Annotated in this window: 216 protein-coding genes, 1 tRNA gene and 43 pseudogenes (2 of these 260 only partly in view); 120 read left to right on the top strand and 140 right to left on the bottom strand. The window is 68.2% G+C overall.

Annotated features, from left to right (window positions below; all coding sequences use genetic code 11):
* From NRF20_RS44555 to NRF20_RS44545, 3 genes and pseudogenes are all read right to left on the bottom strand, one after another.
* Positions 1–845: the 5' portion of a nitrate- and nitrite sensing domain-containing protein gene (locus NRF20_RS44555; protein ID WP_413754398.1), read on the bottom strand. It extends 1717 nt beyond the left edge of the window; the window shows 845 of its 2562 coding nt (coding positions 1–845); it begins with the start codon at positions 843–845; the stop codon falls past the left edge of the window.
* 65 nt (positions 846–910) lie between these two features.
* The gene (locus tag NRF20_RS44550; RefSeq protein ID WP_398633199.1) at positions 911–1786 is read right to left on the bottom strand and encodes an MHYT domain-containing protein; all 876 of its coding nucleotides are present in this window, start codon (positions 1784–1786) and stop codon (positions 911–913) included.
* A 207-nt stretch (positions 1787–1993) separates the two neighbouring features.
* A pseudogene (locus NRF20_RS44545) lies at positions 1994–2976 on the bottom strand (RNA-guided endonuclease InsQ/TnpB family protein); the annotation flags it as partial.
* Between NRF20_RS44545 and NRF20_RS44540 the strand changes: the two are divergent.
* Positions 2971–3366, top strand: coding sequence for a transposase (locus tag NRF20_RS44540; protein ID WP_398633253.1), 396 nt, complete (start codon positions 2971–2973; stop codon positions 3364–3366). The pseudogene NRF20_RS44545 and the gene NRF20_RS44540 sit on opposite strands and share 6 nt — an antisense overlap.
* A gap of 129 nt (positions 3367–3495) precedes the next feature.
* Positions 3496–4095, top strand: coding sequence for a class I SAM-dependent methyltransferase (locus NRF20_RS44535; RefSeq protein ID WP_398633198.1), 600 nt, complete (start codon positions 3496–3498; stop codon positions 4093–4095).
* A gap of 24 nt (positions 4096–4119) precedes the next feature.
* Here the strand turns inward: NRF20_RS44535 and NRF20_RS44530 are convergent, their stop codons facing one another.
* Complete coding sequence (locus tag NRF20_RS44530) at positions 4120–5022, bottom strand: oxygenase MpaB family protein (RefSeq protein WP_398633197.1); 903 nt, start codon at positions 5020–5022, stop codon at positions 4120–4122.
* Between the two features lie 109 nt (positions 5023–5131).
* Between NRF20_RS44530 and NRF20_RS44525 the strand changes: the two genes are divergently transcribed.
* Positions 5132–5440 (top strand): hypothetical protein, encoded by a 309-nt coding sequence (locus NRF20_RS44525; protein WP_398633196.1) that lies wholly within the window; start codon positions 5132–5134, stop codon positions 5438–5440.
* A 120-nt stretch (positions 5441–5560) separates the two neighbouring features.
* On the top strand, positions 5561–6634 hold the full coding sequence (locus tag NRF20_RS44520; protein WP_398633195.1) for a hypothetical protein: 1074 nt from the start codon (positions 5561–5563) through the stop codon (positions 6632–6634).
* An 86-nt stretch (positions 6635–6720) separates the two neighbouring features.
* Here the strand turns inward: NRF20_RS44520 and NRF20_RS44515 are convergent, their stop codons facing one another.
* The 3 genes from NRF20_RS44515 to NRF20_RS44505 all read right to left on the bottom strand — a co-directional run bounded on the left by NRF20_RS44515 (position 6721) and on the right by NRF20_RS44505 (position 8638).
* Positions 6721–7251 (bottom strand): MOSC domain-containing protein, encoded by a 531-nt coding sequence (locus tag NRF20_RS44515; RefSeq protein WP_398633252.1) that lies wholly within the window; start codon positions 7249–7251, stop codon positions 6721–6723.
* A 40-nt stretch (positions 7252–7291) separates the two neighbouring features.
* Positions 7292–7474, bottom strand: a complete 183-nt coding sequence (locus NRF20_RS44510; protein ID WP_114248565.1) for a hypothetical protein — start codon at positions 7472–7474, stop codon at positions 7292–7294.
* Positions 7475–7558: 84 nt separating this feature from the next.
* On the bottom strand, positions 7559–8638 hold the full coding sequence (locus tag NRF20_RS44505; protein ID WP_398633194.1) for a fatty acid desaturase family protein: 1080 nt from the start codon (positions 8636–8638) through the stop codon (positions 7559–7561).
* Positions 8639–8933: 295 nt separating this feature from the next.
* Here NRF20_RS44505 and NRF20_RS44500 point away from each other — a divergent pair, with 295 nt between their 5' ends.
* From NRF20_RS44500 to NRF20_RS44470, 7 genes are all read left to right on the top strand, one after another.
* Positions 8934–11828 (top strand): DEAD/DEAH box helicase, encoded by a 2895-nt coding sequence (locus NRF20_RS44500; protein WP_398633193.1) that lies wholly within the window; start codon positions 8934–8936, stop codon positions 11826–11828.
* Positions 11825–13195 (top strand): SWF or SNF family helicase, encoded by a 1371-nt coding sequence (locus tag NRF20_RS44495; RefSeq protein WP_413754397.1) that lies wholly within the window; start codon positions 11825–11827, stop codon positions 13193–13195. The genes NRF20_RS44500 and NRF20_RS44495 overlap by 4 nt, the downstream gene beginning before the upstream one ends.
* Before the next feature lie 548 nt (positions 13196–13743).
* Positions 13744–15231 carry an APC family permease gene (locus tag NRF20_RS44490; protein ID WP_413754396.1) on the top strand — a complete coding sequence of 496 codons (1488 nt, stop codon included), beginning with the start codon at positions 13744–13746 and terminating at the stop codon, positions 15229–15231.
* A complete protein-coding gene (locus NRF20_RS44485) occupies positions 15228–16244 on the top strand; it encodes an acetamidase/formamidase family protein (RefSeq protein ID WP_413754395.1) in 1017 nt (338 codons plus the stop codon). Before NRF20_RS44490 ends, NRF20_RS44485 begins: the two co-directional genes overlap by 4 nt.
* A gap of 23 nt (positions 16245–16267) precedes the next feature.
* A complete protein-coding gene (locus tag NRF20_RS44480) occupies positions 16268–16861 on the top strand; it encodes an N-acetylmuramoyl-L-alanine amidase (protein WP_398633189.1) in 594 nt (197 codons plus the stop codon).
* Positions 16862–16966: 105 nt separating this feature from the next.
* Positions 16967–18217, top strand: a complete 1251-nt coding sequence (locus tag NRF20_RS44475) for a GAF domain-containing protein (RefSeq protein WP_413754394.1) — start codon at positions 16967–16969, stop codon at positions 18215–18217.
* A 105-nt stretch (positions 18218–18322) separates the two neighbouring features.
* Positions 18323–19846 (top strand): aldehyde dehydrogenase family protein, encoded by a 1524-nt coding sequence (locus NRF20_RS44470; protein WP_413754393.1) that lies wholly within the window; start codon positions 18323–18325, stop codon positions 19844–19846.
* Between the two features lie 162 nt (positions 19847–20008).
* On the opposite strand, the gene NRF20_RS44465 is transcribed toward NRF20_RS44470, so the two are convergent.
* Positions 20009–20890: a tyrosine-type recombinase/integrase gene (locus NRF20_RS44465; RefSeq protein WP_413754392.1), complete on the bottom strand. Its 882-nt coding sequence runs from the start codon at positions 20888–20890 to the stop codon at positions 20009–20011.
* Positions 20891–21010: 120 nt separating this feature from the next.
* Here NRF20_RS44465 and NRF20_RS44460 point away from each other — a divergent pair.
* The 8 genes and pseudogenes from NRF20_RS44460 to NRF20_RS44425 all read left to right on the top strand — a co-directional run bounded on the left by NRF20_RS44460 (position 21011) and on the right by NRF20_RS44425 (position 27489).
* Positions 21011–22263 (top strand): IS3 family transposase gene (locus tag NRF20_RS44460; protein WP_413754391.1). Its coding sequence is split into 2 segments (ribosomal slippage): positions 21011–21293 and positions 21293–22263, totalling 1254 coding nucleotides; the frame shifts between segments, so codons are not numbered across the junction.
* A gap of 304 nt (positions 22264–22567) precedes the next feature.
* Positions 22568–22891 (top strand): annotated as a pseudogene (locus tag NRF20_RS44455) (transposase); the annotation flags it as partial.
* Positions 22892–23016: 125 nt separating this feature from the next.
* A pseudogene (locus tag NRF20_RS44450) lies at positions 23017–24676 on the top strand (IS4 family transposase); the annotation flags it as partial.
* Positions 24677–24696: 20 nt separating this feature from the next.
* Positions 24697–24993, top strand: coding sequence for an integrase core domain-containing protein (locus tag NRF20_RS44445; RefSeq protein WP_398635192.1), 297 nt, complete (start codon positions 24697–24699; stop codon positions 24991–24993).
* A gap of 505 nt (positions 24994–25498) precedes the next feature.
* Positions 25499–25996: a DUF6083 domain-containing protein gene (locus NRF20_RS44440; RefSeq protein WP_413754693.1), complete on the top strand. Its 498-nt coding sequence runs from the start codon at positions 25499–25501 to the stop codon at positions 25994–25996.
* A gap of 156 nt (positions 25997–26152) precedes the next feature.
* Complete coding sequence (locus tag NRF20_RS44435) at positions 26153–26404, top strand: hypothetical protein (protein ID WP_398635185.1); 252 nt, start codon at positions 26153–26155, stop codon at positions 26402–26404.
* 62 nt (positions 26405–26466) lie between these two features.
* Positions 26467–26739: a DUF6225 family protein gene (locus NRF20_RS44430; RefSeq protein WP_398635186.1), complete on the top strand. Its 273-nt coding sequence runs from the start codon at positions 26467–26469 to the stop codon at positions 26737–26739.
* A 306-nt stretch (positions 26740–27045) separates the two neighbouring features.
* Positions 27046–27489: a hypothetical protein gene (locus NRF20_RS44425; RefSeq protein WP_398635187.1), complete on the top strand. Its 444-nt coding sequence runs from the start codon at positions 27046–27048 to the stop codon at positions 27487–27489.
* 601 nt (positions 27490–28090) lie between these two features.
* Here NRF20_RS44425 and NRF20_RS44420 read toward each other — a convergent pair.
* The gene (locus tag NRF20_RS44420; RefSeq protein ID WP_413754390.1) at positions 28091–28960 is read right to left on the bottom strand and encodes a DUF6895 family protein; all 870 of its coding nucleotides are present in this window, start codon (positions 28958–28960) and stop codon (positions 28091–28093) included.
* A gap of 253 nt (positions 28961–29213) precedes the next feature.
* Entirely contained in the window at positions 29214–29594 is a 381-nt protein-coding gene (locus NRF20_RS44415) for a hypothetical protein (protein WP_266354722.1), read from the bottom strand.
* Positions 29595–30220: 626 nt separating this feature from the next.
* Between NRF20_RS44415 and NRF20_RS44410 the strand changes: the two genes are divergently transcribed.
* Positions 30221–30397, top strand: a complete 177-nt coding sequence (locus tag NRF20_RS44410; RefSeq protein WP_398635189.1) for a hypothetical protein — start codon at positions 30221–30223, stop codon at positions 30395–30397.
* A gap of 319 nt (positions 30398–30716) precedes the next feature.
* Positions 30717–31271, top strand: a complete 555-nt coding sequence (locus tag NRF20_RS44405; RefSeq protein ID WP_398635190.1) for a cysteine hydrolase family protein — start codon at positions 30717–30719, stop codon at positions 31269–31271.
* Positions 31272–31656: 385 nt separating this feature from the next.
* On the opposite strand, the gene NRF20_RS44400 is transcribed toward NRF20_RS44405, so the two are convergent.
* Positions 31657–31821 carry a hypothetical protein gene (locus tag NRF20_RS44400; protein WP_398635191.1) on the bottom strand — a complete coding sequence of 55 codons (165 nt, stop codon included), beginning with the start codon at positions 31819–31821 and terminating at the stop codon, positions 31657–31659.
* Positions 31822–32462: 641 nt separating this feature from the next.
* On the opposite strand from NRF20_RS44400, the gene istA reads away from it, so the two are divergent.
* From istA to NRF20_RS44385, 3 genes are all read left to right on the top strand, one after another.
* Positions 32463–33878: an IS21 family transposase gene (gene istA / locus NRF20_RS44395; protein WP_398635362.1), complete on the top strand. Its 1416-nt coding sequence runs from the start codon at positions 32463–32465 to the stop codon at positions 33876–33878.
* Positions 33875–34645, top strand: a complete 771-nt coding sequence (gene istB, locus NRF20_RS44390) for an IS21-like element helper ATPase IstB (protein WP_413752590.1) — start codon at positions 33875–33877, stop codon at positions 34643–34645. Before istA ends, istB begins: the two co-directional genes overlap by 4 nt.
* 144 nt (positions 34646–34789) lie before the next feature.
* Entirely contained in the window at positions 34790–35158 is a 369-nt protein-coding gene (locus NRF20_RS44385; protein WP_413752589.1) for a VOC family protein, read from the top strand.
* A gap of 302 nt (positions 35159–35460) precedes the next feature.
* Here the strand turns inward: NRF20_RS44385 and NRF20_RS44380 are convergent, their stop codons facing one another.
* Together NRF20_RS44380 and NRF20_RS44375 are read right to left on the bottom strand one after the other, a co-directional pair.
* Positions 35461–35880: a hypothetical protein gene (locus NRF20_RS44380; protein WP_398635282.1), complete on the bottom strand. Its 420-nt coding sequence runs from the start codon at positions 35878–35880 to the stop codon at positions 35461–35463.
* Between the two features lie 170 nt (positions 35881–36050).
* A pseudogene (locus tag NRF20_RS44375) lies at positions 36051–36335 on the bottom strand (phenylalanine--tRNA ligase beta subunit-related protein); the annotation flags it as partial.
* Positions 36336–36531: 196 nt separating this feature from the next.
* Between NRF20_RS44375 and NRF20_RS44370 the strand changes: the two are divergent.
* Both NRF20_RS44370 and NRF20_RS44365 read left to right on the top strand, forming a co-directional pair.
* Positions 36532–37014 carry an OB-fold nucleic acid binding domain-containing protein gene (locus NRF20_RS44370; RefSeq protein ID WP_398635283.1) on the top strand — a complete coding sequence of 161 codons (483 nt, stop codon included), beginning with the start codon at positions 36532–36534 and terminating at the stop codon, positions 37012–37014.
* A complete protein-coding gene (locus tag NRF20_RS44365) occupies positions 36960–37235 on the top strand; it encodes a hypothetical protein (RefSeq protein WP_398635284.1) in 276 nt (91 codons plus the stop codon). The genes NRF20_RS44370 and NRF20_RS44365 overlap by 55 nt, the downstream gene beginning before the upstream one ends.
* A 108-nt stretch (positions 37236–37343) precedes the next feature.
* Here NRF20_RS44365 and NRF20_RS44360 read toward each other — a convergent pair.
* The 3 genes and pseudogenes from NRF20_RS44360 to NRF20_RS44350 form a co-directional block, all read right to left on the bottom strand.
* Positions 37344–38822, bottom strand: a pseudogene (locus tag NRF20_RS44360) (IS1182 family transposase).
* A 90-nt stretch (positions 38823–38912) separates the two neighbouring features.
* Positions 38913–39476, bottom strand: a complete 564-nt coding sequence (locus tag NRF20_RS44355; RefSeq protein WP_398635285.1) for a GNAT family N-acetyltransferase — start codon at positions 39474–39476, stop codon at positions 38913–38915.
* Positions 39477–39764: 288 nt separating this feature from the next.
* Positions 39765–41017 (bottom strand): IS3 family transposase gene (locus NRF20_RS44350; RefSeq protein WP_413754389.1). Its coding sequence is split into 2 segments (ribosomal slippage): positions 39765–40735 and positions 40735–41017, totalling 1254 coding nucleotides; the frame shifts between segments, so codons are not numbered across the junction.
* A gap of 162 nt (positions 41018–41179) precedes the next feature.
* Between NRF20_RS44350 and NRF20_RS44345 the strand changes: the two genes are divergently transcribed.
* Together NRF20_RS44345 and NRF20_RS44340 are read left to right on the top strand one after the other, a co-directional pair.
* On the top strand, positions 41180–42010 hold the full coding sequence (locus tag NRF20_RS44345; protein ID WP_398635319.1) for an IS5 family transposase: 831 nt from the start codon (positions 41180–41182) through the stop codon (positions 42008–42010).
* A 4-nt stretch (positions 42011–42014) separates the two neighbouring features.
* Entirely contained in the window at positions 42015–42431 is a 417-nt protein-coding gene (locus tag NRF20_RS44340) for a hypothetical protein (RefSeq protein WP_398635318.1), read from the top strand.
* A 63-nt stretch (positions 42432–42494) separates the two neighbouring features.
* Here NRF20_RS44340 and NRF20_RS44335 read toward each other — a convergent pair whose 3' ends face one another.
* Entirely contained in the window at positions 42495–43127 is a 633-nt protein-coding gene (locus tag NRF20_RS44335; protein ID WP_398635317.1) for a hypothetical protein, read from the bottom strand.
* Between the two features lie 396 nt (positions 43128–43523).
* Here NRF20_RS44335 and NRF20_RS44330 point away from each other — a divergent pair, with 396 nt between their 5' ends.
* From NRF20_RS44330 to NRF20_RS44310, 5 genes are all read left to right on the top strand, one after another.
* Entirely contained in the window at positions 43524–44363 is an 840-nt protein-coding gene (locus NRF20_RS44330) for an IS5 family transposase (protein ID WP_413754386.1), read from the top strand.
* Positions 44364–44744: 381 nt separating this feature from the next.
* Positions 44745–45239 (top strand): hypothetical protein, encoded by a 495-nt coding sequence (locus NRF20_RS44325; protein ID WP_413754293.1) that lies wholly within the window; start codon positions 44745–44747, stop codon positions 45237–45239.
* Between the two features lie 78 nt (positions 45240–45317).
* Positions 45318–46148, top strand: a complete 831-nt coding sequence (locus NRF20_RS44320) for a transposase family protein (protein ID WP_413751748.1) — start codon at positions 45318–45320, stop codon at positions 46146–46148.
* A gap of 198 nt (positions 46149–46346) precedes the next feature.
* Positions 46347–46538: a hypothetical protein gene (locus NRF20_RS44315; protein ID WP_413754385.1), complete on the top strand. Its 192-nt coding sequence runs from the start codon at positions 46347–46349 to the stop codon at positions 46536–46538.
* 220 nt (positions 46539–46758) lie between these two features.
* Complete coding sequence (locus NRF20_RS44310) at positions 46759–47988, top strand: cytochrome P450 (RefSeq protein ID WP_398635036.1); 1230 nt, start codon at positions 46759–46761, stop codon at positions 47986–47988.
* Positions 47989–48113: 125 nt separating this feature from the next.
* On the opposite strand, the gene NRF20_RS44305 is transcribed toward NRF20_RS44310, so the two are convergent.
* From NRF20_RS44305 to NRF20_RS44285, 5 genes are all read right to left on the bottom strand, one after another.
* Positions 48114–49370 (bottom strand): cytochrome P450, encoded by a 1257-nt coding sequence (locus NRF20_RS44305; protein WP_398635035.1) that lies wholly within the window; start codon positions 49368–49370, stop codon positions 48114–48116.
* Complete coding sequence (locus NRF20_RS44300) at positions 49367–49984, bottom strand: GTP-binding protein (protein WP_398635034.1); 618 nt, start codon at positions 49982–49984, stop codon at positions 49367–49369. The genes NRF20_RS44305 and NRF20_RS44300 overlap by 4 nt, the downstream gene beginning before the upstream one ends.
* Positions 49965–50321, bottom strand: a complete 357-nt coding sequence (locus NRF20_RS44295; RefSeq protein WP_398635033.1) for a DUF742 domain-containing protein — start codon at positions 50319–50321, stop codon at positions 49965–49967. The genes NRF20_RS44300 and NRF20_RS44295 overlap by 20 nt, the downstream gene beginning before the upstream one ends.
* Positions 50318–50737 carry a roadblock/LC7 domain-containing protein gene (locus NRF20_RS44290; RefSeq protein WP_398635032.1) on the bottom strand — a complete coding sequence of 140 codons (420 nt, stop codon included), beginning with the start codon at positions 50735–50737 and terminating at the stop codon, positions 50318–50320. The genes NRF20_RS44295 and NRF20_RS44290 overlap by 4 nt, the downstream gene beginning before the upstream one ends.
* 120 nt (positions 50738–50857) lie before the next feature.
* Positions 50858–52648: an ATP-binding protein gene (locus NRF20_RS44285; protein ID WP_413754384.1), complete on the bottom strand. Its 1791-nt coding sequence runs from the start codon at positions 52646–52648 to the stop codon at positions 50858–50860.
* A gap of 964 nt (positions 52649–53612) precedes the next feature.
* On the opposite strand from NRF20_RS44285, the gene NRF20_RS44280 reads away from it, so the two are divergent.
* The 3 genes from NRF20_RS44280 to NRF20_RS44270 all read left to right on the top strand — a co-directional run bounded on the left by NRF20_RS44280 (position 53613) and on the right by NRF20_RS44270 (position 55932).
* Positions 53613–54086, top strand: coding sequence for a hypothetical protein (locus NRF20_RS44280; protein ID WP_398635030.1), 474 nt, complete (start codon positions 53613–53615; stop codon positions 54084–54086).
* Between the two features lie 357 nt (positions 54087–54443).
* Complete coding sequence (locus tag NRF20_RS44275; protein ID WP_398635029.1) at positions 54444–55091, top strand: hypothetical protein; 648 nt, start codon at positions 54444–54446, stop codon at positions 55089–55091.
* Positions 55092–55722: 631 nt separating this feature from the next.
* Positions 55723–55932, top strand: coding sequence for a hypothetical protein (locus tag NRF20_RS44270; RefSeq protein WP_398635028.1), 210 nt, complete (start codon positions 55723–55725; stop codon positions 55930–55932).
* 39 nt (positions 55933–55971) lie between these two features.
* On the opposite strand, the gene NRF20_RS44265 is transcribed toward NRF20_RS44270, so the two are convergent.
* A complete protein-coding gene (locus NRF20_RS44265; RefSeq protein ID WP_398635027.1) occupies positions 55972–56238 on the bottom strand; it encodes a hypothetical protein in 267 nt (88 codons plus the stop codon).
* Between the two features lie 457 nt (positions 56239–56695).
* The gene (locus NRF20_RS44260; protein WP_398635026.1) at positions 56696–57052 is read right to left on the bottom strand and encodes a hypothetical protein; all 357 of its coding nucleotides are present in this window, start codon (positions 57050–57052) and stop codon (positions 56696–56698) included.
* Between the two features lie 601 nt (positions 57053–57653).
* Here NRF20_RS44260 and NRF20_RS44255 point away from each other — a divergent pair.
* Complete coding sequence (locus tag NRF20_RS44255; RefSeq protein ID WP_413754383.1) at positions 57654–58379, top strand: transposase domain-containing protein; 726 nt, start codon at positions 57654–57656, stop codon at positions 58377–58379.
* Positions 58380–58403: 24 nt separating this feature from the next.
* Complete coding sequence (locus tag NRF20_RS44250) at positions 58404–59192, top strand: transposase (RefSeq protein ID WP_413754382.1); 789 nt, start codon at positions 58404–58406, stop codon at positions 59190–59192.
* A 10-nt stretch (positions 59193–59202) separates the two neighbouring features.
* Here the strand turns inward: NRF20_RS44250 and NRF20_RS44245 are convergent, their stop codons facing one another.
* From NRF20_RS44245 to NRF20_RS44230, 4 genes are all read right to left on the bottom strand, one after another.
* Positions 59203–59922 (bottom strand): GntR family transcriptional regulator, encoded by a 720-nt coding sequence (locus NRF20_RS44245; RefSeq protein WP_413754381.1) that lies wholly within the window; start codon positions 59920–59922, stop codon positions 59203–59205.
* A 254-nt stretch (positions 59923–60176) separates the two neighbouring features.
* On the bottom strand, positions 60177–61211 hold the full coding sequence (locus NRF20_RS44240) for a mannonate dehydratase (RefSeq protein WP_413754380.1): 1035 nt from the start codon (positions 61209–61211) through the stop codon (positions 60177–60179).
* The gene (locus NRF20_RS44235) at positions 61208–62059 is read right to left on the bottom strand and encodes a fumarylacetoacetate hydrolase family protein (RefSeq protein ID WP_413754692.1); all 852 of its coding nucleotides are present in this window, start codon (positions 62057–62059) and stop codon (positions 61208–61210) included. The genes NRF20_RS44240 and NRF20_RS44235 overlap by 4 nt, the downstream gene beginning before the upstream one ends.
* Positions 62060–62178: 119 nt before the next feature.
* Entirely contained in the window at positions 62179–62898 is a 720-nt protein-coding gene (locus tag NRF20_RS44230) for a GntR family transcriptional regulator (protein WP_413754379.1), read from the bottom strand.
* A 139-nt stretch (positions 62899–63037) separates the two neighbouring features.
* On the opposite strand from NRF20_RS44230, the gene NRF20_RS44225 reads away from it, so the two are divergent.
* The 10 genes from NRF20_RS44225 (at position 63038) to NRF20_RS44180 (ending at position 74414) form a co-directional block, all read left to right on the top strand.
* The gene (locus tag NRF20_RS44225; RefSeq protein ID WP_413754691.1) at positions 63038–63853 is read left to right on the top strand and encodes an ATP-binding cassette domain-containing protein; all 816 of its coding nucleotides are present in this window, start codon (positions 63038–63040) and stop codon (positions 63851–63853) included.
* On the top strand, positions 63850–64905 hold the full coding sequence (locus tag NRF20_RS44220) for an ABC transporter permease (RefSeq protein ID WP_413754378.1): 1056 nt from the start codon (positions 63850–63852) through the stop codon (positions 64903–64905). The genes NRF20_RS44225 and NRF20_RS44220 overlap by 4 nt, the downstream gene beginning before the upstream one ends.
* A gap of 52 nt (positions 64906–64957) precedes the next feature.
* On the top strand, positions 64958–65947 hold the full coding sequence (locus tag NRF20_RS44215; protein ID WP_413754377.1) for a substrate-binding domain-containing protein: 990 nt from the start codon (positions 64958–64960) through the stop codon (positions 65945–65947).
* Positions 65948–66039: 92 nt separating this feature from the next.
* Positions 66040–66810, top strand: coding sequence for an SDR family NAD(P)-dependent oxidoreductase (locus tag NRF20_RS44210; protein ID WP_398634446.1), 771 nt, complete (start codon positions 66040–66042; stop codon positions 66808–66810).
* Between the two features lie 34 nt (positions 66811–66844).
* Positions 66845–67708 carry an SMP-30/gluconolactonase/LRE family protein gene (locus NRF20_RS44205; RefSeq protein WP_413754376.1) on the top strand — a complete coding sequence of 288 codons (864 nt, stop codon included), beginning with the start codon at positions 66845–66847 and terminating at the stop codon, positions 67706–67708.
* A gap of 6 nt (positions 67709–67714) precedes the next feature.
* A complete protein-coding gene (locus NRF20_RS44200; RefSeq protein WP_413754375.1) occupies positions 67715–68665 on the top strand; it encodes a DUF4432 family protein in 951 nt (316 codons plus the stop codon).
* A gap of 130 nt (positions 68666–68795) precedes the next feature.
* Complete coding sequence (locus tag NRF20_RS44195; RefSeq protein WP_413754374.1) at positions 68796–69416, top strand: bifunctional 4-hydroxy-2-oxoglutarate aldolase/2-dehydro-3-deoxy-phosphogluconate aldolase; 621 nt, start codon at positions 68796–68798, stop codon at positions 69414–69416.
* A gap of 241 nt (positions 69417–69657) precedes the next feature.
* Complete coding sequence (locus NRF20_RS44190) at positions 69658–72549, top strand: LamG domain-containing protein (protein WP_413754373.1); 2892 nt, start codon at positions 69658–69660, stop codon at positions 72547–72549.
* Between the two features lie 290 nt (positions 72550–72839).
* Positions 72840–73901 carry a hypothetical protein gene (locus NRF20_RS44185; protein ID WP_398634441.1) on the top strand — a complete coding sequence of 354 codons (1062 nt, stop codon included), beginning with the start codon at positions 72840–72842 and terminating at the stop codon, positions 73899–73901.
* A 237-nt stretch (positions 73902–74138) separates the two neighbouring features.
* A complete protein-coding gene (locus NRF20_RS44180; RefSeq protein ID WP_413754372.1) occupies positions 74139–74414 on the top strand; it encodes a transposase in 276 nt (91 codons plus the stop codon).
* Between the two features lie 198 nt (positions 74415–74612).
* Here NRF20_RS44180 and NRF20_RS44175 read toward each other — a convergent pair whose 3' ends face one another.
* Both NRF20_RS44175 and NRF20_RS44170 read right to left on the bottom strand, forming a co-directional pair.
* Positions 74613–75707: a relaxase domain-containing protein gene (locus tag NRF20_RS44175; RefSeq protein WP_413754371.1), complete on the bottom strand. Its 1095-nt coding sequence runs from the start codon at positions 75705–75707 to the stop codon at positions 74613–74615.
* 649 nt (positions 75708–76356) lie between these two features.
* Positions 76357–76965, bottom strand: coding sequence for a TetR/AcrR family transcriptional regulator (locus tag NRF20_RS44170; protein ID WP_413754370.1), 609 nt, complete (start codon positions 76963–76965; stop codon positions 76357–76359).
* Positions 76966–77011: 46 nt separating this feature from the next.
* Here NRF20_RS44170 and NRF20_RS44165 point away from each other — a divergent pair, with 46 nt between their 5' ends.
* Positions 77012–77476, top strand: a complete 465-nt coding sequence (locus tag NRF20_RS44165) for an SRPBCC family protein (RefSeq protein ID WP_413754369.1) — start codon at positions 77012–77014, stop codon at positions 77474–77476.
* 267 nt (positions 77477–77743) lie between these two features.
* A complete protein-coding gene (locus NRF20_RS44160; RefSeq protein WP_413754690.1) occupies positions 77744–78205 on the top strand; it encodes a hypothetical protein in 462 nt (153 codons plus the stop codon).
* Between the two features lie 88 nt (positions 78206–78293).
* Here the strand turns inward: NRF20_RS44160 and NRF20_RS44155 are convergent, their stop codons facing one another.
* From NRF20_RS44155 to NRF20_RS44140, 4 genes are all read right to left on the bottom strand, one after another.
* Positions 78294–78488 (bottom strand): hypothetical protein, encoded by a 195-nt coding sequence (locus NRF20_RS44155; RefSeq protein ID WP_398634435.1) that lies wholly within the window; start codon positions 78486–78488, stop codon positions 78294–78296.
* A complete protein-coding gene (locus tag NRF20_RS44150) occupies positions 78489–78707 on the bottom strand; it encodes a hypothetical protein (protein WP_398634434.1) in 219 nt (72 codons plus the stop codon).
* Positions 78708–78982: 275 nt separating this feature from the next.
* Positions 78983–79978, bottom strand: a complete 996-nt coding sequence (locus tag NRF20_RS44145; RefSeq protein WP_413751950.1) for a transposase family protein — start codon at positions 79976–79978, stop codon at positions 78983–78985.
* A gap of 59 nt (positions 79979–80037) precedes the next feature.
* A complete protein-coding gene (locus NRF20_RS44140) occupies positions 80038–80415 on the bottom strand; it encodes a nuclear transport factor 2 family protein (protein ID WP_413754368.1) in 378 nt (125 codons plus the stop codon).
* A gap of 118 nt (positions 80416–80533) precedes the next feature.
* Between NRF20_RS44140 and NRF20_RS44135 the strand changes: the two genes are divergently transcribed.
* Positions 80534–82786, top strand: a complete 2253-nt coding sequence (locus tag NRF20_RS44135; protein ID WP_413754367.1) for a transposase — start codon at positions 80534–80536, stop codon at positions 82784–82786.
* 323 nt (positions 82787–83109) lie between these two features.
* On the opposite strand, the pseudogene NRF20_RS44130 reads toward NRF20_RS44135, so the two are convergent.
* From NRF20_RS44130 to NRF20_RS44120, 3 genes and pseudogenes are all read right to left on the bottom strand, one after another.
* Positions 83110–83736: pseudogene (locus NRF20_RS44130) on the bottom strand (site-specific integrase); the annotation flags it as partial.
* On the bottom strand, positions 83733–84188 hold the full coding sequence (locus tag NRF20_RS44125; protein WP_398634432.1) for a hypothetical protein: 456 nt from the start codon (positions 84186–84188) through the stop codon (positions 83733–83735). The pseudogene NRF20_RS44130 and the gene NRF20_RS44125, both read right to left, overlap by 4 nt.
* A 632-nt stretch (positions 84189–84820) precedes the next feature.
* Entirely contained in the window at positions 84821–85354 is a 534-nt protein-coding gene (locus NRF20_RS44120) for a hypothetical protein (RefSeq protein ID WP_398634431.1), read from the bottom strand.
* A gap of 79 nt (positions 85355–85433) precedes the next feature.
* Here NRF20_RS44120 and NRF20_RS44115 point away from each other — a divergent pair.
* Positions 85434–85614, top strand: a pseudogene (locus NRF20_RS44115) (HAD family hydrolase); the annotation flags it as partial.
* 27 nt (positions 85615–85641) lie between these two features.
* On the opposite strand, the gene NRF20_RS44110 reads toward NRF20_RS44115, so the two are convergent.
* From NRF20_RS44110 to NRF20_RS44100, 3 genes and pseudogenes are all read right to left on the bottom strand, one after another.
* On the bottom strand, positions 85642–86283 hold the full coding sequence (locus NRF20_RS44110) for a DUF402 domain-containing protein (protein WP_398634430.1): 642 nt from the start codon (positions 86281–86283) through the stop codon (positions 85642–85644).
* Between the two features lie 127 nt (positions 86284–86410).
* The gene (locus NRF20_RS44105; protein WP_398634429.1) at positions 86411–86758 is read right to left on the bottom strand and encodes a hypothetical protein; all 348 of its coding nucleotides are present in this window, start codon (positions 86756–86758) and stop codon (positions 86411–86413) included.
* A 118-nt stretch (positions 86759–86876) separates the two neighbouring features.
* Positions 86877–87116 (bottom strand): annotated as a pseudogene (locus tag NRF20_RS44100) (replication-relaxation family protein); the annotation flags it as partial.
* Positions 87117–87168: 52 nt separating this feature from the next.
* Here NRF20_RS44100 and NRF20_RS44095 point away from each other — a divergent pair.
* Positions 87169–88101: an NAD(P)H-binding protein gene (locus tag NRF20_RS44095; RefSeq protein WP_398634428.1), complete on the top strand. Its 933-nt coding sequence runs from the start codon at positions 87169–87171 to the stop codon at positions 88099–88101.
* A gap of 143 nt (positions 88102–88244) precedes the next feature.
* Positions 88245–89249, top strand: a complete 1005-nt coding sequence (locus tag NRF20_RS44090) for a zinc-binding dehydrogenase (RefSeq protein ID WP_413754366.1) — start codon at positions 88245–88247, stop codon at positions 89247–89249.
* A 183-nt stretch (positions 89250–89432) separates the two neighbouring features.
* On the opposite strand, the gene NRF20_RS44085 is transcribed toward NRF20_RS44090, so the two are convergent.
* A protein-coding gene (locus NRF20_RS44085) for an IS5 family transposase (protein ID WP_398634449.1) occupies positions 89433–90232 on the bottom strand; the annotation gives its coding sequence in 2 pieces (ribosomal slippage) (positions 89433–89893 and positions 89893–90232; 801 coding nt in all).
* Positions 90233–90275: 43 nt separating this feature from the next.
* Positions 90276–90530: a DUF6332 family protein gene (locus NRF20_RS44080; RefSeq protein ID WP_356482143.1), complete on the bottom strand. Its 255-nt coding sequence runs from the start codon at positions 90528–90530 to the stop codon at positions 90276–90278.
* A gap of 627 nt (positions 90531–91157) precedes the next feature.
* On the opposite strand from NRF20_RS44080, the pseudogene NRF20_RS44075 reads away from it, so the two are divergent.
* A pseudogene (locus tag NRF20_RS44075) lies at positions 91158–91511 on the top strand (DUF6086 family protein); the annotation flags it as partial.
* 106 nt (positions 91512–91617) lie between these two features.
* Here the strand turns inward: NRF20_RS44075 and NRF20_RS44070 are convergent.
* On the bottom strand, positions 91618–91803 hold the full coding sequence (locus tag NRF20_RS44070) for a hypothetical protein (RefSeq protein ID WP_398634452.1): 186 nt from the start codon (positions 91801–91803) through the stop codon (positions 91618–91620).
* Between the two features lie 273 nt (positions 91804–92076).
* On the opposite strand from NRF20_RS44070, the gene NRF20_RS44065 reads away from it, so the two are divergent.
* A complete protein-coding gene (locus NRF20_RS44065) occupies positions 92077–92454 on the top strand; it encodes a peptidoglycan-binding protein (protein ID WP_398634426.1) in 378 nt (125 codons plus the stop codon).
* A 220-nt stretch (positions 92455–92674) separates the two neighbouring features.
* Here the strand turns inward: NRF20_RS44065 and NRF20_RS44060 are convergent, their stop codons facing one another.
* The 3 genes from NRF20_RS44060 to NRF20_RS44050 form a co-directional block, all read right to left on the bottom strand.
* A complete protein-coding gene (locus NRF20_RS44060; RefSeq protein ID WP_413754365.1) occupies positions 92675–93808 on the bottom strand; it encodes an IS630 family transposase in 1134 nt (377 codons plus the stop codon).
* A gap of 430 nt (positions 93809–94238) precedes the next feature.
* A complete protein-coding gene (locus NRF20_RS44055) occupies positions 94239–95630 on the bottom strand; it encodes an IS4 family transposase (RefSeq protein ID WP_398635179.1) in 1392 nt (463 codons plus the stop codon).
* Positions 95631–95902: 272 nt separating this feature from the next.
* Positions 95903–96616, bottom strand: coding sequence for a TetR/AcrR family transcriptional regulator (locus NRF20_RS44050; protein ID WP_398635180.1), 714 nt, complete (start codon positions 96614–96616; stop codon positions 95903–95905).
* 137 nt (positions 96617–96753) lie between these two features.
* On the opposite strand from NRF20_RS44050, the gene NRF20_RS44045 reads away from it, so the two are divergent.
* Complete coding sequence (locus NRF20_RS44045) at positions 96754–98001, top strand: saccharopine dehydrogenase family protein (RefSeq protein WP_413754364.1); 1248 nt, start codon at positions 96754–96756, stop codon at positions 97999–98001.
* 151 nt (positions 98002–98152) lie between these two features.
* On the opposite strand, the gene NRF20_RS44040 is transcribed toward NRF20_RS44045, so the two are convergent.
* Complete coding sequence (locus tag NRF20_RS44040) at positions 98153–98587, bottom strand: hypothetical protein (protein ID WP_398635182.1); 435 nt, start codon at positions 98585–98587, stop codon at positions 98153–98155.
* Between the two features lie 670 nt (positions 98588–99257).
* Positions 99258–99557, bottom strand: coding sequence for a transposase (locus NRF20_RS44035; RefSeq protein ID WP_398635183.1), 300 nt, complete (start codon positions 99555–99557; stop codon positions 99258–99260).
* Between the two features lie 308 nt (positions 99558–99865).
* Here NRF20_RS44035 and NRF20_RS44030 point away from each other — a divergent pair, with 308 nt between their 5' ends.
* The 4 genes and pseudogenes from NRF20_RS44030 to NRF20_RS44015 all read left to right on the top strand — a co-directional run bounded on the left by NRF20_RS44030 (position 99866) and on the right by NRF20_RS44015 (position 102536).
* Positions 99866–100294, top strand: coding sequence for an SRPBCC family protein (locus tag NRF20_RS44030; RefSeq protein WP_398635184.1), 429 nt, complete (start codon positions 99866–99868; stop codon positions 100292–100294).
* 490 nt (positions 100295–100784) lie between these two features.
* A pseudogene (locus NRF20_RS44025) lies at positions 100785–101070 on the top strand (transposase); the annotation flags it as partial.
* A 9-nt stretch (positions 101071–101079) separates the two neighbouring features.
* Entirely contained in the window at positions 101080–101688 is a 609-nt protein-coding gene (locus tag NRF20_RS44020) for a transposase (RefSeq protein ID WP_413754689.1), read from the top strand.
* Between the two features lie 185 nt (positions 101689–101873).
* Positions 101874–102536, top strand: a complete 663-nt coding sequence (locus tag NRF20_RS44015; protein ID WP_413751811.1) for an HAD family hydrolase — start codon at positions 101874–101876, stop codon at positions 102534–102536.
* Here the strand turns inward: NRF20_RS44015 and NRF20_RS44010 are convergent.
* The 3 genes and pseudogenes from NRF20_RS44010 to NRF20_RS44000 all read right to left on the bottom strand — a co-directional run.
* A protein-coding gene (locus NRF20_RS44010; RefSeq protein ID WP_413754363.1) for an IS5 family transposase occupies positions 102520–103394 on the bottom strand; the annotation gives its coding sequence in 2 pieces (ribosomal slippage) (positions 102520–103037 and positions 103037–103394; 876 coding nt in all). The genes NRF20_RS44015 and NRF20_RS44010 overlap by 17 nt on opposite strands.
* Before the next feature lie 226 nt (positions 103395–103620).
* Positions 103621–104874, bottom strand: a complete 1254-nt coding sequence (locus NRF20_RS44005; RefSeq protein WP_413751862.1) for an IS701 family transposase — start codon at positions 104872–104874, stop codon at positions 103621–103623.
* 177 nt (positions 104875–105051) lie between these two features.
* Positions 105052–105351 (bottom strand): annotated as a pseudogene (locus NRF20_RS44000) (transposase); the annotation flags it as partial.
* Positions 105352–105770: 419 nt separating this feature from the next.
* Between NRF20_RS44000 and NRF20_RS43995 the strand changes: the two are divergent.
* Positions 105771–107017 (top strand): annotated as a pseudogene (locus NRF20_RS43995) (IS110 family transposase).
* 20 nt (positions 107018–107037) lie between these two features.
* Here the strand turns inward: NRF20_RS43995 and NRF20_RS43990 are convergent.
* The 3 genes and pseudogenes from NRF20_RS43990 to NRF20_RS43980 all read right to left on the bottom strand — a co-directional run.
* Positions 107038–107741 (bottom strand): annotated as a pseudogene (locus tag NRF20_RS43990) (IS5 family transposase); the annotation flags it as partial.
* 274 nt (positions 107742–108015) lie between these two features.
* A pseudogene (locus NRF20_RS43985) lies at positions 108016–109271 on the bottom strand (IS4 family transposase).
* Positions 109171–109674, bottom strand: a complete 504-nt coding sequence (locus NRF20_RS43980; protein ID WP_413754362.1) for a DUF6415 family natural product biosynthesis protein — start codon at positions 109672–109674, stop codon at positions 109171–109173. The pseudogene NRF20_RS43985 and the gene NRF20_RS43980 overlap by 101 nt, the downstream one beginning before the upstream one ends.
* Here NRF20_RS43980 and NRF20_RS43975 point away from each other — a divergent pair.
* Positions 109673–109960, top strand: a complete 288-nt coding sequence (locus NRF20_RS43975) for a hypothetical protein (RefSeq protein WP_398634910.1) — start codon at positions 109673–109675, stop codon at positions 109958–109960. The two genes, NRF20_RS43980 and NRF20_RS43975, sit on opposite strands and share 2 nt — an antisense overlap.
* On the opposite strand, the gene NRF20_RS43970 is transcribed toward NRF20_RS43975, so the two are convergent.
* On the bottom strand, positions 109954–110454 hold the full coding sequence (locus NRF20_RS43970; protein WP_398634909.1) for a cupin domain-containing protein: 501 nt from the start codon (positions 110452–110454) through the stop codon (positions 109954–109956). The genes NRF20_RS43975 and NRF20_RS43970 overlap by 7 nt on opposite strands.
* 122 nt (positions 110455–110576) lie before the next feature.
* Here NRF20_RS43970 and NRF20_RS43965 point away from each other — a divergent pair, with 122 nt between their 5' ends.
* The 3 genes from NRF20_RS43965 (at position 110577) to NRF20_RS43955 (ending at position 112882) form a co-directional block, all read left to right on the top strand.
* Positions 110577–111116: a MarR family winged helix-turn-helix transcriptional regulator gene (locus NRF20_RS43965; protein ID WP_398634908.1), complete on the top strand. Its 540-nt coding sequence runs from the start codon at positions 110577–110579 to the stop codon at positions 111114–111116.
* A gap of 515 nt (positions 111117–111631) precedes the next feature.
* Positions 111632–112318, top strand: coding sequence for a class I SAM-dependent methyltransferase (locus tag NRF20_RS43960; protein WP_398634907.1), 687 nt, complete (start codon positions 111632–111634; stop codon positions 112316–112318).
* 93 nt (positions 112319–112411) lie between these two features.
* Positions 112412–112882 carry a hypothetical protein gene (locus NRF20_RS43955; protein ID WP_398634906.1) on the top strand — a complete coding sequence of 157 codons (471 nt, stop codon included), beginning with the start codon at positions 112412–112414 and terminating at the stop codon, positions 112880–112882.
* On the opposite strand, the pseudogene NRF20_RS43950 reads toward NRF20_RS43955, so the two are convergent.
* A pseudogene (locus NRF20_RS43950) lies at positions 112854–113668 on the bottom strand (IS5 family transposase). The gene NRF20_RS43955 and the pseudogene NRF20_RS43950 overlap by 29 nt on opposite strands.
* Before the next feature lie 368 nt (positions 113669–114036).
* Here NRF20_RS43950 and NRF20_RS43945 point away from each other — a divergent pair.
* Positions 114037–114135, top strand: a pseudogene (locus NRF20_RS43945) (AAA family ATPase); the annotation flags it as partial.
* 29 nt (positions 114136–114164) lie between these two features.
* On the opposite strand, the pseudogene NRF20_RS43940 reads toward NRF20_RS43945, so the two are convergent.
* Positions 114165–114552, bottom strand: a pseudogene (locus NRF20_RS43940) (hypothetical protein).
* A gap of 311 nt (positions 114553–114863) precedes the next feature.
* On the opposite strand from NRF20_RS43940, the pseudogene NRF20_RS43935 reads away from it, so the two are divergent.
* From NRF20_RS43935 to NRF20_RS43925, 3 genes and pseudogenes are all read left to right on the top strand, one after another.
* Positions 114864–115281: pseudogene (locus NRF20_RS43935) on the top strand (hypothetical protein).
* Entirely contained in the window at positions 115278–115556 is a 279-nt protein-coding gene (locus NRF20_RS43930; RefSeq protein ID WP_398634905.1) for a hypothetical protein, read from the top strand. The pseudogene NRF20_RS43935 and the gene NRF20_RS43930 overlap by 4 nt, the downstream one beginning before the upstream one ends.
* Before the next feature lie 26 nt (positions 115557–115582).
* Positions 115583–115729 (top strand): hypothetical protein, encoded by a 147-nt coding sequence (locus NRF20_RS43925; protein WP_398634904.1) that lies wholly within the window; start codon positions 115583–115585, stop codon positions 115727–115729.
* A 273-nt stretch (positions 115730–116002) separates the two neighbouring features.
* Here NRF20_RS43925 and NRF20_RS43920 read toward each other — a convergent pair whose 3' ends face one another.
* Positions 116003–117649: an alpha/beta hydrolase gene (locus tag NRF20_RS43920; protein WP_398634903.1), complete on the bottom strand. Its 1647-nt coding sequence runs from the start codon at positions 117647–117649 to the stop codon at positions 116003–116005.
* Positions 117650–117825: 176 nt separating this feature from the next.
* Positions 117826–118068 carry a hypothetical protein gene (locus NRF20_RS43915; protein ID WP_398634902.1) on the bottom strand — a complete coding sequence of 81 codons (243 nt, stop codon included), beginning with the start codon at positions 118066–118068 and terminating at the stop codon, positions 117826–117828.
* 261 nt (positions 118069–118329) lie between these two features.
* Here NRF20_RS43915 and NRF20_RS43910 point away from each other — a divergent pair.
* The 3 genes and pseudogenes from NRF20_RS43910 to NRF20_RS43900 form a co-directional block, all read left to right on the top strand.
* Positions 118330–118651 (top strand): annotated as a pseudogene (locus NRF20_RS43910) (hypothetical protein); the annotation flags it as partial.
* Between the two features lie 59 nt (positions 118652–118710).
* Positions 118711–118926, top strand: coding sequence for a hypothetical protein (locus NRF20_RS43905; RefSeq protein ID WP_398634901.1), 216 nt, complete (start codon positions 118711–118713; stop codon positions 118924–118926).
* A gap of 220 nt (positions 118927–119146) precedes the next feature.
* On the top strand, positions 119147–119410 hold the full coding sequence (locus NRF20_RS43900; RefSeq protein WP_398634900.1) for a hypothetical protein: 264 nt from the start codon (positions 119147–119149) through the stop codon (positions 119408–119410).
* A gap of 152 nt (positions 119411–119562) precedes the next feature.
* Here the strand turns inward: NRF20_RS43900 and NRF20_RS43895 are convergent, their stop codons facing one another.
* The 10 genes from NRF20_RS43895 to NRF20_RS43850 all read right to left on the bottom strand — a co-directional run bounded on the left by NRF20_RS43895 (position 119563) and on the right by NRF20_RS43850 (position 126260).
* On the bottom strand, positions 119563–120567 hold the full coding sequence (locus NRF20_RS43895) for a protein kinase domain-containing protein (protein WP_398634899.1): 1005 nt from the start codon (positions 120565–120567) through the stop codon (positions 119563–119565).
* Between the two features lie 31 nt (positions 120568–120598).
* Positions 120599–120949 (bottom strand): protein kinase domain-containing protein, encoded by a 351-nt coding sequence (locus tag NRF20_RS43890; protein WP_398634915.1) that lies wholly within the window; start codon positions 120947–120949, stop codon positions 120599–120601.
* Positions 120950–121092: 143 nt separating this feature from the next.
* Entirely contained in the window at positions 121093–121566 is a 474-nt protein-coding gene (locus tag NRF20_RS43885) for a DDE-type integrase/transposase/recombinase (protein ID WP_413754688.1), read from the bottom strand.
* A 12-nt stretch (positions 121567–121578) separates the two neighbouring features.
* Positions 121579–121938: an IS3 family transposase gene (locus NRF20_RS43880; RefSeq protein ID WP_413754290.1), complete on the bottom strand. Its 360-nt coding sequence runs from the start codon at positions 121936–121938 to the stop codon at positions 121579–121581.
* Between the two features lie 62 nt (positions 121939–122000).
* Complete coding sequence (locus tag NRF20_RS43875; protein WP_331737113.1) at positions 122001–122306, bottom strand: transposase; 306 nt, start codon at positions 122304–122306, stop codon at positions 122001–122003.
* Between the two features lie 508 nt (positions 122307–122814).
* The gene (locus NRF20_RS43870) at positions 122815–123645 is read right to left on the bottom strand and encodes a transposase family protein (protein WP_413754361.1); all 831 of its coding nucleotides are present in this window, start codon (positions 123643–123645) and stop codon (positions 122815–122817) included.
* 78 nt (positions 123646–123723) lie between these two features.
* On the bottom strand, positions 123724–124203 hold the full coding sequence (locus NRF20_RS43865; protein ID WP_413751749.1) for a hypothetical protein: 480 nt from the start codon (positions 124201–124203) through the stop codon (positions 123724–123726).
* A gap of 407 nt (positions 124204–124610) precedes the next feature.
* A complete protein-coding gene (locus NRF20_RS43860; RefSeq protein ID WP_413754360.1) occupies positions 124611–125507 on the bottom strand; it encodes a PDZ domain-containing protein in 897 nt (298 codons plus the stop codon).
* Entirely contained in the window at positions 125507–125722 is a 216-nt protein-coding gene (locus tag NRF20_RS43855; RefSeq protein ID WP_413754359.1) for a hypothetical protein, read from the bottom strand. The genes NRF20_RS43860 and NRF20_RS43855 overlap by 1 nt, the downstream gene beginning before the upstream one ends.
* A gap of 64 nt (positions 125723–125786) precedes the next feature.
* Positions 125787–126260: an RICIN domain-containing protein gene (locus NRF20_RS43850; protein WP_413754358.1), complete on the bottom strand. Its 474-nt coding sequence runs from the start codon at positions 126258–126260 to the stop codon at positions 125787–125789.
* Between the two features lie 211 nt (positions 126261–126471).
* Between NRF20_RS43850 and NRF20_RS43845 the strand changes: the two genes are divergently transcribed.
* The gene (locus NRF20_RS43845; RefSeq protein ID WP_413754357.1) at positions 126472–126630 is read left to right on the top strand and encodes a hypothetical protein; all 159 of its coding nucleotides are present in this window, start codon (positions 126472–126474) and stop codon (positions 126628–126630) included.
* 41 nt (positions 126631–126671) lie between these two features.
* Here NRF20_RS43845 and NRF20_RS43840 read toward each other — a convergent pair whose 3' ends face one another.
* From NRF20_RS43840 to NRF20_RS43830, 3 genes are all read right to left on the bottom strand, one after another.
* Positions 126672–127541 carry a hypothetical protein gene (locus tag NRF20_RS43840; RefSeq protein ID WP_413754356.1) on the bottom strand — a complete coding sequence of 290 codons (870 nt, stop codon included), beginning with the start codon at positions 127539–127541 and terminating at the stop codon, positions 126672–126674.
* A 354-nt stretch (positions 127542–127895) separates the two neighbouring features.
* The gene (locus NRF20_RS43835) at positions 127896–128672 is read right to left on the bottom strand and encodes a LuxR C-terminal-related transcriptional regulator (protein ID WP_413754355.1); all 777 of its coding nucleotides are present in this window, start codon (positions 128670–128672) and stop codon (positions 127896–127898) included.
* 28 nt (positions 128673–128700) lie between these two features.
* Positions 128701–130404, bottom strand: coding sequence for an amidohydrolase (locus tag NRF20_RS43830; protein ID WP_413754354.1), 1704 nt, complete (start codon positions 130402–130404; stop codon positions 128701–128703).
* 167 nt (positions 130405–130571) lie between these two features.
* Here NRF20_RS43830 and NRF20_RS43825 point away from each other — a divergent pair.
* Together NRF20_RS43825 and NRF20_RS43820 are read left to right on the top strand one after the other, a co-directional pair.
* Positions 130572–130952, top strand: a pseudogene (locus NRF20_RS43825) (hypothetical protein); the annotation flags it as partial.
* Positions 130921–131031: pseudogene (locus NRF20_RS43820) on the top strand (site-specific integrase); the annotation flags it as partial. The pseudogenes NRF20_RS43825 and NRF20_RS43820, both read left to right, overlap by 32 nt.
* A gap of 135 nt (positions 131032–131166) precedes the next feature.
* On the opposite strand, the gene NRF20_RS43815 reads toward NRF20_RS43820, so the two are convergent.
* Positions 131167–131463, bottom strand: a complete 297-nt coding sequence (locus tag NRF20_RS43815; RefSeq protein WP_398634504.1) for a hypothetical protein — start codon at positions 131461–131463, stop codon at positions 131167–131169.
* A gap of 130 nt (positions 131464–131593) precedes the next feature.
* Between NRF20_RS43815 and NRF20_RS43810 the strand changes: the two are divergent.
* The 10 genes and pseudogenes from NRF20_RS43810 to NRF20_RS43765 form a co-directional block, all read left to right on the top strand.
* A pseudogene (locus NRF20_RS43810) lies at positions 131594–131800 on the top strand (transposase); the annotation flags it as partial.
* 212 nt (positions 131801–132012) lie between these two features.
* Positions 132013–132945 (top strand): site-specific integrase, encoded by a 933-nt coding sequence (locus tag NRF20_RS43805; protein WP_413754717.1) that lies wholly within the window; start codon positions 132013–132015, stop codon positions 132943–132945.
* Positions 132863–133090 (top strand): tyrosine-type recombinase/integrase, encoded by a 228-nt coding sequence (locus NRF20_RS43800; RefSeq protein ID WP_413754687.1) that lies wholly within the window; start codon positions 132863–132865, stop codon positions 133088–133090. Before NRF20_RS43805 ends, NRF20_RS43800 begins: the two co-directional genes overlap by 83 nt.
* Positions 133087–133416 (top strand): helix-turn-helix domain-containing protein, encoded by a 330-nt coding sequence (locus NRF20_RS43795; RefSeq protein WP_398634506.1) that lies wholly within the window; start codon positions 133087–133089, stop codon positions 133414–133416. The genes NRF20_RS43800 and NRF20_RS43795 overlap by 4 nt, the downstream gene beginning before the upstream one ends.
* A 13-nt stretch (positions 133417–133429) precedes the next feature.
* Positions 133430–135004 carry a hypothetical protein gene (locus NRF20_RS43790; RefSeq protein ID WP_398634507.1) on the top strand — a complete coding sequence of 525 codons (1575 nt, stop codon included), beginning with the start codon at positions 133430–133432 and terminating at the stop codon, positions 135002–135004.
* Positions 135005–135110: 106 nt separating this feature from the next.
* A complete protein-coding gene (locus tag NRF20_RS43785; RefSeq protein ID WP_398634508.1) occupies positions 135111–135290 on the top strand; it encodes a CopG family transcriptional regulator in 180 nt (59 codons plus the stop codon).
* A 1-nt stretch (position 135291) separates the two neighbouring features.
* A complete protein-coding gene (locus tag NRF20_RS43780) occupies positions 135292–135636 on the top strand; it encodes a VOC family protein (protein ID WP_398634509.1) in 345 nt (114 codons plus the stop codon).
* Positions 135637–135658: 22 nt separating this feature from the next.
* Positions 135659–136075, top strand: a pseudogene (locus NRF20_RS43775) (class I SAM-dependent methyltransferase); the annotation flags it as partial.
* Between the two features lie 45 nt (positions 136076–136120).
* A protein-coding gene (locus NRF20_RS43770) for an IS3 family transposase (RefSeq protein WP_413754353.1) occupies positions 136121–137373 on the top strand; the annotation gives its coding sequence in 2 pieces (ribosomal slippage) (positions 136121–136403 and positions 136403–137373; 1254 coding nt in all).
* A 29-nt stretch (positions 137374–137402) separates the two neighbouring features.
* Positions 137403–137849, top strand: a pseudogene (locus tag NRF20_RS43765) (class I SAM-dependent methyltransferase); the annotation flags it as partial.
* A gap of 488 nt (positions 137850–138337) precedes the next feature.
* Here NRF20_RS43765 and NRF20_RS43760 read toward each other — a convergent pair.
* Entirely contained in the window at positions 138338–139711 is a 1374-nt protein-coding gene (locus NRF20_RS43760) for an FAD-dependent oxidoreductase (protein WP_398634511.1), read from the bottom strand.
* Between the two features lie 214 nt (positions 139712–139925).
* On the opposite strand from NRF20_RS43760, the pseudogene NRF20_RS43755 reads away from it, so the two are divergent.
* The 3 genes and pseudogenes from NRF20_RS43755 to NRF20_RS43745 all read left to right on the top strand — a co-directional run.
* Positions 139926–140789: pseudogene (locus NRF20_RS43755) on the top strand (serine/threonine-protein kinase); the annotation flags it as partial.
* Between the two features lie 111 nt (positions 140790–140900).
* Positions 140901–141305: pseudogene (locus NRF20_RS43750) on the top strand (protein phosphatase); the annotation flags it as partial.
* Positions 141306–141395: 90 nt separating this feature from the next.
* Positions 141396–142178 (top strand): isoprenyl transferase, encoded by a 783-nt coding sequence (locus NRF20_RS43745; protein WP_398634512.1) that lies wholly within the window; start codon positions 141396–141398, stop codon positions 142176–142178.
* A gap of 9 nt (positions 142179–142187) precedes the next feature.
* Here NRF20_RS43745 and NRF20_RS43740 read toward each other — a convergent pair.
* Positions 142188–142444 (bottom strand): annotated as a pseudogene (locus tag NRF20_RS43740) (site-specific integrase); the annotation flags it as partial.
* 205 nt (positions 142445–142649) lie between these two features.
* Between NRF20_RS43740 and NRF20_RS43735 the strand changes: the two are divergent.
* A complete protein-coding gene (locus NRF20_RS43735; RefSeq protein ID WP_398634513.1) occupies positions 142650–143147 on the top strand; it encodes a hypothetical protein in 498 nt (165 codons plus the stop codon).
* 397 nt (positions 143148–143544) lie between these two features.
* Here NRF20_RS43735 and NRF20_RS43730 read toward each other — a convergent pair whose 3' ends face one another.
* On the bottom strand, positions 143545–144057 hold the full coding sequence (locus tag NRF20_RS43730) for an NUDIX domain-containing protein (protein ID WP_398634514.1): 513 nt from the start codon (positions 144055–144057) through the stop codon (positions 143545–143547).
* Positions 144058–144774: 717 nt separating this feature from the next.
* Between NRF20_RS43730 and NRF20_RS43725 the strand changes: the two genes are divergently transcribed.
* The 3 genes from NRF20_RS43725 to NRF20_RS43715 all read left to right on the top strand — a co-directional run bounded on the left by NRF20_RS43725 (position 144775) and on the right by NRF20_RS43715 (position 145692).
* Positions 144775–144978: a hypothetical protein gene (locus NRF20_RS43725; protein WP_398634515.1), complete on the top strand. Its 204-nt coding sequence runs from the start codon at positions 144775–144777 to the stop codon at positions 144976–144978.
* Entirely contained in the window at positions 144975–145292 is a 318-nt protein-coding gene (locus NRF20_RS43720) for a hypothetical protein (protein WP_398634516.1), read from the top strand. Before NRF20_RS43725 ends, NRF20_RS43720 begins: the two co-directional genes overlap by 4 nt.
* 214 nt (positions 145293–145506) lie before the next feature.
* Complete coding sequence (locus NRF20_RS43715; RefSeq protein ID WP_413754352.1) at positions 145507–145692, top strand: hypothetical protein; 186 nt, start codon at positions 145507–145509, stop codon at positions 145690–145692.
* A 16-nt stretch (positions 145693–145708) separates the two neighbouring features.
* Here the strand turns inward: NRF20_RS43715 and NRF20_RS43710 are convergent, their stop codons facing one another.
* From NRF20_RS43710 to NRF20_RS43685, 6 genes are all read right to left on the bottom strand, one after another.
* Complete coding sequence (locus NRF20_RS43710; RefSeq protein WP_266366385.1) at positions 145709–146737, bottom strand: LacI family DNA-binding transcriptional regulator; 1029 nt, start codon at positions 146735–146737, stop codon at positions 145709–145711.
* A 65-nt stretch (positions 146738–146802) separates the two neighbouring features.
* A complete protein-coding gene (locus NRF20_RS43705) occupies positions 146803–148719 on the bottom strand; it encodes a glycoside hydrolase family 36 protein (RefSeq protein WP_413754351.1) in 1917 nt (638 codons plus the stop codon).
* Positions 148720–148724: 5 nt separating this feature from the next.
* Positions 148725–149540: a carbohydrate ABC transporter permease gene (locus NRF20_RS43700; protein WP_398634518.1), complete on the bottom strand. Its 816-nt coding sequence runs from the start codon at positions 149538–149540 to the stop codon at positions 148725–148727.
* Positions 149537–150502 (bottom strand): carbohydrate ABC transporter permease, encoded by a 966-nt coding sequence (locus NRF20_RS43695; protein ID WP_398634519.1) that lies wholly within the window; start codon positions 150500–150502, stop codon positions 149537–149539. The genes NRF20_RS43700 and NRF20_RS43695 overlap by 4 nt, the downstream gene beginning before the upstream one ends.
* 5 nt (positions 150503–150507) lie before the next feature.
* Complete coding sequence (locus NRF20_RS43690; RefSeq protein WP_413754350.1) at positions 150508–151842, bottom strand: extracellular solute-binding protein; 1335 nt, start codon at positions 151840–151842, stop codon at positions 150508–150510.
* Positions 151827–153029: an aminotransferase class V-fold PLP-dependent enzyme gene (locus NRF20_RS43685; protein WP_413754349.1), complete on the bottom strand. Its 1203-nt coding sequence runs from the start codon at positions 153027–153029 to the stop codon at positions 151827–151829. Before NRF20_RS43685 ends, NRF20_RS43690 begins: the two co-directional genes overlap by 16 nt.
* 1258 nt (positions 153030–154287) lie before the next feature.
* Between NRF20_RS43685 and NRF20_RS43680 the strand changes: the two are divergent.
* Positions 154288–154731 (top strand): annotated as a pseudogene (locus NRF20_RS43680) (group II intron reverse transcriptase/maturase); the annotation flags it as partial.
* A 172-nt stretch (positions 154732–154903) separates the two neighbouring features.
* Here the strand turns inward: NRF20_RS43680 and NRF20_RS43675 are convergent.
* Positions 154904–156038 (bottom strand): annotated as a pseudogene (locus tag NRF20_RS43675) (IS630 family transposase).
* A 204-nt stretch (positions 156039–156242) separates the two neighbouring features.
* Positions 156243–157363 (bottom strand): annotated as a pseudogene (locus NRF20_RS43670) (IS30 family transposase).
* Positions 157364–157661: 298 nt separating this feature from the next.
* Here NRF20_RS43670 and NRF20_RS43665 point away from each other — a divergent pair.
* Positions 157662–158516 (top strand): annotated as a pseudogene (locus tag NRF20_RS43665) (reverse transcriptase domain-containing protein); the annotation flags it as partial.
* Positions 158517–159104: 588 nt separating this feature from the next.
* Here the strand turns inward: NRF20_RS43665 and NRF20_RS43660 are convergent.
* The 4 genes and pseudogenes from NRF20_RS43660 to NRF20_RS43645 all read right to left on the bottom strand — a co-directional run.
* Positions 159105–160226 (bottom strand): annotated as a pseudogene (locus tag NRF20_RS43660) (recombinase family protein); the annotation flags it as partial.
* A gap of 132 nt (positions 160227–160358) precedes the next feature.
* A complete protein-coding gene (locus tag NRF20_RS43655; protein WP_327411920.1) occupies positions 160359–160706 on the bottom strand; it encodes a hypothetical protein in 348 nt (115 codons plus the stop codon).
* A gap of 77 nt (positions 160707–160783) precedes the next feature.
* Positions 160784–161425: a reverse transcriptase domain-containing protein gene (locus tag NRF20_RS43650; RefSeq protein WP_413754348.1), complete on the bottom strand. Its 642-nt coding sequence runs from the start codon at positions 161423–161425 to the stop codon at positions 160784–160786.
* A gap of 297 nt (positions 161426–161722) precedes the next feature.
* Positions 161723–161860, bottom strand: a complete 138-nt coding sequence (locus NRF20_RS43645) for a hypothetical protein (RefSeq protein ID WP_413754347.1) — start codon at positions 161858–161860, stop codon at positions 161723–161725.
* Positions 161861–162153: 293 nt separating this feature from the next.
* Here NRF20_RS43645 and NRF20_RS43640 point away from each other — a divergent pair, with 293 nt between their 5' ends.
* The 4 genes from NRF20_RS43640 to lspA all read left to right on the top strand — a co-directional run bounded on the left by NRF20_RS43640 (position 162154) and on the right by lspA (position 165836).
* A complete protein-coding gene (locus NRF20_RS43640) occupies positions 162154–162534 on the top strand; it encodes a DUF4260 domain-containing protein (protein WP_413754346.1) in 381 nt (126 codons plus the stop codon).
* 537 nt (positions 162535–163071) lie between these two features.
* Positions 163072–163620: a TetR/AcrR family transcriptional regulator gene (locus NRF20_RS43635; RefSeq protein ID WP_413754345.1), complete on the top strand. Its 549-nt coding sequence runs from the start codon at positions 163072–163074 to the stop codon at positions 163618–163620.
* Between the two features lie 564 nt (positions 163621–164184).
* A complete protein-coding gene (gene lgt, locus NRF20_RS43630) occupies positions 164185–165129 on the top strand; it encodes a prolipoprotein diacylglyceryl transferase (RefSeq protein WP_413754344.1) in 945 nt (314 codons plus the stop codon).
* 116 nt (positions 165130–165245) lie between these two features.
* Entirely contained in the window at positions 165246–165836 is a 591-nt protein-coding gene (lspA, locus tag NRF20_RS43625) for a signal peptidase II (RefSeq protein ID WP_413754343.1), read from the top strand.
* Between the two features lie 108 nt (positions 165837–165944).
* Here the strand turns inward: lspA and NRF20_RS43620 are convergent, their stop codons facing one another.
* Positions 165945–167234: a transposase gene (locus tag NRF20_RS43620; RefSeq protein WP_413754686.1), complete on the bottom strand. Its 1290-nt coding sequence runs from the start codon at positions 167232–167234 to the stop codon at positions 165945–165947.
* A gap of 220 nt (positions 167235–167454) precedes the next feature.
* Here NRF20_RS43620 and NRF20_RS43615 point away from each other — a divergent pair.
* Positions 167455–167589 (top strand): annotated as a pseudogene (locus tag NRF20_RS43615) (ATP-binding protein); the annotation flags it as partial.
* A 135-nt stretch (positions 167590–167724) separates the two neighbouring features.
* On the opposite strand, the gene NRF20_RS43610 reads toward NRF20_RS43615, so the two are convergent.
* From NRF20_RS43610 to NRF20_RS43570, 9 genes and pseudogenes are all read right to left on the bottom strand, one after another.
* Positions 167725–168369 (bottom strand): dihydrofolate reductase family protein, encoded by a 645-nt coding sequence (locus tag NRF20_RS43610; protein WP_413754342.1) that lies wholly within the window; start codon positions 168367–168369, stop codon positions 167725–167727.
* A 294-nt stretch (positions 168370–168663) separates the two neighbouring features.
* Positions 168664–169083: a hypothetical protein gene (locus tag NRF20_RS43605; protein WP_413754341.1), complete on the bottom strand. Its 420-nt coding sequence runs from the start codon at positions 169081–169083 to the stop codon at positions 168664–168666.
* A 215-nt stretch (positions 169084–169298) separates the two neighbouring features.
* A complete protein-coding gene (locus NRF20_RS43600; RefSeq protein WP_413754340.1) occupies positions 169299–169769 on the bottom strand; it encodes a DUF2599 domain-containing protein in 471 nt (156 codons plus the stop codon).
* A gap of 41 nt (positions 169770–169810) precedes the next feature.
* Positions 169811–169939 (bottom strand): annotated as a pseudogene (locus tag NRF20_RS43595) (hypothetical protein); the annotation flags it as partial.
* Between the two features lie 113 nt (positions 169940–170052).
* The gene (locus NRF20_RS43590) at positions 170053–170883 is read right to left on the bottom strand and encodes a transposase family protein (RefSeq protein ID WP_413751748.1); all 831 of its coding nucleotides are present in this window, start codon (positions 170881–170883) and stop codon (positions 170053–170055) included.
* A 78-nt stretch (positions 170884–170961) separates the two neighbouring features.
* A complete protein-coding gene (locus tag NRF20_RS43585) occupies positions 170962–171456 on the bottom strand; it encodes a hypothetical protein (RefSeq protein ID WP_413754293.1) in 495 nt (164 codons plus the stop codon).
* A gap of 173 nt (positions 171457–171629) precedes the next feature.
* The gene (locus tag NRF20_RS43580; protein ID WP_413754339.1) at positions 171630–171755 is read right to left on the bottom strand and encodes a hypothetical protein; all 126 of its coding nucleotides are present in this window, start codon (positions 171753–171755) and stop codon (positions 171630–171632) included.
* Positions 171697–172218, bottom strand: coding sequence for a hypothetical protein (locus tag NRF20_RS43575; RefSeq protein WP_413754338.1), 522 nt, complete (start codon positions 172216–172218; stop codon positions 171697–171699). Before NRF20_RS43575 ends, NRF20_RS43580 begins: the two co-directional genes overlap by 59 nt.
* The gene (locus tag NRF20_RS43570) at positions 172215–172730 is read right to left on the bottom strand and encodes a hypothetical protein (RefSeq protein WP_413754337.1); all 516 of its coding nucleotides are present in this window, start codon (positions 172728–172730) and stop codon (positions 172215–172217) included. Before NRF20_RS43570 ends, NRF20_RS43575 begins: the two co-directional genes overlap by 4 nt.
* 246 nt (positions 172731–172976) lie before the next feature.
* On the opposite strand from NRF20_RS43570, the gene NRF20_RS43565 reads away from it, so the two are divergent.
* Together NRF20_RS43565 and NRF20_RS43560 are read left to right on the top strand one after the other, a co-directional pair.
* Positions 172977–173050: transfer RNA gene (locus tag NRF20_RS43565), tRNA-Met, on the top strand.
* Positions 173051–173156: 106 nt separating this feature from the next.
* Entirely contained in the window at positions 173157–174584 is a 1428-nt protein-coding gene (locus tag NRF20_RS43560) for a phytoene desaturase family protein (protein WP_398634761.1), read from the top strand.
* Positions 174585–174800: 216 nt separating this feature from the next.
* Here the strand turns inward: NRF20_RS43560 and NRF20_RS43555 are convergent, their stop codons facing one another.
* Together NRF20_RS43555 and NRF20_RS43550 are read right to left on the bottom strand one after the other, a co-directional pair.
* Positions 174801–175358 carry a hypothetical protein gene (locus NRF20_RS43555; RefSeq protein WP_413754336.1) on the bottom strand — a complete coding sequence of 186 codons (558 nt, stop codon included), beginning with the start codon at positions 175356–175358 and terminating at the stop codon, positions 174801–174803.
* Positions 175359–175392: 34 nt separating this feature from the next.
* A complete protein-coding gene (locus NRF20_RS43550; protein ID WP_413754335.1) occupies positions 175393–176715 on the bottom strand; it encodes an MFS transporter in 1323 nt (440 codons plus the stop codon).
* Between the two features lie 73 nt (positions 176716–176788).
* Between NRF20_RS43550 and NRF20_RS43545 the strand changes: the two genes are divergently transcribed.
* Positions 176789–177133, top strand: coding sequence for an ArsR/SmtB family transcription factor (locus NRF20_RS43545; RefSeq protein ID WP_398634764.1), 345 nt, complete (start codon positions 176789–176791; stop codon positions 177131–177133).
* Positions 177134–177142: 9 nt separating this feature from the next.
* Here the strand turns inward: NRF20_RS43545 and NRF20_RS43540 are convergent, their stop codons facing one another.
* A complete protein-coding gene (locus NRF20_RS43540; RefSeq protein WP_398634765.1) occupies positions 177143–177781 on the bottom strand; it encodes a LysR family transcriptional regulator in 639 nt (212 codons plus the stop codon).
* 321 nt (positions 177782–178102) lie between these two features.
* Between NRF20_RS43540 and NRF20_RS43535 the strand changes: the two genes are divergently transcribed.
* Positions 178103–178522 carry a YciI family protein gene (locus NRF20_RS43535; RefSeq protein ID WP_398634766.1) on the top strand — a complete coding sequence of 140 codons (420 nt, stop codon included), beginning with the start codon at positions 178103–178105 and terminating at the stop codon, positions 178520–178522.
* Entirely contained in the window at positions 178495–179826 is a 1332-nt protein-coding gene (locus NRF20_RS43530; RefSeq protein ID WP_398634767.1) for an RNA polymerase sigma factor, read from the top strand. Before NRF20_RS43535 ends, NRF20_RS43530 begins: the two co-directional genes overlap by 28 nt.
* A 185-nt stretch (positions 179827–180011) precedes the next feature.
* Here the strand turns inward: NRF20_RS43530 and NRF20_RS43525 are convergent, their stop codons facing one another.
* From NRF20_RS43525 to NRF20_RS43500, 6 genes and pseudogenes are all read right to left on the bottom strand, one after another.
* A complete protein-coding gene (locus NRF20_RS43525) occupies positions 180012–180203 on the bottom strand; it encodes a hypothetical protein (RefSeq protein WP_398634768.1) in 192 nt (63 codons plus the stop codon).
* Positions 180204–180300: 97 nt separating this feature from the next.
* Positions 180301–180516: an integrase core domain-containing protein gene (locus NRF20_RS43520; RefSeq protein ID WP_413754685.1), complete on the bottom strand. Its 216-nt coding sequence runs from the start codon at positions 180514–180516 to the stop codon at positions 180301–180303.
* 126 nt (positions 180517–180642) lie between these two features.
* Positions 180643–181869 (bottom strand): IS110 family transposase, encoded by a 1227-nt coding sequence (locus NRF20_RS43515; protein ID WP_413754684.1) that lies wholly within the window; start codon positions 181867–181869, stop codon positions 180643–180645.
* A 211-nt stretch (positions 181870–182080) separates the two neighbouring features.
* A complete protein-coding gene (locus NRF20_RS43510) occupies positions 182081–183004 on the bottom strand; it encodes an IS110 family transposase (protein WP_413754683.1) in 924 nt (307 codons plus the stop codon).
* A gap of 100 nt (positions 183005–183104) precedes the next feature.
* Positions 183105–183350: pseudogene (locus tag NRF20_RS43505) on the bottom strand (hypothetical protein); the annotation flags it as partial.
* The gene (locus NRF20_RS43500; RefSeq protein ID WP_398634769.1) at positions 183326–183655 is read right to left on the bottom strand and encodes a transposase; all 330 of its coding nucleotides are present in this window, start codon (positions 183653–183655) and stop codon (positions 183326–183328) included. The gene NRF20_RS43500 and the pseudogene NRF20_RS43505, both read right to left, overlap by 25 nt.
* Positions 183656–183812: 157 nt before the next feature.
* Between NRF20_RS43500 and NRF20_RS43495 the strand changes: the two genes are divergently transcribed.
* Positions 183813–184340, top strand: a complete 528-nt coding sequence (locus NRF20_RS43495; protein WP_398635009.1) for a GNAT family N-acetyltransferase — start codon at positions 183813–183815, stop codon at positions 184338–184340.
* Between the two features lie 9 nt (positions 184341–184349).
* On the opposite strand, the pseudogene NRF20_RS43490 reads toward NRF20_RS43495, so the two are convergent.
* The 6 genes and pseudogenes from NRF20_RS43490 to NRF20_RS43465 all read right to left on the bottom strand — a co-directional run.
* Positions 184350–184616: pseudogene (locus NRF20_RS43490) on the bottom strand (transposase); the annotation flags it as partial.
* Positions 184585–184746 (bottom strand): hypothetical protein, encoded by a 162-nt coding sequence (locus tag NRF20_RS43485; protein ID WP_398635008.1) that lies wholly within the window; start codon positions 184744–184746, stop codon positions 184585–184587. The pseudogene NRF20_RS43490 and the gene NRF20_RS43485, both read right to left, overlap by 32 nt.
* Before the next feature lie 127 nt (positions 184747–184873).
* Positions 184874–185272, bottom strand: coding sequence for a TnsA-like heteromeric transposase endonuclease subunit (locus tag NRF20_RS43480; protein ID WP_398635010.1), 399 nt, complete (start codon positions 185270–185272; stop codon positions 184874–184876).
* 32 nt (positions 185273–185304) lie between these two features.
* On the bottom strand, positions 185305–186837 hold the full coding sequence (locus NRF20_RS43475; protein WP_413754334.1) for an amidohydrolase family protein: 1533 nt from the start codon (positions 186835–186837) through the stop codon (positions 185305–185307).
* A gap of 275 nt (positions 186838–187112) precedes the next feature.
* Complete coding sequence (locus NRF20_RS43470) at positions 187113–187424, bottom strand: hypothetical protein (RefSeq protein ID WP_413754333.1); 312 nt, start codon at positions 187422–187424, stop codon at positions 187113–187115.
* A gap of 185 nt (positions 187425–187609) precedes the next feature.
* Positions 187610–188116: a DUF4232 domain-containing protein gene (locus NRF20_RS43465; protein ID WP_398635005.1), complete on the bottom strand. Its 507-nt coding sequence runs from the start codon at positions 188114–188116 to the stop codon at positions 187610–187612.
* A gap of 525 nt (positions 188117–188641) precedes the next feature.
* Here NRF20_RS43465 and NRF20_RS43460 point away from each other — a divergent pair.
* Together NRF20_RS43460 and NRF20_RS43455 are read left to right on the top strand one after the other, a co-directional pair.
* Entirely contained in the window at positions 188642–188923 is a 282-nt protein-coding gene (locus NRF20_RS43460; RefSeq protein ID WP_413754332.1) for a hypothetical protein, read from the top strand.
* A 144-nt stretch (positions 188924–189067) separates the two neighbouring features.
* Positions 189068–190126, top strand: a complete 1059-nt coding sequence (locus NRF20_RS43455; protein ID WP_413754502.1) for an IS630 family transposase — start codon at positions 189068–189070, stop codon at positions 190124–190126.
* Between the two features lie 415 nt (positions 190127–190541).
* Here the strand turns inward: NRF20_RS43455 and NRF20_RS43450 are convergent, their stop codons facing one another.
* Positions 190542–191627, bottom strand: a complete 1086-nt coding sequence (locus NRF20_RS43450) for a DUF5937 family protein (RefSeq protein WP_398635003.1) — start codon at positions 191625–191627, stop codon at positions 190542–190544.
* 99 nt (positions 191628–191726) lie between these two features.
* Here NRF20_RS43450 and NRF20_RS43445 point away from each other — a divergent pair, with 99 nt between their 5' ends.
* Positions 191727–192941: an MFS transporter gene (locus NRF20_RS43445; protein ID WP_398635002.1), complete on the top strand. Its 1215-nt coding sequence runs from the start codon at positions 191727–191729 to the stop codon at positions 192939–192941.
* Here the strand turns inward: NRF20_RS43445 and NRF20_RS43440 are convergent.
* A pseudogene (locus tag NRF20_RS43440) lies at positions 192931–193420 on the bottom strand (site-specific integrase); the annotation flags it as partial. The gene NRF20_RS43445 and the pseudogene NRF20_RS43440 sit on opposite strands and share 11 nt — an antisense overlap.
* Before the next feature lie 118 nt (positions 193421–193538).
* A complete protein-coding gene (locus NRF20_RS43435; RefSeq protein WP_266366470.1) occupies positions 193539–193880 on the bottom strand; it encodes a MazG nucleotide pyrophosphohydrolase domain-containing protein in 342 nt (113 codons plus the stop codon).
* Between the two features lie 254 nt (positions 193881–194134).
* Here NRF20_RS43435 and NRF20_RS43430 point away from each other — a divergent pair, with 254 nt between their 5' ends.
* Positions 194135–194356 (top strand): helicase associated domain-containing protein, encoded by a 222-nt coding sequence (locus NRF20_RS43430; RefSeq protein ID WP_398635001.1) that lies wholly within the window; start codon positions 194135–194137, stop codon positions 194354–194356.
* A 33-nt stretch (positions 194357–194389) separates the two neighbouring features.
* Here the strand turns inward: NRF20_RS43430 and NRF20_RS43425 are convergent, their stop codons facing one another.
* From NRF20_RS43425 to NRF20_RS43405, 5 genes and pseudogenes are all read right to left on the bottom strand, one after another.
* A complete protein-coding gene (locus NRF20_RS43425; RefSeq protein ID WP_398635000.1) occupies positions 194390–195427 on the bottom strand; it encodes an FAD-dependent oxidoreductase in 1038 nt (345 codons plus the stop codon).
* 55 nt (positions 195428–195482) lie between these two features.
* The gene (locus NRF20_RS43420) at positions 195483–195974 is read right to left on the bottom strand and encodes a TetR/AcrR family transcriptional regulator C-terminal domain-containing protein (RefSeq protein WP_398634999.1); all 492 of its coding nucleotides are present in this window, start codon (positions 195972–195974) and stop codon (positions 195483–195485) included.
* Between the two features lie 29 nt (positions 195975–196003).
* A complete protein-coding gene (locus tag NRF20_RS43415; protein WP_398634998.1) occupies positions 196004–196372 on the bottom strand; it encodes a hypothetical protein in 369 nt (122 codons plus the stop codon).
* Positions 196373–196512: 140 nt separating this feature from the next.
* A complete protein-coding gene (locus NRF20_RS43410; RefSeq protein WP_398634997.1) occupies positions 196513–196953 on the bottom strand; it encodes a hypothetical protein in 441 nt (146 codons plus the stop codon).
* 98 nt (positions 196954–197051) lie between these two features.
* Positions 197052–197202, bottom strand: a pseudogene (locus tag NRF20_RS43405) (IS110 family transposase); the annotation flags it as partial.
* A gap of 163 nt (positions 197203–197365) precedes the next feature.
* Here NRF20_RS43405 and NRF20_RS43400 point away from each other — a divergent pair.
* Positions 197366–198121, top strand: a complete 756-nt coding sequence (locus tag NRF20_RS43400; protein ID WP_398634996.1) for a hypothetical protein — start codon at positions 197366–197368, stop codon at positions 198119–198121.
* A 297-nt stretch (positions 198122–198418) separates the two neighbouring features.
* On the opposite strand, the gene NRF20_RS43395 is transcribed toward NRF20_RS43400, so the two are convergent.
* The 4 genes and pseudogenes from NRF20_RS43395 to NRF20_RS43380 all read right to left on the bottom strand — a co-directional run.
* Positions 198419–198607, bottom strand: coding sequence for a hypothetical protein (locus NRF20_RS43395; protein WP_398634995.1), 189 nt, complete (start codon positions 198605–198607; stop codon positions 198419–198421).
* A gap of 183 nt (positions 198608–198790) precedes the next feature.
* The gene (locus tag NRF20_RS43390) at positions 198791–199390 is read right to left on the bottom strand and encodes an HAAS signaling domain-containing protein (RefSeq protein ID WP_413754331.1); all 600 of its coding nucleotides are present in this window, start codon (positions 199388–199390) and stop codon (positions 198791–198793) included.
* Entirely contained in the window at positions 199387–199761 is a 375-nt protein-coding gene (locus tag NRF20_RS43385; protein WP_413754330.1) for a PadR family transcriptional regulator, read from the bottom strand. The genes NRF20_RS43390 and NRF20_RS43385 overlap by 4 nt, the downstream gene beginning before the upstream one ends.
* Before the next feature lie 959 nt (positions 199762–200720).
* Positions 200721–201722: pseudogene (locus NRF20_RS43380) on the bottom strand (IS481 family transposase); the annotation flags it as partial.
* Positions 201723–201811: 89 nt separating this feature from the next.
* On the opposite strand from NRF20_RS43380, the pseudogene NRF20_RS43375 reads away from it, so the two are divergent.
* From NRF20_RS43375 to NRF20_RS43360, 4 genes and pseudogenes are all read left to right on the top strand, one after another.
* Positions 201812–202788: pseudogene (locus NRF20_RS43375) on the top strand (IS630 family transposase).
* Between the two features lie 12 nt (positions 202789–202800).
* Positions 202801–204053, top strand: a protein-coding gene (locus tag NRF20_RS43370) for an IS3 family transposase (RefSeq protein WP_413752197.1) whose coding sequence is annotated in 2 segments (ribosomal slippage) — positions 202801–203083 and positions 203083–204053 — 1254 coding nt in all. Because the reading frame shifts where the segments join, the coding sequence is not laid out codon by codon here.
* Between the two features lie 266 nt (positions 204054–204319).
* Positions 204320–205183 (top strand): viomycin phosphotransferase, encoded by an 864-nt coding sequence (gene vph / locus NRF20_RS43365; RefSeq protein ID WP_413754329.1) that lies wholly within the window; start codon positions 204320–204322, stop codon positions 205181–205183.
* A gap of 568 nt (positions 205184–205751) precedes the next feature.
* A pseudogene (locus NRF20_RS43360) lies at positions 205752–205868 on the top strand (IS630 family transposase); the annotation flags it as partial.
* A 21-nt stretch (positions 205869–205889) separates the two neighbouring features.
* On the opposite strand, the gene NRF20_RS43355 reads toward NRF20_RS43360, so the two are convergent.
* Positions 205890–206384, bottom strand: a complete 495-nt coding sequence (locus NRF20_RS43355; RefSeq protein ID WP_398634099.1) for a putative immunity protein — start codon at positions 206382–206384, stop codon at positions 205890–205892.
* Between the two features lie 355 nt (positions 206385–206739).
* Here NRF20_RS43355 and NRF20_RS43350 point away from each other — a divergent pair, with 355 nt between their 5' ends.
* Positions 206740–207954, top strand: a complete 1215-nt coding sequence (locus tag NRF20_RS43350; protein WP_413754328.1) for an IS110 family transposase — start codon at positions 206740–206742, stop codon at positions 207952–207954.
* Between the two features lie 135 nt (positions 207955–208089).
* Here NRF20_RS43350 and NRF20_RS43345 read toward each other — a convergent pair whose 3' ends face one another.
* The 12 genes and pseudogenes from NRF20_RS43345 to NRF20_RS43290 form a co-directional block, all read right to left on the bottom strand.
* Entirely contained in the window at positions 208090–209061 is a 972-nt protein-coding gene (locus NRF20_RS43345) for an oxidoreductase (protein WP_413754327.1), read from the bottom strand.
* 249 nt (positions 209062–209310) lie between these two features.
* Positions 209311–211425, bottom strand: a complete 2115-nt coding sequence (locus NRF20_RS43340; RefSeq protein WP_413754326.1) for a DNA gyrase/topoisomerase IV subunit B — start codon at positions 211423–211425, stop codon at positions 209311–209313.
* Positions 211426–211521: 96 nt separating this feature from the next.
* Entirely contained in the window at positions 211522–213528 is a 2007-nt protein-coding gene (gene gyrB / locus NRF20_RS43335) for a DNA topoisomerase (ATP-hydrolyzing) subunit B (protein ID WP_398634126.1), read from the bottom strand.
* Between the two features lie 1190 nt (positions 213529–214718).
* Complete coding sequence (locus NRF20_RS43330; RefSeq protein ID WP_398634102.1) at positions 214719–215477, bottom strand: hypothetical protein; 759 nt, start codon at positions 215475–215477, stop codon at positions 214719–214721.
* 139 nt (positions 215478–215616) lie between these two features.
* Positions 215617–215901 (bottom strand): hypothetical protein, encoded by a 285-nt coding sequence (locus NRF20_RS43325; RefSeq protein WP_413754325.1) that lies wholly within the window; start codon positions 215899–215901, stop codon positions 215617–215619.
* Positions 215891–216793 (bottom strand): hypothetical protein, encoded by a 903-nt coding sequence (locus tag NRF20_RS43320; RefSeq protein ID WP_413754324.1) that lies wholly within the window; start codon positions 216791–216793, stop codon positions 215891–215893. Before NRF20_RS43320 ends, NRF20_RS43325 begins: the two co-directional genes overlap by 11 nt.
* Before the next feature lie 215 nt (positions 216794–217008).
* The gene (locus NRF20_RS43315; RefSeq protein ID WP_413751748.1) at positions 217009–217839 is read right to left on the bottom strand and encodes a transposase family protein; all 831 of its coding nucleotides are present in this window, start codon (positions 217837–217839) and stop codon (positions 217009–217011) included.
* Positions 217840–217917: 78 nt separating this feature from the next.
* Positions 217918–218412: a hypothetical protein gene (locus tag NRF20_RS43310; protein WP_413754293.1), complete on the bottom strand. Its 495-nt coding sequence runs from the start codon at positions 218410–218412 to the stop codon at positions 217918–217920.
* Positions 218413–218585: 173 nt separating this feature from the next.
* Positions 218586–218915 (bottom strand): hypothetical protein, encoded by a 330-nt coding sequence (locus tag NRF20_RS43305; protein WP_413754716.1) that lies wholly within the window; start codon positions 218913–218915, stop codon positions 218586–218588.
* A gap of 145 nt (positions 218916–219060) precedes the next feature.
* A pseudogene (locus NRF20_RS43300) lies at positions 219061–219351 on the bottom strand (hypothetical protein); the annotation flags it as partial.
* Between the two features lie 993 nt (positions 219352–220344).
* A complete protein-coding gene (locus tag NRF20_RS43295; RefSeq protein WP_413754323.1) occupies positions 220345–220707 on the bottom strand; it encodes a hypothetical protein in 363 nt (120 codons plus the stop codon).
* 137 nt (positions 220708–220844) lie between these two features.
* The gene (locus NRF20_RS43290) at positions 220845–221069 is read right to left on the bottom strand and encodes a hypothetical protein (RefSeq protein WP_413754715.1); all 225 of its coding nucleotides are present in this window, start codon (positions 221067–221069) and stop codon (positions 220845–220847) included.
* A gap of 110 nt (positions 221070–221179) precedes the next feature.
* Between NRF20_RS43290 and NRF20_RS43285 the strand changes: the two genes are divergently transcribed.
* On the top strand, positions 221180–221623 hold the full coding sequence (locus NRF20_RS43285; RefSeq protein WP_398634129.1) for a hypothetical protein: 444 nt from the start codon (positions 221180–221182) through the stop codon (positions 221621–221623).
* Between the two features lie 108 nt (positions 221624–221731).
* Here NRF20_RS43285 and NRF20_RS43280 read toward each other — a convergent pair.
* A pseudogene (locus NRF20_RS43280) lies at positions 221732–221905 on the bottom strand (murein biosynthesis integral membrane protein MurJ); the annotation flags it as partial.
* On the opposite strand from NRF20_RS43280, the gene NRF20_RS43275 reads away from it, so the two are divergent.
* Both NRF20_RS43275 and gap read left to right on the top strand, forming a co-directional pair.
* A complete protein-coding gene (locus tag NRF20_RS43275; RefSeq protein WP_398634105.1) occupies positions 221899–222855 on the top strand; it encodes a GlxA family transcriptional regulator in 957 nt (318 codons plus the stop codon). The pseudogene NRF20_RS43280 and the gene NRF20_RS43275 overlap by 7 nt on opposite strands.
* Positions 222856–222956: 101 nt before the next feature.
* Positions 222957–223955: a type I glyceraldehyde-3-phosphate dehydrogenase gene (gene gap / locus NRF20_RS43270; protein ID WP_398634106.1), complete on the top strand. Its 999-nt coding sequence runs from the start codon at positions 222957–222959 to the stop codon at positions 223953–223955.
* Between the two features lie 823 nt (positions 223956–224778).
* On the opposite strand, the gene NRF20_RS43265 is transcribed toward gap, so the two are convergent.
* Positions 224779–226065: a hypothetical protein gene (locus NRF20_RS43265; protein ID WP_413754322.1), complete on the bottom strand. Its 1287-nt coding sequence runs from the start codon at positions 226063–226065 to the stop codon at positions 224779–224781.
* Between NRF20_RS43265 and NRF20_RS43260 the strand changes: the two genes are divergently transcribed.
* Positions 226049–226236: the 5' portion of a Tn3 family transposase gene (locus tag NRF20_RS43260; protein WP_413754321.1), read on the top strand. It continues 46 nt past the right edge of the window; the window shows 188 of its 234 coding nt (coding positions 1–188); its start codon is at positions 226049–226051; the stop codon falls past the right edge of the window. The two genes, NRF20_RS43265 and NRF20_RS43260, sit on opposite strands and share 17 nt — an antisense overlap.

Genomic DNA, 226236 nt, shown 5'->3' with positions numbered 1-226236 from the left:
GCGCCCGCGGTCTCCGTGAAGTTCCTTCGGGAATCCACCGCACCGGTGAACAGGCGCAGTTGGCCGCCGTTCAGCGTTCCGGTGCGAGCGGCCGTGGCCAGCAGGGCGTCCTCGCGGGCCAGCATCTCGTCGGCGCGGGAGAGTTCGAGCAGGACGCGGGCGTCCGAGCCGAGTGCGTCGTCCTGGATTCCGGTAAGGGCGCCGCAGACGCCGAAGGCCGCCGAGACGGTCGCGGTGTACTGGTCGTACACGGCGTTCTCGTCGCCCTCATCGCTCCTGTCGGCGCGCACTCGGTGGGTGAGGTCCAGGAACCGGTCGAGCCGGTCGGCGACAGTGGGCGGGAGGTTGCCGGTGTCGGCGATGGTGTGGCCGCTGTCGAGGCGCAGGGCGGCGAGTGCGCTGTCGGTGCGCTTGGTCTGGCGCTCCAGTGCGGCTGCCTGGGCGCTGCTGGGGGCCGAGGACTGAAGCATGGCCGCCCGGCGCTCGCTCTGGAGTGCCGCGACAGCGGTGGACATGGGAGCCCGGACCTCGTCGTCGACCTGCTGCAACTGGCGCAGCCGTGCCACGTCCTGGGCAGTGGTGACCGTGGCGAAACCCCAGAGGGCGAGCAGCGAGACGACCGGCACCATCAGCAGCGAGATGATCTTCGCGCGTACGGTCCTGGGCCGCAGCGTCCACCGTCCGCGCGGCACGGATGTGTCAGGTGTCAGCAGCGGCCTCACGTCGTGCTCGGCGCTCTCGTCGGCCGGCGGGCCCGCGTGCGCGCGGCGTCCGCGCGCCGGTGGGGCGGTGGGCCGGGCGGTCGCGGTCGCACCGGTTTCCGGGGTCGTGCGGGGTGGGCGCATGGCCTCCTCGTTCCGGGTGTGGAGCTGGGTGTGTCGCAGGTGCCGGTCGACCGGGTACAGGGGCGTCAGGGCGTGGTGGCAGGCGATACGTCGTGGTCACTCACGTCGCCACGTCGTGCCCGGAAGACTGGCCCGCGCTCGGTGAATCCCTGTTGCGCGACCCCGGATGAGTCCGTTTCGGTGGGTCCGGTGCGTTCGGCGAAGACGTAGGCGGCGCGTTCCCTGGCTGTCGGGGAGAGCGCCACGAAAGCCGAGGTGAGGAAGAGGTACGAGCCCAGGCCGACGGCCAGGGGAAAGATGAACTGCATGGTCGTGGCCCCGGGAAGTTCCCTTCCGGAGGGCGCGACGTGCACGGAGACCGCCAGCATTCCGGTGTAGTGCATGCTGCTGACCGCCGCCCCCATGACGAGGGAGGCCAGCGCGACGGCTCGGGGTGACTTGATGTTGAGCGCCGCCCACAGCGCCGCCGTGGCGGCCACGACAGCAATGGCGACGGAGAAGGCGACCCGCAGCGGGTCGTAGTGGATCGTGCCGTGCAGACGGAGTGCCGCCATGCCGAGGTAGTGCATGCTGGCAACGCCGAGTCCGGTGGCGAACCCGCCGAGCAGCAGCGCCCTGGTCCGGTCACGGCTGTAGCCGACGGCAAAGACGCCGCCGCCGACCACCACCATGGCGCCGAGCAGGCTGAGCAGGGTGAGCGGCACGTTGTAGCGGATGTCGGTGCCGGTCACGCCGAAGCCGAGCATCGCGACGAAGTGCATCGTCCAGATGCCCGAGCCGATGGCGGATGCGGCCGTGATCAGCCAGTTGCGGCGCGAACGGCCGGTTGTGTCGAGTGCCCGCACGGTGCAGCTAAGTCCGAGTGCCGCGCCGATGCATGCCATCGCGTACGACAGCGCAGGTGTCAGCCAGCCGAAGGTGGCGTGGTCCAGGTGTCCCATGGATCGGGGACGCTAGTCGCGATGGGGGCGCGTGCCCGGGGCGCATTTCGAAAGCTGCTGAAATATGACAGAGAGATGTTCCCGAACGATCACACAGTGCTCGAACAGGCTCCCCATTTCCCGATGTTTCGCTCTGTTTCGCTCCGGTGGCAACTACGCGATCATGTCTGTGTGGCTCCTCCCCGTACTGAAGGACGGGGCTTCTCGCTATGCCTGGTTGGCGTTGCGACGGACCAGCCCGGCCCGTAGAACGTTGAGTGCCCCGACCTTGTCGGCATGCGCTTGGTGGCCGCAGCTGACGCAGTGGAACTTCTCCTGTGTGGGCCGGTTCTCCTTCGCGGTGTGCCCGCATTCGGGGCAGGTGCGGGAGGTGTTGCGGGGGTCCACGGCCATCACTTCCCGCCCGGCACTCTCAGCCTTCGCGTTCAAGATCGCGAGGAACACCCCCCGGCGTCGGCGATCGAACGGTTGAGGCTCGCTTTGGCCGCTGCCCCGTTGGGCAGGAAGCCGCCAGGCGTCTCGGGGTCGGGCTTCGGTGCGGGCGCCTGGCTCATGTTGCGGATCGCGAGGTCTTCGTGCGCGATGAAGTCATGCTCACGGACCAGGCCGAGCGCGGTCTTGTGTGCGTGGTCGAGCCGTTGGCGTCGCACCTTGCCGTGCAGGGTCGCGACCTTCTCCACGGCCCGCTGGTGGTTGCGGGTGCGATCCTTGGCCTTGCGGCGTGGGAACCGGGACAGTGCCCGCCGGGCTGCTTCGAGCTTGGCGGCGGCCTTGAGGGCGTGGTGCGGGTTGGGGACGTGTACACCGTTGAAGTCGGTGAGGAACGAAGTTATGCCCAGGTCGATGCCGACCACACTGCCGGTCCTGGGCAGCGGTTCGGGCTGGTCGTGCTCGGCGGTCAGCACGACGAACCACCTACGGCCCTCGCGCTTGACGCTGACGGTCTTGACCTTGCCGACCACCGCGCGGTGCTGATTGACCCTGACGTGCCCGACGCTCTGGAAACGCACTCGCGTGACCGCGTCGTGCGAGGTGGAGTCCCAGCGGCAGCCATCGTCGTCCTTGGGGAAGTCCACCGTGTCGAACCAGTTCACGCCAGGAAAGCGCGGGTAACCGGGCCTGTCCCCGGCCTTGATCGGCCGGAAGAACGCTGCGAACGCCTTGTCCAACCGGCGAAGCGTCGCCTGCTGCCCGCACCACCCGGGCAAAGAACGCCGCGACGCCGACCGGCACCCCGCCACCGCAACGGCACTCCGGTCCTCAAGGTGTTCTTCTCCGCCGAGCACTGCCGCCCCTGCCCGAAGCAGACGTCGTGCGCCAAGCCCCCGTCCGGCCGCCGGGGCAGGGGCATCACCTTCCTGCCCCGCGAACGGCACGAGGCCCTCGAAGCCGTCCGCCAGGCCCAGGAGACCGACAATTGGAAGAACCGTTACGCGATCCGGGCCGGGGTCGAAGGCACGATCTCCCAGGCCGTCCGTGTCACCGGCCTGCGCCGTACCCGCTACCGCGATCTACCCGCGACCCGCCTCGGCCACGTCTTCGCCGCCACCGCGATCAGCCTCATCCGCATCGACCGATAGCTGACCGGCACCCCACTCGGCGGCACCCGCACCTCCCGCCTCGAAGCTCTGATGCTCGCGGCCTGACCACTCGAATCACGCATTCCTCAGCAGAGTCCCGAAGGACGGGATTCCCTGCGAAGATCAGGGATGGCCGATGACCACACACACATCCAGGACTTCTTCACGGCCCGCGCTGCGGACTGGGACACCCGGTTTCCCGACGACGGGCCCGCCTACGCCGCAGCCGTCGACTCCCTCACACTGGGCCCCGGTGACGCAGTGCTGGACGCCGGCTGCGGTACGGGACGGGCGCTGCCCGCCCTGCGCGCGGCCGTGGGACCGCGGGGCACGGCCCTGGGCGTGGACCTCACAGCCGCGATGCTGGAGTCGGCGGTTCGGGCGGGACGCGACCGGAGCGGCGCGCTGCTCCTCGCCGATGTCGCCCGCCTGCCCCTGAGGCCGCAGTCGCTCGACGTGGTGTTCGCGGCTGGGCTGATCTCCCATCTCTCGCATCCCGGACCGGACCTGGCTGAGTTGGCGCGAGTGGTGCGGCCGGGCGGGCAACTGGCCCTCTTCCACCCCATCGGTCGGGCCGCCCTGGCCGCGCGCCACGGCCGCCGGATCACGGACGACGACCTGCGTGCCGAGCACAACCTCCGCCCGCTGCTGGCGCATTCGGGCTGGCGGCTCGAGTCGTACACGGATGAGGACGACCGGTTCCTCGCCCTTGCCGTACGGACGCTCTGACCTGCGAGCGTTCCCCGCTCCTGCTCACTCGGCCGCGGCACCGGGGCGTCGCTCGTGCGGGACCGGACAACCGCGGATGCCCGAGGTGGGGAACGTACCGAGCCCGGAAACCTCGTAGCCGTCCGGGTAGCCCTTGATCTCCGGGTTCTGCCGGGCGAAGTGCGGGGTGGTACGGGGCGGCAGCAGTCGCACGGCCCGTGCCCTCAGGCGCAGAGCGCCACGGGTGAAGTTTCGGGTCACGGAGCCCGGGCGTTCGTAGCGGAATGCCCGCAGCAGCGAATCATCGAGCAGCGCGACGGCGGCCTTCCGCGCAATGGGAGCGAAGGGACGCGGATACCAGGAGCCCATCAGGTCCAGCGTGGCGTCGGAGACGCGGCGTCCCCCTTCGTCCCAGCCGAAGTGCTCGGCCTCATAGGTGTCGAGGGTGCGCTCGAAGTCCTCGTACGTCTCCGGCAGGTCCTTGATGCCCATATGGGCACCCAGGGTCCGGTAATAGGCGGCACACGCCCGGAGTTCGTGGTCGGACAGCCGGCGCCAGCCGTAGCTGTCCAGCCACCGCTTCGGGGTGACGACGAAGGTGCACAGCACATAGCGCATGTCGTCGTTGCTGATGTCGTAGCTGCGGTGCATCTGATTGATTCGGCGGATGGCCGTGCGCCCCGGGTCGCTCTCGAAGCCGTGCTCCACGACCGTGTCCAGGAGCAGTGCGGTGTCGTCGTAGCGCTTTTGCGAACGGTTCGTCAGCTCGGCTGTCTCTGCGAGGAGTCTGCCGATACTGGGGACTGCATAGGTACGATACAGGGCGAGTTCGAGAGCACGGGTGATGTCCCAGGGAAACTCGTAGGTCGCCGTGATCCGGTAGATGCGGAGGAAGTCCCGTTCCGGATCGAGGCGCTGAATCTCCTTCAGCCGGTCGTACCGCTTCACCGTGCTGCCCCCCTATTCTCGGTCGAAGGTCCAACTCTACGTCGGCGGGGAAGACCGTCAGTGTGTACGAGCAAGTCATGCGCTCACGGTTCCTCGGAAGGCGGTCTTCATGATCGGCATAATCGGCAGCCTGCGGAAAGTTGCGTCCTCCGACCGGAAGGGCGCGCGGTCAGCAGCACCTCTCAGGGAAGACCGGCACAGGCAGCACAATCTGTTCGAGGCGGCAGCCACCTATGTCTCGGCATCCGTGGAGGACGATCAGGCGCGGATCGACGAGGCGAGCGGCTGGGTGTCGCCCGAGGCGCTCTCCTTCGGTGTGAGCGAGCTGGCCTGCCGGGCCGTCATCGCGCTGGCCCGCGAGCGCGACGAGTCGCCGCAGGCAGTGGCCCGTACGCTCCTCGGCCTGCCCGCCGACTGAGGCCCGCCGTCCACCGGACCGCGGGCCCACGTATTCCCTCCTTGTCCGGGACCACGTCTTCCCTTGTCAGGGCCTCGACGAGCGGGTTATCGACTCGTTAAGGTGCGCCGACGGACAACCATGACGGACGAGGAGGGTGCCGTGGCCGGGACGAGCGACACAGTCGCCGACGACGACGCACTGTATGTGCTCACCGCGATGCTGCTGACACCTGCGCAGTTCCCGAGCGTGCTCGGTGACGACTACCCCGCCGCGTGTGCGGCGCTCGCACTCGAACCGTACGACGAGGGATACGGGCTGGTCCTCGGCCAGGACGGCAGTGGTGCGCGCTGGACCGTCGTCGTCGAGGACGTGTTGCTGGTCGCTGTCGCGATCGCGGCCTGGGACTGCGGAATGGAGTACGACCTCTCCCCCGACGACCGTTCGGTGGTCTGCGCGCTGCCCGGCTGGCCCCTCGCGGTCGGGGTCGCCGCTCCGGGAGTGGCTGCCCCGCACGATCCGCTGCCGGACCCGGAGGCCGAGGGCACCGATCCGGCGCCGCTGGCCCCGCCCGACACGGATTCGTGGGGCCCGGCCCAGCGGCGCATGGGTGCGGACGAGATAGCGCACCAGTGGGTGGCTTGGCGCGAGCAGATCGACGACGAGACGGTCTTCATCACTCCGGGTGGGGCGGACGGTGCCGGGGGCGACGACGGCGACGTCGAGAAGGACGGTGCCGTTGCCGAGCCCGGGGGCGAGGACCAGGACGACGACGAGCTCAACGCTGCAGCCAAGGTTGAACCTACAGCTGAGGTGGACGTCGAGGCCGACTCTGCGGCTGGAGGTACGGGCGACGCCGAGACTGGAGCCGAGGTCGACGTCGAGGCCGAGAGCGACGGGTCCGACGCCACCGCCGAGAACCCCGCGAAGGACACACCGTCCGGAGCGCACCCCGGTGTACGGCGGGCGCTCGCGGAGGCGCGTGCCTATGTGGACACCCCGCCGCCGCCCGGCCGCGTCCGGTCCTCCTTCGCCACGGGCGACGCTCGAATGCTGCGCGCCGACGGCCCCGGCTGGTCACTGGTCGCCAGGACCGATGACATCGCCTTCATCCTGCTGGACGAGGAACCGGGCGAGGTGCTGCCGGTCGGGCGCGGCACGCAACTGCCCGGCCTGTTGAAGGAACTGGACGCGCTCGCAGTACGGCCGAGCTGAGCGCGGCTGTCGGTGCGCGGCTGCAGACCGACAGCCGACCAACCGACCGAAGGCGCGGTCCAACCACGTCGCCGACGCGTTCCGGACTACACGCGCTCCAGCGCCCGATGCGGCCCGACAGGCAGCTCGACCTCGATCGGGTCGCCCGGCCGGACGACTCCGCCGACCGTGACGATGCCCATGATCCCGGCCTTGCGCACGATCCGGCCCGCCTCGTCCCGGCCGACGACCCGCTTGAGGAGCCCGTCCTGAAAGTTGTCGATCTGCAGGCATGGGTTGCGCAGGCCGGTGACCTCGACAACCGCCTCGTCGCCGAGGTGCAGCAGAGTGCCGACGGGCAGGGCAAGGAGATCGACACCCCTGGTGGTGACGTTCTCCCCGAGATCGCCCGGGGCGACCTCGAACCCGGCTGCTCCCAATTCGCCGAACAGCTCCTCGTGGATGAGGTGAACCTGGCGCAGATTCGGCTGGGTGGGATCCTGTGCGACGCGGGACCGGTGCTTGACCGTGGCTCCCGCGTGCGCATCTCCCTCCACGCCGAGCCCGGCCAGCAGAGTGATACTCCGGCGGTTCGGCTTGGTGAAGGAATACTCCTCATTACTGCTCACCACGGTCACTGTCCCGCTCACAGCGGAGCCCCCCTGTTTCAGCATGTGGTCAGCGGCCTATTTCCTTGCGGGTGATCCTGCGGAGCCTGCGTCGCTGGCTGGGATCCAGCAGCAGATACGCAACCGCCGGAACTCCGATCAGGACCAGCAGCGACAGCCAGAATCCGATGAACGGCATCAGGATGACTGCCGCAACGACTCCCCCGATGGCGATCTTTGCGCTGTTCGACATCGTCCACGCCTCCTTCGCGGCCCGAGGCCGCTCCTGCTGTGAGAACGCCTGTGCCCGCCCATCGGTTCCAGCCGGCCGAAGTCCTCACCTGAGGGGTTCGCCGACCTCGTGCATGTGCTGGAGCGCCTGCCGGTAGGACTCGATCAGTCCGGTCTCCGTGTACGGCATGCCGAGCGCCTCGCAGTGGGCGCGCACCATGGGCTGTACCAGACGCAGATGCGGTCGGGGCATGCTCGGGAAGAGGTGGTGCTCGATCTGGTAGTTGAGCCCGCCGAGGAACCAGTCGGTGAGGATGCCGCCGCGTACATTGCGCGAGGTGAGTACCTGACGCTGGAGGTGGCCCCAACGGTCGCCGTCGGGATCGGGCATCTCCATGCCCTTGTGGTTCGGTGCAAAGGCCATGCCCAGGTGGAGCCCGAACAGCGCATGGTGCAACAGGGCAAAGACAACGGCCTTCCCCGGGGACATGACAGTAAGCAGCAGTGTCGCGTAGAGACCGAGGTGAGCGACCAGAAGCAGTGCCGAGAGGATGCGTTCCCGGGCGGGCTGCTGCCGCAGGTACTGGAAGCCGGAGATCTTGAGCGCGATGCCTTCGAGGAGCAGCATCGGGAAGAACAGCCGGGCCTGGTGGCGGGTGAGCCAGCGGGCGAAGCCTTCGCGCTGGGCGGCCTGCTTCTGGGTCCATACCAGAGCGCCGACGCCGACGTCCGGGTCCTTGTCGATGTGATTGGGGTTGGCGTGGTGGCGTACGTGCTTGTCGTTCCACCATGCCTCGTTCATGCCGAGCAGCAGGTTGGCGTGCACCAGGCCGATGGCCCGGCTCGCCCTGCGGTCGCCGGATATCTGGGCGTGTCCGGCGTCGTGTCCGACGAATGCGGTGCGGGACCAGAAGATCGCCAGTGGCAATGCGAGCAGCAGGGTCCACCAGGTGTTGCCGAGGAGGAACATGCCGGTGAGCACGGCACCCAGTGCCACCAGGTTGGTGGCGATGCCCATCGCGTACCAGCCGGTGCGCCGCTCCAGGAGTCCCTGCCCCTTGACCGCGCGCAGAAGGGGCGCGAAGTCGCTTCCCTGGCTCTGGGCAATTCCGGCACCGCCGGCACCTACAGCAGTTCCCGCACCGTCACGGGTGCCTTCCACGGCGGTGGCTACGGCCTGGGGCATTGGGTCTCCGGTCTCTGGAAAGCTGCGCTGACCTGTAGAAACGTACGGTAACCAGAGGTGTGGCAACCATGGCGCCACCACCCGGCATTTCCGGGGGTAAGCCCCCTCCCCCCAGGGGGGTGCTGGCTACACCCCTGGGCACGCCACGCGCAGTCGTGCCCAGCAGCCGAGCAGGGCGGCCGAGCCATCCGGAAGTGGGCTGGATCACGGCGATTCCGCTCACGCGGGTGCGCATCGGTGGAGTACTCTCGGCGACTCGACCCCACTAGTCAAATTTGAGGAATTCGGCATCGCTGTGCACAGGCTCCCTGCGGCAACGCTCTCCGAGATCTCCGCACTCTCCAGCTGCTCCGTGGTCTTCCTGCCCGCGGATCCCTCCCGCACCGGCCGTATCGCCTTCTGGTGTCCGGACGGCAGCAGTCCGCCCGATGGTCCCGGTTCCGTCGAGGAGCTGACCGTCGTCGGCGCCGACGCCCGAACGTACGCCGTACCGGCGCTGCTGCTTCCGGTCCGGGACGCACTGCCCGTACTGACGCGGGCGCGGTCCTCGGCGCATGCCTCCGGCGCCGCCGCTTTCTGGGGTGCCGCTGCGCTGCTCGCTCTGCAACTCGCCGCCCGTGGCTTGCTGTTGCCAGGACTGAGTACGACGGATCACGATGCCTGGCGGGCCGGGCCGCTGACCGCCGACGATCAGTCGCGGATCCGTACACTCGCGGCCTCGATGCCGCCCCTGGCCCACGCGGTGCCGCTCGACAAAACCGCGCAGCCCGTGCTGCTGCCCGATCCCGAGCTGCTACTGCGCGCGTTCCTCGACGCGGTGGCGGACGGCCTGCCGCGCACCCCCGCCGCGGCCTTCGCCACCGGCGGCCCGGCGTTCGCCGTCGACGCACCACAGCATCTGCCCGGTCAACGGGCCTGGGCCACCGATGTCGCGGCCGGGCACGATGCGGGCGTCCGGCTCTCGCTGCGGATGGAGGTGTCCGGGCTGACAGCTCCGGGCGAGGACGACGAGCCGACCGCCGGGCCGTCCTTCCGGGCTGTTCTGCAGATCCACAGCGTCAGCGATCCCGCGCTGGTGGCCGATGCCGCCGAGGTCTGGGCGGGGTCCGCGCCGACCGCTGCCGCCTTCGGCCCCCGGGCCCGGATGGATGCCCTTCTGGCGCTGCGCCGGGCCGCCCGTGCCTGGCCACCGCTGACTCCTTTGTTGTCGGCCGCAGTGCCCGACTCCATCGAACCGGCCGACGAAGAGCTGGGCGAACTTCTCGGCCCCGCCGGACGGGCACTCGCCGCGACCGGGGTCCAGGTCCACTGGCCCAAGGAACTGGCCCGCAAGCTCACCGCACGTGCGGTGATCGGTCCACCCGACGACGGGGACAGTCAGGAGCACCAGGGGTTCGTCCGCACCGGCTCGGACACGCCGCCGCTCCTGTCGGCCGATGCGCTGCTTACGTTCAACTGGTGGTTCGCGCTGGGCGACCAGAAGCTCAGCCGCGCCGAGCTGGACCGCCTGGCCGAGGCCAACAGGCCGGTGGTGCGGCTGCGCGACCAGTGGGTGCTGATCGACCCCGAGGCGGCACAGCGCGCCCGCGAGACCCAGGACCGCAAGGTCACTCCGATCGATGCGCTCGGAGCCGTGCTGACCGGTTCCACCGAGGTCGGCGGCCGTCGGGTCGGCGTCCGGGCCACCGGCTGGCTGGAGCAGCTGCGCCGCCGGTTGGCCGACCCGGAGTCCGGCGGGCAGCAGGGTGGACAGCAGACGGTCGGTCAGCCCCCTGCGCTCACCGCCACACTGCGCGACTACCAGCTGCGCGGCCTGAACTGGCTGCACACCATGACTTCGCTCGGCCTCGGTGGATGTCTCGCCGACGACATGGGGCTCGGCAAGACGATCACACTCATCGCTCTGCATCTCCACCGCCAGAGCATCGAATCGGCCGCAGGGCCGACGCTCGTGGTCTGCCCGACCTCGCTCATGGGGAACTGGCAGCGGGAGATCGAGAAGTTCGCGCCCGGTACGCCGGTACGCCGCTTCCACGGCGGATCGCGCAGCCTGGCCGACCTGGTGGACGGCGAGTTCGTCCTCACCACGTACGGCACGATGCGGCTGGACGCGGCGAAGCTCGCGGAGATCCGGTGGGGCATGGTGGTCGCCGACGAGGCGCAGCACGTCAAGAACCCGTACTCGGCAACGGCCAAGCAGCTGCGGACAATCGGCGCACAGGCACGCGTCGCGCTCACCGGCACCCCCGTGGAGAACAACCTGTCCGAGCTGTGGGCGATCCTCGACTGGACGACGCCCGGCCTGCTGGGCCGGCTAGGCACCTTCCGTACCCGCTATGCGCGGACCGCGGAGGGCGGCGACCCGGCGGCGGCCGAGCGGCTCGCCGCGCTGGTGCGGCCGTTCCTGCTGCGACGTCGCAAATCGGATCCGGGCATCGCCCCCGAGCTGCCGCCGAAGACCGAGACCGACCGCGCGGTGTCACTGACGGCGGAACAGACGGGGCTGTACGAAGCGGTGGTGCGGGAGACGCTGGCCGCGATCTCCGGCGCCGACGGCTTCGCCCGGCGGGGCCTTGTCGTGAAGCTGCTGACGGCCCTGAAGCAGATCTGCAACCACCCGGCGCAGTATCTCAAGGAGAAGGAGCCTCGGATCGAGGACCGTTCGGGAAAGGTGGAGCTGCTGGACGAGTTGCTCGACACGATCCTGACGGAGGACGCGAGTGTGCTCGTGTTCACCCAGTACGTGCAGATGGCCCGGCTGCTCGAACAGCACCTGGCGGCGCGCGGGGTGCGCACGCAGTTCCTGCACGGCGGTACGCCGGTCGCGGAGCGGGAGGCGATGGTGAACCGCTTCCAGGCGGGCGAGGCCCCGGTCTTCCTGCTGTCGCTGAAGGCGGCCGGCACCGGACTCAATCTCACCAGGGCGGGCCATGTCGTGCACTTCGACCGGTGGTGGAACCCGGCGGTGGAGGCGCAGGCCACCGACCGCGCGTACCGGATCGGGCAGACCCAGCCGGTACAGGTGCACCGGCTGATCGCCGAGGGCACCATCGAGGACCGGATCGCCGACATGCTGGCCCGCAAGCAGGGACTGGCGGACGCGGTGCTCGGCTCGGGCGAGGCGGCGCTGACCGAACTGACGGATGCGGAACTGGCCGATCTGGTGGAGCTGCGAGGGGGCACGCGATGAGCGACGAATACGACAGTGTGAGCTACGACCGTGAAGGATACGAAGGCGACGGGAGCGATGCCCCGGCGCCGGTACAGGAACGTACCTTCGCCGCGCTGGCGCCCGCGCATGGCCGCGGCTTCGCGGAGTCCTGGTGGGGCCGGGCATGGCTGAAGGCCCTGGAGGACACCGCGTTGGACGGTGAACAGCTCAAGAAGGGGCGGAGGTTCGCCCGCGAGGGCCGGGTCGGTGCGGTTTCCGTGCGGCCCGGCCGGATCACCGCGGTCGTCCGGGACCGGGACTCGTCCACGTACCGAAGTGATGTGCTCCTCCAGGAGCTGAACGAGGCGGAGTGGGAACGGTTCCTGGACATGGCCGTCGACAGAGCGGGGCACATTGCGGCGCTTCTCGACCGCGAGATGCCGCCGCACCTGGTGGAGGACGCTGCGGCGGCAGGTGTGGAACTGCTGCCGGGGATCGGCGATCTGGACCCGGAGTGCACCTGCGAGGCGTGGGACCACTGCCCGCACACTGCTGCCCTGTGCTACCAGGTGGCGCGGCTGCTGGATCAGGATCCGTTCGTCCTGCTGCTCATACGGGGGCGCGGCGAGCGGAGGCTCCTGGACGAACTCCAGGTGCGCATCGCGGCCCGCGCCGAGGGGCACGGGCCGTTCGGCCCTGCCGCCCTCTCCGACGGGTCCGCTGCCGCCGGCACCAAGGCGAAGGACCGTGGCGTACGGGCGGACGAGGCTTTCGCCGCGCGCGACATCCTGCCCCCGCTGCCCCCTCCCCCGCCGCTGCCCGCAGAGCCCGGCCCTGCGCCGTCGCTGGACACGGAGACCCAACCGGAACCCGGCGTCGACCCAGCGGTACTGGAGTTGCTGGCGACGGACAGTGCGGCGCGCGCCCACCGGATGCTGGCGGACGCTCTCTCCCTCGGCCATGAACAGCAGTCGCTGCCGACCGGTTTGACGCCGCAGCAGGATGCCGTGCGGCTGGTCGCGAACACCCGGCCCGAGCCCTGGATCGCGACACGGCTGGCAGCCGGATCGGGACGGTCGCGAGCCGAACTCGATGCGGCGGTGCGTGCCTGGCAGTACGGCGGGGCGGCTGCGCTCACCGTGCTGGATGAGGAGTGGACGCCGGATCCGGAGTCTCTGGCCAGGGCCCGGGCCCGGCTCGCCGAGGCTTGGGAGGAGGGCGAGCAGCCCCGGCTGCGGTGGGCGGGCAATCGCTGGACCGCTGTCGAAGACGGTGTACAGCTGCGGTACGGGCGGGACGGGCGCTGGTGGCCGTACCGCAAGGAGAGCGGGCGCTGGGTCCCGGCAGGTCCGGCGGATGACGATCCGGCGGCGGCGCTGGCAGGCTCAAGCGTGTCGGACGACTGAGGTCGTCATCGGGGCCGATCGGCGGCGAACGGGCGGGGACCGGGCAGGACGCCCGGCCCCCGCCCGTCGTCACGTTCCGCCCTTGCGTTCAACTCGATGTGACCGTGCATCGAGGGAGAGGCGGAACCTGGTGGCCGCACGCGCTGTTGGTCCCTCAGGAGGCCTCGTGTCCACGCGTGTTGTGCGCCGTCCTCCTGCCGCTCGCCCTGCTCGAAGACGCCCCTCCTGGAGCCTCCCCGCAGCCTGTCGAGCCCGACGACCGGCGGTCGGCGCCGACGGCGGCGCGTACACGACACCATCCAGGCTTTCTCGGTTGTTGAGCCCGCATTCCCCGCTCGCCATCCCCGCACCCGGTTCCTCTCGGCAAGCCGGGCCCTGTGCCGGGGTCGTCCGCGTCCGTGATCCGGCGGCTCACCCCGCGCACACACCCGGATTCGGGCTCCTGCCATCTTCCGCCACTCACGCGACGCCCGTACGGTAGGGCGCGCGAGACGCTCGGCCGTACATCGGCGAACACCTTCCGGTCATCGGACAAAGGGAGTCACGGGGTGTCGGGGGATTCGAGCAGCGGTCTGTTACACGATGCCATCGGGCTGCGCGAAGTCCTTTTCCAGAGCATCACGGCGATGGCGCCGGCCGCCGCCATCGCCGCGTCCATTCCGGCCGGAGCCGCGTTCGCGGGCGGCAGTCTGCCGCTGTCCGTGGTGGTGGCACTGGTCGCCTGCCTGTTCACCGCTTCGTGTGTCGCGGAGCTGGCGCGCCATCTGCCGGCTGCCGGTTCGGTAGCCACCTACTCGGCGCAGGGGCTGCATCCGGCCATCGGCTTTCTCGTCGGCTGGGGCTATGTCTTCGTCGAAGCGCTGGTGCCCGCGCTGTTACTTCTTCAGCTCGGCTTCACCACGGCGGGCACACTGCACCAGGAGTGGTCGTCCTACCCGTCGGGCCTGTGGTGGCCGTGGTCGCTGCTGGGCGCGTTGTTCATCGCGCTCGCCGGGTATTTCGGAGTCCGGGCCTCCGCCCGGTTCGGAACCGTGCTCGGCATCTTCGAGGTGCTCGTCTTCGTCGCCTTCGCCGTACTGCTCATAGAGCACGCAGGATCGGACAACACCCTGTCGGTGTTCGGCACTTCGCACACCGCGGACGGCTTCGGCGGCATCAGCGGTATTTTCGCCGGTTCGGTCTACACCGTGCTGGCCTTCTCCGGCTTCGAAGCCGCGGCACCACTCGCCGAGGAAACGAAGAACCCTCGGCGCACGATGCGGCGTGCGGTGCTCGGCGCGGCACTCTCCATCGGTCTGGTGTACGTCCTCACCACCTATGCGATGTCTGTGTACTTCGGGCCCGACAGGTTCGCCGGATTCGGCGCTTCGGGCGCGGCGTCGTGGGAAGGCGTGGCCCGCGCCTCGTTCGGGCTGTTCTGGGTGCTGCTCTTCCTCGCCGTGGTCAACTCGACCGTGGCCAACGCCAATGCGTGCGCCAATGTGTCGACCCGGACGGCGTTCGCCCTCGGCCGCATCGGGGTGTTCCCGCAGGCCTTCGCGCGGCTTCATCCGCGCCGCCGCTCCCCCGTCACCGGAGTGGCCGTGCAGTTCGTGATCGCGGTCGGCGTGGCGCTCGGACTGGGTTTCGCCTACGACCCCGTGACCGCCTTCGTGCTGCTGGCCACCGTGATCGTGACCGTGATCACCGGTGTGTACATCATCGTGAACCTGGCCTGCGCCGGATACTTCCTGCGCCGACGGCGCGACGCGCTCAGCCCCGTACTCCATCTGCTCTTCCCGGTACTCGGCATCGCGGCGTTCGTCCCCGCGCTGCTGACGGCCGCCGGGATTCCGGCCTTCGAATTCGTCTCCGAGCTGAGTGCGCCCGTCTCGTACGCCGGTCCGGTCGTCGGTGTCTGGATGCTGATCGGGATCGTTGTGCTGGCGGTGCTGCTGCGCAGACATCCTGAGCGGGTGGCACAGACCGGACGGATCCATCTTGACGACGCCCCAGAGCCGGCCGGGGAACCCGAGACAGGAGCAGTGCAGCGATGAACGACCCCCGAATCCTGACCGTCCGCCCCAAGGAGGGCGAGTACGCCTGGACCTTCGGCGGAGCGGCGCCGGTCGCCCGTATCGAGCCGGGGACGTTCCTCGATGTGTATACGGAGGACTGCTTCGCCGGCCGGGTGCGCTCCGAGAAGGACCTGGTCTCCGCGGTCTGCGAATTCCCTTTCCTCAATCCGCAGACCGGTCCCTTCCATGTGGTGGGTGCGGAGCCCGGCGACACGGTCGCGGTGCATTTCGTGTCCGTCGAACCGGCCAGGGACTGGGCCGCCTCGACGACCGTGCCTCTCTTCGGGGCCCTCACCTCCACGCACACCACGGCGTCACTGCAGGCTCCGCTGCCCGAGGTGGTGTGGATGTGGCAGCTCGACCGGGCGCGCCGCACCTGTCTGTTCAGCGCCAGGGACAGTGACATCCAGGTGGAGCTGCCGATGGATCCGATGCACGGCACGGTCGGGGTGGCGCCGGCCAATCTGGAGGTAAGGTCCGCGCTGGTGCCCGACGCGCACGGCGGGAACATGGACACACCCGAGATGAGGGCGGGCGTCACCTGTTATCTGGGCGTCAACGTCGAGGGTGCGCTGCTGAGCCTCGGGGACGGTCATGCCCGTCAGGGCGAGGGCGAGACCTGCGGGGTCGCTGTGGAATGCGCGATGAACACGGTGGTGCTGGTCGAGTTGCTGAAGGGTGTCACGACACCGTGGCCGCGGATCGAGTCCGACACCCATCTGATGTCGACCGGCTCCGCCCGTCCGCTCGAAGATGCCTTCCGTATCTCGCAGTTGGACCTGGTGCAGTGGCTGGCGCGCGACTACGGCCTGTCCGAACTAGATGCCTATCAGCTGATCAGCCAGGCCGGTGAGGCGCCATTGGCCAATGTGTGCGACACCAACTACACCTGTGTGGCGAAGATCCGCAAAAAGTGGCTGCCCGCAGGCGATCCCCATCGCGGGCTCCACCGTCATCTGCGGGAGACTGCGACACTGCTGTCCAGCCCCTGACCCCCTTCCCCCCAGGAGTGTTCATGCACCGCAGAAGGATCCTTCAGGGCGCCGCCGCGACGGCGGCCGCCACGCTCATCCCGGCCTCCGCCCGCGCCGCGGCTTCCACGGCGGCAGGCGACACCGACTATCCGCTCGCACACTGGACTCCCGCGTCCACGTCCAACTGCACGGCGTCGAGCCGCCCTTCGACCTATCCCATCCAGTACGTGATCATCCATGTCACCCAGGAGACGTTTCCGAACACGATCGGGATCTTCCAGAATCCGGCGAAACAGGTCTCCGCGCACTATGTGGTGCGCTCGGCGGACGGCTATGTCGCCCAGTGTGTCCGGGAGCAGAACATCGCCTGGCATGCGGGCAACTGGGACTACAACACGCGCAGCATCGGCATCGAGCACGAGGGCTGGGTGGACCAGCCCTCGTACTTCACCAACGCCATGTACGAGAAGTCGGCACTGCTGACCGCCTCGGTCTGCGACCGTTACAGCATCCCCAAGGACCGCGCGCACATCCTCGGCCATGCCCAGGTCCCTGGCACCGACCACACCGATCCCGGCCCGAACTGGGACTGGGTGCGCTACATCCGTCTCGTCAATCTCTACGGAACCGGCTGACGCCCCTTCGCCGCCGCCTCCGATTGCTCTCCGCACCGTGGTTGTCGCAGACGTCGACTGCGGCCACGATGGGGTGTGCACGACGCCCCTGAACGGGAGGGTGAGTTGACGGATCCCTGGGTGGCCCTGGCAGCCGATACGGACCCCGGTGAACGGCTCGGCCAACTGCAGCACGCACACGAGGTGTTCACCACGGCCGGACGGCTGGAGCGGCCGGTTCGGCCGGTGGTCGGCGAGTCGTGGCGGCGTTCGGCCCGGGCCCGGGTCAGCCCGGACGGTACGGCCCTGGTCGAGCTGGGCACGGACGACCTCGGGCCGTACCGGGACGGGCATCCCCTGGCCCCCGCCATGCCGCTGATCCGCGAGCTGATGAGCGCGTACGCGACGGACGGCGAACATCTTCTCGCGGTGTGCGACGCGCACGGCAGACTGCTGTGGGTCGAAGGACACGCGTTGACCCGACGGGCCGCGAGCCGGATGAACTTCGTGGAGGGCGCCCGCTGGGCCGAGTCCGTGGCCGGGACGAACGCGCCGGGCACTGCCATCGCCGTCGACCGGCCGGTGCAGGTCTTCGCCGCCGAGCACTTCCTGCGGCCGGTCCAGCAGTGGACGTGCGCGGCGGCGCCGCTCCACGACCCGCACACGGGACGGGTCCTGGGCGCCGTGGACATCACCGGTGGGGACCGGCTCGCGCATCCGCACAGCCTGGCGTTCGTGCAGGCGGTGGCACGTGCCGCCGAGTCGCAGCTGGCACTCCTCGCGCCCTCGTCGGCCGGGGAGACCATCCAGCTCAGTGCGCTCGGCCGGGACGGGGCCCTGCTCGTCGCGGGAGGCCGCAAGATCCCGCTCAGCAGGCGGCACAGCGAGATCCTGGTGACGCTGGCCCGCCACCCCGAGGGCCTCGGCGGCGACGAACTTTTTGTCGAGCTGTACGAGGACGAGTCGGTGACCCCGGTAACGCTGCGGGCCGAACTCTCGCGACTGCGGCGACTGCTCGGCCCCGAACTCCTCCTTTCCCGCCCCTACCGTCTTTCCGCGCCGGTCGACGCCGATTTCGACACGGTGGCGCGCAGACTGGCATCCGGAGCGGTGGCGGCGGCACTCAGCGCCTACGCGGGTCCGCTGCTGCCGGGCTCACAGGCACCATCTGTCATCCGCCTGCGGCGCCGGCTCGACGAGCAGCTGCGGGCAGCGCTCATCGCTCGCGCTGACCCGGGGCTGCTGGCAGACTGGGCGTACAGCCCATGGGGCGAGGACGATCTCCCGGTCTGGCAGGCGTTCGCCGCGGCCGTACCCGCGGGACAGCGGCCCGCGCTCCTCGCCAGAGCCCGGGCACTGGACGCCGAGCAGCGGTAGCCGCTCCCCCGCCGCCCACGCAACGGGGTTGCAACGTCGCGCTGCCTACCCTCACGCCGAGGGCCGTCCAACGGCGGGCGGCACCGGATCCGGGAGGCCACAGAGATGACCCGTTACGCTGCGCCGGGCACCGAGGGCGCCATCGTCTCGTACGAGTCCCGCTACGACCACTGGATCGGCGGCGCGTACGTCCCGCCCGCCCGTGGCCAGTACTTCGAGAACCCCAGCCCCGTCAACGGCCGCCCCTTCACCGAGATCGCCCGCGGCAGTGCCGAGGACGTCGAACGGGCCCTGGACGCGGCACACGCCGCGGCCCCCGCATGGGGAGCCACCGCGGCAGGCGACCGCGCCTCGGTCCTCAACAGGATCGCCGACCGGATGGATGCGCACCTGCAGGAACTGGCGGTCGCCGAAAGCTGGGACAACGGCAAGCCGGTACGCGAGACCCTGGCCGCCGACATCCCTCTGGCCATCGACCACTTCCGCTACTTCGCCGGTGCGCTGCGCGCTCAGGAGGGATCGCTCAGCGAGATCGACGACGACACGATCGCGTACCACTTCCACGAGCCGCTGGGCGTCGTCGCGCAGATCATTCCGTGGAACTTCCCCATCCTGATGGCGACCTGGAAGCTGGCCCCGGCGCTCGCGGCGGGCAACGCGGTGGTCCTCAAACCGGCCGAACAGACCCCGGCCTCCATCCATGTATGGCTGAAGCTGGTGGCCGACCTCCTTCCGCCCGGCGTCGTCAACATCGTCAACGGCTTCGGCGCGGAGGCTGGCAAGCCTCTCGCCTCCAGCCCCCGTGTCGCGAAGATCGCCTTCACCGGTGAGACCACCACGGGGCGGCTGATCATGCAGTACGCCTCCGAGAACATCAAGCCGGTGACGCTCGAACTGGGCGGCAAGTCGCCGAACATCTTCTTCGACGACGTGTGGAACGCGGACGACGACTTCCGCGACAAGGCCCTCGAAGGCTTCACCATGTTCGCCCTCAACCAGGGCGAGGTCTGCACCTGTCCGTCGCGCGCACTGATCCAGCGCGGGCACTACAGCGAATTCCTGGAGGCGGGCATCGCCCGCACCGAGAAGATCGTGCCCGGACACCCGCTGGACACGGACACGATGATCGGCGCCCAGGCCTCCAACGATCAGCTGCAGAAGATCCTTTCGTACCTGGACATCGGCCAGCAGGAGGGCGCGAAGGTCCTCACGGGCGGTCAGAGGATCGAGTACGACGGGGAGCTGGCGGGTGGCTACTACGTCCAGCCGACCATCTTCGAGGGCGACAACCGCATGCGGGTCTTCCAGGAGGAGATCTTCGGCCCGGTCGTGGCGGTCACGTCCTTCTGCGACTTCGACGACGCGATCGAAACGGCGAACGACACGCTGTACGGCCTCGGGGCGGGCGTATGGACCCGTGACATCAACACCGCGTACCGGGCGGGCCGTGCCATCCAGGCAGGCAGGGTCTGGACGAACTGCTACCACGCGTACCCGGCCCATGCCGCCTTCGGCGGCTACAAGCAGTCGGGGATCGGCCGCGAGAACCACAAGATGATGCTGGAGCACTACCAGCAGACGAAGAATCTTCTGGTGTCGTACTCACCGAAGAAGCTCGGCTTCTTCTAGAGGCACAAGAAAAGGCGCCTGACCTGGGCTTTTACCCGTCAGGCGCCTTTCGCTAGGCCCTATTGCAGCAGGGCCCGGATTATGCTGTAACTCCCAGTTCCTCCCACTCCCATCCCGCTCCCGACCAGCGCTTCCGGACCAGTCACGGACCAAAATTCAGGATCACACCTCAGGCGCAGGGCGCTGGCTGACGCGGTCCCACTCGTCCATGGACTGCTCGATGAGGCGGTTGGCCTGTTCCCGAACGCCGTCCAGGAACTTGGCGTAGTGACGAAAGAGGACCTCGATGCTCTGGCCCGCGCGACGAGCGCATTCGGCCGGGTCGACACCGGCATACAGCCAGAATGAGATCCCGGCGTGCCGGAGGTCGTAGGGCCGCTTGGCCAGACCAGAGGCGAGTTCCGTCCGGGTCAGGACCTGCTCCCTCGCCCGCGCCCACGTCGTGCCATATGCTGCAGTGTCCACATAGTTGCCGACCTGGTTTCGGAACAGTCGGCCGTCCGATGCGACGCCGAACCGTTTGATGTGCGCGCGGAGGATGCGCACGAACTGCGGTGGGATGGGCACCGGCCGGGTCGTGGTAGCTGTACGGCGTTTCAGGGAGTGCACCTCGTGCACTGCGCCGTCGTCCGTCCATTCCTTTCCCGCGGTGACGACGCCGCCCGACAGGTTGAGCATCCCCCACCCGGTCTTGGGCAGGTGGCACTGCTCGAGCCGGAGGTGAATGACCTCCGCCGGCCGCATGGCCGCGTAGTACATACAGCCGAAGAACGCTTCAAGGTGCGGACCGCGCCCGCGCTGCTGGGCAACCGCCGCGAGCAGTCGGACGACCTGGGTCGGATTGGGGACGGCGGCAGGATCCACCTCCTCGTTAACCGCTGGCGCGTTCCATCTGAGGCCGTTTAGGGGGTTCTCCGCGAAGTACCCCTTTTCGACTGCTGCGTTGAGCACTTCGCTGAGTGCGGCCCGCTTACGTCGTGCTGTCTTGGCCGCAGCCGGCTTGCCGTCAAGCTTTCGGCACAGGGCATCCAGCGCCCGTCGCATCACATCGGCTTCCGCAATAGCGCTGACGGGCAGGGAGTTTCGACTAATCCAGTCCAGCGCCTTCCGCCACTGAACCGCCCCGGCTCGAATGGAGACTCGATTTCATGAAAGGATCGAGTCATGGCACGACCTTCCCGTTACCCGCTTGAGCTCCGCCGCCGCGCGGTGCGCATGGTCGCCGAGGTGCGCGACGACTACCCGAACGAGACGGCCGCTCTGCAGGCGGTGACCGAGAAGCTCGGTATCGGGTCCCGCGAAACACTGCGGAACTGGCTGAAGCAGCACGAGATCGACGCAGGCACGCGGCCGGGGACGACGACGGAGGAGTCCGCTCAGCTCAAGGCGTTGAAGAAGGAGAATGCCGAACTCAAGCGGGCGAATGAGATCCTGAAGGCCGCGGCGAGTTTCTTTGCGGCCGAGCTCGACCGGCCACACACACGCTCGTAGCGTTCATCGACGAGCACCGGGACCGCTTCGGCGGCGTCGAGCCGATCTGCAGGACGCTCACCGAGCACGACTGCAAGATCGCCCCTTCAACCGACTACGCCAACAAGAAACGACAGGCCGCTCCGTCAACACGTTCAGTGCGGGACGCGGAGCTCAAGGAGCTGATCAGCCAGGTCCACACCGCCAACTACCGTGTCTACGGGGCCCGGAAGATCTGGCGCGAGCTGAACCGGCAGGGGCATACCGCAGCCCGTTGCACCGTCGAGCGTCTCATGCGCGAACTCGGCATCCAGGGCGCGATCCGCGGCAAACGCGTGATCACCACGCTCCCCGGCGGGCAGGTCGACCGGGCCCCGGACCGCCTCGACCGTGACTTCGTCGCCCAGGCCCCGAACCGGTGCTGGGTGGCGGACTTCACCCACATCAAGACCTGGTCCGGCGTCGTCTATGTCGCGTTCGTCTTGGATACCTTCTCCCGCCGGATCGTCGGCTGGTCGGCCGCCACCGTGAAGGAGACCGTCTTCGTCCTGGACGCCCTGGAGATGGCCATCTGGCAACGTGACCGCGACCAACACCCCATACAGCCAGGTGAGTTGATCCATCACTCGGACGCCGGGTCGCAGTACACGAGTTTCAGGCTCGCCGAGCATCTGGACGCCGCCGACATTGCCGCCTCCATCGGCTCGGTCGGCGATGCCTACGACAATGCCCTGATGGAGAGCGCGATCGGCCTGTACAAAACCGAGTTGATCAAACCCCAGCGGCCCTGGAAGACACTCTCCCAGGTCGAGCTCGCCACCGCCGAGTGGGCCGACTGGTACAACCATCGCCGGCTCCACGGAGAGATAGGGCACATCCCACCCGTCGAGTACGAAACCAACTACTACACGGAACTCACGAAACCCCAGGTCACAACCACAATCTGAGATCTCTACCGAACCCTGGGCGGTTCAGAAGGACCTGGCCCGGAACAAGGCTGCACTGGAAGTGATGGGAAAAGCTTCCGCGCTCTTGGAAATGATCTCCGAGAGCGCGGACTGAAGCACGCGGCCGACCCGGTGGTGCACACCGCGTTCACCGGTGTCGAGGACCGGCTGGGCATCACAGCCGAGTGCCGGCTGACCGGCCGCTCCAGGGCCACCCACTACCGCAGGCTGAAGCCCCCGGCGGCCCGCACACCTCGCACCCGCGTCCAGGTGCAACCGTCGGCTCTGACGGGCGAAGAGCGTGCTGGCCGGACCGGCCAGGGGCATCTGGTACCACGCCTATGTCGTCATCGACATCTTCAGCCGCTACATCGTCGGCCACACCGTCGAACGTGCCGAATCTGCCGAGCGCGCCGAGGAGTTGATCCGGGAGGCCATCGCGCGCAACGGCATCGTGCCCGAGACCGTGCACGCCGACCGAGGCACCTCCATGACCAGCAAGAAGGTCTCCCAGCTGCTGATCGACCTCGGCATCACCCGCAGTCACTCACGCCCCGAGGTCTCCAACGACAACCCCTACAGCGAAGCCCAGTTCAAGACCACCAAGTACATGGCCGACTACCCCAATGCCGCGTAGTTAAGCGGTTCCGGGCGCCTGCAAGGGGTGTTGACCTGCGGATTCGCCAGACATGAGAACGGGACCTCCGGTAAAGCAGAGAAGCCGTCCAAGGTCTTCCTGCACGAGAGGTCCCGTTGCCCGATCAGTGTGCCACCACCACGCTCACCCATGCCATCACCTGCGCTGCCGGACCCTTCGCACCGGGACACCTCGGCGAGCTGACTCAGCACGTCCCCTTCGAGCTCGCCGACGCCGTATTGGAAGAGACCAGATCAGGGCATCGCCGCCTGCGGCATCTTCCCTCCCGGGTCGGCATCTACTTCCTCCTCGCGCTGGCGCTGTTCCCGTCGCTGGGATACATGCGGGTGTGGGGCAAGCTCACCGCGGGTCTGCACGGACTCACGCTGCACCATCCCTCCGAGAAGGCCCTGCGCGACCTGCGTCGCCGCCTGGGGCCGGCACCGTTGAAGGCGCTGTTCGAAGCGGTGTCCGGGCCGCTCGCCCGCCCTGGGACCCACGGCACGTGCTACCGCTCGTGGCGGACGGTCGCCTTCGACGGATGCAGCTCGCTCAAGGCCCCTGACCAGCCGCGTATCCGGAACCTGTTCGGCAAGTCGAAGCACCGCTGGGGCATCTCGGGCTATCCCGCCCTGCGGCTGACCGCCCTGGTCGAGACGGGGACGCGTGGCCTGCTCGGCGCGGTCTTCGGCCCCACCAGCACCGGGGAGTCGACCCATGCCGCCCGGCTCATGCACCTGCTGACTCCGACGATGCTCCTGTTGGTCGACCGGGGCTTCGACGGCAACAACTTCTATACAGCCGTGGCCAAGACCGGTGCCCAGCTCCTGGCCCGCCTCGGTTCGAACCGCAAGCCCGCTGTGATCGCCGTCCTGCCTGACGGCTCCTACCTCACCCGCCTCGGCGGGCTCCAGCTCCGGGTCATCGAAGCGGACATCACCGTGACCACCCGCGACGGCCAGCGCATCCACGACCGCTACCGCCTGGCCACCACCCTGCTCGACCCCCATAGCGACCCGGCCGCCGCGCTCGTACGGCTCTACCACGAACGCTGGGAGATCGAGTCGGCCTTCTACGCACTTCGGCACACGCTCCTGCGCGGTCGAGTTCTGCGTTCCTGCGACCCCTTCGGCCTCGAACAGGAACTCTGGGCGATCCTGACTGCCTATCAGGCCCTCCGACGGGCGATGACGGAAGCCGTCGAGTCAGTTCCCGGCATCGACCCCGACCGCGCCAGTTTCACCGTCGCCCTCGAAACCGCCCGTGACCAGGTGACATCGACGCGAGGCATCCTGCCGGCCCTTGACCGCATCGACGACCCGGGGCTGATCGGGCACGCCGTGCTCTCTGATCTACTGCCGCCTCGGCGCGCACGCGTCAGCGCCCGCAAGGTGAAGTGCCCCATGACGCGCTACCCCGGCAACTCCGCTGACCCCCGCCCCGCCGTCAGCCAGGACATCGTCTCGCTGGACATCGCGGTCCACCAGGCCGTCCTGCCGCCACCCGAGCCCGACCGGCCTCCCGTTAATCCGGGCCGCAAGACCCTCGTCCTGGATCTCCTGCGGACCGCCCCGGACCGCCCGTGGCGATCCCACGAGATCGCTCAAGCAATCAACTGCCCCAACATCAAAAGCCTATGGACGCAGCTCTCGACGTGGGTGAAGGACGGCATGCTCCGCAGAACCGCCAAGGACACGTACGAACTGGTCTCCGCCTGGGCGACATCGCCTCGACCATCCGGCGAGTCCGCAGGTCAACACCCCTTGCAAGCGCCCGGAACCGCTTAACTACGCGGCATTGCCGACTACCCCGAACGGTTCGACTCCCTCGCACACGCCCGCGAATGGTTTGACGCGTTCACCTCGTACTACAACCACGAGCACAGGCATTCGGGCATCGGACTTCATACGCCGGCCAGCGTCCACTTCGGCACCGCCGAGGAGGTCCGCAATCAAAGAGGCGCCACGCTCGCCGAAGCATACGCCCGACACCCCGAACGCTTCGGCCACCGCCCCAGACCACCCGCGATACCCCAACAGGCGTGGATCAACGACCCGGCCAAGCGCAGAGAACCCACACCACAAACTTCATAGCCCCACGACCGTCTCACTGGACTTGAAATATTCCGGCCATCCCGATCACTGCCTCGCCCGGCGAATCCGCTGGTGAGCCCAGCGTCACCAGGACAACGCCGGTCACGAGGACAGCGATAAAGGCGAGCAGGTCTGGTAGTTGGCGAAGACGGAACACAGTTGGCATGAGGGCCTCCAGAGATTGGCGATTCACCCAAGTCAAACGTTGCTCGTGTAGGCAATCTGACACACCTTTCCGGTGTGCCTTTCTGACACCCTTTCGAGCGAAACTGCGTACTACCCGGTTCGCTCACCGTCCGTGGGCTTGCCCTCTCGGCACAGCGTACGCCGCGCGGTCAGGTCCGATCCAGGTCCCGCTCGGGCGCGAACGGGTCAACAAGGCGGAACTACGGGGCCTTGCTGGTACCGGTTTGAACACACTGGTTCAGCCTGACCCTGCGAAACCGCTGCGCCGCCATACGCCTCACAGGGCGCCCCGCGACACGCCAGACAGGTTCTCCCCCACCTGGCACGGCGGGATCGCGTCCTACCGCACCTGACGGCCCGTCCGGACCCTGAAGACCATGGGGACACCGGAACACCACAGACCGCCACTCAGTGGGCCGAACTTCAGCACGCCATCGACGACGACCAAGGCCGCGACGACGACGCCATCCCCGGCCCCGAACCCGAACCCGCCTGCCCCGACTGCGGACTGGCCGGCGACATCCACCCCACCCACTACCACTGGTGGATCCGCCTCGAACCCGAAGACCCCGAACCCTTCGCCGCACACACCATCCCGCCCCGCCAACGCTGGCACATCGACCCCGGCGGCACCGCCTGGAACTCCCAGGACGACGAACCCCGACCGGGGCAGACCTGCCGCATCAGTCACCATCTCGTCTGCCCCCGCGCCAACCGTCCCGACCTCGCCGTGTGGCTGACCGCCCGGACCGCGGCGAACGAGGAGCGCTCTGCACTACTGCAGTCCCAGCTCCGGGTACAGGGCGACGCCGCATGACAGCCAGCCCCGGTACCGTGTCCCCCGGCCGGGTTCGGTTCACCACCCGGTGATCAGTTCTTCACCCAGGCCCCCTGTACCCCGGATCAGCGCTCTGGCTCGGGCTACAGCCGTGTCCTCACCTGGACCGCCAGGCCAGTCCTGCATCCTGAGCCCATGGCCGACACCTTTGACCACGCACCGCAGCCCGGCCGCCGGCCCCTCACGCTCGCCCCCGCCGTCCTTGCGGACCCCTTGCACTACAGCGACGAACGCGTCCTGCCGCTAGCCACGGCACGCTGGGCTCTTGCCCACCCTGGCGGCACCACCCCGTGGCAGGACATAGAAGAAGTTCGCGACGATCTCTTCATCGACGCGCGCGTTTGGATTCGAGCAGCTGTCGCGGCCGCGATCATCCCGCTCCGGTAGCAGCCAGGCGGCGCAGCCGTGTTCTCCCCCGGCCTGTCAGTCTGGTCCGGCATCCTGTGCGCATGGCCGACACTTTCGATCACGCCCCGCAGGTATGGAACGCCGCACAGCTCCGCGAAGCCATCCAAGACCTGCCCGACGACACACCCATCCACATCGGTGTCGCCGAAGACCCCGGCGACTTCGACGGCTACCGCGAATCCGTCCTCGTTGACGCCCACCGTGTTGAGAACTGGTGGCCGGCCACCTTCGACGCCCCGGAACGCACCGAGATGGAGAAGGCAATCACCTTGTTCGCCGATTGGAAGGCCGACACGTACAACGTGCTCGACTGAACCCGCCGCGTTCTCCCCCGGACTGTCAGTGACCGCTGCAATACGGGGTGCCGGTAAGAACCGTGTCACGAGCCGCAAACGGCGTTGATCTCGGGATGGCTTCACTGGTGTGGGTGAGTTCGAGGCTGTACGGCTGCGGTTGGTGAAGCCTCGCGGGGACGATCGACAACCGTGGCCCGTACCCCGCTAGACCTGGATGAGTTGGTCGAGCACTGGACGCTACTCAAGGGCGAGCAGGAGCTCGTATCCGGCAAGCGCGGCGCGACGCCTCGTAACGCACATACTCACCGGAAAGGACTCACACACATGCAGAAATCTATCCTCATCACCGTCCCTCTTGCCCTCGCCGCGAGCCTCGGCCTCGCACCGGCCGCCAACGCCGCACCTGCCCACACGCCCGCCCGCGCCTGCACGCGGGTCATCGACCTCAGGACACTGCCCGCCGGTACCAACCTCGACCTGGTCAATCAGGCCGCGAGAATCCTCGGCCTGGCCGAGGTTCCCACCGTCCTCGGCGGGGGATGTGACACCCCCATCCGGACCGACGCCTATTCCGGCACGACCGCATACTCCGGACACGGACCCGTCATCCTGCGCGCCGACGAGTACGCCCCGCGTCAGCAGTACTGCACCGACTCTGTCAGCGTGGACGGCACCACCTCTATCCCCGGAACGGATATTCCCCCCATCAGCGGACTGGTCGTATTCGCTTCCGGCTGCACCGACGAACCGAATCCGCTACTCGTCTGATCGGGAAGTTTCTCGGCGTATGCCGCACCACCATCTCCCGTGAACTATGTGCCCGAGCTGAAGGGCGGCAGCCTCGCGCTCGCTCATACGACCAACGTGGCGGAACTGTCCCGGCCCTCAAGGCCGGAGGACTGATCATCGCCGTTCGCGGCTCGTGACACGGTTCTTACCGGTACCCCAATACCGCAGTGCAGGAGTCGAGTACCTGCGTAGATCCGCCCCTGGCCGGAAGGTCGGGGGCGTTGTCACGTCTATCGGGCTGCGGTGGCCCAACGCATCCACGCCATGAGGCCCTGCGTCGCCGCCTGTTGACGGGTCGGCCATTTGTCCCGAGTGCCGGACGGGCCGAGGGCGGCCAGGTACGGGGCCAGCCGGAATGCGGCGGAAACGTGCTGCTGGCCCAAGAGTCAGCACCCAGGAACCAACGAACTCCACCTACCTGCCCCGCCCACCGACGGCGTTCCAGCAATACCTCGACGACCACGAACTGCCCAGGCCCCGCCGGCGGCGCCAAGGGACGTGATCAAGGAGAGTCAAGGTCCCCGGCAGAGTCGCCCAATCAGGGAACACAGCGCGTCGGCGACCGTCACGTGGCCTGCAGTCACCGGGAGCGAGGCATTCGCCGGTCGTACTCGGCCAGCGCCGCCAACCCGACCAGGGTCGGATGGTAGCGATTGGCGAAAGCGCTGCCTGCGTCGTCCGCATGCCGGGGGTGTGGCGGCATACCGTTGCCACGTTCCGCGACGGCGGCTAGGGCTTCCGCTGCGTCATGAACGTAACGGCTTATCGGGGATCCGGTGATGAGCAGGCTCATCACGCACTCCGCCACAAGGTCGAGATCATGTCGGCGGAGGAAGGCGGCCCCGCCCTCTTCCAGAAAGGCACGAGCCCATCCGGCCATGCCAGGACTCCAATGCGCGGCCCGCCGTCCCAGTATGGTCGCGTAGAAGGCGAGATGAGTCAGGTCGTACATGCCCTGCACGGACTCGCCCGGCGGCCCGGCCGCGCCCGACAGTTCGGCCAGCCGCGTACACGTCGCCTCCCTGCAGTCCCGCAGGCCCGCCACGTCACAGGTGAAGGCCACGTCCACCTCCAGATGTCCCGTGCGGCCTACTCCCTCGGAGAGCAGGGCCCTCACCAGCGCGTGGTTGTCGAACCTGCGCCGTGTGATCGTTTCAAGCGCCGGGAACGGCAAAAGCAGAGCACGTGCGTGGGCCGATCGCGTGGCGGCGAGCGAGCGGAGAACGTACTTCTCCTTGCGGTGCAGATCAGCCCAGAGGACGTCGGCGACGCCGTGGGCCCAGCGCGCGTACACGTCGCCTGAAGCTCCCGAGGAAAGAGGGCGGGTCAGACCGAGGAGGACGATCGTGAATTCCGCAACTCTTATGAGCCCGTCGAGCCGGTGCGTGTCGGAACAGAAGTCCGGCACATGCTGTTCCAGCCACTGACAAAGACGACGTGCCGCACGCATGCTGCCATCCATCGCGGCCATCTACCCTCACAAGGCATTCACCGGTACCGCCACAGACGCGGCGTCAGTTCCGGCGTGAGTCGTGCCGGCGTCCTGCGCCGCGCAGCCATCGCGGGAACGGGAACATCTTGTTGAGCAGATCCCTACGGTGGCGACAGCCGCACCCCGGGCCGGGTTCGATTCCCAGCGCCCTTGCGGCCAGGGCGACCACGTCTCCCAGCCCGGTCATCGCGCGTGGTCGTCCTGTGCTCGGTCAGCCCACTTGGTGCAGCGCGACATCGCACGCGCTTGACTTCGGCGGTGCGACATGCAAGTTGTCCTTCGTAATGGTCATCGTCACCGGACCACCGCTGTCCGCGTCGGCGCTGGTGAGGAAGCAGTAGAAGTCGTCCTTGCATGTCCAGTTCTGGCCATCGGCCCGGAAGGCCACGTTCCAGTAATCCTTTCCGGTGCGCAGGAAACCAGTCCAGAAACCGGCCTGCATACCGTTCGCCTCACCGCCGTTCTCCACGGACTCCCAGCTGTGGTTGTCGTAATGGTCGGTGTCGTAACGGTGGTTCGCCGTCAGGCTCGTGATGGTCCCACCCCACTGATTCCGCACAACCACGGGAAGCCAGGAACTCGGATTCGACATGATCACTCCAATCTGTGCTGGGCAGCGATTTTCCTCGGAAGATTCCGATGACATATGCCTACCTTGAAGAAGCCCAAACAACGCGTCATTTCACCTTTTCGGCCTATCTGCCAGGAGGACTCTCCCGTGGTCGCAACGGTGCCATCACGCGATCCCGGCTGGAGCCGGTGAACGAGGGGGTCAGAACTGGAATACGGCCGGAACAGGCAACCGCGGTAAATGCGGGCGGGTGCACCGCCGATGGTGCCGACGGCCGTTGCGGCCTCCGTGTGATGCGTCAGCGCCAGGACGACGAAGCCGATGCCGCGCTCTTCCTTCGTCGGAGGCTCTTCGACCAACCCTGGCTGGGTAGCTATCAGCGAGCCTCGCCGAGGCGACGGGGAGGAGAGGCACGTGGGCTTCAGGAATGTCCCGCTGAAGTGGTCGAGGAAGCACCGCACGCGCCTGGTGAAGGCCGCTGGCGTCGCCGAAGTCGGCCTGCTGTGCACGGCCTTGACATGGCAGCTGCTGCGCACGCAGTCCCACAGTCCGTACAGCATCGTGAAATTCCCGGGGATGGCGAAGGAGGGGAGCGCAGATAAGGACATGTTGCGCGTCCCGCTCACAGGCCCCAGCTGGCGCAGTTCATGGAACAAATCCTCTGGGGCACGTTACCCATGGCCGCAACCACGCCTGGAGAGCGGGCCTTGTATCAGCGGGCATACGACGCGGCAGCCGACGTGATTGATGGCATCGACCTTTCGGCGGCAGGCGGAAAGGCGGTTCCTGACATCGTGATCGATGCGCGGGTTGCCACCGACTGATCGAACCACCTTGGTTGATGGGCAGGCTCGATTGCTACCCGTCAACCGACTGGTTTCCGGAACAGGCCAGGGCCTTCCTCCGCCATCCAGAAACGGCGTTCATCGAGCCCACTCGCTGGCCCGGCGGCCGCTTCCGCGGCGCCGGGGCTCTCCTAACGGGACGGCCGGGATTCGGCTGTGGTCCCGTCGATTGCGCACGGAGCTCCCAAGGAATGAGGAGCTCGCCCTGTGCAGCCAGCCATCGTATTATCGTGGCCACCGGAATGGCTGTCCTGCTGACCACAGGGCGCTGGACAGAAAGGCTGGACGGAAACCTGCCATGACCACCGCACTGATCATCGGCGACATCCAACAGGGCATCACGAACAGCTACCCGTTCGCCAGGCGTGTCGTGCCGCCGCTCACCGAACTGATCCCGCGCGCCCGCGCGGCCGGTGCCCTCGTTGTCTTCGTACACTTCGCCTTCCGGGGCAACGGGGCCGACTTGCCACCCGGCAACGCACTGTTCAGGACATTCTACGAAGCCGGGGACGTCTTCCATGAAGGATCGGCCGGAACCGAGATCGCTCTGCCGGTCACCGACGAGGACGTCGTCGTGGTGAAACGCCGCGCCAGCGCGTTCGCCGGCACAGATCTTGACCTTGTGCTCCGCGCGGGCGGCGTCAGCACTCTCGCGATCGCCGGAGTCGCGACCAGTGCAATGGTGGCAGCAACGTGCTACGACGCAGCAGACCGTGGCTACCATGTGACCGTGCTGCGTGACGGTTGCGCCGACGGCGATGCGGCAATACACGACTTCTTCATGGACGCCGTCTTCCCCAGCCGGGGATTTACGGTCGTGCCCTGCGCCGGCTGGCATGGAGAACGACGCTGACCCATGGCGTGTAGCATAACGGGGACAGCTCCGCGTCCGGAGAGCCGGATGCTCGGAAAACGAGGCCTGGGGCCTGGTGAGATCCAGCCCGGGGTGCTCGCCGATTGTGAACCGGCCTTTTCCTAGGGCCCCGCCACGTCGCGCAGCTCGGCCACGGCCTCGTCGTAGCGGCGCTTGCTGACGGAGCCGACCTTCGCAGCGGTGCCGGCTCGCGCCGCCAGGGGGCACCCTCAACGCCGACCAGTGGCGCCAGGCCGGCTGGATCGGTCCGAGCCCTGGGACGGGTCTGAGTCCCTGGCTTTCCTCACGGGCCCGCCCAGGCAAAGCACCTGGTCACGGGGCCTTGAGCCCTTTCCGGCAGAAAGGGACACATCTTCCCAACGGGTCAGCAGGAGCGGACGCGCCTCGCGAATGGCATCCGATCGGCGGAACGACGCATGGTGGCCGCAGGCTGACGACGGCGCTGGGCGCGGATCGCCTCGATCGGGGACAACGCATCGTCCAGCACCGTCTCCGCATCGGGGAACGCCTTGGCACCGAGCGCGCGCATCGCACGGGTCTGCCACTCAACCGCCTCCGTGATGGCCGGTGCCGACCAACGGCCTCATGCCCTATAGTTGATCTTGGAAGTTCGCTGCAACTCACGGCGACTGACACTGCGTTGGTGGTCCAAGGAAAGACGCCCCGCTTCCTGCGGGGAAATGCAGGTGCAAGGCCTGCCCAGCGCTCACTCACGAAGCCCTTCCCCCACCGGGGAAGGGCTTCGTCATGTTCCCCGCGTGCCCTGGAGAACTTCCGCGCGGCCTTCACCCACGAAGACCCCACAACAGCGACCGCGAGGCGCGCGACGCCGTGATCTACCAGGTCTGGCAGGCCTGGGCCCACCTCGCCCTCGGCGACATCAACGCCGCTCTCGACCTGGGTCACCAGGTCATCGACACGATCGGCGGTGTCGACTCCGCCTGCACCACCAGCGCGCCCCTGCCGTGGCCGACTTCCTCGCCTACGCAGCCTGATCCCACCTGTCCGGTGCGCCGGGCCTGGGCTCGTCCTCGGCGCGGTCGCCCGTGTCGGCGTACACGTGAACGCGCATAGCCGCGTACGGATGAACGTACAGAGTTCTTGATGCGCTGAGAGTCCGCCCCCGGCACTCTGCTGCCTGTTGTCCAAGGTTGCAGAGAGGGGTGGGCCATGGTCTTGGACCCGCAGCGCTGGCTGGAGCTCCGGCGCTTCCGCGGCCTGGTGGAGTCCGGGGCGATGAGCCTGTCGGAGGTCGCCAAGGAAACCGGGCTGAACTGGCGAACGGTCAGCAAGTACCTGTCCGCTGACTCGTCCGCGCCGCCGCGCCGGACGGCGAGTGGTCAGCCGCGCAAGCGGGTGGTCGACGAGGTCGCTCCGCTGATCGACGCGATGCTGCGGGCCGAGATCCTGATGAAGGCCGCGGTGATTCACGAGCGGCTGGACAAGGAGTACGGATTCACCGGGAACTACCAGCGGGTCAAGCTCTACGTGCAGGAGGCCCGCCCGCGGATCGCGGAGGAATTGGGGATCACCCCACGGGAACTGGCGGGGATGCATCGCAGGTTCGAGGTGATCCCGGGTGCTCAGGCTCAGGTGGACTGGGGCGATGAGGGCAAGATCCTCGCTCATCTGGGCATTCCGAAGGTCTACTCCTTCCATATGGTGCTGTCGTACTCGCGTGATCCGTTCTGCTGCTTCACCACCAGCCTTGACCTGCAGACGTTCTTTGACTGCCACCGGCGGGCATTTGCGCACTTCAACGGGGTGCCGATGACGATCGTCTACGACCGGACCAAGACGGTCGTGCGCCGTCACGTCGCCCCGGGTGAGGCGGTTCCGCTGCATCCGGAGGCGGTTGGCTTTGCCGGCCACTACGACTTCGACATCGATGTGCTGGCCGCCTACCGGCCCCAGGGGAAGGGCCGCGTCGAACGCCAAGTGCTGATCGTCCGTGACCACGTTCTCTCCGGCCGGGCCTTCTCCTCCGTCGAGGAGATGGATGCCGCGTTCGCCGGTTGGGTGCCGCAGCGGCGGGCTCAGATCCACAAGACGCACCGCGAGGTGATCGGGCACCGTGCTGCCCGCGACCACGCGGCTCTCAAGCCGCTGCCGCCAACTCCGTTTTTGGTGGCCGAGCGCCATCTGCGGCCGGTCGGTAAGGACTGCCTGGTCGCCTTCGGCGGGAACCTCTACTCGGTCCCGGCCCGCAAGGTCCGCCCCCGTCAGCTGGTGGAGATCAGGGCCACGAAGTCACAGGTCATGCTGCACTCCACTGTTGCCGACTCCAGCGGTGAGACGCTGCTGGCCACGCACCCACGGGCCGTCGGACGCGGGGTCCGTGTCGTTGAGGAACAGCACTGGGACGGCCTGCCCACCGGCAAAGGGCGCCGGACCACCACCAGCGATGTCCCGCCCCGGCCGCGTCACGAACGCCCGCTGGGCGAGGAGACCGGACCGCTGCAAGCCCTCCTCAACCGGGCTGCGGCGACCCGCATCGAGGTCGGCCGCCGACCGTTGTCGGTCTATGACGAGCTGACCGGGACCCGCCCCTTCACCACCAACCGAGCGACGAAGGAATCGTCTTGAGCGAGCTGACCGGCAACCGCATCCGCACCACGGCGACCAAGCTCGGCCTGCCCCACCTGGCGGAAACCATCAACGAGTACACCCGGCGGGCGGACGAGGCCAAGATGGGCTACCTCGACTTCCTCGACCTGGTCCTCTCCGAAGAACTCGCCGTCCGCGACGACCGCCGCTTCCGCCAGGGCCTGCGGCTCTCCCGGCTGCCACACCACAAGACGCTGGATGAGTACGACTTCTCGTTCCAGCCCGAGCTCGACCCGCGCAAGGTCAAAGACCTCGCTACCTTGTCCTTCGTCGAAGCGAAGGCCAATGCTGCCCTGCTGGGGCCGCCCGGCGTCGGCAAGACCCACATCGCGATCGCATTGGCGGTCGCGGCCTGCCGGGCCGGATACTCGATCTACTTCACCAGCCTCGACGACATGGTCCGCAACCTCAAGGCAGCCGAGGCGGCAGGGCGCCTGACCAGCAAACTGGGCTCCTACCTGCGGCCGAGCGTTCTCGTGGTCGATGAAGTCGGCTACCAGCCCCTCGAACGCGCCGAGGCGAACCTGGTCTTCCAGGTCATCTCAAAGCGCTACGAAAAGGGCTCCATCATCCTGACCTCGAACAAGACCTTCAGCGAATGGGGCCAGGTCTTCGGCGACGAAGTCCTCGCCACCGCCATCCTTGATCGGCTCCTGCACCACTGCGAAGTCGTCGCCATCAACGGTCCCAGCTACCGGCTGAAGAACCGCCTCAAAGCGATCGAGCGCGAGACCGACGTGGCCTGACCCGGCTCCAGCCGTTCGGTGCTGGACCGAGTGAGGTCCTGGCCTGCAGGGATACGGTCACGGAAGACTCTCCGCCACTCTCAACTGCAGGCAACCGCCTCTAAAGTGGCGTCAAGAATGCTCACCGAGCGGCCCGGAGATTCCATGCCTGTGCAGATGAAGCTGATCGCGATAAACCTCGACTGCCCCGATCCGTTGGCGCTGGCGTCGTTCTATCAGCAGGCCACTGGCCTCGAATCCCACCCGCAGTCGGACGCCCACTTCGCCGGCCTCAACGGTGACGATGGACTCTTCATCGGCTTCCAACGAGTCGACGACTATCGAGCTCCGAGCTGGCCTGATCAAACCGTTCCTCAGCAACTTCATGTCTGCTTCAAGGTCGAGGACCTAGACGAGGCAGAGGCCCGGCTGCTGGAACTGGGTGCCGACAAACCGCAGCAGCAGCCTAACAAGGACAAGTGGCGGGTCCTCATCGACCCAGCGGGACACCCGTTCTGCCTCGTCACGTCTTGACTGCCTCGGCTCAGACATCACCATCTCGAAGAGTGAGCACGCCCACCATGAGGGATGGATTGCTCTGCACGTTCATTCGTACCTGACTCTGCACATAGGCATGTACTCCGACAGCCCGGACCGTCGGCGTCGATCTCCGTGATCAGCATCGCTCCCGCCTCACGTTCCTCGTCCGTCCAAGCGGTCACGTCCAGGAGCAGCGCGTCTACCGCGTCACCGACGATGCCGTCCGGTGCGGGCACCGGGGCAGGTGAGACCACCCCGGTGCCGCCAGCCCACCTCTGCCGCGGTGGCAGCGCGTCTCAGCGGACCGTCACGTTGAAGACCGGCGAGGCCGTGGTGCCGCTGACGATACGCAGGTCGTTCTTGCCCTTCAGCCCGAGCTTGACGCCGAGCGAGTAGGAGCCGTCCCGCGAGATGCTCGTGGACGCGGGCAGGCTGACCCACTTGCCGTGCTGCTTCTGCTGAAGGGTCACCTTGCTGCCCACCTTGAGACCGGTGGTCTGACCCGTGACCCGAAACAGCTGCCAGGCGCGGACGGAGGACACCGACGGCTTGGCCGTGATGCCGGCCTTGGCGGGCACGGCCTTCTGCGTGACGACGACCGGGGTTGCCGTGTGCGCGGCCGGGCTTGCTGCCATCGCGGTGCCCATAAGGGCGAGGGAGGCCGCGCCGAGGACACCGACGACGGCAATGCGCAGGGAACGCCGCTTTGAGACCATCACAGATCTGCCCCTTTCTATACTGAGAACAGCCTTTCACGCCAAAGGGCACCTACGTGTCGATTGGCGTAGTCACTAGAAACGACGGCACAGCGGAGGCAGACGTTCATCCGGACTCTGTCACTGTCTTGTAACAGCCGAGCGAGGCCGGGGCGATGGCGCCTGGAACAGCTCTCGACAGTGTCGGGTTCACCGAGCGACGTGAACTCCTCACTGCCGTCGGCGTAGCGGATGTCGGCGTTGCCGGTGACGTGGTCCAGGTCGAAGACGCCAGCCGTCAGGCCGTGCCGGACGGAGACCGTGTTGTAGGAGTCGACGGCCGGGTTGATGCGCGGCAGGGAGCCCTTCTTCGTGAGGCGGCGGCCGAGTGCGTCGACGCTGGGGCGGATGCGGCGGGGGTTGGTGCCGAAGGACCGGTAGGCGGTGTGCCAGGCCTCGATGCGGGAGTCGGTCTCGATGGTTATCTAGACTTGTCAAGCTGAAGTTGCTGGTCAGCGCCAGATTGATGCTCCAGGCAAATGAAGCACGTAGTTCGGCGGAAAACGCTTCAATCCCGTGACGAGGCCGCCCCCGGTGAGCCAGACCGAGGCATTCAAGACCGTCGACTAATAAAGCCGTTGTCGCCGAGATTGATCGGAATCGGCTGGCGCGGTGATCGGCTGCCGCGTGGGGGTTGTCCACGCTCAAGCACAGGAACTTCAACGTACTGAGGACGCTAGAGCTTCATCGGCATCCGCACCGGACGTTGCTGCCACTTTCCCGACCCAGACCATCGTCGAACTGCTCGCCTCCGGCCGCAACACCGGGGACGTGCAACTCTCCGGACTGATCACCGGCATCCAGCTCAAGATGACCAAACAGGGCAACGCCTGGGCCATCGTGAACCTCGCGGACCTCGATGCCGGCATCGAGGTCCTCTTCTTCCCCGCCGCCTACCAGTTCGTGCAGCACGCACTGGCCGAAGACAACGTCATCTCCGTCAAGGGCAAGATCGAAGACCGGGACGGAACCGTGAGCGTCTTCGGCAGAGAACTCGCGGTACTGGACGTGTCCTCAGCCGAGCACGGCGGGAGTCCCCCGTGTGGCTTGCCCTCCCCGCCTACCGGATCACCGAACAGTCCGTCAGAGAACTGAAGTGCATCCTTGCGGACGACTGGACGGGCCGAACGGTCGAGTACCACCGCGTGCAGATCCGGGCACACCTCGGCTTCCGCGAGTGCAGCGTCGCGGACGCGGAGAAGCTGACGGCGTATCTGGCCGAGCACGTCGCGCACAAGGAACGCAGGCCCGAGCAGGTCCGGGTGGAACTGCTAGGAGCATGGGTCAGTAACGGGCAGCTGGCCGGGCGGCCGTGAGCGGTGGGATCAGTCGTGGTCGTCCGATCGGCGTCTGTGAGGCCGGGATGAGGTTCTGCCCGTCGGGTGTGCGGCCTGGTGGGCCGTGACGGGGCCGTGCCCGGCTGATCAGCCGGGCACGGTGGCGAGTCCGGCGGTTCCGGCGTGTCGGAAGATCTTGCGGAGGTTGTGGCAGGCGGCCAGCAGGCGCCACTCGCCGCGGGCGCCGTCTTCGCCGCGTAGGAGGAGCTGGCGGCCGTTCTGGCAGGTCGTGATCTGGCCGAAGACGGGTTCGACGATGGCTTTGCGGCGACTGTAGGCGGTTGCCGGGCTTGGTCCGCAGCTTGCGGGCCATCCGCTCCTTCAGCGTGGCGTTCGCTGGTATCCGTCCGCGTGGTGCGGGCGGGACCTGCTCGTCGTGTGCCAGGCGTCCGGTGGCCATGAACGTGTCAGTGCCGCAGTCCAGTTGACGGTGCCTCGCGGCGCTGAGATTGGCCTCGGAGCAGTAGCCGGCGTCGACCAGCGCCTGCTTGGGGTGGCGGCCGGTGTTCCGGGCCGACTGGTCGAGCATGGTGGTGTAGTTCAGCACATCCGAGGGGTTGTCGTCACATCGGCGGCGGTGATGACCTGGTGCTTCTCGTCCACGACGGCCTGGGCGTTGTATGCCTGCATGTAGGCGCCGTCGCTGTTCTTCGTGATCCGTGAGTCGGGGTCGGTGAAGTTGGCCTGCGTCTTGGGCTTGGGACGCGCCTTCGCGGCGGCCTTGTCCCCGGCGTCGGTGACGGCTTGCTCGTCGCTGATGCCGCCACGTTCCTGACGGCGGCGTTCCTTGTCCTGGGCGTGGCGGCGTGCCTTGGCGGCGGCCTCGGCCTCGATCTGCGCGCGAGCGGCCTGCAGTTTGGCCAGGCGCTTCTCCCGGCGGTCCAGCTCGGCGGGCAGGTCGGTGTCCTTGCCGTCGGTGCCGAACATCTGGTCCTCGGCTTCGTCGGTGGCCTGCGCGTCGACCAGCAGCGCCTGGGCCTGGGCCTCCAGGGCTGCTATCTCGGCCTCGATCCGCTCCTCCTTGTCGACCAGGCGGCCATAGCTCATCGCCTTGTGCTTGGAGGCGTTTGCCTCCAATTTCGTGCCGTCCAGGGCGATGCGGCCCATCTTGACCACGCCGAGTTTCTGCGCGAGGTGCAGCGACTGGGTGAACAGGTCGGCGAACGCGTCCAGGTGGCGGCGGCGGAACCGTGAGATCGAGCGGAAGTCGGGGGCCTGGTCGGCGGCCAGGAACCGGAATGCGACGTCGTCGGTGCACTCGCGCTCGATCGCCCGCGAGGAGCGGACGCCGGTGGTGTAGCCGTAGATCAGCAGCCGCAGCATCAGCCGGGGATCGTAGGGCGGGTAGCCACGCTTCTCGGTGTAGTCCGCCAGCACCGGAGAGAGGTCAAGCACCTCGTCGACCAGGTCGGCGACGAACCGGGCGAGGTGGTCCTCGGGTAGCCAGTCGTCCAGTGACGGAGGCAGCAGCAGGACCTGGTGCGGGTTGAAGGCCCGAAACGCCTTGTCCACCGCCGCCGGGCGGCCCCGAGACCTCCTCTTCTCGACCGGCCCGACCTCGAACAGTCCATCCCCACCACGCATATCATGATCATCTCGTATGAAAGATCGCGAAGCGCCAGCGGGTCGCCGCCGGACCTTCGTGCGTGGCAGTGGTCAGCCTTGTTCGCGGAAGTCCAGCATGTAGAAGACCTTGTCGTAGCGGCGTTCGCGGACGGCGACGAAGCCGGGCAGACGGCCGTATTCGGTGAAGCCCAGCGATCGGTAGAGGTGCAGGGCATTGGTGTTGTCGCCACGGGCGTCCAGGGTGAGGACCTCGATACCCGCCTCCCGGGCGTCAGCGATCAAGGCAGCGGTCAGCGCCCGACCGACACCACGACCATGGGCAGCAGCAGCTACCGCGATCTTCTCCAGATCGGCGTGTGGCCGATGGGTCGGTCGGCCGTAGCGGAGCCAGTACCCCAACCCGACAAGCCGACGATCGAGGTAAGCGACACGCAAAGCCGCATCCCCGGCCTGCACCGCAGAGACGACGTGGCCAAGAAGTTCCGCCACCTCATCCCGCGAGGGCGGCTCGACCCAGCCCAGCGCGGCACCTCCACTGACCAGGTCCGCCAGGATCTGGTGGGCCGACTCCGCAAACCGGACCTCCAGCTCCGGATCGGAAGTCAGCTCCATGGCGTCAAGGATGGCGGGCTCAGTGGTCACACCGCTGGTCATGGCCGGATTCATGACCAGCAGCCTAGCCAGCCCAAGGCCCAGCTGAGACCCCGCACTCCAGCCTCGGCTACAGCCAAGCCGTTACTGACCCACGCTCCTAGGGGCGGCCATCAGTTGCGCATCGTCCTGACTGACGGGCCGTCCACGAGACGGACGCTGAGGTGGCCCAACGTCGCCGCACGCAGGGGTGCATGGCGATAGGACGTCCGCAGGCTGCGCGTCAGTTGCAATCGACGCTTTGCAGTCCGTCCATGACCGGATTGAACCGCCCAGGGTTCGGTAGAGATCTCAGATTGTGGTTGTGACCTGGGGTTTCGTGAGTTCCGTGTAGTAGTTGGTTTCGTACTCGACGGGTGGGATGTGCCCTATCTCTCCGTGGAGCCGGCGATGGTTGTACCAGTCGGCCCACTCGGCGGTGGCGAGCTCGACCTGGGAGAGTGTCTTCCAGGGCCGCTGGGGTTTGATCAACTCGGTTTTGTACAGGCCGATCGCGCTCTCCATCAGGGCATTGTCGTAGGCATCGCCGACCGAGCCGATGGAGGCGGCAATGTCGGCGGCGTCCAGATGCTCGGCGAGCCTGAAACTCGTGTACTGCGACCCGGCGTCCGAGTGATGGATCAACTCACCTGGCTGTATGGGGTGTTGGTCGCGGTCACGTTGCCAGATGGCCATCTCCAGGGCGTCCAGGACGAAGACGGTCTCCTTCACGGTGGCGGCCGACCAGCCGACGATCCGGCGGGAGAAGGTATCCAAGACGAACGCGACATAGACGACGCCGGACCAGGTCTTGATGTGGGTGAAGTCCGCCACCCAGCACCGGTTCGGGGCCTGGGCGACGAAGTCACGGTCGAGGCGGTCCGGGGCCCGGTCGACCTGCCCGCCGGGGAGCGTGGTGATCACGCGTTTGCCGCGGATCGCGCCCTGGATGCCGAGTTCGCGCATGAGACGCTCGACGGTGCAACGGGCTGCGGTATGCCCCTGCCGGTTCAGCTCGCGCCAGATCTTCCGGGCCCCGTAGACACGGTAGTTGGCGGTGTGGACCTGGCTGATCAGCTCCTTGAGCTCCGCGTCCCGCACTGAACGTGTTGACGGAGCGGCCTGTCGTTTCTTGTTGGCGTAGTCGGTTGAAGGGGCGATCTTGCAGTCGTGCTCGGTGAGCGTCCTGCAGATCGGCTCGACGCCGCCGAAGCGGTCCCGGTGCTCGTCGATGAACGCTACGAGCGTGTGTGTGGCCGGTCGAGCTCGGCCGCAAAGAAACTCGCCGCGGCCTTCAGGATCTCATTCGCCCGCTCGAGTTCGGCATTCTCCTTCTTCAACGCCTTGAGCTGAGCGGACTCCTCCGTCGTCGTCCCCGGCCGCGTGCCTGCGTCGATCTCGTGCTGCTTCAGCCAGTTCCGCAGTGTTTCGCGGGACCCGATACCGAGCTTCTCGGTCACCGCCTGCAGAGCGGCCGTCTCGTTCGGGTAGTCGTCGCGCACCTCGGCGACCATGCGCACCGCGCGGCGGCGGAGCTCAAGCGGGTAACGGGAAGGTCGTGCCATGACTCGATCCTTTCATGAAATCGAGTCTCCATTCGAGCCGGGGCGGTTCAGATTGACCTCAGAGGTCATTCTGAGCCGGTATGACGGTCTTGTGGTCGCCTGATCGTGTGGGTTTGGGCGGTTCGGGCCGGTCGGGCTGCTTGGTCCTGTTGGGCTGTCTGGGTGAGTGACCGCAAGCCTTACAAGAGCGACCTGTCCGATGAGCGGTGGGCGCTGATCGAGCCGGTGATCTCGGCGTGGAAGGCCGACCACCCGTCCCCGACGGGGCATCAGGGTCGGTATGAGATGCGGGAGATCGTCAACGCGATCCTGTACCAGGGCAGGACCGGCTGCCAGTGGGACTACCTCCCGCACGACCTGCCGCCGAAGTCGGCCGTCTACTACTACTTCGCGGCCTGGCGCGACGACGGCACGGACGTGAAGATCAACGACCTGCTGCGCTGGCAGGTCCGCGAGAAGGCCGGGCGGTCGGAGGACCCGAGCCTGGTCGTGATCGACACGCAGAGCGTCCACGCGGCGGTGAACGTGCCCACCACCACGACCGGGAAGGACGCGGCCAAGAAGGTGCCGGGCCGCAAGCGCGGGCTGGCGGTGGACGTCCTCGGCCTGGTCATCGCCGTGACCGTGCTGGCCGCCAGCGCCCACGACAACGCGTTCGGCATCGCGCTCCTCGGCCAGGTCCCCCCCATCGGCACTATCAAGAAAGCGCTGGTGGACCAGGGCTTCAAGAAGACCGTCGTCGAGCACGGCACCACGGTTGGCATTGACGTCGAGATCGTCGAACGCAACCCAACCGACAGGGGCGTCGGCTTCGTCCCGCAGGCCAAGAGGTGGATCGTGGAGCAGACGCTCGGCATCCTCATGCTGTTTCGGCGGCTCGTGCGGGACTACGAGAGCAGGCCGAAGTCCTCGGAGTCCAGGGTGCGCTGGGCAATGATCGACGTGATAGCGCGCCGCCTCACTGGCCAGACCACGCCCACCTGGCGCGGGTGACCGCATGGATGACCAGGTCACGCCGCTTCTGGAGCGGATCGACGCACGCGAACGCGAGCTCGTCGGCGATGCAGCGCAGATCCGTGCGCAGATGGACGAGCTCACCGCGCGCCTGCGTGAACTCGACGAGGAGATCGAGAGCCTGGCGGTGACCCGTAAGACGCTCCTCGCCCTCCCGCCGGCGACCCCGGAGCCAACCGAGGAGCCGCCTGTCCTGCCGGCCCACCCGGCCTACCAGCAGATCCTCGACGTCTTCGCCGACGCTGCTGGACCGATGCGTGCCCGCGACCTGTGCCAGGCCCTGGACCTCCCGCTCAAGCCGAAGAACATCGAGAGTACCCGGCACAAGCTCAAGCGCCTGGTCAGCCTGGGCGTCCTCGCCGAGACCGAACCGGGCCTGTTCTTCCAGCGCCGCCCGTAGCAGCCCTCCGTTCCAGGTCACCCGTCCGTCACGGCTGCCGCACTCGCCATCCGGCTCACGACGCTAGTGACCCGTCATGCGGAGCCACTGCATCGTTGTGACGAGCTCTTCGCCGAAGTCCTCGCAGAGCGCGAGCAACTCGCGACCCGTGGACGATTCGAGCAGCCCTGCGGAATCGGGGAGAACCCCGAGAGCACCATGGCAGGCGGTCTCGAGGGCGATGTGGCGCGACGCGAAATACCCCTCACTCGCCCGGTCCGTCAGGTCGGCGAGGTACTGGCGGTGGGCTTCCTCCGCCGGGTGAGAGTAGAAGGAGCCCTCGACGAGACCGTCGAGGTAGTTCGCCAGGCCGGCCGAGGCTTCGACCACTCGCTCGACTTCGTCCACGCCAGGCTTGTCCAGCAGTTCGCCGAAGGTCAGCAGGTTGCTGATGGTCTCCAACTGGAAGAGCTGGACCGTGTCCGGGTCGACTTCAGACGTGAAGAGCGGGGCCGTGCACAGCTCGGCGATTGCTCGCCGGTATGCGCGCTCCGACTGTTCACCAGGGGGTGATGCTGCCAGTCGGAACAGCGACTCCAGCACGGACTGGTCGACGCCCCACTCTGCATCCAATTCGAACGCGAGTATCGGCGCGCGCCACCGCCACAGGGCCAGGACGGCCGCCTGACGCTGGTGAACGGGCTTCAGGTCCGCCAATCGCTCGATCCGTACCACGTTCTTGAGTCAGCCCTTCTGATCTACCGTCCCCGCCCGCCCCCTTTACCTCGGGACACTGTAGAAGCCGCCGAAGGACCACGTGACCGCCAGGACGGTGCCTGACACAAGCCAACTGCGGGAATCGGTCATACCGGTTCAGAATGCCCTCTCAGAGGGCGTTTAAGTACCTCTGTTCCGAAAAGCGGCTTCTATCGCTGCCTCAGTTCATGATGATTACAGCCGTTATGCGGGCTTCATCTCCCCTTGATGAGTGAACCTCGTAGTCCGTTTCGCGAACTTCTGCTACCGGAAGTCCGTCTGGTTTGAAAATGCGACAGAACCGCCCGATGGTCAGCGGAACAATCCATTCCGCGCCATCCGTGAAGACGGTACAGCGTGAGCCAGCGCAAGCCGTACCCCAGCGACCTGTCCGACGCCCGGTGGGCCTTGATCGAGCCGACTCTGACGGCCTGGCGGAAAGCCCGGCTCGACCGCCGCCCAACCGGTCAGCCGGCGAAGGTCGAACTCCGCGATGTGTTCGACGCGATTCTCTACCTGAACCGCACCGGAATCCCCTGGAAATACCTCCCGCATGACTTTCCTGGCCACGGCACCGTCTACTTCTACTACGCCGCCTGGCGCGACGAGGGAATCTTCGCCCAGCTCAATTACGACCTCACCGCCCTGGCCCGCGTGAAGGAAGGCCGCAAGCCCGATCCGACGGCCTCCGTCATCGACACCCAGAGCATCAAAACCTCCACCAACGTGCCCGTGACCAGCCAGGGAACCGATGCCGCGAAGAAGATCGTGGGCCGGAAGCGAGGCATCCTCACCGACACGATCGGCCTGATCCTCGCCGTGACCGTCACCGCCGCCAGCCTCTCTGAAAACGCCCTGGGGATACGCCTCCTCGACCAGGCGAAAAACACCTACCCAACCATCGCCAAGAGCTGGGTCGACACCGGCTTCAAGAAGGCCGTCGTCGAACACGGCGCGAAGCTAGGAATCGATGTCGAAGTCGTCGACAAGAACCCCGGAACTCGCGGCTTTCACGTCCTGAAAAGGCGCTGGGTGGTGGAGCGGAGTATCGGTTGGATCATGATGCACCGACGCCTTGTCCGTGACTACGAGACCCTCTCCGTCAGCTCCGAAGCCATGATCCACCTCGCTTCGATCGACAACCTCGCCAAGCGCATAACGGACGAGACCACGCCAACCTGGCGAGGAACCTACTAGGGCATAAGAGGCAAGTCGCCCACTCTAAACGCCCTCTCAGTACCCCTGACCAGCAGGGTGCCGCCGTCCCGGCTCCAGCTCAGCTCGTACGTGCCTGTGGCAATGGGGCGGTAGCCGTCATCGGCCTGCCAGGAACCCGACGGCCGCCAGGCAATGCCGGTCGGGCCCACCGCGTACGCCTGGGCACACTGATCAATTTCCATCCTGATTTCGCAGGTCACGGGGCTGGCGTGAGTCGATGGCGGGGTACTCGGGCTGGTCTGGAACATGATCGGTAGCAGGTGATCGATTGCCACGGGCCTCGTTCGCGGAAGTCGCCGTACGGGCGGTTGTCTCCTCGTAGGGTCCGGCAGGAAGATCCGGCCCGGGGAGGGGAAGTTCATGGTGGATGTACTGACATGGACGGTGGAACGGCGGGTCCTGCTGGCCGACCGCGCCGAGCGGCTGCGTAAGGAGCTCGCCGAGATCGATGTCGAGGTGGCCCGGCTGGAGGCCGCGGAGGTGGTGTTCGGCCAGTACGCCGAGGCGACGGACGGCGGCAGGCGGGACGATCCGGTGGTGGAGCCCGATCCGGTGGAGCCGGATCCGGTGGAGCCGGATCCGCCGGCGACGCAAGCGTCGGGAGCCGGCGGGATGCTGCTCGTGCCGCACCGCGTCGAGGGGATGAGCGAAGAGGTGCTGCCCGCCGACTATCAGCGGATTGTGCAGGTGGTCGCGGGTGCATCCGACGGGCCGGTCAAGACCCGAGAGGTGTGCGAGAAGCTGGGGCTGGGCGTGCTGCCCGCGCAGACCGAGGCGATGCGGGGCAAGCTGAGGCGGCTCGCGGACCGGGGCTGGCTGCACCGCACCCCGTCAGGCCGCTACGGACCGCGCTGACACCAGCCCGGCATCCGGCCGCAAAGTGGCCGATTCCTGCCACAACGCGAGGGCCCCCGGCGGGAGTTGGCGTGTTTTGTGAAGAACAACCAGCCCGCCGAGGGCTCTCAGGATGCTGTCTACCAGGTTCGCCTTCCGGTGTCGAAGTCGACCATCGACCTCGTCGCCGACCTGATACGCAAGCAGCGCAAGAGGCTGGGCACCCGCTGGCGCAAGGTCACCCCGGGAACCCAAGCGATCATCGTGCTCGCCGTTCTCCGTCATGACCAGCGCCTTCTGGACATGGCCGGCGGCAACGACGTCTCCGCCTCGACCGTGCGCCGATGGGTGATCGAAGTGATCGGCCTGCTCTCTGCCCGCGCCCCGCGCCTGGACCGGGCCCTGAAGAAGATCGCCGACGATGGCGGGGTGGTCGTCCTGCTGGACGGCACTCTCGTGCGCACCCGCCGCCGCACCGGGACAGAGAACCGCAAGAACTACAGCGGGAAACACAAGTCCCATGGCCTGCTGTTTCTTGCGCTCACCGACGAGAAGGGCAACCTGATCTGGATCTCCGCGGCCAAGCCCGGGCGGTCCAGCGAGATCACCACCGCCCGCCACAGCAAGCTCACCGAGCATCTCCGCGAGGCCAAACTCGGGGCCCTGGCCGACCTCGGCTTCGTCGGCCTGGACGACGACCCTGACAACCCGGTGATCATCACCGGCCGCAAGGCCACCCGCAACCACCGGCTCACCGACGCCGAGAAGGAGGCCAACCGCCTGCTCAGCCGTGAACGCGCCGCCGTCGAGCACGGCTTCGCAAACCTGAAGACCTGGCGATTCCTCAGCAAGGTCCGTATGAACACCCGCCACGCGACCACCCTCCTGCGGGCCCTACTCGTCCTGGCGAACAGCGAAGTGCAGAGGTGACAGACGATCTCCCTCTGCCGATCATGTCCTGGCCAGCACGAGTACCCCACTACAAGCTCACACCAGGCCCGTGACCAGCGAAATCAGGATGAAATTTCCTCACTGCTGGTCATCGACCCCGACCAGTCGTCCGGCACCCACCCGACCGCACCCGCCCCCGCACCCGCACCCGCACCCGCCGAAGCCGACGCGGCTGTCATGCACCTCTCCCCCACCGCCACCCTGCGCACCGCCCTGACCGACGACGCCCTCACCCTGCGCCGACACCTCGACCAGGTCCTGACCGACCTCCCGAGCGACTGCGCCACGCACCAAACAGGGCACCAAGCAGGGCTTCATGGACCGGCCGAAAGGCACATGCTCGAAAGCCGGGCGGCGTCGGGCGATTGAGCCCCGCTGTCCACGGCGGACGCTGCCGCCCCCGAGGTGCAGGCAAACAGGCATGCAGGCATGGGCCGATACGACGCCATGGCTGCTTTGGCCAAGTTCAAGTGGCGATTTTCAGCCAACGGTTACTGGTGGGGCAGCCGGGGGCGGTGGGGGCTGTCTCGGTTGACTATTGATCAATTACCTTGTGTCGTAAGCCAGTCACTGACCTTGAGGGAGCCCCATGTCCACCGCACAGCAGGTGCCCGACATCCTCTCGCCCGAGTTCGCCGCGGACCCCTACCCGGCGTACCGTCTGATGCGCGACACCGCGCCCCTCATCTGGCACGAGGCCACGCAAAGTTACATCGTCTCGCGCTACGAGGATGTCGAGCGCGTCTTCAAGGACAAGAACGGCGAGTTCACCACCGACAACTACGACTGGCAGATCGAGCCCGTGCACGGCAAGACGATCCTCCAGCTCAGCGGCCGTGAGCACGCCGTGCGCCGCGCCCTCGTCGCCCCTGCCTTCCGCGGCGCCGACCTCCAGGAGAAGTTCCTTCCCGTCATCGAGCGCAACTCGCGCGAACTGATCGACGCCTTCCGGAACTCCGGCTCCGCCGACCTGGTCAACGACTACGCCACCCGCTTCCCGGTCAACGTGATCGCCGACATGCTGGGCCTCGACAAGGCGGACCACGCGCGCTTCCACCGTTGGTACACGTCCGTCATCGCCTTCCTCGGCAACCTCTCGGGTGACCCCGAGGTGGCCGCGGCGGGCGAGCGGACCCGTGTCGAGTTCGCCGAGTACATGCTGCCGATCATCCGGGAACGCCGCGAGAACCTGGGCGACGACCTGCTGTCCACGCTGTGCGCCGCCGAGGTCGACGGTGTGCGGATGAGCGACGAGGACATCAAGGCGTTCTGCAGCCTGCTGCTCGCCGCCGGCGGCGAGACCACCGACAAGGCGATCGCCAGCATCTTCGCGAACCTGCTGCTCCACCCCGACCAGCTCGCCGCCGTCCGCGCGGACCGCGACCTGATCCCGCGGGGCTTCGCCGAGACCCTGCGGTACGCCCCGCCCGTCCACATGATCATGCGGCAGTCCGCGACCGAGGTGAAGCTCAGCGGCGGCACCATACCCGCCGGCGTCACCGTCACCTGCCTGATAGGCGCCGCCAACCGCGACGAGAGCCGCTACCGCGACCCCGACCGCTTCGACATCTTCCGCGACGACCTGACCACCACGACCGCCTTCTCCGCCGCCGCCGACCACCTCGCCTTCGCGCTCGGCCGGCACTTCTGCGTCGGCGCGCTGCTCGCCAAGGCGGAGGTCGAGATCGGCGTCAGCCAGCTGCTGGACGCCATGCCTGACATACGCCTCGCCGACGGCTTCGACCCGGTCGAGGAAGGCGTCTTCACCCGCGGACCGCAGCGTCTGCCGGTGCGGTTCACGCCCGTGACGGCCGCCTGACCGCCTTACCGGCACCACCGCCGAGGTGATAGGCCCCGCCCAGGGGCCCATGTGCCGCACCACCGGGTGGGCCGGGGTGCCGCGCCGACCGGGCGCCCGTCCTACCGGGTCATCGGGCGCCCGCCCTACTGCACCACCGGCGTGAACTGCACCGGCAGCGCCGTCAGCCCCCGCATCCAGATCGACGGACGCCAGGTCAGCGTCTCCGGCTCCACCGACAGCACCAGGTCGGGCAGCCGCTCCAGCAGCGTCTCGACCGCCGTCCGCGCCATCACGTCCGCCAGCAGCGGTGCCGGATAGGGGCAGCGGTGCTCGCCGTTGCTGAACGACAGGTGCGCGGCGTTCTCCGCGCCCACGTGCGCCTCCGGCCAGATCTGCGGATCGGTGTTGGCTGCGGCCAGCCCCAGCACCAGGCAGTCGCCCGACCGGATCTGCCGCCCGCCCAGCTGGGTGTCCCGAACGGCCCAGCGCCCGATGAAGTTCTGCGTCGGCGTGTCCAGCCACAGCGCCTCGTTGAGCGCCTCGCCCACACTGAGCCGGCCGCCCGACACGTTCACCGCGAACCGCTCGTCCGTCAGCAGCAGCCGCAGCGTGTTGCAGATCCAGTTCGCGGTCGGCTGCTGCGCCGCGGCGATCACCGAGATCAAGTCCTGGACGATCGCCTCGTCCGCCAGTCCCGCCGGATCCAGCAGCATGCGCGAGGTGACGTCCGGACCGGGGCTTTCCCGCTTGTCCTTCACCAGCTGCCGCAGCCGCTCGCCCACGCGCCCGTACGCCGCCACCGGGTCGTCGCCCTCCGCCGCGTCCAGCGAGATCCGCAGGTCCTCGACGAGCTGCTGGGTGTCCTCACCCGAGGTCGGCATCCCGCACATCTGCACCACGGCCCGCATCGGCAGGGCATGCGCGTATCCGGTCATCAGCTCCGCCTGCCCGCTGCCCGCGAAGTCGGCGATGAGCCGGTCGGCGATCAGCTGGCAGTTGCGCGCCAGCTCGAACTGGTCGACGCCCTCCAGCGCCTGAGTGATCACTCCGGCCCGCCGCCGGTGCTCGTCGCCCTCGGTGAACAGCACCGACGGCTGGTAGCCGACGTACGGCAGCAGCGGCCAGTCCGCCGGGATGTTCTCCCACTGGTTCCAGCGCCGGGAGTCCCGCGCGAACAGCTCGTCGTGGCTGGTCACGTACGTAACCTCGGAATAGCCGAGCACCAGCCAGGCCGGGATGTCCCCGTCGAGCAGCACCGGCGCGACCGCGCCGTGCTCGCGGCGCATCGCGCGGTACAGCTGCGACGGCGTCTGCTGGTACTCGAGCCCCGCCAGGCGCACCGCGTCGGTGTGGGCGGGGCAGCCCGGCGGAGCCGGTTGCGCGGAAGAGGGGTCGGTCATGGTGTCGCCTCCTGGGCCATCGCCAGTTCGTACAGTTGGTCCACGAGGGTGACCAGCACGTCCTTGCCGGACTGCCGGACCCGCGCGTCGCAGTCGAGCATCGGCACGTGCTCGGGCAGCGCGAGCGCCTGGCGGATCTCCTCCAGGGAGTACCGGTGGGTTTCGTCGTCGAACCGATTGACGGCCACCACGAACGGCGTCTTGTGGTGCTCCAGCCGGTCTATCGCGTACCAGGAGTCGTTCATCCGGCGCGTGTCCACGAGCACCACGGCACCCAGCGTTCCGGAGAACAGCCTGTCCCACAGGAACCAGAAGCGCTCCTGGCCCGGCGCGCCGAACAGGTACAGCACCATGCGTTCGTTGAGGCTGATCCGCCCGAAGTCGAACGCCACCGTCGTGGTCGTCTTCGTCGAGACCGCACTGGTCTCGTCGACGCCGACGCCGGCCTGCGTCATCACCTCCTCGGTGTTCAGCGGCCGGATCTCGCTCACCGAGCGGACCAGGGTGGTCTTGCCGACACCGAAACCGCCCACGATGACGATCTTCAGGCCGGTCTCCGCCGCGTCGGCCAGTGGCGTGCGGTGAGAGGGCAGCTCAGAGGTTGCGGAGCCCATGGAGCACCTCCTTGAGAAGGGCGGAATCGGGGAGCGAGGCGACGGACTGCGCCGCGCGCGGGTGGCGGGCGGTGATGCGGCCCATGTCGAGCAGGTCGCCGAGCAGGATCCGCACCACCGTGATGGGCAGTTTCAGCTCCGCGGCGATCTCGACGACAGCCGTGGGGTGTCGGCACAGCTCCAGGATCCGGGCGTGCTCCGACTGCATTCCCGCCGTGGGCCGGCACTCACTGACGATCAGGGTGACCAGGTCGAAGGAGTCGTCGGCGCGGCTCCGGCCGGCCGTGACCGTGTAGAGCCGGTCGGGGTCACCGGTGTCCACGGGCTTGCGTATCACGACGCGGCACTCCCCGGAACGGGCTCTCGGGGCTCGGCGCGCAGGTGCTCGCCGATCTGCTCCACCAGATCCGTCATCTGATGGCCCACCACGCCGGGGTCGGCATCCTCCTCGGCGAGGACGGCCAGATGCGCTCCCTCGCCGGCCTCCACGATGAACAGCAGGCCGCCGTGGAACTCGGTCATGGACTGCCGGACGCCGCCGGTGCCGTCGCCGAACTCCACGGACGCGCCTTGGGCCAGGGCCTGCATGCCGGAGCAGATCGCCGCCAGCTGGTCGCCCTGGTCGAGCGTCAGATGTTCGGTCCAGCAGAGCTTCAGGCCGTCCCGGGACAGGGCCAGAGCGTGCCGGGTGCCGGGGGTGCGCTCCAGGAGGCTCTGGAGGAGCCAGGTGAGGCTGTTTTCGGTGGTCTGCATGATGGGTGATGGGACGGTGGTGCCGGTTGACCGGTCACCGGCCCGTACCTCCAATCTCAGGAACTCGAGCGGGACGTGGGCGCCGACGCCCCGGGCGCCGTACGGGAAAGGGGTCGGCGGCTACGGGGCGGCCGGCGGCTCGGACTCGGGCCGGGCATCCGGCCCGGCGGTGCCGCCCGCTGCCCGGCGCCCGCGGTGGAAGGCGCCGAACCGTGCGCCCGCGTCGCGTGCCGGGCGCTGCTCCGGGCGGTCTCCGTCCGCCGCCTCGGACGCGGCCCCGGATGCCGCCTCGGACGCCGACCGGCGCTGCTCGCGCTCCCGCTCCGCCTCGGCCATGGTGCGGCCGGGGGCGCGGACGGGCAGGCCGTTCAGCGTGGAGCCGGTGGCGCGCCGGGGCTGTCCCTGTTCGGGCAGCTCCGGCCGGGCGGCGGGCCGCTCCGGGACGCCGGGGCGCGAGGTGGGCTCGGGCACCGGAGCCGGGGCGGGCGAGGCGGCGGGGGCGGGGCCCGGCGTGGGCGCGGTCCCCGCGGCGGGGCGGCCGTCCGGCCCGCGCGACACCGACTCGCGCTGCTGAGCGAGCAGTTGCTGGGGCAGCAGGACGACGACGCCGGTGCCGCCGCGCGACGAGGGGCGGTAGTTGACGCTGATGCCGTACTTCACCGCGAGCCGTCCGACCACGGCGAGGCCGAGCCGGGTGCCCTGGAGCGAGGCGAGGTCGGTCATGTGACCGGACACCGCCTCCTCGGCGCGGCGCATGGCCGCGTCGGCCATCTTCAGGCCGCTGTCCTCGATGGTGACGACCATGCCGGCGCTGCGGTCCTCGACGTAGACGTGCACCTCGTCGATGGGCGGGGAGAAGTTCGCGGCGTTATCCATCAGTTCGGCGAGCAGATGCATGACGCCCTCGGCGGCGAAGCCGGAGATCGCGGCGGTGGTGGAGCAGTGCAGGCGCACCCGCTGGTAGGCGGCGATTCGGCCGACGGCGCCGCGCAGGATGCTCTCCATCACGATCGGCTTGTTCCAGGCGCGGCTGGACCGGCCGCCCATGAGCAGCGCGAGCCGGTCGGTCATCAGGCCGAGCTGGGAGGTGCTGTGGTCCAGCTTCAGCAGGTCGCCGAAGACCTCCTCGCCATGTCGTTCCTGCATGTCCCGCAGGTCGGCGAGCATGCTGACGGACTTGGCCTGGACGCGGCTGAGCGCCCTGGCGGAGGCGGCCTGTGCCGCGGCGGCGCGCCGCTCGCTGTGGGCGAGTTCGCGGACGAACGACTCGGTCGGGGTGCGGACCATGGGCAGCCGCGGCAGGTCGAGTTCGGCGAGCACCGTGTCGGCAGACTGGCCCTCGCGCAGCCGGGCAACCGCGGCAGGCAGGGTCTCCTGCGCCAGCCGCTCCAGCGCGGCGGCCGCCTCGTTCAGCCCGTACTGGGCCTGCCGGCGCTCGCCGTCCAGGGCGGCCGCGTGCTGCACGCCTTCCTCGACGGCGGCGGCGAAGGTGTGCACGATCCGGCCCAGCTGCGGGTCGGACGGCGGGGGCACGCTGCTCAGCGCGTCGGCCGCGCTCGTGCCGTCCCGCAGTTGCTTGGCCACGGCGGGCAGCGTCACGTTGACCAGATGCGCGGTCTCCGCCGACAGCTGCGCCGACTGCGCCTTGAGACGGCCGGTCTCGGAGGTCTGCGCGGCGGCCGTGCGCCGGGCCCGCTGGACGAGCCGGTGGCTGACGAGGACGGCCGCGGCCACGCACACCCAGGCGACCGCCGCCACGGTCAGCACCCAGGTGCGGGCGCCGGACGGCGCCAGGGCGACGGCCACGCCGCCGGCCGCGGCACTCACCAACAGCATGACCAGGGGCGTGGTCGGCGAGGTGCGCGGCGCCTTCGCCGGCCGGTGCTGACTGAGCGGTGCAGGCACTGACATTCCGCGGTCCCTCGGTCCATGAGATCAGAAGAAACGGGGCAGCCGACTCACCGCGGCCGCAGGTCGGAAATGGGGTCGTCAAGAGGACGACGATCTTCCGACCGGTTACCTGCTCATGCTAGCCACACTGCCGCCCGAGAAGATCTGACTAGCTGCACAGTCCGCCGGTGACCCAAGTTCGTCGTGAACCAACCGCCTGAACGCCTGTTCGTGATAAAGGAGATGACGTCCCTCAGCCCGGCTGACGCACAGGGGCAGGCTGCCGAATGCGTTGAAGAAGTGTCAAAATTGTAAAAGTGAACGCCGTCCACACGTCAACTCCGAACACCAACAACCACTTTCCAGCCAACCACATGCAGGCCGAAGCCGAACCCACCCAACTTCCAGGGCTGTTGGGACACCCGGCGAGGGTGGCAGCGACTGAGGTGAACCCCGGTCAGCGGAAGGACGGCACGCCCCGGGCGAGGTGAGCGGCAGACGAGTCGGGCTGTACGCCGGGTTCTGTTCCCCGGGTTCCTCGCGGAGCCCGGGGCGACGGCCATCCATCTGGCGCCCTGACCGCATTGGTTCGCCGGGTGGGATCCGGCAGGATCTTGTGCATGTTCGAAGAGAAGCTCGAAGCGCTCTCGCAGGCGATGGCCGAGCACATGGCCATGCCGTTCCCGCCAAGCTTCCGCGGCCTGGACATCGAGGACCAGGACATGGTGATGCTTGATGCGGACGCCTACGGCTACGCCCTGGGTGTTCTCAAAGGCCCGCTCGACGAACAGCGCGGTGAAAGCTTGATCCGGCTGACGGCGGTGTTCGAGAAGGTTCTCCCGGCGATCGACGACGAGTACGCGACCAGGTACTACACGCACGTCCGCGACATGGCTGTGCTGGCCGCTTGCCCGCCTCCGACGACCAGTCACGGTCCGGTCCTGGCGTGCCGCGGAATCGCAAGATGCTTGTCGCAGGTGGCGCAGTGTTCGCTGCAGCGATTGCCGCGGTTGTCATTGTCGTGGCCACATCAGGAGATGGAACTCGGGCCCCGCAGGCCGGTTCATCCGGCACGGCAGCGGACCACACGGCACCCGCTGCGGAGCAGTCCGGCGCGAAGGGGCAGGGGATGCCGCCGGGGTGCGAGAACCAGACTGACGTCTTGGAAAAGTGGAACCAGGTCCCGCTCGGCGGAACGGTGCCGCTTCCGCCGACCGAGAACACCCTGACCGAGATCGTGGACCTTCAGAAAGCCAATCTGGCCAAGGCGGTTCGTCCGGCGCTCAAGACCGCGCTCCAGAACGACATCGACACTGCAGAGAAGGCCCTCAAGGCGCTTCGTGCTGATGACTCCGAGACGTATCGGCAGGCCGTGACGAAGGACAAGCTCGAGCACCTGACCGAGATCTCCGACGCCTGCTTCTTCAACGATCTCGGTCCGTCGCCGTCGCCGAGTTGACCGCGAGTTCGAGACATCAGCCCAGGTAGCGCGTAACCGCGTCCGGCGCGGTGCGAAGCGGGCTGCCACCCGGGCTTCATGCCCAGGCTCTCGGGCCGCGGCTTCCCGCACCACTCAAACGGGTTGGGAACGCTGCCCCCAGTCCTCGCTTCAGACATGGCTCAAGCCTCACCCCGGCCTGAGCCGGGGCACCATCTGACCCAACAGCCATCACCCGGACGAGGAACGCCCGCCTCCGAGGGCGGCGGCCTACAACGCTCGCCACCACGACGGTGTTGATGACCGACTGTTCGTGATCAACACAGCTGCGTGATGGCCATCACACCTTGATCAACTCTTCCGTCCGGAGCGTGACGCGTGAGCGCATCACCGGATCACCTGACCCGAGCGCGGGCCGCGGACTCCGACCGCCGACGAAACCGGGTACTCAAAGCCCTCGACCAACTGACCGCTGCTGGGGAGGAGACCAGCGTCTCGTCGGTCGCCCGCGCCGCTGGCGTCCACCGCAGCCTGATTCACCGCCACGGAGACTTTCACGCGGCCGTCATCGCCCGCGCGGGCCAGCCCCTGCCCGGCACGACCGCCGGAACGCAGGTCAGCCGCAAGTCGCTGCTGGCCGACGTCGCGAACCTCACGGCCCGCAACGGACGACTGGTCGCGCACATCACCCGGCTCGAACGGCGCCTGTCCGAGGCCCTGGGCCAGACAGCCTGGAAAGCCTCCGGCCTCGGCGCCCCGGCCGACGTCGCGAACCTCACGGCCCGCAACGGACGACTGGTCGCGCACATCACCCGGCTCGAACGGCGCCTGTCCGAGGCCCTGGGCCAGACAGCCTGGAAAGCCTCCGGCCTCGGCGCCCCGGCCGACGTCGAGACGCTCACGCGCCGCACCACCGAGCTGGAACAGCAGATCCTCGACCTCCGCGGCAAACTCGCCGAACGGGACGAGGACCTTGAAGCCGCCCGCGCTGCGAATCGTGAACTGATGGCGCAGGTCAACCGCTGAGAGCCTGTGACTGAGCCCTCGTCGTCCGTCCGAAGGCAGGGCGCTGAACTCGTACTTGACCGGGAGGCGCCGACGCTCACCGCTGAGGCCGCCAGCTACTCACGAAGCACTCGGTGGTGATCGGCCCGTCGGCGGCGCCCTGCTGTGACCGCGTGACACGGACCGAGCTGGTCAGCGGCATCGTGATCCTGTCCACGCTCCACACCAAGCCCAGTTGGCGAGGCCATATGGTGCGCTGATGGAAACGGAGCAATGTCGTACCAGCCGAGTGACGCGATCAGCCCTGTACCCGGTCATCGCCACGGGGTTCCTGCTCCTCGCCATCGCTGCGTGCTGGAGCAGCGTGTTGCTCATCGTCCTTGGGCACGTGACCCCCAGTTGGGCAGTGAGCGCAACCCTGCTCTTCGTGTCGCTGGTCCTTATGCGAGTCGCTGCCGCACGGCGCCGGTCGGAGGCTGACCGGACGACACCGCATCGTGTGACTCTGCCACGATTCATACGTGGCCCGCTGGCGGCCGTAGCCGCACTGGGCAGTGCGTTCGGCGTGTTAGGCGACCTCAGTTCGGATTACCACGTTCTTCACCCCACAGGCCCGCACGGTTGCACAGCCGTTGTGCGGGAGACGTCGTTCTTGTCCGCCGGCAGCGGCGAGATGTACGCGGTGGGCCCGACCGGCATTGCCTGGCGGCCGTCGGGTTCCTGGCAGGCCGATGACGGCTACCGCCCCATTGCCGCGGGCACGTACGAGCTGAGCTGGAGCCGGGACGGCGGCACCCTGCTGGTCAGGGGTACTGAAGGCAATCCGGTCATGGACGGATTGCACAGCGTCGACTGCAACTGACGTGCAGCCTGCGGATGTTCATATCGTCATGCGCCCCAATCAGGCCGCCGCCTCGGTCCGCGGCACCTGTCGCGCACCCGACACCCACCGGTGCATGCCGCTGAGCTGGGCAACCGTGACGTCCTCCGGGCTCACACGTCCCACAACCCCGAGAGAAGCAACGTGGTCGTCACCGGCTTCACAGCCACCCGCGCTCACAAGCTCACACCCGGCCGCGAGGCGGCGCAGGAGAACGACGGCGCCACGGCCGAAGACCCGGAGTGTGACGGCCAGGATCATCAGGTCACCGGCGAGTTGGCTGGTCACAGACGATGGCCCCTTCCTTGTGAACCACCAGGCCCTATGGGGTGGGTCCGGGAGTGCGCCGTCGTGCGCCTCCATCCACAACGACGTCTGCCAGGACGGATGTGTGCAGCGGCAACTGAAGAAAAATTACCGAGAACGAAACCATAGTGACGCATACATGTTCACCATCGCTTACCCAGCGCCTCTAGCCACCCTGCGCCTCCCAAAACGCCACCGCCCTCACCAGCGAGCACGCGAATGGGTTCATCACTCAACGTAGATTTGCACAAATAAAGCAAACGGCGAGAGCGTTGATGTAATCACCCAGTTCACATCGACTTCGGTTGGGCGCCCCGAATGACCTCCGAAGAAGCCGCAGCAGCACGGACAGCTCGACGCCGTTCGAGTGACTCTCGCTGTGACTGGGCATTCGAGTTGGCATCATCCGCCGGATGACGTGCTCAGTACGGGGTGGCGCTCAGGGGGCACGGAAGTCCTTCGTGTCCGGGTACGTCACGTGGGTACAGCCGCGCCGCTTCGTGATGTCGTCAACGTACGCGCGGAACAGGGCCGACAGCGTCCGGGGGCCGAGCACGTTGTCATAGGTGTAGCTGGAGCTGAGGGTGTGCAGGGCGGGCTTGCCGTCGCAGATGGAGGAGGCCCACCACGCGCCGCTTGCGTGTCCGGCCGTTCCCGCTGTGATGATCTTGTCTTCGCCGCCACTGGCGTCGTATCCCACCGTGCGCGCCTCTGCGTCGAAGTAGGAGGCGGTGCGTAGCCACCACGGTGAGTGAGTGAGCGCACTGCGTGCGTAATCGTGTTCGTCGTCGTGCAAGCCGTCGACGATACGGCCCACCTGGTCGGGGCTGACCGCTAGAAGGCAGCTTTCGATGGGGGACGCGTCCAGGGCAGGTGCCGCGAGGGCACGGTCGGGCAGCCGGCCTTGCCCTCGCTCCTCGATGTGTCGGGCAAACCAGCGGCATGAACCGTCCCTCGCCTGCGCGGGGCGGAGGTCAGACGGCACGGACGCCAACTGGTTGTCAGGCAGGGCGGGCAGCTGGCTCTGGCAGCCGATCCGGTCGATGAGCTCCTCGGTGGCCGAGCGGGCGATGTGGGCGAGGCGCTCACGGTCCGCTGCGGAGACATCCTCGTACTCGGCGCGGGAAGTGCCTTCTGAACTGCAATGCCAGTGAGTTAGCGAGTGCGTGCTGATCAGAGGCTTGCCGATGGTGAGTTGAGGCGGGTTTTTCCTCTGGTTGCGTTCTGTGGTTCGTCACTTCCGGTGACGCTGACTCGAAGGCTAGGACGCGGCAACGGAGCTCCCGGTAGGAGAGAAGATCGACCAAGATCCGACTGTCCGCAAGAAAATTCCGTTGGGCGCTCAGGGTGTTATTGCCTGCCCGTCGTCCACCAACTTTGCAGGCCAGGATGGCCTGTTGCACGTCGCACCGGTGGCGCCGGGCCAGCGTTTCGGTGAGCACGTCCGTCTTGGCGTACTCACAGAGGAGATCACTCCCAAGCTGGTGGACGAGGTCGTGGAGCACAGTGGCCGCACCGAGTACCGCCGCCGTCTGGTGCCGGCCCGCACCGTGGTCTACTTTGTCCTGGCCCTGTGCCTGTTCAGCAGTTCCGACAGCGCCGGGCCGCCGGGATACCGGTCGGTTCTGCGCACGTTGACGGAGAAGCTGCGACACCTGCCGGGCGTGTGCGTGCAGCGCCTGGCTACGAGTTCGGCCCTGACCCGGGCCCGGCAGCGGCTGGGCGCCAAGCCGTTGCAGATACTGTTCGAGCGGCGCTGCGGCACGCTGGCCACGACGGCGACCTCGGGCGCGTTCGCGTTCGGGCTTCGGCTGGTTGCCTGGGACGGCACCGCACTGGACGTCCCCGACACCACTGCCAATGCACGGGAGTTCGGGTTCACCGGCAAAGGCGGCGTCAATCAGAGCGGACACCCGCAGGTCCGTCTGATGGCGCTGACCGAAACCGGCACCCACGCCCTGGCCGACGCGGCCTTCGACGCCATGGCCAGGTTCAGCGAGCAGCGGCTCGCCCGCCAACTACTGGCTTCCCTGCGGCCGGACATGCCACTACTGGCCGACCGCAACTTCGCCGGATACGAACTGTGGGGCCTGGCCCGCGCCACCGGCGCCCACCTGGCCTGACAGATCAAGAAGAACCTGGTCTTCGTGCCGCTGCGGGTCATGTCCGACGGGTCCTACCTGTCCATCATGCGCACGCCCGCGGAGAACATCCGCCACGGCCAGGCCCGCGCGGCCGGACGCACCCTGACCGAGCCGCCCCGGGGACACCTGGTACGGATCATCGAGTACACCGTGACCATCCACCCGCAGGCCGGCCCACCCCGCACCGAGACGTTCCGGCTGGTCACCAGCCTGCTGGACCACCGCCTCGCCCCGGCCCACCAGCTGGCGAGGGCATATCACCAGCGGTGGGAGATCGAAAACGGATTCGCGGAACTGAAGAACCACCTGCGCGGCGCCGGATTCATCCTGCGCTCCAAGGCGCCTGAGCTGATCTACCAGCAGATCTACGCCCTCCTCACCGTCTACCAGGCACTATGCGCACTGCAGACGCGCGCGGCAGAACACGGCGGGACCGATCCTGACCGGATCTCCTTCACCGTCACGGTGCAACTCGCCCGGCTGGCCGTCGCCGCCCAGGCCGCAGCCGACGTCACCACGCTGGACACCGCCCGCCGCGAAGTCACCACAGAGCTCTTGGCCGCCCTCCTACCGCCCCGGCACAACCGCAGTGTCAGCGCATCAAGAAGCCGCCCAAGAACACCTTCGAGGTCAGAAAACGGGACCAGCCCCGCACTCCCAGCAACGTCCGCTACACACTCAAAGTCACCAAGCACCCCACCTGACCTGCACCGACGCGTTAACTCACCAGCATTGCAGCTCAGAAGGCACTTTCTGCTTTCTCGATCACCTACCGGACAGCGCCCCTCGTGAAAGCCCGAGGCTAGTCCGCGAAGTAGTGGGGATACCGGGCCTGGAGGCCGGGGGCGGTCTCCAGCACTCTGCGGGCGTGTCTGCTGATGTGGGCGTGGCCGTGTACCGCGTCGCCGGACTCCAGCGCGTCCACGATCGCCGTGTGCTCGTCGATGAGGACCCGCACCGTCTCGGGGTCGGGCAGGCTGAGCCGCCGGAACCGGTCCAGGTGCATCTTCATCGGCTGCATCAGCTGCCAGGCGCCCGGATAGCCGCTCATTTCGAAGATCTGCCGGTGGAGCGCCTCATCGGCGGCGAAGAAACCGCCGAGGTCGTGGGCCTCGTGACAGCGTTCCTGTTCGGCGAGGAGGATGCGCAGCCCGGTGACGTCCCGCTCCGGCTTCTCGCAAGCCGCAGCGAACGCGGCCAGTTCCAGACTCTCGCGGACGAAGCGCGCCTGCTCCACGTCGTGCAGCCGGATCGGCTCCACCCGGGTGCCCACCTGAGGCACGACCGAAACGAGACCGCCGTCCACCAGCCGCGCAATGGCCTCGCGCAGCGGCGTACGGCTGACCTGCAACTGCTCGGCCAGATCCGTCTCCGACAACGACGCACCCGGCTCGATCCGCAAGTCACGGATGGCCGCGGCCAACTCCTCGTACACCCGGTCGGAAGTGCGCTGGCGAACACGCAGCCGCCCCACCGATGCGAGGGCCGACACCGCGTTCAGACGACTATGCTCCAACTTCACGTCGGTCATCATCGCACGTCGGCCCACTTGTATGCAAGTATCCCTGTGGGCTGAGGGCGCCCGGCCGGTCTGGACGCGGCCCTGGAGAGCTGCCGCGTCCGGACCGGTTCCCCAGCTCTCGCAGTCGCGGGTAAGACCCCCAAATTCTCCCGGAGAATTCCTGCCACCGAACTGCGGAAGCGCCGGACGTGCACACGATCTTTTCGCGTGCACGTCCGGGGCTTTCCGCTGGAATTTCCGGGGGAAATCGCGCGTCAGTCGAGGCCAAGGGCGTTGAGGACGCCCTGGAGATAGCCGATCGCGTGGGCGCGGCCGCGGCTGCAGTAGGCGCCAGAGGAAATGTCGAGCCAGGTGTCGGGGTCGCCGACCATGGCCGGCACATGGTCGTCGATGATGAAGCCGTCGAATCCCACGTCGTGGAGGCGGCGTATGACACGGGCGGGGTTGTAGTTTCCCTCGCCGAGGAAGCACTCACGGAAGGACGGAACGGTTCCCTGGACGTCCCGGAAATGGACGTAGGAGATCGCACCGAGCGGACCGAGCGTGTCGATGACCTCGTTGACGGCGCCCTCACCGCCCATCTCGGAGACCGTGCCGAGGCAGAAGTCCAGTCCCCAGGCCGGACTTCCCTTCGCCTGCTCGCGCGCTGCGGCCAGCGAGGCCGGCGAGTTGAAGATGCGCGCCGCGCCGCCCAGCGGCTCATCCACCGGCGGATCGTCCGGGTGCAGTGCCAGCCGCACCCCGGCTTCCTCGGCGACGGGCAGGACGGCGTCGAGGAAGTACTGGTGGTTGGCCCACATCTGCTCGGCCGTGATCGGCTCGGACAGCAGCTCGGTGGGCGAAAGCCGGTAGGAGGCGAGCGCGTTGCCGGCGCCGATGCCTGCCAGGTCGAAGGAGGTGACCTTGGCGCCGCCGCGGCCGGCCACGTCCATGTCGGTACGCCACACGAACGTCGGCAGCCAGTTGTAGCCGAGCATGTCTATGCCGACCACGCCCATGTTCCGGACGGTCGTGCGGTAGTTCTCGATCTGTTCGTCCCGCCCGGGAAGGCCCCGCTGAACTTTCCAGAAGTGGGCCAGCGGGACGTTCTCCAGGCCGTCGATCCGCAGCCCGTCGGCGTCGCAGCGCTCGCGCAGCGCCCGCAGCTCCTCCAGGCTCCAGTAACCCGCCTCGCCGGGCAGCAGGTTGGGGGTGTGGAACTGGACGCCGGTGAGCCCGAGCTGATGGGCGAAGGTCGCCGTCCTGTCGTCGTAGACGTCGATGTGACCGAGGGAAAGCCTCAGCGTCATGCTCGTACCGCTTTCTGGGTCTGCCGGCCGAGGCCGTCGATTTCGACCTCGACGAGGTCGCCTTCGGTGAGATGGGGGAACCGCGCGGAGAGCGCGACGCCCTCGAGGGTGCCGGTGTTGACGATGCCACCGGGCTCCAGGACCCTGACCCGGCTGAGCGGGTGGATCAGCGTGGCGACATCGAAGATCATGTCCGACGCCGAGGAGGACTGCCGGGGCTCGCCGTTGGCCCAGGACCGCAGCCCGAGCGCCTGGGCATCGGGGGCCTCGTCGGGCGTCAGCAGCCAGGGGCCCAACGGGTTGAACGTCTCGCAGCTCTTACCCTTGGACCGCTGGCCGCCGCTGGTCTCCAACTGGAGCCGGTGCTCCGAGACGTCGTTGGAGACGGTGTATCCCCCGATGCAGGCGAGCGACTGCTCGGGTGACTCCGGATAGCAGGCCTTCCGGCCGATCACGACGGCGAGTTCGACCTCCCAGTCGGTCCGGTCCGATCCGTGCGGGAGCAGGAGGTCGTCGTACGGGCCGACGACAGTGTTGGGGGCCTTGTGGAACACCACCGGGTGCTCCGGCGGAGGCGATCCGGACTCGGCGACGTGGGCGGCGTAGTTCAGGCCGCCGCACAGCACGACGCCGAGGCGGGCCAGGGGCGGGCTGATGCGCAGGCCGGTGACGTCGAAGGGCGGCAATGCGCCGGCCGCGAGCGCGGCGCGGGCGCGTCCCACTCCGCCGCTGCCGAGGAAGGCGCCGTCGATGTCGGCGGCGACGGAGCGCAGGTCGTGGTACTCGCCGTCCGGGGTGGCCGCGACCGGCGTCTCGGCGCCGGGCGGGCCGATGCGCAGGAGTTTCATGATGGTCCATTCCGCAGAGAAGGAAAGGCCGGCCCGGTGCGGAGCCCACCGTCGGCGGTCGGCGTCGGCGGTCGGCGTCGGCGGTCGGCGGTCGGCGTCGTCGGTCCGGCCTGTCCTGCTCATCCGGCGAAGTACCCGGGATTCCGGACCTGGAGGCCGGGGGCGGTCTCCAGCACTCTGCGGGCGTGTCTGCTGATGTGGGCGTGGCCGTGTACCGCGTCGCCGGACTCCAGCGCGTCCACGATCGCCGTGTGCTCGTCGATGAGGACCCGCACCGTCTCGGGGTCGGGCAGGCTGAGCCGCCGGAACCGGTCCAGGTGCATCTTCATCGGCTGCATCAGCTGCCAGGCGCCCGGATAGCCGCTCATTTCGAAGATCTGCCGGTGGAGCGCCTCATCGGCGGCGAAGAAACCGCCGAGGTCGTGGGCCTCGTGACAGCGTTCCTGTTCAGCGAGGAGGATGCGCAGCCCGGTGACGTCCCGCTCCGGCTTCTCGCAAGCCGCAGCGAACGCGGCCAGTTCCAGACTCTCGCGGACGAAGCGCGCCTGCTCCACGTCGTGCAGCCGGATCGGCTCCACCCGGGTGCCCACCTGAGGCACGACCGAAACGAGACCGCCGTCCACCAGCCGCGCAATGGCCTCGCGCAGCGGCGTACGGCTGACCTGCAACTGCTCGGCCAGATCCGTCTCCGACAACGACGCACCCGGCTCGATCCGCAAGTCACGGATGGCCGCGGCCAACTCCTCGTACACCCGGTCGGAAGTGCGCTGGCGAACACGCAGCCGCCCCACCGATGCGAGGGCTGGCGGGCCGCCTCGGAGGTTTCGATCCGATTTCACGACATGATCCTTGCATACTGAAGAACTTGTATGCAAGCATCCGAGTCACCGCCAGGCAGTCCCGGGTTACAAGCGGATGCACCTGGAATTTCATGCGGAGAGCAGCTGAGTCGCCAACGAGAGAGGAAGACTCGTGCTGATGCATCTGTCGAATACGACACCACCCTCCGGCCCGGACGTCCCCGTGCTCTCGGCCACCGGGATCTCCAAACGCTTCGGCCACGTCACGGCACTGACCGACGTGTCCCTGGAGGTGGCCCCCGGCGAGGCCGTGGCCCTGATGGGCGACAACGGCGCGGGCAAGTCCACGCTGATCAAGATCCTGTCGGGCGCCCTCGCTCCGGACAGCGGCGAGTTGCGCGTACGCGGCGAACAGGTCCACTTCACTAACCCTTCGGACGCCCGCGCTGCCGGCATCGAGACCGTCTACCAGGACCTCGCGCTGGCCGACGACCTGTCCGCCCCCGCCAACCTGTTCCTGGGCCGTGAGCGCCGTAAGCCGGGACTGCTGGGCCGGCTGGGCGTCCTCGACAACAAGCGGATGCAGACCGAGGCGGAGGACTACCTGCGCACCCTCGGCGCCCGCGTTCCGGACTACCAGGCTCCGGTGCGGATGTTCTCCGGCGGCCAGCGCCAGACCGTGGCGATCGCCCGGGCCGGGGTCTGGGCCCGCGAACTGGTCATCATGGACGAGCCCACCGCCGCACTGGGCCTCGTCCAGACCGAGCAGGTCGCCCAGCTGATCAAGCGCACCCGGGACCGGGGCATCGCCGTCATCGTCATCAGCCACAGCGTGCCGTTCGTGACCGACGTGGCCGACCGCATCGTCGTGCTCCGTCTCGGCTCCACCGCCGCGACGCTGTCGCCCGCCACCACCTCGCACGACGAGATCGTCGCCGCCATAACAGGCGCGGCGGCCGGAACCCCGACCGACCCGCAGGGAAGCACGCGATGACTCCCCATCTCCCCATCCCCACGGTCGGCGCGGACGTGTCCGGTCCGGACGCCGCGAACCGCGTGCGCCGCGCAGCCGCCGCACTGACGAGCAACTGGGTCTTCCTGGCGCTGGTCGTCCTCGTTGTGGCCTTCTCGGTTCAGGCCGGCGGAACGTTCTTCGACGCGGACAACTTCCGCAACATCCTGTTCAACGCCTCCGGGACGATCCTGCTGGCCGTCGGCACCGCCTATCTGATCATCGGCGGCCAGCTTGACCTGTCCATCGGATCCGTGCTGGTCTTCAGCCAGGTGATTGCTGCCAAGACGATCGTCGCGGTCAGTGGGTCCGCGGAAAGCGGCTACCCCGACGCCGGTGCCACCATCGCGCTCGGCATCGCCGTTGCCGTGGTCGTCGGCGCGGCGTGGGGCCTGCTCAACGGCGTCCTTGTCACCCGGCTGAAAATCCCCTCGTTCATCATCACGCTCGGCACTCTCGGCATGGCCCTCGGCCTGGCACAGGTCATCACCAAGGGCACCGACGTCACCGGGCTGCCGCCGCAGATGGTCACCGGCATCGGCATGCGCCAGGTGCTCGGGCTGCCGCTGCCCGTGTGGATCGCCGCCGCCGTGGCCGTCGTGGCCGGCCTCGTCCTTGCCAGGACGCAGTTCGGCCGGTACACCTACGCCATCGGCTCCAACGCCGAAGGCGCCCGCCGCAGCGGCATCAAGGTGACCCGCCATCAGGTCGTGCTCTTCACCATGATGGGCGCCCTCGCGGGCCTGGCCGGCGTCCTGGACGTCGCCCGATACACCACCACCCAGGTCAGCGGCCACAGTGCCGACAACCTCGTCGCCATCGCCGCCGTCATCATCGGCGGGGCCAGCCTCTTCGGCGGCCGCGGCACCATCTTCGGCACCGCCGTCGGCGTCATGATCCCGGCCGTGCTCAACAACGGACTGGTCATCGTCAACGTCCAGCCGTTCTGGCAGACGGTGGCCATCGGCGCCATCCTCATCGTCGCGGTCGCCGTCGACGACATCAAACGCCGTCAGCAACTGCGCGCGTCCTGACCTCCCTCGCACCACCCCGGACCTCCCCCGTACACACGGAACGGATCATCCCATGCTCCGCAGAATCACCCGGTCCGCGCCGGCGGTCACGGCCGCGGCCGCCGCCCTCGCCCTGTCGGCCTGTTCCTCCTCCGAAGCCCCCGCGAACGCGACCGGCGGCAGCTCCGGCAAGCAGCGCACCATCGCCTTCATCCCCGGGTGCACCTGCGACCCGTACTACTCGACCGAGATCACCGGCTTCGAGGCCGCGGCCAAGGCCGCCGGGGTCACCCCGATCGTGCAGGGCCCGGCCAACTTCCAGCCCTCCGAGCAGATCCCCGTCCTCCAGGCGGTCGTCCAGAAGAAGCCTGACGCCATCGTCATCGACCCGACCGACGCCACCGCGCTCGCCGCCCCGATCGCCGCGGCCGTCGCACAGGGCATCCCGGTGATGACGACCGGCAACAACGTCAACAGCGACAAGATCTTCACCGCCATCGCGGCCAGCTCCGTCCAGGGCGGCAAGCTGGGCGCCCAGGAGCTCATGAAGCAGATACCCGAAGGCGGCAAGGTCGTGTTCGTCCACATCAAGCCGGGCATCAGTTCCATCGACGACCGCGAGAAGGGCTTCCGGGAGGCCTTCGACGGTCAGTCCAAGTACAAGGTGCTGCCCAACCTGTACGCCGGCAACGACTCCGCCACGCAGGCCGCCGGCCTGGTGCAGTCCGCCATCACCGCCAACCCCGACCTGGTCGCCATCTTCGCCTCGAACGTCATCACCGCCGAGGGCGCGGCCAACGCGGTCAGGGCCGCCGGCAAGACCGGCAAGATCGCCGTGCTCGGCTACGACGCGAGCCCGCAGGAGGCCACCAACCTCAAGACCGGCACCCTCACCGCCATCGTCTCCCAGAACCCGTACAAGATCGGCCAGTTGGCCGTGAAGAACGCGCTGAAGTACATCGAGGGCGACCGCAGCATCCCCAAGGATCAGCCGCTCGTCCCGCTGGTCATCACCACGGACAACCTGGACGACCCGGCCTCCCGGACCGGCCTGTACAAGTAACCCCGCGCCGCCCGCGCGACACCCCGGGGCCACCCCTGCCATCGGCCCCGGATCCCCTCCCCGCAGTCTCCACGCAGAAGGACCGCACACCCATGGAATTCGAGGGCAAGTCCGCACTGGTCACCGGCGGGTCCAGCGGCATCGGCCTGGCCACGGCCGAGCTCCTGGCCGCCCGCGGCGCACGGGTGGTGTGCGCGTCCGTCACACCGCCGGAGGCCGCCGTCCACGACGCGATCACCTACGTCGAAACCGACGTCACCGACGAGTCCTCGGTCGCCGCCGCCGTCGGTCACGCCGTCCGGCACCACGGCGGACTCGACGTCCTCGTCGCCTGCGCCGGCATCCAGCGCTACGGCACCGCCGCCGACACCCCGCGCGCAACCTGGGAGGAGGTGATGGCGGTCAACGTCGAGGGCGCCTTCCTCGCCGCCAAGCATGCCCTGCCCGCCCTGCGCGCCTGCGGCGCGGGTTCGATCGTGCTCGTCTCATCCGTCCAGGCCTTCGTCACCCAGACGAACGTCGCCGCCTACACCGCGAGCAAGGGCGCCCTCAACGCCCTCGCCCGCTCCATCGCGGTCGACGAGGCGCCCTTCAACGTACGGGCCAACACCGTATGCCCCGGCTCCGTCGACACCCCCATGCTGCGCACCGCCGCCGCCCGCTTCGCCGACAGTCCCCAGGCGGCCGACGACCTAGTCGCCACCTGGGGACGCAGCCACCCGCTCGGGCGCGTCGCCCGGCCCGCGGACATCGCCGAGGCCATCGCCTTCCTCGCCGGGGACCGGGCCGGCTTCATCACCGGGGTCGCCCTGCCCGTCGATGGCGGCCTGCTCGCCCAAGTGGCCGTAGCGCTTCCCGACTGACCCCCGCCGACACCAACCAACCACCGGAGCAACGATGTTGACCATCGACATCTCCGTCGCCGTTCCGGGCACCGCCCGGGTGGGCGAGGGGCCGTTCTGGGACCCCGCCACCAACGAGCTGACTTGGGTGGACATCCTCGACGGTGCCATCCACACGGCCGACCCCACCCGGCCGGACCCCCGTACCACCGTCCTGCCGACCCTCGTCGGCGCTGCCGTCCCGAAACGCTCCGGCGGATTCGTCGCGGCCACCACTGAAGGCTTCACGGACATCCGCCGCGACGGCAGTTGGACCACCCGCCGTACCGTCCTGCCGCCCGGCCGGCGCATGAACGACGCCAAGTGCGCCCCGGCCGGGCGGCTGTGGGCCGGCAGCTGCGAACCAGACTTCGCCACCGGCTGCGGCGCTTTGCATGTCCTCGACACCGACTGGACGGTCCATCACGTCCTGTCCGACGTGACCCAGCCCAACGGGCTTGGCTGGAGCCCGGACGGCCTTGCCTTCTACCTGATCGACACCGTCGCCCGGGAGGTCAACACCTTCGACCTTCTGCCTGACCGGCTCGCCCTCGGCAATCGCCGCGCCCTCGCACGCTTCCCCTCCGGCGGCGGGGAACCCGACGGGATGGCGATCGACGCCAAAGGCTGCCTGTGGATCGCCCTGTGGGGCGGCTGCCGACTCGTCCGCCTCGACCCCGAGGGCCACCTCCTCAGCGAAGTCCCCCTGCCCGTCGCCCAGCCCTCCTCCTGCGCCTTCGGCGGCCCCGACCTCGACGTCCTGTACGTCACCACGGCCCGAGAGGGCCTCGGACTCCACCCTGTCGGTCCCGCCGGCTCCGTCCTGGCCGTCCGCGGCCTCGGCGTACAAGGCCTGCCCACCACCCGATTCGGAGGCTGACCGGCCATGCCATCCTCCCTGTGGCTGCACACCGACCGTCTCTCGGTGGAGGTCCGGCCCGACAAGGGCGCCGACATCACCTCGATCACCGAACGCGCCACCGGCATCGACATCCTCTCCCGCACCCCCTGGGGACGCCGCGACCTCGCGGGCACACCCGTCACAGGCGACAGCCGGGCCGACTTGCTCGCCCGGTACGGCGGCGGCTGGCAGCAGCTCGTCCCCAACGCGGGCGACGAGCGCACTGTCAACGGCGTCCGCCGCGGCTTCCACGGCGAGGCGGCGATCGTGTCCTGGTCGGTGGTCGACGCCGACGACTCCCGGATTCAGCTGGCTACCGGGCTCATCACCGCCCCGCTCCGGCTCACCCGCACCCTGCACCTGGACGGCCCTACCCTGAACGTCCGCGACACCGTGCACAACACCGCCGAGGAACCCATCCCCGTCATGTGGGTCCAACACCCAGGATTCGGCGCCCCCTTCATCGATGAGCACTGCACCATCAGCACACCCGCCCGCACCGTGCTCACCGACGCCGAACAGCCGGACAACGCCATGCCGCCGGACACCCGGGCCGCCTTCCCGCTCGTCCCCACCGCCGACGGCGGCACCGTCGACCTCCGGCAGGTCCCCGGCCCCGGGAGCAGGCGGTCTGTCTTCGCCTGCCTCACGGACTTCGACGCCGGCTGGTACACCATCAACAGCCTCACCGCCGGCTTCGGCATCCGGCTCGCGTGGGACACCACCGTGCTCCCCCACGCCTGGCTGTGGCAGGAATGCCACGCGAGCAACGGCTTCCCCTGGTACCGCCGCGCCTACGTCGTCGCCATCGAACCGGCCAACGTCCTGCCCGGCGCCCCTTCCCCGGCCTGCTCCGCCCGTGGCCAGGCACCCCTCCTGCCGGCCGGCACCAGCTGGACCAGCGATATCGCCCTCAGCATCACCGACCTCCGCTGAAGCCGGCGGCCGCACGCACGCAGCCCGGGTCACCGCCACCGGAATCCACTCACCCGCCCTGCCCTGACCGCACAGCCTGATCGGCCTCCGCACCCACACCACGACAACCCCGACCAGGAAGCACCAGACCGTGACCACACCCCTGTCCCTTCCGGCGGAGCTCACCGCCAACCAAGTGATCGCCGTCGTCCGCGCACCCCACATCGCCGACGCGCCGGCCCTGTGCGCGGCCCTCGCCGAAGGCGGAATCCACAACGTCGAGTTCACCTTCACCACCCCCGACGTCACCCTGCACCTCGCCCAAGCAGCCGCCAATGGCGCCCACGTCGGCATCGGCACCGTCCTCACCCGCCGCCAAGCCGAACTCGCCATCGAAGCCGGCGCCCGCTTCCTCGTCACACCCGGCTGCCGCCCCGAAGTAGCGCAAGCCGCCGACGAGGCGGGACTGCCCGCCGTCCTCGGCGCCCTCACCCCCACCGAAGTAGCCCAAGCCATCGACCTCGGCGCAGCCGCCGTGAAGATCTTCCCCGCCAGCGGGTTCGGCTCCCGGTACCTCAAGGACCTCCACGGCCCCTACCCGGGCATCCCCCTCGTCGCCTCCGGTGGAGTCAACGCCGCCGAATACCTCGCCCACGGAGCCCTCGCCGTGTGTGCCGGAACCGAGGTCGTCCCCCCGAGAGCCGTCGCCGAAGGGAAGTGGGATGAGATCACTCAGCGCGCCGCAGCCTTCATGGACTCCCTCTCCCGGTAATCCGAACGCTCCGGGGGCGTTCGAGGGCGTGCAGCCACAGGCGCCTGCACGCCCTCTGTCCGGGCGATTACCGGCGCTGCGCTGGACAGCCTCAAGGCGTGCTCAATGCCTTGAGCATCGCCTGCGACACCCGCCCGGTCGCGCCCTCTCCGCCGAACAACGGGGCGGCCTCGCCAACCGATTTCCGCATCTCCCACCGCGACGTGCCAATGTCCGGTGCGTCTACCTCATGGAGACGATCATGTCGCAAGTCAATCGCCGTTCCTTCCTCACCTGGCCCGCGGTAGTGGGCGCGGCGGCCTTCAGTACCCCACTGTTCAAAGCGGGATTGGCCGCAGCCGCAGCCGGCCGACCGCCGAAACTGGACTCGTTGACCAGTGACTGGCTGCCAGCACGGGAAGTGAAACACTTCCCCGCGGTCAGCAACTTCTGGGGAGCCGTGGGGTCCTCCGGCAATGTGCTGGGAATCCGCAACTTCACCCTTCCGCCCTATGTGGACGGCGGCGGTGACTCCTGCGTGCTGAGCGTGGGCGGCGTGCCGGTCACCACCGGCGCGTATCGCTGGTCGGCCTACGAGATCGCACGCAGGGCGACCACCGCCTCGGGGGTGCTGATCCAGACCGCGACCCGGCTCGCATTCGAACGCAACGAGTTGCTGCTGCGCATCACCGTCTCCAACCCCACCGCGGCACCGATCGCGGTCTCGGTCAATGCCAATCCACGCATTGCCAAGGCGGCGCCTTCGGCCACGTGGGGGTGGGATGCCCCACGGCCTGGCGGCGGCCGCACCTTCACCGCGCACAAGGTCTCCGGATCGAGCCTGCTGATATCCGACAGCGCCTCTTCGGGGGTGACGGCGTTCGCGTTCGCCCCGGCACCCACGCTCACCACGGCATCGGCCGGCGGAAGCGCCCAGTGGTCGGTCGCCGCGGGGCAGTCAGCGACGATCGACATCGTCATGGAGGTGGGCGAGACCTCGACGGGAAAGCCGCTGGCGGACATCAACGACGGCAAGGGCGTTGTGGACGCTTGCAACGCCACGCTGGGCGCTTTCGGGGCAGTCTTCAACACCCCCCGCAAGAGCTGGGAAAAGCGCTGGCAAGACGCCTTCACACCCGGGAACGGCCACTACTCCGGATCCCTGCCCGTCCTGACCGACACCCGAGACACCGTCATCGCCCGCCTGTACTACATGAGCATCCTGTCAGTGCTGGCATGCGAGCGCACCAATCTCGGCCCCGAGTTCTCCACCGTTCTCGGCAGACCCACCGGACCCGGCACCTTCCAAGGGTGCGACCGCGTCTATGTGACGGGGGCGCCCGAGAATGCGATGACGGTCACCTACTTCTGGGACACCTCCTACTCCTCCATCGTCCAGACGCTGCTCGATCCGCGGACGGTGAAGACCGTAGCCACCTACTGGCTCACCAAAGACATCTATGCCGGATACGCCATCGACTGGGTGTCGGGCAAGACCGTCGGCCCGTGGTACAGCGCGAACGACCTCACCGTCTTCACGACGATCCTCAACTACGTGAACTACAGCGGCGACGTGTCCTTCCTCGACACCACGATCTCCAGCTCCGGCAAGACCGTCCTCGAACACCTCAAAGCCATCGCCACCAACTGGCAACGCCTCGTACCGCAGGGGCAGTCGCTGGCCGACTACGGCGAGAACCACAACCTCCTGGAAGTTCTGCCGAAGTACGTCCACCAGGTGGCGTCGTTCAACGCGGCCAATGTGTGGATGATGCAGAAGGCCGCCGGCCTGTTCGACCGTGCGGGTGACAAGGCAACCGCCAAGGACCTCGCCGACAGAGCCGAGGCCCTGCTGAGCGAGGTTCTCAAGCTGTACGACAAAGCCAACAAGGGCGTCTGGAACTGCAGGCACAATGACGGCACCACCGTTGCGGTACGGCATGTCCTCGACTTCGCCATTGCCGGCAACCTGCTCGCCCCGTCGCTGGCCCAAGAGCAGAAGACCGCCATGAAGCAGTTCGTCACCGACGAACTGCTGGCCGGGGACTGGATGCGCGCCTTGTCCCACGCCGACTCCATGGCGCCGGTCGCCCGTACCGACCACGGCACCAGCGGCGCCTATGACGCCTGGCCCTCACTCACTGCCCAGACCTTCGCCCGGTTCGGTGATTACCCGGCGTTCCTGTCGCTGCTCAGACGATTTGCGGGCGCGACCAGACAAGGCCCCTTCAGCCAGTCCCACGAGATAGTCCAATCCGCGGGGGTGTCGGTCACCGACCGGCCCGCGTTGAACACCGCCGGAGCCGTGACGGTCTCCGCATGGATCAGCCCCTTGAGCTGGCCGACGCGCGTGTGGCAGGGCAGCATCATCGCAAAGGACTCCTGGGGCAGCGGGGACGCCGGCTACGTGCTCCGCGGCGGCGCCGACGGCCAGATCTCCTTCGTCCTCGCCCTCGACGGACGCTTCACCGACGTGCAGACCACCACCACGGTCCCAACGTCAGGATGGCATCACGTCGCGGGTGTCTACGACGGCGAAGAGTTGCAGATTTTCATCGACGGTACTGTCCAGGCCACACGACCGGCCACTGGGAAGATCACCCCCTCCACCGGCACCCCGGTAATCGTGGGGAATAACCCCACCGACTCCGACCGCCGTTTCAGCGGCAGCATCGACGAGGCCCGCGTCTACTCGCGGGCGCTATCAGCCACCGAGATCACAGCCCAGTACGAAGCCACCACCCCCGCCACCGGCGCCACCGACAGTTCCCTGGTGCTCCGCCTGCCCTTCGACGAAGGCAAGGGCACAAGGACCACCGAGTCGATCACAGCCCAGGCCGTCACCATCGAAGGGGCAACGTGGAGCAGTAGTCGAACCGGATTCGGCACCGCACTGGCCCTCTCCGACGCAACGATCGAATACCACGCCGTCATCGCCCCAGCCAGCCAATTGCAGGTCTTCAACAACTGTGCCGGCGGCAACTTCGCAGACGTGATCATCAGCGACCTGTTCGGCTACAGCCCCGAAGGCGCCACCGCCAGGTTGCGGAGCGCAACGATGCCCCGAGGAATCACCGCGACACTCTCAGGCGTCGTCCTCCAGGGCAAGAGCCAGACGATCACCAGCGGCCCCAACGGCCTGTCGCTTGCCTGAGCCGTCAGCACCCCCCAACTCCCCCATGACACCGTCCCGTATCCGGGACGCGTTGGTTGAGTGGCTGCGTCTGCGGCGAGCTGATGGCGGGTGCGCCGGAGCGGAGCCACGTTCGGCCGGTTGGGGTGGCGGGACTCGGCATCACGGGTGGGCAGGCTGTCCGGGACAGTTCCGGACAGCGTGAAGTGCTTGCGGTGTTGGCGTGAAGCCGGGCAGCGTTCCTGTCACACGAGCGGCGAGAATGGACTTCTCGCTCGCGCCTCACATGACCGTTGATTGGGAGAACACCCATGCGCAAGCACCTGCGTATCGGTCTGCCGTGCCTGGCGGCGGCCGTGATGATGCTGGTTCCGAGCGGGCCGGGGGCGCTGGCCGCTCCGGTCGGGGGCGAGGATGTCACCGTTTACGTCGGCTCCGGCGGAACCTCGCTTGCCGGGCTTCCGGGGAAATCGCTTATGCGGATGGCGGGGAAGGCTGGCCTCACTGCTCAGAGCCCGGTCAGGTCCCTGCGTGACGCCCAGGCCGTGCTCGAGGCCAGGCACACGAAGAACGCGACGATCATGCTCCGCGGCGGCACCTACACTGATGCCGGGGTGGAGTGGGGGCCGGGCATCGCCAGTACGGTCACGGTCAAGGTCCAGCCGGGGACAGGCCCCGTCACGTTCGACGGGCGGGCGGCCAAGGCCGGGTACTGGACGAAGGTCGGCCCGAAGTCACCCAAACTGAACTTCCAGGGGCCATACACCGTGCAGCGCTACGGCGACGGCGGGATCAAGGCCACGGGGACCGAAAAGGACGGCCCAGTCAAGGGGCTCGTGGTCAACCGGATCACCTTCAAGCAAATGGGCAACGCCTGGGTCAAGGGCGGAAAGGGCTACGCAGGCGTGCATCTGAACTACGTCTCGAAAGCCAAGATCACCAACAACTCGTTCGTCAATCTCGAGAACAAGAATGTCCCGGGGAACACTCACGGTGTCTACCTCGCCTTCAACCAGACGCAGAAGACCCCCGGGAGCAACGGGAATCTGGTGAAGGGGAACACCTTCAAGGTCATCTCCGGCGACCCGGTCCGCGCCAGCGACGGCAGCAGCGGCAACAAGGTTCAAAACAACGTCTTTCAGAAGGGCCGCGACTACAAGGGGAAGAGCCGGGGGAACGGCAAGCACGGGATGTTCACCTACTGGGTCTTCCCGAGGGCCAACACATGCGGAAAGGGCGGCAACACGTTTTCGGGCAACACCTACACCGTGAACTACTACAACGAGAAGACGCCGACCGTCCGCTCAGGGTCCGACACCGGCCGCACCTGCAAGTCCGTCAAGGACACGGGCGGCAACACCTACAAGCGCTAGTACTCCAGCCGGACTTCTCCATTACTGCTGCTCAACGGCCTGGCGGTGGGGAGTGTAGTGGTCTGGTGACGGGTGCGGGACGGTCTTGGCGGACCGTCCCGCGAACGTGTGCCCGCGCCGCATGTAGTGACAGCGCCCCGAGCATCCCACAAGCCTGATCAATGATGTGCCCACGAGCGTGTGGGGCCAGGAACTCGAGAACCTCTTCCTGCGAGTTGGAGCCTGCTTCGCTCGGGTATGGAAGCCCGTCGCCGGATGCGGGACTACGTGGGCGGGCTGCTGGGCACGGTGGGCCGCAAGAACGGCTGGCAGCTCGCCGAGTATGTCGGCCATGGCACCCCGGACGGGCTGCAGCACCTGCTGTCCCACAGCCGCTGGGGCGCCGACTACCTCCGCGATGACCTCCAGACGTACGCCGCAGACCAACTCGGCACACAAGACGCTGTGCTGATCATCAATGACACCGGCTTCATCAAGAAGGGCACCCCTTCGGCCGACGTGCAGCGTCAGTAGGAACCCGTGGCTCCATGATCGCCGGCATGTCAGACGACCTTGAGCGCAAACAGTTGCCCGCGACTAGGACGAGTATCCCGAGAACCGGTCACACCACCCCTTTGACCTGCGACTTCAAGTTGGCGGAGGCTCACTCTCGGGACGATGTCGTGCATCGCGGTGACGATGCACGACATCGCCGGTGCGCCCCGGCTGCACTCAGCGCGGTGCACCGTGGCCCCGGCCGGGCTCGTGCGGATGCTGGCGGTGCGCGTGCTGCTCGTCCTGGTGGTGCGCATCAGGAGCATCCTGCGCGCTCGACGTACTACCGGCGGCGACCCGGTCCGCACGCCGGTTGGCGTCCTTGCGCAGCGCGGCGAGCCGCTGCCCGGCGCGGCCGACGTAGTCAAGCTGTTCGGCGGTCAGCCCCAGGCCCTCCAGGTCGGTGCGCAGGGCCGCGAGGTCGACCGCCGGACCGACCTTCGCCGCGGCCGGCTGTTCCTGGGCGAAGAGGAGCAACTGCTCGGGCGGCGGCTGGTGCGCGGCCGTGCCGTACAGGGGGCGGCCGGTGCGGCGCGCGGTGCGCAGCCGGGCGGTGAGGACGCGGGCGGCGATGACGGCGCGGTCGTGGCGCAGCGGCACGCGCGGGATATCCCATTCCCCCGGCTTCAGCGGCAGGACGGGTGCGGCCGGGTCGGGGGCCGGCTCCCGGTCCCGGCCGGACGCGGCGGCGGGTGTCCGGGAGGGCGGCGGGTGTCCAACAGGCGGTGTACGGAAGCGCGCGGCGACCACGCCGTGCGCGGGACGGGTGCGGTAGATGCCCTGAGCCCCGTACCGGATGACGGCAACGTCGTCCTCGATCCAGGCGAGCACCACGGCGATGGCCCGCTCGTGCGCAGCCTCGATCGCCTTCCGCGTCTCCTCACCCCCAAGCGCCCACAACAGTTGCAGGGTCACCTGCGGGCGGAAGACCAGATCGGCCCCGGTGACCTTCACCCGGCGCCCGAGCGCACCGGCCCGGCGGGCAGCCGCGGGCGTCTTCCCCGCCGCCAGCTGATCGGCCACGAGCCGGTCGGCGTCCGGGTGCCGGCCCTCCCCGAACAGGGAGCGCAGCTGCGCCTCGGTCACCTCCTGACCGAGCGCGAAGCCGAGGGCGGGCCGGCCGCGCCTCATCCAGCACCCAGCCGGAACCCCGGCGTCCTGCTGCGCCCTCTTCAGCGGCTTGCGGGCCGGACGGCGGCCGTCGCCGACAAGGACCTGGCGCATGTAGTAGCGGTACATCTGCCCGGCGGTGATCAGCGCGATATCCATCATGCAGGACACGCCACACGGCCCTGACCTGCAAGAAAAGGGCGATCAGCCGTACGTCCCGCCAGGCGGGAACAGCAGCCGAACCTTCTTCCCCGGTGCCCGCCAGGCGGGAAGCGGCCCCGGCCAGCCAGCGAGTGTCATCGCTCGGGCACCAACCCACCACCGAGCACCCACCACCCACCACCAAGGAGCGCCACCCCTCAGTGGCTCCACAATGGAACTCCAGGAGCAGCGTGCCCGGGAGCGTGCCCGGGAGCGGGCGCGGGCGGAGCAAGCGCGAAAGATCCAGCCCCAGCGGGCAGGGCAGCCCGCGATGCTGCACCGCGGCGGATGTGGCCTGTACAGCGCCCTGCTTGGGCTGGTGGACGGATAGGCCGTACGGACCCTCCGGCGCGCTTTTTTTGGGGGGGTGCCGTGCTCGCAGGATCGGTTCGGTGGAGTTCCCGATCAAGGTGGCGCTGGCCCAGGCGGTCCCGACCCTGCCCGACGGTCCTGGATGGTGGTTCGAGCCGAAATTTGACGGTTCTCCAGACGCTTCGAATGTGTCGCAGAAAGCCTGCGAAGCAGGTCGAGGCGTACGTCTACCTCGGCGACCGTTGTTCGAACGGTGGTCGTCGTCCGGCCCAGCCGCTTGGCCTGATAGGCGACTCCGTCACTTCGAGCCGTAGTACAGCCGGAGGAACTCCTCCATCGCCGCGTCGACGCCGGCGCGGTCACCGGTGGCGAGCAGGTCGAGCAGCAGACCGCGGACGGTGGCGAGTCCCAGCCTGGCGCGGTTCCGGGCCACGGCAGGGTTCGCACCTGCGGCGATCTCGGCGGCCATGAGCGGCTCCAGCCAGTCGTTCACGAGCCCTTCGAGGACCGGGGCGGCCTCGGGGCGGCCCCGCAGCGCGTGCACGCAGATTTCGAAGAAGAGCCGCTCCTGACCGGCCAGTCGAGGGTCCGTCAGCTGTTGCCAGAGGCGCCGCGCAGCATCGGCGGGCGAGAGACCGGGTTCCAGGCGGAGCCGGGACAGGAGATCACACTGGCGCTGCTCCGACGTCCGGACGATCTCGATGAGCAGCTGTTCCTTGGAGCCGAAATAGTGGATCAGCATGCGGTGACTGACGCCGATCGCGGCGCCCAGGCCGCGCAGGCTCAGGTCCGCGATGCCGTGTGCCGCGACGTAGTCGACGGCCGCGTTCACCAGTTGAGAGCGCCGGTCCCCGTCCGTGCCGGGCGCGGCCTCGCCCTCAGGATGCGAGCCGTCCGTATTCACCACGCCGCGAGTGTACCAATTGGTACATGCCCTATGTACCGTGTGGTACATGAAGTCTGTCACCGTGTCGATCGACGTACCGCAGACGCCCGAGCAGGTCTACGACTTCCTCGATGTCATGGCTCACCACGAGCAATTCACCAACCACTACCTGACCGACTGGCGCTACAGCGGCCCTGGCCGCGGCATCGGATCGTGCGCCACGGTCACAGCCGCGCTGGGCGGCACGAAGACCGACGTCACCATCGAGGTCGTCCAGGCCGACCCGCCGCGGCGCATTGTCGAACGGAACGTCAGCGCGGCCGGCCGACGCCTGGCCCACGGCACCTACACCATCGAACCGCTGCGGACCGGCGGGAGTCACGTGTCGTTCGCGTACGCCTGGGCGCGCGCCCCGCTCGCCGACCGCCTACTGGTACCCGTCGTCCGGGCCACGATGCGGCGCGCCAACCGCACCGTCATGCGACGCCTGGCCACCGAGTTGGCTCGCCACGTGTCCACTGCCGGATCCTGACGCCGGTACATGTCGGATCTTCTGCCCGACAGAGTACCCGAGGCCCACGGCGTTCCTGCCCGCACCCGGGCTCGGACTGCCCGAGCCGGCGCATCGTCCACAACCGGGTTCACATGCCTCGTTCTTGGCGCAGCAGGCCGCGTGACATACCGGCCTCCCCCACCCCCGGAGCGACACACCCACCGGCACGCCGGATGCGCCGAACAAGCGGGCAGAACGAACCCCGACGTAAGCTGCGCGCAGATGTCTCATGAGACATAGCTCAGTCTGGAGAACGACGGCCACCGGACCGTGCTGCGCCGTACCGAGGAGACCGTTGTCCTGTACGCCCGGTCCGGGAGGGTCGCCACACCGCACTGGATGGACCTGGCTCTGGTCGGCATGGCGCTGCGGCCGGGCACCACGCTGGACGGGGAGGCGGTGATCTGGCGGGACAGCCGGCTGAACTTCGGGGCGGCCCAGTCACGGGCAGCGTCGTCCGTGACCCGGGCTCGCGCACTGGCGTCCCGGCATCCGGGCTCCTATGCATGCTGGGATCTTGTACAACACCCCGATCCGGCGATCGGCGACACCCGCCCACTCCCCTACACCGAGCGTCGCGCCCTCCTCCTGGAGGTGCTCGCCAATGCCGGTCCGCCGATCCAGCCCGTGCCGGCGACCGACGACCGGGAGGTGGCAGAGGTGGCACAGGACTGGTACGAGGCGCTCCAGGCGCGGGGTAACCCTTGAACGGGTTGAGTAGCGGGTCTTGTCTCTTACGACCTTGGGTGAAATTGGGGTCGGGGCGTGTTGGCCTGGTGGTCCGGCTGGTGGGTGATCAGCAGACGGTGTTGCAAGCGAGGACGAGTTCGGTGTTCGTCCGGCGGCGGGTCGGGCGTCGTGCGGAGCGGTCGGAGACCAGCGAGGCGATCGCGAGGTGGGTCTCGGCGTAGGTCTCGGCGCAGGTCTCGCCTCGGCCGGTGTACCGCTGGAGGGGCCGCCACTGCTTGTACTCGGCGTTGGTGTGCTCCACTCAGATCCGCGCCGAGGACTGGCGGCGGCGCATCTCGCGCCAGGCCCGCTTGTCCCCGTCGCAGGCGTCCTCGGCCGGCTTCTTCGGAGGGGCGCTGACCTGGCCGGGGAACTCCTTGGCCAGGCCCTGGTATCCCGAGTCGACCTCGGCCTTCACCCCCGGGTGCCGGCGGAGCTGGTCCGCGATGCCCTCGGTGCGCAGGGCGGTCTGGTCGTGCATCCGGCCCGGGCGGACGATACCGGAGAACAGCGTGCGGCCCCTGCTGGTCGCTGAAGGTGGTGGTCTTGATCGTGTTCCTTACCTTCTTCTTGGGTTCGTCCCGGTCCTTCGTAAGATCGGGAAGCCCAGGAGCTTCGGGTGTGGCTCATGGTGTTCCTGCCCTCGATGACTGAAGCAGATTGGCCACCCGGAGCCCCGCGACGACTCGACTGCTAACGACCTCGGGGAAAATTGAGGTCGGGACGTGTTGGCCTGAAGGTTCGGCTGGTGTGTGATCAGCAGGTGCTGTTGCGGACGAGGACGAGTTCGGTGCTTGCCCGGCGTTGGGTGGGGCGCCGTGCGGCCCGGTCGGAGACGAGGCCGGCGATCGCCAGATGCGTCTCGGCGTAGGTGTCACGGCGTCCGGTAAAGCGTCGCAAGGGTGTCCACTGCCGCAGTTCGGCGTTGGTGTGCTCGACACAGATCCGGGCCGAGGACTGGCGCCGCCGCGCTTCGTTCCAGGCCCGTTTGTCACCGTCGCTCGCCTCGCCCTTCGGCTTCTTCGGCGGGGCGGTGACCTGGTCGGGGAACTCCTTGGCCAGCCCGGCATACCCGGCGTCGACCTGAGACTTCACCGATGGGTGGAGCCGGAGCTGTTCGGCGATGCCCTCGGTGCGTACGGCAGTCTGGTCGTGCATCCGGCCGGGCCGCACGATCCCAGACAGCAGCATTCGGCCCTGCCCGTCGCTGAACGTGGTGGTCTTGATCGTGTTCTGCCGACGTTTGCCCGAGATGAAGGCCCGGCGCCCGGGACGGCCTGCCTGTGGGCGTCTGACCTGGGTCTCGGCGCCGTCGAGTCGAGGCTCGACCCCTTCGGCCTCAGCGTAAGCGAAGAGGTCCTCCAGTGTCCGCAGACGCACTCCGGGCCGGTTGGGCACCGCGAAACCACGGGCCGCAAGTAACGAGCGGACCTGCCGGATCGCCGTCGAAACGGTCGAGCGGTCGACGTCGTACAGCTCGGCGAGAACCTCGTGCGGCAGCTGATGGCGCAGGTGCACCAGGGTGAGAAGCAGCCGGTCGCAGAAGACCAGCTTCGGCTTGCGCCCGGCGCCGGGCGCCCTACGGCGTTCACCGCCCCTGGCTTCGCGAAGCGCAGACTGTCGCGCTGCCTCCCACGGGGCGGCGAGTTCAGCGAACAACTCGCCGAAGTGTGCGCGGGAAACACCGGACAGGGCAGGATGGGAGCAGGCCGTGCGGGCCCAGGTCAGCTTCACAACCAGCCCAACCCGCACGGCCCTTCTCATGTCACGGCCGAATCAGCCGGACCGTCGATGCGAGCGGCAGAGCCACCTCACATGGGTTCAACCAGAGCCGCCCGCCACTCCGGGCGCGGATCAGCCCCAACACTTGTCCAGTACTCCCGGCCGCGCACGATCTGTCCCTGCTCGACGGTCCAGAATGAGGCTGCGCGGAACACGCCGAACTCGTCATGCGGCACCTCGACCTCGGAGACCACCTCGTTGCCGTCAGCCACAATCCGCAGCACCCGAATCGACCAACCTCCCGGGTATTCGCTGTTCACCGCGACGAAGTTCTTGTTGCCAACGATGCGCTCCGCGCTGATCGGCCACTCCACCACGACGTCCTCTGCGACCAAACCGGCGACAGCTGACCAATCGCGCGCCTGGATCCGATCCCACAATGCCTCAACCACTTCCGAAGACTCCATGGGAGGCACCCTTGCACGAGCCACTGACACCCGACCTTGGGGGTCCAGGAGCAACCGGGCACGTCCCCCGAGCAGCAGCCCCTCCCCGCCGCTAATAAATCCCAAGGTCGTAATTGGGATGAGCGAAGTGGATCGCTGTGTAAGGACACGTCAGCGAGGTCGTCTGCTGGGACAGGAACATGATCCCGGCTTCCACCACAGCGTGCTGGCCGACTTCCGCGAGCGCCTCACCCGGGATGACCGCGCCGACCGCCTCCTCGATCTGGCGCTCGCGCGCCTGAAGGAGGCCGGACTCCTACGCGATCGCACCACACAGCGCACCGATTCCACCCATGTCCTTGCCGCGGTGCGGGACCTGACCCGGCTGGAGCTGGTCACCGAGTCGGTCCGTGCCGTGCTGGAGGAAGTGGCCCGCACGGCCGGGCATCTGCTGGTCGGCTTGGTCGACGAGGAGTGGGGGCGCCGCTACGGCCGTCCAGTCCGTCTGGGCAAGAACCCCACCCGGCCCAAGACCCGGATTCTCGCCGCCGGCAACGACGCATGCCGACTGCTGGAGCACCTTCACCGGCCCGAATCGGGCCACCGTCCCGGCCCGCAGGCCGAGGCCCTGCGGCAGATCGTCGTGCAGAACTACTGCCGCGACGCGGCAGGCCGCCTACGCTGGCGCACCGCGGATGCCAGCGGGCTGCCGCCCTCCTCCTCGGCGATCTTCTCTCCCTACGACACCACGGCACGCTATGTCCGCCATGGGCACATCATCAGCTGGAAGGGGTTTGCCGCGCATGTCACCGAGACGTGTGCCTCCGACAGCGCCAACGTGATCACGGACGTGGCCACCACCTCGGCCGCCACCAACGACGGCCAGGCCCTGCCCGGCATCCACACCCGCCTGGCTCGTCGCGGGCTGCTGCCCGCCGAGCACCTGGTCGACGGCGGCTACACCTCCCTGGTCCACCTGGAACGAGCCGCCCGCGAACACCAGATCACCGTCACCGGGCCACTGCCGGGCAACCCCACCCGCCAGCACCGCAAGAACGAAGGCTTCGACCGGGACGACTTCCACATCGACTTCGACCGCCGACAGGTCACCTGCCCCCGAGGCCAGGCCAGCAAGGGCTGGCACAGCCCCTACCCGACCTCCTCGCCCACCGCGGCACCCCTGATCGTGGCGCGGTTCGCCAAGAACCAGTGCCAGCCGTGTCCGGACCGTCCCCGGTGCACCAGTTCCCGCGAGAGCGCCCGGAACGTGGGCTTTCCCCCACGAGAGCTCCGCGACCTTCAAGTCCGCGTCCGCACAGAGCAGCAGACGTCCGACTGGAAAGCCCGCTACGCGGCCCGCTCAGGAAACGCGCCTTATCCGGGCAGCAACGTGGGCTTCCTCGAGCAGCTGCTCACCGCGGGCATCGACGTTGTCCTGGTCGGCTTCGAGAAGCGCCACACCTACATCCAGGCCAACGCCGGGGTGGTGATCAGCGCCATCAACAAGGTCATCCAAGAGAGACAGGGCTCTGCGCCGCTGATCGTCGGCGGGGTCAGCATGGGCGGCATCGTCACCCGCTACGCCCTCGCCGAGATGGAGAACCAGCACCAGGACCACCAGACCGAGACCTACCTCTCCTGGGACTCCCCGCACAACGGCGCCTGGATCCCGCTGGTCCTCCAGCAGATGGCCTACTTCTTCGAGTCGCTGCCGGCCGCGCCCGGCAAGGTCAAGGAGGCCGAGCTGATCAGGAGCCCCGCCGCGCAGCAGCTGCTGTACGCGTGGGTCCCGGACGCGAAGTACGCGGGTCCCGTCGCAACCTCCAGCGACCTGCGAAAGCAGCTCCTGGACGAGCTGGAAGAGTACGGCCAGTTCCCGCGACGGCCGCGCAAGCTGGGCGTGGCCAGCGGCACCGGCACCGGCACCGGCACCGGCACCGGCACCGGCCGCGACCTGCCGGCCGGCACGGAGGTGTTCAAGCGGCAGGTGCCGCTGGTCGTCTACGCCCAGGCGAACTTCCAGCCCGACGGCGGAACGCGCAAGCCGATCGGTGAGATGCGGGCCGCCGGCCAGGTCCGACGGGGCTTCACCTCGTACGTTCCCGGCCTTGACGGCACGCCCGGTGGCACCCTCGGCTCCTTCGGCAAGATCGCCGCGGCACTCGGGGCTGACATCCCGGAGAAGTACAAGTTCAGCTGCTTCGTCCCCTCCGTGAGTGCGGTCGCGCTGGACTACGACCCGGCCAAGTGGGACGTCGACCCGTACGAGAAGGTCGAGGCAGCCGACGAGAAGAGCGCGCTCGACGAGTTCAAGTGCGACAGCGAGAACACCGAGCACAGCCAGGTAATCAAGCCACTGGTCGACTGGATCGTGGAGCGAATCGTCCACTGATACCAACGACTTGGACAGTGCGGGACTACGGCGGGCTACCAGCCCGGGGTGGCCGCACTGCGGGCATTCCGGACGGCGGACCGAAGCGCAGGGCTGCGTCGTTCTCGCGGCTGGGTGTCCGGTGGAAGACCACGACAAGTCGGGGCTGGGACGTGGCCAAGCACGGTGTTCGACGATCGCTCCATCCATGCCACGGAGACTCATCGGCACCGACTTGACCACGTCCCAACCCCTCAGCAGCTCGCGCTAGGCACGACTTCTTCGACCACTTCCAGCCTCCGGCTCCCGACGAGGACGCGGTCATCTACACCGGCGACCCGGACACCGTGCTCCCCGTCGACATCCCCCATGCAGACGCCGCACAGCTCCGCCGCACGGACACCGGACAGATAGTTCGTCATCACGTAGTCGCGGCAGGCGACCAGGTACTTCCGCGCCCAGGGCAGGTCCTCGCGCCAGCGGCCGAAGAACGCCTTCATCGCCGCCTGCGACGGCGGGATCCGCAGCCCGAAGTCACCACGATGCCGTGGCCGGTTGAATGGGTCGATCGGCGACTCCGCCGCGGCACCGAACCGGCCCAGGATCTCGCCCGCGTTCCGCTGCTCCAGGAACGCGAAGTACCCGTCGCTCTTGCCGATCTTGTACCGCATCGTCGACTGAGCCCGCTTCCCCGGCCCGGCGAAGTACCGATCGACCTCACGGGACGAGAGCTGCCACGGCACCGTGCCGTAGAACTCGCAGACCTCGATCACCGGCTTGATCAGACCGTCCAGCGTCTCCTGCGCCAGCCCGGCCGCGTCCCTGGCCCACTGATACTCCGACAGTGTGTCCAGGAAGGAGCTCTCCTCGTCGAACGCCGAGATCCGCGCCTGCCGGCGCCGTTGGAGCGTTACGACATCCGCGAGCGCTGCGACCAGCAGGCCCGTAGCGTCGACGGGCGTCTCGATCAGGACGTCAGGGTGACCCGCCGACCGGTGCCGCCTGTCTCGACGCATTCCTGATACGGATTCAGCGGACCCGGCTGTTCCCGACAGCTCCAGACGGATCCTGCGGCGTGGACGGTCGTGGCCCCCTCGCCGCCGCTGTTCCAGCTCCGCGTGTAGGCACTCGCGACCTGGAGTGCTGTGGCGCAGTCCCTGGCGTGGGCCGTCCCCACTGTGAGCCCCGATCTGCCATCGGTGCCGCAGATGATGCCGGCTGCCTCGTCGGCCACGCCGAGGCCCGCGAGCAGCTCGCGGGCCTTCGCGGCGTCAGGCGGCTCCGGGAGGTCGCGGGCGGCTGGGGCCCGGCCGACTGGGCTGTGGGAGGTGGCGGCCGTGGCGGGAGCGGCGGTGACCGCGAGACCGGCAACCACCGCGGCGGCCGCGAAGAAGGTGATGGTACGGCGCAGATGACGAATCATGCCCCTCATGCTCGGGCGCGCGAGCGCTGGAGAATCGTTCCTGCACTGATGGCGTCACCCGGGCGGGTGGGAAGTCGTACCGGGGGACCCGGCGGCGGGACGTCAGCCGGGCCGGGCTCCGTCGCAGCACACGATCTCCGGCCGGTACACGCATTGGCACCGCTCGGAAGGCCGACGATTCCGAGTGAGGACAGCCGAAGCGTCAATCGGGGATCGGGTCAGACCCTCGAGCGGTGCCGCCTCATCCTCACAGTCGGGGATCTTGATGGTCTCGGTCAGCCTCCGAGGGTTCGCCAGGACTTCGAGCGGGGGATCCCGTGCTGGTCCAGAAAGGTCTGGAGGGCGGTCGGCGGCCTCGGCTAAGGGGTTTGCTCGGTGACTGACCGGCCGCTGAGTCGCTCGATGTTCACGGCGATGGCTGTGAGTACGCGTTGCAGGTGGGCAACGACCCCGGCCTGGCAGCAGCCCTGTCCGACGCGCCGAACGGGACGAAGATCGGCCGAATGCCCGGGGCCATGGCCAGGTCGAGATGGGGCCGGCGCCTGCTGGCCGGGTGGGTGCACACCCGGGACGCCGCGCACATGCTGGCCTGGGCGCTGAACGGGACCACTCCGCCGGCCCTCGCCGGACCGTTACCCGGGCCCCGTCGCGGGCCGGTCGCCCCTTCCCCGCAACTGGCTACGGGTGACCGGGCAGTGTTCTTCAACCGGCTGCGCGCCACCACCGAGCACGCCGCCCGGCAGGGCGAGGGCGGCGTGCTGCTGCACCGCCAGGCGCTGTACCTCGTCTCCTACCACCGCAGCCCGGACGCGGCCGCGTGGACCGCGCACACCCTCCACGGGCGGCGCGATGTCCTCGCCCGCCGGAGCTGGTCGCCGCAGTGGGCCGCCGCCCGCTCCACCGCGACCGCTCTGTCCCGGCTCGGTGACCCGCAGCCGCTGCTGGACTTCATCGACCGTGCCCTGGCCGACGACGACACCGCCGAGGCGGCAAACCTGAACTACTGGGCGCTGTGGCTGGGCGCGCTGCCCGTCCCGCAGAGCGACGACACGTTCATGCGCGACCGGGGCCTGTCCGGCTGGGACGCGCTGACCCTGCTGCGCGGCCTCGCCGTCGGCCTGGGCGAGGCGCCCGGCTTCGTCGACCTGTACACGCACTCCCTGCACGCGCTCCTTGCCGTGGCGCCGTGGCTGCCGCAGGCGGCCGGCCCTCTCGCCTCCCCGCTGCGCGAGCGCACGGCCTCCGGTCGTCGCCCGGGACAAGCTCAAATGCCTGGTCCAGGCGGTGGAGTACCGGGAAACAGGGCTACAGCCTCACCCAGAACTGGATCGACACCAGCCTCGCGTCACTCAAGACGCCGTCGGCGAAGGCCCTCGCCGAGGCCGCGCTGTCCATGCCGTCGTTGGAGTGGCAGCAGAACTACCTCCGACAGCCAGGCCCGCGGCCGACCGGTTCAGCCCGCCCAGGGCTGCCGGGGAAGGTTCGGCGGCGGCCAGGCTGCATCCCAGCCCCAGGCCGCCCACCGGTCGGCGTCCGCGAACGGCCCGGCCCGCTCCTCAAGCATGGCGAGGACCTGGGCGCGGGCGAGCTCCACCGCCTGGTGCTCGGAGTCGGTGACGATGCCCAGGCGCCGGACATGGGCGTACTCGTCTTCGTCCTTCCACGTCCATGTGCTCAGGTCGGGGTCAATGACGAGGTCGACGGTCAGGTCGAAGGTGTCGAACCCGTCATCGGTGCGGGTCATTGGGTGCTCGAAGTTGACATACCAGTTCCGCAACCCGTCGCCGGTGAAGAAGGCGTTGATGCTGAACCACGCCGCGGGCGGCTTCCACAGGAGTAGCTCGGTCTCTTGCCACCGGCCGGGCGTCAGCTCCCACTCCCCCGTCGCCATCGCGTCGAACGCCTCGGTGCGCACCGAGCGGTCGGCGCGGGCCTTGGCGTGCAGCGACGGCCACAGCGCTTCAGCCCCGGGCGTACAGGCGGTCACCAGCGCCGTGCCGGTGTCCTCGAGGACGCGCAGCGCCTGCTCGCTCCACACCCGGCCGCGGTACATGTCCTGCCGCACCACCGTCTCGCCGACGTCGAACACCCTCATCTGGTCACCTCGGTTCCTCACCCCGGCATGCTGCACCGGGCAAGCCTGTCCCGCAGGGCCCGGGTGGCCGTGCGCGAGCCGGAACGGGGCAAGCCCCTCTCGCGGAGAGTTTGCGCCACACGCAGGCTCAGCGGCCCGCCGGCTCCGGGTAACGCTCGCGACGGCGGTGCGGGTCGTCGATGCCGATCTCGTACCAGGGCTCGCCGCGCTGGAGCCGGTGCAGGGTGTTCACCCAGACTGCGACGGTGATGCCCTGTACATCGGCGGCGAGCGCCTGGCGGCGGTTGTCGAGCAGGTGTTCCGCCTTGCCCGCCAGGACAACGTGCAGCCGTGGGACGGTCGCGGACCGGGTGTAGCGGTGGCGCTGCCAGAACGGGTACGTGCTGCCGTTGGTGCCGCGGGCACCTTCCCAGACGCGGTGCCCGGCGTAGCGCTCGTAGTCCCAGATCTCTTTGGCGAGGCGGGCCTGAGTCATGGTGCCGTTGTCGATCTCGAAGAGGCGGACCTCGCTGGTCTTGGTCGGCAGGGCGAGGGACAGCGTCGGTGTTGAACCTCAAGCCGGTCTCCTTGGTGGCGTGGTTGACCTCCACCTGCCAGTCGGTCAGATGGCGTCGGCCGCCGTAGGCGAGGATCGCGTCCGTCACCGCGACGCCGTGCGGACCGAACCCGGCCCTCACCGCTTTCGCTCCGGTGCCGGCCTTCGGGCGGGGCGGCAGCTCGTTGCCTTCGGCCAGAGCCTTCTGCCCCGCCGGGGTCAGGTTCCAGATCGGGTACTTGCCATCTTTGCCGTTCGTCTCCGCCAGCCCCAGCTCCGCCGGGCGGCTCCGCGTCATCGGGTGGACGGCTCCGGTTGCGTCCTGGCCGTGTGCGTCGCAGGCTGCCGCTATGGACCGCCCCCCGGGAGCCAGCGCGCTGCCCGTCCTGGTGACCGGCGCCGCGGGCAGTGTCGGCGCCGTCGGACGTTCCGTCGTCGAGGGCCTTCGGCGACGTGGCCTGCCCGTCCGGGCCGCGGTACGTCGCGAGGACGATCGCGCACGGGCACTGCGGGCGACCGGCGCCGAGGTCGTGGTCGCAGACCTGACGCGTGCGGGCGAGGTCGCCGGCGCCCTGGACGGTTGCGGGCGGATGTACTTCGGCATGGGCGTGTCGGCGCAGTACCTGGAGGCGGCCCTGACGGCAGCGGTCGTCGCGCGCGCGTACGGGCGCCTGGAGGTGTTCGTGAACATGTCGCAGCTGACCGTCGCCGAGATGGATCTCAGCCGCACCTCCGAGTCGGTCCAGCAGCGGCAGCAGTGGCTGGTCGAGCAGGTCCTCGACTGGTCGGGCCTGCCCGTTGTCCAGATCAGGCCCACCGTGTTCCTGGAGAACCCGCTCTTCCGCGTCGGCTTCTCCTCGATCGCGAGGACGGGCACCATCAGGCTGCCCTTCGGCGAGGCGAAGACCTCCCCGGTGGCGGCCGGCGACGTCGCTGCGGTCGTGGAGGAGGTCCTGGCCGACCCGGCTCCGCATACCGGGCGGATCTACGAGCTGACCGGCCCCCGTTCGGAGGGCATCACCGCCATGGCGGCGCAGGTCTCCGCAGTCCTGGGCCGGCCCGTCGGCTACCGAGACGTCCCCCTGCAGGAGTGGATCGACCACGATCTCAGGCCGCTAGGGCTGCCGGACCACGTCTTCCAGCACATCTCCACCATGGCCCGCCTCCATGCTGAGAACCGGTACGACCGCAAGGCGGACGGTGTGGAGCGGGTCACCGGGCGGCCCCCTTCGGAAGTGGCCGACTTCGTCCGGACGCACGCCGACCTGTTCACCGGCCCATGAGCGGCGAACTCCTCGACCTGGCCGTCGCCACGGCCGGCGGCCGAGAACGGTGGAGCGCTCTTAGCGGAAAGCACCTGCTGCAGGAACCCCGGCTCACGCCCCGGCCAAGCCCCCCACACACACCAGCGCGCAGGAGCAGAATCATGAACCGTCGTGTCGTCTACACCCGTGGCGGGTTGCCCGCCGACGTCCTGACCGTCATCGAGGAGCCCGAGCCGGCGCCCGAGCGCGGCCAGGTCCTCATCCGCACCACGGCCTTCACGGTGCACCCCGGTGATCTCCAGGCCATCGAGGCCCACCCAGGGACGGCTGCACAGCCGGTTCCGGCCGGGATGGAAGCCACCGGCGTGGTGGAGGCGATCGGCCCGGAAACGCGCGTGGCGCCGGGTGTCGAGGTCGGCGGCCGCGTAACGGTCTTCCCCCACCCGGGCGCGTGGTCCCAGTGGATCGTGGCGGACACCGAGGTGGTCGTCGCCGTACCGGACGAGCTGTCGGACGAGGTCGCCGCGCAGATGCTGGCGAATCCGCTCACCACGGTGATGCTCCGCCGTGAGGCGCAGGAGCACCTGGCCTTCGGTTACGAAGGTTTTCTGGTGCAGACCGCCGCGGGCTCGTCGGTCGGGCGGCTGGTGACGGGCGTGTCGCAGTTCCACAACCTCGCGCTCGTCAACGTCGTCCGCAGCGAGCGCGGTGCCGCCGAGCTGCGCAAGCGGTTCCCGGACGTGCCGGTCGTATCGACAGAGCATCCGGGTTGGGCCGACGAGGTCCGCAAGGCAGCCGCCGGCCGTCCGGTAAGTGTGGCCTTCGACCCGATCGGCGGGAAGCTGGCGGAGAGCCTTCTGGACCTGTTGACGCCGGGCGGGAAGCTGGTCAGTTACGGGCTGATCGCCGAGGAGCCGATCTCGCTGCATGCGTCGACGCTGCTGAGCAAGTCGCTGACGCTGCGGGGCAAGAACATCGGCCAGTGGCTGTCCGAGGCCTCCGCCGAGAGGCGGGCATCCGACGTCGCCACTGCGAAGCAGATCGCGCTGGGGCTCAAGGACCAGTTCGACGTGGCCGCTACGTACGGCCTGGGCGAGCTGGCCAACGCCGTTGAGCACGCGGTACGGCCCGGCAAGGTCGGCCTCGTCCTCGTCCGCCCCTGGTAGCCGCCGCTACCTCCTTGAGGCGGCGGCGTCGAGCTGCTGCGGGGTGCGCCTGCGGCAGCTGACCGCGTCCGTCGGCCCCCGTCAGCTGTCCTCTTCTTCCTCCGCCTCGGCGGCACGCAGGTCGCGCAAGGCCGCAGGGTGCCGCCTGCCGGGGTGGAGGGACGAAAAGCTTTAGAAGTCATCTCATTTCGCGAGTCTGCGGTAGCAGATGAGGGTGCAGGCGATGCTGGTGAACGCCAGGAAGTGCTCGGCCTTGCGTTCGTAGCGGCGGTGGAGTCGGCGGCAGCCGGCAAGCCAGGCCATGGTGCGCTCGATGGTCCACCGGTGCCGTCCGAGCCGCTGGGAAGTCTCGATGCCCTTACGGGCGATCCGGTGCCGGATTCCGCGTCGCGAGAGCCATTGCCGAAGGTGGCGGTAGTCGTAGCCCTTGTCGGCGTGGAGCTTGCCGGGTCGGCGCCGGCGAGGGCCTCGGCGGGAGCGGATCGGAGGTATGCCCTTCACAAGTGGGATCAGGGCCTGGCTGTCGTGGACGTTGGCGCCGGAGATTGCGACAGACAGGGGCAGACCAGTCCGCTCGGTGATCAGATGGATCTTCGACCCGTACTTGCCCCGGTCGACAGGATTCGGACCCGTCAGGTCCCCCTTTTCAGAGCCCGCCTGTTCACCGAGTCGATCGCGCACCTCGACCAGTCCAGCTCACCGCGGGAGCCGAGTTCGTCGAGGATCAGACGATGCAGCTTCGCCCACACCCTGGCCTTCGGCCACTCAGTGAACCGGCGGTGCGCCGTAGCCCCGGACGGCCCGAACGACGCGGCGCGCAGCTGCTGCCACGTGCACCCAGAGGTTGCCACGAACACGATCGCCGCCAGCACCTCACGGTCGCCATGCCGACGCCGACCGCCACCCTGAGGCCGCGAGGGTGCCTCCGGCACCACACGCTGGAACAACTCCCACAACTTATCCGGCACCAGCCGCTGAACAATCCCCACACCGGCGGGCTACCGACCCCAAGGAGGAGGCCCGCAGTCAGTGACCTCTACGGCGCTGCGCGTCGAACCGACGCAGCACCCGCACCAGACGCCACACTCCGGCCGCCGCTCCGAGCAGCGCACCCCCCACCAGCGCGCCCTTCCCCGCTGGACCAGAGACGCCAAAAGCTAGTGCGAGAGCCAGAGCGACGGCAAAGACCGCTGCAGCCAGCACGACGGCAGTCACCAGAGCAAAAACGATCTCCACCGTCATTGCGTCTTTTTCCCACCGCGACTCACGCCCCATATCCATGCTGCAAGTCTCACATCACCGTCAAGCCATTGCGCCTGGACCGAACAGCACCTGGCTCTCACTCGTCGAGGCGCACTAACCAATTGAGATGACTTCTTAGCGGCCCAGGCAACTGAGGTTACGTGGCGCACCGGGGACAGGCGGGCAACGTCCTCGTCCAGGACGTCGTGCGCAGGTCCATATCAGGGTCTCCGGCCCGGTGTACACCGTCGGTCAAGGCGATCGGCAGGACGGAAGGCCGACCAGTACCGACAACGCGCTTACCGCGGGTGACATCGTCGACGATCGCTTTGTCGGAGGGCGCGCCCAGAGGCCATCGCCGCTGCTGCTGCCGGAACCCTGGCAGTCGCAACACGACGGCTGTAGCCCTGACATGCAGTTTTCCTCAGCGCGCCAGCCTGGCCGACTCACCTCAATCGCCGCCGCCGCAGAAGTTGAGCCAGAACCGTAACTGATTCTCCATGAGAGGTCTTGCCAGCTCCCGCCAGCAGGAAGCGCGCGTCAGGTGAGTTGCGTGGACCACGCGTCACCGGCCTTCGGCGAAGCCGGACTCCAGATTGCTCACGGAATGTGTGCCAGAACCCGTTTGGTTCTGGCTCACTTTCCGTGGAGGGCTGACTGACCGCAATGTCAGATGCGTACTACGCTGACCCTTACGATCAGCAGGGAGAGGCTGACGTGAGCCAGTACTACGACATCGGCGACCAAACCCTGTGGAACCCGTCCAACGGAGCCTCCCGACTGTTCATGAGCCAGGTCACCGTCTATCAAGCCGAAGTGGGTCTGCCATCCGGCATCGGGCCCATGGAGGCCGACGAGTGTCAGATCGACCCCATCGCATTTACAGCGTTCGTCGACGCCCTGCTCGCCTGGCACAGCAAAATGAGGCACGCCGTCATGGCCACCCTGTCCGAAGGGTTCGTTGCCACGGTGCTGGCCTTGGCGAAGAGAGGGAACATCGAGGTGAACTGGCAGTCGGCCGAGTGCGCCGAGAGCGGCCATCTCAAGGAGATTCAGTTCCCGACGGCTTCGGATCCCCATGGGCCCCGGGGATGTTCCCCGGGCCCGTGGTGTGTCCGGACTCAGGTCAGGTCAGGTCGGTGGCCCACTCGCGGGCTTCGGTGTCGGTGGGGTGCAGCGCCTGCGCCTCCTGGGCGATGCCGCCCCGGACGACGTGGACGCGGCCGGAGTGCTGGGGGGCCTGGGGAGGGCAATGCAGTTGCTTTACGCCGTGCGGATCAATGGAACCGTGGTTGGCGCTGAGATTGAACACGGCCGGGCAGCGGTTGGGGCGGCAGTGTGGGTGTCGATCATGGTCTGGATGGCATCGCCCCAAGCCGACAGTCGGCGAATGCCTGCATGCTGCGGGCGGCGCGGCTTACGCTCAGCCCTCGCGCCAGGCGCTCCCGACCGGGCTCCACACGCTCCCCCGCGCGCCGTAGTGCGCTCTGCCCTGACAGCCGGTACAGAGATACATTCACGCTCAACCGATCCAGCGGGCGGGCTGCCCCGCCCCGTTCGAAAGGCTCTCAGATTGCGTCAGCGCATGAGACTTTCCCTGCTCGCGTCCGCCGTGCTGGCCGCGGCCCTGCTCCCGGTCGGCTCCGCCAGTGCGGCTCTGGCCACACCCGCCACTGCTCAAGCACCGACTGCGGCGGCGGTGAACTGCCGGGGAAGCGTCGACACGGGGACCTACTGCGGCTACGACCTCAGCAACGCCTACACGGACCGCGGCGACTCCGGTGCGAAGGTGAAGGAGCTCCAGGCGCTGCTGATCTACCACGGCTACTCGGTGGGCTCCACCGGCGTGGACGGCTACTTCGGAGCTGCCACGGAGTCCGCCGTGAAGCGCTTCCAGACTGCGGAAAAGATTCGCGCCGACGGCATCGTCGGCGCGACTACCTGGGGGCACCTTCGGGCCTAGCGCCGTACCAAGCAACGTTCGCTCTGTTGTGACGCGCCGTCCGGAATCGATCCGGGCGGCGCGTCGTGCGACATGCTGTGCGAGCGGCTGAGCGTGTGCAGCCCGCACTCCCATGATCAATCTCAGCGCCAACCACGGTTCCATTGGTCCCGAGGCCGACCAAGGTCCGGTACTCGTGGCGGCACACCATGAGTACCGGACCGCGGCGGCTAGTGCCGGATCAGGCAACGTTTGCCCTGTCGACGACGGCTTGTAGGTGCTGGTCGTTGGCATGGCGGTTTCGCCAGATGATGTAGCGGCGGATCATGCTGCCCTGTTCTTTGTGGTCGGCGTGGTCCGTGCCGTCCAGGGTGAAGTAACGCAGGGCCGTGAACTGGGCCTCGATGCGGTTGAGCCAGGAGCTGTTGGTCGGTGTGTAGGCGATCTCGACGTTGTTCGCGGCAGCCCAGATACCGACCCGTTGACACCTTTTCGTGGTCAGGTGTGGGGAGAAGTTGTCGGCCACGATCGAAATCCTGACGTCGGCCGGGTAGAGGCTGCGCAGGCAGCGGCAGAACTCCAGGAACTGGGTGCGCCGCTTGACCGGTTTGATGTGGCCGTAGAGCTTGTCCTTGGAAAGATCCAGAGCGGCGAACAGGTGCCGCACCCCGCCGTAACGGTTGTAGGTCGCTCGCCGCCGTCGGCGCGGTTCGCGATCTGGGTCCTTGTGCCTGCCGCCGCGCTCGGCCCACTGCCGGCCCGGGTAGGGCATCAGGTTGAGCGGCCCGAACTCGTCCATGCAGAAGATGACTTCGGGTTCGCCGTCCTCGGGTATGACCTCGCCGTCGGCGATGGCGTACAGGTGCTCGACGCACGCTTTCTTGGCCGCGTAGTCCGGATCGCGGGAGGTCTTCCAGGTCTTCAGGCGTTGAAAGGAGACTCCCTCCTCGCGGAGCAGGATGCGCAGGCCCTCGTGGCTGATGTCGTCGACCACCCCCTCGGCGACCAGGAAGTCCGCCAGCTTGGACAGGCTCCAGGTCGAGAACGGCAGGTCGTGCTCGGTGGGCTTGGACTTCGCAATCTTCTTGATCTCACGGCGCTCCGGCAGCGTGAACGTCTTCGGCCGACCACCGGAGTACTTCGGATAGAGAGAGTCGAAGCCGTCGGCATTGAAGTTGTGGATCACGTCCCGGACCCGGTCGTCGCTGGTGAACGACACCTCAGCGATCTTCGCCACCGCCATGCCCTGCGCGGACAGCAGCACCATCTGGGCCCGCCGCCAGGTCACCACCGACCCGGTGCCTCTGCGGATAATCCGCAGCAGCCGCCGCCCCTCATCGTCATCGATCTCTCGGACACGCACTCGTTCTGCCACCCGGACAGAATGACGCCCACGCTCCACCACAACACCCGGACGGCGCGTCACATCACAACAGGGCAAACGTTGCCTGATCCGGCACTAGTTAGATCCAGCGCCGCTTCTTCTCCTTGGGCGGGCTGTCGAAGAGGCCGATGTACCCATCGCCCCCACAGGAACTGCACACGCCGCCTCCATCGCAGACGTCGCACCGGGTGTTGATGAAGCCATCAACTCGCCCTGTCCCCTTACAGTTGCGGCACTTTCCCTTGTCTCGTTCGCACGAGGAACAGCGGGCCATGGAAGATCCTCTCGGTGTCAGAGCCCGTACGAGGTGTTGCTGTGCTGCACGCTAGGGAACGTACTGTCTACGCGCGTAGCTTCCAAGGGCGCGCGGGTGCATCTTCGTAGCGCGTAGCTGTGAACTCACCAACACACCACGCCCGCTTTAGGGCGGTGACGGGGTAGGGGACGACTTGAGCACAGGCCTCCCCGCCCGTCGATTGCTCTTGGGCTTCTTGCTCTGGTTGAGGGCCCAGCGGCCCGGCTCGACAGCCCCTCGTTTGGCGCGGGTCCGGTGTACGGGCCATCGGTTGGGCTTCTTGATCGCTCGTGGGCAGTTCCTGTTCCGGCGAGCCGGGAGCAAGCGGCTGCGTGCCTCTTGCCTGACCTCGGCCAAGGAGCGGGTGAGCTTGGCGGCGGTGGCTCCGAGCTGGGACGGAACGCTTCGGCGGATGATGCGAACGCACTTGAGGTAGGAGACCCGGTCCGCGTCGACGGCGGGGCCGGCGAGGGCTGCGGCGTGAGCGAACCGGCGGATCGCGTGGTGGACGGCAAGGTAGGCCCACAGCTCCTGCCGAACGCCTTCCGGTGTGCGGGACCGGATCGGTCCGCCGGGGCCGAGGTGGTTCTTGATCTCGTCGAAGGCCAGCTCAATCTCCCAACGTTCCCGGTAGAGCGCGACCAGCTCGGCCGCCGGGTACTGCTCGGGGTCCAGCAGTGTCGTGCCGAGGAAGGCGACCTTGTCGTCCTTCGTGAAGGTGATGACGCGGTAGATCGTGTGCTTGGGTAAGGTCCGGCCCTCCCGCGCGGCTCGGAGCCGGACATCCTTGCCCGGACGAGCCATCGACAGGTACGAGCCGTCGCGAAGCTCCTCCTGGAGGGTGCCGAGGTGGTTGGACTGGAGTCTCACGAGCAGATCCGCGCCCGTCATGGAGAAGGCGTGCGCGCACTCGACGGACCAGAAGCCGCGGTCAGCGATCACCAGGTCACCAGGACCGGTGGAGCCGGCCAGCGGGTAGGCAAGGCTGCGTTCGCCGTCGCGGTAGCCGCCGAGGCGGGCATCGAGCACTCCGTGTGTTCCGATCTCCGCGAGGACCACGGCCCTCACCTGGGGGAATCCGAAGGGGAGGCCGCCCGTGGTGGAGGGGCCATCGAAGGTGTCGCCGTTGCTCACCGAGTCGGGAAGGTCGAACTGGGTGCCGTCCAGAGCAAGCAGCCGTAGCCCGCGCCACCATGCTCCGGGCGTGTCCGGGGTGGCGAGTGGACCGGCCACCTCTCTGAACAGGGTCTCCAGCACGTCCTCACCGAGCCGGGACCGCGCTCGGCATAACGAGGACCTGTTCACCCTGGCCAGGGCCCGGCTTCCCGGTATGCCGCTGGTCAGCACGCGCAGCACCTCCTCGTACGACTCCCGGGCGAACAGACATAGGGCCAGGACGAAGTACACGACTAATCGCGCTGGTAGGAGGCGGCGCCGCCGCTCAGCCCGGCTGTGCTTGGCTATCGCCGCGTCGACCAGCTCGGCGGTGAACACCTTCGTCAGAATCCCGATCCGCACCCGCTGCCCTGCTCCCCACCCCGTCACACCCGAGGCAACGTCCTCTGCACCCCAAAAGCAACTGCATTGGCCTGGGGAGGGGGCCAGCCATCGGGGCGAGCCTGTCCCAGGTATTGGTGGTGCAGCGCGCCAGGACGCGGTGGCGAACTGCTCGTACGCTTCCAGGCCGCAGGCGCCAGTGGGCGGGGTGGTTTTCCATGAGGACGTGGATGCGGGCCTGGCGGCCGACGAACAGGATCTCGTCGAGCGCGGCGACGCCCCCGGGCGATCCTCTATCGCCGGGCGCGCAGTGTTTCCCACTGCGCTGCGGCGCCGTCCAGCAGCATCTCCAGGGCCGCGGGATAGGCGCTGTCGACCATGCGGGTCGCCAGGAGGGGCGCCGCCTCGGCGATCCGGGGGTGTGTGGTGCGCGGCAGGCGGGCATACGTCGAGCGCCACATGTCCTCGTCGGCGCTGAGGCTTTCGCGTGGCAGGGCCAGCGAAGCGGCGTCGAGCGCGGCGAAGGCCAGGGTCTGGTCGATGAAGGCGTGGTAGATCCGTACCGTGTCCCGCAGCGGGAACCCCGCCGTGCGGAGTACGTCAAGGATGGCCTCGTCGGCCGCCAGCTCGTGCGCCCGGCCGGTGACCCGGTTCGCGGTCAGCAGTGCCGCCTGCGGATGCCCGAGGTACACGGCGTGGATGCGCAGCCCGAGGCCGCGCAGATCCGACCGCCACTCCCCCGTGGGTCGCCAGCCTTGCAGGGCCTGCCCGATGAGGGCGTCACCGATGGCGAGGGTCAGATCGTCCATACCGCGGAAGTACCGGTAGAGGGTGCTGGGGTCGGCGTCCAGGGCCAGGCCGAGACGGCGGGCGGTGAGTCCCGCGCTGCCGTGCTCACGCAGCATCCGCAGGGCGGTCTCGATGATCAGTTGCTCGGACAGCACGGTGCCGCTCCTGGTGGGACGGCGGCGTCGCCGTTTCTCCTCGGGCACCACCGCTTTTGCCACAGCCGCCTACTCGCCCCGCCCCTTATGCCAACGCCATTGACCTTACCCGAGCACGCGGCGTTGGATCTCCCGGCAGGGGCGCCGCACCTCCGGTCCGCGCGGGCACGCCCCATCTCCACAGAGAGGAAGTCCGTGTCATGCGTGTTCTGCTTGTGGGAGCCGGCGGTGTGGGCACCGCGATCACCCGGATCGCGGCCCGGCGCTCGTTCTTCGACGAGATGGTCGTGGCCGACTACGACCTGAGCCGGGCCGAGGCGGCGGTCGCTGCCCTCGCGGGCGCCGCGGGCCGCTTCCGTGCCGAGCACGTCGACGCGTCCGATCAGGCGGCGGTGACGGCGCTGCTGACTCGGTACGGTTGCGACGTCCTGCTCAATGCCACCGACCCGCGGTTCGTGATGCCCCTCTTCCAGGCGGCGCTCGCGACCGGCGCGACCTACCTCGACATGGCGATGTCTCTGTCGCGCCCGCACCCCGAGCGGCCGTACGAGGAGTGCGGGGTCATGCTCGGCGACACGCAGTTCGCGCAGGCCGCCGACTGGGAGAAGGCGGGCGCGCTGGCCCTCGTCGGCATGGGCGTGGAGCCGGGGCTGTCCGATGTCTTCGCGCGGTACGCGGCCGACGAACTCTTCGACGAGATCGAGGAGATCGGCATCCGCGACGGCGCGAACCTCACCGTCGACGGCTACGAGTTCGCACCCTCCTTCAGCATCTGGACCACCATCGAGGAGTGCCTCAATCCGCCGGTCGTCTACGAGGCGGACCGCGGCTGGTTCACCACCGCGCCCTTCAGCGAGCCTGAGGTCTTCGACTTCCCCGAGGGCATCGGCCCGGTCGAGTGCGTGAACGTGGAGCACGAGGAGGTGCTGCTTGTCCCCCGTTGGATCGACGCACGCCGCGTGACCTTCAAGTACGGCCTGGGCGAGGAGTTCATCCAGACCCTCAGGACACTGCACCTCCTGGGCCTGGACCGCACCAATCTGGTGACCGTGCCGAGCGCTGCGGGCCCGGTGGGTGTGTCGCCCCGCGACGTCGTGGCCGCCTGCCTGCCGGACCCGGCGACGCTGGGCGAGCGCATGCACGGCAAGACCTGCGCGGGCACCTGGGTGCGCGGCACCAAGGACGGCGCGCCGCGCGAGGTCTACCTCTACCACGTGGTCGACAACCAGTGGTCGATGGCCGAGTACGGCTCCCAGGCGGTGGTGTGGCAGACGGCCGTCAACCCGGTCGTCGCCCTCGAACTCCTGGCCACGGGCGCGTGGACCGGCTCGGGAGTCCTCGGCCCGGAGGCCTTCCCCGCCCGCCCCTTCCTGGACCTGCTCAGCGCGTATGGCTCTCCGTGGGGCATGCGGGAGCAGAAACCGTCCTCGGCTCACCAGGGGATCTGACGTCCCTTCTCGGTGAGAGCGTCAGACAGCCGATCCACTCGCCGCTTTCGGGGTACTCCCAGTTGTCGGCGTCGGCCAGGAGCACCGGCGGTTCCTCCCCTGCAAGGGGAGTGCTTGTACCCCTCGCCCCGTCCATCGGCGGCCGGGGCGGTCAGACGCTGGTCTGGGCGACGGCGGCGCGCAACTCCTGCGTCATCAGGGTCACCGAGCCGCGTTGCACGGGCGCCGGGCCCGGCTCGCCCCATACCTTGTGCAGCGCGGCGCGCATCCGGTCGTTCATGGCGTCGTTGATAACGGTGCTGTGCTCCTCGGGCACCTCGCGGGTGTCCGAGACGACGACCATGGTCCCGTGTCGTGTGCCGATCATCCCGATCGTGGTGGCCTTCCAGCCGAGCTTCCGGGCTGCTTTACGCATCGCGGCCCGGATCAGCTCCACTCCGCCCAACCCGACGGCCTCTTCATCGTCCAGGTTCACCTGGTACGAACCGCCGTAGCCGCCGCCGTTCTCGGGGCAGGTGCGGCGTAGCAGCGGCACCAGGGCGTCGGCCATAGCGATGCAGCGGGGGTCTTTTGCGTACGAGGCCATCGTCAGTTCCTTCGCGCCGGGCCGGTGAGGTGCGGCCACAGCAGCCTGAGGGGCGTATCGTCAGCGGCACCACGGCCTCGCCGGTCTTCAACGTGACGGTCCGGTGAGACGCGCTGCCACCGCGGCAGAGGTGGGCTGGCGGCACCGGGGTGGTCTCACCTGCCCCGGTGCCCGCACCGAACGGAACCGTCGGCGACATCGCCGCGTCCCGCCTGAGTCATCGGTTCCGACCCGAGCATGTGGGGAGCGACCGCAGGGAGTGGTCCTGTACGGTCCGCCGTGGCACGGTGGTGCCGCGCGCACGACTACAGTCTCCCCGGCATCGGGGACCTCCCGGATCACCCGGCGGACCGCGGAGGTGATCTGGGTGACCGTGTCCTGGGTGGCCACCCAGGAAGTCCGACAGCCCCTGCAGGCTCTGCAGAACCACGGTCGCCGCCAGCACCTGTGGCGGCAGACTCCACGTGCCCGCGAGCCGGGCCGTCTCCGGCCTCCGCCGGCTGCACCAGCACCTCAAGGACAACGGCTGGGAGGTCACGTCCTACCGTGAGGGCGCGAAAGGCAACACTCCTCGCCGCCAGGAAGGAGGAGCGGGCCACTTTCAGCAGCCGGCACAGGAAAGCGACGCCGTGGGTGGTCTTCTCGGCCTCGATGAACGCGTACACCTCGCTCATCGGTCGCTCTCCTTCGCGAGGAAGACCGCAGCCTTTCGCAGCACCTCGATCGTCTTGGCTTGCTCCGCGTTCTGCCTGCGCAGCCGCTTGAGCTCCTCCCGTTCCGCCGTGGTCAGCTCGCCGGGCCGGCCCTCGCCGCGATCCGCCTTCGCCTGGCGATACCAGTTACGTAGGGACTCCGGGCTGACCCCGAGTTCCCGGGCGATCTCGCTGACCGTGCGGCCCGTGGAGTCCACGAGCGCGATCGCGTCCCGTTGTAACTCCGCGGTGTACCGCTTCGTGTACTTACTTCCCACCTGGTGCTACTTCCTCTGGAACCTCATGTCCCAGTCTCCAGGTGCCCACGATCAACGGGAAGCTTCAGTCCTGCGACGGGACACGATAGTTGTCACCGGTAAGAGGGACAGCCTGTCGCTGTCACCGGATTCGGAGATCGCTCTCGGCCCCGGTGTCCCGTCTCGCTGTAACAAGCCCCCGTGCTCACGGAGCGTGATCGGATCGCTGAACTTGAGCCAGAACCGGGCTGGGTGGCCGGGGGGCGAGGAGCAGAGCAGGCTGGAGGTAGCGATGGCCCGGGCGGCCGGGCCGGAAAGTGAGGTTCTCGATGAGCAGGCTCGAAGAACAGGTCAACGTCGATGTCCCGGCGCAGGAGGTCTGGGCGCAGCTGCACCGCATCGATGAGTACCCGATGTTCATGGAGGGAGTGAAGAGCGCCGCTGCGCATGGCAGCAGCCGAGCCCATCTCGACGTCCAGATCGGGGACGGCGAGCAGGCTTTCGAGACTCGCATTGCCGATCGTGGTAAGGGCCAGGTGATGGATTGGACGGTGGACAGCCCGGAGCTGAAGGCCGCCTTCGCCGTGAACCCGCTGGACGACAAGCACACCCAGCTGCAAGTCCGGCTGGAGTACGACCCGGACACCGTGCGGGCGACCTTCGGCGGCCCGAAGGGATTCGCCCAGGTCCATGCGATCGAGGACACAGTCCGGACCGACCTGGAGAAGTTCAAGGACCTGCTGGAGAGCCGGCATTAATCCCGATGCGATGGTCGTGTTCGGGTACAGGCCGACACCACCGGCTTCGTCGTCCTGCACCACTGGGCGGAAGTCCTGGAACGGAACTTCCCGCCCGAGCTCACCGAACCCCGACCGCACCGCCGAGTAGCCACGCCGCGGCACAGGGCCACGGAAGCGGCAGCTGGCCGGCCGTTGGAGCTGGTCGGCGCATCCGGCTGATCCAGATGCGCGCGGGCCGGGCCGGCGTGAGGATCGGGTTACGGGCGGTGGCCCGGCGCGCCCCGACCCTTACAGGGTTGGCACCCTTCCCCGGCGCTCCGGTCCGCTTCCCGGCTGAAGTTCTCGCGGCTCGTGTTCATAGGGCAGCGCGCTGACCTGGTGGTCTGCGAGCAATGAGGAATGCTCAGATCCTGTGGATCGGCTCGGGAGGGCGTACCTTCCCGGGTGATTGATCGATAGGTCACCGAGCAAGGCCGACGTTGCAGCGTCGGTCGGGAGGGCACGCCCTGTGCTCACAGCAGTCAGCGATGACGGCACTGGCGCGAGAAGGCTCCCTGCTGGACGAGATCGTCCGGGAGGGCGCAAGGCGGATGCTGGCCGCCGCTCTGGAAGTAGAAGTCAACACCTATATCGCCGAGTTGGCCCACGAGCGGGACGAGGTGGGGCGGCGCCTGCTGGTCCGCAACGGCTACCACCAGCCCAGGAAGGTCACCACCGCCGCCGGCGTGATCGAGGTGAAGGCTCCGAGGGTGAACGACAAGCACGTCGACGAGACCACCGGCGAACGCAAGCGGTGCCTCGGCCTGCAGGCCCGTGGCCTCAACTACGTGGTGGGCATCTCGACCACCATGTCGGCCCAGCCCGGCGAAGCCACGCCGGTGGCCGAGCCGTACTCCGGGACCGGACGCCCACCGGCTGCGAAGTACCCGGACAAGGCGCAGTCGGTGAAACAGCTGGTCATGGCCGCCGGCCGAAGGGCGGCGAAGCCGGTGCAATGGTGTGAGGGCTCCCGGCCCGGCACCGGCCGCAGCGGCTTCAAGCGGATGTACTCGCGGTTCGTGGCCTTGCGGATCCGGCCTGCCGGACGCGAGGTCCGGCAGGCCGCCGACGGCCCGGAACTACCCGAGTGCTGGCTCCTGGCCGAGTGGCCAGCCGACCAGGGCGAACCTGTCCAGTTCTGGCTCTCCGACCTGCCCACCGACACCCCGCTGACCACCCTGGTCCGCCTGGCCAAGCTCCGCTGGCGCATCGAACACGACTACCACGAGATGAAACAGGCCCTTGGCCTGGCCCACTTCGAGGGCCGCACCTGGAACGGGTGGCACCACCACGTCACCCTCGTCTCCGTCGCGCATGCCTTCTGCACTTTGCAGCGACTGGCCAGAGCCCCAAAAGAAACGGCGCCGGCCTGAGCCTCTACCGCGTCGTCCGCGAGCTACAGACCATCCTCGCGACATGGACCGGCGTCTGCCCCACCTGTCACCGCGGCATACCCACACCAACACCGACCTGACCAAGCCCTACTAGGGCGTGTATCGGAAGTCCGTGGGGACGCCCCCCGACCTGGCGTTTCGCGTGATGGTGACATCCTTGGCCGGTGTTCTCATCCGATCATGCGGGCGCCGTGTTCTTCGATGTCGATGGCACCCTCGTCCCAGGCACGAGTTCGTCGGTCTTTCTGGCTGGCTTCCTTGGCCATCGGGACGAGTTGGCCAAAGCCGAGGACGCCTACGCCTCCGGTGCCCTGGACAATCGGCAAGTCTCCGAGCTGGATGCCGCAGGCTGGGCAGGGGTTCCCGAAAACCAGGTCTCTGGCTGGCTCGACGGGCTTCCCTTGGTCTCGGGCATCACAGAGACCGTGGCCTGGTGCCGACGGAACGGGTTGGTGCCCGTGCTGGCAACCCTCGCCTGGTCGCCGGTCGGCAGCTACCTGACTGACCGCTTCGGCTTCCACGCGTTCAGCGGACCTCGGCTGGAGACCACCGACGGCCGGTTCACGGGCCGGGTCGCCCGTCACTTCGACGAGTACGACAAACGAGATTTCGCCCTCACGCAGGTGCGAGAGTTCGGGTTGACTCCCCGCTCGTGCGGGGCCGTCGGAGACAGTCGCTCCGACCTCCCACTGTTCGCATCCGTCGGGTTGAGCGTGGCGTTCAACGCCTCAGCAGGAGCCCGGGCGGCAGCGACCGTCACGGTGGACGACGACGACCTGCGAAACGTGCTTCCCGTCTTGAGTCGCTTGGTCACAACCACTCGTTGATGGCCGCGACAAGGACGGTCGCCTCGTAACGAACCGCGAGCTTGTCGTATCTCGTAGCCACGGCCCGGTGTCTTTTGAGGCGATTGATGCCGCACTCAACCGCGTGCCGAGCCTTGTAGTCCTCCGGGTCGAACTTCGGCGGACGGCCGCCGCGGGAGCCCAGCTTCTTTCGGTTGCGGGCCTGGTCAGCCTTGTCCGGGATGGTGCAGCGGATGCCACGTCTGCGTAGGTAGGCGCGGTTCTTCCGGGAAGCGTACGCCTTGTCGGCGCGCACCCGCCTGGGACGCGTGCGCGGTCTGCCTGGCCCCGGTCGGGGCACCCTGATGCGGCCCAGGACGACCTCGAATTGCGGGGAGTCCCCGCGCTGCCCGGCGGTGATCACGATGGACATGGGCTTCTGCCCCTGCTCGACGGCCAGGTGCAGCTTGGTGGTCAGACCGCCGCGCGAGCGCCCGAGGCCATGGTCGTCGGGCTCGATGGCGACGCCGCCGGGCGGCTCCTTCTGCAGGTCCCCCTTTTCCGCGCTCCGGCGGCGTGCTGGTGGGCCCGGCAGACGGTGGAGTCGATGTTGAGGTCCCAGGTGATCAGATCCCTCGCATCGGTCCGGGCCTGGAGCTGAGTGAAGATGCGATGCCAGGTGCCGTTGCGCTGCCAGCGGCGGAACAGGTCGTACGCCCGGCCCCACGGCCCGTACACGGTGGGCATGTCCCGCCATGGGATACCAGTACGGACCCGGAACCGTATGCCGTCGATCAGCTGCCGCCTGGTCCATATCGATGGCCGGCCGGGCTTCTTGCCTTTCGGCAACAACGGCTCCAGCACGGCCCACTGCGCGTCCGTTAGATCTCCACGTGCCACAAACCAAGATCACCTCATGTCCAAGATCCACTTTCGATACACGCCCTAGTACTCCAGCAGGATTTTGCAGTCTGACCTGCGGGTTTCGGTGGGTGGCTGGAGTGTAGCGGGGTGTGGAGTGGTCAGGGTCGGTTTCACGGTGGCCGCCCCTCGATCGTGCGACAACGCCGCAGGTAATGACAGCGGCGGGCGACTGCCTGGCGTCGTCGGCGCCAGTTCGACCAGCTCACCGCGTGGTGTCGGCCTTGACGTCCGCGCAGGTGCGGGGGTTGGGGTCGACAAGCTGCCAGGAGTCGCCGAACCTCCGCCACTGTGAGCTCGATGGTCCCGGCTGCCTCACCGGTTTTGCCCCCTTTTCCCGGGCCCGGTGTGCCGTGGCTGCCAGGAAGGCGTGCGCGAGCATCGCCAGGGTGATGTGCCGGTACCAACCCGGGTAACGGCGGACTTCGTACTGGTCCAGGCCACACTCGTTCTTCGCGGCCTGGAAACACTCCTCGATCGCCCAGCGCGTCCCGGCGATCCGTACCAGTTCCTGGACGGTGGTCTCCAAAGGGGCGTAGGCGAGGTAGTAGGCGATCTCGTCGGGCTTGCGGATGCTGCGACGGGCCAGCGCCCACCGCATCCGGTGAGGGACCTCGCCCTGGTAGTCGAACTCGGCGACAGCCGGCAGTCGCACCGCCGCCCAGTGGTAGACGCGCGGTCCCTTCGCCCCGTTGCCGCATGAGATCTTCTCCCACGCCTCGGCCGGGGCCTGTGCGAACAGGCCCTCGATGCGGGGACAACCCACGGTGAACTGGGACTTGGGCACGGCCAGCACATAGCCGACGCCCGACTGCTCCAGCAGCCGGCGGAAGCGGCTCTCCTGTCCGTAGGCGGAATCCGCGGTGACCCAGGTGATGGGCAGCGGCGAGGCGAGGCCACGCAGCACCATGTGCCGGGCCAGTTCGCCCTTGGTGGCGAAGTCCCGATCGTCGGGGACCTTGGCCGCGCGGCAGCGTTCGCGGTCCTCGGTCCAGGACTTGGGGAGATACAGCTCGCGGTCGATCAAGGCCCGGCCGTGGGCGGTGGCGTAGGCGGCGAAGACACCGATCTGGCAGTTCTCGGTGCGACCGGCGGTCCCGGAGTATTGGCGTTGGACCCCGGCGGAGGTGGTGCCCTTCTTGATGAACCCGGTGTCGTCGATGATGAGGACTCCGTCGTCCTCGCCAAGCTTATGGGCGACGTATTCCTGCAGTTCATCACGGATGTCGTCGGGCTCCCACTTCGCGCCGGCAAGCAGATGCTGCAGACCGTCGGGGGTGGCGTGGCCTGCCTGCTCGGCCAGCTGCCAGCTGTTCTTCCGGGCCACCGGGGCGAGCAGCCCGCGCACGTAGTCACGCATGCGGCGGCGAAGTTCCACACGGCTGAAGCGGTGACCGATGGTCACGAAGAGGTCGTCCAGTTCAAGGTCCCACTGCTCGGCAACATGCTCGGTGATCACGTAGGGAGCTTTCCCACCCGCCGTTAATACCTGCGGCGTTGTCGCACGATCGAGGGGCGGCCACCGTGAAACCGCCCCTGACCACTCCACACCCCGCTACACTCCAGCCACCCACCGAAACCCGCAGGTCAGACTGCAAAATCCTGCTGGAGTACTAGGGCGTGTATCGAGTCGTGATCACCGGATGGTCGGGGTGAGGTCTTTGATCCAGATCATCGAGGCGCGCAGGTGGAGGCCGGTAAGGTAGCTGTCCGGGGTCTTGTCGTATCGGGTGGCGATGCCACGCCAGGCCTTCAGCTTGTTGATCAGGCGCTCGACGGTGTTCCGCTCTTTATAGAGGTCCACGTCGTGACTGACGGGCCGGCCGCCCCTGCTGCCCTTCTTCGTCCGATTGGCGGCTTGGTCCTTCTTCTCCGGGATGACTGCCTTGATGTGGCGTTTCCGCAGGTGGGCCCGGTTACCGCGGGATGAGTAGGCCTAATGGGAAGCGAAGGTCGGCGGGAGCTGACCTTCAGGGCGCGAGCCGAGCCTTTGAGTATGCCCGGACCTCAGAGTCCTGTTGACAAGACGAGGCTGGCTCGCGCCCAGCAGCCTGGACCTCAAGTGGGCAAGAACAGGTACAGATCCGTCTCCGACGGCATTCACGTGGTCCCGTTGGTGCAGGCAAGCCCGTATCTGACTGCTCCGCGGTTTGCTGTCCGTAGTCCGAGCCGGTTGTGCGGATCACCTCTCACCTCTGCCTGAGCCTGCAGCTCTGACACGGACCGAGGACCGTATGACTCGCTGGGGTTGCGAACGGCTGGTGGGATGACGTGCCATGAGCACTTCCATTAGGGAGCACGCGCACCCTGCACAGGCTCTGGCCTGGGAAAAGAGCCGCGACGAAGGAGGGCCGGATGGAGATCGTCGGGTTACCGACGCCAGTGTTCTGTGGGGTGGACTGGGCCGAAGACCACCACGACATAGCCCTGGTTGACGCCGGGGGAAAGCAACTCGCCAAAGTGCGGATCAGTGACGACGCGGCGGGGTTCGCCCAGCTCACGGCCCTGCTGAATGAACATGGCGATAGCGAGGACGCCCCGATCCCCGTGGCGATCGAGACATCGCGCGGGCTCCTCGTCGCCTGCCTGCGGGCCACCGGCCGACCGGTCTTCGCGATCAACCCGCTGGCAGTCGCCCGCTATCGGGACCGTCACTCCGTCGCCCGCAAGAAGTCAGACGCCGTCGACGCCGCGGCCCTGGCCAACATCCTGCGAACCGACATGGCCGCCCACCGGCCGCTGCCCGCGGACTCCGAGCTCGTGCAGGCCATCGCCGTGCTCGCGCGGGCCCAACAGGACGCCGTCTGGGCCCGCGGCCAGGCCCAGAACAAGCTCCGTTCTCCACTCAGGGAGTTCTACCCGGCGATCCTCGACGCCTACGCCCAGCACAAAGAGAAGCCCGCAGCATCCTGGCTGCCGCCCCGACCCCGACCACGGCAGCGAAGCTGACACGTCGGCGCCTGCAGTCCCTGCTCAAGCAGGCCGGCCGGGTCCGCGGCATCCAGACCGAAGCCGAAAGGCTCCACGAAGTCTTCAAGCGCGAGTATCTCCACCAGCTCCCGCAGGTCGAAACAGCCCTCGGGCATCAGACATCCGCCCTGCTCAGGCAGCTGAACACCGCCTGCGACAACGCTGAACAGCTCGAAGAAGCCGTCACGCAAGCCTTCGCAGAGCATCCCGATGCCCCGATCATCCGCAGCTTTCCCGGACTTGCCTCACTGACCGGCGCCCGGATCCTGGCAGAGATCGGCGATGACCGGACCCGCTTTGCCAACGCCGGGTCGCTCAAGGCCTACGCAGGAAGCGCCCCGGTCACCAGGTCCAGCGGCAAGAGCTGCATGGTCATGAGTCGGAAGATCAAGAATCAGAGATTGGCTGCCGTCGGCTATGTCTGGGCATTCGTCTCCCTTACCCGCTCACCAGGCGCCAGAGCCCACTACGACCGCCGCCGACAGGCCGGCGACCGCCACGTCGCCGCACAGAGGAACCTCTTCAACCGCTTCATGGGAATGCTGTTCTACTGCCTCCAGAACGGTCACATCTACGACGAAGCAATCGCCTTCCCGCAGCCGTCACCCGAACTCGCTGCAGCCGCGGCTTGACGCTTATCGGCGTGGGATGTCTTGTCCCCGGCGACCGCGTCCGGCCGGGTGCGGGGGCGGCCGACGGGCCCGCGGACCCGTATCTTCCCCAGCACGGGGATGAACTGCGGGCTGTCGGCGGCCTGTCCCGCGGTCAGGACGAGCGCCAGCGGGCGGCACTTGCGGTCGGCGGCAAGGTGGACCTTGCTGGTCTGCCCACCTCTGGAGCGTCCCAGGAAGGCGGCCTTCAGTCGGAGTTTTCGGCGACGCCGGATGCGTCGTCGCTCTTCCCGCTCGGGATCGTTTTCCGTGTCCTGCCCGGTTTGTTCTTCGAGGCCGCCCCCTTTGACCTGGTCTTCTCCTCCTCGGCGGCGGCCTTCTCCAGCGCGGCGACGACGTCCTGGTCCAGATGCATCCCGGCGGCGTCGTGGTGAGCCCGCGCGGTAGTGGAGTCGACGCTGACCAGGGACAGGTCCACCTCGCCTCGCTTCGCGGCCTCCGCGATCAGCCCCTCCAGCAGGGCCTCGAAGACGCCGGCGTCACGCCACTGCCGGAAGCGGTTGTGGACGGTCGACCAGGCACCGAACTCCTGCGGCATCTCCCGCCACTGCCCGCCCGTCTTGAACCTCCAGATCACCCCCTCGAACTGCTGCCGCAGCCGCTCGGGGTACGGGCCGTACTCGCCGATGGACAGGTACGGCTCGATGAACTCCCACTCCGTGTCCGTCAGTTGCACTCGCGTCATGCAAGAACATCTACCGGTCCAGGCCCCGCCGCGAGGGCGAATCCCACAGATTGATCACGACTCGATACGCGCCCTAGGCCCAATACCGGTGATTTAGGTCTTTTTCCGGGAGGTTGGGGCTGGTTTGGTGGGTCCGACGAGGGTGACGACTGGGGTGTCCGGCCGGGGCTGGTTGTTGTGTTCGGTGCGTTTGAGGGCCCAGTTGGACATCTTGCGTTTGATGACACGGGGATTGGAGCGTAACCGCCGTGGTTCCAGGAGCCGTTGACCGATTTCAAGCAGAGTCTGTGCGAGGGCCCGCGTGAGTCGGGAGGGGGGAAAAGCCCGCCTGGGCGGTGACCTGGCGGCGGACAACGCGCACGGCGCGGGTGAAGGAGATCCGGTCCGGATCGTGTCCCTCCTGTCCTGTCGTGCGGCTTCGTGCATGAGGTCCCGCACGGCATGGTGAACGAGGAGGAACGCGAATATCTCCTGCTCGGCCCCGGCCGGGTGCTGGGAGCGCAGGACCAGACGTGGCCCGCCCAGGTGCGTCTTGATCTCGTCCAGCGTGGTCTCGATCTCCCAGCGTTCGGCGTAGAGCGCGGCAAGTTCCGCCGCCGGCGCGGTGTCCGGGTCGAGGAGGGTGGTGACCAGCCGGTAGACGGTGCCGTCCTTCCCGCGTGGGCCAAGGGTGTACTCGATGACGCGGACCCGGGCCGGGTCGGCCCGCCGGTTCTTGTCACGGGCGGCGACGATCTCCGACAGGTAGGAACCATCGGGCAGCGACTTCACCACAGGCAGCACCGCGTTGCTCTTGACCCGCCAGAGCAGGTCGGCGCCGGTTGCCGCGGCGGCCCGCCACAGGTCGAATCCGAGGAACCCGCGGTCGGCCATCAGCAGCATTCCCCGGGTCAACGACGAGAACAGGCGCCCGGCCAGCACGGTCTCGTGCACCGCCAGCGGACCGACCTCGGCAGCAAAGACCGCATGAGTGCCGCACTCGACCAGAGCCGCAACCCTGGCCTGCGGATACGCACTCCTGCCCTGCCCACGGCCGGTCCCCGGACGCCCGAAAAACCCGGCATTCGCCACCGTGTCCGGCAGATCGAACGTCGTCCCGTCCACAGCCACCAACCGCAGCCCCCGAAACCAGGCGCCCCGCGACCCCGCGACGGCCACCGGCCGGCACACCCGGGCGAACAACGCCTTCAGCACCTCCGGCCCCAGCCGCAGCCGCGCCCGCCCGATCGCTCCGCTCGTAGGCACCCGCCACCCCTTTACCCAGCGGCCCTGACGCTCCAGACCCTGCGTGAGAAGACGCCCGACCTCCTCATACCCCTGCCCCGAGAACAGGCACATCGCCAGCACGAAATACACCACCACCCGTGCCGGAAGCAGCCGCTGACGCTGCTCAACACGCCCGCACTCCGCCACCACCTCGTCCACCAGATCAGGCGTAAACGCACGCGTTAACACTCCGAGAGCGATGCGATCCGAAAACCGCTCGCCCCCGACCGACTTCACCTGTCCCGGCCTTGGCACACTCAACACAACGAACCGACACCCTCAAAGTCACCGGTATTGGGTCTAGGCGATCCAGTCGTTCGGAGAGGGCGCGGACGAGGCGGGCGCGGTTCTGGACGCAGCGCACGGTGCCCTCCAGCGTCGCGGACAGCTGGCCTTCCGCCTCACGGAGGACGACGTCGGCGAGCGGCCGGGGGCCGCTTTCCTTCGGCAGCTGGTCGGCGCGGTGCCGCACGTCGGAGGCGATGGCGCGGGCGTGGCCGGTCAGTTGGAGGGCGATCTGCTCGTAGTCGCGTACGGTGAGCGTGTCCGGGCCGGTCCACGCGAGGACGGCCTTGATGAGGCTCTCGTACGGTTCGCGGTCGAACGGGAGTTCCGCTTCGATTAGTCCGTCGGGGTCGTACAGGACCGTATGCGTGCTGGTGTGCATGGCGGGCCTCGCACCGGCGGTGTCGGCCTGCGCTTGGGCCGCTGCTGGAGCCCGCATCGCCGGCGAGGCCCGCCGGGACACCGAACTCGGCGACCTGCGTGGCCAGGTGAAGGACCTGAAACGCGAGTGGACTCAGCTCCAGGGCCACCTCGACGCCGCGGCCACCGTGATCGCCGCCCTGCACGATGAAACGCGGGCCTCTGCGAAGAACTCGCCAGGCGGGGCGCCATCGTCGCGCTCGACGAACGACGTGCCTCTCGAACCGAGACGATCGGGCGATCAGTAAGGCTGACGGGCCCGCCGCCACGCGGCACTCTCTACGAAGAAGTTGTCGAAGCGCTCTTGCGAATCCAGGACTTCCTGTGGATCGGCCGTGCCCTTGCGGACACGGTCCAGCAGCCGGAAGTAGTCGAAGCGCTCGACGCCCGGGGTGATGATGATCAGTACGTCGGCGTCCGCATCGGGTTCGGCGGCGAAAGCGTGCGGCAGTCCTGGCGGCACGAGGAGGAAGTCCCCTTCGTCCGCAGTGATCACACTGTCCCCGGCCAGCGCCTGGAGCCGGCCGCCGAGCACGAAGAAGAGCTCGGCGGATCCGGTGTGGTGGTGCGGTGAGGCTCCGTCGGTGCCCGCGGTCAGGGTCACCCGTTGGGCGCTCAGGGCCCCGCCGGTGGTGCTGGCGTCGGCAAAAAGCCGCACGGTGCTGTCAGCGCTGCCCAGCACCTCGGCCTCGGCATCCCGGACCAGAATTCCGCCCTGGACATTGGGAGTGATCAAGGACATACGCCCCTCCATTCGTAGAACCGAATCCGGCCCCGGACGCGAGCCGGGATCGAGATCGGCAGAAGTGATTCTGCATCGAATAGTACGACAGCTAACTATCAGCCGTCGAATAAGATGGAGGCGTGACCAAGGGAGACGTGACCAAACAGAGTGCGACTGCCGAGACGCGCCGGAACCCCCGAGATGCGGTCGACCAGATCCTCGACCAGTGGCACAAGGAACGGCCGGATCTGGACCTGTCGGCGATGGGGGTCTTCGGACGGCTGGGTCAGCTCTCGCTCCTCCTCACCCCCGCCCTCGAAGGAGTCTTCGCCCGACACGGCCTGCGCCGCGGCGAGTTCGACGTCCTGGCCGCGCTGCGCCGCTCCGGGCCTCCGTACACCCTGATCCCGTCCGCCCTCGCGAAGACCCTGATGCTCTCCCGTGCCGGCATGACCAACCGCCTGGACCGCCTGGAAGCGGACGGCCTGGTGGAACGCCGCCTCGATCCCACCGACCGCCGCAGCTTCCATGTCGCGCTCACCGGCCGTGGCCACAGAGTCGTCGACGCCGCGGTCACCGACCACGCCGCCAACGAATCCCGCCTCCTCTCCGCCCTCACCCCCGACGAACGCGAAACCCTCGACCACGCCCTGCGCACCCTGCTCCAGGCGATCAAGTAGGGCCGAGCGACCCCTGCGCCGACACTGTCGCCAAACACACCTCAGAGATGGGAGGGACTCCAGGGCCCCCTGCTGTTCCCGGGGCCCCGTCTCGCCGTCGACCGTGATCCGCTCACTGTGCTCGCGCGGCACCGGCCTGTCCGCACCTTCGCGCTCCACCCACTGCCGAGGTGTACTGCCCGGACTCAATCGGTCGTCACCGGCGTCGCCGACTCCCCCGCCGCGGCCCTGCGCCGCGCGCACGAGGTGTACGACGCCGCGCTCGCCGCGCACACGGCCGGACAAGCAACTGCAAGCGCACTGCAACACCCTGGAATCACGGCTTCAGGTATACGCCACCACGCTGAACCTACTGGCGCTGGAGAACGCCGCCCTCTCCGGCCGAGATGCCGACTCGGCCAAGGTTCGGGTCATGCCCGGCAAACGCAACACATGCCCTAAGTACCTTTTCTCTCGGCCGACTTGAGAGTTGGCCCCCCTCAGTCTCTGTCAGTGCTCTCGTCTAGATTCGCGGCGTGACTGAACTCGCTTACCTCGCTGCGATCCGAGAGTCGTACGACACCGTCGCCGCCGACTATGCCGCCCGCGTCGCGACCCCCGCCGAGCTTGATCCCTTGTCGCGCGCGATGCTGGCAGCATTCGCCGAAATCGTGAAGGCCTCTGATCGAGGACCAGTCGCGGATCTGGGCTGCGGCCCAGGCAAGGTGACAGCACACTTGGCCAAGCTGGGCGTGTCAGCTTTCGGTGTCGATGTGTCGCCGAAGATGATCGACCTAGCCCGAGAGGCTTATCCGGGCCTGCGGTTCACTGTGGGCTCAATGACCGAGCTGGAGCTCGACGACGACGAACTCGGCGGCATCCTGGCCTACTACTCCACCCACCACACGCCGCCTGAATTGCTCCCGGTCGTGTTCGCCGAGTTCCATCGCACTTTGGCGCCCGGTGGCCATCTGATGTTGGTCGGCCACGCGGGAAACGGCGAGCGTCGGCGTCCAACGCAGGCTTATGGAGGCCACCCAGTGACCTACGAGTCCCACCTGCTGCCACCAGCCCAGATCGCCGAAATGCTGGGGCAGACTGGACTGGCCGTCAGTGCGCAGCTGGTGGAGGAACCCGACGTAGGGGCAACGAGGACGTTCGCTACCTTCATGGCCCGCAAGCCGGAAGCGGTCTCTGAGACGTCATCCGCTTTCCGAACGTGATCGGTTGGTTCGGGGTGGGTGGGCATGAACTCCGTTCGGTGGAGGGAGAGATGGGCGTGATTCGTCTGCTCGTCTCGTTCGTGGAGGTGGCTGGTGCCGTCGGTACTCGGTTTGTTGGAGGCCCGGGAGAAGAGGGTCCGGGAAGAGATCGCGCAGTTGCGAGAGGAGGCCGAGCGGGTGCAGGCCGCGCTCGGCGACGCAGAACGCGCGCTTCAGCGGCTGGTGGATGCCCGTGCAACGGTGGCCGAGGTGCTGGCCGGGCCGCATTCCGCGGTCGCGGAGCCGACGCAGAGCGCGGTGGCGCGGTCACTGGTGCCGCGGCGGGCCGAGCGCATGGCGGTGTCGGTCCTCACAGCGGACTGCCAGCGGATTTTGGCGGTGCTGGAGTCGGAAGCGGGCCGGGAGGGCATGCGTTGCCAGCAACTGGCCGTGGCCCTGGGGATGGAGGCGGTCCCGGCGAAGGTCGAGGGGCTGCGGTCGAAGGCGAAACGTCTGGTGGAGCGGGGGTGGGCCCTCCAGGCGCGGCCCGGAGTGTTCACCGCGCTCGCGGTGCCGGCCGGCTGAAGGCACCGGGGCGGCGTCCGGCGAGGCGGCTGCTCATGAGCATGGTCATCGACCACAGCACCATCGCCTCGTGCATGGCGGGCAGCGTCTCGTAGTCACGCACCAGGCGGCGCGAGCGCATCAGCCAGCTCAGCGTTCTTTCCACCACCCACCTGCGCGGCAGCACCACGAACCCCGTCGTGCCGTCGGTGCGTCTGACGATCTGAAGGGTGAGCCGGAGCTTTTCGCGGGCCCAGTCGACCAGGCTGCCGGCATAGGCGCCGTCCGCCACACCAGGCGGATGGAGAAGTACAAATCCCGCAGCCGCTCGAGCAGCGGGACGGCGGCGTCGCGGTCCTGCACACTCGCCGCGGTCACGCACACGGCCAGGACCAGGCCGAGGCAGTCCACCGCCAGGTGCCGCTTGCGGCCGCCCACCTTCTTTCCGCCGTCCCAGCCGGATGTCGAGCGCGGGATGTTCGCCGCTGCCCGCAGCGACTGCGAGTCCACGATCGCGGCTGTCGGATCCGGCAAGCGGCCCTCCTTCTCCCGGACGAGGTCGCGCAGCCGGTCGTGGAGCTCGGCGAGCAGACCCGTCACCTGCCAGCGGCGGGCGAAAGCATGCACGCGCCGATACGGCGGGAAGTCTGCGGGCAGGTTGGCCCACTTGACTCCGTTGTCGGCCACATAGCGGACTGCGTCGATCATCTGCCGGTGGCAGTAGCCCTCCGGCCGCCCACCCCGCCCCTCCAGCCAGGCCGGAACCGGCAGCACGGCCCGGATGACCTGCCACTCCGCCTCCGTCATGTCCGAGACATAGCACCGGGTGCGGTCCGTCCGGTCTGCCGCGTTGCCGAACCTGTGCGCGAGGCAGTCACACGACAGAGACGACGCGTTGGACTCCACGCACGCGAGCGCGAAAGACTGTGGCAACAGGGCCTCTTGGTAGTTCGGGGGTGCTCGGTTCGGTTCGCACCCCCGAACTACCAAGAGGCCCTGTTGCCATGCGCCGGTTCTCACGTGATCACCCGATCAGGAACCCTGTTCGACCAGGCCACCCTCGTGATCGATAAGCGGATGGCGTCTGAGCCCCAACCCCGTTGATTCCGATCCCAGGCCGCCCAGATCAGGGCACGAGGGACTTACCTTGATGCCGTGATGAGGCGGCGCTGGTGGCCAGCGTCGACCGCCTCGTCAATGGCACGGTCATCGAGGTCGGCACCGACTCCTACCGCTTCGCCAGCACCCGAGCACGAGCCGAACAGGTTCAAGCCGACCGACGAGAAGGGGACACAAAGGCCGCCTACTGCCGGTTGAGCTCCTTCACCACTCGGTCGCGGAGAAGCTCGTACTCCTCCCGGAGCCTGCGCCACTCGGTCACAGGCGGGCGGGGAATGACGAGGCCCTCGGTGACAGTCTCCCCTGCCCAAATTGCTCGCGGGTGAGGTCGATCTCAATGCCCATGCCCAGGCGGTTCCACCAGTGATAGTCCACTTGCTCTCCGTTGACATGGACCTCCCCCGGATCAGCTCGCCTCCCAGCAGATCACTGAGAACCATGGCGGTCACCCCGCACTGGTCCCGAGCCGGGTTGTCCTTGGTCCAGCGCGATCGGAACTCAGGCGTGCACGTCTCGGCACTCCAGCTGCTGCGAACGGCTCGTTCGATGTCGGTGAGAAGCAACGGTGTCATGCCAGTGATCCTGCCGGTAAGCACTGACAGCGGCCGGGACCCCGACAGCGCTGTCGGGGACATGCAAGAAGTCACCCGGCACAGCGCAACACCTCTGTTGCACGGAGCTGTAGCTTCTTGAGTCTCTGAACAGGCACTTCACTGGGCCGGGGGCGCGGAAGCCACTCCTGAGATGGCGGCAGAAACGCGGCGATGTACGAGGGCAAGCACTCCGGCAGCATTGTCCAGGCCTGCCCCGAACACGCTCGCGTTCCGAGCCTCAACGGCCGTCGGGCCGGCCGCCCGGGCACCGCGGTACGGAGGCGAGCCGCATGACGCCGAGCCAGCTCATCGAGGGCGACTGGATTTGCGGCATCACGGTCCGTCAGCCCTGGGCGACCTGCATCCCGACGGGTGCCAAAACCGTGGAGAACCGGCCCCGCCCGTGGCGTCCGGGCTGGGTGCTGCTGCACGCGGGCAAGAGCACCGACCGAACCGCCCTGCGCACTCCGCTGGTCGCCCGCACGGTCCGCGGCCGCGGCTTGGCGTCGGGCGCCGTAATCGGCATCGCCCGGATCATCGACTGCCGCCAAGACCCGGCCGGCTCCCAGCCATGTACCGAGTGGGCACAGCCCGGACGTCCAGGAGCTCGCCCTGCCGATCCCCGCACGCGGGCAGCTCGGTCCCTGGAAGCCCGCCCCGGACCTGATCAGGCAGGTGCTCCGGCAACTGCCCGACCTGCGGCCATGACCCGCGCCCGAGGCACGAAACCGCCGTGGGGGCCGGGCCTGGTCCCGGCCCCCGGCGGTCTTCGCGACTGGCGCGACGCCCGGCACTTCGACCACCGACAGGACCACCCCTGCGTGCTGTGCGAGCAGCCCACGCCGATGCGCTCCCACTCCGGTGAGCCCGTACACAAGGCGTGCGCCGAGGACTGGATCGCCGCGAATCCCACCGAGGCCCGCCTCGGCCGGTTCACCTCCGACCCCCAGCCCAAAAGCCAACGCGACGACGACCACGCCTGAACCCCTTCCGCTGGGAGGCCCTCGTCATGAACAGCACCCCACAGCACGACACCGACCTCGCCTATCCCGAGCCGCCCGCTTCCCCGCTCTGGCACCGGCACGACCCGAAGCCCCCGCCACTCACGCCCGAGCAGCAGCGTCGCAACCGCGAGCTCCTCGCACAGGCCAGCTGAAGAGCTCCCGTCATCACCGACACCACCGAGCGCCGCCCTGGCCTTCCCGGCCGAGCGGCACGCCGGCTTCTCCCCCCTACGAGCCTGGAGGCTCCGTGACCGACGTGTTCATCGACTCCTTCGGCGCCCGCTGGATCAGGAATCTCACGCAACGGCCCACTCGTCGTCTGAGCCGCGAGCTCAGTCGGTCGCATCCACTATGGGGCGGGACCCCGCCGGGAGGTCCCGCCCCATCTTCAATGGGTCATGCGGCAATGGGCCATGCGACCGGGCTCAGAAACGGTCCGGGGCACGCTCCGGGAGCGGAGACCCGGGGAGCACGTCCCGCTTCTGGTTCTTCCGTGCCTCCGCGTTCGAGTCGGCCGTCGCCTCGCAGGTCACGTCCTTCGCCGGGAGCTTACCGGTGAGCAGGTAGTCGGTGACCGTGCCGTCCGTGCACGCGTTGCCGTTCGGGTAGACGCCATGGCCCTCGCCGCCTAGGACGGTGACCATTTTCGAGCCCTTCAGGTCGGCGTGCAGGGCCTGACCGCTGGGCAGCGGAGTCTGCGAGTCCCACTCGTTCTGGACGACCAGGGAGCCGACCTTGTTGTTCACCTTGGTTGCCGGTTCCACGGACTTGTCCCAGAATGCACAGGGCTTGATGCTGGAAGCGAAGTCACCGTAGAGCGGGTAACGGCCCTTGTCCTCGATGGCGTCCAGCCGGTAGCTCTCAGGATCGCGGGACCACGCGGCCGAGTTGTCGCCGCACACCACGGCCCAGAAGCTCGCCGTCATGTTGTCGGACGGCACCTCGGCGGCATCGGCGGCGGCGCCCGCAGTCCTGGTTCCCTCGGATCCGGCGAACGCCGCGAGCTTCTTCGCGGAGGCGGGCTCGCCGGCCGCGGCCTTCTTCAGCTCCACGACCCCCTCGGTGGCGTACTTTGGGCTGAAGACCGCCCCGCGCATACCGCTCCGGATGTCATCACCGGTGGTCGGCTGCCCCTCTACCTCGATGGGCTTCTCGTCGGCCTGCGCGACCAGGTCCCAGAAGGTCCGGTCGACCTGCTTCGGGGTGTCACCGAGGCCGTACTTCTCTGAACGCTCGGCGGCCCACTCAGTCCACCGGTCGAACGCGGGCTCGGCGCCCTCCGCCCACCACTGGATCATCCCTCGCCAGGCGCGCGCCGGATCGACCGCGCTGTCCAGCACGAACCGGTCGGCCCGGCCCGGGAAGAGCTGGGTGTAGACGGCGCCCAGGTAGGTGCCGTACGAGTAACCCACGTACGAGATCTTCTTCTCACCGAGGATCGCCCGGAGCAGATCCATGTCGCGCGCGGTGTTGCGCGTGGTGATGTGCGGGAGCGTGTCGCCCGCTTTCTCCTTGCACTTGTTCGCGACGTCGCGTGCCCAGGCGACGTCCTTGTCGAGCGTCTCCTCCTTGTACGGCCGCAGCCAGTTCTCCTCCTCCGGCTCCAGATCGCAGGAAACCGGGTTGCTCTGTCCCACACCGCGCGGGTCGAAGCCGATGAGGTCGTACTTCTGCTGTGCGGACTCGGGGAGGCTCTCCTGCATCCCCAGCGGCATGTAGAGCCCCTGTCCCCCCGGGCCGCCGGGGTTGGAGAACAGGACACCGTGCCGCTTGTCGGGCGCGGTGCTCTTGATCCGGGATATGGCTAAGTCGATCCGCTTGCCCCCGGGAACCCGGTAGTCCAGTGGAACCTTGATCGTGGCGCACTCGAACTCCGCCGGAGAGGCGGCTTCGCACCGCTTCCACTGCGGCTTCTGCTTCACATACCGGTTCAGCGCGCCCGTGGCGGCGGACGAGGAGGCGGTCGACGGGGTGGCTGCCGGAGCGGCGGTGGCCGTCGAGGTGGCGAGCGCGGGAGCCAGCGTTGCCGTGACACTCACGGCCAACAGGGGCGCGAGACGTCGTCTGCGCACGATATCGATCCTTCCGGTCGCATGTTTCGGACAGGAAAGATCTTTCAGGAACCGGCCACGCATGCGGATCCCTCGCCGGGCTGCACCTCCCCTCCACCCTGGGGATGACACAACAGTCATGGGTGGTCCCTGAGTTGTAGGGGACGGACCGCCCTCAGCGACGGGCGGTACCCGCCTCAGCGACGGGACGAACAGAGACGGTCACCAGCACGGGCTCGGTCCCGCCCGGCACGCAACGCGTCGACGAACACCTCGGTCACCCACGCGGCGACATCCGGGGACCAGTCATGGGCCCGGCAGCGGAAGACCATCCGCTGGCGCATGCCCTCGCCCAGTGCCGCACGGATCAACGAGGTGGCGAGACCGGGAACCTCCGGCGTGGCGGCAGCGGACTTCTCGACCGTCTTGACCGGCGTCATGCAACGAAAAGCGGGCACCTGCGGTGAACGTGCTTGCCGTATCTGCCCTTAGCTCGCAAGTTCGAAAGCCAGCGCCGCCGAGACGTGCTACGTGCAACCTCGGCTATCCTCGGCGCGACGCCTCCTCCAATGGCCGCATCGATCTGGGATGGGCACTGCCCACGTTTCGTCGTCACCTGGACGACGAAAGTACGTGCCCAACGCGACAGACGCAGCACATGTCGATCTACCAGGAGGTTTACTTGCCCTACCCCAGACAAGCGCGGCTGGCTACTCCTGCATGCGGGCAAGCAGATTTGACCGTCCCGCCCTACACACCCCGCTGGTCGGCCGCACGATCCGCGGCTGCGACCTGGTGACCGGCGCCGTGGTCGGCGTCGCCCGCCTCACCGACTGCCACCAGGACCCCGACGGCTCCCCGCCCTGCACGCAATGGGCACAGCCCGGCGTCTGACACCTGGTCCTCGCCGACGTCCAGGATCTCGCTCTGCCCATCCCCGCCCGCGGGCAGCTCGGTCCCTGGAAGCCGACACCGGACCTGGTCGCGCAGGTCCTCCAGCAACTGCCCCGCCTCCGGCCGTGACCCGCAAGCGCGGCAAGAAGCCGCTGTAGGAGCCGGGCCTGATCCCAGCTCCCGGCGGCTTGCTGGACTGGCGTGACAATCAGCACTTCGACCGGTGGCAGGACCGCCCCTGCGCGCTGTGCGAGCAGCCCACGCCGATGCGCTCCCACTACGGAGAGCCCGTGCACAAGACGTGCGCTGAGGACTGGATCTCCAAGCACCCCACCGAGACCCGCCTCGGGCGATTCGCCTCCGACATCCAGCCCAAGCGCCGGCGCGACGACGACCACGCCTGAACCCCTCCACCTGGAGGCCCTCGTCATAAGCAGCCCCCGCAGCACGACCCCGAATGCGCCCTGACCTACCCCGAGCCGCCCGCTCACCCGCTCTGGCACCGGCGCGGACCGAAGCCCCAGCCGCTCACCCCCGAGCAGTAGAGGCGCAACCGCGAGCTCCCGGTCCTCGCGCAGCACACCCCCGAACCCGCTCCACCGAGACCCTGGCGGAGGCCAGCTGATGAACCCCCAGACGCACCTCGCCATAGACGGCTACATCGACGCCATCCCGGCCCCCGGCACCACCTGGGGCACCGCGACGTTCGACCTGATCCACTCCCCCGCCGACGCGTGTCGGCGTACGGACATGAACGTGCTCGGTGAGGTACAGGTGGGTGAACGGGCTCTGTCGCTGATCGCAACGGCGCGTCCCAAGGCTCCGCTCACGCCGCAGTGCACCATCCCGGGGCGGAGGCCCGGTCGCGGCAGGCGAGGTCGCGGCTGATGCCGCGCAGAGAATCGGTAAGCGGATGTCTTCTGAGGCGGGGCGGCCTACGGCCCCGCCGTCCTGGCTCAGCAGCCGGGCAGCCGCCGACGGACTCCTCGGCCGCCAACTCATCTCAACCGGGGGACCGAGGCGTCCCCACGTGCGGGTTCTCATGGCACAACGTGCACGATCACGAACAAGTCGCCCGCTTCTCCGCCGTTCTTGCCCGGTGCTCCTCGTCCGCGGAGCCGGACTCGCTGTCCGGCCCGGACACCGGCAGGGAACCTCACCTGCATCGTTTTCGCATTCTCGGCCCGGCCGGTTCCGGAGCAGTTCTGGCAGGGGTCGTTGGCTTTCAGGCCCCGCCCTCCGCATTCCGCGCACTGCTCGCGGTGATCGTTGGCCTGCGTGATCCGTCCCGTTCCCACACACTCCGAGCAGACCCGCGGGATCCCGCTCGCCCAGCCTGTTGCGTGACACGGACGGCAAGGACCGTGGGTGGCCATATGCAAAGGCACTACTGCCCCCTGGTCTGCCTCCGCTTGGCTGAGCGTCACCTCCGACTCAATGTCCACCCCGCGTACAGGCTTGTCCTGCTGGCCGCCCCGGCTGAAGAGCTTCTTGAAGGGGTTGCCGCGGCCTGAGGCTTCTTTGAGGTCGACTTCTTGCCATGCTCCGGTTCCAAAGAAGGCCTCAAATATGTCCCGGTCGAGCTTTGCTTTGGTCTGGCTGCTCTTCGGCACCCGGACTGGCGTGTCCCTGATCCGGCGGAGGTCTTGTGCGACGGAACCCGCGCTGTTCGGGCGGTCGTCGGCAGCTTTGGCCAGCAGCCTGGCGACGAGCGTGTCCAGCTCCGGTGGCGCATCAGGACGCAGTGTGCTCAGCACCGGAGGCTGCTCGTGCAGATGCCGGTGCATGAGCTGCCAAGGGCTGCCGTCGAACGGCCGCTTTCCCGAGCACATCTCAAAGAGCACACAGCCCAACGCGTAGAGGTCCGACCGGTGGTCCAGCGTGCCGGAGAAGCACTCAGGCGCCATGTAGGCGGGGGTGCCGATGAGCGCACCGGCGGTTGTGATGTCGTGCGGTGCGGTGTTGCCCTTGGCGATGCCGAAGTCCACGACCTTCGCCGTGCCCGATAGAAGCATGATGTTGGACGGCTTGACGTCCCGGTGCACCAACCCGGCCTGGTGAGCGGCGTGGAGGGCGTCAGCGACGCAGGCGGCGACGCAGGGCCTTCGGCAGTCCCAGCGGGCCTGTCTCCAGCTCGGCGCTGAGCGGCCGACCGTGGAGCAACTCCATCACCAGGAACGCGATCGGGCGTCCCTCCGACTGCGTGGTGCCGAAGTCATGGACGGTGACGATGTGGGGATGTGCCAACCCTCCAGCAACGGAGGCTTCACGAGCGAAGCGTGCGACGTGCTGGCTGCTTTCCCCCCACGCACCAAGGAGGATCTTGACCGCCACCAGGCGGTCCACCCGCGGATCGTGGGCCTTCCAAACCTCTCCGAACCCACCTTCCCCTAGCTGCTCGATGAGCCGGTACCGACCGTCGAGCACCTCCCCCGAGCGCACAACTCCCCCTCTCTGCACTGCGTCCTGTGCGACAAACAACGCGTCACCGGCGTCATGCCCACGGTTGGTCACGGTACGCCTATCTTCTACGGCAGTGAAGTTCCCCCACGATCACGGACAGCGAATGTTTACGCTGCGTGGGTGAGATCTTGGGCCGCCAGGGCCCTGGTCTCGATCGGGGTGACGTAGCCGTAGATTGGATGCTTGCGCAGACGGGTTCGGTTGTACTCGACCTCGATAAAGCGGAAGACGTCCGCGCGAGCAGCCTCGTGGGACTCCCAGACGGTGGTCCCGATCTCCGCTTTCAGTAAACCGAAAAAGCTTTCGGCTGCGGCGCTATCGTAACATGACCCGGTTCGTCCCATGCTCTGGCTCAGCTTCAACTCCCTTATCAGCTTGCGGTATTCACTCGACGTGTACTCCGATCCGCGATCCGAGTGTGCGATGCAGTCCTTCCTCAGGGCGCTGCGGCCGGCGGCCATCTTCAGGGCGTCGACAACAAGTTCGGCGCGATGGTGGTCGGCCATCGCGTACCCGATGACTTCGCGGGTCGCCAGGTCGATGACCGTCGCCAGATGCCACCAACCGGCGAGTGTGGGCAGATATGTGATGTCCTAGACCAGCTTCGTGCCGGGCTCGGCGGCGGTGAAGTCCCTCCCGACCAGGTCCGGCGACGGGGCCGCCTTGGTGTCGGCCTTGGTCAGGCTGCGGCGCTTGCGGCGGGTGATCCCGCGGATGTCGCGCTCCCGCATGATCCGCTCGACCTTCTTCCGATTGATCCGCCTGCCCCCGCGTCGCAGTTTCGCGGTCACCCGCGGGGCCCCGTAAGCCCCACGGGAATCGGCGTGGATCTGCCGGATCTCCCCGGCGAGCTCGTCCTCGGCCGCCTGGCGCACCTCGGCGGCGGGCCGCGCGGCAAGCCAGACGTAATACGCCGATCGCGCCACCTTCAACGCCCGGCACAGCAGACTCACGCCGTAGCCGCCGGGATTGTCCTCGGATGCCTTCTCCGCGTCGATGAACCGGTAGCGCGCGGCTACTTCGTCTTCTGCTGCGCGAAGAAGGCGGTCGCTTTTCCCAGCACCTCGATCGTCTGTTCCTGCTCGCGGACCTTGCGTCGCAGCCGGACCAGTTCCTCCCGCTCAGCGGTGGTCAACACCCCGGCCGGCCCCTCGCCCCGATCGATCCCGGCCTGCCTGACCCAGCCCCGCAGGCCCTCGGAACTCACCCCGAGCTCTCGCGCGACCTCCGTCACCGTCCGCCCGGAGGAACGGACGAGATCGACGGCGTCCTTCTTGAACTCCGCCGTGTACCGCTTGCTCGTGTTGCTCTTCTTACTCACTACCTGGACTGCTTCCTCCGGGACCCATACGTCCCAGTATCAAGCTGTCCTGACATCGGGGGGAACTTCAGCAGACGTCCGAAGGGATCGACACGATCGCCGTTAGCCCGGCCCGGGACAGTCCGGAAACACGGATGGGAGCGGCCTCTGGAACGAGGCCGCCCCGGACCTCGGGCCCTACAGTGACGTCGGTTCTCAGGACCTGTGTTGTGGTCTGGGGAGCCGACGTTGTCGTACGGGTGGGTGTCGATGCCTATGCAGCCGGTGGGATGGGGGGAGATTACGGCGGAGACGCGGGTGGCGCGGGCCTCACTCCCCAAGGGGAGCCCGGCGATCCGCGTCCAGGGTGAGCTGGGTCCGTTGTTCAGCGACGACGAGGGCACTCGCCTGCCTGCATGGCGAGCATTGAGGAAATTTCATCCTGATTTCGCTGGTCACGGGCCTGGTGTGAGCTTGTAGTGGGGTACTCGTGCTGGCCAGGACATGATCGGCAGAGGGAGATCGTCTGTCACCTCTGCACTTCGCTGTTCGCCAGGACGAGTAGGGCCCGCAGGAGGGTGGTCGCGTGGCGGGTGTTCATACGGACCTTGCTGAGGAATCGCCAGGTCTTCAGGTTTGCGAAGCCGTGCTCGACGGCGGCGCGTTCATGGCTGAGCAGGCGGTTGGCCTCCTTCTCGGCGTCGGTGAGCCGGTGGTTGCGGGTGGCCTTGCGGCCGGTGATGATCACCGGGTTGTCAGGGTCGTCGTCCAGGCCGACGAAGCCGAGGTCGGCCAGGGCCCCGAGTTTGGCCTCGCGGAGATGCTCGGTGAGCTTGCTGTGGCGGGCGGTGGTGATCTCGCTGGACCGCCCGGGCTTGGCCGCGGAGATCCAGATCAGGTTGCCCTTCTCGTCGGTGAGCGCAAGAAACAGCAGGCCATGGGACTTGTGTTTCCCGCTGTAGTTCTTGCGGTTCTCTGTCCCGGTGCGGCGGCGGGTGCGCACGAGAGTGCCGTCCAGCAGGACGACCACCCCGCCATCGTCGGCGATCTTCTTCAGGGCCCGGTCCAGGCGCGGGGCGCGGGCAGAGAGCAGGCCGATCACTTCGATCACCCATCGGCGCACGGTCGAGGCGGAGACGTCGTTGCCGCCGGCCATGTCCAGAAGGCGCTGGTCATGACGGAGAACGGCGAGCACGATGATCGCTTGGGTTCCCGGGGTGACCTTGCGCCAGCGGGTGCCCAGCCTCTTGCGCTGCTTGCGTATCAGGTCGGCGACGAGGTCGATGGTCGACTTCGACACCGGAAGGCGAACCTGGTAGACAGCATCCTGAGAGCCCTCGGCGGGCTGGTTGTTCTTCACAAAACACGCCAACTCCCGCCGGGGGCCCTCGCGTTGTGGCAGGAATCGGCCACTTTGCGGCCGGATGCCGGGCTGGTGTCAGCGCGGTCCGTAGCGGCCTGACGGGGTGCGGTGCAGCCAGCCCCGGTCCGCGAGCCGCCTCAGCTTGCCCCGCATCGCCTCGGTCTGCGCGGGCAGCACGCCCAGCCCCAGCTTCTCGCACACCTCTCGGGTCTTGACCGGCCCGTCGGACGCACCCGCGACCACCTGCACAATCCGCTGATAGTCGGCGGGCAGCACCTCTTCGCTCATCCCCTCGACGCGGTGCGGCACGAGCAGCATCCCGCCGGCTCCCGACGCTTGCGTCGCCGGCGGATCCGGCTCCACCGGATCGGGCTCCACCACCGGATCGTCCCGCCTGCCGCCGTCCGTCGCCTCGGCGTACTGGCCGAACACCACCTCCGCGGCCTCCAGCCGGGCCACCTCGACATCGATCTCGGCGAGCTCCTTACGCAGCCGCTCGGCGCGGTCGGCCAGCAGGACCCGCCGTTCCACCGTCCATGTCAGTACATCCACCATGAACTTCCCCTCCCCGGGCCGGATCTTCCTGCCGGACCCTACGAGGAGACAACCGCCCGTACGGCGACTTCCGCGAACGAGGCCCGTGGCAATCGATCACCTGCTACCGATCATGTTCCAGACCAGCCCGAGTACCCCGCCATCGACTCACGCCAGCCCCGTGACCTGCGAAATCAGGATGGAAATTGATCATTGGGTGGACGTCAAGTATCCCACCGCTGCCCAGATCGTGGCCGCCCGAACTGATCAAGGTGTCGATCTGCAGCGGGCCGCACCCGCAGCACCCACCTCGCAGCACTTCGCCCCGCCGGACAGATCCAGCGGGGCGAAGGAGCCGGGCCCGGAATTCGCCAGCAGCATCCGGGACGGGAACGGGCCACACCATGTGGGGTGTGTCGCCTGTGAAGTTACGGTTCCGGGTCCAGGGGGATCTGCAGGGTGACAAGCGCGCCACCGCGATCGACGGTCACGGGGTAGGTGGCTCCGGACCGCTTGCCGCTCAGGACGTTGTCGAGGTCGTTGACGGTGGGCGTGAGGATTCCGGCGACCTCGACGATGCGGTCACCGGGCAGCAGGCCGGCCGCAGCAGTGTTGGTGCCCGGGTCGACGGAGAGTACGCGCACGCCACCACCGGAGGGGCTGGTGTTGCGGAGGTTGGCCGCGATGATGCCCTGGATGCCGGGGGTGATGTGCACGGTGAGCGGCTGTGTCACGCCGTCCACGGTGAAGGTGCCACTGAAGGTTCCCCCGGCCAGGGGAGCGTCGATGTCTGCGACGACGTGGACGGTCCACGGCCGGATGAAGTCATAGGTGCCAGCCGTGAGCTGAGCCGTGGCGGACTTGCCGTCAGGCGCGATACTCACCGGGCACCCCATCCCGCTGCACCGCAGGTCCAGTCCGACGATGCGGGTGTAGGGCGGCGCCTGGATGGTGATGGTGCTGGGCCCGGGGTGCCGCTGACCGTCCGGGGGATAGCTGACGGTCCCGGCAGGCCCGCCGGCGTCCAGGGAGGGGATGTTCTGCTGCGGCGGTAGGGATTTGAGCTGGCTCGGCGCGGATACCGCGGCCGATGCGGCGAATGCGCTGGCAGGCGCAACCGCTGCGGCCGTGAGCATTGCGGTGCCCAGAGCAACAGCACTGCATAGCCGGGCGAATCTACGGATCATCAGGGGCCCTTCGTGAATCGACGACGCCACAACCGTCCCAGCCACGCCCCAGGCATACGCACAAAATGCAACCAAACCACCCAATGGGCCCATCAGTCTTCCACGCAGCTTCTCGCCGCCGGTGCGCGCGGTGGCCATTACACGAAGTGCAGAGAAGCCCCGGGCGTCCTCGCCCGGGGCTTCGTGCTGGCGGCTGTAGGTGACCGCTCCCGGCGGATGCCCCCTTGGGGTGTCAGCAGGTAGGGCTGGTGGGCTCCCACATCGGCCAGCAGGTCGACCTTCACCCGTGCGCCGGACGGCTGGCAGAAGCCTTGATGGACGCCGATCGCGCGGCGCCACTCACCGATGCCCATGGACGCACGGTGCAGCGAGGACCAGTGCCCCCGCCGCGTTCTGTGCGTTCGGTCGCCAGCCAGATCAGACGATGAGCCTGAACTGCTGGTTGACCGCGCCCCCGCACTCGTACTGGACGATCGGGACGCCGTCCACCTCGCTCCGACCCTTCACATCGAGACACTTACCGGCGAAGGTCCGGATCTCGTACTCGCCGCTGCCGACCTGCACGAGATCGAACTGCTGGTTGGCCGCGCCCCCGCACTCGTACTGAATGACCGGGACGCCGTCCACCTCGCTCCGACCCTTCACATCGAGACACTTACCGGCGAAGGTCCGGACCTCGTACCCGCCGTCAGCCTCAACGATCCTGAATCGCTGGTTTGCCGCGCCACCGCACTCGTACTGAATGACCGGGGCGCCATCCACCTCGCTCCGACCCTTCACATCGAGACACTTGCCGGCGAAGGTCCGGACCTCGTACCCGCCCTGGGAGAGGACCGCACCCGACGCGCCTGCGGTGGACGCCGTGCCCGCAACGGATACCGTGAGAACCAAAACCGTCAGGACGCGTCGCCCAGCCGCCGTAACAAAACCCATGAAATAGCCTTCCTGTGACCAAACCTTGAATTACGCAGCGTTAACACCTGTTTTCGGTCTTTGTAATTGGCACAGGCAGTACGTCACGCGAACGTGTACCAAGAGGCGATCCCGAGTGCGCGCAAACCCCGGAGGCGCGCGCTCATGGCCCGCTGCCACAGAACAGCTGGTGCCAGACAGCACTGAGCCCCCGCCCGCTGGTGGCCCGGACCGCGACGCCGTCACGGACCTGCTGCACTACTTGGCTGAACTTTCCGCTTTGGGCGACGAACTGGCCAACCGCGCGCGGCAGTGCCGCCGGCTCATCGCGGAGCACGCCTCGGGATGATTTGACGGACTGTGCACTGACTTCCCCTCCCGTTCCTTGCCCTACTGCTCTTCGGCACGGGCGCGGAGGCGGAGGCGGCGGCGGGCAAGGATCCCGTTGGGGCGGGCCGGGCTCCCGGAAGCGATTGTCTGTGATGCCAGTTCACGGCGGGTGTGTTCGCAGGCCGGGCACAGGCCGCGTTCAGCGGGGCGGTACCCGTCCGGGCCCACGGAGCTGGGCTCGATATCGGTCTGGCAGGACGGGCACTCCCATGTGGCTTCCCACCGGGCCAGTTTCTCGCGCCGTCGCTGGTCCTCCACGGCCCAGGCCGCTTCCTGTTCCTGGCGGCGTCGGTCCTCGCGGGCGTCGTACCCTGTCGTCGCCCACGAAGGTGAGCGGGGCCGCCAGGTACTCGGCCGGATAGTTGGCCTTGAGGTAGGTGGTCCAGTACGAGACCAGCCCGTAGCCGGCAGTATGGGAGAGGACGGCGCCGTCGGGGCGCGGCGGTCGCCGGTGAGGGCGTAGCGGCGGACAGCGAGGCCGTGGTCGAGGGTTTCACCGATCTCGTCGCAGAGCAGGGCGAGGCGGTCGGCGGCCTGGTGGTCGGAGAGGTAGGCGGGGGCGACTTCGAGCATCAGCTCACCGATGGCTAGGGCGCTGACGGCAAGCAAGGGGGCGAGGCGGCGGGCGATCAGGTCCGCGACCTGTTCGGCGCAGCCGGAGACGGCCAGAAGCACCCGCTGGGACAGGCCGAAGTCGAGCGCGGCCGCCGTGTCGGTGTCTCGCATGCAAGACACTGGGTCCGCGGCGATAACGGCGTCGCCGACGATGCCGGCCGCGCGGGAGACCTCGATCAGGCGGTACGCCTGGGCGCGGCTGATACCGAACTCGGCCTCGGCATACGCCGCCCAGGAGCCCGTAGCCGAGAGCAAACCCGACGCGCGCCTCGTGCGCGGTACGGACGCGCTCGGCGAGGCTGGTGACCGAGCGTCCACACCCGACGCCCATGGGCGGTCCAACCCCCTACGAATGGCTCGACCATCCCGTTCCAGGAACGTAAGGACAATTGCAGCACTCAGTCACCTTCTTCTGTGACTGAGCATTTGATTTGGCGAGTTGAGCACGGGGCGGACAGCGCGTACGGCAGCACAAGATCGTCCAGCCGGCAGGCGTGGGACCACACTGGCCCTGCCTCAACCCTCTGTTGTCGCCCCAGCAGGTGAGGAAACGGAGTGTCCCGCAGGGGCACGCCCGCGGTCCAAGCGTTTTGCGCTGCCGGGATCGCGTCAGCCGGAGGGTTCGATTCCCCAGGCGGCGGCTCGGGCGGCGGCGGCCGCGCGGTTGGGGAGGTCGAGCTTGGCGAGGATGTGCTCGACGTGGGTCCCTACGGTGCGCGGCGTGATGTACAGCCGCTCGGCGATCTCCCGGTTGGTGCGGCCGGCGGTCAGTTCGGCCAGCACCTGGAGCTCCCGTGGCGAGAGTCCGCCAGGCCGCCGCGCGTCCGTGGCGGGGTCGGCCGCGGCGATCTCCTCGGGCGGCGTGCCTGCGCGGGGGTCGACGGCCGCGGCGAGGGCCTCGGTGAGCAGGGTGACCACGGCGCGCGCCGGATCGGGCGCGTGCCGCGGTCGGCGGGTGCTGACGTTCAGCATGCCGACGTACCGGCCGTCGGCGGCGAACAGGCACTGGGCCACGCCGTCCTCGATGCCGAGGGGAGACAGCACCTCCTGGAAGCCCGGGGATGCCGCCAGGAGCTGGCCGGGGACGTCCCTGAACCAGAGACCGCCTCGGGCCGGGCTGCGGAGCACGGGGAACACCGGGTCGTGGTGGAGGCGTGTCTCGATGTAGGCCGTGGCGTCGTCCGGGTAGCTCCCGGCCAGGGTGGTGTGTCGCCGGCGCAGCGGATCCCATCGGGCCAGGGAGGCGTGGTCGTACTCCATCACCTCCGACAGCGCCGCCAGGACCGTGTCGACGCCGGTCGCGCCGCTCGTGGCACTCCTGGCGGCCTCACGGACGTGGACGGCCGCGCCCAGGATGTCTGCCGTGCTCCGCTCCGCTGCCATCATCCAAGGATGATCATGTACCCGGAGTACGTCAATCGCGAAGGGTGTCGTGCACGACCTGCCCGTCCACGACGGTGAGGACGACGGGCATCTCCGGGATGTCGTGGGGGTCGGCGGTGAGCAGGTCCCCGTCGAGCACGCAGAGATCGGCGACCTTGCCCGGCTCCAGGGAGCCCTTCCAGTCGTCGGCGAAGTCCTGCCAGGCCGCGTCGATCGTGTACGTACGGATCGCCTCGGCCAGACCGATGCGCTGCTCGGGGCCGCTGACCCGGCCTGTGGCCTTGGACTCGCGCAGGATCATGGTGGCGACGCCCTGGCGCCAGTCCGGGTACGTGACAGGGGCGTCGGACCCGCTCGCGACCCGTACTCCGGCGTCGATGGCATCGCGGTAGGGCCATGCGTACGCGGCCCGTTCAGCTCCGACGAAGTCCTCCTCCATGTCGGCGACGGTCCACTTGATGGTGGGGTTCATGTTGACGCCGAAGCCGTGCGCGGCCAGCACCTTCATGCTGTGCTCGGTGAGGAGGTCGCCGTGGATGACATAGTGGCGGGCGTCGGGCCGCGGGTGCTCGGCCACGGCAGCGGCGAAGGCGTCCGCGACGGTGTCGATGGCCCGGTCGCCGGTGACGTGGACGCCCAGCTGGTGCCCGGCGGCGTGGGCATGCCGGATGATGGCGTCGATCTCGGCGATCCGCTCGGCGTCGGTCTCGCCGCCGACGCACAGGGAGCCGCAGCCGCCGCCGACGTACGGCTCGTGCATCCAGGACGTCTTGTTGGGGACGATGCCGTCGGCGAAGATCTTGACCCCGTGGATCGCGATGCGGCGAGGATCGGCGTCGCCGGACTCGCCGAGGGCGGTGAGGGTGCGGGCGAACTCCTCGACGGTGCTGGCCATACCGGTGGGCAGAAGCAGGACGCCGAGGCGGGCGGTCAGTTCGCCGTCGGCCAGCAGCCGGCGGTAGACGTCGAGAGTTTCCGCACCGAGCGCGCCCCGCATGATGCCGTCGCCGCCGGGGCCGAGTCCGGGCTCGGTGTAGCTGGTGATGCCGAGCCGGGCGAGTGTGGCGAGGTTCGACCTGATCGCGTCGGTCCGCTCCTGCCAGCTGAGCGGCGGCAGCGCGTTCTGGGTGAGGGCCTGGGCCCCCTCGTGGAGCAGCCCGGTCGGCTCCCCGTCTTCGTCCACGACGATGGCCCCGCCGGGCGGCGCGACGGTGTGCCGGTCGATCCCGATGAGCTCCAGTGCCTTGGAGTTGACCCAGGTGGCGTGCCCGGAGAAGGAGTACAGGACGACGGGGTGGTCCGGGCTCACGGCGGCGAGGTCGCGCCGCGAGGGCAGTCGCGACGGATCGGAGACGCACTCGTCGAGGTAACCGGTGTCCCAGCCGTGCCCCGTGATCCACTGCCCGCCCGGAACCCGCCCGACGGCCTCCCGTACCGCCTCGGCCACGTCCGCGAGGGAGGACACGGCGGGATGGCTGAGGTCGAGGGAGAGCGGCGGCGTCGACATGCCGAAGGCGCATCCGTGCAGATGGGAATCGTTGATACCGGGAAGCAGCGTCGCCCCCCGCAGGTCGACGACGCGGGTGTCGGGTCCGACGAGCGGCGCGACGTCGTCTTGCCCGCCGACGGCACTGATGACCCCACCGGTCACCGCCAGGGCCGAGGCGACGGAGAACTCCGCATCGACCGTGACCACCCGCCCGCCGAGAAACACCAGATCCGCATACGTGTCCACTGAAGGGTCCTTTCGAATACCGGGCGCACCACGGCCACCCGCGAACGATCTCCCGACGACTATGGCCACGCCCCCACCCCTCGCACATCGGTCATCCCACCGATACGCGCTCTCGCAGTGGCAGGCTGACGCCTCGTGCTCGGGATCGCGTCGGGCTTCGGGAGGGCATGGGGCGAATCGCGGTTCGCCGTACCCGGGCAACGATGACCTGGAGCCTGGTCAAGCTGGCCGAATTCCTGGTCGCCGAGGGGGTGGTCGACGACATCAGCCACGAGGGCCTGCGCATCCTGCTCCGCGAGGAAGGCGTCACCTTTCAAAGCGTAAAGAGCTGGAAGACCTCGAACGACCCCGATTACGCGGCCAAGAAGGCCCGCGTCGAGCATCTCTATGCCATCGCCGACGGCGAGGTGATGCCCGAGCAGGGCGAGCCCGAAGTCATCTTCTGCATGGACGAGTTCGGCCCGGTCAACCTCCAGCCCCATCCCGGACGCCAATGGGCCGAACGTGGCGGCAAAGGCAAGGACCCGGCACAAAGAGCCGGAGAACGTCCGCCGCTACTTCAAGCCCTCCCCACAGGCCATCGCCGAGCTCACCAGCCTGCTCGCACCAGGCGACAGCAGACGCTGAAGGGGCAGCCCCGGGAGACACACTGCGCAAGCAGTTGACCACTGTGCTGGCTGCCAGCACTGCTGACCTACGGGCCCCTGTTAGTTAGAACGCTGCTTCGGGCGTTGCTCGCACAGCCGTGTGCCGTCACTCTTGTCAGCGACGCGATCCAGGCGGCACGAGACGGAAGGGCTGTCCCTCTGCGTCGGCGATCACCATGCCCGATTGCCCGCTGTACGTCCAGTGAACCAGGACACGCCACTTGACATCTCCTGGTGCGCCGAGCTCGGTCCGGATGATGAAGTACTCGGGATCAAGGGGCGAAACCGTGTGCGGGAAGTCCGGTACTCCGTCAGCCGGCTTCGCGAAGCAGGTATGGGCACTGAGGTCCACTTCGCTGATGTGAAAGTCGAACGTATGCACGCCCATCGGCGCTGGCGTGAGAAGCCGCATCTCAACCGATCTTGGAACGTGCGGATCGAACAGGGTCCCAGGCCGGGTGATCTTCCGGTGATCGCGGCATGAAGGCAGGGCCCCTTGGTAGCTCGGAGGTGCGAACCGAACCGAGCAGTACCAGGAGGCCCTGTTGTCGCAGTTGTACGCGCTCACGCCCACTGATCTCAACTCGGCCGTCCAATCGTGCGATTGTCTCGCGCACGTGTACGGCAACGCGGCCGATCATCCTGATCGGCTGCGCAGGTATCCGTCGGACATGACGGACGCGGAGTGGGCGGCCATCCGGCCGTTGCTGCCGGTACCGGCCTGGCTTCTGGGGCGGGGCGGGCAGCCCGCGGGCTACTGTCCCCAGGTAGGTGTCATGGCCCATCTCTTGTGCGACATCCCGCGAGTTTCCCTGAGCCCAGCTGAGTCCTTGTCCCTGTGGCCAGGGTGTTCTGTCTCCTTGGGGTGTTCTTCGAGCTGGTGACGTAACTTCAGGATTCTTGATGCGTTCTCACTTCGTCCGATCGATCTGTCATCGGGGTGAAGGTGAGGAGGCTCGGGTTGGCGCTGGCAGCCGTACGCGACTTGCGCGAGTTCCGAGATCCGGTCTCGGCGGAGGAACTGGAGCAGTTCGAGACCGACGTGCTCGCCGGGTTCGTCCTCGCGCGGGCTTCGGCAGGGCTTGCGGACGGCACCATCCGCGGGGACGTTGGGCACCTGGACCAGATGCGGGCCTGGTTTGGCCGGCCGCTGTGGGATATGGAGCCGACTGACGCTGACGGGTACTTCGGGAAGGTGCTGCGGGGTTCGCCGAGCGGCACCCGGTTGGCTCGCGCGCAGGCGCTGACCACGTACTTCCTGTTCCTGGAGCTGCGGCACAAGGTCGAGATCCATCGGATGACCGGGCGGGTCGTCGAGTGCCCGATCGACGAGATGAACCGGCCGCGGGGATCCAAGGACGCGGCTTTGCGGATCCCTCCGACCGAGCCGGAGATCAAGACACTGTTCACCGGTTGGGGCGGCGAGCTGGCGATCTGCCGCAAGTTCGCCCCGACCGCGCGGAACTACACCGCATCGGCATTGATGTCGCAGGTCGGACTCAGGGTGAGTGAGGCCTGCAAGCTCGATCTGGCCGACATCAAGTGGGAGCTGGGCCGCTTCGGCAAGCTCCACGTGCGCCACGGCAAAGGCGCCCGCGGATCGGGCCCGCGCGAGCGGATGGTGCCGCTGATCAACGGCGCCGACCGCACACTGCGGTGGTTCATCGAGGACGTCTGGGGCCAGTTCGACGACGACCACACCCGCCCCGGTGCCCCGCTGTTCCCCTCCGAGCGCAAGAACTCAGACGGCTCCTCGCGCCGCGTCGGCGACGACGCCTTGCGCAACGGTCTGGCCGCCGCGGCGAAGGCCCATCTGCCCGCCTGGGCCCGACAATCTCACGCCACACGTCCTGCGGCACTTCTGCGCGTCCGAACTCTATCTCGGGGGCCTTGACCTGCTCGGGATCCAGGAGGTCCTCGGACACTCCTGGATCGCCACCACGATGCGGTACATCCACGTCCGGCAGACCCGGGTCGAGGACGCCTGGGTGTCCGGGCAGCAGCGGGCCGCGAAGCGGCTGGAAGGACTGATGGGATGAAGTGGAACCTGCGGCTGACCGCCGCGAACAAGGGGATCTGGAAAGCCTCCGAGCTCCAGCGGAGCCTGGCCGAACACGGCTTGGTGATCTCGGCCGGGAAGATGTCCGGCCTGTGGTCCGGCCAGCCGGTCTCCCTCAAGCTGGAGGACCTGGACGTGATCTGCGTCGTACTCGGCTGTGAGATCAGCGATCTGCTGATTCCCGAGCCCGGGAAAGTCAGGCGCCCAGGTCAACAGGCTGTCGTCCGGGAGGCCACGACCGGCTTGGCGGTGGCTCCGGCCGTCGTGCCCAAGCGCCGCGACGGCCGTTCCCTGCCGCCGATGTGACCTGGCCACCACCATGGGGAAGATCAGCGAGAACAAGCCGGCAGCCTCCTGCTCGGGCTGTTTCGCCTGGGGGCAGCTGCCCGGCCGGTTCTGCCGCGGCTGCTATACCTACGGACAGCTACACGCTGTCGGTGCATGCGTCGGCTGTCGGCGGCAGGTCCCCGTCGATGACAAGCACGGCTACTGCCGTCTCTGCCGGGCTCAGGCGACCTGGGCGATCAAGGCCAGCGGCAAGGCTTCGGTGATCGAGCCGTACCTACGGCTGGTGACCTGCCAGCAGCTGTTCTTCGCGAACCTCCAGCGGCCCAAGAACGGCGGGCCCCGGGTCGGCAAGGCCGGACGGCGCGTGCTGAAGCCGCCGCCGCTTCCCGAACCGTGCCGCGTGATCACGACGGCAACGCAACTGACGCTGTTCACTGCCACTCGGGACTTCCGCCGGTTCGACCGGGAACTCCACGCCGACCTGGCCAATCCCTGGCTGATCCGGGCCCGGCAGGCCGTCCGGGCCCTGGGAGAGGCCCGCGGCTGGAGCCGCTGGATCACCAGCGACGTGAACCGAGCACTGGTCATCGTGCTGTCCGGCTTCCGCGAAGGTGAGTCGATCCGGTACTCCGAGCTCTTCCCGGCCCTGCGAGTCCGTGGGCTTCCCGTCGTGCGGACCGCCGAAGTCCTCGACCGTCTCGGCCTGTTCGCCGACGACCGGGCCCCCGCCGTCGACCGGTGGCTGGAGCGAAAACTCGACGGGATGCCCCCGGGCATCCATCGCGCCGTGGAAGCCTGGGTTCGTACTCTCCTCGACGGTGGCCCGCGGTCCGAGCCTCGCTCCCGGCATACGGCATGGGCCTACCTGGGTGAGATCCAGCCGGTGCTGCGGGAGTGGTCCAGCCGCTACGACCACCTGCGAGAGGTCACCCGTGAGGACATCTTCGCTGCCCGGGACGCTGTCACCGGCAAACAGCGCGAGAGCCGGATCGTCGCACTGCGGTCACTGTTCCGGCACGCGAAGAAGAACGGCCAGATCTTCCGCAACCCCACGATCCGCATCCGTGTCCCCCGGCAGACCGGCGGCGTCCTCCAGGCCCTTGTCCAGGCGGACATCGACGAGGCCATCGCCACCGCCACCACCCCAGACATCCGGCTCATCATCGCCCTGGCCGCCGTCCACGCGGCACGGCCGAAGATGATCCGCACCATGCAGCTTGACGACGTCGACCTGGGCAACCGGCGCATTGCCGTCGGCAGCCACGTCCGCCCGCTCGACGACCTCACCCACCGGGCGGTCCTGGACTGGCTCGACCACCGCCGCAACCGCTGGCCGAACACGGCCAACCCCCACCTGCTGATCACTCAGAAGACCGCCGTCGAACTCGGCCCGGCCGGCAAGCTCTGGACCACCCGGGCCACCCGCAACCTCACCGCCACCCTCGAACGGCTCCGCGTCGACCGCCAACTCGAAGAAGCCCTCACCCACGGCGCCGACCCGCTCCACCTCGCCCTCGTCTTCGGTATCGACGAGAAGACGGCCATCCGCTACGCGGAGTCGGCACGCGTGCTTCTGGACGAGGCTGCCGAGCAGCCATCGCAGTGAAACCCGGCTGGACGCGAAGGCCGGCGCCGAAGACCTGGGCAAGCGCGGGTTGGTTCGCGGTATCGGCGCACAAGCAGCTAGCTTACTAGGATGCTAGTATCGACTTGTGGGTGATGAGGAAGTCAAACAGTTCAACGTGTACCTGCCGATCGGGTTGATCAAGCAGGTCAAGTACCGCGCCATCGAGTCGGGCATGTCCTTGTCGGCGTTGGTCGCTGACGCGCTGCGTGCCTACCTCGACGACGCCCATGGGAAAGAACAGCAATCGGCTGAGAAGGAGACCTGACATGGCAACCGAAGGCATCGAGGCCGTGTTCCTGGAGACCCACAACTGGGGTAAAGCGGCGAAGTTCTTCCAGGCGCTGGGCTACGAGCTGGAGTTTTCGACCGACCACAACTCCGGCCAGCTCCGCAACGGCGACGGCCCCTACCTGTTCATCGCAGAGATCCCCGAGGACCGAAGGCCCCAGACGCGGATCGTGCTGAAGGTGCCGGACGCAGACGCATTCCGTCCCGATGCTGCCATCGAGGTGGTCGCGCCGTTCGAGGAGACCCATTACGGGACCAAGGAGATGACAGTCCGCGACCCCGACGGGCGTCTGTGGAGCCTCCAAGCTCCCGCCAAGAACTGACCGCAACAACAGAGGGAACACCATGGCAGTCGAGCAGACCGAGGTACCGGACAGCTCCGCGGTGCGGACCGCCCTCTGGCGGGCGTTACACGTCCAGGTCGACCCGCCGCCCCACGTGATCGAGGACGAGATCGGCCTCCAGTTGGCGGCCCCCGACAATGACTGGCGCGACCGCCCGGACATGGACCCGCACGCCACCAGCGGGTTCCGGGCGGCCATTGCGGCCCGCGCTCGTTTCATCGAGGACCTTGTGGCCGAGCAGGCCGACCGCGGCATCACCCAATACGTCATCCTGGGGGCCGGCCTGGACACCTTTGCCCAACGTAGGCCAGAAATCGCCTCTCGCCTACGGGTTTTCGAGGTCGACCAGCCCGGCCCCCAGGCATGGAAGCGCCGACGCCTGATCGAGCTCGGTCACGGCATCCCCGACTGGTTGAACCGCCCCGGCTCGAATGGAGACTCGATTTCATGAAAGGATCGAGTCATGGCACGACCTTCCCGTTACCCGCTTGAGCTCCGCCGCCGCGCGGTGCGCATGGTCGCCGAGGTGCGCGACGACTACCCGAACGAGACGGCCGCTCTGCAGGCGGTGACCGAGAAGCTCGGTATCGGGTCCCGCGAAACACTGCGGAACTGGCTGAAGCAGCACGAGATCGACGCAGGCACGCGGCCGGGGACGACGACGGAGGAGTCCGCTCAGCTCAAGGCGTTGAAGAAGGAGAATGCCGAACTCAAGCGGGCGAATGAGATCCTGAAGGCCGCGGCGAGTTTCTTTGCGGCCGAGCTCGACCGGCCACACACACGCTCGTAGCGTTCATCGACGAGCACCGGGACCGCTTCGGCGGCGTCGAGCCGATCTGCAGGACGCTCACCGAGCACGACTGCAAGATCGCCCCTTCAACCTACTACGCCAACAAGAAACGACAGGCCGCTCCGTCAACACGTTCAGTGCGGGACGCGGAGCTCAAGGAGCTGATCAGCCAGATCCACACCGCCAACTACCGTGTCTACGGGGCCCGGAAGATCTGGCGCGAGCTGAACCGGCAGGGGCATACCGCAGCCCGCTGCACCGTCGAGCGTCTCATGCGCGAACTCGGCATCCAGGGCGCGATCCGCGGCAAACGCGTGATCACCACGCTCCCCGGCGGGCAGGTCGACCGGGCCCCGGACCGCCTCGACCGTGACTTCGTCGCCCAGGCCCCGAACCGGTGCTGGGTGGCGGACTTCACCCACATCAAGACCTGGTCCGGCGTCGTCTATGTCGCGTTCGTCTTGGATACCTTCTCCCGCCGGATCGTCGGCTGGTCGGCCGCCACCGTGAAGGAGACCGTCTTCGTCCTGGACGCCCTGGAGATGGCCATCTGGCAACGTGACCGCGACCAACACCCCATACAGCCAGGTGAGTTGATCCATCACTCGGACGCCGGGTCGCAGTACACGAGTTTCAGGCTCGCCGAGCATCTGGACGCCGCCGACATTGCCGCCTCCATCGGCTCGGTCGGCGATGCCTACGACAATGCCCTGATGGAGAGCGCGATCGGCCTGTACAAAACCGAGTTGATCAAACCCCAGCGGCCCTGGAAGACACTCTCCCAGGTCGAGCTCGCCACCGCCGAGTGGGCCGACTGGTACAACCATCGCCGGCTCCACGGAGAGATAGGGCACATCCCACCCGTCGAGTACGAAACCAACTACTACACGGAACTCACGAAACCCCAGGTCACAACCACAATCTGAGATCTCTATCGAACCCGGGGCGGTTCAGGTTGCACCTGGTGCCGGTCGACTTCGAGGCCAGCGATTCCTGGTCCGAGCAGCTGGCCGCTGCCGGCTTCGATTCTGACCGGCCTGTGCTCATCGTCTCCACCGGCGTCACCATGTACCTCACCAAAGACGCCACCGCGGTTACCCTGCGCCAGGTCGCCGGGCTTGCACCCGGCTCGACGCTCGCCATGACCTTCCTGCTGCCGACCGAACTTGTCGACGCAGCGGACCGCCCAGGCCTCCGGGCGAGTGAGCAAGGCGCACGAGCATTCGGAACACCGTTCATCAGCTTCTACACCCCGCAGGAAATGCTGGCACTGGCCCACGAAACCGGCTTCAAAGATGCCCGACACATGTCAGGAGCCTTGCTCGCCGAACGCTACTTCGCCGATCGCAACGACGGCCTTCGCCCGTCAAGCGGAGAGGACCTGCTACTGGTCACCACCTGACCGCCTCGTCAACGCCATCTGTTCCAAGAAGCCTCGGAGCTCAAAACAGGCTCTCGGCATCCTTGTGTTTCACCCGAACCCGCGGGTGCATCGGCCTGACGCGCGCCCGTGCACCCGTGGGTTCACTCTGAAGGGCCTTCGGTTTCCTTGAACCCGCGGGACTCTCGGCCCTGTAGTCCCAGCTCGGACACCAGGGAACAAGTAACCTGCCGGTAGCTTTCAGGGCTTCGTGGCGGCGGTCTTCTTCGGCTGGCGGGGCACTGTCATTGTCTTGTCGAGGTGCCCGTACACCGTCGATCGCGGCGCCCCGAAGAGATCGGCGATCTGCTGGACGGTGTCGGTCTACTGGGCGGACCGTTCACCGACGTTGATTCCCGACGCGGGTTGTCGACACTGTCCACCTGCGGGTTCTCGATCACGGGCCTGAGTGTCAGCAGACGTTCGTTTGCCGACACTTGAGCGCCGAAGGTGAGGTGCCAGGCAAGCGCTCAGCCTGGGATGAGTGCATCCCACTGATCTCGGGTCGGGCCGTCGTGCTTTGGTGAGAAGTCTGGGTGGACAGCCAGCCAGGCGGTGACGTGTCGGTCCACTTCGTCGGTGCCGTAGGCGGCGTGGGCTGGTCGCAGGAGATGGCGTACCTGGGCTCGGGCTCTCATGACGATGGGATCGTCAAAGGCGCAGACGGCCAGGGCAGCAGCCCGCCGATCTGAGGGTGGTGAGCTGTCGGCGAGGCGTTGCTCGTTGGCGCGGTCGGCTGTCACCTGTGCGTCGAACCACGGGCGGAGGGCCTGTGCTGTCCAGGTGTGGTAGCCGATGGGGTCCGCGGCGATCTGGTCGACATGGGTGGCGAGGTGCTGGGCGGCGCGCAGGCCGAGGGCCGCGCCATGGCCCAAGGTGGGGTTGGTGTGGATGAGGCTGTCCCCGGCGTTGACCAGGCCGGTGACGATAGGTCCGTCATCGTCGGCGAGGGCGGTCCAGCGGTTGTCCAGGCCGGCCATCGCCAGGACGGCCGACTGTGGTTCGGGGGCCAGGTCGAGCCAGGCGGCGGTGGCGGGGAAGCGGCGGGCGACAGCCTCGAATACAGCGGGGTCGGTGAGCGCGCCTCGGGTCGGATCACCCGTGGAGAGCACCAGGTTCACCGCGAAGGTGTCGTTGTCGGAAGGGAAGACGCCGGCGAGCGCGAACGGTGCGGCCGAGCCGGTCTTCACCCGCCCGGGGTCACGCGGGCCATCGGCACGCAGGCGGTACCAGCGGCACAGATAAGCGATCCCGGTGCGGTGGCTGTCGACCACGGGCGGGCGGCAGCCGGCCGCGATCAGCCAGGCGGGAACGGGCGAGCGGCGACCGGACGCATCGACAACGAGGTCCGCCTGGTGCATTTCCGCGCCCACCTGCACGCCGGTGACCCGGGCAGGGCGGCCCTCCCCGATGGTGAGGGCGCGCACACGGCAGCCTCGCCGCACATCAACGGTGCGTTCCCGCCGCACGGCCGCCGTCAAAGCGGCCTCCAGCACGATGCGGCGGGTTCGCAGGGTCACCAAGTCCTCATCGCCGGCCCGATACGGCGGATGCTCACCGAACCAGTCGAACTCGTGGTACTCGCGGGCTCCGCGTGCCAGCAGGTCCGCGTAGACATCAGGGGTCTCGGTGCGCAACACGGTGCGCACGGGCGCGAGGAGCGAGTGGGGCTGAATGGCCTGCGGGCTTCGGGGCCTGTCCCAGTGGAAGAAGTCTCGGTTCAGGTCCTCTCCGGCCTGCCGCGCGTCCTGCTCGAACAACGCGACCGTGTGGCCCTGCCGGCCAAGCATGAGCGCCGTCCCCAGCCCGCTGATACCCCCACCGATCACCGCAACCCGCGCCACTGAGCTCCCCTTCGCGTCGTGTTGCGGAATGAGCCTACTGCTTGGCGATCTCCGGTCGAGAACCGGCGTCGGCGGTCACGGGGGCGAGAACGAGGCAGTGGCACGGGTGCAGGAGGTGCTGTGAGGTCAGCGGGTATCTGCCGACCAAATTTGCGGTGCCTGGGGATGCCAGTCCTTCCGCGCACGGCTGGGAGAATCAAGCGTTGGACCAGCGGTGCCGTTCCCTATCACCGTCGCCCACGAGGCGCGTACTCTGATCGACACTGAGCCGACACCGGGGGGAGCGATCCTGGCGCAGACGACGCAACCGGGGCAGGTGATCAGCGGCCGATATCGGCTGGTCGAGAGACTGGGCTCCGGAGGGTTCGGACAGGTCTGGAAGGCGCGCGACGAGACTCTGAGTGTCGACGTGGCGGTCAAGGAGGTCTGGCTGCCTTCGACGATGTCCGCGGGCGAGCAGGCCGAGCGACTCCAGCGTGTCGAGCGCGAGGCCCGCAACGCCGCCCGGCTCCGCGATCACCCGAACATCGTCGCAGTCCACGACATCGTCATCGACAACGACGTCCCTTGAATCGTCATGCAACTTGTCGCCGGAACATCGCTTGATGAGCACCTTGACGTCCATGGGCCGTTGTCGGCAGGTGACACTGCCAGAGTCGCCACGGCGCTACTGCGGGCGCTCAACGTGGCACACGACGCGGGTATCGTGCATCGTGATATCAAGCCAGCCAACGTCATGATGGCTGAGAACGGGGAGATCCTGCTCGCCGATTTCGGGATCTCGGTCCACCAAGACGACAGCGCTCTAACCGCCACCGGGACGTTCATCGGCTCGGTGGAGTACATAGCCCCGGAGCGGGCCCGCGGCCAGGACGGGCAAGCCGCCAGCGACCTGTTCTCACTCGGGGCGACGCTGTACCAGGCCGTCGAGGGCTTCTCACCGTTCCGTCGCAATACCCCCGCCGCTGCGCTCACCGCGATTTTGTCCGATCAAGCTCCGTCGCCGCAGCGCGCCGGAAGCCTCACGTTGCTCATCACACAATTGCTGAACAAGGACCCATACCAGCGCCTGGCGATCCCTGAGGCCCTGGCTCTGGCCGACATGTCACCAACACGGCCGCACGACTCGCATCTGCGTCTGACGGGCCCGGGGCGTCGGGCGCCGGTACGCAAGCTCCGACCCGCGATGGCGGTCTCCGTCGTGCTGGCCCTCGTGGTCCTCAGCGGCGGGTTGTACGGCGGCTACCAGTGGACCCAGACCCAGTACTACGTTGGCGCCAACGACGGCCATGTCGCGCTCTACCGCGGCATCAGCCAGGACCTGGCCTGGGTGGGCCTGTCGGACGTCGAGAAGGACCACCCCGACATCGAACTCAAGTACCTGCCGCTGTATCAGCAGAAGCAGGTCGAGGCCACCATCGCCGTAGATGGTCTAAGCAACGCCCGGGACAAGATCTACGAGCTCGCCATGCAGGCGTCCGCGTGTAAGAAGGACGCCCAGCGCCGTTCTGCCGAGACCAAGAACCCCGCCACGCCGAGCCCCAGCCTCTCGGACGAAGAACAGAGATTGGTCCCACAAGGCGATCGTTCGTAGGCGGACGGCGGTCGGTGGTCGAACTGGTCGAGCAGTAAAGAAGCCCCTGGTAGGGTCCGCCGGGGTTCCACGACGCAATGGAGATGGTTCATGAAGCTGCTTCCGCTGTTCCTCCGACGGCCGATTGAGGCAGTGTACGAGCGCCGACTGGCCGCCACCCTGGCGGGGCTGCCACGCCCGCAGCACGTCGGAATCATGCTCGATGGCAACCGGCGCTGGGCCCGACAGGCGGGACACGCGGACGTCCGGGAGGGGTACCGGGCGGGCAGCGCCAAGGCTACCGAGTTCCTTGGCTGGTGTACTGCCGCAGGAATCGAGCACGTAACTCTCTTCATGCTCTCCGACGACAACCTGGAGCGCCCTGCCGAACAGCTCGGCCCGCTGATCGACATCATCGAAGAGACCGTTCGGAACATCACGGCCGAAGGCCGTCCCTGGGAGGTCCAGGTGATCGGCTCGCTCGACATGCTGCCCGGTGCCAGCGCCCGGGTGCTCAAGGAGGCCGCCGCCGCGACGGCCGGGCGCGGCGGGCTCAAGGTGGACGTCGCGGTCGGCTACGGGGGCCGACGGGAGATCGTCGATGCGGTGAAGAGCGCCTTCGAGGAACACATTGCGGCTGGTGGCGACCCGGCCGAACTGGTCGAGCGGTTCGAGATCGAGGACATCTCCCGGCATCTGTACTCGCCAACCGCCGACCACACCGACTTCATCATCCGAACCTCTGGCGAGCAGCGGCTATCCGGCTTCCTGCTCTGGCAGTCCGCGTACGCCGAGATGCACTGGGTGGACTGCTACTGGCCGGCGTTCCGTCACGTGGACTTCCTGCGCGCACTTCGCTCGTACGCGAATCGCGAACGGCGATTCGGTAAATGACCGTCTCCAGCGCCGGGCATCACCGGGGGCGAGCAGGCTGGTGAGCTCCGCAATCCCCTCCGGGGACGGCTTGAAGTAGCGGCGCACGTCCTCGGTCTTCTTGTGCCGGGACTTCGCCATCAGCATCAGAAGCGACGCGCCCTGCTCGCCGAGGTGGGTCGGGGATGAACATAGCGCTACTCGTGCAGGTCCCACCCGGCACCGGGCCAGCGCACGGTGTGTGCGTCGAGCAGGGCGCGGGCTTGTCCGTACGAGAGGCGGGCGACTCATCCAGTGGTCTTCCCTGCCCCCGATGGGTCATTGATCATGGTGGGATGGGACTGGGGAGTGCGGAACACGAGGTGGGGGCTGGAAGGTGTGCCAGCCGCAGCTGGTGCGGGCGGCGCTGTGGGCGGTGGGTGCGTCGGGGGTCACGGTCTGAGTCCTGTCGGGCGCGGTCGAGGTGTGGCGGGGCCGTACCACGGTTCCGGGGTGACGGGCGGTCGGGCTCTGTGGGTGCTCGGGCTGGTCGTGGCACTGCTGGTCCTGCGTCACAACGTGGGCACCGCACGGCAGCAGGTCTTCCGACCGCTGCTGGCGCCGGGAGTGGACGGACCCTCAGGGCCGCCGCGCCTGGCCGACGTGCCGACCGAGACGCTGGGAGTGCATCCGTCCCCGTGGGAACACGGCTACGTCCCGCGGCGCAAGGCGGACCGGAAGCTGGCCGCCGCCCTGCGGAAGGGGAGCCGCGCGGTGGTCGTCGAGGGCGTGAGGCTGGCCGGGGGGCGAGCCGGACGCTGGTCGAGGCGGCCAGGTCCGTACTCGGCGACCACCTGGTGGTCCGCTACCGGCCCGACCCTCGGCTGCCCCTGGCGGACCTGGTTGCCGCCGCGCCCCGGTGGTGCGACCGGCCGGCCCTGGCGTGGTTGGCAATATCGAGCAGCGAAACTGGTCCGCCCCGCCACCTGGCCCCGTAGCCAGCATCTTTGACCTCGGCTCGACTCCGGCGCAGACAACAGTCGGCCGTATGGCCATGGGCAAGTGCCGCGCGCGCTCATCGACATTCCGGCCTCTTGGCATCCGCCGATGCCTCCCGAACCCGTCGAGAAACGCTGCATCGTCATCTATGGAGCCACGGTGGTACAGCTGGTCGAGGCGGGTCATCGGGTAGCTCAGGGGGCGGGCGGCGGCCTGTTGCACTGGATCCGGGTGCGCTGCCACAGGACGGCGCCTGCGGCGGCCAGTACACCGGGGGCTACATGACCGCCCTGCACGACCCCGTCTCCCCCAACAGCCGCCTCTGCCTCCACGCCCGAAGCGACCTCCAACCCGTCTGAGCCAGGCACAGCGAGCGCACCGACGCGCCCGGCCGGCACCAGTGACGGCGTCAGGTCTGGCAGTGGGTGGGGGCGAATCCCTGGTGCAGGTAGACGGCCGAGCCGTCGGTCAAGGCGCGGGAGCCTGCGTGCAGGCGGCGGGCCATGTGTGGGGCGAGGAGGGTGTCCCACTGGTCGGGGGTGGCCAGTTGCCATGCGGTGAGCTCGTCGGGGTCCAGGTGGATCCGTGTCTGCGCCTCGTGCTCGGTGATCAGGCCGCCGTCGAAGAGGTAGTTGGCCAGCGGCGGGCGGCCGTCGGCCCGCTCCGGTACCCAGTCGACGGCCAGCAGCCGCCCCGGCGTGAGCTCGATGCCGAGCTCTTCTTTGACCTCACGTCGGGCCGCTTGCCACGGGTTCTCCCCCGTGTCCAGTGCGCCGCCGGGGACCTCCCAGGTGCCGTCGCCGTAGGACGGCCGGACCAGAAGAATGCGGCCGTCGGCGTCGTGGATGATTGCCCCGGCGCCGGCGATGTGCTTGGGCAGGGAGGCGTAGTACTCAGCGGGAGGCAGGTGCGTCGGGCTCATGAGGCGGGACGCTAACTGCACTACCGACGGGCTTGGTGCCGCATCCTCGACGTGACCCAGAACAGTGACAATCCGGTGTGATTCTCACTCCAGAGCAGAGACCTGACCCACCTGGGCGGTGTCGTGGCGGCGGGGCCACCGCCCCGTTTGTCGCAGGGCTGGGCATCGTGGCGGTCGTCGGCACCCAGGGTGGGAGTAGTCGGTTCCGAGGTAGTCGATGTCGGTGAATTCCACGAGCAAGTCGTTCGCGCGCCGACCGCCATCTTTGAAATTCACCTCCCGCAATCCTTCGACGACGACGTTCTGCAATCCCTGTTCGCCGGCTACGGTGTCCTTCGCGGTGAAAAGACGGTCGCCGTAAAGGGCACATGGTGCTGGGAAATCAGCCTGATGCGCCCGTCGTCCGTCGTACCGGGTGCCGCAGCGCCGCGAAGACAGCGTGTCCTGTACCGACGTGTCCTCTGCGGTGTTGACCGATCCGGTTCGGTCGCTATCCGGCGAGTCGGCAGGAGCGCCAGTGCCGTCCATTACGGCTGATCAGGCCAAGCTTCTCAGCCCCGGTCTGCGCCGCGAAATCCACGGCGGCCTCCAGGTCGTAGAGAACTGGAACAGCGCGAACACCGTGCTCCACTACGGCAAGGACGGCGCCCTGACCGGCCCGGACAGGGAGCACGCCGAGACCTCGATGTCGCGCTCCACCTGCTCCAGTCCGCGCTCGTGCACGTCAACACGCTGCTCGCCAAGGTGCTGAACGTGCCGACCCCCGTCGTCCGCAAGCCCGGCTCGGTCTGGGGCGAACTGCCCCGCCCGGTGAACGCCGACGCCGAGCCGGTCGGCCATGTCTGTCTCGGCTATGCCCGCGCGTCGACCACCCGGCAGTCCCTGGACTCCCAACTTGACTCCCCCGCCGACGCCGGGTGACCAGAATCTTCTCGGAGAAGATCTCCACCCGCGCCGCCAAGCGGCCCGAGCTGGAGTGCACCGGACCCGTCCCGGCCGGCGGCCGGTTCCCCGAGACGGTCACCGCCGACACAGCCCCCTTCGCGTGCCATATGCGCCGCACCCAGCCGAACCGCCGCACCCTCCAGATGCCACATCAGATGGTGCAGGAGCAGACGCAACGGACCGCACGGCAGATATACGAACCGGCCAGGCACCTACCGGTCCACAGCGCGGGCGCGAAGTCGGGCGAGGATGCCGTGGTCCCAGCCGTGAGACAGCCCATCGGGCCGTAGGCGGCGACCACGTCGACGTAGGCGCGGCCTTGGGCACCGCGCACGGTGCCAGGTCAGGGCCACGCTGCGCAGTGCGGATCCCGGCCCAGCAAGCCGAGGACCCACGCTCTGAAGCACCCGCCGCAGCTCCAGAAAAGGCTTCAACCCGTGGTCGAGCTCAACCGGGCCGTCGTCGTCGCGATGGCGAACGGACCGCAGGAGGCACTGTCCATCGGTGGACGAGCTGGCCGTCTCCGGGCACCTGTCGGGGTCGCACCTGCTCCCGACGGTGCGCGGCAAGCTGCTCGTCCGGCTCGGCCGAACCGCCGAGGCATGGGCCGAGCTGGAGCTCGCTGCCCGGCTGTGCCGCAACCTCCGCGCGTGGTCGGTCCTGCTGCGCATGGCCGCCGAGCTGGTGTGACGACCGGCGGCCACGGCTACCGCCCCGGCGTGCTGTCGCGCACGACCGGCTCCGCAGGAAGTAGCAGCCCGCTCGCCGGAGCGGCGGCGGGGTCCTCGACGGCGGTGATCAACCGGTCGACGAGGACGTGGGCGATGGCGGCCAGGGGCAGGCGCGCGCTGGTGAGGGCGGGCTGGAGCAGCGTACAGAGCGGGATGTCGTTGAAGCCGGTGACGGCGACGTCGCCGCCGACGGTGAGGCCTGCGGCTCGGACGGCCTGGTAGGCGGTCAGGGCGAGCCAGTCGCTTGCGCAGACCAGGGCGGTCGGGCGGTCGGGGCCGGTGAGCAGGCGCTGGACGGCGTGGGAAAGCGCGGCCGGATCGTCGTCGGGGACGCCGACCTCGAAGGCGCCGTCGGGGGCGGCGGCCGCGGCCCGCAGGAAGCCGGCCCTGCGGTCGGCGAGCCAGGGCAGGGACGCGGCGGAGTTGAGGTAGCAGATCCGGCGGTGGCCCTGGTCGAGCAGGAGTCCGACCAGGGCGGCGGTGGCGGCGGTGGAGTCGATGTCCACCCAGTTCTGCGGGCGGCCGGGGGCGGTGCGACCGAAGGCGGCGAACGGGAAGCCGGCCTCGGTGAGCACGTCGACGCGGGGGTCGTCGTGGACGACGTCGGAGAGGACGAACCCGTCGACCTGACGGGCCGCGATCAGGCCGTTGAAGGACTTGGCGACCGCTCCGGCGCCCTGCTGGGGGTCGGAGCGGAACACCAGGATGCGGTGGCCCACGGCGTCGGCGGCGGTCACCAGTGCCTGGAGGAAGCCGCCCATCAGGGGGTTGGGGTCGGCTGGGTTGTCGGCGGGGGCGGGATAGCCGATGACCTTGCGGGTGCCGGTACGCAGGCTGCGGGCGGACTGGTCGGGCTGGTAACCGAGCTCATCGATGGCGGCGGTAACCCGGGCGAGGGTGGTGGCGCGCAGCCGGTGGGGTGCGTTGAGGGCGTTCGAGACGGTCTGGCGGGAGACTCCGGCCGCGCGTGCGACATCCTCGATGGTCACCTGTCGAGCGGTCATCGTTCCTCTGCGGGTGGTCGTCGGCGGGCTGGGGGCGGCGGGTGGCCGCCGCCAGCCCGCGGTTGTCAGTGCTCGCGGGTCAGGGTGAGCAGGCCACCGGTCGGCACGGTCACCGAGTTCACCCCGGTGACCAGGTCGAGCACGGTCTCGGACAGGATCTCACCACGGCAGTCCTGGACGCAGGCGAGGGCCTGTTCCGGTCGGGTAGCGGTCAGGAGCACCACGGAGTCGCCGTCCGCGTTGGCGACGAGCAGGGTCTGCGGGCCGTCCGCGGCGGGCCGGTCCGGGAGGGCGACGGGCAGCGGCGCGTAGCGTGCGACCACGGTGGTGTGGTGGTCGCGGGCGCGGACCAGGGGGTAGCCGAGGTCCGGTCGCACGGGTTCCAGGACGCCGAGTTGGAGAACGTCGGCGTACCGGCGGAAGACGCCGAGCCAGAAGCGCAGGGTGGCGAGTTGGTCGGGGCTTTGGGCGGCGAGGTCGACGGAGATCTGCGGCACCGAGAACAGGGCGTTGACGAGGTGGACGGCGACGGACTCGGGCGTCTCGGCGGAGTTCCACGTGATCATGTCGGCATGGACGGCGAGCGGGCCCGCGGTGAGCCGGCAGTCGACGGTGCGCTGGCGGTTCTCGGCGGGGCTGAGCGGGCAGTCGGTGGCGCGGACCATGGTGGCGTACGGCCACAGCGCGGGGCTGACGTACGGCTGGCGGTGCTCCACGATCACGTCAGGCCGGGTGCGGCGCAGGCGGGCGTCGAGGTCGGCGAGCAGTTGGAGCACGCCCTCGTGGACGGCGGTGCGATCTGCGCCGGCCGGGGCAGGCGGGGGGTCGGTGACGGCGAAGCGGTCGATGAAGTCGAGCTTCAGACCGTCCATGTCCCACTGCTCGACAGCGCGGGAGACCTTCTCGACCAGGTAGGCGCGGACCTCGGGGTGGCGGGGATCGAGCACGGCTGCGTCCAGGTGGTGCTCCTCGCGCAGGATCATGCCCTTGAAGCGGTCCCAGGCGTCGTTGTGCCGGCCGATGAACGGCAGTGCATACCACAGGAGGTAGGCGAGGCCGAGCCGGTGGACCTCGGCGACGTGGGCCGCGGGGTCGGGGAAGGCGGCCGGGTTGGGATCCCAGCCGCCGCAGTGGCCGTACCCGCGGGCGCGGTCGGTGGTCTGCCAGCCGTCGTCGACGATGATGCTCTCGCAGCCGACGGCCGCGGCGAGGGCGGCCTGGCGTTCGACGGCGGCGGTGTCGACGTTCTGGTGGAGGCTGTACCAGGTGGAGTAGGCGGGCATCCGGGCAGCGGGGGCGATGCCGGGGTGGTGCAGGCCCTCGGCCCACCAGGCCGTGACGGCCTGCAGGGTGGCGGCAAAGTGGCGGCCGCTGAGGTCGATCCGCAGCCGCAGCGGCGGCCCGTCCGGGGTGAGTTCCTGTTCGACGGTGAAGGCGAACTCGCCGCTTTCCTCCACCACGCCGGCGCCGACACGCACGGGTGCGGAGGTCTCGTCGGCGGCGGCGGTGCACAGGGCGCGGTCGTCGGTGCCGACCAGGCTGGCGACGGGGGCGCCCAGGGCGAGCGAGACGGTCCGGGGGGCGATCCAGGACGGCGGCAGCCAGCGGGAGGCGTTGGTGTCCGGGGTCCAGTAGGCGGTGGCCCCGAGGCAGGGGACCCGCCATTCGGCGCGGACGGTGGCCGCGGCCGTCGCCGTGACCTCGATCAGGGCCACGCCGTCGCCGACCGGGGTGACGGCGGTCTCCAGCCGGTCGCAGCCGAGCCCGGTGAGGTGAACGGTGAGCGGGGCGCCGGTGGAGTGGAGCAGGCCGGTGGCGAGCTGCCGGTGGCCGACGGTGTCGGGGGTGGCCCCGGCCGGCGTGTTCGGGCGCCAGGCGGGGACGGGCTGCTGCGGGGTGGCGTCCTGCGGGGCGGTGTCCGGCTCGGTGAGCGCCTGCGGGCTCTCGGTGCGCTCGCCGACGGGGCGTGGTTCGGTGGTCACGGTGGTCACTCCTTGGTGGCCCCGGCCAGCAGGCCGGAGATGAACTGGCGCTGCAGGACGAGGAAGAGGCCCATCACGGGGATGGCCGCGATGGCGGCGGCGAGCAGGACCTGCGCGTAGTTGGTGGTCAACAGCCCCTGCAGGGTGGCGGTGGCCACGGGCAGCGTGTACATCTCGGGGCTGCGCAGGGCGATCAGCGGCCAGACGAACTGGTTCCAGCTGCCGAGGAAGACGAACAGTGCGAGCGCCGCGATGACCGGCCGGTTGACCGGGATGACGATCCGCCACAGCACCCGCAGTTCGCCGGCGCCGTCGACGCGGGCCGCGTCCAGGAGTTCGTCGGGCATGGAGCGCAGTGCCTGCCGCATCAGGAAGATGCCGAACGGGGTGACCAGGCCGGGCAGGATGACGGACTGGTAGGAGTCGATCAGGCCCAGTTCCATCATCATTTGGAAGATCGGGATCAGCATCACCGTGTCGGGGATGACCAGGGTGCTGAGCAGCAGGACGAAGAACAGGTTGCGCCCGCGGAAGTCGAACTTGGCGAAGGCGTAGCCGGCCAGGACCGAGATGGCGACCGCGCCGACCGTCTGGACGCCCGCCACCAGCACGGTGTTGAGCAGGACGCGGGTGAGCCCGATGGACTCCTGGAGCCCGCGGAGGTTGTCCATGAGGTGGCCGCCGGGCAGTAGCTTCGGCGGCCAGGAGAACACGTCCTTGTCGTCCTGGGTGGCGGCGATGGCGAGCCAGTAGAACGGGCCGACGCAGAGGCCGAAGGCGCCCGCGAGCAGCAAGGTGAGCAGTGGACCGCGGGGCTTCACCGGCGCTCTCCCATCAGGCGGACTTGCAGGATGCCGAGCACGGACACGATCAGCGCGAGCGCGTAGGCGAGGGCCGATGCGTAACCGAAGTCGAAGTACTTGAAGCCGTTGTTGTAGAGGTACATGGTGACGGTCAAAGTGGCGTTGTCGGGGCCGCCGCCGGTGAGGACGTACGGCTCGTCGAAGAGCTGCAGGGTGCCGATGGTGGAGAGCACCACGGTGAGGAGCAGGATCGGCCGCAGCTGGGGAAGGGTGATGGAGACGAAGCGCCGGATCGGACCGGCGCCGTCGACCATCGCGGCCTCGTACAGCTCCTTGGGAATGCCCTGCAGACCTGCGAGGTACAGCACCGCGTTGTAGCCGGTGTAGTGCCAGGTGAGGACGAGGACGACACCCACGCGGGCCCAGGAGGGGCTGCCGAGCCAGTTCACCCGGTCGATGCCGAACCCGGAGAGGACCCAGTTCAGCAGTCCGGCTTCATGGTTGAGGATCACGGAGAACATCACGCCGGCGGCGACCAGACCGGTCAGCGAGGGGACGAAGACGCCGAGCCGCCAGAGCGGGCGCAGCCACACCTTGGTGGAGTTGAGGCCGAGTGCGACGAGCAGGGCGAGGCCGAGCATCAGCGGCACCTGGACGACCAGGATCAGCGCGGTGTTCTTCAGCGCGGTCCAGAACAGCGGGTCGTCCAGCAGGCGCTGGTAGTTGGCGAGTCCGGTGAAGTGCCGGTCGTCCCCGTTGCCGGTGGTGAGGCTGATCCAGAGCGAGTCGGCGATGGGATACGCCTTGAAGATCGCGAAGCCCAGCACCGCGGGCATGATCAGCAGGTACGGGACGGAGGTGCGGGTCAGCAGTCGGCGCCGGCCCGGGCGGGCGCGGCCGGAATGCTTGGGGGCGCCACGGCCGGCCGGGGCGGCGGCGGTGGCGGTGGCGGGAGCGCGTTCGGACGGGGCGAGGGACATGGTTCTCAGGCCGCCTGCTGCCGACCGGTCTGCTGGGCAAGCTGTTTGGCTGCGTCCTTGAGGGCGCTCGCCGGGTCGGCGCCCTTGAGCAGCACCTGGCTCTGGGCGTCGCTCGCGAGCTTGAGGGCGCGGGTGTAGTCGCTGGTGAAGTTGGTGGCTTCGGATTTGGAGCCGAGCGAGTCGACGAAGGACTTCAGCACCTTCTGGCCGCCGTAGAAGGGGTGGGGCGCGCTGAACTTCGGGTCGGCGTACGCCGTCTTGAGGGCGGGGAAGACGCCGCCGGAGGCGAACATCCGGTTGATCTCGGCGGGCTTGGTGAGCGCGTACTCGATGAATCGCCAGGCGGCCTTGCGGCGCTTGCTGGACGCAGCGACCGCCAGATAGGTGGAGTTGACGATGGCGCTGCGCCCGCCCCCGGGCACGGCGGCGGGGGGCTGCATGACGCGCCACTTCCCCTTCTGGTCGGGGAACTTGATGGCCAGGTACTCGGCGGCCCAGGCGGCGTCCGCGACGGTGGCAAGCTTGCCCTGGCTGAGCAGGCGCTTCCCGGTGCCCTGGCCCGCGGTGTCGGCGAGCAGGCCGCCGTCGTTGAGCCGCTTGACGACGGTGAGGGCCTGGACGGCGGCCGGGGACGCGAGCGTGACCTTGCCCTCGCGGTCGAAGTAGAAGGCGCCCTGGAGCTGCATCAGGTTCTGGAAGAAGTCCACGTCCTGGGTGGCACCGGTCTTGTCGAGCCCGAGCAGGTGGGCGCCGCTGGCGGCGCGGATCTTCGGTCCTGCGGCGATCAGGTCGTCCCAGTTGCTGATGCTGGCGGGGTCGACCTTGGCCTTCTCGAAGTAGTCCCGCCGGTAGAAGAGACCGAGCGGGTTGACCTCCCACGGGAGGGCGTGGGCGGCCTTGTCCTCGCCCATGACGGTCGGCCACAGGCCCTCGACGAAGGCGTCCTTGTGCTGGTCGGCGCCGAACTTGGACAGGTCGGCGAGGCCGTCGGGAAACTTGTCCATGTAGCCGGGCAGGTAGTCGACACCGACGTGCAGAACGTCGGCGAGGCCCTTGCCACCCGCTGCGAGGCCGACGGTGATCTTGTCCCAGATGGCTGGCTCGCCGACGTCCTGGACCTCGACGGTAATACCGGGGTTGTCCCGCTCGAAGGAGGGGACGACGGCGCGCAGGGCCTCGGCGGCGGTGGTCCAGCTCCAGACGGTGATGTGACCGCTGTCGCCGTCGCCGCCTCCGGCGTTGCCGCCCGATCCGTTGTCACCGCAGGCAGCCAGGGAGAGCCCGGCGGCGGAGGCGGTGGCGAGCTGGAGCAGCTTGCGGCGGCTCAGGTGGTGGGACATATCGGCTCCTGGGAGTGGTGGGTCGTGGGGTGGGTGAGGGTGTGGAGCGCATCGGCAAGCAGGTCGGCCGCGGCGCCCGAGGTGGAGGCGTAGGGAGACAGTCGGATCCACTCGTCGCGGCGGGTGGTGATCAGGCCGGCCGCTTCGAGGGTGCGGTGGACGGTGGCGGGGTCGTGGCCGGGCAGGCGGAAGGTGCCGATGCCGGCGCGCTCGTGGGGGCCGAGTCCGTCCAGCAGGACGTCGGCGCCGGCCCGCCGTGCGCGGTCGAGCAGGTCGGCGAGGGTGGCGCGGATACGGGCGCCGACGGCGACCGGGCCGCCCTGGACGAACAGGTCGTCGATGGCTGCGCCGATGGCCGCGGCGGCCGGGAAGTCCGGGTTGGTGGCGAGGTGGGCGGCGGCCCCGGGCAGCGGCGACGCCGGATGCCGAGGCGCGAAGGGCTCCGCGACTCCGGCCCAACCGCCGAGCCCGGGAGCCAGGCGCTCGGCGCACCGGTCGCGGATCAGTAGCAGTGCGGCTCCCCAGCCGGCCCGTAGCCATTTCTGGCCGCCGCTGACGAGGACGTCGGCGGCGTCCGCTTCGAGGGGGACGGAGCCCAGGCCCTGGATGGCGTCGACGATCAGCAGCCGACCGGGCCCGAGGACCTCCTTGAGGGCGGCGAGCGGTGCCAGGTGGCCGGTGAGCGAGTCGACGGCGCTGACGGTGAGGGCGGTGACGTCGGGAGTGAGGTGGCGGCGCAGGAGGTCGGGGGTGATGTGCCGCTGCCCGGCCGGGTCGACGAGGCGGACGGCGGGGCCGCCGCGGCCGGCGAAGCGGAGCCAGGGGTAGAGGTTGGCGGGGAACTCGCCACGGGGCACCAGGACAGTACCGGGGCCGTGGAGTGCGGCGGCCACGGTGAACAGGCCGTTGCTGGTGGACGGGGCGAGAGCGATCTCGTGCCGGCGGGCGTCGAGCAGCTGGGCCGCCGAGGTCCGGGCGGCGTCGCTGAGGGCGAACAGCCGGTCGAGGTCGGCGGGGTCGACGCGGGCGGCGAGCGCGGTCGCGGTGGCCAGCGCGGCGGCGGCTGGGCGGGAGAGCGGGCCGACCCTGGCGTAGTCGAGGTAGCCCACCGTCGGACCTCGGGCGGGGGCCGGACCGGGGGCCTCGGGGGTGGCGGCTTCGAGTGCCTGATAATTTTGATCGTTCAAAATTCTGCCCTAACGGAGCTTGTTGTATGTGCTTCCAGGGATTTGAAGGTTCACAGTAGGGAGATCAGGTCGACCCGGCAAGAGGTACAGCGCAACTGCCTTCCGGCAAGCGGGCCGGCCCCGCGCAAGCAAGCGGCGGGCGGCGGGCGGTTCACCAGCACGGGCTCCGCTTCAACGAGAGCCGAGCGCTGCCGTCCTGCAGCACTTCACTTCGAAGACGCCGGATCGTGAGCCCGGGCAGGAGAGCTGGCGCTCCGCCGTCCATACCGACATCACGAGTTGCGGTTGGCGAGCCGGCAGGCGGGCTGCGATCAGGAGGGAACCGCGTCGGCCGGCCAAGCGGGCCGGCCGCACCCTGCCGGGCTACGCAGACATCTGCCACCACTTCCTCAACGCAAGCCAGTTCGGCGTTGTACTGGGCCGCGTCGAAGTGAAACTCCGACGGCCGGACCTCCGTGTGGGGGACCTGCCAGTCCGACGGCTGCACACCGGCGCCCGGACTGACCTGCCGCCCGCCCCGCCGTGTCAAAGGGGGGCGAAGCGCCGGAACACCAGGACGCGATTCCCCGTGGCAGAGTCTCGGCGTCCGGCTGGCGGAGGTGGTGCGAGAGGTGAGGGCCTGGGCCGCTCGTGCGGCGGCTTCACCAGCGAGATCCACCCGTTTGCGCCGTGAGGTGCTGTTGGTTCGCGCGGAGGTGGAAGGCCTGCACCAACCCGCTGCTGCAGCAGTGGGGTTGAAGCTGAGGGCAGCCTGATCCGGGTGATGCCGGGGAGGGCGAGAGCGGCCCTGACAAAGCCGGGATGTGTCCAGTACTGCCAGATGGGGCGGGTCCGGTAAGCGTGATGGAGAGGTGTACGCGAGGAACCGGCGTTTTACGTCTCTTAAAGTGCCTCCGGCTCGAACCTGGCGGATCTGGGCCGGAAGCGGCGCGTACTCGGGTCATCCTCTCGGCTGGTCTGCCAACTCCTGGGTCGGTCTACGAAAGCTGACTGGGAGGCCACGAGGAAAGCCTGCGGCGTACTCGTGGCGATGTCGCAGGGACACAGTCGAGCTCCTCCTTCATCGAGTGAACCACAGTGAACACGGGATCCGTCCCGAACCTCGCCCTGCCGTCTTCTGCCAGCAGGCTGCCGGGGCTGAGCGCATCGACCGCTGATCGGTTGGGGACGGGGCGGAGCCGCCGTAGTACTCCGAGGCCGGGAGAGCCGGCCGCATGGGGAAGGGCGGCAGCGGTATCGAGAAGGGAAGGATGCTGCAATGCCGGAAGACGCCCCGCCGAATGGCGGAGCTCCAGGTCCTCGGGCCCAGGTACTGGAGATGCAGAGCAAGCTTCACCGTTGGACGGTGGCCGATCCCGGCCGCCGGTTCGATGACCTGTTCAACTTCGTGCACGACCCGGCGACGCTGTTGGTGGCGTTCGACCGGGTCGCGGGCAACCGGGGAGCCCGGGCTCCTGGCGTCGACGGCCTGACGGCCATGGATGTCGAGGAGTCGATCGGTGTTCCCGGGTTCCTGAACGGCCTGCGGGCCGCCCTCAAGGACGGCTCGTTCCGTCCTTTGCCGGTGCGGGAACGCAGTATTCCCAAGCCGGGAGGCTCGAAGAGGGTCCGCAAGCTCGGGATTCCGACGATCGCGGACCGGGTCGTTCAGGCGGCGCTGAAGCTGGTGCTGGAACCGATCTTCGAGGCCGACTGTGCGCCACGAGGCGCTGCTTTACCGGACGCGGTGCGAGACCGCGTCGGGCTCTTGTCGCAGCAAGGGCCTGGAAGCTGGGGACAGCCTGAACCGGGAGGTGCCGGGGAGGGCGGGAGCAGTCCCGACAACGTAGCGGGGGCGCGGTACTACCAGACGCGCCGGCCGCGCTAGTGCCGGATCAGGCAACGTTTGCCCTGTCGACGACGGCTTGTAGGTGCTGGTCGTTGGCATGGCGGTTTCGCCAGATGATGTAGCGGCGGATCATGCTGCCCTGTTCTTTGTGGTCGGCGTGGTCCGTGCCGTCCAGGGTGAAGTAACGCAGGGCCGTGAACTGGGCCTCGATGCGGTTGAGCCAGGAGCTGTTGGTCGGTGTGTAGGCGATCTCGACGTTGTTCGCGGCAGCCCAGATACCGACCCGTTGACACCTTTTCGTGGTCAGGTGTGGGGAGAAGTTGGTCGGCCACGATCGAAATCCTGACGTCGGCCGGGTAGAGGCTGCGCAGGTAGCGGCAGAACTCCAGGAACTGGGTGCGCCGCTTGACCGGTTTGATGTGGCCGTAGAGCTTGTCCTTGGAAAGATCCAGAGCGGCGAACAGGTGCCGCACCCCGCCGTAACGGTTGTAGGTCGCTCGCCGCCGTCGGCGCGGTTCGCGATCTGGGTCCTTGTGCCTGCCGCCGCGCTCGGCCCACTGCCGGCCCGGGTGGGGCATCAGGTTGAGCGGCCCGAACTCGTCCATGCAGAAGATGACTTCGGGTTCGCCGTCCTCGGGTATGACCTCGCCGTCGGCGATGGCGTACAGGTGCTCGACGCGCGCTTTCTTGGCCGCGTAGTCCGGATCGCGGGAGGTCTTCCAGGTCTTCAGGCGTTGAAAGGAGACTCCCTCCTCGCGGAGCAGGATGCGCAGGCCCTCGTGGCTGATGTCGTCGACCACCCCCTCGGCGACCAGGAAGTCCGCCAGCTTGGACAGGCTCCAGGTCGAGAACGGCAGGTCGTGCTCGGTGGGCTTGGACTTCGCAATCTTCTTGATCTCACGGCGCTCCGGCAGCGTGAACGTCTTCGGCCGACCACCGGAGTACTTCGGATAGAGAGAGTCGAAGCCGTCGGCATTGAAGTTGTGGATCACGTCCCGGACCCGGTCGTCGCTGGTGAACGACACCTCAGCGATCTTCGCCACAGGCATGCCCTGCGCGGAGAGCAGCACCATCTGGGCCCGCCGCCAGGTCACCACCGACCCGGTGCCTCTGCGGATAATCCGCAGCAGCCGCCGCCCCTCATCGTCATCGATCTCTCGGACACGCACTCGTTCTGCCACCCGGACAGAATGACGCCCACGCTCCGTCCACCACAGCACCCGGACGGCGCGTCACATCACAACAGGGCAAACGTTGCCTGATCCGGCACTAGCAAGGCGGGAAGGGATAGCGATCGCGAACGAGTGTCTGATGCCCCGTGATTCGAAAACGGCCCGGAACCTGGGGCGGTTTCTAGGGATCGTTGCAACACGTGGTTGGTTTGGTCAGGCCGCGAGTAGTTTATGCAGGCGCTCGGCTGGGGTTTCCCAGCCGAGCGTTTTGCGTGGGCGGCCGTTCAGTTCAGCAGCGACCGCGTCGAGGTGTTCGCGCGCGTGGACCGAGAGATCGGTGCCCTTGGGGAAGTACTGCCGGAGCAGGCCGTTGGTGTTTTCGTTGGAGCCGCGTTGCCAGGGGCTGGCTGGGTCGCAGAAGTAGACCGGGATGCTGGTGGCGACGCTGAAGGAGCCGTGGGCGGCCATCTCCGACCCCTGGTCCCGGGTCAGGGACCGTGTGAGGTGGGACGGCAAAGTCTGGACCGTGGTGACCAGCGCGTCCCGGACGCTTTCGGAGCCGTGGTCGCCGGGCAGGTGCAGCAGCATAACGTAGCGGGTCGCGCGTTCGACCAGGGTGCCGATGGCGGACTTCCCGTCCTTGCCGATGATGAGGTCGCCCTCCCAGTGGCCGGGGACGGCACGGTCCTCGGCTTCGGCGGGGCGTTCGCTGATCATGACCATCGGGGTGGCGAACCGGGGTTGCCGCTGCTGGGCCTGGCGGCGCGGCTTGCGTCGGGCGCGGCCGGTGCGCAGGGCGCGGGCCAGCTCGCGGCGCAGTTCACCCCGGCCTTGGACGTAGAGGGCCTGGTAGACCGTCTCGTGGACCACGTGCATCTCCGGCTGCTGGGGGAACTGTGCCCGTAGAGCCTGGCAGATCTGTTCCGGGCTCCACCGTATGTCCAGGTGGCCCTGGATGAAGTCCCGCAGCTGCGGGTTCTGGCCGATCTTCCCGGGCTTCGGCCGGGCCGGCGGGCATCAGCGCGGGCCTGGGCCGCGTGCGGGCGGTACTGGCCGTTGACCGGGTGACGGTTGCGGCGGATCTCCCGGCTGACCGTGGACGGGCTGCGGCCGAGTTCGGCGGCTGTCGCACGGACCGTGGCCTTCTCCCGCAGCCGGTCGGCGATGTGAATGCGGTCGGTCTCACGCAGATACCGCGAGGGACCGGGCGGGGGCGCCACCGCGGTGATCGGTGGCGCCCCGGTGGTCCCGCCGGACGGGGCACGGCCGTTACGCCAGCGCCGCCCGGTCTTCTCGTTGATGCCGACGATCCGGCATGCCTCTTTGTTGCTCACACCCTGCTGCATGAGCTGAAGGTAGAGGCGCCGTTCCTCGGACAAGGGACGGCGCCCCTGGATAACGGACCGGTCCCGGATCTTGAAGTCCATCGCATCCCCTGAACTGGGGTGTTGCGACAACCACTAGAACTCAAGTGGTGGATGTGGGCCGATGCAGCGCTGGGCGGGCTTCAGTTGGTGGCCCGCCCGCTTCCGGGTTGTCCAGTCTGTGCGGCCCGGGAGACCGTGAGGAATGTCTGCGGCGTACTCACGGTGATGCTGTCGGGGTAAAGCTCGATCCCGACCCCGCCGACCGGTGGGCAGTGAACGTGGGAAGCGACCGGGCGTCGCCCTTCCCGTCCGACAGCCAGCCGGACAACGGGCAGGTTCATCGTCGACTGACGGTGCCCGGTCGTGGCGGAGCCCTCGTAGTAGTTGGAGGACGGGAGAGCCGCCCACGCGGCGAAGGAGGGCAGCAGGTTTGCAGCAAGATCTGGTCGAGGGGAGGTCGGCGGTGAATACCGTCGCGCCGTGGCCGTCATATGCGGATTCGCAGGCCCGGGTACTCCATGTCCAGAACAAGCTACGCAAGTGGGCAGCAACTGACCAGCAGCAACAGTTCCGCGATCTTTTCAATCTCGTCTATGACCTGGGCACCCTACGGGTGGCCTGGCAGCGGGTGCGGACAAATCGCGGATCGCGTAGTGCCGGGGCGGATGGGGTGACCTGCTCCTACATCGAGGAGAACGTCGGTGTGGAGCCTTTCTTGCGGGATATCCGATCCCGATTGAAGGACGGTACCTATCGGCCCATCCCGGTGCGGGAACGGGCGATTCCGAAGAAGGGCAGCAAGAAGGTCCGTCGTCTAGGAATTCCTTCCGTGACTGATCGGGTGGTACAGATGGCGCTCAAGCTCGTCTTGGAGCCGATTTTCGAGCCGGACCAGTACCGGTCGATCTATGCCTACCGGCCGGGACGCCGGGCGCAGGACGCGGTAGCCGAGATTGTGCACTACATCAATAACGGCTACACGTGGGCGGTTGAGGGCGACATTGCAGGGTGCTTCGACAACATCAGGCATGACGTTGTCGTGGAACGCATCCGCCGTCGTATCACCGACCGCCGCACGGTGAATCTGTGCAAGGAGTTCCTCAAGGCAGGCGTGCTTACCGAGCTGGGACGGGTCGAGCGGCGCCTGACAGGCACGCCGCAGGGAGGAGTCATCACGCCCCCAACGCAATGGGTAACTCGGGCAGGGGTCACCCTCCGTAGCGTCTTGATCTTGATGCTGGTCGTCGGCGGTGTGCTCACGCACGGGTATGCGGTGCCGGATGGTGATCTTCTCGGGGCCGACGAGGACGTCCTTGACGAGGAGCCGCAGGACGCGCTGGCGCTCGGGGACCTCGGCTGTCCCAGCGTTCTCGCGGAGCTGGGCGAGGAACCCTTCGAGGTCGTCAGCGAGCTTGAGGTAGGCGTCGCGGTCGGCGAGCTGGGCTTCCAGCGTGTCGAGTTGGCCGCGCAGGTTGCTCTCCCGGGCCCGCAGGCCGGGCATCCGGGCCCGCAGTTCATCGATGGTGACCAGCTGTTCCTGGAACGCTTCGATCACGCGCGTGATCGCTGCGGTGGCCTTGGCGAGGGCCAGTTCGAGACGGCTGCGCTGGCGGGTGGCGGGGTCGGAGGTGCGGGCAAGGTCCAGGCGCTTGTCGATCTCGGACCGGATCAGGTGCGGGTCGGCGAGCATGCCGATGATGTGGTCCCAGACGACGGTGTCGAGGTAGTCGGCGCGGACGGGCTTGTTGGTGCAGACCCGGCCGCCCGCGTAGCGGTAGTCGTCGGAGCCCAGGCACCGGTAGTAGTAGATCTTCTTGCCGGAGGAAGTAGTGGTCGAGGTGCGGTAGTAGCCGTATCCGCAGCTCACGCAGGCCGACAGCCCCTGAAGCAGAGAGGGGACCTTGCTGTTGCGCGAAGCGAAGCGCTTGTTGTCGGCGAGCCGCTGGGCGGCGCGTTCGAAGGTGGCCGGGGTGACGAGCGCGGGAACGGGGATGGTGATCCACTCCTCGCGGGGGCGGTCGGCGGTCTTGACGGCGCGCGGAGTGCTGCGGCCCTCCAGGCGGGCCCGGCGGTTGAGGCCCGGGGACTCGTGGAGGATCTGGGTCTTGCCGAAGGCTGCCTGCCCTTGGTAGGCGGGGTTTTTGAGCATGCCCCAGACGACGCTGCGGTCCCAGCGGGTCTTGCCGGTGCGGGTGGGAGTACCGCTGTCGGTGAGCCAGCGGGTCAGGTCCGCGATGGAGGCCCCGTCGTCGGTATAGCGGCGGAACAGCTCGACCACCAGCGCCGCCTCGGACTCGACGATCTCGTAGGTGGCCCCGCACTCGGGGGTCTTGCGCAGGTAGCGGTAGCCGAACGGGGCTCCGCCCAGCACGTTCACCGCCCCCGAGCGGGCCCGGTAGGTCTTCCCACGCCGGTAGCGTTCCATCAGCTGGGCCTTCTCGTACTCGGCGAACATGCCCTGGAACTGGACCATCAGCTGGTCCTCGGGGCTGTCGCCGCGTGGGCCGCGGACGAACTCCACCCGGGTGCCGGCCCGGGCGAACTCCTCGACCAGCAGGGCCTGGTAAGCGAACTTGCGGGCGAGGCGGTCAGGCGCGTAGCACAGCACCACATCGACGCCGACCTGGGCGACAAGGTCGCGCAGCCGCTCCAGCGCGGGCCTCACCAGGGTCGCCCCGGAGTGCCCCTCGTCCTCGAACACCCACTCCTCGGGCAGCTCAAGACGCTGTTCGGCGGCGTGCGCGCGCAGGGCCGCGGTCTGCGAGCCGATCGTCTGGTCCTTCTTCTGCCGTGCCGAGGACACCCGGGCGTAGATCGCCACGCTGGTCATCGCTCACTCCTGCCTGCTCCAGGCGATCCGGTATCCGGGATCGCCGCAGCGGAACCAACGCCGCGTAGGCCGCGGACAAGTCCGCCGCCGCATGACGGTCGAAGACCGCCTCCACCTCCACCGGCCGGCCGCTCACCTGCCCGGCCGCCCCTCCGGGGCACCCCGCTCAAGGAACTCGGCCAGGGCCTGGGCCACCACCGCGGAGATCGCCCGGTCGCTCTCGTGGGCACGGGCGCGGATCTGTCCTGCCAGCGATTCCGGCAGCTTGACAGTGAACACCACGCTCGACTCAGGGACTTCGAGATGTCCAGCGGCCATGGCCTGCTCCAGATACCGGCGTGCCTGACGCACCGACACCCCGTACCTACTCGCCAACGTGCGGGCGGCTGCGGCCACGGGCACACCCGCCCCGACCAGATCCGCGGCGGCGTTGACCCGCCGGGCGTACTCGACGCTATCGACACGATCACCACGCACCATGTCACAAACCTACTACCCATTGTGACGCTACTTACCCTCCGCGCGTGGAAGGAGTTCCAAGCGCCGGTAGCCGAGCGTCACCTCGAAGCAGAAGTTGCCCATTGCGTTGGGGGCGTGACCGCCGACCCCTGCGGGGTCCCGCGGTCCCGCTTCTGCAAGGTGCCGTCGGGTAGTTGAAGCGGCGCTTGGAGCCACCGCTTGACATACAAAATCACCCACACGGCATCGGTGTGAGCCTCCACGGCCTTGACGATGAGGTCCCACCGGACGCTGTCGAAGAACTTCTGAATGTCGAGATCGATCACCCAGTCCTTCCTCCAACACCGTTCCCGGCAGCGCTCCACCGCATCCAGAGCCGACCGATGTGGCCGATATCCATAGGAGTTCTCATGGAACGCAGGCTCCACCCGGACTCCGAGATGTCTGGCCACCACGGTCTGAGCAACGCGGTCAGCGACAGTAGGAATTCCCAGCATTCTTGTGCCGCCACCATGCTGCTTGGGGATCTCCACCGCACGCACCGGAGGGGGAAAGTACGTCCCCGACGACATCCGATTCCAGACCTTGTACAGGTTGCCCCGCAGGTCTGATTCGAATTCAGCGATGGACTGTCCATCCACTCCGGGCGCACCCTGATTCCTCTTTACCTCTTGGAACGCCTCCCAGACTTCCCACTTCGAGATCTCAAACGACTTCTCCGGCGACTTCAACTGGTTCATCGACTCCTCCCGGAGCACGTCCGGTTGGTCAAACTCCCACAGTCACGAGTGACCCGGCCCCTTCGCTCCACCCCCATTACAGGGGCTTCAGCACTACTACGGGCCGGTCCGCCGACATGCCCCGCGACGGTACTCGGCTCCTCACGGTGATCGCCGCTTGGAGTGCTCCCTCTCGCGCCCGTACCGGGCTGCGGTGTCGGGGCATGTCTTCCCACGTTCCGTACAAGAGCAGCAGATCAGGCTCACGTCACCTCCATGCCGGACACCGCCTGGCCAATAAACGGGAACCCGCCAGACTCATCCCGGAGCAAAAGCCATCGCCCCGGTTTTGATGCCACTTGAGTTGGATAACGACACGTCGTCAGTGATTCGCTCGCGCTCGTCTTCCTGATCCCCACCTGACACCTCGAAGAGTGCCTTTTCCACATCGCTCACCACGGTCGCGTCACCGCTCCCGCAGCATGTGGCGGTTTGAAGCCTCCCCCCGCAGGGCGGCTTCGAAGGGCCAAATCCTTCATCTCCTGCACAGCATCAATCGCAGCGGCTCCCCTACATCGAGCCCCTCCTCTTGTTCGTGGCACACAGCCTTTTCCAACCTCGCGGTCAACACCGCGAGGTTGGAAAAGGCTCAGTACTGGAAGAACACGATGGAGCCGCTGAACCCGTTGTCATCCCTGGCTCCCGCGGACTTCTGTCTGATGATGCGTTGTCATCTGTACGCTCTACGCGTGACCACTGAACCCTCGGGCGCCGCCACTCCGTTACGCAACTCTGCTGTGAGCAGTGGCAGTTGGCTTACACGAACCGCCTGGGGCACTCTCACGTTGCTGCTGTCCGCGTTCGCCGTTTTCGAGAGTCAGAAGTACGGCCTGCCGACCACGGCCGCGGCGCTGGTGTCCTTCGTGATGCCCGACCTGGCGCGGCTCGTCGGCATCCGCCCGCCCGGCATGCTCTACCAGACCGTGAACCGTGGGTGGATCCCACTCGTGGTGCTGGTCGGCTACACCGTTGGGCCGATCGTGTGGCCACCGCTCTTCACGGCCGGCCTCGGCTGGCTCACCCGCATCGCCTTCGATCGGACGCTCGGGCGCGGGCTCGCCTCCGCCTGACCGAACTTCCAGGTGGATCTTGGTCGTGACACCGTCTGCCAGAAGCTTCGCCGCTTCGCAGGACCGTCCAACTTGTGGCCACTACCGCCAGGTTGGAAAAGGCTCATTGACGCTCGGGCTCGACGGGCCGGAGTTCGACACCCTCCCCCTTGACGACTAACGCCGGTAGCCGTAACTTGACGCAAATGGTTAACACTGTTAGCTATTTCGATCGGTCGCAATGTGAGAGGGCCGCAGTGAACACTGCCGCAGTCAGCACCCCGTGCGGCAGCCTCCTGCCCCGGCCCCTCCGGAGTGCATGGGAGGCACCAGTGCTCGCCTTTGGGACGTTGGCGGTCTCCGGGGGTGAGCACCAACCGCCAGCAGCCGCGCGCGCGTGCCTTGCTGGACCGAGCCCGTTCTCATGGAACCCCGCGAAGCACACCGCAGGCATCCGGTTTCCAGGGCTCGCCTCGTCCCCGGTCTCGCCCGCCGTTCGGATGCCGGCTTCCGGCTCCGGACGGTCCACCGGCATTGCGATCGCGCGAACGGCCCGCCATGGCTGACCGCGCGCAGCAGATCATGGCCGCCGCCCGGGAATTACTCGACGCCGATGGGCCGGATGCGTTGTCGATGCGGCGCATCGCCGAGCGTGTCGGCATCCGGGCGCCTTCCCTGTACAAGCACTTTCCTGACAAGGCCGCTGTCGAGGCCGGGCTCCAGGCGCAGGGGATGACCCAGTTGACGGAGGACCTGGAGGCCGCCGAAGCCGAGATCGGCGTCGAACCGCCCCTGCTTGTGCTCGCCCGCGCCTACCGACGGCATGCGCTCGCCAGTCCGCACCTCTACCGCATCACCCATAGTCGGCCGCTCGCCCGCACCGCGCTCCCCGAGGGACTCGAAGACCGTGCGGCGGCGCCGCTGGCCCGCGCGGTGCACGGCGACATTGCCATCGCGCGCTCGTTCTGGGCATTCGCGCACGGCATGGTAGTGCTCGAACTCGACGGCCGCTTCCCGCCCGGCGCAGACCTGGACGCCGCATGGCGCACCGGCTGCGAGGCGTTCGCCCAGGCAATCCGGAACAAGACCCTGGGAGACACCGTATGACCACAATCGACAAGGAGCCCGCTCCTGGCGTCACCGCCCGCGCCGCCGGATACGCACACGCCACGGCATGGATTCTCGGGCTCGCCGCCGCATGGGGAGCTACACCCGAAGTCGGTGACACACATGCCGGGATCACGGCCGCGTACGCCGACCGGCCGGTCCAGGCTGTGGCCCAGGCGTTGCTCGTTCATGGTGTGGCAGCTGTCGGCCTGCTGGTCGTCGGATCCGGAGTGCTCGACTGGGCCCGCCGTGCCAGCAACACTGCGGCTCGCTCAGCCGGGTGGGCCGGGAGAGTCGCGGGGGCGCTCGCATGCGTGCAACTCGTCCTGGAACTGATCGCGATACCTGGAGCTGATCCAGCATCACCGGGCAGGACCGGCGCGCTGTTCGAGGCGGTCCAGCGTTCGGACGGTGTCAATCTGGATCGCCGCACTCGGCGCAGCCCTCAGGCGTCGGCCCTGAGCGCTCGCTCGACCGAACGGGCTTCTGATCAAGGGGCTCAGGAAGCCGTTCGGTGCACGCCTGATTACCAGTCCGCTTGACTGAGCCTCCTACGGAGTGACCATGGATCTCGCCTACCTTCCCAGCCCTTCGACCGGAGTGCTTCACCTCGGCCCGGTTCCGTTGAGGGCGTACGCCTTCTGCATCATCCTGGGCGTTTTCGTGGCGGTCTGGCTCGGCAACCGGCGCTGGGTCGCGCGGGGCGGTGAGCAGGGCGTCATCGCAGACGTCACCATCTGGGCAGTGCCGTTCGGCCTCGTCGGTGGACGGCTGTACCACGTGTTCACCAGCCCCGACGCGTACTTCGGCGAACGCGGCGAGCCCATCCGAGCCCTGTACGTGTGGGAGGGCGGGCTCGGTATCTGGGGTGCCATCGCCCTGGGCGGGGTCGGCGCGTGGATCGGCTGCCGTCGCCACCGCATCCCCTTCCCCGCCTTCGCGGACGCGGTCGCCCCGGGCATAGTCCTGGCCCAGGCGATCGGCCGCTGGGGCAACTGGTTCAACCAGGAACTCTACGGCCGCCCCACTACGCTCCCCTGGGGCCTGGAGGTCGACCGCGCGCACCGTCCGTCCGGCACGCTCGACATCGCGACGTATCACCCCACCTTTCTCTACGAGTCCCTCTGGGACATCGGCGTCGCCGCACTGGTCCTCTGGGCGGCGAGCCGGTTCACGCTCGGTCACGGCAGGACTTTCGCCCTGTACGTCGCCGCCTACACGGTCGGCCGGTTCTGGACCGAGTACCTGCGCATCGACGAGTCCCACACGTTCCTCGGCCTGCGCCTGAACAACTGGACCTCTGTCCTGGTCTTCCTCGGCGCTATCGCCTGCCTCGTCGTATCGGCCCGCCGCCACCCAGGCATCGAGGACGTGCGGCGGCCACAGGGCGAGGGCGGCAGCGAGAGTGCTGATGAGCCGCGCCTGGCCGTTGCCTCTGTCGACCCCGCCTTCGGGAACAGCCCAACGCGAGGGGCGACCGAGTCCTGGAACGTCGGGAACAGATCATGATGCGTGTGGGCGGCTAGCTGTGCTTGTGCGGCCCAGCCTTCCAGGGCATCGAGAGGTGTATCACCGTGATGAGACTTGCGGGCTCATCAGTGGGAACGTCAAGAGCGGGGGACCAGGTGAGCGAGTTGGACGAAGTGAGGAGCCGTCGACGATTCGGCCTCATCGCTGGCATGGCGGTACTGCCGCTGGCCGTGGATCTGGCAACTAAACAGATCGCCTTGGCCAATTTCTCGCCGGCGGACCCAGTGAGCACTCTCGGCGGTTTCCTGAAGTTCACCCTGATTTCCAATTCCGGCGCCGCATTCTCGGTCGGCGAGGACGCGACGTGGTTGTTTAGCGCGGCCAAACTCATCGTGATCACCGGCATGCTCTGGATCGCGCGCCGGGTCCGCGTCCCCCTGTGGGGTGTGGTCTTCGGCCTGCTGGTCGGCGGCGCGGCGGGCAACCTCGTGGACCGCGTCTTCCGGCCACCCTCCCCGTTCCAGGGGGCGGTCATCGACTGGATCCAGCTGCCGTACTGGCCGGTCTTCAACATCGCCGACATGGCAGTGGTCTGCGGCGGGGCTCTGGCCATGGTGGCAGTATTCCGCGGTATCAATCTGGACGGCTCCCTCGTATCCGAAAAGTCGGCTGAGACCGGAAAGCCCAGCGGACCGGAAGGTAAGAACGCCGACGATGGCAAGGGCAAGGGCCAAGGAGTGAACTGAGGCTGGATCACGCGGACGAGAGCAAGCGGCGCCCGAAGCCATAAGAGGTGGCTTCGGGCGCCGCTTTGACTGTACGGCCGGCGCTCACACAAGAAGGCTCGCGGTCGGTCAAGCAGCCTGCCCCAGGCCGGCGGCCGTCAGGTCCTGCTCACGCAGCGGGGTAAAGTCCACGTCGAGTTTCGGGTCGTACGCGTCGGGCTGGATGCCGAGCTCGTGTGTGCTGTACTCGCCGAACCGGTTGATGTGCTCGGTCAGGTACGGCGAGATGTGCGCCAGGTCCTCCGGGTCGATCTCCCATCCCTCCTCCAGCAGCTGCCGCACGATCTCCGCGATGTCCAGGGCGTTGTGGAAGATCACCGCGTTCGTGAGCAGCGCGTTGAATTTCATCGCCTTCTCCTGCTCGATCGGGTCGTTGTCGGCGATGACGCCGCGGTTACCGAAGCCGATCCACTGGGAGAACCGGTTAAACGACTCCACCTTGTTCGTCGCCGCCGTCACCCGCCGGCGCAACGGCGCGTCCGAGAGGTAGCGCAGGAGTTGGACGGTGCGGATCACGCGGCCGACCTCGCGGAAGGCCGCGTAGATGGCGTTCTTCCGCGACCCCGACCGCAGCCGCTTGAGCAGCGTGGAGGAGGAGATGGCGCCCTCCCGTACGGAGACGGCCACTCGCATCAGGTGCCGGAACTGGGACTCGATCAGGTCGAAGTCGATGACGTGTTTGCCCGGCTTGCCGAACAGGGCGTCGATGTGCACGTACTCCGTCTGCTTGGAGGGCCGGTAGAAGGTCAGTTCCTTCCAGTTCCTGATCCTGGGCATCAAATCGAAGCCCAGCAGGTGGGCGAGCGCGAAGACCGGGAAAGACTGCCCCTGCGTATCCGCGTGCACCGTGGTCGGCTTCACCTCACTGGTGTTCTTCAGCAGGCCCTCGATGATGTAGACGGCCTCCCACACGCCGCACGGGATGAAGTGCGTGAACAGCGCAATGTAGGTGTCCGAGACGTGGTGGTAGGCGATGCCGCCCGGCTTGCCGTACCTGACGCTCGTCTCGGAGAGCAGGTTGTCGAGATAGGTGTCCATGTGGGTGCCGTCCGCCGCCACGGCGGTCCCGTCGCCCCACGCCTGCGAGATGTCCAGGCGGGCATGCGCGTTCACCAGGTCGGAGATCGCCTCGTTCAGCAGCACGATCGAGAAGTGCTTGTTGGCGACGTACGACAGCTCGTGTCCGCTCACGCCGGGGATGTGCCGGGCGGCCTCGTACGGGCCCATGTCGGTGCCCTTGACGAACGTGACGATCACGTAGCGGCCCAAGGGGTCGGTGACCTTGGGCTCGTTGCTGGACGGCGGGCCGAAACGGCGCCACCACTCCACCCAGTACGCGGTTCGAGCCACGATCCCCATCAGGGAACGCTCCGGCATCCTCGCCTTGATCTCCTGCTCCAGCCGCTTCGCGGAAGGCCGCTGACCGTCAGCCCGGAACGCCTTCAGCGACGGGATGCCCGTCTCCGGACCGATGACCAGGCCCTCGTTCTCCGGGTACCCGGCATCCGCCGCCGCGGCAGCGTTCCGCAGCTTGTCCTCCAGCTGCCGGCGGAAGAACCTCGCGTCGAACTCGGCGCAGAACAACGTCGCCATCGCCTCCAACGAGTCGTTCAGTGGGTGGACAAAGACGTTCACCGATCCCCGACTCTGCGCAGCCATCGTCGACCGCCTGACGTTCAACGGCACGCTCATCGAGACCGGCACCGACCCCTACCCGGCTCGCCTCCACCCGGGCACGAGCTGAGGAACCCGCCAAGGCATGCCTCCCGCCCGAGGCGGGACTCGACGACCCGCCTCAGGGCAGCCCCGGGAGGCAAAGCACCTGGCCGGGGCCAGCCCTGAGGACCGGTCACTTTCGCCAGAACAGGTGGTGCGTCACGCCGCTCGGGCTGGGCACGACCTCCAGGTGGAACCGGTCGAGCAGCTCATCGGGTGACTCCCAGAGTCGTACTCCGGACCCGAGTTTCACCGGCGAGACCGCCACATGCATGGTGTCGACGAGGTCGGCGTCAAGGAACTGCCGGATGGTGGTAACCCCGCCACCGAGCCTGACATCCATGCCCTGCGCCGCCTCCCGCGCCTGCTCAAGGACCGTGGCCGGGTCGCCGTCGACGAAGTGGAACGTGGTGTCCGAGAGCGTGAACGAAGGACGCTTGTGGTGGGTCATGACGAATACCGGAGTGCGGAACGGAGGCTCGTCACCCCACCAGCCGTGCCACTCATGGTCGTGCCAGGGCCCGCGCTGGGGTCCGAACTTGTTGCGGCCCATGATCTCGGCGCCGATGTTGCGTGCGTAGTCCCGTGTGAAGTAGTCGTCGATGCCCCGGCTGCCCCCGGGGGCGGTGCGCATGGGCCAGCTCGCCGTGGCGCCGGCCCAGGCGAACATCCTCTCGGGATTGGCGTGGCCGAACGGACTCTCAAGGCTCTGGTCCTCACCGGCACCGATGCCGTCACTCGAGACGTTGAAGTTCTGGACTCTCAGTAGCTGAGCCACGTGTTCCTCCTGCGTTGGCGATAACGGTGGTAAGACTCTCCGGGCCGGGCAAACTCATCGCTGCGTCAGTGACCGGTCAGAAATTGGGCTACCTAGTGTCCCGCCTGTGAGGTTTGCGGGGTTTGGGCAGGATCCTGCGGTGAGGGGACGTCCGCCCCCTGCGGAAAGCCTTTCACCATCTGCTCGATCATCGAGGAGGCTTGAAGAGCTGTCACAGACGGCGGGCCCCATGCAGTGACGTCGCCTGGCGCCTGGGCCTGGCCGTGCTCGGCTACTTCTGGTCGACCTCGAAATTCAACCGCGACCCGAAGTAACCTCCATGACAGCGCGGGCCGCCTCCCGCAACTCGTCCCGCCCCAGGGCGGCGCACTTTGACAACGCGTCGGCGTACGCCGCCCAGACGGCGTTCTCCGTCGCCTGCCGGGCCCCACTTCGAGCAGCACGCAGCAGTGACGCTCCATACCGAGGTCCACCCCGGCCCAGACCTCGAAAAATTCCTTGGTGGGAGTAGTCGTGGTTCTGGTAGGTGCGCTGCCCCAGGGTGGAGCGGTGGTAGAAGGTGGCCGGTCCGAGCCCGGACGGGCTGGGTGCCAGATAGCCGTCCATGTCGAAGCCGTAGCGGCGAGCGAAGGCTGGCCAACGCGGGTCGCCGCGATTGCCCTCGGTCACGGGCAGCCCGTACTCGTGGACGACCTGGTCGTAGGTGAGCAGCAACCGTTGAGTCCGGCGGCTGCCGCCGGGTCTGCAACACGGGCAAACGGGAGTCCCACTGATCGCGGTGTCGATCTACAAGGGCCCGCACCCGCAGCACCCACCTCGCAGCACTTCGCCCTGCCGGGCATGGGGCGAAGTAGACCCCCGAATTAACCAACAGCGTTAGTTCTGCACGGAGGCCGCAGCCATGACCAGATGTTCTGCCTATCCGCTCGTCAATGCCAGTTGCACTTGTCTTCCAGGAAGTGAATCGGGTCCAAGGCGTAGTCCATGCCCACATCCCTGTACCACGATTCCAAGTCCCAGCTCGGCCCTGTGTTCCAACCCCCATCGAGACCCCTGTCCGCGAACTTCGCGTGACAGGCGAACTGCTCATACATCGACCGGTGCTCGGTCTCTCTCACCCCGTTCGGGTACGGCGCCAGACTCCACACCTGATTCCACGCCCCGACGAAATCCGTACGGGCGTTGATGAAACCGTTCTCCGTGGGGACCGCACGGACGACGACGTCACTGGTCCCGACGGGGATCTCTACTCGGGTCTCCTTGAACCAGTCGGTGCCCGTGGTGCCCGAGTACCCGACGCACTCGCCCTTGCATCCCTCCACGCCGTTCCCGGCGCTCCAGAAGACACCAGGTTGTTCGTCGAGAACCTCTGGTACACCGACTTGTACGAGTCGTCCCACGCCTCGTCAGACGTCGGGTAGCCGAACGCGCCGCCCTCCCACCCATGCTCTCCCCACAGTTCCCCGATCTTCCCCCACACGGGATGTGCACCGTTCGAGAGGGTGGGGTGCCAGTAGACGGTGCCGCCCTCGAACTGCTGACGCTTGCCCTGCCCATCAGGGTTGGTCAGCTCGTCACCAGTGAGGAAATTTCATCCTGATTTCGCTGGTCACGGGCCTGGTGTGAGCTTGTAGTGGGGTACTCGTGCTGGCCAGGACATGATCGGCAGAGGGAGATCGTCTGTCACCTCTGCACTTCGCTGTTCGCCAGGACGAGTAGGGCCCGCAGGAGGGTGGTCGCGTGGCGGGTGTTCATACGGACCTTGCTGAGGAATCGCCAGGTCTTCAGGTTTGCGAAGCCGTGCTCGACGGCGGCGCGTTCACGGCTGAGCAGGCGGTTGGCCTCCTTCTCGGCGTCGGTGAGCCGGTGGTTGCGGGTGGCCTTGCGGCCGGTGATGATCACCGGGTTGTCAGGGTCGTCGTCCAGGCCGACGAAGCCGAGGTCGGCCAGGGCCCCGAGTTTGGCCTCGCGGAGATGCTCGGTGAGCTTGCTGTGGCGGGCGGTGGTGATCTCGCTGGACCGCCCGGGCTTGGCCGCGGAGATCCAGATCAGGTTGCCCTTCTCGTCGGTGAGCGCAAGAAACAGCAGGCCATGGGACTTGTGTTTCCCGCTGTAGTTCTTGCGGTTCTCTGTCCCGGTGCGGCGGCGGGTGCGCACGAGAGTGCCGTCCAGCAGGACGACCACCCCGCCATCGTCGGCGATCTTCTTCAGGGCCCGGTCCAGGCGCGGGGCGCGGGCAGAGAGCAGGCCGATCACTTCGATCACCCATCGGCGCACGGTCGAGGCGGAGACGTCGTTGCCGCCGGCCATGTCCAGAAGGCGCTGGTCATGACGGAGAACGGCGAGCACGATGATCGCTTGGGTTCCCGGGGTGACCTTGCGCCAGCGGGTGCCCAGCCTCTTGCGCTGCTTGCGTATCAGGTCGGCGACGAGGTCGATGGTCGACTTCGACACCGGAAGGCGAACCTGGTAGACAGCATCCTGAGAGCCCTCGGCGGGCTGGTTGTTCTTCACAAAACACGCCAACTCCCGCCGGGGGCCCTCGCGTTGTGGCAGGAATCGGCCACTTTGCGGCCGGATGCCGGGCTGGTGTCAGCGCGGTCCGTAGCGGCCTGACGGGGTGCGGTGCAGCCAGCCCCGGTCCGCGAGCCGCCTCAGCTTGCCCCGCATCGCCTCGGTCTGCGCGGGCAGCACGCCCAGCCCCAGCTTCTCGCACACCTCTCGGGTCTTGACCGGCCCGTCGGATGCACCCGCGACCACCTGCACAATCCGCTGATAGTCGGCGGGCAGCACCTCTTCGCTCATCCCCTCGACGCGGTGCGGCACGAGCAGCATCCCGCCGGCTCCCGACGCTTGCGTCGCCGGCGGATCCGGCTCCACCGGATCCGGCTCCACCGGATCGGGCTCCACCACCGGATCGTCCCGCCTGCCGCCGTCCGTCGCCTCGGCGTACTGGCCGAACACCACCTCCGCGGCCTCCAGCCGGGCCACCTCGACATCGATCTCGGCGAGCTCCTTACGCAGCCGCTCGGCGCGGTCGGCCAGCAGGACCCGCCGTTCCACCGTCCATGTCAGTACATCCACCATGAACTTCCCCTCCCCGGGCCGGATCTTCCTGCCGGACCCTACGAGGAGACAACCGCCCGTACGGCGACTTCCGCGAACGAGGCCCGTGGCAATCGATCACCTGCTACCGATCATGTTCCAGACCAGCCCGAGTACCCCGCCATCGACTCACGCCAGCCCCGTGACCTGCGAAATCAGGATGGAAATTGATCAGTGGGGAACCCGAGCTTCCCGCCCTCCCAACCCAAGCCACCCCACTTGTCACGGATGGCGCCCCACACCGGGTGGGCGCCGGTCTCCGAGGTCCTGCGCGCGCTCATCGAAAACTGCATGCCCCGATGGCGGTGGTTCGGGGCGGCGGCAGGCGGCTGACCTGAGTTGTTGCGGCGGCGGCTTCGCGGAGCAGGTGATCTCCTCGTGCTGTGCGGCGAGCCGGGCCAGGGCCTGGATGCGGAAGTCCGTGAGCTGATCGACCTCTTGCGCGGCCTGGGCCAGCCGTTCCTTGAGCTTGGTGTTCTCTGCCTTGAGCCGGGCAATCTGGGCCTCGCGAGGATCGGGGGTCTGGCTGGCCTCGCGCATGGCGTTCAGGCGTCGTTCGAACGCGACGTGGAGGGGAGAGTAGGGGCTGGTGCCGTAGAACGCACTGCGGTCGACCGCAGCCTCGGTGGCGAGGGTCTTGATGTCGCACTTTCCGCCGGGCTGGATCTCGCCGCGTAGGAGTCGGTCCATGGAGGCTCGGATGCGGTTCTCGTTCTCGGTCCGCTGGGCTGCGGAAATCCTCATGTGGGCTCCTCGTCCGTGGTGGTGGCGGCGTCGATCTCGGCGACGACGCGGAGGGCCCGGTAGTAGTCGGCCTGGAGCCGGGTGCGTTCGGTCTTACGGGTTGTGCCGAGCTGGCCGAGGAAGATCTCGGTGCTTTCGGCGTGTTCGGACCAGACGGGGCGGTGGCAGGGGTGATGGATGGCCTGCGGACAGCGGGCGGAGTCACACATCCCGACCAGCGGTCGGTCGGCCGTCGGGGTGCCGGCCAGCTTGAGGCAGAGTGCCCGGGACGGGTCGGTGAACCGGCAGTAGTTCGCGGGCCCGAGGTAGAGGACCCTGGCCCGTTTGGTCAGTAGGTTGAGCACGTTGCGGTCGCTGCGCTGTGTCTTCGGTGCTGTTGCTGCCGTTGCGTCGAGCTTCTCGTCGATACTGGCGAAGAACTCGGTGAGGTTCCGGGCGCCGGGGCCGGCCGGGAGAGTGCCCTGCTGGTAGTTTCGGAACTCTCGTCTCGGCCGACCAACCGGACCCGGCAAGCCGCTGAACTGCCGGCTCTCCGTTCGAGGCCGCGTTCGATGCCAAGATCGTGAGATTGTGCCGCGAAATTTGAGACTGGTGTAGGCTTCGCGAATCCGTGAGCACTGGTTCCTTCGGGAACGTCGGAATCCGGACTGACTGAGCAGGGGCCATGGCGTCGATCATGAGCAATCGGGCTCAGCCCGAGCGCAGGCGAAAGTCGATCGGGCCGATCCGGGTCGGTGCCGTACAGTTCACCGTACCGTCGCGGGGTGGAGCAGCTCGGTAGCTCGCTGGGCTCATAACCCAGAGGTCGCAGGTTCAAATCCTGTCCCCGCTACTCAGATGTGAAGGCCCGGTATCCTCCGGGCCTTCACTGCGTGTGGGCCCAAGCTGTAGAGGCGGGGGCAACGCCGTCGGCTGGGCCCCAGGAAGGACAGGACGGCATGAGTACAGCGACCGTGGTCGGCAGTGGTCCCAATGGCCTCGCTGCCGCCATCACCCTGGCCCGGGCGGACGTACAAGTCACGGTGGTGGAGGCGTCCGACGAGATCGGCGGCGGCACACGCTCAAGCGAAGCGATCCTTCCCGGCTTGCTCCACGACCACTGCTCGGCCATCCACCCGATGGCCGTTGGATCACCTTTCCTGCAGTGCCTCGACCTGGCCAGGTACGGGCTGAAGTGGGTGTTGCCGGAGATCGACTGCGTGCATCCGCTCGACGGCGGCACGGCCGGGGTGCTGCGCCGCTCGGTCGCCGAGACCGCCGCCGGTCTCGGCACCGACGGCCGACGCTGGCAGTGGCTGTTCGACGGCCCGTCAGCGGCCTACGACACCTTGAGCAACGACATCCTCGGCCCGCTCCTGCGCATGCCACGGCACCCCGTTCGCCTCGCCCGCTTCGGCACACCCGCACTCGCCCCCGCATCGCTGCTGGCGAAGCTTTTCTCGACCGAAGAGGCAAGGGCTCTCTTCGGCGGGGTCGCGGCCCACGCCTACCACCCCCTCCACCGGCCGCTCGGCGCCAGCATCGGACTCGGCATCCTCACCGCGGGACACCGACACGGCTGGGCCGTCGCCGAAGGGGGATCGCGCCGCATCACCGAAGCCATGGCGGCGCTGCTGCTCGACCTCGGCGGGAAGATCCAGACCGGCGTCCGGGTGCGATCGGCCCGGGAGCTGCCACCCGCGGACCTGACCATCTGGGATGTGGCGCCCACAGCCCTGGCAGACATCATGGGCGACCTGCTGCCGCCGCGCGTCGCTCGGGCCTACCGGCGATTCCGGTACGGCCCAGGGGCGTTCAAGGTCGACTTCGCCGTCGAAGGCGGAGTCCCCTGGACCGCCGAAGCGGCGCGGCGGGCAGGAACGGTGCATCTCGGCGGCACGTTCGCCGAGACCGCCGCCACCGAGCGTGAGATCCACGCCGGACGAATGCCTGACCGGCCGTTCGTCCTGGTCGGGCAGCAGTATCTGGCCGACCCGCAGCGGTCGGCCGGCAACGTGCACCCGCTGTATACCTACGCCCACGTTCCGAACGGCTACTCCGGCGATGCCACTGAAGCGATCATCGCTCAGATCGAGCGATTCGCCCCGAAGTTCCGGGACCGGATCATCGGCACCGCCGTTCGCACCACACCCGGATTCGTGGAGTACAACCCGAACTACGTCGGCGGCAACATCATGACAGGCGCCAAGGACATCCCCCAGCTGATAGTCGGGCCACGGCCCACCCTGCATCCCTACGACGCCGGAGTGCCCGGCCACTACTTGTGCTCCGCGGCCACCCCGCCCGGCCCCGGCGCGCACGGAATGTGCGGCGCCCATGCCGCCGCACGAGCCCTGCGCCACCTCCGCAGAGCATCAGGCTCGTAAGAAGCCGTTGCCGACCGTTACCAGTGCTCGTGACCATCCGGATTTGCTCGGACAGTGCTCACGATCCGCCGACAGTGCTCACGAAATCGCGGATCCTACAGCTGATCAGTTGTAAGACCTCGCGGCTCGTGTCACGGGTAGATGCTCGTGACCCGCTGTTCTTCGTCGTGTCTCACGGGATGACGGAAGAGTTCCGTCTCACGACGGTGGCATTTCCTACTGCCCCGGCAGCACAGGTGCCGAGGCTGGTTGGCTGCCAGAGACAAAAGGGCGCCCCCGAGCCGTCGTAAGGGCGGACCACTCCGCGCAGGCGAGCAACCTGAGCCTCTCTGTGTGTCCGGGGAGATGCTCGGTCGCGCGCAGACGGAGCAGGTCGCCCCAGGACAATCGCTGTTCGGGAACCGGTTGGCCATCACGGCCGACCAGGTGGAGTTTCACAGGCATGTCGGCGGCGTGGTCAGGGGTCGCTCGGATCACAGCACCCAGGTCTGCCGCGTTGCGGCTCACCAGGTCGACGCGCTGAGTGTGGGTGGTCAAGGCGACCAATGAACGGATTGCGGTGTCGTCCATGGCATTGCGGTTGTCGACAATGACAGGAAGGCCAGTGAGCACATCGCGCGCTGCTGCGGCGAGGATGCGGTCGCTGAGTGCGATGTGGCTCAGTGTCCAGTCGATGTCGGATCGTAAATCCGCGGCCAATGGGGTGGTAACGCTGATCGCTCCCGCTGCGGCGAGCAGGTGTCGATAGGCGACGTCGAATTCGGTGGTGCCCACGGGGTCCTCCGGGAAGAATCACTATGGCCTGGTATCAGTCGCCCGCGGTATCGGACGGTGCCGATGACGCGATGACCGAGGTGCGGTGGCGTGCTCGGACGAGGACGATCAGCACGGTCACGCAGAGCAGGGCGACGACGCCTGCGAAGTACTGGACTGCAGTGAGAAGTCCGGCAACGGTGGTGAGGAAGCCGACTCCGATGACGGGGAGACCGACGCCGAGGTAGATGATCACGTAGAAGCTGGACAGCACGTCGGCGTGACGGTCGGCTGGAGCCGCTTGGTTGACCGCGGTGAGGCCGCCGAGGAACGCCAAACCCTGCCCGATACCGGCGACCACCGTCGCGACGAGCAGCAGTGTCAGCGAGGACAGACCGCCCGCGAGGGCAAGCAGCACCAGTCCGGTGGCCAGCAGTGAAAGGCCGATCAGCTCCAGGGTCCGCGCCGGTCGTCCATAGCCGACGAGTTGGGCGATCACGGAACAGGCCAGCATCAGGGCCACGGCTGCGCCGCCCAACAGCAGGTTCTTGCTGCCCGACAAAGTTGCCACGTAGGTGGGGATGAGCGTGAGGAATAGCCCGATGACGGCGAACGCGAGGAAGCTGGCCGTCCCACTGGTGGCGAAGACCGCCCGCATCGTGGCGGGGATCTCGGGTCGACGGGGTCGCCACCGAGCCACTGAACGGGTTGCTGGCAGTGAGATGATCACTGCCGTCGCTGGCACCAGCAGCACAATCTCCACTGCGAATGGCAACACGTGTGGCGCCGGGGCGTACTGAGCAAGCAGGCCGGCGAGCATGGGGCCCAGGCCGAGACCACCCACGGAAGCCACGGTTGACACCAGCGCCGCCTTGCGCCGGTTGCCGGCAGGTTCCAGTTCCGCCAGCGATGCGGTCAACGGCCCCGAGGCCGCACCGAGTGCAAGGCCCTGCAGGATGCGTGCTGCGAAAAGCCACCCCGTGTCCGCAGCAAGGGCGAAGACCACCGATCCCAGTGCGGCCAGGGCTACCGCCGGCAGCAGCACTTTCCGGCAGCCGATCGCGTCCGACAACGGGCCCGCCACCAGCAGGGACGGGATCAGCGCGACCACGTACGCCGCGAAGATCAGCGTGACGACCAACGACGAAAAACCGAACCGCGCCTCATAGCCTCGATACAACGGCGTTGGCAGGTTTGTGCCGGTCAGCAGGATGAGCAGCGCGTAAGCCGCAGCCCAGAACCTCCACCTCCCAACCGGACCGGGCCGCGCCTCCGGGTCCATGTTCGGCGAGCCCGAAGGCTCGGCCTGGCGGTCGCAGCGTGGTGTCCGACCGCTGTGCGTAGCGGCAAGGCGATCGAGCGGCATCCATTCCTCCACAGCTCGCATGTTCGGGGGTCACGAACATAGCAGATGTTCGCGACCCCCGAACATGTTTGGTTATGCTGTGCGTATGGCTAGCCGTACCGCGACGAACCTTGTGCATCCCGACCGCGCCCAACTGCGGTTCACCACCGTTCTGGCTGCCCTGAGCGACCCGGTGCGGCTGGCCATCGTCGCCCGACTCGCAGATGCCGAACCCGACGGTGAACTGGCCTGCACGACGTTCGCGCTCCCGGTCAGTAAGTCCACCCAGAGCGGCCATTTCAAGGCCCTTCGGGAAGCAGGCGTGATCCGCCAGCGGGACGAGGGAACCCGGCGGCTGAACCGGCTCCGCCGAGAAGATCTCGACGCCCGCTTCCCTGGCCTGCTCGATATCGCCATCCCGCAAGGGCGTGACATGATCGCCAGTTGGTGACGACACCGGTCAGCCGTCTCGCAGTTGGGTGGGCGCCTCACCCCTCGCCGTCGTGCCTTTTCCTCCAAGCGCCTCCCTGGCCGCATCAGCCACGCGTTCCCCGAAGAACATCAGCTGCATCGGTCGGCCGCGCTCGGCACGCTTGAGCAAGGGCTGTCCAAGATCGCTTTCAACGCGAGTGATCTGGGTCGTCAAGGCGGACTGCGTAATGCTGAGAGCTCGGGCGGCTTCGCCGATCGTGGGATGAGGCAGTACGGCCATGAAGCGTTCGAGCCGCTGCCAGGCGCATGGGCTGGTGAGGGCCTCACGGAGGAGGGCCGGGATCTCGTCTGTCTGCTCGCTCATACGGAGGACGGTGTCGTGACTTCCTCCCCCGCGAGGCCGTAGAGGGATGTTGTGGGCGTGGGCCCGTCGCGCCGTGTTCGCGGTGCTCATGCCCTTCTCGCGGGCGAGGTCGGGCAGGGTGCGGTGACGGACGACGTACTGCGGCACACCAACTCCGGTTGCGTCCGAAGAACTCTCGTGCCGCCGCCCGGCCGCGAGGCCGAGAGTCAACGCGGGGATGTACGCCGGGGCCTGGACAGCGACCATCACGGCGATGACGGAGCCGAGGGCGGCAACGGCGATCTCGGTTCGGTCGGCGGGCATGGTCGGGCCTCCTGGCATGAGTCGGAACGCCGCCGGGTGACGACGTGGACCACGTTGGAGGGGCGGCGGATTAGCTCCGCAAGTTCCTCCACCCCTTCTCCGGGGGCTCACTGAATGCACGTGAGGACCCAGTCCGGCGAGATGAAGAATGCGCTCCCCAGGCGTTCAGGTAGAAAGGTGCGGGTGATGTGCTGCCCGTCCACACTCCGGGGGATACAAAAAAAATGGCGCGTGTCCGTCTGCCGTGTCGATTCGCGGCTGCCTCGTTCGACCTGTGAGTGAGAGGGTCGAGAGGCGACCCCGATGTCAAGGAGACCGACGATGGCGAAGTACATGCTGATCATGCGAGGCACGGACGAATCCGTTGCGAAGATGATGGAGACGCCCTTCGAGGAGATGCTCGAGACGGTGGGTCGCTTCAACGAGGAGATGATCCGGGCTGGTGTGCTCGTTGCCGCCGAGGGCCTGGATGACCCGGCCCAGGGCGTGGTGCTCGACTTCAGTGGCGAGACGCCGGTGGTCACCGACGGTCCGTACGGCGAGACGAAGGAGCTGTTCGGTGGCTTCTACGTGATCGACGTGGCTTCGAAGGAGGAAGCGGTCGAGTGGGCCAAGCGACTCCCGGCGGTTGCCGGCTCGAAGTGCGAGATCCGCCGCGTGCCGGGCATCGACGAGTTCCCGCAGGACAACAAGTGGATCGTCAAGGAGCGGGCGTGGCGCGAGCGGACCGGCCAGCTCTGACGCCTGCGGCCACCGGCGGCCCGCTGAGCACCGATTCGGCGCGGCGGGCCGTCGAGGCCGTCTGGCGGATCGAGTCCGCACGGATCGTCGGTGCACTGGCCCGCTTCACCGGGGACTTCGAGCTCGCCGAGGACGTAGCTCAGGAGGCGGTGGCCGAGGCGCTCGTCACCTGGGCGCGCGACGGTGCGCCGTCGAACCCGGTGAACTGGCTGCTCGCGACCGCGCGGCGGCGCGCCATTGACAGTTTCCGCCGCCGGTCGGCACTCGACGAGCGGTACGCCATGCTCGCCGGCCAGCTCGTCGAGGGTGAGGCGAGCTCGGGCGCGGCGGCCCCGAGCAGCCGGTCGGACGACCTGCCGTGGGATCCTGACCGGGTCGACGATGATGTCCTCGCGCTGATGTTCGTGGCCTGCCATCCGGTGCTCTCGCCCGAAGCCCGCATAGCTCTGACGCTTCGCGCGGTCGGCGGCCTGTCCAGCGAGGAGATCGCCCGGGCGTTCCTCGTGCCCGTGCCAACGCTCCAGGCACGGATCACGCGGGCGAAGAAGACGATCGTCGCGGCAGGAGTGCCGTTCGAGCTGCCGCCGTCCGAGGAACGGCGTGAGCGGCTCGGCGGTGTCCTGACTGTGCTGTACGTGATCTTCACGGAGGGCTCGACGGCGACGACCGGTGACCGCCTGCTGCGCCCCGATCTCGCGTACGAAGCGATCCGCCTGGCCCGGATGCTGGCCGCGTTGTTGCCCGATGAGCCGGAGGCGTACGGGCTGCTCGCCCTGTTCGAGCTCACGGCCGCGCGCTTTCCCGCACGCACCGGGCCCGATGGCGAGGCGGTGCTCCTGGAGGATCAGGACCGGCGCCTGTGGGACCGGTCGGCGATCCGTCGCGGTCTGGCCGCGATCGGCCGGGCCTCGGCTGTCGGGCGCGGCCTCGGACCGTACGGGCTGCAGGCAGCGATCGCCGCCTGCCACGCGTCGGCGTCCTCGGTGCCGGCGACCGACTGGGAGCGTGTCGTGCTCCTCTATGAGGCGCTCGGCCGCGTGGCTCCGTCACCCGTCGTCGAGCTCAACCGGGCCGTCGCCATCGCGATGGCGAATGGACCACAACAGGCGCTGGCGATTGTGGACGAGCTGGCCGTCTCCGGTCACCTGTCGGGGTCGTACCTGCTCCCGAGCGTGCGCGGCGAGCTACTCGTCCGCCTCGGCCGGACCGCTGAGGCACGGGTCGAGCTGGAGCTCGCCGCCCGACTGTGCCGCAACGTCCGCGAACGGTCAGTGCTGCTACGCAAGGCGGCTGCGCTGGCGTGATATCACTCCCTCTACAGTGTCCACCGGGTGCCTGATGGTTGTGTTCCCGTCACGCTACGCCGGACAACCACCTGTCACAGGAAGTCCTGATCACTGGCCACGACAGGGCTGCGCACACCTTGTGTACGGCCGGTCCGGGAAGCGCCCGGCGCTCGTCTGACAGCTCGCGGCTTCCTGGATGGGCGTCAAATGCCGGGCCATCGCTCCTGGGAGATGATCCACTCCCGGCGGGCGTAGGCGCGGACCGCGTCCCGCTCGGCGTCCGTGCAGCCGTTCTCCACGGCCGGAGGGATGTCCCCGGTGGTGCTGGTCCCGTGCTGCTGGTCGTGGCGAACGAGCTGGTCGGCGATGTCGGAGGCGTCGGTGCGTAACTCCACGTCCCTCGGCACCGGGTTGCGGGAGTCCTCCTGGTAGGGGTGTGGCAGATAGCTGCCGTGCCCGTGACTGTCAATCCCCTCGAACTGTGGAGATCTTCTATGCGGCCAGCTCCAAAGCGGAGTCGGCCGGGTGGTCTTGTTCGTAGTCGATCGGGCTGCGGTATCCGCACAAGCTGTGTAGTCGATGCGTGTTGAAGAACCCGGTGATCCAGGTCGCGATCCTCAGCCGGGCCTCGGTGCGGCTGTTGAAGGTGTGCCGGTGGACGTACTCGACCTTGAGCACGCTGTTGAACGCCTCACTGACGGCGTTGATGTCCCTATGGATGTCAAGCGGAGTCTCGGGCTGGTCCCGTGCGGTCTGCCGCGGTGTATGTGGGGACGATGAGTCGGTAGATCTCTCGTGCGACGTACCGTTTGAGACACCCCATGTCGTTTGAGGTCAAGCGGCATGGAGGTCTGCGTGGTGCGACCATGCGGTCGCTTCGTCGTAGCGGGTGCGGGTCTTGAGGCAGCCATGGAGGATGCCGACGAGGCGATTGCCGAGCTGGCGGAGGGCGGGGTTGTAGCCGACCTCGCGAGCACGCTGCTTGTCGTAGTAGCGGCGGGCGCCGGGCGAGTTGCGTAGGGCGGAGAATGCCTGGGCCTGGAGGGCGTCGGCGAGGCGGTTGTTGCGGACGTACCGGGCCTGGACGGTGTGGCTCTTACCCGAGGCACGGGTGACGGGGCTGGTGCCGGCGTAGTTCTTGCGAGCTTTCGCACTGACGTATCGGTTGGGGTCGTCACCGAATTCGGCGAGTACCCGGGCGCCGGTGATCTCTGCGATGCCCGGCATCGTGAGGTAGATCTCGGCGTCCGGGTGTGCCAAAAAATGTGCCTTCACCTGCTCTTCCATCGCAGCGATCTGCTCGTTGAGCGCAATGATCAAACGTGCGTGGGCGGTGGCGGTGGCTGCATAGGCGGTGGTGACCTGTTCAGGCAGGCCGAGCTGTGGCTCGCGCAGGGCGGCCTGGACCGTGGCAGCTTTCGCCGCCCGGTTGCGGCGGCGATGGCGGGTAAGGACTGCGGTGATCTGGGTGCGAGTGAGTTTCTCTGCTGCCGCGGGAGTGGGTGCCTTGACCAGCAGTTCCAGTGCGTCCGTGCTGGTCAGCGTCAGGTCCGCGTAGGCGGACAATGCGGCGGGGAAGTACTCACGCAGCGTGGAACGCAGCCGCTGGAAGGATCGGGTGCGTTCCCAGATCAGTGTCTGGTGGGCACGGGCGACGACCTTGACGGCCTGGGCCGCCTCGCTGTCCCCGGCCACGGCCCGCAGCTGGGCCCGATCGATGCGGACCATGTCGGCCAGCGTGTGGGCGTCGCCCTTGTCGCTCTTGGCCCCGGACGAGGCATAACGTTCTTTGAAACGGTTGACCTGGCGGGGGTTGATCGCGAACACCTGGTAGCCGGAGGCGATCAGAGCCTGCACCCACGAGCCGCGGTCGGTCTCGATCCCGACCACGACCTCGGCCGGGTCCAGGTCCGCACCTCCGTGGCGGGCGACGAGCTCGTGGAGTCCGACGATGCCCGTCACACCCTCGGGCAGATTCACGGCGGCCAGCTTCCGGCCGCTCTCGTCCTGAACCTCGACATCGTGGTGGTCCTCGGCCCAGCCAGCACCGATCAGCAGCAACGAACCCTCCCCAGTCACGTACTTGACACCGTGGTGCAGCCTGCGGAAGGCGCGGCACGCGGCCTAATGGATCCAGTGCTCACGCCCCCTGGGGCGGGCACGCCACCCCATCAGCGGTCTGGCCTCCCGGCCGACCAGCAGGGGCACGGTCTCAAACCAGAAGTCCGATGCTTCGGGCAGCGATAGTGCTCACCTGCAGGCGGCTACGGAATCATGCATTCCCCGACTCCGTAGCTCCCATTAGGCAGCGGATGATCTCGCGGCGCGTCCTGCCCTCCGCGAGGCGTCGCCGCATGTAGTCCTGGGTGCGGCCCTCCCAGCGCAGGCGGCTGAGGACGATCCGGAAGAGGGCGGCGTTGGCCGGGCGGTCGCCGCCTCGGTTGAGTCTGCGGCGCTGAGTCTTGCCGGAGGATGCCTCGACCGGGCTGGTGCCGCACAGGGCGGCGAAGGACGCCTCGCTGTCGAGGCGTTCGGGGTTGTCACCGGCCGTGATGAGCAAGGCTGCCGCGCTGTCCGGGCCGACGCCGTGGACGTCGAGCAGACCAGGAGTACTCGCTGTTACTGCTTCGGCTATCCGCTTGGTCAGGTCGTTGATCTCTTCGGTGAGGTTCAGGATGCGGCGGGCCAGCAGTCTCAGGGTGTGACGCGCGGCCCCTGCAGGCCCGGGGATCTCCGACTCCGCGAGTGTGGCGCACTGCTGGAACAGCTTCGGGTTGCTCAGCCCAGCCAGGGACTCGCGGAGTTCGGCGTCGGCGCAGACCAGGACGCTCTTGAGCTGGTTGATGGCCTGGGTCCTGGACTTGATCGCGGACCCCTTGGCCAGTTTGAACAGTCGCAGCATCTCCACCGGGCCGTCGCTCGTCTTCGCTGCGGCCGTGGCCCGACCGGACAGCACGGCGCGGGCGGCGGCTTCGGCATCGATGGCGTCGGTCTTGCCGTGGCGCCGTCGGGCGGCCTTGTCGGGTTGGTTGACCTCGGTCACCTTGATGCCCTCGGCCTGCAGGCGCCGTGTCAGGGCGGCCCCGTAGGAGCCGGTGCACTCGACTCCGGCGCGCCCCAGTACGCCGAACGAGCGGGCCCAGGCCACGAGTTGGCCATAGCCATCGGCAGTCGCCGGGAAGCTCCGGCCGTCCAGGGAGACGCCGAGCGTGGTGATAACGGCTGCGGCGTGAACATCCCTTCGCGACGGTGTTCACCGACACGCGCCAGCCCTCCTGCACCAGCGTGATCCAGATCTTCGGGGAGCCGTAGGTACCACCCGAGCCGTCGAAGATCCGCCGGACCGCGTCAGACAGCTGCCCTTTCCGCACCTGGCGGGCGGTGACGGGCAGCCGGCGCCACTTGTAGAACCAGGACTCCGAGATCCCCAGCACGCGGCAGGCCAGACGGTGCGGGCCGTGGTGTTCGGTCCTCTGGTTACCGATGAACGCGGCCACCTCGGCCGGTGCTTGTTCGGTCACTTCACCCAGAGGACCATGCATCGCTCGAGGACATCACGCTCCATCTCCAGCTCGCGTATCCGCTTGTTCTTCTCGCTCATCTCCCGCCGCAGCCGCTCCAGTTCGCCCCGCTCACTCTCCCGCATCCGCCCGCCGGCGGCCTCGAGTGCGGGCCGATCGGAGGATGCCGACCCGTTTCGGCGCCAGCGCGAGACCCAGCTGTGCAGCGTGCCCGCGTGGACTCCGAGCTCGTCGGCGACCTGCGGGATCGGCTTCCCCGTCTCGATCACGATGCGTACAGCACCCTCACGGAACTCGGCGTCGTACGCCCGTTTCTTGGACCCCATGAGCCTCAACTTCCCCTGCAATCGCGGACTCCACGCTACGAGGGGAAGGACAGTGGCGTACAGATGTCCGATCGCGAGCACGAGCCTAAGCACCAGCCAAAACCGGCTGAGATCTGCCTGTGTGACTTGGCGATGATGCTCGACGAGGATCGTCGCCATGACTTACGTGATCGAAGCCGCTCATCCCGACGACGCCGCGTGGTTGGGGCCTTTACAGCTGAGGACTTGGCTGCAGACATACCCCAACGCGGAGGTGGGGATCGATGAGAACTGGATCCGTGAGCAGCGCGGCTCTTCAGCTACTGCGGAAGGCATCGCCCAGTGGCGCGACTTCATCGAGGCAGCGAGACAGCGACCGGACCTGCTGTTCTGCCGTGTAGTCTGGTCCGAAGCCGAGATCGTCGGTTTTCTCTGCGGTCGCCGGGACGAGGTGGTCACCCTCGGGCCGATGTATTTGCTGAACGATGCTCAGAGCCAGGGAATCGGCGGTCGCTTGATGACCGAGTTCCTCACCTGGGCAGGCCCCACACGCATATGCCTGTGGGTCACCGACTACAACGAGAGCGCGGTCCGCTTCTACCAACGCCACGGATTCGAGATCACGGGTGAGCGAGAGCTCTGGCGAGGAAAACTGCCAAACCTACGCATGACCCGCGAGGTCACATCGAGCGTCGACGTCAGCTAAGACGGTGTCCTACGTGGTGAGCCGGAGAAGTCGCTTGTAGCAGCACAGTGCCGCGGCGAGGCCGAGAAAGGCCAGGTAGTTGCGCGGTTGGCATTCGTAGCGGTGGTTGAGTCTGCGGTAGCCGGTCAGCCACGACATGGTCCGCTCGATGACCCACCTTTGGCGTCCGAGCCGTTCGCTGGATTCGATGCCATTGCGGGCGATGCGGACGCCGATACGTTTACCGCGCAGGCATTTCCGCAGTTCAGGTATGTCGTATGCCTTGTCGGCGTGGAAAGAACTGGGCCTTGCGCAAATCCGGTTCGGGAACTGTGTCGAGCCGCCCGAACGGCGGCAGGCCCGGCGTACTGGCCTGCGAATCGATCAGCTCGAAGTCATCGGCGGCCATGAGGCGCGTGAACATCATCAGCGACGGTGCCCCATGGCTGTCGACCGGCCGGACTGCTGTGCCCGCGAGTCGGCCACCGTGTGAATCTGCCCGTCGAAGCGAACGCGGTCGCCGACACGCAGTACTCCGCGCGGACTCGTCCGGCTCATCGCTCCTCGCTTCGGCTCACCAGCGTGCGGTCGCTGAGAGGATAGGACAGGTCGGCAGCCAGGCGTCCGCACCACAGCAGGTGGAACACCACCGGGAGAACGCGGAGGGGATCGCCGACGGACGCGGCCTGGGTAAACAGCGGCCCAGGAACGGCAAAGGACGCTGTCACCGCCGCATTGAGCCCCTCCGCCTCCCCGTAACGGGCGTGGCGGTAGCCGGCGAGCCACCGCAGGTTCGCCACCCGCACCGCCTCGATCTCCCCTACCAGCCGATAGACCCACTCCAGCTGTTCGCATGCGCGGCGCATCGCGGCGAACGCCGCTGCGGACCGGGGTCTGCCCGAGGCCGAGTTGCCGCAGCCTCTGCGAGGTCGACGCCGAGCTGGTGCCGACAGGCGATCTTCAGAAGGGGTCGGCCGCCGGGCGGTCAGTGAACGCAGATGTGGGGGCCCACGGCGCCCGTGCCCGGGGGCTTGCTCGCGGCGGCGGCGCGCGCCACGTCGGCCAGCAGGCGCAGGCGTTCCGCGCGGTCCAGATAGCGGCCCGCGACCAGGACGGAGTCGATCCGCCGCGTATGGCGGATGTCGGTGCGCGGGTCCGCGTCCAGGACCAGCAGGTCGGCGCGGTCGGTGGGCAGGCCGAGCATCCGGGCGGGTGCGGTGGTCGCGGCGCGGAGGACGTCCCGGGTGGGCAGTCCGGCCTTGGCTAGCAGCTCCAGCTCGTGGTGGAGGGAGAAGCCGGGGACCGCGTAGCCGGTGCCGGTGTCGGTGCCCGCGAGCAACTGCACTCCGGCCCGGTGGAGTTCGGCGACGAGGCGCAGCCGGTGCTCGTAGATCTGATGGATGCGGGCGGTGTCCTGCGCGGTGCGACCAGCGGTCAGGGCGGACCAGATGGTGGGCCAGTAGTCGGTCATCCAGTCGGGCAGATACTTGAACTCAGGTGAATTGGGATGGAGTTGGTCCGTGCGCTCCAGGGAATGATGGACGGTGAGGGTCGGTACGACGCGGGTGCCGTTGACGGCGAGCCGGTCGAAGAGGGCGCGGGTACGGCCGACGTCGTACGTCCGCATCGCCTGCCACTCCACCGCGTGCACCTGCCGGAACCAGCTCGCATAGCGCTCGAAGCTGGTGCCGAGGGTGGGGTCGATACGGACCTTCGCCATGGCCCGCCTGATCTCGGACTCCCGGGCGGAGGTGGCGAGGAGCAGGGCGTGGAGGTGCTCGATGGACTGCTGCCCGGCGTCGCTCGCGCGGGCGATGGGCAGGGTGTCGGGGCAGTGGCCCGCGTGGCGCAGGCCCTGGCGGCGGGACTCGTCGGCGATCGCCTCGTACGCCTCGGGTGTGAGCCGTGAGTACACCTTGACGAAGTCGGCGCCGCTCGCTTTCGCCTCGCGTACCGCGCGGCGTGCGGACGGGGCGTCGGTGACTTCCACGACGCGCTCGCCGGTGCCATTGGCCCATACCGAGGAGCGTCCGTCGATGATCGAGCTGGCGATCACCCAGCGGGGGCCGAGGAGCTTGCCCGCGCGGACCTTGTCGCGCCACTCGTGGTGGACGGGTCCGCCCCACATCTCGCGGACCGTGGTCACGCCGTTGAGCGGGAAGAGGGGCGGCAGCACGCTCTCGGGCCCGTTGTTGTGGACATGGGCCTCGACGAAGCCGCCGGGGACGATGTACTTGCCGGTCAGGTCGTACGTCGTCGTCCCACGCGGGATCGGGACCTCGGCCGAACGGCCGGTACGGGTGATGCGGCCGTCGCGGATGAGGACGGTGTGGTCGGGGCCCACACCGAGAACGGTGGCGTGGGTGAGGGCGATGGCGCCGCCGGGGCGCTGGCCGGATGCAAACGTCGCGCGGCCCGGGGCCACGCGGGGGACGGCCGTCGCGGCCGCGGCGGCGGGCAGGAGGGCGCCGCCGGTCAGGGCGGCCGAGGCGGCGAGGGCTTCGCGTCGAGTGGGCATGGCACCACTCTGGTCCGGGCCGGAGCCTCGATCACTGGCCCCAGGCAGTGAGTTGGGGGTGTTGGTGGCAACACCATGGGGAGTGGCGCCACCACGAGAGCGGCTCTGCCGGCCGATGAGTCGTGGACTCCGGAGTTACTGGTGGACTCTCGAATTCAATTGTCGCCGGTTCTCCGCGAGGTCCAGCCGGGTGGTGACCGCCAGTGGTCTCCAGCGGCATATCGGCTCCAGGTGCCTCTCGCCTCGGAGGCGAGCTTGGCCGTGGTAGAGGACGATCACGCCCGCGCCCCGAGTGCGAAGCGGCAAGGCCGGGTCGGTGAGAGGCGCCCGATCAGCTCCAGTCGCTCAGACTGCGGCATCGGGGTGGCCCGGCGGACCCGGACCGGAGGAAGCCGGAAGAGCCTGGGGAGCTTGCTGGTCGAGCACCAGAGCAGGAAGGCTCGCATGGTGTTGCGGGGGTACTCGTTCTGCTCTGCGTGCCAGGCGTCAATGCCGGTCCGGCCGCAGATGGCAAGGATGTGACCACGATCGGCGAGCCGGGCGAGGAAGGCTGTGGCCTGCTTGACCTGGTCAGCGGCATGTCGCATCCAACACCGCTCGGGATACGCCCAGTACACATCGGTGGGTCCAGGACTCACCCATGCATACTGGCTAGGAACGGGTGGGACATGCTCGAGTTGGTACACAACGATCTGCGCGGCCGCACACGAAAGACCCGGTGTGTCCCGCTGCCATGACAATGCCGCGTGCCACACCGGGGTGTGGGAGGAGGTCAGGCGCCGCGCTGGACCGGACCGATGAGGGTACCGGTGGCCACCTTGAGCTTGCCCTGGGCGACGGACGTGCCGGGGATCTCCCCGTCCGGAGCCTGAAGCGTGAACGATGCCTCCCCCGCGGCGGTGCTGCGGCCGCTGCTGGGAACCTGGATATCGAAGTGCACCGGGTGGCCCGGGCCGAAGGTCACCACGGTTGCCTGGTTGCCGTAGTGGCCAGCGGTGACCCCGATCTCCGAACCGCGGTCCGAGAAGCGCACGTTGGTGGGCGAACCGGCCAGCTTGCACGGCTCGTACCCGCGCGGCGCGGTCAGCGTCACGCGGTAGTGGCGGTGCCCTGCGCTGGCGGGCGCCTCGGTGATCTCCGCGGTGTGGTTGGCCGGCCGGCAGGCCGAAGGGGCGACGCCGCCGGCCGTTACGGGCGAAGCCTGCGCGACTCCCGCACCAGCAGCACCCGTCAGCGCAGTGGCGGCGACGGTGACGGCGAACTTCCAGTTCGTACGCATCCTGAACACTCCTTGCCTTGCTTAATGGCCCTGCGGGTGCTCTCCGTCAGAACCATGGTCAACACGATTCCTGCCCCTCAACTCTCGCGGGGAATGTCTCAGGATTGACACGACCGTGCGGCCAGGTGTGTGCAACCCATACGTGCCGTTGAAGTTCGACCACCCGCCTGAAAGACCGGGGCGAAGGGCGCGTCCGGTTGCTTAGAAGTCGTAAGCGGTCGCGAGCCGGATGACGAGTTCCACCTCCCAGCTCCCCCACCGCCCAGACACCCCAGACAGACAGGGCATTCCATCCCCCAGACCTCCGGGTACCTCCCCGGTGATCCGGGGACCTGGGAGGTTGCGTACCGTGAACCTCTCAGCTTCACGCTCGGTCGGTTCCGGCGTCTGCGGTGACGGCCTGGGCGAGGAAGTCGGCGAGCTGCGTTGTGGCGTGCGGGTCGGCCTGGGCAAGCGGGGCGGCAAAGCCAACTGGTCGACGCCAGCGGCCGGGACAAGTTGCGTGAGCGCGGACAGCAGCGCGGCGTGCACGATCACCTTGTCCGGCAGCAGGTCGGCCGCCGCAGTGCGGGCGGCCGGGTCGGCGTAGTGGCCGAGGTGATCGACCAGGGCGTGCGCCAACCACCCGTCGACGACCACGAGCTGCCAGTTGCAGCGCCGCTCAATCTCCGCCTGGACGGCTTCGTCGCCCTCGTGCGGCTCGATGCCGGCGAGTTTCTGCTCCTGGACCAGGCGCTCGATCTCGTCCGCGCGATCGGCCAGTTGCTGGAGTCGGCGCTGCTCGGCTTCCCGGGCTTCAGCGGCTGAGGCTTCGGTGGCGCGCTAGTGGCTTGTCACGCAGCCTTCGGCGGGTAATCGACCTGTTGCTCGTGACCCAGCAGACTGTCTCCAAGACTGATCTTGGAGGTGGTTGTGGGACGTCGACCGAGTGTGTTCGTCCGGCCGGTGAGCATGGAGGAGGGCCGGAAGCTGCAGCGGATCAGCCGGACCGCGAAGGACCCGGTGAAACTCCGCCGGGCGATCGTGGTGCTGATGTCCGCCCAGGGCCAGACGGTCAAGGACATCACCGTGCTGATGCAGGTCAGCGAGGACTACGTACGTGACGTCATCCACGCCTTCAACGAGCAGGGGCTGGATGCGCTGGACCCAAAATGGAGCGGGGGACGCCCAAGGACGATCAGTGACAAGGTGCGCGAGCACATCTGCCTGATCGCCCGGACGTCCCCCGCCGACTGGAAGATCACCGCGTTCTCCACCTGGAGCCTGAGCAAGCTCGCCGACCACCTCATCAAGCAGAAGGTGACAGCGGCCATCAGCAGGGAGACCCTGCGCCGGATCCTTCGCGCCGGCAAGATTTCCTGGAAGACCACCACCACGTGGAAGGCGTCCACCGACCCGGAGTTCATCGCCAAGATGCACCGCATCCTGGAGCTGTACGACACCCCGCCTGCCGACGGACGGGTGATATGCGTCGACGAGTTCGGACCGCTGAACCTGATGCCCCGCAAGGGCAAGGCGTGGGGCCCGGTGAGGCGTCCGCGCAGGCTGCGAGCCACCTACAACCGCTACGGCGGCGTGATGCACATGCTCGCCGCCCTCGATCTGGCCACCGGCAAGCTGTACTACCGCATCCGAAAGCGCAAGCGGTGGCGCGAGTTCCTCGGCCTCCTCAAGGCCCTGCGAGCCCGCTGGCCCGGGGAGAAGCTGTACGTGGTGCTGGACAACTTCTCCCCGCACAAGCACGCCGAGGTGCGGACCTGGGCCGCTGACAACGACGTCGAGCTGGTCTTCCTGCCGACCTACGGGTCCTGGCTGAACTGGATCGAGTCCGAGTTTGCGGCCCTGCGCTACTTCGCACTCAACGGCACCGACCACCGCAGCCACGACGAGCAGAACGCCGCCATCGCCTCCTACGTCCGCTGGCACAACGCCAACGCCGAGCCGAAGACGGCCTTCGCACCCGACTCACCGATCAGATCCTGGACCGAATACCCGGCGAAGGCTGCGTGACAAGCCACTAGTCCTGGACGATGACGTCACCGTCTGGGGCGTACACGCCGCCAGCGGTGGCGAGCAGCTGAGCGATGCGCTCCTACTCCGTGAGCTCTTGGCCCGACTCTCCCCGTTCGTCCGGCACCACATCAATATGCTCGGCCGCTACTCCTTCCAGCTCCCCGACCTGCCCAACGGCCTGCGTCCGCTTCGCGACAAGGACGCGACCGACGAGGAAAGACAGGCCCTGGCCCGCACGGCCGGACAGGATGACCCCGGGGCATGGCCAGGAGGAACGTCCGGCGGTGCAGCCAGTACGCTGCCCGGCTGCCCAAGGGCAGCAGGCGGTCGCGCCGGTACTGCTCGGCGGCCTGCCGAGTCGGACGATGCTGCGAAGGCGGCGGTCGCCCGCGTTCTGGCAGACCGAAGCCACTCAGCGCAGTACGGCCGCCAGCAGGTCGGCGCCCAGCGCCGTCAGATCGGGCAGATTGAGGGTGTAACGGACGTAACGACCGTGCCGCCGGGCCGTGAGCAGGCCCGCGCGGCGCAGGACAGCGAGGTGGCGGGAAACTTCCGGGGGTGAAAGTTCCCAGGCGTGGGCCAGCTCACCGGTGGTGTGCGGGCCGCGGGCCAGGGTGCGCAGCAGCCGCAGCCGTACCGGATGTGTGAGTGCGTCCAGCCGTAGTGTGACCGTTTCCAGCGATACCGGCTCTGATGGACTCGGCTCGGCCACGGGATACTGCACCACCGGCTGCCACCCAGGTGCGTGGACCACCACCAGGTGCGGGCGGCCGAAGACACTGGGGATGAAGGTGACCCCCGTGCCGTGGGCGGCGGTCGCCTTGTCCTGCAGCTTGTCCACGATGATGCAGTCGCCGTCCGGTGCCAGGGTGACTGCGCCGGAGACCGATGCGAGTGCCGCCCCGACGCCCCGGCGCTTCATCAGGTCGTTCTTCAGGCGCAGGTCGGTGGCGAGATGCACGGCGACGCCCGTCCAGGCGGCGTCGAAGAAGGCCTCGGCGCACTGTTCGAGGGTGTGGCGCACCCGCGCCCGCACAGCGGCCGGGTCCGCGAGCAGCCGTTCCGCGAAGGCCTCTTGCACCGCGCCGCGGGCCTGGGCCAGGTTCAGGGCCCGCTCGCGCGCAGTCGCGTCGGTGAGCGGCGACGGCGCAGCGAAGTGGGCCCGGTTACTGCCGCACGTGGTGCCGAGCGCGGCGGTCGCATACGTTTCGTCGTCGATCCGGTCCACGTCGTCCAACTCCTCGGCGAGGGTCGGCCGAGGTCGGGCGGGGAGCAGGAAGTCGGCTTGTGAGGAACGCCAGAGGAACTCCGCCTCCCGCAACCGCTCGGCCAGCTCCGGCCGCAGCCCGGCCCAGACATCCCCGGCCCAGCTGGCGAGCTGCGGATGATGCCCGGGTTCGGCCAGCACGTGCAGCATCGCGGTCAGCTCGGCCAGCGGGGAGGCGGCGAACCGCAGTCGCTCGGACGGCAGGCCGCTTATGTCGATCCTCAACGTCACCCCCTCATCATCACTGACCGGATGGCCGGCGACGGCGTCGGTTGACGGTGTCCGTCAACCGACATACCCAGTCCGGCGGCCGACCGCACCGTTGACGCCATGGCAACCACCACCAAGATCCAGCCCCGCGCCCTCGTCCGTGCCTCCGGAGGCACCCGCTATGCCGTCGCCCTGGCCGTGGACGCGCTCGGCACCGGCCTGCTGCGGCCCTTTCTGCTGCTCTACGGGGTGACGGTGCTGAGGCTGTCCGCGCCGGTCACCGGCATCGCCATGACGGTCGGCATCGTCGTGGGTCTGGTGTGCATGCCCGCAGTGGGCCGATGGCTGGACCGGGGCGCACGCAGCACGGTCGTGGCAGCGTCGATGCTGGTGCGGGTGCTAGGTGTGGCGCTGTTGCTGGCCACCCCGGCGGGGCACGTCTGGCTGTTCGCGACGGCTGCGCTCTTCCTCGGCATCGGCAACCAGGCATGGCCGGCCGCCCACGCAGCTCTCGTGGCCACGGTCGCCCACGGCCGGGAACGCGACGCCGCTCTCGCGGGAGGCCGCGCCCTGCGCAACGCCGGCATGGGCGCGGGCGCGCTCCTCGCCACCGCATGCCTGGCGGGCGGCACCACGGCATTGCAGGCGCTGGCAGCCGTCACCGGGCTCGCCTATCTCACTGCGGCGGCCTTGGCGTGGTCGGTCCACCTACACGCGCATCCGGCCGCTACCCCGGCCAAGGACAGGGACGACGGGCCCGCACTCCGGATGCGCGCGCTGCTGGCCGCCAACGTGGTCTACGCCTTCTGCCTCAACGTCCCCGAAATCGCACTCCCTCTGGTCCTGGTGACACAGTTGCACGCATCCCCGGTGTGGTCGGCAGCCATCTTCGTGGCCAACACGGTGCTGGTGGTCACCCTGCAGGTTCCGGTCACCGTCCTGATGTCCCGCTTCTCCCGGCGGACCGTGCTGGCTCTCGCCGGCGTGGTACTCACCGCGTCCTACCTCGGCTTCCTCGCGGCCACCTCACTGGGACTCGGCTGGGGTGCCCCGGCCATCGCCACGGTGTCCGTGGTCTGCACTACCGGCGAGATCATCTATGCCGGCAGCGCCACCGCGCTCGTCACCGTCCTCGCCCCGGCCCATGTCCTGGGACGCGCCCTCGCCCGCTTCGAGCTCTCCACGGGCTTCGGCCTTGCCGTCTCCCCGGCGGTCATCACCGCTCTCGCACCCCACGGCTCGGCCGCCCTCTGGGGCAGCCTCGCCGCGGCGACGCTCCTCTCCGCCGGCGCCATTGCCACCGAGAAGGATCAAGGAACGCGGCTCAGCGGTTGATGCCGCCGGACGCGAGCAGGCTCGTGGGCTCGGCAATCGCCTCTGGCGACGGTTTGAAGTAGCGGCGGACGTTCTCCGGCTTCTTGTGTCGGGACTTCGCCATCAGCATCAACAGGGACGCGCCCTGCTCGCCGAGGTGGGTCAGCGAGGAGTGGCGGTACTCGTGCAGATCCCAGCCTGTGCCCGGCTCCCGAAGGGCGGTGTGCTTGTCCAGCAGGGCGCGCGCCTGGCCGTAGGAGAGCCGGGCTAGCCCGGTGTCCGGGCATACGTCGCGCGGACTGACGACCTTGCCGGGCCCCGGGCGGCGGTGGGTGACGAACACCGGGCCGCAGGTGCGGCCCTTGAGCAGCCGCAGCAGCAGCCGGGCAGTACCGGCATCCCAGTACACGGTCTCCAGCACGTAGTCCCCACGCACCTGACCACGGCGGCGTTTCTTCGTACAGGCGGCCCTTGGCCTTGACCAGACAGCGACGGTCGGCGAAGAAACCGGGCTGTGATGCTTACACCCTGACAGCCCGTATCAGGATCTGTGTGTGCCCGGGTCCAGGGCGTGGCCATCGGGATCCCTCTCAGGTAGCGGTGTCATTCCGGCCACGGTCACGTGGGCCCGGCATCGCGTCTTCCTCGCGCGGTGATCGACTGGTCGAGCTCGTCCATCGTGCGCAGGAAGGCAGCGTTCAGATCGACGTCGTACCGGTGCGCGAGGATCAGCACGGACCACAGGCAGTCCGCGAGTTCGTGCTGCAGAGCGGCACGGCCGCCCGGCATGTCACGGGCGCCTTCCTGTGCCATGACGATCTTTGCCAGATCGCCGACGTCCCCGACGAAGCCGAGCATGAACTCCTCGCGTGTCCACACCCGGCCACGTTCTCTCAGATTCAGCTCGTCGTAGAGGTCATGAATGTGCAGGGCGCGGCGCTGGAGTTCGTTGAGGTCCATGCCCCAGCCTTTCCCTCTCCGCCCGGTGCAACCTTGGCCCGGATCGCGCTGTCCAGGGTTGCCGTGGTCCGGGTCGGGAGCCAGCCGTGATTGCGGAGGGTCGGGACGCGTACGGTGCACCATCGTGAGCAGTAATCGCGGGGGTGTCGGGTGGAGTCGGGCAGGGGATGCGCGCACACCAGGCAGTGGCCGGGCGGGATGACGGGGGTCAGGCGCTGGAGCAGTAGGCGGACTCGCGGCTGGAGAAGCTGAGCATGGTCTGGAGCCTCGCGGACGAACGCTTCCAGGAGAACCTCGCGGCGGCCCGTGCGTACTTCGAGGAGCACTGGACGCTGTGCGCCCCGCGGACAGCAGCATCGCAAAGGGCGGCCTGGTTCGCAGGCCGCCCTTTGCAGGGCCTGCGCGGCCCACTCCAGCCCGAGCGCCGCCAGCTGCTGGAGTTTGTCTCTATCGCCCCCTCCCCCAGCACCGTGTGATGTCCTGTCGGCCGACGATCGCGATCCGATTGGTCATGCGGCCGCCTCCGTGCGGTAGCTGGTCATCATGTCGACGAGGGCCTGTGGGTTGCCCGGGCCGAAGAGCAGGTCGAGTTCGGCGCCGTCGAGCATGGCGAGGTTGGCACCCTCCCCGGCGAACGGGGACATCAGGTGGGCGGCGTCACCGACGAGGGTGACCCCGGCGACCCTGTCCCAGCGATGGCCGACCGGCAGAGCGTGGATCTTGCGCGGGACGAGCGTGCCGTCGGCGTCGGCGATCACCGCCCGCAGGCTCGGGTGCCAGTCGCTGAAGTTCTCCAGGACCGCCGCTTTGGCGGCAGAGGTGTCGGTGAAGTCGATGCCGTCGAGCCAGGCTTTGGGGGCCTTGACTGCGATGTAGAAGTGCAGGTTGCCATCGGTCTCGCGGTGGGCGAGGAAGCCCTCGCCGTCCTGCAGCGCGAAGAACATGCCCCCACCGACGAGCGCCACAGCCGCCGGGTGGCAGGTGTCGGCGTCGAGGAGGTCGAGTTCGACGAAGGAGATACCCGTGTAGGCGGGCTGGGCGGCGGAGAGCAGCGGGCGGACTTTCGACCAGGCACCGTCCGCGCCGACGAGCAGGTCGGTGGCGACAACTCCACCGTCGGCGAACGTCAGCTCGTGGCGGCCACCGCCGAGCGGGCGGACAGCGGTGACCTTGGTGTGCCAGCGGACGGTGCGCTCGGGCAGTGAGCCGAGCAGCAGGTCGCGCAGCTGACCCCGGTCGACCTCTGGTCGGGTTCCGGTGCCGTCGTCCTGTTCAGCCATGCGGACGCTGGCGTCCTTGCCGACGATGCGCAACTCCTGGCCGCCGAGGTGGATAATGCGGCGGAACTCGTCGATCAGGCCTGCCGCGTTGAGCGCGACCTGGCCGCTCTCCTCGTGGATGTCGAGCATGCCGCCTTGGGGGCGGGCGTGCGCAGAGGCGTCGAGGTCGAAGACGGCCGCCTCGATGCCGTTCACGTGAAGGACGCGGGCGAGGGTGAGGCCGCCGACGCCGACGCCGACGATCGCGATGGGGTGGTGTGCAGACATGGGATACCTCGGGTGGGTGCGTTGGGGTGCGTGAGATGGGTGCGGCGCGTCGGGGTCAGGCGCATGGGGTGTGGCGGATGCCGTTGAGGAGAACGCGGAAGACCCACGCGAGCCGCTCCTGGGGGGTACCGGTGAACAGTTCGGCGCCGAGCGCGGCGAGCCGCGGGTGGGTGGTGGCCGGGGCGTCGCGGACCATGGCCGCGAGCGCGTCCCATTGGCCCTTGGCGTCGTCGGCCTCTCCGCGGGTGGCGTGCTCCGCCGCGGTGGCGGTCGCGGTCTGCAGCAGCACGTCGACGCCCCAGGCCGCCCGGTCGTCCGGTACGCCGCCCTCGTGGAGCAGCGCCAGCAGTGTTTCCAGCAGGGCCAGGTAGTTGCGGCCCGACGGATGAACGGCCAGCGCGGCGCGGGCGAGGGCGGGGTGCTCGAAGTGGACGACGGGCCCCTCCTTGCGGAGTTGGTTGAGCTGCTTGCCGTGCGGATGGCAGAGCCTGTGCCCCACGGCCATGATGGCCTGGCGGGTGCAGGCGAGAACGCCGCAGTCGCCCAAGCCCGGCAGGGCCCGGGCCGCAGGGTCGGTCAGGAACTCCGCCAGCTGGCGGAGGGTGTCCTTCTCAGCGGCGACGTATACGGCGTGCTGCTCGCCGGTCGTGCGGTCCAGGCCGAACCAAGTCGATCGCTCCCGCGCAGGAACGCGCCCGCGTCCGGCCAGGCTGGCGGAACGTGGACCTCTCGCAGGATGTCGATCAGATCCGGGAAGCGGCCCTCGCGGCGGGCCTGGGCGAGGTGGGAGGACAGGTGCCGGTGCATCGAGGGCGTGTGCGGCAGCACGCCTTCGGAGGTGAGCCGGTACATGACCTGGCGCGGTGTGACGCCGCCCTCGTAGCCCTCCACGATCGCCCGGGCCCGGTCCACGACGACGGCCCACTGGATCCGTTCACGCGCCATACCGGTACATGTACCCATCGCGGCGCCGCCAGCCCCGGACTCGAAGCAGACCTCTCTCCTCGGCTATCGCGTGGGAAGGCACCTCATGCGGTTAAGCCGTCAAGCGAAGGGCTTCTCGAGCGCCGGTCGGCAAGGCCCTTTCAGTCGCCGGAGAAGCCCCAGAAGTAGATGTCCTCCGGACTGCCATGAGAGTCGTGCAGGACCGCGCATCTGCCGAACCAACGTCGACTGGCAAGCGGCTCTATGGCCTGCACGTGTGCCCGCGTGAGGCGGTCGGTCCCGGCCATCCGGTAAGCCTCGACAGACTGAACGGGCTGCACGGTGCCAAAGTCAGGATCTTCACCTGGCCGCAACATCCTGTGCATGTCCAGGATCGAGTGTGTTCCCTCTTCCTGAACCTGCTCGTCTTCCCACAGCTGGTCGAGCGTTGACGGTCGCACCCTGGCCTCGTCAGCGTCGTCTTCGTTCCAGGGATCCCAGTAGTAGTCCTGCGCCTCGAAGACTTTCTGCCTCAGGGCATCCAACGCCGCTCCAAGATCCTCCTGGTAAGGAACGTAGTACTCCCACCCCGACGCACCCACGACAGCCCCGCCTCTGCATCCAGTTCCGACAGTGCAGCGGAAGCTAGCAGCAGCCACTGACAAGCCGCCTCGCCAGGTGCACCCCGCGGACCGGGCAATCAGACAGCAGCGCCAGCCGCTGCTGGAAAGGCGCTGTACTCGTCGAAGTGGGTGCGGCTGAGCAGGCAGTGACGGAGCTGTCCCCAGCATCCGGTTGAACAGATGCCGCAGGGCCTGGGCATGCCAGTCCCCACCCTCGCGTCGTCGCCTGGCTGCGTCTGTCACGGCCGAGAGCACTTGTCGTCACTTTTCAAGAGCATTTCGTCATCACGGCGGTATGCGATGTCGCCGAGAAACAGCAGCACCTGGTTGCGACGGGGACCTCTCTGGGGGCAGTGCGGGGTCTGTCGGAGGTAGCTGGCAGTCTGAGCTGGTGCTGATCGATGGATTCGAGAACGACCCTCTCGTCGCTGGGGAGAACCTGCTGGATCTTCCGGGGTTCTGGGCCGCCTACCTGCTGTGGCTGTGCCAGACCGAAGAGGACGATCCGGATCCGGGGTGGTTCGGCGCCGATGAGGCCGACACCGACGCGGCGTACGAGGCCCTGACCGACGAGGAGCGGTGGCCTGCCTTCCCGATCCCGTTCGGCGGCGGCCACACCGCGCTCGTCGTGGGCCGCAACCTCGCCGACGACGCGGGCACGGAGTACTTCATCACCCACCCCGACTGGGACCGCCACGGCTACTTGGCCACCCTCGACGGGCACCAGGCCGGTCCCGGACTGTCGTGGCGAGAGCTGATGCACCTCGCCCACACACCCGCCCCGGACGCCCCTGGAGTCCAAGCCCCGTACGCCCGCCTCCTGCTCCTGCTGCCCGCCCTCGGCGACGAAGATCTGCCCGAAGATGCGGCCGGGCTGCTGAGCCACGCGCTCGTTCGGGCCGGTGTCCCTGCCGAGGAGGCCCCGCGACTGGCACAGGCGCTCCTCACGGACCACCCATTGTGGGAACCGGCCGGGTGGACACTGCCCGGCGAATCTCTCCTCTCCGGCCACCAGGAGCACTTCCCGGGCATCCTCCACTGCGACGAGCCTGGAAGCCCGCGTTGCGGAATCCACCTTGCACAGGGCATCACCCGAGACCAGAGCGACCGCCTGGCCCGCGCACTCGGCACCTGGCCCGCCACATGAACCCACGGCGCGAATCGTCCAGCGCACGAGACAGCCTGGCGCAAGCACCGGGGTGCTCCCAGAACTCGGCAACACAGTTCCTCCCGCTCGTGTACCGCTCTCGACGCTGACGAACAATCGCTGCCGACTTTCAGGCTCTGGCTCAACTTCTGTGGGCCGTACACGCTGAGTGATGGATATGCGACCCGCATGGCCCCGTGAAGTTGCCCGGAAACGACCACTGACTAGCCTTACGTTAGGGCTTCCTGGAACCGCTCGGATGGAATCGCACCCCCGAGCTACCAAGAGGCCCCGCCTTCATGCGCGCACAGCCGGAAGATCACCCGGCCGGGACGCCTGCGCTCTGAGGGTTGTGTCCAGGTCACGCAGGAGCGCCTCGGCCGCTTCAACTCGCCGGTGAATCGCATCGAGCTCGTCTCCCAGGGCGGTCAGCTCCTCCTTGACCACGGCCCGCTGCCGTTCCAGACGGTCAAACACCGACGCCACGACCTCCACCCCTCGGCACGCCTACCTGCGGTGCTCCAGCAAGGGGCAGCCGCGTCTGGCACGGTCGATATACCAATGCCCCAGCTCAGCCCATCCCACCAAAGGAGCTACACCCTATTCGGATTCAGCGATGAGGCGGAGGTGGCCGAAACGTCCTGGTGGACCGGGACGTCGCGGCCGCGTTCAGGCGCGGCGGACCCGCCAGAGCCATGCTGCCGTACTGGCCAGCAGGGCGAGCGTCGCCAGGTTGGCCAGGAGGGCCGGAGCGTCGCCCGCCGGGGCGGCGCTGGACCACATCCAGATGCTGATGGCGACGGTCGGCAGGACGGCGGTGAGCAGAACGCCAGTGGTCTTCTGGACAGAGGTCCAGTGCACTGAGGTGCAGAGAAGTACCGCGCCGATGACGCGGAACAGGGTGCTGCAGAACTGCGCGCCGGGGACGTCGGGGAGGACCGCCGCGAAGAGGAAGGGGAGGGTGAGCATCAGGAGCGGGACCAGGGGGTGCACCTTGCCGCGCCGGGCGGGTGCGCCGACACCGCCCCGGGCCGAGGCCCCGGCGGCCCCGTTCCCCGCCTCCGCCAGTGCCGTCGCCGCGATCGTGCGGGGGTCCCCCAGCTCCGCCAGGACCGCGCCGATCGCGGCGTCGGGGCGTTCGGCGCGCGTCACCTCGATGTGTTCGGCGAGGTCGGCGAGGAGTTCCTGGCGACGGTCGGCGGGGAGTGCGGAGGCCTCGCGCTCGACGGCGTGGAGGTAGTCGCGTACGGGGTCTGCAGAGGTCTTCATGCGGGGTCTCCGGTGGAGGGGTGCGGGGTGGCCAGGAAGGCGTCGACGGCGTTGCGGAAGCCGGGCCAGACGCGGGTGAACTCGTCGAGTGCGGCCCGGCCGCTGTCGGTGAGCGCGTAGTAGCGGCGGGGTGGTCCGGAGGCGGACTCCTGCCAGGTGGTGGTGACCAGGTCGTCGCGGCGGAGCCGGGAGAGCAGGGGGTAGACCGTGCCCTGGCTGGTGGCCAGGGCGCCGGAGTCCTCCAGGGCGTGGAGGAGTTCCACGCCGTAGCGGGGGCGGTCCCGCATCAGGGCGAGTACGCAGTACTCCAGGACGCCTTTGCGCAGCTGGGTGGCTGCCCGGGCCTGCTTGATCGAATCACCTGGTTCCATGCGATGCAAGATACCTGGTGGGGCAAGCGATGGGAAAGCGGGTGGGTGTATTTCCTTTCGGGGGGCTGGCTGAGCTGGGAGGACGTTGATTGGTGTGTGGTCGGCGCCGCCGTGCTTCTGCCGTGGCGGGGTGGAGGTGGGGTGCCATGGTGTCGTTGCCGGAGGAGCTTGAGGCCCGGGAGGCCGCAGCTCGGGTGCGGGTGGAGGAACTCCAGGCCGAAGCAGCAGGGTTGGCCGTCCGGTTGGAGGAGGCCCGGGAGGCACTGTCGCGGTCGGAAATCACGCGACAGACGGTCGCTCAGGTGCTGGCGGATCTTTCGGCGGCGGAGGCCGGGTCGGACGTCGCGGCGGAGGATGCGCCGGAAACGGATACGACGTCGGCGCCTCATGGCATCGGGGTGATGACGGTGCCGCCGTGGCGGGAGGGCCTGGTCATGGCGGTGTTGCCGGATGTGTACCGGGACATCGTAGAGATCGTCGCTGATGCCCCGGGTCCGTTGCAGGCCAAGCAGATCGCGCCTTCTCCGAACTACCGGTTCGGCACTGGAGTGCTCAGTGAGTCAGGAGCGTCCGGGCTCGCGATTGAGTTCGTGGTAGCCGCGAAAGTCGAAGAAGCGCAAACCGTCGATCACTGTTCCAGACAGGATTTCCTGCAGGGTCCATGGATGGGTGGTGTAGTCGTCCGTCGCCACGCCTCCATACTCAAGCAGCATCGCGATCAGTTGATGAACCTCTGCGGTGCCGTCGATCCGCCCGGAGATGTCGATCTGCACCGCCCAACTGGGGCGGTGTCCCACGGCCGCTTCGAGGATGGCCACGTCTTCGGGATCCCAATCGGAGAAGAGCTGGCCAGTCTCCTCGTCATCGATCTCGATATAGAGGTTGCCACCCAGGGTCCACGGCTCGCGCTGCTGGGGCAGGTGCCGATCAAGTGAGGCAATGGTCTCAGCTCGCTCACCCGTGCAGGAGTGCCGAACATTGGTGACACCGCGCTTGAGCCGTGACGCCGGCGGTAGACCGTCAGCTCCGCTGTGCGGCCGGTGGTAGTTGTAGTGGATGTTCCAGACGGTGATCGCTGCCGCGCGGTCGGCCTCGCCGCTGAACTCGCGGGCATACAGGAGCTCTTCGACCAAGATGCGCTGGTAGCGTTCCACTTTTCCGTTGTGTCGAGGCGCGTAGGGTTTGATCTTCTGATGTCGGGTTTGGTTTCCAATGATGCGGGCGAAGTCACCTGAGCGGTGGCAGGCGCCGTTGTCGGTGACGCCGCGGTGGATGTGGGTGATGCCCTGGGCAGCGAACCAGACCTTCGCCCGCGCCAAGAATGCGGCTGCCGCGGCACCCTTCTCGTCAGCGAGCGGCTCGGTGTAGGCCAGCCGGGAGAAGCCGTCGATGGCGGAGTGCAGGTATCCGTATCCGCGCTTCGCTCCTGCTGATTTCGCTCGGCCCGCAGTTTTGGCCTGCTCTGAGTCGCGACCGTGGACACGCCGGCCGCCCCCGTCGGGGATCCGTCCGACCTTCTTTACGTCCAGGTGCACCATGTGCCCTGGCCAGCGAGCGGTGATCTTGCCTGGTTCCCGGTTGCTGTCACCGCAGGGATCGAGGAACCGACGGTGTCCAAGTCCCAGTCTGCTCATGTGCCGGGTGACGGTACGTCGGTTGATCAGGTGACCGAGTTCGGCCAGCTCGTGTGTGATCCGCTGCGCGGACCATTTCTCTTGCCGCCGCCAGGATTCGATCTTCTCGATCACCCACGCCGGTGTCGCACGTGGGCTGCGGTGCGGGGCCGTGGGTCGGTCGAGCAGGCCGAGGTCACCGTGACGGCGCCAGCGTTTGACCCACTTGGAGGCGCACGCCCGCGAGATTCCCATCTCGGCGGCCACGTGCGAGATGGGGCGGGTACGGCAGCGTTCGATGAGCCGCCGCCGACCCTCGACCGTAAGAGGTGCATTACGGTGCGCCATACCTAGTGCTGTGACCGAATAGGTTCGCCGGGTTGGTAGTTGGAGCGGTTGGATGGGCGGTGACGTCCGTTCCGATCGCTGGAGGTGTGGTGGCCGAGCCTGTGCGGGTGCGCAGACTGACCGACCAAGAAGGGCAGAAGCTGCAGCAGATCGTGCGCCGGGGTGGTACCAGCTCGGTGCGCTATCGCCGGGCGATGATGCTGCTGGCGTCCGCCGGCGGAAACCGCGTACCGGTGATCGCCCAGCTGGTCCAGGCCGACGAGGGCACGGTGCGGGAGGTGATCCACCGGTTCAACGAGATCGGCCTGGCCTGCCTGGACCCTCAGTGGGCGGGAGGCCGTCCTCGCCTGCTCACCCCTGACGACGAGGACTTCGTCATCCAGGCGGCCACCACCCGCCCGACCAAACTCGGCCAGCCCTTCACCCGCTGGTCGATCCGCAAACTCGCCGCCTACCTGCGGAAAGTACACGGACGCGTCATCCGCATCGGCCGTGAAGCCTTACGATGCCTGCTGCTGCGCCGCGGCATCACCTTCCAGCGCACCAAGACATGGAAGGAGTCACCCGACCCCGAACGTGACGCCAAGGTCGACCGGATCGAGCAGGTGCTGGAACGCTTCCCGGACCGGGTCTTCGCCTTCGACGAGTTCGGGCCGCTGGGGATCCGGCCCACCGCGGGCTCCTGCTGGGCGAAGCAGGGCAACCCCGGCCGCCTTCCGGCGACCTACCACCGCACCCATGGCGTCACCTACTTCCACGGCTGCTACTCCGTGGGCGACGACCGGCTGTGGGGCGTAAACGGCGCCGCAAGGGCACCGCCAACAGCCTGGCCGCGCCGAAGTCGATCCGCGCCGCCCGGCCCGACGGCGCCCCGATCTACATCGTCCTGGACAACCTCTCCGCTCATACCGGCGCGGACATCCGCCGCTGGGCGAAGAAGAACAAGGTCGAGCTGTGCTTCACCCCGACCTACGCCTCCTGGGCCAACCCGATCGAGGCGCACTTCGGTCCGCTGCGGCAGTTCACCCTGAACCGCCCCGGCTCGAATGGAGACTCGATTTCATGAAAGGATCGAGTCATGGCACGACCTTCCCGTTACCCGCTTGAGCTCCGCCGCCGCGCGGTGCGCATGGTCGCCGAGGTGCGCGACGACTACCCGAACGAGACGGCCGCTCTGCAGGCGGTGACCGAGAAGCTCGGTATCGGGTCCCGCGAAACACTGCGGAACTGGCTGAAGCAGCACGAGATCGACGCAGGCACGCGGCCGGGGACGACGACGGAGGAGTCCGCTCAGCTCAAGGCGTTGAAGAAGGAGAATGCCGAACTCAAGCGGGCGAATGAGATCCTGAAGGCCGCGGCGAGTTTCTTTGCGGCCGAGCTCGACCGGCCACACACACGCTCGTAGCGTTCATCGACGAGCACCGGGACCGCTTCGGCGGCGTCGAGCCGATCTGCAGGACGCTCACCGAGCACGACTGCAAGATCGCCCCTTCAACCTACTACGCCAACAAGAAACGACAGGCCGCTCCGTCAACACGTTCAGTGCGGGACGCGGAGCTCAAGGAGCTGATCAGCCAGGTCCACACCGCCAACTACCGTGTCTACGGGGCCCGGAAGATCTGGCGCGAGCTGAACCGGCAGGGGCATACCGCAGCCCGCTGCACCGTCGAGCGTCTCATGCGCGAACTCGGCATCCAGGGCGCGATCCGCGGCAAACGCGTGATCACCACGCTCCCCGGCGGGCAGGTCGACCGGGCCCCGGACCGCCTCGACCGTGACTTCGTCGCCCAGGCCCCGAACCGGTGCTGGGTGGCGGACTTCACCCACATCAAGACCTGGTCCGGCGTCGTCTATGTCGCGTTCGTCTTGGATACCTTCTCCCGCCGGATCGTCGGCTGGTCGGCCGCCACCGTGAAGGAGACCGTCTTCGTCCTGGACGCCCTGGAGATGGCCATCTGGCAACGTGACCGCGACCAACACCCCATACAGCCAGGTGAGTTGATCCATCACTCGGACGCCGGGTCGCAGTACACGAGTTTCAGGCTCGCCGAGCATCTGGACGCCGCCGACATTGCCGCCTCCATCGGCTCGGTCGGCGATGCCTACGACAATGCCCTGATGGAGAGCGCGATCGGCCTGTACAAAACCGAGTTGATCAAACCCCAGCGGCCCTGGAAGACACTCTCCCAGGTCGAGCTCGCCACCGCCGAGTGGGCCGACTGGTACAACCATCGCCGGCTCCACGGAGAGATAGGGCACATCCCACCCGTCGAGTACGAAACCAACTACTACACGGAACTCACGAAACCCCAGGTCACAACCACAATCTGAGATCTCTACCGAACCCGGGGCGGTTCACCCTGGCCAACTCGCATCACCGCAGCCATCCCGCGCAGACCCGTGCCCTGCACCGCTACCTGCGCTGGCGCAACGCCAGCGCCCGCCATCCCGACGTTCTGGCCGCTCAACGCCGAGAACGGGCCCGTATCCGCAGCGAGAAGGGCATTCGCTGGGGCGGACGCCCGCTCGCCAGCGCGGCCTGACAGCACTTTGTGCACATCGCCTCCTACCCATCGAAGGATCCAGAGGTCACACTCGTGAGCATCCGTACGACGCATCGCGCTCTGCTGAGCCGTCTGCTGCCCAACGATAAACCGGACGACCTTGCAGTACGTCAGGGACAATTCCACATCGTGGTCATTGGCTCGGACCGCGTCGTGTGCCTGCCTCACACCCGGGCAGCGGCCGCCCGGTTGCCCGAGCGGGTGGCCGCCCTACACGCACTCGCAGGCCTCGACCTCGGCTTCCGCACACCTGAGCCGCTGTTCCAGGGCAGCGCCCACGGCGCCGACGAGGTGCCGTTCCTGGTACTCAGTCGCATTCCCGGGGAACCGCTGAAGTCCGACACACTCAACGATGCCCAAGTGGTCGACACCGTGGCGGCCCAGTACGCCACACTGCTGTCCGCTCTGGCCCGCGCCGGCACCGACGAGACGGTACGAGCAGTTCTCCCTCAGGCAGCAGAAAGCCGGTGGCGGCGGTTCGCGGAGAACGTGCGCGCGGAGCTGTTCCAGCTCATGTCCGACAGCGGGCGTCTACGGGCCGAGCGGGAACTCGCAGCACTCGATAGCCTTCCCCACGTCACCCGAGCAGTGGTGCATGGCGACCTCGGTGCCGAAAACGTCCTGTGGGAGTGGACGCACGGCCTGCCGCACCTCTCCGGCGTACTCGACTGGGACGATGTCACACTCAGCGACCCGGCCGAGGACCTCGCAGCCATCGGTGCCAGCTACGGCCGTGAGCTCCTGGAGCGGGTGCTCGCCCTGGGCAGCTGGTCAAACCACGGGCTCCTTACCCGCATCGCCGCGATCCGCGGCACGTTCGCTCTGCAGCAAGCCCTCTACGCCATCCGCGACGGCGACGAAGAAGAACTCGCGGACGGCCTGGCCGACTACCGCTGAAGCACACGAGCACATCCGCTTCATCGAGCACTTCACATCAACAGCAACCGGGCGAACCTATTCGGTCACAGCACTAGCGAGCATCGTTGCAGCGGCCAAAAAACCGAACCCCTAAATTCATGTCATGGATCTTTATTTCACTAGAAATAGGCGGGGCTCATTGCGCGTATGGGCCGGCCGACGGTCGAGGTGGTTCTGACCGGTGAGGAGCGAGAGACTCTGCTGCAATGGCCGCGGCGGGCAACATCTGCACAGGCTCTGGCCTTGAGATGCCGAATCGTGCTCGCGTGCACCGAGGTGGTTCGAACACCGCGGTGGGAGGGCGGAACTTGGGGTCCGTCCGGTCACCGAGGGCCAAGTGGCGTAAGGGCTTCGCGGCCGACCGGCTCCAGGGTCTGTCCGACGAGCCGCGCGTTCACTACTCGAGGAACCGCGCCGTCCTTGGTGGGTTCCGGCCAGTAGGCGACATGGCTTGCCTGGTCACGTTTCTGCCGCTCGCTGTCCTCTTGTGATTGGTGGAGTCGGTCGCGGACATCGTGTCCGCCGCAGTACGCGGTCCAGGCCTGTACAGGGCCTGCACGCCTACCTGCGCTGGCGCAAAGCCAACGCCCGCCACCCCGAACTCCTCGCCGCCCAGCAGAAGGAACGGGCCCGCATCCGCAGCGAGAAGGGTATCCGCTGGGGGCGGACCCATGCGGTCATGGCACTAGAAGTCCTCGTCCTTCCTGACAGTGACGAAAATGCCGGTCCGGCGTGTTTCGATGACCACTCGCCTAAGGAACTCTTGTTCGAGGTCTTCAGGGAGCTGCTGCGCCTGCCACTCGCGTTCTGTGGTCGCGAGAGTTTCGGCCTGCTCGCGATCTGTTGCCGCAAGAGATTTCAGTGCGTAGTAGGAGCCGCCGAAGGCATGTTGTGGCACGTGCGCCGTCGCTACCGCTTGCCCTGCGGCACGGGCGGCGAAGCAGGCCGCGTCGTCAGCCGCTTTAACCGCCCGCGCCGCTGCGTGAGCGTCGAGGGAAGCTCGGCGGATGTCCGCCATCCGAAAGACGCCAGTTTCGACCCATTTGCGACAGGCTTCTACGGCCTTTCGAGGCCGTTCATCCTCCGGGTGTACCCGCTCGAAGAACGGGAGCACGCGCTCGGCACAATCTGCGGCCCACGCGGCCATCTTGCGCTGATCTTCCCTGCTATAGCTCTTCACCACCCCGACCATACGACGGCGGAGCTCACCGCAGTACCTCACACCGTAGCCCGACCACCCCAGCGAACCTTCCCGGTCACAGCACTAGCCCCCCCGTTATCTTTTTCGCGGTCCTGCAATGGGGCCGTTGGCCTCCGGGCCCGGTATGACTGTGTCCCCTCTGTCGAAGCGATGACCTGGGGGGTGGTGTCGCCGGGTCCGTGGGGTGCCGTCGGAGACGCTGATGAGAGGTCCGGCCACCGCCTGGCCCGGTGCAATGCCGGGCAGCTCGCGGGCGGCAGGTCTGCATAACGTGGATGCGCGAGCACGGTGCCACCGCCGAGGCCGGCAAGGTCAACCACTTGGGAGGGGTGCGATGTTCGACACCGGCGATGTGGGCGTCTTCCTGGGCATGGACGTCGGCAAGAGTGCCCATCACGGCCACGGGCTGACCCCGGCCGGGAAGAAGGTCTTCGACAAGCCGATGCCCAACAGCGAACCGAAACTGAGGGCCGTCCTCGACAAGCTGACCGCGAAGTTCGGCACCGTGCTGGTGATCGTCGACCAGCCCGCATCGATCGGTGCTCTGCCCCTGACCGTCGCCCGGGACGCGGGCTGCCAGGTCGCCTACCTGCCCGGACTCGCGATGCGGCGGATCGCCGATCTGTATCCCGGCGAGGCGAAGACCGACGCGAAGGACGCGGCGGTGATCGCGGACGCCGCCCGGACGATGCCCCACACCCTGCGCTCGCTGGAGCTGACCGACGAGATCACCGCCGAGCTCACCGTCCTGACCGGCTTCGACCAGGACCTCGCCGCGGAAGCCACCCGCACCAGCAACCGGATACGCGGCCTGCTCACCCAGTTCCACCCCAGCCTCGAGCGCGTCCTGGGCCCACGACTGGACCACCGGGCCGTCACCTGGCTCCTCGAACGATACGGATCCCCGGCCGCCCTGAGGAAAGCCGGCCGCCGCAGACTCGTCGAACTCATCCGGCCCAAGGCCCCGCGGATGGCACAGTGGCTGATCGACGACATCTTCGACGCCCTCGACGAACAGACCGTCATCGTTCCCGGCACGGGCACCCTCGACATCGTGATCCCGTCCCTGGCCGCCTCGCTCGCAGCGGTCCACGACCAGCGCAGAGCGCTCGAAGCCCAGATCACCACCCTGTTGGAGGCCCACCCTCTTCACCCGGTCCTGACCTCGATGCCCGGAGTCGGAGTCAGGACCGCCGCCGTCCTGCTGGTCACGGTCGGCGACGGCACCGGGTTTCCCAGCGCAGCCCACCTCGCCTCCTACGCCGGCCTCGCCCCCACAACCAAGTCGTCCGGGACCTCGATCCACGGCGAACACGCACCACGAGGAGGAAACCGGCAGCTCAAACGCGCGATGTTCCTCTCCGCCTTCGCCTGCATGAACGCAGACCCCGCCTCCCGCACCTACTACGACCGCCAGCGCGCCCGCGGCAAGACCCACACCCAAGCACTCCTCCGCCTCGCCCGCCAACGCATCAGCGTCCTGTTCGCCATGCTCCGCGACGGCACCTTCTACGAGTCCAAAGCCCCCACCGCCATCCTGGCCGCATAACCACCCCAAAAACCCGCACACCCGGCACCACGTCCTTGACGAAGGACATAGAGGCACCCCCCCCGCCTCCGGCAGTAGCGGATCCCGTGCTGTATGCCGGGGCGGCGCGCAGCACGACGCATGCGGAGCGCGGGTTCATCGGGTGATCGGGGTGGCACCGGTCGCCGCGAGGGACAGGTCCCAGAGCCGTGCGGCGGCGTCGGGAGCGATGGCGTACGCGCGGACGCCGCCGTCGTCCATGGGCTGCCCAGAGGTGGAGATGCGTGCGACGTCGCAGTCCTCAAGGTAGAGGCCGCCGCGGCCGTCGAGGAGGGGCGACGTAGCTGCCCACAGGCCAGTGGCGGCGCCCTGGGAGGGGGTCTTGAAGTCGGCGCCGACCACGTTGCCGCGCTCGTCCACCCATCCGCGGTCTATCTGCTCCTGAAGCGCCATCTCCCGCTGGAGACCGGTGATGATCTTGCCGGGGTGGAGAGCGAACGCCCGGACACCGTCGTCGCGCCCGAGGGCGTCGAGATGCACGGTGAACAGGACGTTGGCGGTCTTGGCCTGGCCGTAGGCCAGCCACTTGTCGTAGCCGGTGTGAAAGTGCGGGTCGTGCCAGCGGATATCGGTCAGGGTGTGTCCGGCGGAGCTGTTGACGACGACGCGCGCGCCGTCTGCGGCGGCCAGGAGCGGGTAGAGCTCGGAGGCGAGTGCGAAGTGTCCGAAGTGGTTGGAGGCGAGCTGGCCTTCCCAGCCGGGCCCGACGCGCCGCTCCGGGGTGGCCATGACGCCGGCGATGGCCATCAGGAGGTCGAGCCGGTCGAGCCGGTCACTGATCTGTGCGGCAGCGGCGCGAACGCTGTCGAGGTCGGCCAGGTCCATGGCGATGACCTCCCAGCCCTCCACGAGCTGGAGAGCGGCACGGGCGATGTCGGGGCGGCGTGCCGGAACCATGACGTGGGCCCCGGCAGCCGCCAGGCCCCGGACGGTCTCCAGCCCGAGTCCGGAGTAGTCCCCGGTCACCACGGCGGTCATACCGGAAAGGGCGCGGTCGGCCATGACGTCCTCGGCGGTGGTGGAGGCTGAGAAGGGCGAGCCGAGCGGCTGCTGATCAGTAGTGGTCATGCCGCTGACGCTACGATCTAGAGCAAGGTCTAGATCAAGTCCAAGATCAAGGGTGAGGGCCCGTTCTCCACCGCCCACAGACCGGCCGGCTGATACGAACAGCCCCTGCCCACCCCGCCCGCAAGGGCCCGACCGGAACCGAACCGTGGAAATGCTGGGCAGACCAGCGGACACAACCTGCCCTCACCCGGCCACCCGACCCCAAGCCGATCAAAAGACCACTCTCAAACCACCTCGGTGGATCAAGGCTTAGGCGTCGATCCGGGAGCGGTCCAGGGTGGCGGCGGAGCTGGTGATGAACTCCTTGCGCGGGGCCACCTCGTTGCCCATGAGCAGGTCGAAGACCGACTCGGCCGAGTCCAGGTCGCCGATGTTGATCCGGCGCAGGGTGCGGAAGCGGGGGTCCATGGTGGTCTCCGCCAGCTGGTCCGCGTCCATCTCGCCGAGGCCCTTGTAGCGCTGGATCGAGTCCTTGTAGCGGATGTTCTTGCGCTGGTACTCCAGCAGGGTCTGGCGCAGCTCGTTGTCCGAGTACGTGTAGACGTACTTGTCCTGGCCCTTCTTCGGCTGGACGAGCTCGATCCGGTGCAGCGGCGGCACGGCGGCGAAGACCCGGCCCGCCTCGACCATCGGGCGCATGTAGCGCTGGAACAGCGTGAGCAGCAGGCAGCGGATGTGCGCGCCGTCCACATCGGCGTCGACGAGCAGGACGATCTTGCCGTAGCGGGCGGCGTCGATGTCGAAGGTCCGGCCCGATCCGGCTCCTATGACCTGGATGATCGCCCCGCACTCGGCGTTCTTGAGCATGTCCGAGACCGAGGACTTCTGGACGTTGAGGATCTTGCCGCGGATGGGCAGCAGCGCCTGGAACTCGGAATTGCGCGCGAGCTTGGCGGTACCGAGCGCCGAGTCGCCCTCGACGATGAAGAGCTCGCTGCGCTCCACGTCGTCGCTGCGGCAGTCGGCCAGCTTCGCGGGCAGCGAGGAGGACTCCAGCGCGGTCTTGCGGCGCTGCGCCTCCTTGTGCTGCCGGGCCGCGATCCGGGTCCGGGCGGCCGCGACGATCTTCTCCATCACGGCGCGGGCCTGCTGCTTGTCGTCCCGCTTGGTGGAGGTCAGGAAGGCCTTGAGCTCCTTGGCGACGACGGCCGCGACGATCCGGGTGGCCGCCGAGGTGCCGAGGACCTCCTTGGTCTGGCCCTCGAACTGCGGCTCGGCGAGGCGGACGGTGACGACCGCCGTCATGCCCTCCATCGCGTCGTCCTTGACTACGTCGTCCTCGGCCACGCGCAGCAGCTTCGCGGAGCGCAGGACCTCGTTCACGGTCTTGGTGACCGAGCGCTCGAAGCCGGAGATGTGGGTGCCGCCCTTGGGGGTGGCGATGATGTTCACGAACGATTTCACGTTCGTCTCGTAGCCCGTGCCCCAGCGCAGGGCGATGTCCACGCCGAGCTCGCGGGTGACCTCGGTGGGGGTCATGTGGCCGCGGTCGTCGAGGACCGGGACGGTCTCCTTGAAGGTACCCGTGCCGGTCAGGCGCAGGACGTCGCAGGCGGCCTTGTCCTGGGCGAGGTACTCGCAGAACTCGCTGATGCCCCCCTCGAAGCGGAAGGTCTCCTCGGTCTTGCCGGCCCCTTCGAGGGCGCGCTCGTCGCGGACGACGATGGTCAGGCCGGGGACGAGGAAGGCCGTCTGGCGGGCACGCTGGTAGAGCGTGTCCAGCGTGAGCTTGGCGTCCTTGAGGAAGATCTGCCGATCTGCCCAGTACCGGGTGCGGTTGCCCGTCCCGTTGGCGTTGCGGCTCTTGGCCCTGCGCTTGCGCAAGCCCCCGCCGGGCATGAACTCGGCGTCCGCGCCGGTGCCCGCGTAGTGGCCTGGCACGCCGCGGCGGAAGCCGATCGCGTAGGTGTGGCCGGCCCGGTCGACCTCGACATCGAGGCGGGCCGAGAGGGCGTTGACCACGGAGGCGCCGACGCCGTGCAGACCGCCGGAGGCCGCGTACGACCCTCCGCCGAACTTGCCGCCCGCGTGCAGCTTGGTCATGACGACCTCGACCCCGGAGAGGCCGGTCTTGGGCTCGACGTCCACGGGGATGCCGCGGCCGTTGTCACGGACCTCCACGGAGGAGTCCTCGTGGAGGATCACCTCGATGTGGTCGCAGTACCCGCCCAGGGCCTCATCGACGGAATTGTCGACGATCTCCCACAGGCAGTGCATCAGGCCCCGGCTGTCGGTGGACCCGATATACATGCCCGGTCGCTTGCGGACGGCCTCCAGCCCTTCGAGGACGAGCAGGTGCCGCGCGGTGTAGTCGGAGCCGTCGTCGGCCGGGGTGCGGGGACGGGCGGAAGGCGGGGTGCTCACGCGTTCGCTCCAGGTACGGAAGAAGAGAGGAAAGGGGGCGGACGGGGCTCGCGCGGGTGCGGGCCCCGTGTCCGGGAGGGTGTAGCCGTCGCCGGCTCAGATGTCGAGGAAGCGGACGTCCTTGGCGTTGCGCTGGATGAAGGAGCGCCGTGCTTCAACGTCCTCACCCATCAGCACCGAGAACAGGTCGTCGGCCTGCGCGGCGTCGTCCAGGGTGACCTGGCCGAGCACGCGGTGGTCCACGTCCATGGTGGTGATGCGCAGTTCCTCGGCGTTCATCTCGCCCAGACCCTTGAAGCGCTGGATCGAGTCTTCTTTGATCCGCTTGCCCTGCCCCTTGCCGAGCTCGACCAGGGCGTCGCGCTCGCGGTCGGAGTACGCGTACTCGAAGTCGTCGCGGCCCCACTTGATCTTGTAGAGCGGCGGGCGCGAGAGGTACACGTGCCCGGCCTCGACCAGCGGCCGCATGAAGCGGAACAGGAAGGTCAGCAGCAGAGTGTTGATGTGCTGGCCGTCGACGTCGGCGTCCGCCATCAGGATGATCTTGTGATAGCGCAGCTTCTCGATGTCGAAGTCCTCGTGGACACCGGTGCCGAAGGCGCTGATCAGCGCCTGGACCTCGGTGTTCTGCAGGATCTTGTCGATGCGCGCCTTCTCGACGTTCAGGATCTTGCCGCGGATGGGCAGAATGGCCTGGTCCATCGGGTTCCGGCCGGACTTCGCCGAGCCGCCAGCCGAGTCGCCCTCGACGATGAAGATCTCGCACTTGGTCGGGTCGTTCGACTGGCAGTCCGACAGCTTGCCCGGCAGCGAGGCGCTCTCCAGCAAACCCTTGCGACGCGTCAGGTCACGGGCCTTGCGGGCCGCAGCGCGCGCCGTGGCCGCCTGGATCGACTTGCGGATGATGTCCGCCGCCTCGTTCGGATTGCGGTCGAACCAGTCGTTGAGGTGCTCGTGCACGACCTTCTGCACGAAGGTCTTCGCCTCCGTGTTGCCCAGCTTGGTCTTGGTCTGGCCCTCGAACTGCGGCTCGCCCAGCTTCACCGAGATGATCGCCGTCAGACCCTCGCGGATGTCCTCGCCCGCGAGATTGTCATCCTTCTCCCGGAGGAACTTCTTCTCACGCGCGTAGCGGTTGACCAGACCCGTCATCGCCGCGCGGAAGCCTTCTTCGTGGGTACCGCCCTCGTGCGTGTGGATCGTGTTCGCGAAGGAGTACACGCTGTCGGAGAACTGGCTGTTCCACTGCATCGCAACTTCCACCGACAGCAGGCGCTCGGTGTCCTCCGTCTCCAGGGAGATGACCGAGGGGTGCACCGGCTCGCCCTTGCGCGCGTTGAGGTACTTCACGAAGTCGACGATGCCGCCCTCGTAGAAGTAGGTGACCGTCCGCGCGGCCGGTTCCACCGCGTCCGCGTTCGGGTCGTCGGCGCCAACGGTGGCCCTCGCGGACTCGCGCTCGTCCGTCAGTGAGAGGGTCAGGCCCTTGTTAAGGAAGGCCATTTCCTGGAAGCGCCGGGACAGCGTCTCGAAGGAGTACTCGGTCGTCTCGAAGATGTCGCCGTCGGCCCAGAACGCCAGCGAGGTTCCGGTCTCGGCGACCTCCTCGTGCTGCTTGAGCGCTGTGGTCGGCACACCCTTCTCGTAGTCCTGGCTCCAGCGGTGCCCGCCGTAGCGCACCTCCGCCTCCACCCGCGTGGACAGCGCGTTGACCACCGACATGCCGACCCCGTGCAGACCGCCGGAGACGGCGTAGCCGCCGCCGCCGAACTTGCCGCCCGCGTGCAGCACCGTCAGCACGACCTCCAGCGCCGGCTTCCCCTGGGAGGGGACGATGTCGACCGGGATGCCTCGGCCGTTGTCGACGACGCGGATGCCGCCGTCGGCCAGGATCGTCACGTCGATGCGGTCCGCGTGCCCGGCCAAAGCCTCGTCGACCGAGTTGTCGACGATCTCGTAGACCAGGTGGTGCAGGCCCCGCTCGCCGGTGGAGCCGATGTACATGCCGGGCCGCTTGCGGACAGCTTCCAGGCCCTCCAGGACCTGGATGTCACCACCGGTGTAGGACGCGTCCCCCACGTCGCCCGTGGTGGGCGCGGGCACGGCGACGTCGGCCGGAAGGTCGGAGGGAATGCCGGGATCGGTCACAGGGGCGCTCTCTTTTCTGGCACGACAAACCGCGCTCCCACCGGTGAGGCGGGAGCGGGTTGGCGTCGGACGGAGGGGTCGGCGACAGGGCCCAACCGGCTGGCCAGGCCCTGTTCCGCAAGGTTCACCATAGAACCCGAGGACTAGGTTTAGCATACCCGAAACGACCAACCTTTATAGGGCCACAAGCCCTCTGAGCGCCCCCGTGGTGGCCGATAGACCGCCGGAACGATCCCCCCCACCTGTAGCGCATTAGAGTCGCCCAGATCACCCCGTGTGGATTCTTCACCTGATGTAGCGGTCCGCTGAAAAAAGGGACCTGGGCCCGGCCCGAAATTGCCCCGTAAAGCCCCTCCAATCGGTCTGCGGAGACACGAGGCCCCCGTCTCTAGGTCATGTACGCGCCGTCCCCGTGCGGAGGCGCCCACAGCGCGCTGCCGAGGGTCGTCGGCCCCGGGACTCCCTTGCCGGAGCAGGTCCGCCGGACGGACACAAAAGTGCCCGCCTGGCGCCCCCCAGAGCGTCGCTGCGGCAACGAACTCATCCTCGACGGCAGACCGACGGTCCCACCGGACCGCTCCTCGACCGCAATGACAACGCCCGGGTGCCGCAGGGGAAAGGGGCTCGGAATGAGGCCAGCCCGCCGACCCGTCGATGTCAGCCTCGCTGGTTGAGCACGCGGGTCAGGTCACGGTTGGCGGCGACGGGCGGCGTCGAGTTCGGCCTGCCGCTCCTCCAGAACCCGGGTCAACTCGACGTTGCGCTGTTCGAGTCCCGTGAGACGTCTTGTCAGCTCGGCGACGTCGGCGGCCGCCCCGAGCCCGGAGGCTGTCCTCCTCGCCGAGCGTCTTCGACAGGCGTTCTTCGAGCTGGCGGACGCGGGCGGCCAGGCGGGCGCTGCGGGCGGCCGCGTTGGCCAGGTCGGCTTGCAGCGAGGCCCGGCTGACGACGGGCCCCTCCCGGATTGTGTGGCGGGTTCGTGGATCGCGGTGCGGAGGGTGTCGAGGAGGTCGCGGTGACGGTAGAGGAAGGTGCGGTCTACGCGGACAGCGGGGTGCCGTCGCGAAGGGCAGCGGAGCTGGCGCTGTGGACGCGGGTGCGGCGGCGTTCGGTGTCGGCTTGGCGGCCGTCGTTCATGGCGGTGGTCACGGCTGGATCCTTGGAGGTCGGACGTCGGGCAAGGGCTGGCCGACGCGGGGCATGCCGAGGTGGACGGTGTGGGAGCGGCGGACGAGGGTGACGACCTGCTCGATCTGCGCGCGGTCCTCGGCGGTCAGCTGGTCGAGGTCGGTGCTGACGCGGTCGATGAGCCGGCGGACCCGGCTGATTTCCTCCTGCGAGGGCGTGGCCTGGGTGCGGGCCCATTCGTCGGCTTCGAAGGCGGACATCAGCCGTTCCCGGCTGCGTAGTAGGTCGGAGAGGTGGGCCTGAAGGTCGGGGAGGTAGGAGACGTCGGTGGAGAAGTGCTCGCAGCCCAGGCAGCGGAACCGCAGCGGGCATGCGTGCCCGCCGGCGGCGACGTTGGACGGTTCGCGGTAGACCCCGTACGGGGTCGCGACCTCGCCGATCGCGCGGCGGACGTGCTCGGAGTCCAGGAGGCTCTGTGCGCCGCGCCAGACGCGGTTGCCGTGGCGGTCGAACTGGAGGGCGGTGACCCGGTCGACGGCCTCGCAGCGGCATTCGGCGCCGATGCGGTAGTAGCCCTGGGTGGTGGTGATGAGCCGGTGGTCCATCAGCTCCTTGAGGACGTCCGGCGGGGCCCCGGCGTCGGCGTGCCATTGGGCGTAGCAGTGCCGGTAGGCGTAGGTGAAGATCCGGGCTCTGTCGAACGGCACCAGGGCTGTGACCTGGGTGCCGGCCTCGGTGGTGATGAGTGGAACGACGAGGTCGGGCAGAGAGTCCACCCACTTCCGGTGGGCGGTGGCGATGTCGTTGAGTGGCTTGGTGCCCTCGGGGTTCGTCCTCGCGCGCGGGGCAGCAGCTTGAGTCGGGCCGTTGCGGTGGTCGGGAAGCGGTCGCGGACGCGTTGCTGCTGGCGGCGGATCACCTCGGCGGTCTCGCCGCCGATCGGCAGGCGGCGGCCGAGCCGGTAGGCCTTGTGGTTGTCGTAGACGAGCACGGGCGAGCCGTCGGGTCGCCCTCCAGGCAGTCCAGGGCCAGGGTGTAGATCTCGTCCGGGCGCCGTCCGGTGTCGATGAGAAGCTCGGTCGCCACCCTCGTCTCGGTGCTGCTCAACTCCTCCAGGCGGTCGAGGCTGGCGCACAGGACGCGCATCACCGCTTCGGGCAGTTCGCGGCCGGCCTCGGCGTCCTCAGGCTCATCGGGCATGTCCTCGGGCCAGATCGCGAAGTCGACCGGCATCCCCTCCAGCACACCCGCCGGACCGGCCAGGCCCAGCGTGCGGAAGCGGAGCAGGACCCGCCGGACGAATCGGGTGAAGGCCAGCCGCCGGGCTGCACTCTGCTTCCCCGTCGCGGTGAGGTGGCCCATGCGGTTGCAGTACGCCACGATGTCGCCCCGCCCCCACGCCGCCGGATCCTCCCCGCGGTCGGGGCGTTGGAGGCGCAGGCTCTCCGAACAGCGTGGCCAGGGCGGCGACGACGGCGCGGGCGTGGTGGACGGCGTTCTTGTTCCGGCGCCGGGGAAGGTCGTCGTAGACCCAGATCTTCATCGCTTCCCGCAACGGGGTCTGGGTGATCGAGGTGAACGGCAGCACGCCGGTGTGCCCGAAGACAGACATGTCCCAGACGTCCTTGACCCGCTCGGTCTCCGGCGTGGTGTTCAGCCGGGAGAGCGCCAGTTGGGCGGCACGGATCATCGTCACCTGCTCACGGCTGTACCCGGCGGCCTCGGGTTCGGTGACCTCCTCCAAGCCGGTCACCTGCTGGGCGCGCAGCCGGTCATAGAGCGGGCGCAGGCACTCGGGCCGGAGCTTGTAGCCGTTGTCGACCCGCGACGACAGTGCGTACAGAGCTTCGGCGGCCAGCCGGTCCGGCACTCCTCGCAGGCTGACCTCCCGGGTGGAGCAGATCGCCTTGTCCGTCAGCCGCCATCGCTCCTCGTCGAAGTCGGGTTCTTCGGGGAAGGTCCGCAGGCGCTGTGTATGGGCCTTGCAGTACGGGTACTTGCTGCCGACCCGGTCCAGGTAGCAGGCGGTGACCAGGCAGGGGCCGAGCCCGGCGAGGCCTACCACCTTGGGGTGGGCCAGGAACTCCTCCATCCCGAGCCCGCCCAGTGCCTGTGTGCGCTGGAGGCGGTGGGTCGCACACAGCCGGGCGGCGGCGGTGTCTCGGGGGCGCTCGCACCGGTCGACCGCGCACGGCTGCTGCCCAATGAGGAAATTTCATCCTGATTTCGCTGGTCACGGGCCTGGTGTGAGCTTGTAGTGGGGTACTCGTGCTGGCCAGGACATGATCGGCAGAGGGAGATCGTCTGTCACCTCTGCACTTCGCTGTTCGCCAGGACGAGTAGGGCCCGCAGGAGGGTGGTCGCGTGGCGGGTGTTCATACGGACCTTGCTGAGGAATCGCCAGGTCTTCAGGTTTGCGAAGCCGTGCTCGACGGCGGCGCGTTCACGGCTGAGCAGGCGGTTGGCCTCCTTCTCGGCGTCGGTGAGCCGGTGGTTGCGGGTGGCCTTGCGGCCGGTGATGATCACCGGGTTGTCAGGGTCGTCGTCCAGGCCGACGAAGCCGAGGTCGGCCAGGGCCCCGAGTTTGGCCTCGCGGAGATGCTCGGTGAGCTTGCTGTGGCGGGCGGTGGTGATCTCGCTGGACCGCCCGGGCTTGGCCGCGGAGATCCAGATCAGGTTGCCCTTCTCGTCGGTGAGCGCAAGAAACAGCAGGCCATGGGACTTGTGTTTCCCGCTGTAGTTCTTGCGGTTCTCTGTCCCGGTGCGGCGGCGGGTGCGCACGAGAGTGCCGTCCAGCAGGACGACCACCCCGCCATCGTCGGCGATCTTCTTCAGGGCCCGGTCCAGGCGCGGGGCGCGGGCAGAGAGCAGGCCGATCACTTCGATCACCCATCGGCGCACGGTCGAGGCGGAGACGTCGTTGCCGCCGGCCATGTCCAGAAGGCGCTGGTCATGACGGAGAACGGCGAGCACGATGATCGCTTGGGTTCCCGGGGTGACCTTGCGCCAGCGGGTGCCCAGCCTCTTGCGCTGCTTGCGTATCAGGTCGGCGACGAGGTCGATGGTCGACTTCGACACCGGAAGGCGAACCTGGTAGACAGCATCCTGAGAGCCCTCGGCGGGCTGGTTGTTCTTCACAAAACACGCCAACTCCCGCCGGGGGCCCTCGCGTTGTGGCAGGAATCGGCCACTTTGCGGCCGGATGCCGGGCTGGTGTCAGCGCGGTCCGTAGCGGCCTGACGGGGTGCGGTGCAGCCAGCCCCGGTCCGCGAGCCGCCTCAGCTTGCCCCGCATCGCCTCGGTCTGCGCGGGCAGCACGCCCAGCCCCAGCTTCTCGCACACCTCTCGGGTCTTGACCGGCCCGTCGGACGCACCCGCGACCACCTGCACAATCCGCTGATAGTCGGCGGGCAGCACCTCTTCGCTCATCCCCTCGACGCGGTGCGGCACGAGCAGCATCCCGCCGGCTCCCGACGCTTGCGTCGCCGGCGGATCCGGCTCCACCGGATCCGGCTCCACCGGATCGGGCTCCACCACCGGATCGTCCCGCCTGCCGCCGTCCGTCGCCTCGGCGTACTGGCCGAACACCACCTCCGCGGCCTCCAGCCGGGCCACCTCGACATCGATCTCGGCGAGCTCCTTACGCAGCCGCTCGGCGCGGTCGGCCAGCAGGACCCGCCGTTCCACCGTCCATGTCAGTACATCCACCATGAACTTCCCCTCCCCGGGCCGGATCTTCCTGCCGGACCCTACGAGGAGACAACCGCCCGTACGGCGACTTCCGCGAACGAGGCCCGTGGCAATCGATCACCTGCTACCGATCATGTTCCAGACCAGCCCGAGTACCCCGCCATCGACTCACGCCAGCCCCGTGACCTGCGAAATCAGGATGGAAATTGATCAATGCCGGTGCTGATGCTCGTTGGAACGAGGAGGAACTCGGCCAGCGGCATGCCGCTCTTCCGTCGGCGCCCCATGCAGCCCCAGCACATCGGCCGAGTCGCGATCGTGATGGCCGACGGGCAGTTCGGCACCGGGCAGTCCGGCAGGCCGATCACCGGATGCATGCGGGGAAAGGTGATCACCCGCCGCTCCCAGTCCCAGTCCAGCAGCGCAAGGAACCCCGGATCGAGAGCCTGGAGGATCTCCTCCAGCCGTGCGTCTCCGGCCGCCGCCCCGGCCAGCGGCCGGATGACGGAGACGGCGGCCGTCACCGGTCCTCTTCCCGTGCACCGAGGGCGCGCGGGGTCGGGACCCGCTCGACCGCCGCCCGCACCCTGCCCACGGCCCGGACGAGTCCGGGCTCCGATGCCCGAGCAGTGCCTGCACCTCGTCCGGTGAACCCTCCGCGTCCGCGACGTTCGACCCGAACGCCCGCCGGGCCATGTGCGGACCCACACGCCGCACCAGCCCCGCCCGCGCTCCGAGCCGCCCGAAAAGCTCCCCGATCGCCGCCGGCGACACCGGCGCCCCGAGCGGCGCCCGGAACAGATTCACCAGCAGGAAGTCGCTGCCACCGTCGCCGAGCAGCCGGTGCCGCTCCTCGTAGTACAGGTCGAACACGGACACAGTGGGGAAGTCCAGCGGCGCCAACCCACACGTGCCGCGACTTCGACCAGGCGCCGTTGGAGTTCTCCCGCCGCCGCACATGCACGCAGGCCCCCGGGTACTCGCAGCCCAGCGCCCAGGAGTCCGGCAGCAGATGCACGTCGCTGCGCCGTAGCCCGGCCGCCTGCCCGCGCCGCAGGCCCACCCGCCCGAGCAGCAGCACGACCAGGCGGTCCCGGGCGCTGCGGCACGCGGTGAACATCGCCACCAGCTCAGCGTCGGCCGCCCGGTCCACGTCGGCGACCGGTTCCCTCAGTCGGTGCACGGAGCGCAGCCGGTAGAAGAGGCCACCGTCTTCGCCCGTGGCCTCCGTCGGAAGGTCCCGGCTGTCGGCGAGCTCGTAGATCTGCCCCAGTACCCCGCGCGGCGCCTCACCCGAGACCACCGCGTACGACAACAGCCCCCGCACGGCGACCAACACCCGGTTGATCCGCCGCTCACACCGCACAGGCGACTCCCCCGGGCCGGGCTGCACTACCGCCGCGACCCCTTCCCGGGGCGCCGGGGTGTACTTCAGCCAGACCATGAACAGGCCCAGATCCCGGCCGGCCTCCGGCCAGGACCGGCCTGTCGCCCCGCACCAGCGCAGGTACAGGGCGACGCCACCGGCGTACGCCTTCGTCGTCAGCTCGGCCCGGTCCCGCCCGAACCGAAGGTTCCGCAGCCAGTGATCGGCTACGGGGACGGCCTCTAGATCGTCATCAAGGACCATCCAGTACTTCTGGCCGGACGGCAGCACCACAGGAAACGCCCGCATCAGCAACTCCTGCGTCAAGTCGTGCAACAACCCGCCGCACAGCCACACCCCCCGAGAACGAGTCCCAGGAACTCAACGAACCCCCATCACCCCACGTCACACCACAGCTCTCCCAGCCCCAGAGAAAAGGGGTTGCCGCCGAAGCCGTAACGGTGACATGGCTCATGGCACCGCGCACACAGGCCCACCTGTGGGGGCGAGCAGGCAAGAGTGCTCGTGCTCCAGCCGGTTCTCGAAGGCGTCGAAGGGGTGTGGCGCAGGTACGCGCCAGATCCTTCTCAGCGGCGCAAGCTCAGCTTCACCCTGGCGCTCCTGCCGGTGTACGACTTGTGGATCTGCTCGCGTGTGCCAGAACCGCACGCCTTCACCACGTCCGCGTAGCCTCTTCCGTCGGGCCTGATCGTGACGGCCGCACACACGCCGTCGGTCCGGGTGTCCTGCACCCACCCATCGATGAACAGCATCTCGACCCCCTCGACCTTCCTGCACGTCAGTTTCCACGTCGCTACCCCGCCATCGGTCTTGGGTGAATCACTGTGAGGACACGTTGCCGCACTGGCTGGCGTCGCGGTGCCCACCACCGCCCCACCGACCAGCACAACGGCAGCCAGAGCAGTACGAAGAGATGAGGCCAGGCGCATGATGGGTCTTCCTTCCGTGGGGCCTGGAGCGAACGTAGAAGGTTCTCGCCCCAGATGGAGCGGGCCTAACCCCAAGGGATGACACAGTCCGTCCTTGTGAGTGACATGGGCCAAGAAGGCGAGTGTGGCGGGTCGAGTCAGCGTTCACCATCGCCGAGCGCGTGCTGCACGTGCTCCAGGTCGTGGGTCACAGCGATGGCCCTCACCGCGGCGTCCTGGACGGCGGCGGCCGCGGCCTGGACGTCACCGTGACGTTCCTCGCCCACCAGATCCAGCACCTGGTCGAGCTTGTCTGCAGGTCCTCGACAAGGCGTCATCGACGCACTCCAGGCCGCGGTCGCGACCCGCGGCCGCGACGTCACCGGAGTGATCTTCCACGCGGACCGCGGATCGCAGCCCGGACTCAATCGGTCGTCGCAACACCGGCTTCCTGGACCAAGAGTTCCAACCGAGGGTCTTGCGGGGCCTGTTGTTGAGTGCGAGAGCAACGGCCGCGAGTTCGTCGGTATCCCATCGCGACGCCGGCGCGGTCACCGGCCCCCTGGCCGCTCCCCGCAGTCTGCTGCTCGGCAGATACGACGACGGGCATCTTCAGTACACCGGCCGCACCACCACCCTCGCCCGGACGGCAGGCACCGCAGTCGCCGGCCCATTCGCTGCGGCGCGCCGCGGGCATCCCTGGACGGGCTGGTCACTCTCCGTCGTGTGGGGCAGCCGGGAGACGCTGGACGTCACGCTGGTAGAACCCGAGCAGGTGGTGGAAGTCTGCCTCGACGTCGCCCGCGACGTCACCGGTCGGTGGCGCCTCCCCGCACGCTGGCACCGTATTCGAGCGGAGATGCATCCGATGCAAGTGCCGAAGTTCGAAGAATCGGACGAACCGCCAAGTGGCGGCAACGCGCCGGAGCAAGCGTAACCGCGCTGATATGCCCCTTTCTCAAAACCGGCAACGTGATGCCACGATGTTGTATTGGATGCAACGCATGGAAAGGCGACTCGACTTGCCTGGTGCAGCGCATCTGGTGCTGGTCGGCACCGTTTTGGCCGTTGTGTAGGTACTGGCCAGCAGACCCGTGCCCAGCGCGGCCTGCGGAACCTGCCCGATGCGTCCCGTAGCCCGGGACACGACGGTGCCCAGCGCCATCAGTAAGGACGAACGGGCCGGCCCCACACCCCCCGTACTCTTTTCCCGTGCCAGCCTCCCGCCTCCATCGCGTCGCCGTCCTTGTGCTCGAGGGTGCGAAGCCGCTCGATGTCGGCATTCCTGCGCAGGTGTTCACGACCCGCGCGAGCATGCCGTACGAGGTGCGGGTGTGCGGCGCCGCACCCGGTCTCGTGACCGGCGGCGACGGCCTGTCGTACTGCGTCACCCACGGCCTCGCCGCGCTTACGTGGGCCGATATCGTCTTCATCCCCGGCTACCGGTTCCCGGACCGCGACGACCCGCCGCAGGCCGTCGTTGACGCGCTGATCACGGCCCACGATCGGGGCGCGCGGCTCGCCGCTATCTCGACGGGCGCCTTCGCGCTCGCCGCCACGGGCCTGCTCGACGGCAAGCGCGCCACGACGCACTGGCATTACACGCGCGCGCTTGCGGCGAGGCATCCGCTCGTCCAGGTCGACGAGAATGTTCTGTTCGTCGACGAGGGCAGCGTGCTGACGTCGGCCGGCGCCGCCTCGGGCATCGACCTGTGCCTGCACATTCTGCGCGGCGACCTCGGGGTGGCCGCGTCGAACCACGCGGCCCGGCGCCTGGTCGCGGCCCCCTACCGCAGCGGCGGTCAGGCGCAGTATGTGCCACGCAGCGTGCCCGAGCCGCTCGGCGAGCGGTTCGCCGCCACCCGCGAGTGGGCGTTGCACCGGCTGGGCGAGCCCCTCACCCTCGAGGTGCTCGCCAGGCACGCGGCGGTGTCGCCGCGCACGTTCTCGCGGCGCTTCGTGGAAGACACGGGGTACACGCCGATGCAGTGGGTCATGCGTGCCCGCATCGACGTGGCCCGTGAGCTGCTCGAGCGTACGGAGCGGAGCGTCGAGCAGATCGCCGCCGACGCCGGTCTCGGCACCGGTGCGAATCTGCGGCTGCACTTCCAGCGCATCCTCGGCACCACGCCGAGCGAGTATCGGCGCACCTTCGCCCAGGGCGAGTAGCCCGCCGCCGTGGCGCGATCCTTTCGAGCCGTGGCACTCACGCCGCTGTCGCGGGCAGATGCTGCAAGCGAACCTGATGGCGAACCGAAGGGACACCACTCATGACTCGCATCGCCATCAACGGATTCGGCCGCATCGGACGCAATGTGCTGCGCGCACTGCTCGAACGCGACAGCGACCTCGAGGTCGTCACCGTCAACGACCTCACGGAGCCCGCCACTCTCGCGCGGCTGCTCGCCTACGACACGACGGCCGGCCGGCTGGGCCGCCCGGTGACCGTCGACGGGGACGTCCTTGTCGTCGACGGCCGTCGCATCACGGTGCTCGCCGAGCGCGAACCGGCGCAGCTGCCGTGGGCCGAGCTCGGCGTCGACATCGTGCTCGAGGCGACCGGCCGCTTCACGTCGGCTACGGCCGCCCGCGCCCACCTCGACGCGGGCGCGAAGAAGGTGCTCGTCAGTGCGCCGTCGGACGGCGCCGATGTCACGCTCGCGTTCGGGGTCAACACCGACGCGTACGACCCGGCCGTGCACACGATCATCTCGAACGCCTCGTGCACGACCAACGCGCTTGCGCCGCTGGCCGCGGTCCTCGACGAGCTCGCCGGCATCGAGCACGGCTTCATGACGACGGTGCACGCCTACACGCAGGAGCAGAACCTGCAGGACGGACCGCACCGCGACGCCCGCCGCGCCCGCGCCGCCGCTGTCAACATCGTGCCTACCACGACGGGCGCTGCCAAGGCGATCGGTCTCGTGCTGCCGAACCTCGATGGCAAGCTGGCGGGCGACTCGATCCGCGTACCGGTTCCGGTGGGCTCGATCGTCGAACTCAACACGACCGTCGCCCGCGACGTGACGCGCGACGACGTGCTGGCGGCGTACCGCGCCGCGGCGGAGGGGCCGCTCGCCGGCATCCTCGAGTACTCGGACGACCCGCTCGTATCCTCCGACATCACGGGCAGTCCCGCCTCGTCGATCTTCGACTCGGCCCTCACCCGCGTCGACGGCCGCCACGTCAAGGTGGTCGCCTGGTACGACAACGAGTGGGGCTTCTCGAACCGCGTGATCGACACGCTCGCGCTTCTCGCCACCCGCTGACCGGCGAGGGCCCGCATGCGCGGGTTCGGGTCTGTCAGGTAGCGCAGCAGGCCGTTGCGGGGGAAGTTGGGGTGATTGTGCGGTCGGCCGGGGAAGGACAGGCTCCCTTCCCACCACGCGGCCACCTCCAGGAGCATCTCCGGTGGAGCGTCGTCGCATGACTCGGCGAGGAAGAGCCGCACGATGCGGTCTTGGTCGTGGGCGAGCGCGGCCGCCACGTCTATGGGCAGGCGTGGTGCCCTTGCGACGCTGCGGCGGATCAACGGTTTCGGCGAGGCTGCGAGCTGGCGCATGGCTTCGGCGTTCTCGTGCAGGGCGCCGATCCACCAGAGCGCAGTCGTCTGGCCGTCCGGGGCGATGTCAGGCACTTCGGCGGCCATCGCCGCGATCTCCTCCGGTGTCGTGGGCGGCGTGGCGTCGGGGTGCGGAGCACGGCCGACGCCACGGCCACCGCGGGAGAGTCGCCGGGCGGCCAGCTGCTCTCCCGCGAGCTCTGCGAAGAGTCCTCGCTGCCGCGGATTCGGCGTGGTGGCGATGAGCCGGTCCCACTGTGTGGCGGAGAGGCGGCCGGATTCCGCGGCAAGGGCGCGCACGCGCCTGGCATTGTGGACGACCGCGGCATCCATGACCTCGGGCGGCAGGTCCTCCCGCCAAAGAAAGCCGGCCTCGTCGGCATCCAGGAGGCTAAGGAGCACGTCGACAGGCGCCGAGCGGTTGAAACCGAGCCAAGAGAGCCAGGAGAGGGCTACTCGCCGATCGAGGTCGGTAGCTGCAGTCAGCCTGGTCCAGGCCCCGTCAGGCACGTCGGCAGCATGTATATCGGTCATTGGCCAAAGGCTAGAGCACTGGGCCATCGGCCGACCCGAGGTCGGGCGCGCTTCGACAGGGCACCGGACTTGCATTGGCGGGAACGGACCGCGCCGCGCTGGCGCGGCGCGGTCGACAGGTTTCGCGTCCGGATCGGTGCCGGCTCAGGTGTGTCCGTGCCGGACATTGACGATCGGCAGCAGCGTTGCGGTGGCGGGGATGCCGATCTGACGGGGCGTCGGCCCCGCCGGGGTGGGCAGGTCGGTGAGTCGCTCCAGGAGTTGGTCGAGCGCGGCCTGGCCGTCGTCGACCGCAGCCTGCTCGTCGTCGGTGAGCGGGATGCTGGCCAGCATCCGCTGGAGATTGTCCTTGGCCTCCAGTAGCTGGCCCTTGGTGGAGGCCTTCGGCGTGTGCTGGCTTTCGTGCGGGGCGACAGCGGTTCGCCGCCGCGCTTGTCGACTCCGGCCTGGCGCTGCACGTACTCGCCTATGGTCATCCGGTCCAGCGCCGCCACCCAGGCCGCGCAGGTCTCGCGCGTCCACTGGGTGGGTTCGATGATGTCGGGGTGTTCAGCGGCCGGCCACCGGCCCGCCTTGGCCATGATGGATCGGAACATGCCCCTGACCTTCGGCGTGAGCGTCGATGTGTCGTGCCACCGCGCCACCGCCGCGGCCCAGGACCCGGGCACACCTTCGAGGTCGGGCATCACGGCGTGGACGGGCTTGGGCGGCGGTTCGGCGTAGCCGAGAGCGGCGATCGCCCGGTGAACACCGTGGAGATTGCCGCGTCGCGCCCCAGATGGGAGCGCGGGGCTCTCGCGGACTCGCTCCAAGGCCTCGGTGGTCATGTCCTGCAGGAGCGGGCTGCGGTTGATGAGCATGATCTGGACCAGCACGGTGCGGAACTGGCCGAAGGCGCCATTTGACGGGTGGTAGCCCCAGCCTTGGAGAGTGGCCGCCACCTGCGCGATCGTCTCCTCGGCCGGTTCCTGGCCGAAGACCCGCCAGGCCAGCGATCGGCGGATGAACCCTCCGATGCGGTGGAAGTCGGTGAAGCCGCCGAGCAGGTAGGCGAACGCGGCCACGTAGGGCCGGACCGTGCCATCGATCCACCCGGGCCAGGCGGCCTCGAACTCCTTGTGATCAGGGGCGATGAGGCGGGCCCAGTCGTCTACCGACCAGGCCCAGAACGACGTGCCGTCCTCCAGGCAGCGCCGCAGGATCAGGCCGACGGCGTCGGTGACCGAGCGGCGATGGGCGGGCGTGTCCGGGCACCATCGAAGCTCCGTGGTGCTGTCGACCACGCGGTACATCGACGCTGCGGTCACCCAGCTCCGCTTGGAGGGCCACGAGATCCGCGATGAGGACGTCGTACGACTTTCTCCGCTCGAGCAGCGGAACGTGAACGTCCTGAGCCGCCACACCGTCATCGGCTCCATCCCGCACGAGGGCCTGCGTCCGCTGCGCAACCCGGA

The sequence above is a fragment of the Streptomyces sp. R-74717 genome (assembly GCF_047305335.1).
Taxonomy (GTDB): Bacteria; Actinomycetota; Actinomycetes; order Streptomycetales; family Streptomycetaceae; genus Streptomyces; species Streptomyces atratus.
This window is presented reverse-complemented; position numbering and strand designations above follow the sequence as displayed.

Excerpts from the sequence above, each read along its gene's own strand:
- NRF20_RS44550 (WP_398633199.1), bottom strand. The coding sequence starts at position 1,786 with ATGGGACACCTGGACCACGCCACCTTCGGCTGGCTGACACCTGCGCTG.
- NRF20_RS44535 (WP_398633198.1), top strand. The coding sequence starts at position 3,496 with ATGGCCGATGACCACACACACATCCAGGACTTCTTCACGGCCCGCGCT.
- NRF20_RS44525 (WP_398633196.1), top strand. The coding sequence starts at position 5,132 with ATGATCGGCATAATCGGCAGCCTGCGGAAAGTTGCGTCCTCCGACCGG.
- NRF20_RS44520 (WP_398633195.1), top strand. The coding sequence starts at position 5,561 with ATGACGGACGAGGAGGGTGCCGTGGCCGGGACGAGCGACACAGTCGCC.
- NRF20_RS44510 (WP_114248565.1), bottom strand. The coding sequence starts at position 7,474 with ATGTCGAACAGCGCAAAGATCGCCATCGGGGGAGTCGTTGCGGCAGTC.
- NRF20_RS44505 (WP_398633194.1), bottom strand. The coding sequence starts at position 8,638 with ATGCCCCAGGCCGTAGCCACCGCCGTGGAAGGCACCCGTGACGGTGCG.
- NRF20_RS44495 (WP_413754397.1), top strand. The coding sequence starts at position 11,825 with ATGAGCGACGAATACGACAGTGTGAGCTACGACCGTGAAGGATACGAA.
- NRF20_RS44485 (WP_413754395.1), top strand. The coding sequence starts at position 15,228 with ATGAACGACCCCCGAATCCTGACCGTCCGCCCCAAGGAGGGCGAGTAC.
- NRF20_RS44480 (WP_398633189.1), top strand. The coding sequence starts at position 16,268 with ATGCACCGCAGAAGGATCCTTCAGGGCGCCGCCGCGACGGCGGCCGCC.
- NRF20_RS44470 (WP_413754393.1), top strand. The coding sequence starts at position 18,323 with ATGACCCGTTACGCTGCGCCGGGCACCGAGGGCGCCATCGTCTCGTAC.
- NRF20_RS44465 (WP_413754392.1), bottom strand. The coding sequence starts at position 20,890 with ATGCGACGGGCGCTGGATGCCCTGTGCCGAAAGCTTGACGGCAAGCCG.
- NRF20_RS44435 (WP_398635185.1), top strand. The coding sequence starts at position 26,153 with ATGGCCGACACCTTTGACCACGCACCGCAGCCCGGCCGCCGGCCCCTC.
- NRF20_RS44430 (WP_398635186.1), top strand. The coding sequence starts at position 26,467 with ATGGCCGACACTTTCGATCACGCCCCGCAGGTATGGAACGCCGCACAG.
- NRF20_RS44425 (WP_398635187.1), top strand. The coding sequence starts at position 27,046 with ATGCAGAAATCTATCCTCATCACCGTCCCTCTTGCCCTCGCCGCGAGC.
- NRF20_RS44420 (WP_413754390.1), bottom strand. The coding sequence starts at position 28,960 with ATGCGTGCGGCACGTCGTCTTTGTCAGTGGCTGGAACAGCATGTGCCG.
- NRF20_RS44415 (WP_266354722.1), bottom strand. The coding sequence starts at position 29,594 with ATGTCGAATCCGAGTTCCTGGCTTCCCGTGGTTGTGCGGAATCAGTGG.
- NRF20_RS44410 (WP_398635189.1), top strand. The coding sequence starts at position 30,221 with ATGGAACAAATCCTCTGGGGCACGTTACCCATGGCCGCAACCACGCCT.
- NRF20_RS44405 (WP_398635190.1), top strand. The coding sequence starts at position 30,717 with ATGACCACCGCACTGATCATCGGCGACATCCAACAGGGCATCACGAAC.
- NRF20_RS44400 (WP_398635191.1), bottom strand. The coding sequence starts at position 31,821 with ATGCGCGCGCTCGGTGCCAAGGCGTTCCCCGATGCGGAGACGGTGCTG.
- istA (WP_398635362.1), top strand. The coding sequence starts at position 32,463 with ATGGTCTTGGACCCGCAGCGCTGGCTGGAGCTCCGGCGCTTCCGCGGC.
- NRF20_RS44385 (WP_413752589.1), top strand. The coding sequence starts at position 34,790 with ATGCCTGTGCAGATGAAGCTGATCGCGATAAACCTCGACTGCCCCGAT.
- NRF20_RS44380 (WP_398635282.1), bottom strand. The coding sequence starts at position 35,880 with ATGGTCTCAAAGCGGCGTTCCCTGCGCATTGCCGTCGTCGGTGTCCTC.
- NRF20_RS44355 (WP_398635285.1), bottom strand. The coding sequence starts at position 39,476 with ATGACCAGCGGTGTGACCACTGAGCCCGCCATCCTTGACGCCATGGAG.
- NRF20_RS44340 (WP_398635318.1), top strand. The coding sequence starts at position 42,015 with ATGGATGACCAGGTCACGCCGCTTCTGGAGCGGATCGACGCACGCGAA.
- NRF20_RS44325 (WP_413754293.1), top strand. The coding sequence starts at position 44,745 with ATGGTGGATGTACTGACATGGACGGTGGAACGGCGGGTCCTGCTGGCC.
- NRF20_RS44315 (WP_413754385.1), top strand. The coding sequence starts at position 46,347 with ATGCACCTCTCCCCCACCGCCACCCTGCGCACCGCCCTGACCGACGAC.
- NRF20_RS44310 (WP_398635036.1), top strand. The coding sequence starts at position 46,759 with ATGTCCACCGCACAGCAGGTGCCCGACATCCTCTCGCCCGAGTTCGCC.
- NRF20_RS44305 (WP_398635035.1), bottom strand. The coding sequence starts at position 49,370 with ATGACCGACCCCTCTTCCGCGCAACCGGCTCCGCCGGGCTGCCCCGCC.
- NRF20_RS44300 (WP_398635034.1), bottom strand. The coding sequence starts at position 49,984 with ATGGGCTCCGCAACCTCTGAGCTGCCCTCTCACCGCACGCCACTGGCC.
- NRF20_RS44290 (WP_398635032.1), bottom strand. The coding sequence starts at position 50,737 with ATGCAGACCACCGAAAACAGCCTCACCTGGCTCCTCCAGAGCCTCCTG.
- NRF20_RS44285 (WP_413754384.1), bottom strand. The coding sequence starts at position 52,648 with ATGTCAGTGCCTGCACCGCTCAGTCAGCACCGGCCGGCGAAGGCGCCG.
- NRF20_RS44240 (WP_413754380.1), bottom strand. The coding sequence starts at position 61,211 with ATGACGCTGAGGCTTTCCCTCGGTCACATCGACGTCTACGACGACAGG.
- NRF20_RS44235 (WP_413754692.1), bottom strand. The coding sequence starts at position 62,059 with ATGAAACTCCTGCGCATCGGCCCGCCCGGCGCCGAGACGCCGGTCGCG.
- NRF20_RS44225 (WP_413754691.1), top strand. The coding sequence starts at position 63,038 with ATGCATCTGTCGAATACGACACCACCCTCCGGCCCGGACGTCCCCGTG.
- NRF20_RS44220 (WP_413754378.1), top strand. The coding sequence starts at position 63,850 with ATGACTCCCCATCTCCCCATCCCCACGGTCGGCGCGGACGTGTCCGGT.
- NRF20_RS44215 (WP_413754377.1), top strand. The coding sequence starts at position 64,958 with ATGCTCCGCAGAATCACCCGGTCCGCGCCGGCGGTCACGGCCGCGGCC.
- NRF20_RS44210 (WP_398634446.1), top strand. The coding sequence starts at position 66,040 with ATGGAATTCGAGGGCAAGTCCGCACTGGTCACCGGCGGGTCCAGCGGC.
- NRF20_RS44205 (WP_413754376.1), top strand. The coding sequence starts at position 66,845 with ATGTTGACCATCGACATCTCCGTCGCCGTTCCGGGCACCGCCCGGGTG.
- NRF20_RS44200 (WP_413754375.1), top strand. The coding sequence starts at position 67,715 with ATGCCATCCTCCCTGTGGCTGCACACCGACCGTCTCTCGGTGGAGGTC.
- NRF20_RS44190 (WP_413754373.1), top strand. The coding sequence starts at position 69,658 with ATGTCGCAAGTCAATCGCCGTTCCTTCCTCACCTGGCCCGCGGTAGTG.
- NRF20_RS44185 (WP_398634441.1), top strand. The coding sequence starts at position 72,840 with ATGCGCAAGCACCTGCGTATCGGTCTGCCGTGCCTGGCGGCGGCCGTG.
- NRF20_RS44180 (WP_413754372.1), top strand. The coding sequence starts at position 74,139 with ATGGAAGCCCGTCGCCGGATGCGGGACTACGTGGGCGGGCTGCTGGGC.
- NRF20_RS44175 (WP_413754371.1), bottom strand. The coding sequence starts at position 75,707 with ATGATGGATATCGCGCTGATCACCGCCGGGCAGATGTACCGCTACTAC.
- NRF20_RS44165 (WP_413754369.1), top strand. The coding sequence starts at position 77,012 with ATGAAGTCTGTCACCGTGTCGATCGACGTACCGCAGACGCCCGAGCAG.
- NRF20_RS44150 (WP_398634434.1), bottom strand. The coding sequence starts at position 78,707 with ATGCACGACCAGACCGCCCTGCGCACCGAGGGCATCGCGGACCAGCTC.
- NRF20_RS44140 (WP_413754368.1), bottom strand. The coding sequence starts at position 80,415 with ATGGAGTCTTCGGAAGTGGTTGAGGCATTGTGGGATCGGATCCAGGCG.
- NRF20_RS44135 (WP_413754367.1), top strand. The coding sequence starts at position 80,534 with ATGAGCGAAGTGGATCGCTGTGTAAGGACACGTCAGCGAGGTCGTCTG.
- NRF20_RS44125 (WP_398634432.1), bottom strand. The coding sequence starts at position 84,188 with ATGATTCGTCATCTGCGCCGTACCATCACCTTCTTCGCGGCCGCCGCG.
- NRF20_RS44110 (WP_398634430.1), bottom strand. The coding sequence starts at position 86,283 with ATGAGGGTGTTCGACGTCGGCGAGACGGTGGTGCGGCAGGACATGTAC.
- NRF20_RS44105 (WP_398634429.1), bottom strand. The coding sequence starts at position 86,758 with ATGACTCAGGCCCGCCTCGCCAAAGAGATCTGGGACTACGAGCGCTAC.
- NRF20_RS44095 (WP_398634428.1), top strand. The coding sequence starts at position 87,169 with ATGGACCGCCCCCCGGGAGCCAGCGCGCTGCCCGTCCTGGTGACCGGC.
- NRF20_RS44090 (WP_413754366.1), top strand. The coding sequence starts at position 88,245 with ATGAACCGTCGTGTCGTCTACACCCGTGGCGGGTTGCCCGCCGACGTC.
- NRF20_RS44080 (WP_356482143.1), bottom strand. The coding sequence starts at position 90,530 with ATGGATATGGGGCGTGAGTCGCGGTGGGAAAAAGACGCAATGACGGTG.
- NRF20_RS44065 (WP_398634426.1), top strand. The coding sequence starts at position 92,077 with ATGAGACTTTCCCTGCTCGCGTCCGCCGTGCTGGCCGCGGCCCTGCTC.
- NRF20_RS44045 (WP_413754364.1), top strand. The coding sequence starts at position 96,754 with ATGCGTGTTCTGCTTGTGGGAGCCGGCGGTGTGGGCACCGCGATCACC.
- NRF20_RS44040 (WP_398635182.1), bottom strand. The coding sequence starts at position 98,587 with ATGGCCTCGTACGCAAAAGACCCCCGCTGCATCGCTATGGCCGACGCC.
- NRF20_RS44030 (WP_398635184.1), top strand. The coding sequence starts at position 99,866 with ATGAGCAGGCTCGAAGAACAGGTCAACGTCGATGTCCCGGCGCAGGAG.
- NRF20_RS43975 (WP_398634910.1), top strand. The coding sequence starts at position 109,673 with ATGGCGGGCCTCGCACCGGCGGTGTCGGCCTGCGCTTGGGCCGCTGCT.
- NRF20_RS43980 (WP_413754362.1), bottom strand. The coding sequence starts at position 109,674 with ATGCACACCAGCACGCATACGGTCCTGTACGACCCCGACGGACTAATC.
- NRF20_RS43970 (WP_398634909.1), bottom strand. The coding sequence starts at position 110,454 with ATGTCCTTGATCACTCCCAATGTCCAGGGCGGAATTCTGGTCCGGGAT.
- NRF20_RS43930 (WP_398634905.1), top strand. The coding sequence starts at position 115,278 with ATGACCCGCGCCCGAGGCACGAAACCGCCGTGGGGGCCGGGCCTGGTC.
- NRF20_RS43925 (WP_398634904.1), top strand. The coding sequence starts at position 115,583 with ATGAACAGCACCCCACAGCACGACACCGACCTCGCCTATCCCGAGCCG.
- NRF20_RS43915 (WP_398634902.1), bottom strand. The coding sequence starts at position 118,068 with ATGACGCCGGTCAAGACGGTCGAGAAGTCCGCTGCCGCCACGCCGGAG.
- NRF20_RS43900 (WP_398634900.1), top strand. The coding sequence starts at position 119,147 with ATGAACCCCCAGACGCACCTCGCCATAGACGGCTACATCGACGCCATC.
- NRF20_RS43865 (WP_413751749.1), bottom strand. The coding sequence starts at position 124,203 with ATGGTGGATGTACTGACATGGACGGTGGAACGGCGGGTCCTGCTGGCC.
- NRF20_RS43860 (WP_413754360.1), bottom strand. The coding sequence starts at position 125,507 with ATGGCCACCGCGCGCACCGGCGGCGAGAAGCTGCGTGGAAGACTGATG.
- NRF20_RS43855 (WP_413754359.1), bottom strand. The coding sequence starts at position 125,722 with ATGGGCATCGGTGAGTGGCGCCGCGCGATCGGCGTCCATCAAGGCTTC.
- NRF20_RS43835 (WP_413754355.1), bottom strand. The coding sequence starts at position 128,672 with ATGATGGCAGCGGAGCGGAGCACGGCAGACATCCTGGGCGCGGCCGTC.
- NRF20_RS43815 (WP_398634504.1), bottom strand. The coding sequence starts at position 131,463 with ATGCGGCTTCTCACGCCAGCGCCGATGGGCGTGCATACGTTCGACTTT.
- NRF20_RS43795 (WP_398634506.1), top strand. The coding sequence starts at position 133,087 with ATGAAGTGGAACCTGCGGCTGACCGCCGCGAACAAGGGGATCTGGAAA.
- NRF20_RS43790 (WP_398634507.1), top strand. The coding sequence starts at position 133,430 with ATGGGGAAGATCAGCGAGAACAAGCCGGCAGCCTCCTGCTCGGGCTGT.
- NRF20_RS43780 (WP_398634509.1), top strand. The coding sequence starts at position 135,292 with ATGGCAACCGAAGGCATCGAGGCCGTGTTCCTGGAGACCCACAACTGG.
- NRF20_RS43745 (WP_398634512.1), top strand. The coding sequence starts at position 141,396 with ATGAAGCTGCTTCCGCTGTTCCTCCGACGGCCGATTGAGGCAGTGTAC.
- NRF20_RS43730 (WP_398634514.1), bottom strand. The coding sequence starts at position 144,057 with ATGAGCCCGACGCACCTGCCTCCCGCTGAGTACTACGCCTCCCTGCCC.
- NRF20_RS43710 (WP_266366385.1), bottom strand. The coding sequence starts at position 146,737 with ATGACCGCTCGACAGGTGACCATCGAGGATGTCGCACGCGCGGCCGGA.
- NRF20_RS43695 (WP_398634519.1), bottom strand. The coding sequence starts at position 150,502 with ATGTCCCTCGCCCCGTCCGAACGCGCTCCCGCCACCGCCACCGCCGCC.
- NRF20_RS43690 (WP_413754350.1), bottom strand. The coding sequence starts at position 151,842 with ATGTCCCACCACCTGAGCCGCCGCAAGCTGCTCCAGCTCGCCACCGCC.
- NRF20_RS43655 (WP_327411920.1), bottom strand. The coding sequence starts at position 160,706 with ATGGTGCGTGGTGATCGTGTCGATAGCGTCGAGTACGCCCGGCGGGTC.
- NRF20_RS43650 (WP_413754348.1), bottom strand. The coding sequence starts at position 161,425 with ATGAACCAGTTGAAGTCGCCGGAGAAGTCGTTTGAGATCTCGAAGTGG.
- NRF20_RS43635 (WP_413754345.1), top strand. The coding sequence starts at position 163,072 with ATGGCTGACCGCGCGCAGCAGATCATGGCCGCCGCCCGGGAATTACTC.
- lgt (WP_413754344.1), top strand. The coding sequence starts at position 164,185 with ATGGATCTCGCCTACCTTCCCAGCCCTTCGACCGGAGTGCTTCACCTC.
- NRF20_RS43620 (WP_413754686.1), bottom strand. The coding sequence starts at position 167,234 with ATGGGGATCGTGGCTCGAACCGCGTACTGGGTGGAGTGGTGGCGCCGT.
- NRF20_RS43585 (WP_413754293.1), bottom strand. The coding sequence starts at position 171,456 with ATGGTGGATGTACTGACATGGACGGTGGAACGGCGGGTCCTGCTGGCC.
- NRF20_RS43580 (WP_413754339.1), bottom strand. The coding sequence starts at position 171,755 with ATGAGCGCGCGCAGGACCTCGGAGACCGGCGCCCACCCGGTGTGGGGC.
- NRF20_RS43575 (WP_413754338.1), bottom strand. The coding sequence starts at position 172,218 with ATGAGGATTTCCGCAGCCCAGCGGACCGAGAACGAGAACCGCATCCGA.
- NRF20_RS43560 (WP_398634761.1), top strand. The coding sequence starts at position 173,157 with ATGAGTACAGCGACCGTGGTCGGCAGTGGTCCCAATGGCCTCGCTGCC.
- NRF20_RS43545 (WP_398634764.1), top strand. The coding sequence starts at position 176,789 with ATGGCTAGCCGTACCGCGACGAACCTTGTGCATCCCGACCGCGCCCAA.
- NRF20_RS43540 (WP_398634765.1), bottom strand. The coding sequence starts at position 177,781 with ATGCCCGCCGACCGAACCGAGATCGCCGTTGCCGCCCTCGGCTCCGTC.
- NRF20_RS43535 (WP_398634766.1), top strand. The coding sequence starts at position 178,103 with ATGGCGAAGTACATGCTGATCATGCGAGGCACGGACGAATCCGTTGCG.
- NRF20_RS43500 (WP_398634769.1), bottom strand. The coding sequence starts at position 183,655 with ATGGGGTCCAAGAAACGGGCGTACGACGCCGAGTTCCGTGAGGGTGCT.
- NRF20_RS43495 (WP_398635009.1), top strand. The coding sequence starts at position 183,813 with ATGACTTACGTGATCGAAGCCGCTCATCCCGACGACGCCGCGTGGTTG.
- NRF20_RS43485 (WP_398635008.1), bottom strand. The coding sequence starts at position 184,746 with ATGATGTTCACGCGCCTCATGGCCGCCGATGACTTCGAGCTGATCGAT.
- NRF20_RS43475 (WP_413754334.1), bottom strand. The coding sequence starts at position 186,837 with ATGCCCACTCGACGCGAAGCCCTCGCCGCCTCGGCCGCCCTGACCGGC.
- NRF20_RS43470 (WP_413754333.1), bottom strand. The coding sequence starts at position 187,424 with ATGCGACATGCCGCTGACCAGGTCAAGCAGGCCACAGCCTTCCTCGCC.
- NRF20_RS43465 (WP_398635005.1), bottom strand. The coding sequence starts at position 188,116 with ATGCGTACGAACTGGAAGTTCGCCGTCACCGTCGCCGCCACTGCGCTG.
- NRF20_RS43455 (WP_413754502.1), top strand. The coding sequence starts at position 189,068 with ATGGAGGAGGGCCGGAAGCTGCAGCGGATCAGCCGGACCGCGAAGGAC.
- NRF20_RS43445 (WP_398635002.1), top strand. The coding sequence starts at position 191,727 with ATGGCAACCACCACCAAGATCCAGCCCCGCGCCCTCGTCCGTGCCTCC.
- NRF20_RS43435 (WP_266366470.1), bottom strand. The coding sequence starts at position 193,880 with ATGGACCTCAACGAACTCCAGCGCCGCGCCCTGCACATTCATGACCTC.
- NRF20_RS43430 (WP_398635001.1), top strand. The coding sequence starts at position 194,135 with ATGGTCTGGAGCCTCGCGGACGAACGCTTCCAGGAGAACCTCGCGGCG.
- NRF20_RS43425 (WP_398635000.1), bottom strand. The coding sequence starts at position 195,427 with ATGTCTGCACACCACCCCATCGCGATCGTCGGCGTCGGCGTCGGCGGC.
- NRF20_RS43415 (WP_398634998.1), bottom strand. The coding sequence starts at position 196,372 with ATGGCGCGTGAACGGATCCAGTGGGCCGTCGTCGTGGACCGGGCCCGG.
- NRF20_RS43390 (WP_413754331.1), bottom strand. The coding sequence starts at position 199,390 with ATGAAGACCTCTGCAGACCCCGTACGCGACTACCTCCACGCCGTCGAG.
- NRF20_RS43385 (WP_413754330.1), bottom strand. The coding sequence starts at position 199,761 with ATGGAACCAGGTGATTCGATCAAGCAGGCCCGGGCAGCCACCCAGCTG.
- NRF20_RS43350 (WP_413754328.1), top strand. The coding sequence starts at position 206,740 with ATGTTCGACACCGGCGATGTGGGCGTCTTCCTGGGCATGGACGTCGGC.
- NRF20_RS43345 (WP_413754327.1), bottom strand. The coding sequence starts at position 209,061 with ATGACCACTACTGATCAGCAGCCGCTCGGCTCGCCCTTCTCAGCCTCC.
- NRF20_RS43325 (WP_413754325.1), bottom strand. The coding sequence starts at position 215,901 with ATGCCCGATGAGCCTGAGGACGCCGAGGCCGGCCGCGAACTGCCCGAA.
- NRF20_RS43320 (WP_413754324.1), bottom strand. The coding sequence starts at position 216,793 with ATGGAGGAGTTCCTGGCCCACCCCAAGGTGGTAGGCCTCGCCGGGCTC.
- NRF20_RS43310 (WP_413754293.1), bottom strand. The coding sequence starts at position 218,412 with ATGGTGGATGTACTGACATGGACGGTGGAACGGCGGGTCCTGCTGGCC.
- NRF20_RS43295 (WP_413754323.1), bottom strand. The coding sequence starts at position 220,707 with ATGCGCCTGGCCTCATCTCTTCGTACTGCTCTGGCTGCCGTTGTGCTG.
- gap (WP_398634106.1), top strand. The coding sequence starts at position 222,957 with ATGACTCGCATCGCCATCAACGGATTCGGCCGCATCGGACGCAATGTG.